This is a genomic window from Streptomyces sp. NPDC047869 (genome assembly GCF_040704065.1).
GTDB lineage: Bacteria > Actinomycetota > Actinomycetes > Streptomycetales > Streptomycetaceae > Streptomyces.
In genome coordinates this window covers 1-168,419 of the sequence record NZ_JBEYRK010000018.1, presented here as the reverse complement: position 1 = coordinate 168,419, position 168,419 = coordinate 1, and the positions used below count along the sequence as shown (strand labels likewise).

Here is a 168,419-nt window from a genome sequence, read left to right as displayed (position 1 = left end):
TCAACGTCCTCTACGCCATGCTCCGTGACCGCCAGCCCTTCCAGGCCCAGCCACCCCTGCGTCTCGTTGCTTGACAACAGCATTAGGCAGCCTCCCGTGCGTCCATCCGGGCCCGCAGCCGGCGCAGACAGCGCTGGCGCAGCGGGCCGATGCTGCCGACCGCGATGCCGAGCGCGGCCGAGACCTCCAGATAACTCGGCGGTGGCGAGGCCATCAGCACCCGCAGCAACTGCCGGCACCGCTCGCCGAGCGCCTCGAACTCCTGCCAGAGCCGGCGGATCCGCTCGGCCTGCGCGGCCTCCTCCTCGGAGTCGATCAGCGACTGCTCCGGGGTCCGTTCCTCGCTGGCCCGGTCCAGCACCTGCGGATCGTCCGTCAGCGTCAGCCGGGTCAGCCCCTTGAGCACCTTCAGGCACTCGTTCCGGGCCGTACTGGCCAGCCAGGAGCCCGCCTTGTCGGGTTCCCGGAGGCGGTGGAGGTGCTGGGCGAAGCGGAACCACACGGTCTGGTAGACCTCGTGCGCGTCGGCGTCGGAGAGCCGGTGTGCGCGCACCACCGACCACACCAGCGGACTCAGTCCCTCCACCAGCGCCTTCCAGGCCGCCGCGTCGCCGTCGACCGCGGACCGGACCAGCGCGCCGACCTCTGTTCGGTCCACGGCTCCACCCCTCGTGTACGGCACGTCATCGTACGCCGTGGAAGGGAGCGTTCCGGACCTCATACCGGCCGGACCGGGATCGCGACGGGGGTCGGGCGCCAGGTGGACGGCCGGAGCACCGGCACGTGCGCCCCGCGCACCTCGGCGGACTCGGTGACCGAGCCGAGCAGTTGGGCCCGGGCCGCGCGCGGGTCGCGCTCCTTGTGCGCCGTCATGTGGGCGGCGACGAGCCCGGCGACGACCGGGGTGGCGAAGGACGTGCCGCTCCACTGCGCGAGGCCGTCGAACATCACCTGGTCGGGTTTGCCGGCCGTGCTCTCCCGCGCCTCGCTCAGCACGCCCGTGTGCCGCGGGTACTGGCAGGTGCAGACGTACCCGGAGCCGTACCGGCAGGCGTCGTAGGTGGAGTGCTGGTAGACGTACGGCACGGGCGTGCGGAATCCGGTGAGGGCGCTGGTGAGGCGCTCGCCGGGGGCGTAGACCCGCACCCAGGGGCCGTGGTTGCTGAAGCAGGCGCCGGACTCGCCGTCCCCGCGCAGCGCGCCGACCGACAGCACGCAGTCCTCGTACCCGGGCAGGGTGGCGTAGGCGGCCGGCCAGAACGGGTTGTCGCCGGCGTTGTTGCCGGCGGCGGCGACCAGCAGGGTTCCCTGCTCGCGCAGTTCCCGCATGAAAGCGTCGAGGCCGAGCAGGCCGTCGGTGCGGCCGTTGGACGTGCCGGCCGAGAGGCTGATGATGTCGGGCCAGCCGCCCTGGTCGACGGCGTCGAAGAGTCTGGCGCCGAACTCCGACTCCAGGACGGCGCCAGCGTCGGCGAGCGTGCCGCGCACGGTGACGTCGGTGTTGGGGGCGACGGCGGCGACGATCCCGGCGATGAACGTGCCGTGCCCGACGTACTGCCGCAGCACACCGTCGGGGCCGGTCTCGCCGGTCTGCGGATCGCCGGTGGTGTGCGCGAGCAGCGGGTAGGAGCCGTGGTCGTGCACCAGCCCGGTGTCGACGACGAGGACGCCGACGGCGGTGTCCGGGTCGTAGGGGGCGTCCACCGGGGCCGGGTTGGGCGGCTCGCTGCGCGGCGCGGGGACCGGCTCGTCACCGGGGCAGGCGTTGACCGCGATGTGCACGACGTGGTTGCGGCTGACCAGACGGCGGCCCTGGCGGCCCTCGGCCGCGCGCAGCGCGCCCAGGGCGTGCGGGACGACGTCCTCGCCGAGGGTGGGGTCGCCGACCCGGATCCGGGTGATCCCGGTGCGGTTGGTCTCCGGGCCGGCCCGGCGCACGTGGTCCGGAACCAGCCCCCGGGTGGCGGTGAAGTGGCCGCGCACGGTGTCCTCGACCAGCCGGGCCTCCTCCCCGTCGCGGGCGAGGACGACGCCCTTCTCGTAGAGGAACTCCGCGGCGTCGTCCGGCCCCATGGCCAGCGCGGTGCCGGGCATCGCGCGCTGGATGTGGTCGAACTGCTCGTGGAAGCGCTGAGGTGCCATGGTGTGTCCTCCCCCTGAGGCGGTCTCCGACAGTCAGAGTCGCCCGACCGACGATTGATACAGCTTGGTACGGCCTACGGGTGCGGCGGGTACGGCGGCAAGTGACCACGGCGAACCCGTGGGGCGGGTTTGCGCAGGCCACTACCATGCGAGGCGTGACAGCGGGAACGGAGTCGGTCCTCGAACTGCTGCCCCTGGTGTTCGCCGACCCGGGCGAGGCCCGGGCGCGCGCCGAACACGTGCTGCACACCGGCCCGCCGCCGCTGCACGCCAGTGTCGCGCACCAGGTGCTCGGCATCTGGCAGCGGGACTTCGGCGATCTCAGGATCGCCCTCAGGCATCTGCGCCGGGCCCGTGATCTCGCCGCGCGCGCCGAGTCGGCGGAGCGGGAGGCGGACGTGCTCGCCACCCTGGGGGTCGCACTGGTGCACGCGGGGCGCACCCGGCAGGGGCTTGCGTCGTTCGAGCAGGGGGTCGCGCGGGGCAGCGGACACACCAGGGCACGGGTGCGGTACCGGCGGGCCTATGTGTGGTGGGTGCTGGGGCATCACCGGGAGGCGCTGGAGGACGTGCGGAGGGCGCTTCCGGCCCTGCGGCAGGCCGGTGACGGGATCTGGACCGCGCGGGCGCTGACCCTGCGGGCCACGGTGCATCTGGCGCTGGGCGCGGTGGACCGGGCGGTCGCGGACTTCACGGCGGCGGAGCGGCTGTGGGACACCACCGGCCAGGAGCACGACAAGGCGGACGCGGTGGAGAGCCGGGGCCTCGCCGCGTTCCGCTCCGGGGACATCCCGGCCGCGCTGCGGCTGCTGGACGAGGCGGAGGAGCGGTACGCCAAACTCGGCACGCCCACCTTCATGCTGTCCGTGCGGCGCTGCGAGGTGCTGATGGCCGCCGGGCTCGCCCCCGAGGCGCTCGCCGAGGCGGACACCGCGATCGCCCTGCTGGACCGGATCGGCGGGCAGTCCACCCGTAAGGCGGAGCTGCTGCTGGCCGCCGCGCGCGCCGCCCGCTCGGCCGGGAAGGCGGACATCGCGACCGACCGTGCCGCCCACGCCGTACGGCTGTTCGCCAGGCAGCGGCGGACCTGGTGGGAGACGCACGCCCGGCTGGTACTGACCGAGGCGCGGGCGGCCGCGGGGCCCGGGTCGGGCCGGCTGGTCGCGGACGCGGCGCGGGTCGCCGGGCGGCTGGCCTCCTTCGGCTCGCCGGCCGCGCCGGAGGCCTCCCTGCTCGCCGGACGGATCGCGCTGGCGCTGGGCCGGACGGCGGACGCGGAGCGGCATCTGGCGGCCGCCGCGCGCAGCCGGTACTCCGGTCCGCCGCCGGCCAGGGTGACGGGCTGGGTGGCGCAGGCGCTGCGCGCCCGGGCGGCCGGTTCCGGACGCGGTGTGCTGCGGGCCTGCCGGCGGGGTCTGGCCGTGCTCGACGACCACCGGATGACGCTCGGCGCCTCCGAGCTGCGGGCCCGCGCCACCGCGCAGGGGGCGGAACTGGCCGCGCTGGCCCAGGAGGTGAGTCTGGCGCACGGCGGCCCGCGGCGGCTGCTGGAGTGGAGCGAGCGCTGGCGGGCGACCGTGCTGGCCGCGCCGCCCGCCCGGCCGCCCGCCGACACGGCGCTGCTCGGCAGCATCACCGCCTACCGGGAGATAGCGGCCCGCGCGGAGGAGGCACGGATGGAGGGCCGCCCGGTACCCGCTCTGGAGCGCGAACAGCGGCGGCTGGAACGGGAGATCCGCTCCCGTACCCACCACACGCACGGCGACTCGCCCGGCGACGGCGACCGCTTCGACGCCGCCCGGCTGCTGGACCGTCTCGGGGACGCGCGCCTGGTCGAACTCGCCGTGGTGGACGGCCGGGTGCACATCCTGCTCTGCGGTCAGGGCCGGGTCCGGCGATACACGGGCGGGGTGCTGGCGGAGGCGGTGGCCGAAGCGGAGCATGTGCAGGCCGGACTGCGCCGGCTCGCGCATCCGGGTGGCGAGGCGCGGCTGCCGCTGGTGGAGGCGGCGGGCCGGCGCATGGAGGAGCTGCTGCTCGGCGGTGCCGCGGCGCGTCTCGGATCCGGTCCGGTGGTGATCGTGCCGCCGGGCGCGCTGCACCGGGTGCCGTGGGCGCTGCTGCCCGCGCTGCGGGAGCGGGTGCTCAGTGTGTCGCCGTCGGCGGGCAGTTGGCTGCGGGCCCGGGAGACCGCGCCGCCGCGCGGCGGCCGGCATGTGCTGGTCCGCGGCCCGGGCCTGGCCACGGGCGGCGCGGAGGTGCCCGAGCTGGCCGGCCGGTACGGCGCGGCGACGGTGCTGGAGGGGCCGGCGGCGCAGGTGCCCCGGGTGCTGGAGCACCTGGACGGCGCGGCCCTCGCGCATCTCGCCTCCCACGGCACGTTCCGCGCGGACAGCCCGCTGTTCTCCGCGCTGCGGATGGCCGACGGCCCGCTGATCGTGCACGACTTCGAGCGGCTGGCCCGCAGCCCCTACCGGATCATCCTCTCCAGCTGCGACACCGCCCGGCTCGCCTCGGTCGGCGCGGACGAACTGCTCGGTCTGGTCACCGCCTTGCTGCCGCTGGGCACGGCCGGGGTGGTGGCGAGCAGCGCGCCGGTCAACGACGCGGCCGTGGTGCCGCTGATGCTCGCCCTGCACAAGGGCCTGGACGCGGGCCTCTCCCTGGCCGAGGCCCTCCGCGACGCCCGCGCCGCCCAGCCGGGCGACGCGGTCCACCAGTCGACGGGGTGGGCGTTCGCGGCGTTCGGGGCGGCGTGAGGCGGATCGTCACGCCGGCTTGGCTACGTCCGCGATGACGTGAGGCGGGGCCCGCATGCCGCGCGGGCCCCCGGTCACGCGGGTTCCGCCGTCGGCAGGTCCGTGAACCACGGCAGTGCGCCCCGGTCGCTCGCGCCGAGGCGGGCGTAGGCGCCGTACAGGTGGTTGCCGACGGTCCGGACGGAGAGCGTCAGCCGTTCGGCGATCTGCCGGTTGCTGAGGCCGGACGCGGCGAGGGAGACGATCTGCCGTTGCCGCGAGGTGAGTTCGCCGAGGACGAGTCCGGAGAGCGCCGGGGTGCGGGCACCCTGGCAGCGGCGGGCCAGCGTGAGCGCCCTGGTGCGGGAGAGGCGGGCGGCGCGGGGGTCGCGGTGGGCCGGTACGGCCTGCGCGTGCGCCTCGGCCGCGAACAGCAGGAAACCGCGCTCCGCCAGTGCCTCGGCGGCCCGGTCCAGGGCGGGGCCGTCGCCGCGGGCGAGCGCGTCGGCGTGCCGGGCGAACACACCGTCGCCCGGCAGCCGCCCCGCGACCCGCTCCGGCGCCCCCAGCCGCACGGCGTCGTAGAGCGCCGGCACCTGGTCCCCGGCGATCCGGTCCAGGGCGCCCCCGAGGTCACCCCGTGCCGCCGCGGCCCACACCCCCGCTCCCGTGATGTCGCCGAACTGACATGCCGCCAGATCGAGTTCGGAACGGCAGCCGGTGTCCTCCGGGGCCGCGCGCAGGCCCTCACGCGCCCAGGCGGCCGCCTCGCGCAGCTCTCCGCGCAGCCGGGCGTACCGGGCTCGCACTGCGGCGTAGCCGCCCGGGACCGGCAGCCCCTCGGACAGCAGCCAGTCGCCGACCGGTGTCGGTACGGCCCGTACGTCGTGTCGTTCCAACCGGCCTTCCAGCGTGGCCCGTTCGGCTGAGAGGGCAGGCCCGCACCGGTCCGGGGTGCGGGCCAGCCGGCGGGCCCGCAGGGGGCCCGCGGTGGCGCGCAGGGCCGGGCCGTGCAGGGGGTGGGTGAGGGTGACCGAGCCGTGGTCGTCGACGTCGAGCAGCCCTTCCTGTTCCAGGCGTTCCAGGACGTCCGGGTCGAGGCTCTCCAGGGCGAGCGGCAAGGGCTCGGCGAAGGCGAGCCGGTGCAGCGTCTCGCGCTCGTCGGCGTCGGTCCGGCCGAGGACGTCGGCCAGGCGCTCACGGACGGTCGCGGTGACCGGGACCGGTCCGCGCCACGCCCATCCGTCGCCGCCCGGGCCCGCGCGCAGGGCGCCGGAGCGGTGCAGCGCGCCCAGCAGGTCGCGCAGCAGCCGCAGATCGCCCTGGCACAGCCGGTGCAGCCGGCCCGTGGTGAGCGGTTCGAGTCCGGCCGTGGCGAGGAGCCGGTCGGTGTCCTCGCGGGGCAGCGGCGGCAGCGGCAGGCGCGGCAGCAGCTCCCCCGTCCACAGTCTGGAGACGGCGGCGGGCGCGGGCACGCCGTCGGTTGCGGTCACCGCCAGCCGGGTGCCTCCGTGCGCGGCGAGCTGGTGGACGAGCGCGGCGGAGGCCTCGTCGAGCAGATGGGCGTCGTCGACGACGAGGAGGCGCACTCCGGACAGGAGCCGCACCGCGCGGTGCAGCGAGACGGTGTCGGGCAGCAGGTGCGCGAAGGCCGCGAAGCGCAGGCCCCGGGTCTCGGGGGTTCCGGTCACCCGGGCGTGGTCCAGGCCCCGGACCGCCTCCGTGACCAGCCGGGTCTTGCCCCGGCCGGCCGGGCCGGTCACCACGATGCCGGGCCGTCCGGCGGCCGGCGCCCGGCGGACCAGGTCCAGTTCGTCCTCCCGGCCGGTGAACGGCCAGGGCGGCGCCAGGGTCTTCGCGTCCTGTTCGTGAGTCGTCACTTGAACAGGAGCGCGCCTGCTCAGTTCTGATACAGGGCGACTTGAGTACCCCCCGACTCAGGCGCCCGGCCGGCCGGGTACGGCACTCTGGCGGTCCAGGCCACAGTCGGGCACAGGGGGAGCGGTCGGGGGACGTCACCTTCGGGGGAGGGAGACGTCCTCCGGCCTCGCCGTCGTGTCACCGGCGAGGGGCCTCGTGCCCGCTTCCAGCCCGGAAGTCCCGCTGTCGAAACAGCGGTACGGCCCGGTCCGCGAAGAAAACGATGTCGTCGAGGTGCGCGGCGAAGGCCGGGTGGGCGGCCAGCCGCCGGACGTGACCCCACAGCGCCGGGTGGCCGGCGACGCGGTGCACGGCCGAGGCGCCCAGGCGGCGGCTGTGCACGGTGCCCAACTGGACCATTGCCACGCACAGTTCGAGATCAGCGGCGGTCAGCCGGCCGGCGACGAGGAACTCCTCCCCCGCCAGGTACCGCTCCAGCCGGCCCAGTGTGTCCAGCAGGTGTTCCAGCGCGGCGGCCCGGTCGGCCGGATCGGCGTCGGCCCGCCCGGCGCGCCGCGCCGTCCGCTGGATGCCCTCGGCGCAGAGCCGCTCCACGGCCTCGATCTCGCTCTCGGCGCCGCTCGGATACAGCGAGGCACGGCCGTTCGGGCGGAAGCGGTCCAGGTCACGGAGGATTTCCGGGGCGTGCGTGCTGACGATGCGTCCGGACCAGTCGTCGCTGAGCACCGGTGCGAGGGCGGGCCCGGTGTAGTGGTGCGCGCTCGCCTCGTACAGCGGACGCAACGCCGAGTGGCCGCCGTCGGGCTGGTCCGGTACGGCGGGCAGGAAGTCCACCGGACAACTGCCGTCGAGCCCGAGCAGGCGGTGGCCGACGGCGAGCCGCAGTCCCTCGGGAGACGCGGTCGACAGATGGAGCCGGTAGCGGTGCGGCACGGCGTAGTGGCCGCTGCGCGCGTCCCGGCCGATCCGGCCACGGAAGACGGGTGCGGGGCGGCGGAACGACGGAGCGGCGGCGAACGGAGCGATGGACATGCGTCTCCCCTGATGCGGGCGCGCCGAGGCGGGCGCGGCGAATGCGGCGTGGTGCGACGAGGACACGGGCGGAGCGGCCCGGCGTGAAGCGGGGAGGCGGGTCGTCGGCCGAGCCGTCGGCCGTTTCGGCTCTCAGCCGTCCGCTGTCAGTTGCGCGGACCGATCGCGCTGCAGACACGCAGCAGGTCGATGTGCAGGCGGGAGGTGAGCAGGGGTGCGCGGGGCGGCGTACGGCCCGCTCGGCCGGCCACCGTCTCGAGGCGCGCCATGATTCCCTACCCGTTCGCTGGGATTCCCTTTCCCTGGAGTGTCGATCGGGCGTGGCACGACGTCAAGGGGACGTCCACACGGCGGACCGGTGCGTGGGGTCACTCGAACGCCGCACTACGCTCGTCGCCCGGCCGGGACGGTGCTGATGTGGAGGGACGTACCGCGCTCTGAGGAGGCCGCCGCGATGCACCGTCCGTCCCGCCCCGCACGTGTTCTCGCCTCGGCGCTGGCGACGGGGACCTTGCTGGTGACCGCCGCCTGCGCGGGCGGCACCGGACCCCCGCAGGCCGCGCCCGCCTCCCCGGCGGCCAAGCAGTCCCCGTCCTCCCCGTCACTGTCCTCCCTGTCCCCGTCCTCCCCCTCGCCGTCCTCCCCGTCCGCGTCGGCCTCACGGGCGCTGACCACGAACGGGGCGAAGGCCGCCCTGATCACCGAGGCCGACATCGAGGACGCCTGGACGCAGGTGAACAACGCGTCGAGCTGGCGTGACAAGCTCCTGGCCGGCAAGGTCGACGTCGCCTCGTTCCTGAACGGCAAGACCGGCTCCCAGGACTGCCAGAAGCTGCTCGACAGCCTGTACTCGGACACCCTGCTGGGCCGGCCGGTGGGAGCGTCGGCGCTCACCGGCTTCACCCAGGGCGACGCCCGGCTGCTGTACCAGGTGGGCGACTACGGCAAGGGATCGCTGGAGAAGTCCCTGGACTGGATGAAGAGCCTCGCGGACACCTGCGACCAGTTCACCGTGACCGGCTCGGACGGCGGCAAGCGGACGGTGCAGGTCGTGAGCAGTTCGCTGCCCGCCGTGGGGGACGGCAGGCAGGGCCTCACCCTGACGGTGCAGGGCACCTCGAACGGAGAACCCGTCACCCTCAAGCTGGACGTGGCCGCCGTCCGGGTCGGCTCCTCGGGGATCCTGGTCACCAACGGCGGCCCGTCCGGCGTCGATCACGACAGCACGGAGACGGCGGTCCAGCAGGGCACCCAGCGGTTGCAGCAGGTGCTCGCCGGCAAGACCCCTTCCCCGACCCCGACCACGCTGGACTGACGTCCCGCGACCGGTGCGCGTCCGCGCCGGGGCCTGTCCCGACGGTGCGTCATGTGACATATTACTGGCGTGGCGATGCGACTGACCTGTGATGTCGTGGTCGTCGGGGCCGGTGCGGTGGGTGCGGCCTGCGCGTTGTACGCCGCGCGGGCGGGTCTCGACGTGAGCGTGGTGGACCGTGGCCCGGTCGCCGGCGGCACCACCGGCGCCGGCGAGGGCAACCTGCTGGTCTCCGACAAGGACCCCGGTCCCGAACTCGAACTGGCCCTCTACTCCGCCGGATTGTGGGCGCGGCTCGCGGACGAGTTCGGTCCGGCGATCGAGTACGAGCCCAAGGGCGGCCTCGTCGTCGCCAAGACGCCCGGTGAACTCGCCGCACTGCACGGCCTCGCCGAACGTCAACGGGCCGCCGGAGTCGACGCCGATCGGGTCGACGCCCGGGAACTGGGCGAACTGGAACCCCACTTGGCTCCCGGCCTCGCGGGCGGGGTGCTCTGTCCCCAGGACGCCCAGGTCATGCCCGCCCTCGCCGCCGCCCACCTGATCCGCGCCTCGGGAGCACGGCTGCACGCGGGCCGGACCGTGACCGGCGTGCTGCGCGGACGGGACGGCGCGGTACGCGGGGTCCGTACCACCCAGGGCGACATCCACGCCCCCGCCGTGGTGAACGCGGCCGGCACCTGGGGCGGCGAACTCGCCGCCCTGGCGGGCGTTCACCTCCCGGTACTCCCCCGGCGCGGCTTCGTACTGGTCACCGAGCCGCTTCCGCGGATGGTCCGGCACAAGGTGTACGCCGCCGACTACGTGGCCGACGTGGCGAGCGATTCGGCCGCGCTCCGGGCCTCGCCCGTCGTCGAGGGCACCGCCGCGGGGCCGGTCCTGATCGGGGCGACCCGTGAACGGGTGGGCTTCGACCGCACGTTGTCCCTGCCGGCCGTGCGTGCGCTCGCGGCCGGCGCGATCGGCCTGTTCCCCTTCCTGGAACGGGTGCGCGCGCTGCGGACGTACGCGGGCTTCCGGCCCTACCTGCCCGACCACCTGCCGGCGATCGGCCCCGACCCGCGCGTGCCCGGTCTGCTGCACGCCTGCGGACACGAGGGCGCGGGCATCGGACTCGCCACCGGGACCGGGCAGCTGATCGCGCAGTCACTGGCCGGGAAGGCGACGGAGCTGGATCTCGGCCCGTTCCGCCCGGACCGGTTCGGGACACCCGGGACTCCCCCGACGACGAGTGGAGGCGAGACGCCGTGACCGCTTCGCAGCCGGCGGGGGCGCGCCCGGCCGCCGCGTTCACCGTCACCTTCGACGGCCGGCCCGTGGAGGCCCTGCCGGGACAGACGGTCGCGGCCGTGCTGTGGGCGGCGGGCGTGACCTCCTGGCGCGGCACGCGTGTCGGGGGCCGGCCGCGCGGGGTCTTCTGCGGGATCGGGGTGTGCTTCGACTGCCTGGTGACCGTCAACGGGCGTCCCAATGAACGGGCTTGCCTGGTCCGGGTGGAGCCGGGCGATGTGATCCGCACACAGGAGGGGACGGGACACGAGGATGGCTGAGCGAGCGCATCTCGTCGTCGTCGGGGCGGGTCCGGCGGGACTGGCCGGTGCTCTGGCCGCCGCCGCGCGCGGGGTACGCGTGACCCTGATCGACGCGGCCGAGCAGGCGGGCGGCCAGATCCACCGGCGCCCCGCCGCCGACCTGGCCGCGGGCCGCCCGCCCGCACCGCGCTCCCGGGCACGCACCTGGGAGCGGCTGCTGGACGCGCTGGACCGGCAGCGCGCCACGGGCAACATCACTCACCTGACCGATCATCACGTCTGGTGCGTGGAGCGGCTTCCCGGCTCCGGAGGGTTCGCGGTGCACGCCCTGCGCGGCGTGGCGCGGGAGGAGGGGGTCACCGTACGTGCCGACGCGGTGCTGCTCGCCACCGGCGGTTACGAGCGGGTGCTGCCCTTCCCCGGCTGGACGCTCCCCGGAGTCGTCACCGCGGGCGGCGCGCAGGCCATGCTCAAGGGCCAACTGGTGCTGCCCGGCCGCATGGTCGTCGTCGCCGGCACCGGCCCGTTGCTGCTCCCCGTGGCCGCGGGGCTCGCGGAGGCGGGCGCCCGGGTGGCCGCGCTGGTGGAGTCCGCCGGTCCGAGGGCACTGCTGCGGAAGGCTCCGGTGCTGGCCGGGCACCCCGGGAAGCTCGCCGAAGGCGCCCGGTACGCGGCCCGGTTGCTGCGGCACGGGGTGCGGCCCCTGGCCCGGCACAGCGTGGTCGAGGCGCACGGCGCGGACCGGCTCGAGGCGGTCACCGTCGCCGCGCTGGACGAGGACGGGCGGCTCGCGCCAGGCACCGCCCGCCGTGTTCCGTGCGACGCCCTCGCGGTGGGACACGGGATGCTGCCCCACACCGACCTCGCCGAGGCGCTCGGCTGCACCCTGTCGGGGACCGACGTCCGCGTCGACACCGAGCAGCGGACCGACGTGCCCGGCGTCTGGGCGGCCGGGGAGGCCACCGGCATCGGTGGCGCGGACCTGGCGCTCGCCGAGGGGCACATCGCCGGCCGTTCGATCGCCGCCCGCCTGCACGACGCCGCCCCGGACCCGCGCGCATGGGCCGCGGCCGCCCGGGCCCGTACCCGGCTGCGGGCGTTCTCCGCCGCGCTGGACGCGGTGTACACGCCGCCCGTGGACTGGGCCGGGCGGATGCGGGACGACACGACGGTGTGCCGCTGCGAGGAGGTCACCGCCGGGCAGGTCCGCGAGGCGGCCGGCACCCTCGGAGCCGGGGACGCGCGCACCGTGAAGCTGCTCACCCGTGCCGGAATGGGCTGGTGCCAGGGCCGGATATGCGGCCCCGCGGTGGCCGGACTGACCGGGTGCCCGTTCACCCCGGGACGCCGGCCGTTCGCCCGGCCGGTGCCGCTCGGCGTGCTGGCCGAACCCCTGGAGCCACCACCGGACTGACCGGCCGCCACCCGCCACCACTCCCACCACCCCTTCGGCGACCGGCACCCGCACCCGGTATGTGGCACAGACCAAGAACCCGCCCCACCCCCGCAAGCCTCAGTAAAATGTCACACCCTATTGGATTGGGGACCACTCATGACCCTCCAGCAGAGCCGCCCCTGGCGCGGCATCCTCGTGGCCACCGCGCTCCCGCTCCGCGCGGACCTCTCGGTGGATTACGACCGGTACGCCCAACACTGCGCCTGGCTGGTGGAGAACGGCTGCGACGGCGTCGTGCCGAACGGCTCCCTCGGCGAGTACCAGGTGCTCACCCCCGAGGAGCGGGCCGAGGTCGTCAAGACGGCCGTCGCCGCGATCGGCGGCGCGCGGGTCATGCCGGGCGTCGCGGCGTACGGCTCGGGCGAGGCCCGGCGGTGGGCGGAGCAGGCGGCCGAGGCCGGCTGTGCGGCCGTGATGCTGCTGCCGCCCAACGCCTACCGCGCCGACGAGCGGTCCGTGCTGGCGCACTACGCCGAGGTCGCACGGGCGGGCCTGCCCGTGGTGGCGTACAACAACCCGGTCGACACCATGGTCGACCTCGTGCCCGAACTCCTCGCCCGGCTGCACGGCGAGGGCCACATCCACGGCGTCAAGGAGTTCTCCGGTGACGTCCGCCGCGCCTACCGGATCGCCGAACTCGCGCCGGATCTCGATCTGCTGATCGGCGCCGACGACGTCCTGCTGGAGCTCGCCGTGGCCGGCGCCAAGGGCTGGGTGGCCGGCTATCCCAACGCGCTCCCCCGGGCGTCGGCCGAGCTGTACCGTGCCGCGACGGCCGGCGACCTCGCCACCGCGCTCCCCCTGTACCGGCAGTTGCACCCGCTGCTGCGCTGGGACTCACGGGTCGAGTTCGTGCAGGCGATCAAACTCTCCATGGACGTGGTCGGCCGGTACGGCGGACCGGTGCGCCCGCCGCGCGCCGCGCTGCCGCCCGAGCAGGAGGCGGCCGTCCGCGCCGCCACCGAGAAGGCCGTGGCCACCGGCCTCGCCTGACGCACGCGCCGCGGCGCGAAGCCCGTTCAGACCGACGTCACGACAGAGAGGCCGGAGCATGCGCAGCAAGCTCGTCCTGCACGCCGTCGACTCGCACACCGAGGGCATGCCGACCCGCGTGATCACCGGCGGGATCGGCGCCGTGCCCGGTGCGACGATGAACGAGCGGCGGCTGTACTTCCGGGAACACCGCGATCACATCAAGCGGCTGCTGATGAACGAGCCGCGCGGCCACTCCGCGATGAGCGGCGCGATCCTGCAGCCGCCGACCCGGCCCGACTGCGACTGGGGCGTCATCTACATCGAGGTCTCCGGCTATCTGCCGATGTGCGGGCACGGCACGATCGGGGTGGCGACCGTGCTGGTCGAGACCGGCATGGTGGAGGTGGTGGAGCCGGTGACCACCATCCGCCTCGACACCCCGGCGGGGGTCGTGGTCGCCGAGGTGGCGGTGGAGGACGGAGCCGCGCGCGACGTGACCCTCCGGAACGTGCCCTCCTTCGCGGCGGCCCTGGACCGCGAGGCCACGCTCCCCGACGGCCGCACCGTCACCTACGACCTCGCCTACGGCGGCAACTTCTACGCCATCCTCCCGCTCGACGCCTTCGGCCTGCCCTTCGACCGCGCCCGCAAGGACGACATCCTGGCGGCCGGCCTCGCGCTGATGCGGGCGATCAACGCGGAGTCCGAGCCGGTGCACCCCGAGGACCCGTCGATCCGCGGCTGCCACCACGTCCATCTGCACGCGCCGGACGCCACCGCCCGCCGCTCGCGGCACGCGATGGTCATCAACCCGGGCTGGTTCGACCGCTCCCCCTGCGGGACGGGGACGAGCGCGCGCATGGCGCAGCTGCACGCTCGGGGCGAACTGCCGTTGCACACCGAGTTCGTGAACGAGTCCTTCATCGGCACCCGTTTCACGGGCCGGCTGCTCGGGACCACCCGGGTCGGTCAACTCCCCGCCGTGCTGCCGAGCTTCACCGGCCGGGCCTGGATCACCGGCACCGCCCAGTACCTGCTCGATCCTTCCGATCCCTTCCCGGAGGGGTTCGTCCTCTAGACTTCGATGATGCGTGACATGGCACCGGGACCGCAGGACGCGGACGCACCCGCGCTCCCCCGCCTGGGCGGCCGGCGGAGCAGCTACCGCGAGCGGGTCGCCGACGCGCTGCGGGCCGCGCTGATCGCGGGCGAACTGCGGCCGGGGCAGGTCTACTCGGCACCTTCACTGGCGGCCCGCTTCGGGGTGTCGGCGACGCCGGTGCGCGAGGCCATGCTGGACCTGGCCAAGGAGGGCCTGGTCGACACGGTGCCGAACAAGGGCTTCCGGGTCACCGCGGTCTCCGAGCGGCAGCTCGACGAGTACACGCACGTCCGCGCCCTGATCGAGACGCCCACCGTGGTGGACCTGGCCCGTACGGCCGACCGGGTCTCCCTGGAGGCGCTGCGACCGGCGGCCCGGGAGATCGTCGCCGCGGCCGCGGCCGGGGATCTGATCGCCTACGTGGAGGCGGACAACCGTTTCCACCTCGGCCTGCTCGCTCTGGCGGGCAACGCCCACCTGGTGGAGGTGGTCGCCGGCCTGCGCGGCCGCTCCCGGCTCTACGGTCTGACGTCCCTGGTCGAGGCGGGCCGGCTGCTCGCCTCCGCCGAGGAACACCTCGAACTCCTGGACGCGCTGCTGGAGCGGGACGAGCAGGCCGTGCGCGAGGTCATGACCCGGCACCTCAGCCATGTCCGCGGCCTGTGGGCGGCGGCCGGGGACTGAACCCGGCGGGCCTCGGAACGGGCCCTGCCGTACGGGCGTCCGGCGATCACCGGCGGCCTCCGCCACCGGTGGGTGGCCCGGCCGCCTTCCACGACGTGGACGGCGCGAAGCTGTCCACGGGCCGCTACGAACTGCGCTTCGAAACACGCGCGGAAGTCCGGCGTTCGGGTCATCCAGGGCCGGGAGCTCCTGGAAATGACCAAGGGGCCGTATCGGATCCCTCCGACACGGCCCCTGGCCTGCGTGCTCACAAGTCGGGACGACAGGATTTGAACCTGCGACCCCTTGACCCCCAGTCAAGTGCGCTACCAAGCTGCGCCACGTCCCGTTGCCTCCCACGCGGCCCTGCCGCGTGATCACGCAGGTCAACCCTACCGCACCCGGGCGGGCGCCCTCACCGCCGTCAGCGCTCACGGGGCGGTGGCGGCCGCGGACGGCGCGACGAAGTGTCCGTCCGCCGGGCCCAATGCCGCACACACTGTCGACGGTCGCGCGGTGGCCCCGCTGGTTAGGGTCGCCGCATGACGCACAGCTTCGCTCTCCACATCCCCGACGCCGAACTCGAACCCGAGCCGCTCGACCCGGAGCAGATCGTCTCCGGGAACCCGGAGGTGACGGGCAAGGTGGTGTGGGAGTCGGCGGACGGCCGACAGATCCGCGGGGTCTGGCAGATCACGCCGGGCGTGGTCACCGACACCGAGGCGGACGAGTTGTTCGTGGTGATCAGCGGGTCCGCGACGATCGAGGTCGAGGGCGGCGCCACGCTGCGGGTGGGACCCGGCGACCTGGCCGTGCTGCGCACGGGCGACCGTACGACGTGGACGGTGCATGAGACGCTGCGCAAGGCCTACGCGATCAATCTGTGAGGGACGCCGTGCCGGGGGGCCGGCCGGCCGCGTCCGGATTGACACGCTCGCCATGTCCGCACAAAGGTGACCTGGACAGGGGTTGAACCGGTCCGGGCATGAGCAGAGGTGCTGTCATGGTGGATGCGCTCGGTGTCGCCGTCGTCGGTTTCGGCTGGATGGGCCGGGTGCACGCCCGGGCGTACGCACGTGTCGGGCACCACTATCCGCAACTGCCGCTGCGCCCCGAGCTGTCGACGGTCGCCGAGGAGGTGCCGGGCCGGGCCGAGGAGGCCGCCGAGCGGTTCGGGTTCGCCCGCGCCACCCGCGACTGGCGCGAGGTGGCCGCCGACCCGCGGGTGCGGGCCGTGAGCGTCACCGTGCCGAACTTCCTGCACCGGGAGATCGGGGTGGCGATGGCCAAGGCCGGCAAGCATCTGTGGATCGAGAAACCGGTGGGGCTGACCGGTGCGGACGCCCGTGCCGTCGCCGACGCGGTCGCGGAGGCCGGCGTCCAGGGAACGGTCGGCTTCAACTACCGCAACGCGCCCGCCGTGGAGGCGGCCCGCGACCTGATCGCCGGCGGGGAGATCGGCACGGTCACCCATGCCCGCATCCGACTGTTCAGTGACTACGCGGCCCATCCCGACGGGGCCCTGACCTGGCGCTACGAACGTGCCCGCGGCGGCAGCGGGGTGCTCGGCGACCTGGCCTCGCACGGCGCGGACCTGGCCCGCTTCCTGCTCGGCGACATCACCTCCCTCATCGCCGACACGGCCGTGTTCGTGCCCAAGCGGGCGCGTCCGGCGGGCGCCACCGCCGGACACGCGCGGGCCCTCGGCGGTGAGCACGGGCCGGTCGAGAACGAGGACTACGTCGGCTGTCTGCTGCGGTTCACCTCCGGCGCCCGCGGGGTGCTGGAGGCCTGCCGGGTCTCGGTCGGCGAGCAGAACAACTACGGCTTCGAGGTGCACGGCACGCGGGGCGCGGTCCTCTGGGACTTCCGCAGGATGAACGAGTTGGCGGTGAGCCGCGGCACGACGTACCAGGACCAGCCGGTGAGCACGGTGTACGTCGGCCCGGACGCGGGCGAGTTCGCCGCGTTCCAGCCGGGGGCCGCCAACGCGATGGGCTACGACGACCTGAAGGTCATCGAGGCGTACCGCTTCCTGCGCTCCATCGCCGAGGGCCGGCCGTACGGCACCACGCTGACGGACGCGGCGCGCGCTGCCGCGGTGCTGGACGCCATGGTGCGGTCCGCGGTGAGCCGGACGTGGGTGGACCTGCCACCCGGGCCGGTGATCGGCTGAGACAGGACCCGGAACGCACCGGGGCGGCCCCGACCGGCACGTCCCCCTCGCACCACCGCACCCAAGGAGCTGCCCCCTCATGCGCATCGGAATCCTCGGCCTCGGCCGCATCGGCGCCTTCCACGCCGAGACCCTCGCGGGGCTGGACGCCGTCGAATCGCTCGTCGTCGCCGACCCGTTCGCCGACGCGGCGAAGGCCGCCGCCGAGCGGTTCGGCGCCCGGATCGCGGACTCGCCGCAGGCGCTGCTCGCGGCCGGGGTGGACGGTCTGGTCGTCGCGGCGGCGACGGACGCCCATCCGGCGCTGATCCGGGCCGGGGTGGAGGCCGGCGTCCCGGTCTTCTGCGAGAAGCCGGTCGCCCGCACCATGGCGGAGGGCCTGGAGGTGCTCAAGGCCGTCCGGGGTGGCCAGGTGCCGGTGCAGATCGGCTTCAACCGCCGGTTCGACGCGGGTTTCACGGCCGCACGGGCCGCGGTGCGCGGCGGTGAGCTGGGCAAGCTGCACTCGGTCCGCTGCACGACCCTGGACCCCGCGCCGCCGCCCGCCGCGTACATCGCCGCCTCCGGTGGCATCTTCCGGGACTGCTCCGTCCACGACTTCGACGTCATCCGCTGGGTCACCGGCCGCGAGGTCACCGAGGTGTACGCGGCCGGCGGCAACCGGGGTGCCGGTCACATCAGGGAGGCGGGCGACGCGGACACCGCCGCCGCCATCCTCACCCTGGACGACGGCACGCTGGCGGTGATCTCCAACTCCCGTCACAACGCTCGGGGTTACGACGTCCGTATGGAGCTGCTCGGCTTCGAGGACTCCCTCGCCGTCGGCCTGGAGGACAAGCTGCCGCTGCGCTCGGCCGAGCCCGGAGCGACCTTCCCGTCCGGCGTCCCGCACGACTTCTTCATGGACCGCTTCGCCGCCGCCTACCGCGCCGAACTCGCCGCGTTCACCGAGGTGGTGGCCGGGGCCCGCCCCTCCCCCTGCACGGTCGAGGACGCCCTGGAGGCGGGCTGGATCGCCGAGGCGTGCACCCTGTCCCTGCGCGAGCATCGCCCGGTGACGGTCGCGGAGGTGCGGGCCGGCTGACGACGCCGTGCCCGCTAGCGCTCGCCGGCGATCCGCCCGCGGCTCAGAGGCAGTAGCGGACCAGCCATTCGTCGGGGTCGTAGGCGTCGCGAGCCGGGTCCCTCGGCAGGGCGGGCCGTGTCTCCACCGTGTCCTCGGGCCGGACCCGCTCCGGGAGCGTGCCGAACCGGGCGCGGCGCGCGGTCAAGCCCGTGTCGGGCGCCGGCTCCCGTTCGACCGTCCGCCGCTCGTCGCCCTCGTTCACTTCATACGCCTCGATCGACGTGTTCGTTTCGTGCGCGTCGTTCGTCAACTCGGTCTCCCCCTGCGCTCGTACGGACCCGTACACCCGTGGGAACGTACGGGACCGTCCTCCGGTTCCGTGTGCCGGTGCCGTCAGCCGGTCTCCTCCGGGGAGCCGGCCGTCGGAGCGGTGAGGTCCTCCGCCTCCGGCAGCCCGTCGACGTCCACGCCGCGCACCTGGGCCAGTTCGTGCTTGAGCGCGGCGAGTTCGGCACCGCCCGCCATGTGGTCGGTCAGCTCTTCGAGGGTGATCCCGGCGCGTCCGGCGCTGAGTTCGAGGGTGCCGAGGCGCAGCACGCTGAAGTGGTCGCCGACCATGTAGGCGTGGTGCGGGTTGTGCGTGATGAAGATGACGCCGAGGCCTCGGTCGCGGGCGGCGGCGATGTACTTCAGGACCACACCCGACTGTTTGACGCCGAGGGCCGCCGTGGGCTCGTCCAGGATCAGCACGCGGGCGCCGAAGTGGACGGCCCGGGCGATGGCCACGCACTGGCGCTGGCCGCCGGACAGGGTGCCGATGGGCTGCTCCAGGTCGTCCAGGACGATGCCCATGTTGCGCAGTTCCCGGTCGCAGGTCGCCTTCATGCGGGCGATGTCCAGACGCCGGACCGGCCAGGGCCCCCGGGTCAGCTCGGAGCCGAGGAAGAAGTTCCGCCACACCGGCATGAGGGGGACGGTGGCGAGGTCCTGGTAGACGGCGGCGATGCCGAGGTGGAGGGCTTCGCGCGGGGTGCCGAAGCGCACCGGCCGGCCGTCCACCAGGAACTCGCCCTCGGTGTGCCGGTGCAACCCGGAGATGATCTTGATGAGGGTGGACTTTCCGGCACCGTTGTCACCGAGGACGCAGGTCACCCGGCCCGCGCGCACCTCGAGGTCGACGCCGTGCAGGGCGCGGACGTTGCCGTAGGACTTTCCCGCGCCGCGCAGTTCGACGACCGGGCCGTCCGCGGCGGTCGCGGTGCCCTTCCGGGCCGTGCCGTGGGTTCCGGTTCCGTTCGTGGTCATCGAGGGTCACCTCCGGGTTGCCGTGCGCCGGACCCACAGATTGATCAGCACGGCGCCGAGCAGCATCGCGCCGAGGAAGGCCTTGAACCAGTCGGGGTTCCAGCCGGCGAAGACGATGCCCTGGTTCACCATGCCGAACATGAAGGCGCCGAAGACGGGGCCGATCGCCGAACCGTGGCCGCCGGTGAGCAGACAGCCGCCGATGACCGCGGCGGAGATGTAGATCAGCTCCTGGCCGACGCCCTCGCCGGACTGCACGGTGTTGAAGGAGAACAGGTTGTGCATGCCGGTGAACCAGGCGCCGAGGCCGACCAGCATGAACAGGGTGATCTTGGTGAAGGTGACCGGGACGCCGACGGCGCGGGCGCTCTCCTGGCTGCCGCCGACGGCGAAGACCCAGTTGCCGTACTTGGTGCGCAGCAGCATCCAGGTGGCGAGGGCGGCGAAGGCGAGCCAGTAGAAGACCGTGATCTTCACCTGGACGCCGCCGACGCCGACGGAGGAGGCGAAGATCCGCTTGGCCTGGCCGAAGCCGTCCATGTCGCTGATGTCGTCGGTGGCGACGTTGTCGGTGACCAGTTTGGTGACGGCGAGGTTGACGCCCTGGAGGATCAGGAAGGTGCCGAGGGTGACCAGGAAGCTCGGCAGCCCCGTTCTGATCACCATCCAGCCGTTGAAGGCCCCGATGCCCAGGGACAGCGCGAGGGCGACGACGATTCCGGTCCACACGTTCATCGTGAGCTGGTAGCTGAGCATGCTCGCGGTGAGCGCGGAGGTGATCACGGCGACGCCCGAGGACAGGTCGAACTCGCCGCCGATCATCAGCAGGGCCACCGGGAGCGCCATCATGCCGATCGTCGAGGACTGGTAGAGGACCGTGGCCATCGAGCTGCCCTGGCGGACCGAGGGCGCCGCGATCAGGAAGAAGACCAGTACGGCCAGGGCGCCGAGGAAGACGCCCACCTCCGGGCGGGCCAGCAGCCGCAGCGGTAGCGGACGCCGTGCGGTGCGGCCGTCGGCGGTCCCGGGGCCGGGTGCCGGCGGTGTGCCCGCCGCCGGCCCGGCGGGCCGGGTCACGCTCATCAGCGGGTGCCCTTGGCGGCGAACTCGGCGACCTTGTCGACGTTGGACCTGTCGACGAAGGCGGGTCCGGTCAGCACCGGCTGCTCGCCACCGCCGCTGTAGTTGCCGTTGTTCTTGTACAGCCACAGGGAGTCGATCGCCAAGTAGCCCTGGAGATAGGGCTGCTGGTCCACGGCGAACTGGATGGTGCCCTTCTTGACGGCGCCGGTCAGGGCCTTGTTCAGGTCGAAGGTGGCGATCCGGGCCTTGCTGCCCGCGTCGTCCACCGACTGCACGGCGGTCAGCGCGAAGGGGGCGCCCAGCGTGACCACGTAGTCGATCGCCTTGTCCTGCTTCAGCTTGGCCGTGATCGTCGACTTCACGGACGGCATGTCGGCGCCGTTCACGTACAGCGTCTGGGTCGTGCCGGTGAAGGTCTTCTTGACGCCGTCGCAGCGCTGGGTGAGGCCGATGTTGCCCTGCTCCTGGATCACGCACACGGCCTTCTTGGCCCCGACCTCGTTCAGCTTCTTGCCGAACGCCTCGCCGGCGACCGTCTCGTCCTGTCCGAAGAACTGCAGCAGGCCGAGCCTCTTCCAGTCGCTGAGGCCCGAGTTCAGGCCCACGACGGGTATGCCGGCCGCCTTGGCCTTGCCGACGACGTCCTTCATCGCGTCCGGCTTCGCCAGGGTGACGGCGATGCCGTCGACCTTCTGGTCGACGGCGTTCTGGACGAGCCCGGCCTGCTGCCCGGCGTTGGGGTCGTTGGAGTAGACCAGCTTGATGTTGTCCTTGGCGGCGGCCGCCTCGGCGCCCTTGCGGACGATGTCCCAGAAGGTGTCGCCCGCCGACTGGTGGGTGACCAGGGCGACGGTCATACGGGGGGTGTTCGCCTTGCCCGCGGAGGCGTTCGAATCGCCCTCCTCGGCCTTCTTCCCGCCGGACCCGCTGGAACAGCCGGCGAGGGTGAGGGCTGTCGCGGCGGCCACGGCCGCGACGAGGGCCGGCCGGCGGGAGCGGAAGTGAGCAGAGCGGTCCATTGTTCGTGCACCTCACTGTGCTACGGGGTAAGGACGCTGTTGCGTTGGCACGCGATCCAACCCGCCGCCGAGCCCGCTGTCAATCCTTTGTCAAGACATCATTTCAAAAAGCCGTGCCACGGCGATTACGTTTCGGGCAAGAGACCGGCCGACGTGAGCGGGACCTATTGACGCTCGGCGCACGTGGGGCTGTTATTACGCCCACGCTGTTCGGTCGAGTTGGTTTCTGATCGGTTTCGAGGACCTTTCGGTGATCGGCTCATCCCCTTGGCCGGACCCCGCAATCCTCAGGAGCCGCCATGCGCCTCTCCCCCTCCGGTCTTTCCCTCCCCGGGCCCAGCCGTCGGTCGCTGCTCCGCGGAGCGGGCGGTGCCGCGCTCCTCGCCGGTGCGGGCATACCCCTGCTGTCCGCGTGCGGCGGCAGCGGTTCCGCCGCCGACCCGAAGACCGTCACCCTCGGCTCCAACGCCTCCGACGCCGTGCCGAAGAAGGCGTTCGCGGAGATCTATGCGACGTTCAAGAAGCGGTCGGGCATCACGGTCGACGTGAACACCAAGGACCACAACACCTTCCAGGAGCAGATCAACTCCTACCTCCAGGGCACCCCGGACGACGTGTTCAACTGGTTCGCCGGCTACCGCATGCAGTTCTTCGCGGCGAAGAAGCTGGCGACGCCGATCGACGACGTGTGGGCGAAGATCGAGGGCAACTTCCCCGAGGCCATGAAGAAGCTCAGCAAGGGCGAGGACGGGAAGTACTACTTCGTGCCGCTGTACACGTACCCGTGGGCGCTCTTCTACCGCAGAAGCGTCTTCCAGCAGCACGGCTACGAAGTCCCCACCACCTGGGACCAGTTGATCGCCCTGTGCAAGCGGATGAAGAAGGACGGCCTGGTCCCGATCGCCTTCGGCGACAAGGACGCCTGGCCGGCGATGGGCACCTTCGACCAGATCAACTTCCGGCTCAACGGCTACGACTTCCATGTCGAGCTGATGGCCGGCAAGGCCTCCTGGACCGACGCGAAGGTGAAGTCGGTCTTCGACCACTGGAGCGAGCTGCTCCCCTACCACCAGGACGGCGCCATGGGCCGCACCTGGCAGGACGCCGCGCAGACCCTGGTGGCCAAGAAGGCGGGCATGTACCTCCTCGGCTCCTTCGTGGGGCAGCAGTTCACGGACCAGGCCGACCTCGACGACCTCGACTTCTTCGCCTTCCCGGAGATGAACCCCGCCTACGGCCAGGACACCGTCGAGGCGCCCACCGACGGCTTCATGGTCAGCAAGGCCCCCAAGAACCACGCGGGCGTGGTGAAGCTGCTGGAGTATCTCGGCACCCCGGAGGCCGAGGCGGTCTACCTCAAGGCCGACTCCAGCGTGGTGGCCGCCTCCAGCAAGGCGGACACCTCCTCGTACACCGCGCTGCAGAAGAAGGCGTACACGATGATCAGCGGCGCCAAGAGTCTCACCCAGTTCATGGACCGCGACAGCCGGCCGGACTTCACCTCCACGGTGATGCAGCCCGCGCTGCAGAAGTTCATCCAGAACCCCAAGGGCGTGGACGGACTGCTGTCGTCGATCGAGCGCCAGAAGAAGACCATCTTCGCGTCCTCGTGAGCGCCCCGATGACGACCGACACGACGACGAAGACGCCGGAGGCGGCCGCCGTGCCGCCTCCGGGCGCCGCGCCCGGTACGACGCGGGCCGCACGGGGTCACCGGCGCCTGCTGACCCGCCGCGACCGGATCACGCTCGCCCTCATGGCGGGCGTCCCCACGGTCCTGCACGTGGCCCTGGTCTGGGTCACCGCCCTCGCCTCGATCCTCCTCGCCTTCACCACCTGGGACGGCATCGGGTTCGACTCCATCCAGTGGGTGGGGCTGGAGAACTTCAAGCAACTCTTCAACGACAACCCGCAGTTCTGGCCCGCCCTCCAGCACAACGTCATCTGGTTCGCGGCCCTGATCCTCGTCCCGACGCCGTTCGGGCTGTTCCTCGCCGTGCAGCTGGACAAGCGGATCCGGTTCAGCCGGGTCTACCAGACCGCGTTCTTCCTGCCGGTCGTCATCTCGATGGCCTGCATCGGGTTCGTCTGGCAGCTCGTCTACAACCCGGACACCGGCCTGATCAACAGCATCGTCGGGGCCAACGAGCCCGGCCACTACATCGACTGGATCGGGGACCCCGATCTCAACCTGTGGGCGGTGCTCGTCGCCGCGTCCTGGCGGCACGCCGGCTACATGATGATCCTTTACCTGGCCGGCCTGAAGAGCGTCGACCCGTCCCTGCGGGAGGCGTCCGCGCTGGACGGGGCCAATGAGTGGCATTCGTTCCGGCACGTGGTCTTCCCGACCCTGCGCCCGACCAACACGGTCGTCCTCGTCGTCACCATCATCGAGGCACTGCGCGCCTTCGACCTGGTCTTCGTCTTCAACAAGGGCGCGCAGGGCACCGAGCTGCTGTCCATCCTGGTGACCAACAACATCATCGGCGAGTCCAGCCGCATCGGTTACGGCTCCGCCATCGCGGTGGTCCTCCTGGTGATCTCCCTCGCGGTGATCGTCCCGTATCTGGTGGCCACCTTCCGGAAGGAGCGGCGATCGTGAGCGCCCCCACCGCCGCACTCAGGCGGCGCGCCCCCGTGCGCCCGGCCCGGGTCCTGCTGCACGTCTTCCTCGCGGTCACGGCCCTGGCGTGGCTCGCGCCCCTGCTGTGGGCGGTCTTCTCGGCCCTGCGCCCCTACAGCGAGACCAGCGCCAAGGGGTACGTGTCCTGGCCGGACAAGCTCGGCCTGGACAACTTCACCCACGCGTACCAGCAGTCGGACATGACGCACTACTTCGTCAACACGCTGGTCATCGCCGTGCCGGCCGTGCTGCTGACGCTGTTCCTGTCCTCGTGCGTCGCCTTCTACGTCAGCCGGTTCGACTTCCGGGTCAACCTGGCGCTGCTGCTGGTCTTCACGGCGGGCAACCTGCTCCCGCAGCAGGTCGTCATCACGCCGCTGTACCGGATGTACCTGCTGACGGATCTGCCCGGCATCACCGCGAGCGGCAAGCTGTACGACTCCGCGCTCGGCCTCGTCCTCATCCACGTGGCGTTCCAGTCCGGCTTCTGCGCGTTCGTGCTGAGCAACTACATGCGCTCGCTGCCGCACGAGCTGACCGAGGCCGCGCTGGTCGACGGCGCCTCGGTGTGGCGGCTGTACTGGCAGATCACGCTGCCGCTGTGCAAGCCGGCGATGGCGGCCCTGGCGACCCTGCTGTCAATCTGGATCTACAACGACTTCTTCTGGGCCCTGGTACTGATCTCCACCGGTGAGAACATGCCGATCACCTCGGCCCTGAACAACCTGTCCGGCCAGTACTTCACCGACCCCAACCTGGTCGCCGCCGGCGCCCTGCTCACCGCGATCCCCACCCTGATCGTCTACTTCGCGCTGCAGCGCCAGTTCGTCAGCGGCCTGACCCTGGGCTCCAACAAGGGCTGACGGACGTCTCGCGGTACGAAGGCCTCAGACGAGCAGTTTTTTCGTCATCGAACGGGTCCAACGGGACAATAAGCGGCGATTTTGCGCCAGGTCGGGGCATCCCCGACCATGGGCTGGTCCCGGCGATCCCGGGAACACCCGTTCGATGAGAGGCACACCCACCCATGCACGTCACCGGGACCGCCGAGCAGCCGGCTCCGGCGCCCTCGGGAACCCACCCCGTTCCCGCCGAGGACCCGAACGGCGACACCGGACGGCACGCCCGCCGCTTCGGGCTGCCCGTAGCCACCGCCCTGGTCATGGGCAACATCATCGGCGGGGGCATCTTCCTGCTCCCCGCCTCCGTCGCCCCCTACGGCACCGTCAGCCTGGTCGCCTTCGCCGTCCTGACGGTGGGCGCCATCGCGCTCGCCCTGGTCTTCGGCCGGCTCGCCCGGCGCGACCCGCGCACCGGCGGCCCCTACGTCTACGCCCGCGAGGCCTTCGGCGACTTCGCCGGCTTCCTCGCCGCCTGGGCGTACTGGATCACCACCTGGGTATCGAACGCGGCCCTCGCCGTGGCCGCCGTCGGCTACCTCGACGTGCTGGTCCCGGTGGCCGGCCACCGCTGGAGCGCGTGCCTGGCCGCCCTGGTGCTGCAGTGGCTGCCCGCGCTCGCCAACTTCGCCGGCACCCGCTACGTGGGCGCCGTACAGCTCGTCTCCACGGTGCTGAAGTTCGTCCCGCTGCTGCTCGTCGCGGTCGGCGGGCTGTTCTTCTTCGACCCGGCGAAGCTCGGGCCGTTCAACGCCACCGGCGGCGGTGCCATCGGCGCGGTGTCCGCGTGCGCCGCCCTGCTGCTCTTCTCCTACCTCGGGGTCGAGTCCGCCGCCGTCAGCGCGGGCGAGGTCAGGGACGCCCGCCGCAACGTGGGGCGCGCCACCGTCATCGGCACCGCCGGCGCCGCCCTGGTGTACCTGCTGGGCACCCTGTCGGTCTTCGGCACGGTCGGACACGGCCGTCTGGTGACGTCCACCGCGCCGTTCTCGGACGCCGTGAACGCCATGTTCGGCGGAAGCTGGGGCGGCTGGGCCGTGGCCCTCGCCGCCCTGGTCTCGATGACCGGCTGCCTCAACGGCTGGACACTGCTGAGCGCCCAGACCCCGTACGCCGCGGCCCGCGACGGCCTGTTCCCCGCCGCCTTCGCGCGCCGCCGCCGGGGCGTACCGACCGTCGGCGTCGGTGTCACCGTGGTCCTCGCCTCGCTGCTCACCGTGTACAACTACACGGCGGGCTCGGCGAAGGTCTTCGACATGCTGGTGCTCGTCACCACCTTCACCGCGACCGTGCCCTACTTGCTGGCCACCGCCGCCCAGGTGTTCCACCTGGTGTCCGGCCGGCGCGAGTCGGTCGACCGGGCGCGACTGGTCCGGGACGCCGTGGTCGCCGCGGTTGCGGCCGCCTTCTCGATCTGGCTCGTCGCGGGCGCCGGCTACGCGGCGGTGTACCAGGGCGTGCTGTTCCTGTTCGCGGGGATCATCGTGTACGCGGTGATGGCGGCCCGGCGGCAGCGGACCGCCTGACCGGGGCTTCGGCGTCCGCGGCCGTCCGGGGCGCCCCGCTGCCGCGCGCGGCCCGCTAACGAGGTTCGTGGGCCGCCGCCCGGCAGGCGCCGTTCGCGGCGCCGCCCGCCACTCCGGCCTCGGTCAGCCCGGCCACACAGCTCTGCAGGTCTCCGACCACGCCGCGGCTGCAGGCCGCTGTCACGGAGTCGGTGGCGGTGGCACCGGCCTGTGCGGCCATCTGCGCGCAGGCGGGGATGTCCGCCCGGGCCGCGGGTGCGGTGAAAACCGCACCGCCGAGGGTGAGGGCCAGTGCGGTGAGGACACCGGCCGCACGGGTCGGACTGCGCATGAAAACCACCTGCTCTCCGGGACGTTCACTCGGGACGGAGACAGAAATCGGCCCGACCGGCTGCCGGTCGGGGGCCGCCCGGCAGACTCGCGAGCCCCTCACTCCAGCGTCGCATCCCCGCCCCCGCCCGTCCTGGGCAGCCGGGGGGCCACCCGCCGGACGCACGGAAGGCCGCTCTCCCATCAGTGAGAGAACGGCCTCCGACCTGCGTAAAGCATGGTCGGGACGACAGGATTTGAACCTGCGACCCCTTGACCCCCAGTCAAGTGCGCTACCAAGCTGCGCCACGTCCCGATGCGTTCACTCGCGGTGACCCGCGTGATCGCGCGAACAGCACTTTACCCCACGTGCGGGGGTGCGCCGAAGACGCCCCGGAACGGGACCGGGACAATGGGCCGTATGACAGACGCGGACACGGCAGCGGGAGGTCCGGCGGGCGGCCGGGACCGGGACCCGGACGGGCGGGCGCGCAGCGCCCGGCCCCGGGACGGGCTGGGACGGCCGCTGCCGTACGGGGCCGACGGGGTCGAACGGCAGCCGGAGGGGGTCGTACGGACCGCCCGGGAGACGGTCGCCGAGGCGCAGGCGCTGCTGGACGCGGGCCGGCCCTTCCACGCCCACGAGGTGTTCGAGGACGCCTGGAAGTCGGGGCCCGAGGACGAGCGCACGCTGTGGCGCGGTCTCGCCCAGCTCGCGGTGGGGCTCACCCACGCGGCCCGGGGCAACGACACCGGCGGGGCGCGGCTGCTGCGGCGCGGTGCGGGCGCGGTCGAGGAGTGGGAGGTCGCGCGGGGCGAGGACCGGCCCTACGGGATCGACCTGGCCGGGCTCGCCGTGTGGGCACGGGAGCTGGCCGGGCGGGTGGAGCGGGGGCCGGGGTCCGTCGAGGCGGCGGCCGAGGCGCCGCGGCTGGTCTCCTGACCGGCTCCCCCAGGGCCGCCACGGAGGCGGTGGCATCACTGTCGGTGGCATACGGCAGACTCTGGGCGTGCGAACGATTCATGTCATCGGTATCGGTGCGGGCGACCCCGACCAGCTGACCCTTCAGGCGGTCAAGGCGCTGCGGGGCACGGACGTGTTCTTCCTGCTCGACAAGGGCGAGGTGAAGAGCGACCTCACCCGGCTCCGCCGGGACATGCTCGACGCGCATCTTCCCGAGGGCGGGTTCCGGGTGGTGACGGCACGTGACCCGGAGCGGGACCGTACGGCGGGCGGGACCGCGTACTCCCCGGCCGTGGAGGACTGGCGCGTCGCGCGCGCGGGCATCTACGAGCGGCTGATCACCGAGGAACTGGGCGAGGACGGCACCGGCGCGTTCCTGGTGTGGGGGGACCCGTCGCTGTACGACAGCACGCTCGGCATCCTCCAGGAGGTGCTGGAGCGGGGTGCGGTCGAGTTCGATTACGACGTGGTGCCCGGCATCAGCAGCGTCTCCTCCCTGGTGGCCCGGCACCGCACGGGGCTGAACCGGGTGGCCCGGCCGGTGCAGATCACGACCGGGCGGCGGCTGGCCGAAGGCTTCCCGGAAGGGGTGGACGACGTCGTGGTGATGCTGGACGCGCACCAGGCCTTCCGGCGGTACGCGGAACAGGACATCGACATCTACTGGGGCGCGTACCTAGGCACCCCGGACGAGATCCTCGTCTCCGGCCCGCTCGCCGAGGCAGGACCCCGCATCGAGCGGGTGCGTGCCGAGGCCCGGGAGCGCAAGGGCTGGATCATGGACACATATCTGCTGCGCCGGAATCCCGGGGAGAGCTGAGGCCCAGCCGCTCCAGTACTCCGGCCACGTCGGACACCACCGTGGCGCCGGCGGGGGGTTCGGGACGGCGTACGACGATCACGGGCAGTCCCAGGTCCCGTGCGGCCGTCAGTTTCGCGGCCGTGGCCTCGCCTCCGCTGTCCTTGGTGACCAGGACGTCGATCCGGTGGGTGCGCAGGAGGCGGGTCTCGTCGGTCACCGTGAACGGGCCGCGGGCGAGGACCACCCGGGTGTCCGGGGGCAGCGGCGGCTCGGGCGGATCCACCGACCGGACGACGAAGGTCAGGTCCGTCAGGTGCCGGAAGGCGGCGAGCCCCAGGCGGCCGGTGCTGAGGAACACCCGTCGGCCCAGACGGGGCAGCGCCTCGGCGGCCGCGTCCAGCGAGCGGACGAAGTGCCAGTCGTCACCGGGCCGCGACCGCCAGCCGGGGCGGCGCAGCACCAGGGCACGGACCCCGGTGGCCGCCGCCGCGCGGGCCGCGTTGGCCGTGATCGTCTCGGCGAAGGGGTGGGTGGCGTCGACCAGGACGTCCACCCGGTGCGCCCGCAGCCAGTCGGCGAGGCCCTCCGGCCCGCCGAAACCGCCGATCCGCACCTCGCCCGGCACCGGCGCCGGACGGGCGACCCGGCCGGCCAGCGAGGTGGTCACCCGGACACCGGGGCGTGCGGCGAGTTCCGCGGCGAGACGGCGGGCCTCGGTGGTGCCGCCGAGGATCAGGACGTGCGGGGACATGGGGGTGAGCGTACCGAGGCCGCTCGGACCGGGCCGCGGCGCGGACGGCCACGGGCCGCGCGGGCGGCTACCGTCGGGCCATGGAATCCGTGCGTGCCGTCCTGATCGACATCGACGGTGTCCTCACCGTCTCCTGGAAGCCGCTGCCGGGTGCGGTGGAGGCGCTGGCGCGGATCCGCGGGGCCGGTCTCGGTGTGGTCCTGGTGACCAACACGACGTCCCGTTCGCGGGCGTCGATCGTCCGGACGCTGTCGGGGGCCGGCTTCGAGGCGGATGTGGAGGAGGTGCTGACCGCGCCCGCCGCCACGGCCGTCCATCTCGCCGAGCACTACCCGGGCGCCCGCTGCACCCTCCTGAACAGCGGGGACGTGGGGGCGGACCTGGGGGACATCACCGTGGTGGACGACGGTGCGGACGTGGTCGTGGTGGGGGGTGCGGGGCCGGAGTTCGACTACGCGGCGCTGAACCGGGTCTTCGGGCAGTTGCAGCGCGGGGCGCGACTGGTCGCCATGCACCGCAATCTGTACTGGCGGACCGACTCCGGGCCGCAACTGGACTCCGGTGCCTTCCTGCTCGGTCTCGAGCGGGCGGCGCGGGTGGAGGCGGAGGTCACGGGCAAGCCGTCCCGGGCGTTCTTCGAGGCCGCGCTGTCCCGGCTCGGCGCGGGTGCGGACCAGGCGCTGATGGTGGGGGACGACATCGAGTCGGACGTCCTCGCGGCGCAGCGTGCCGGGCTCACCGGGGTCCTGGTGCGGACGGGGAAGTACCGGCCGGAGACGCACGAGAACGCGAGCGGCACTCCCGACCACGTCGTGGACTCCTTCGCGGACGTCCCGGCGCTGCTGGGCCTAGCGCAGCAGTAGCTGCACACCGCCGACGATCGTCGCGGCGATCACCAGTTGTTCGAAGAGCCGCTGGTTGATCCTGTTCACAGCCCATTTGCCGATCAACGCGCCGGGCACGACGAACACCACGAGCGCGGCGTCGAGGAGCAGGGAGCGGCCGTCGATCAGGCCGAGTCCGGCGCTGAAGGGCACCTTGGACACGTTCACGATGAGGAAGAAGAAGGCCGACGTCCCGAGGAAGCCGAGCTTGCGGAAGCCCGCGGAAAGGAGATACATCGACATCACCGGGCCGCCCGCGTTCGCGACCATCGTGGTGAATCCGCCGAGGACGCCGTACGAGCGCGCCTTGATCCGGCCGGCCCGGGTGGTGACCTCGTCCGGCTCGGCCTCCGTCCCGGCCCCGCGCCGCCGCCACAGCGTGACGCCGGCCATGAGCAGCAGGATCGCGCCGATCGAGGTCCGTACCACCGCGTCGTCGGCCCACAGCAGGAACAGGGTGCCGGCCACCACGCCGGCCGCGACGGCCGGGAACAGCCGCCACAGCGTGGGCCAGTGGGCGTGCCGCCGGTAGGTGAGCACGGCGAGCACATCACCGGCGATCAGGATGGGCAGCAGAACTCCGGTGGAGGCGCGGGCGGGCAGGACCGCGGCGAAGACCGCGAGGCTGACCGTGTTGGCCCCGCTGACGGCGGTCTTGGAGAAGCCCACCAGCAGGGCCGCGAGGGCGAGGGCGGCGAACCCCCAGCCGGATATGTGCCAGAGCGTCATCGTGTTCATACGGCGACCGATGCTATGTGCACGCGTCCGGCGCGTCGGACCGTTTTCCACGCGGCGCGGGTACGTGGACCGGCCGAGGTGCTCCCTGGACCGGGTCCCTCGGTCCGATCCCCTTGCCGGGGAGCGTCGTTTCCCCGCCGGAGCCCTGCTAGCCCCTCTCGACCAGCACGGCGCTGCCCTGTCCCACGCCCACGCACATGGTCGCGAGCCCGCGCCCGGCGCCCGTGCGCCGCATCCGGTGCAGCAGGGTGGTGAGGATGCGGGCGCCGGAGCAGCCGAGTGGGTGGCCGAGGGCGATCGCGCCGCCGGTGGGGTTCACCAGGTCGGGGTCGATGCCCAGTTCGTCGACGCAGGCGAGGGCCTGGGCGGCGAACGCCTCGTTGAACTCGGCCTCCCTCAGGTCGCCGATGGTCCAGCCGGCCCGGGCCAGCGCCTTGCGGGTGGCGGGGACCGGGCCGATGCCCATCACGTCGGGATGGACGCCCGCGGAGGCACCGGCGACGTACCGGCCGAGGGACTCCAGGCCCAGCTCGTTCAGTGCCTCCTCGCTGACCAGCAGCAGTCCGGCGGCGCCGTCGTTCATCGGGGACGCGTTGCCCGCCGTGACCGTGCCGCCCGCGCGGAACACCGGCTTCAGGCGGGACAGCTTCTCCAGCGAGGTGTCCTCGCGGACGCACTCGTCCTGGCCGACGGTGATGCCGTCGGGGCGGTCCACGGGCAGGAGTTCGTCGTCGAAGTGGCCGTTCTTGCGGGCGGCGGCGGCCAGTTGGTGGCTGCGCAGGGCGAACTCGTCCTGGCGGGCGCGGGAGACGCCGTACCGCTCGGCGACCTCCTCGGCCGTCTCGCCCATGGCCAGCAGGCCGTGCAGGTCCTTCATGGCGGGGTTGACCAGGCGCCAGCCCAGCCGGGTGTCGTGGGTCTCGATGCGGTGCGGCAGGGCCTCGTCCGGGCGGGGCAGCACGAAGGGGGCGCGGCTCATGGACTCGGAGCCGCCCGCGAGCACGATGTCGGCCTCGCCGGCGGCGATGGTGCGGGCGGCGGCGGTGACCGCCTCGAGGCCGGAGGCGCACAGCCGGTTGACGGTGGCGCCGGGCACCGACTCGGGCAGGCCCGCGAGCAGCGCGGCCATCCGGGCGACGTTGCGGTTGTCCTCGCCCGCCTGGTTGGCGGCGCCCCAGTAGACGTCGTCGATGCGGGCCGGGTCCAGGGCGGGCAGGTCGGCCACCAGACGGCGGATCACGGTCGCCGCGAGGTCGTCGGGCCGCACCGTGGAGAGGGCACCGCGCAGTTTGCCGATGGGGGTGCGGCGGGCGGCCGCGAAGTGGACGGGACGCACGGCTGGGACTCCTGACCGACGACGTTGTGGATCAGCACGGACCGGGGTCCGTTCGGCAGCACCCTTAATTAGCACTGCTAGTTTTGGACTATAGCCCGACCGCCCGCCCCCTGGGAAGATCCTCCCGTGACCCGCGCCGAACCGGCTGGAGGAGACATGACCGACGTCCGCGAGCACGACCTCGGCGGCATCACCTTGACCGAGTGGCCGCACCCGGAGCCGCGGTACCTGGCCGTCATGGTGCACGGGTACGGCGAGCACGTCCGCCGGTACGACGAACTGGCCGACGCGCTGACCGCGGACGGGGCGGCGGTGTACGGCCCCGATCACGTCGGGCACGGGCGGTCGGCGGGCGAGCGGGTGGTGATCGAGGACTTCGAGGACGTGGTCACGGACGTGCACCGGGTGGCCGGACTGGCCCGCGCCGCGCATTCCGGGCTGCCGCTGGTCATGCTCGGCCACTCCATGGGCGGCCTGATCGCCGCCCGGTACGCCCAGCGGTACGGGTCCGAGCTGAGCGCACTGGTGCTGTCCGGGCCGGTGATCGGCGCCTGGGAGCTGCCCGGCCGGCTGCTCGCCCTGGACGAGATCCCGGACACCCCGATCAGCCCCGCCGCGCTCTCCCGCGACCCCGCGGTGGGCGCCGCGTACGCCGCCGACCCGCTGGTCTGGCACGGCCCGATGAAGCGGCCGACGCTGGAGGCGTTCGTCCGCACCCTCGACGCCGTCGACGAGGGCGGGGACATCGGGGCGCTGCCGCTGCTGTGGCTGCACGGGGACGACGACCGGCTGGTGCCGCCGCCGGGCAGCCGGGTGGGCGTGGAGCGGCTCAGCGGCGGACGGCTGACCGAACGGATCTTCGCCGGGGCACGGCACGAGGTCTTCAACGAGACGAACCGGGCGGAGGTCCTCGCCGAGGTCATCCGCTTCCTGGACCGGGTACTCCCCCGCTGATCAGGCACGTTTGCCCCGGCACCCGCCGGGCACCCGCATCGTCGGACGTGACGCCACGAAGCCGGATGTCACGGCATCAAGCCGTACGGAACGCCATGAACCGGCACGTCACGAATGAATGACGACAGAAGGAGAGAACAGCGCCATGACCGTGGTGAAGAGCACGCTGTCCGACGAGGCGCTCAAGATCACCGGTAGCGCCTTGCAGGACACCCTCGTGGACCTGCTGGGTCTGTCGCTGATCGGCAAGCAGGCCCACTGGAACATCGTCGGGCCGCGGTTCCGCTCGATCCACCTCCAGCTCGACGAGGTGGTCGACACGGCCCGCGCCCACTCCGACACGGTCGCGGAGCGCGCCGCCGCCCTCGGCCTGCCGCCGGACGGGCGGCCCGAGACCGTCGCCGCGGCCCTCGCCCTGCCCCGGACCAAGGAGGGCTGGCTGCGTGACACCGAGGTGGTGGAGCTGATGGTGTCGGCCCTCGAGTCGGTGATCGGCCGGCTGCGGGAGCGCATCGCCGCCACCGACGAGCCGGACCCGGTCACCCAGGACCTGCTGATCGCCATCACGGCCGACCTGGAGAAGCAGCGCTGGATGTTCGAGGCCGAGAACTGGCCCCGCGACGAGAAGTGAGCCGGCACCGGCCCGACGCACGACGGCCGGCCCGCCGCGGGTGAGCCGGCCCCCGCAACGGAAGGGGAAATCCATGGCGGACGCACTCGAGATCGACGCGCTGTGGGAGGACTTCCACCGCGTGGTGAACATGACCTCGGCGGAACTCGCCGCCTGGCTCAGGGTCCGGGACGCCGACGAGGAGGTGGAGCCGCTGCCCGACCAGGCGGGCTCACCCACCGGGCAGCACGTCCTCGCCATCCTGCAGAAGCGGCGCACCGACCTGACCGACGACGACGTCCGGGTGATGCACCGGGTCGTCGACACCGTCGTGGACCTGGTGGACATGGAGAACGAGCCCGAGCCGGAGCGCACCCCGGAGGACACCCGCCGCCGGCACCGGCTGATGACGCTGGGGCACGACCCGCTCAAGCCGTAGGACGCGACGTGAACCGCGACGAACGGGTCGTGCGAGAGCTGGTGTCCGGGTACGGGCGGACGTACGCCGAAGAAGCGGGCATACGGCTGAAGGACACCCCGCAGCCGCTGTACCGGCTGCTCGTCCTCTCCCTCCTGCTGAGCGCGCGGATCAGGGCCTCGGTCGCGCTCGCCGCGGCCCGCGCGCTGCACGAGGACCGCCTCGACAGCCCCCGCCGCATGGCCGGGGCGGACTGGCAGCAGCGCGTGGACGCGCTGGGCCGCGGCGGCTACCGGCGCTACGACGAGCGCACGGCCACGCAACTCGGGGACGGCGCGAAGCTGCTGAACGACCGCTGGGGCGGGGATCTGCGCCGGCTCCACGAGAAGGCGGGCGACGACACCGGCGAACTCAGGCGGCTCCTTCAGGAGGAGCCGGGCATCGGGCCGGCCGGCGCCGACATCTTCCTGCGTGAGGCCCAGCGGGTGTGGCCGGATGTCGCGCCGTACTTCGACGCCAAGGCGCTGTCCGGCGCCGGCCGGCTGGGCCTGCCGGAGGACTCCGGCCGCCTGGCGCGGCTCGCCGGGGACACCGAACCGGCCGTACTGGCCGCGGCGTTGGTACGGGCGGCGCTGGACGGACAGGTGGCCGAAGACTGTCTGCGCCGCGCCTCATGATCGTGTCACACTGCTCCCGATCCCCCGGCTGACCACGGGGGTCCGGTCGAGCGGAGGAGCAGCACGTGACGGGGACCGAGCCGGCCGCCCAGGCGATCGACACCACCCGGCCGCATCCGGCCAGGGTCTACGACTGGTTCCTCGGCGGAAAGGACAACTACCCCGTCGACGAACAGCTCGGCCGGCAGATCGCGGCGATCGACGGCGGCGCCCCGCGCGCGGCACTCGCCAACCGGGCCTTCATGCGCCGCGCCACCCGAGCGCTGGCCGGGGACTTGGGTATCCGCCAGTTCCTGGACATCGGCACCGGCATACCCACCGAACCGAATCTGCACCAGATCGCCCAGTCCGTCACGCCTGACGCCCGCGTCGTCTACGTGGACAACGACCCCATCGTGCTGGCCCACGCGCACGCGCTGCTGCGCGGCACCCCGCAGGGCGTGACCGAGTACCTCCAGGCCGACGCCCGCGATCCGGGCGCCATTCTCGAACAGGCCTCCCGCGTACTGGACCTCGGCCGCCCCGTCGCCCTCTCCCTGATCGCGCTGCTGCACTTCGTCGCCGACGAGGACGGCGCCCACGAGCTGGTCCGCACGCTGGTCGACGCGCTGGCCCCGGGCAGTTGCCTGGTGCTGTCGATGTTGACGGCCGACTTCGAGCCGGAGAACGTCCGGCGGGGCATCGCCGCGTACGCGGCGGGCGGAGTCACCCTGGTGGCCCGCTCACGGGCCGAGGTCGGAGTGTTCCTCGAAGGACTCCAACTGCTGCCGCCCGGGATCGAGTCGGTCGCCCGGTGGCGCTCGGAGGACGGGCCCGACGGCGCCGCACCGGTCTCGCTGTACGGCGCGGTCGGGCTGAAGCGCTGACTCAGGCCCGCTGCAGCGGTATCCCGATCACCTCGGCGATCGTCCGCAGCACCCCGTTGTCGTTGTTGGCCGGGGCGAGCCGGCGTGCCCTGCGGACGACCTCCGGGTGGGCGTTGGCCATGGCGAAGGACCACTCGGCGGCGTCCAGCATCTCCAGGTCGTTGAGATAGTCGCCGAACACCATCGTCTGCGCCGGTGTGATGCCCAGTTCGCGCTGGAGGCCGCGCAGGGCGGCGCCCTTGTTGGCGGTGCGGTTCATGACGTCGACCCAGTGCTCCCCGGACACGACGACCTGGTGGGTGGCGGCGAACGCCTCGAGGGCCGGGGCGGTGCTGTGCTCGGCCGAGCCGAAGTCGAACAGCGCCACCTTGATCACCTCGTCCTCGACGGCGGTGACGTCCTCGACGACGCGGTGCTCGACGTAGTACTTGCGCACCTCCGCGAGGAACGCCTCGTCGGACCGCTCGACGTACGCCGACCGCTTGCCGCAGACGACGGCACCCACGTCGACGCCGTCCGCGGCGAGCCGCCGTACCGTACGGGCGACGTCCGCAGCGACGGCCGGCTCCAGCGGGTCGGAGCTGAGTTCCACGCCGTCGCGGACGACGTAGGTGCCGTTCTCCGCGATGAACACCATCCCCTCGGCGACGTCCGCGAACTCCCGGGCCAGCGTGGCGTACTGGCGGCCGCTGGCCGGGCTGAACAGCACGCCGCGGCGGCGCAGTTCGGCGAGCATCGGCCACAGGCCGTCGGGGACGCGCTTGGCGTCGTCCAGCAGTGTGCCGTCCATGTCGGTGACGACGAGCCGGATGCCGACGGAGCCGGTGACGGGTGCGGGGACGTCGGCGAGGGGCGCGGGCGTGGCGTGCATGTCCTGCTTCCGGATCGGGGATGGGTACTGATCCAGTGTTCCTCATGCGCCGCGGGGCACCGGAGGGTGCCCGGCCCCTCACGCTCCGGGTTTCCCGGGACAGCGCGATCAAGGAGCGGCACAATGACTGCGGGCAACCGCACGTGAGAGGGGCGGATACGTGAGCGAGGGGCATTCCCCTGCCGCCGGACCGGCGAGGCTGAACACCTCCGTGGCGCACAACGCGCGGGTCTGGAACTACTGGATCGGCGGCAAGGACAACTACGAGGTCGACCAGCGAGTCGGCGAGCACGTCGCCGGGATGTTCCCGGTGATCCGGGCGGTGGCCCGGGCGGACCGGGACTTCCTCGGCCGGGCGGTGCGCTACCTGGCCGCCGAGCGCGGGGTGCGCCAGTTCCTCGACGTGGGCACGGGCCTGCCGACGGTGGACAACACCCACGAGATCGCGCAGCGTGTCGCGCCCGACTCCCGGATCGTGTACGTCGACAACGACCCGATCGTCCTGGTGCACGCCCGCTCGCTGCTCACCAGCTCACCCGAGGGCGTCACCGACTACATCGACGCCGATGTGCACGACGCCGAGGCCATCGTGCGCGGCGCGGCCGGGACCCTGGACCTGGACCGGCCGGTCGCGGTGATGATGCTGGGCATCCTCAATTTCGTCCTGGACGTGGACGAGGCCCGGGACATCGTGCGGCGGATCATGGCGGCGGTGCCCTCCGGCAGCTTCCTGGTGCTCACCCACCCCACCTTCGACGCCGAGGTCGGCGGCGAGGGCAACATCGCCGCGATGGAGTTCTGGAACGCCAACGCCACCCCGCCGATCGTCGCCCGCGGCCGCGCGGACATCGCCGGGTTCCTCGACGGTCTGGAGCCGGTGGAGCCGGGCCTGGTGCCGTGTTCGCAGTGGCGCGCCGAACCCGACGGCGCCGCGGTACCGCAGTTCGGCGCGGTGGCCGTGAAACCCTGAGCGGACCCGCGGACCGGAGCCGAGCCCGGCCCCGCCGCCCCCGGCCGGGGCCGAGCCCGTCGAGGAGGACGTATGACCACCCTTGCCGACCCGGTGCCCGGCGGGCGGCCCGGCGACCCGGAGCGGGTCGCCGCGCTCACCGCCGAGCTGACCGCGCGGGGCGTGCACGGCATCGTCCTCGCGTACGTGGACACCGCGGGCGTCGGCCGGGTGAAGACCATCCCGACGGCCCGGCTGGGGGCGGCCGCGGCCTGGGGGGTCGGCATGTCGCCGGTCTTCGACACGTTCCTGGCCGACGACTCGATCGTCACCACCGACGTCCTCGGCTCCCCGGACGGCGACCTCAGGCTCTACCCCGATCTCGACCGGCTGGTGGTGCTGGCCGGGCAGCCCGGCTGGGCCTGGGCGCCCGTGGACCGGATCACGCAGGAGGGCGAGCCCCACCCCGGCTGCTCCCGCACCTTCCTGCGCCGGATCGTCGCACAGGCCGCCGAGGAGCACGGCCTCGCCTTCCGGGCGGCCATCGAGGTCGAGTGGGCCTTCGGACTCGACGGCACGCCCGACGGGGAGTTCGTCCCGGCGGTGACCGGTCCGGCGTACGGCGCCGCCCGGCAGGTCGGGCTGAGTGACTGCACGGCCGACCTGTACGCGGCGTTCGCGGCCCAGGGCGTGGACGTCGACCAGATCCACCCCGAGTACGCGGCCGGGCAGTTCGAGGTCTCGGTGGGCGCGCTGGACCCGGTGGCCGCCGCCGACCGCAGCGTCCTGGTGCGCCAGACGATCCGGGCGGTGGCGCGGCGGCACGGCCTGCGGGTGTCCTTCTCTCCCGCGGTCCTCGCCGAGGGCGTCGGCAACGGCGGGCATCTCCACCTGTCGTGCTGGCGCGAGGGGACGAACCTGCACGCCGGCGGCGACGGCCGGTACGGCATGACGGCCGAGGCGGAGTCGTTCGCGGCCGGGGTGCTCGCGCACCTGCCCGCGCTGACGGCGGTGACCGCGCCCAGCCCGGCCAGCTATCTGCGGCTCAGGCCCTCCCAGTGGGCGGGGGTGTTCGCCGCGTGGGGCCGGGAGACCCGCGAGGCCGCGCTGCGGATGGTCACCGGCACGACGGGCCGCCGGGCCCAGGAGGCGAACATGGAGGTCAAGCCGGTCGACCTGGCCGCCAACCCGTATCTCGCGTTCGGCTGCGTGATCGCCGCCGGTCTTGACGGCCTGGCGGCGTCCCGGACGCTGCCGGAGGAGATCACCGGGGACCCGGCCCGGTACGGCCCGGACGAGGCCGCGGCTCTCGGCGTACGCCGCCTGCCGGCGTCGCTGCTCGGGGCCGTCGGGGAGTTCCGCGCCGACGAGGTGCTGCGGGCCGCGCTGGGCCCGGTCCTGGCGGACGCGGTGACCGCCGTACGGCTCGGTGAGGCGACGGCGGTGGACGGCCTGGACGACGCCCGGGTCGCGGCGGCCTACCGCTGGACGTACTGACATGGCCGCCCCCGGGCCGGTCCACGATGCCCTGGCCGCGCTGCCGCTGGTGGACCACCACTGCCACGGCGCCGTCACGGCCGACCTCACGCCCGCCGGGTTCGAGTCGCTGATCACCGAGGGAGACGTCTGGCCCGGCGTGTCCGCCTTCGACAGCCCGGTCGGCGTGGCGGTGCGCCGCCACTGCGCGCCCCTGCTGGACCTGCCCCGGCACGCGCCCCCCGCCGAGTACCTGGCCCGGCGCCGCGAGCTGGGCTGGCGCGAGGTCAACCGGCGCTTCCTGACCGCCGCCGGAGCCGAGGCGTTCTGCGTCGACACCGGCTACGCCCCGCATCCCGTCACCTCCCCCGCCGAGCTGGCCGAGGCCTCGGGCGCCGCCGCCCACGAGGTGGTGCGGCTCGAACAGGTGGCCGAGGAGGTGGTGGCCCGGGGTGTCACGGCAGGTGGTTACGCCGGCGCGTTGAGGTCGGCCGCCGAGGAGGCCGTACGACGGCCCGGCGTCATCGCGGTGAAGTCGGTGGCCGCCTACCGCACCGGCTTCGCCCTCGCCCCGGAGCGGCCCTCGGACGGCGAGGTGACCCGGGCGGCCGGGCAGTGGCTCGCGCGCGGCGGGCGCCTCGACGACCCGGTCCTCGTACGGCATCTGATGTGGACCGCGGTCGGCCTGGGGCTGCCACTGCAACTGCACACCGGCTTCGGCGACGCCGATCTGCGGCTGCACCACGCCGACCCCGCGCTGCTCACCGACTGGCTGCGGCTGACCGCCGGGACGGTCCCGGTCCTGCTGCTGCACTGCTGGCCGTACCACCGCCAGGCCGCCTATCTGTCGGCGGTGTTCGAGCAGGTGTACCTGGACGTCGGCCTGGCCCTGCACTACACCGGCCCGGCCCGCTGCCGGGCGGTACTGGAGGAGGCCCTGGAGATCACCCCGTTCCGCAAACTGCTGTACAGCTCCGACGCCTACGGTGTGGCCGAGTTCCACCACCTCGGCGCGCTGTCCTTCCGGCGCGCCCTGGGCGCCCTGCTCCAGGACCGGGTGGACGCGGACGAGCTGAGCCTGCCCGACGCCCTGCGCATCGCGGCCTGGACGGGCCGCGACAACGCCCGCCGACTGTACGCACCGACCATGGACGAACCGGCCCGCGACCGCAGCGAGCGCCCCACCCGGAAAGTATGATCAAGCAATGTCTGACATCACCGAAACCACGCCCGGCTGGCTGACCTCGGACGAGCTGGAGATGGCCAGGGCCCGGATGCCGATCCTCTACGTCGAGGCCGTGCCCGTGCGCGTGGACGACAGCGGCGAAGTCACGAGCATCGGGCTGCTGCTGCGCATCGGCCCGGACGGAACGGTGAGCCGGACCCTGGTGTCCGGCCGGGTCCTGCACCACGAGCGGGTACGGGACGCCCTGCTGCGCCATCTGGAGAAGGACCTCGGCCCGGTCGCCCTGCCCCGGGTGCCGGCCTCCCTGCAGCCGTTCACGGTCGCGGAGTACTTCCCGACGGCCGGCATCACGCCGTACCACGACCCGCGTCAGCACGCCGTGTCGCTGGCGTACGTGGTGCCGGTGACCGGCGACTGCCGTCCCCGGCAGGACGCCCTCGACCTGGTCTGGTTCAGCCCCCAGGAGGCCGCCTCGGCGGCGTTGCAGGGTGAGATGCCGGGCGGGCACGGCGTGCTGTTGAAGCAGGCCCTCGCCCATGTGGGGCTGGTGTCCTGACACCGGTGGCGGGTGCCGCTTCCGGCCGCGGCACCCGGCCCGCTCCCGCTGAGGCCCGGGGCCGCCAATGCCACAATCGAAGGACGACACAGCCGCCACGGGGGATCGTGTCAGGAGGCCGGCATGCACCTCTCGATCCACGGGCTGTCCGCACCGGTCCGCCGTGACCGGCGGGCGGGCGCCGGGACCGGACCACGGGCCCCCGGGCGCGCGTGATGGCCGGGAACCGGGAGGGCCGGCACCCGCGCCACCCGACCCTGCCCGACCTGCACTCGCGCCTGCGTTGCGAGCTGGGCCGGATCGACGAGCAACTGCGCGGCCTGCTGTCCACCATGGACCGGCTGCAGGGCCTGCTGGACGCGGTGGTGGCCATCAGCCGCGAGGTGGAACTGCCCGCGGTGCTGCACCGCATCGTGACCACCGCCATGGAGCTGGTCGGCGCCCGCTACGGCGCCCTCGGCGTGCTGAACAGGCCCGGGCAGGGCCTGGAGCAGTTCATCGCCGAGGGCCTGTCCGAGCCGGAGCGCCGTGCTGTGGAGGCGTCCGGTCTGCCGCGTGGCCTGGGCGTCCTCGGCCACCTGATCCGCTACCCGGAGCCGTTGCGGGTCGACGAGATCACCGCCCACCCGTCCTCCGTCGGCTTTCCGGCCGGCCACCCGCCCATGCGCACGCTGCTGGGTGTCGCCATCAGCGTCCGCGGCGAGATCTACGGCGACCTCTACCTCTCCGAGCGGCTGGACGGACAGCCCTTCGACAAGCACGACGAGAACGTCGTCGTCGCCCTGGCCAGCGCCGCCGGTATCGCGATCGAGAACGTCCGGCTGTTCGAACGGATCCGGGTCAACGCCGAGCAGTTCCAGCGGCTGCTGCTGCCCACTCTGCCCGACCTGCGGCCCTTCACCGCCGCCGCCATCTACCGGCCCGCCGCGGAGCCCAGCCAGCTCGGCGGGGACTGGTACGACGCCATCCAGCTCCCCGACGACGTCGTGGCCGTCGTCATCGGTGACGTGGTGGGCCACGATCTGCAGGCGGCGGCGGCCATGGCCTCCACCCGCAACATGATGCGCGCCCTGCTGTTCGACCACCGCAATCCGCCCGGCGTGGTCCTCACCCAGCTCGACCGGACCCTGGAGGCGATCACCAACAACCCGGTCACGACGACCACCCTGGCCCGCATCGAACCGGAGGGGGCGGGCTGGCGGCTGCGCTGGAGCACCGCCGGTCACGTCCCGCCGCTGCTGATCGCCCCGGAGCACCGGGCGGAACTGTTGTTCTCCGAGCCCGGGCTGCCGCTCGGCGTGGACACCGGGCAGCCCCGCCCCGAGCACTCCCGGCTGCTGCCCCCGGCCGCCACGGTGGTCTTCTTCACGGACGGTCTCGTCGAGCATCCCGACCACGCGATCGACGAGAGTTTGCGCGAACTCGCCGAACTCGCCGCCGCGTACGCCGCCCTGCCGCTGCCGGAGTTCGTCCGGGCACTCGCGGACCACCACCCCAGCGACGGCCACGACGACATGGCCATCCTCGCCCTGCGCACCCCGCCCGCCTGACCAGCGGATCCACGGCTCACCACGCTGCCGGGCGGAACTCCCGGATCGGACGGATGATGGCTTCGAGGCGATGGTGAGCGGAGGTCGCCCGATGACTGTGGCGTGGCGGGAACGGCTCCGGCGCGGTGGCTTGGCCGCCTTGGAGATCTGTGTCCTCGCCGCGCTCTACTACGGCTCGGCCAGGCTCGGCCTGCTCCAGCAACTGGTGCGCGGCCAGGTCACCCCCGTGTGGCCGCCGAGCGGGATCGCGGTGGCGGCGCTGCTGATGCGCGGCCCGCGGCTCTGGCCCGGCATCACGCTCGGCGCGTTCCTCGTCAACATCACGCTGGGGCCGTCGGTCACGGCCGTGCTCGCCATCATGGCCGGGAACACCCTCGCGCCCCTGTGCTCCTACGCGCTGCTGCGCCGCACGGGCTTCCGCGAGGAGCTGGACCGGCTGCGGGACGCGCTGGCGCTGATCTTCCTGGGCGCGTTCACCGGGATGCTGATCAGCGCGACGACGGGCACCGCGGCCCTGGCGCTCTCCGGTGCGCTGAGCCCCGACCGGTTCTGGCCGACCTGGATGGTGTGGTGGACCGGTGACGCGATGGGCGTCCTGGTGGTCACTCCGGTCCTGCTGGTCCTGCGCAGGGCCCGCCGGCCGAGAGGTGTGCCGCCGGTCCGGTGGGTGGAGGGGCTGCTGCTCGCGGGGGTCGCGATCGGCGTCGGGTCTCTGGAGGCCAGTCCCACCCCGCTGCTGTTCCTCGCCTTCCCGCTGCTGTTCTGGGCGGCTTTCCGCTTCCAGCTCACCGGGGCCGCCCCCTGCGCGCTGGTCGTGTCGACCTTCGCGATCATCGCCGCGGCGCGGAGATCGGGTCCGTTCGCCGGTCACGACCTGCTCAGCAACATGATCACTCTGCAGGCCTTCAACGGTTCCGCCGCCCTGACCGCGCTGCTGCTCGCCGCGATCCTCGGCGAGCGTGCCCAGTCCCAGCGGGAGATCGAACTGGCCTGCCGGCAACTGGCCGACATGGTCTCCAAGATCACCGCCGACGACCACCATCCCCTGCTCGCCCGGGGGCCGACCTTGACCGGTGTGGACGCCGGGAGGGCCGACGGGAAGGCCGGGACGGGCGACGGAGAAGCCGCGACGGAGGACGGGGCGGCCGGCGAGGGGGCCGGGGCGGGCGGCGAGGGGGCCGGGGCGGGCGGGTCGCGGACGGAAGAGCACCGGACACGACAAAGGTCGTCTCCTCATCCCTGAGAAGACGACCTCCGACCATCGCAAGAAGCTGGTCGGGACGACAGGATTTGAACCTGCGACCCCTTGACCCCCAGTCAAGTGCGCTACCAAGCTGCGCCACGTCCCGGTGCCGTTTGACCTGGGGTTTCCCTGGTCGAAACGCGCAGGGAAACCATACCGCACTCAGGTCGGTGGTCGCGCATCCATTACCGGTGGCCGAGGGCCGCGCGCCTCGCGGAGCGGGTGCCCGGGCACAGGTGCGACCGCCGGGGCGGCTCAGTGCGCCGGGGTCCGGGCGTCGGCCCGGGTGAGGTCCCGTACCGCCGGGACCGAGAGCAGCGCCGTGGCCACCAGCAGGCTCACCCCGCCGGCGATCAGCAGGACGCGGCCGGCGCCCAGGGCGGCGGCCGCCGGCCCCGCGAGGGCCTGGCCGACGGGCATCATGGCGAGGGAGCCGGCCACGTCGTAGGCGTGGATGCGGTTGAGGACGTCGCCGGGCACCTGGGTCTGCACGGTGGTCGCCCACATCACGCCCCAGAAGGACAGTCCGGCCCCGGCCACCGCCGCGCCCGCCGCCATGGCCGGTACGCCGAGACCGGCGCCGACGGCGGCAGGGAAGCCGAAGAAGGCGAACAGCGCGAGCGCCCCGGCGCGCAGCATGCGCCGTGGCCGCAGCCGGAGGGCGAACAGGCCGCCGACGACCGTGCCCGCGCCGAGGGCCGAGTTGATCAGGCCGTAGGCGCGCGGGCCGTGGTGCTGGACGACCTCGGCGGCCACCAGCGGAACGGTCGGCCCCCAAGTGGCGATCATGTACACGCCCCAGACGACGATCACGCCCCACAGCCAGGTCCGGGACCGGAACTCCCGCCAGCCCTCGACCAGATCGGCCCGGAAGGAGCGCGGCCCGGGCCCGGTGGGGCGGGCTCCCGCGGGCAGCGGGGGCAGCCGCAGGAGCAGGAGGCACAGGGCGCTGATCGCGTAGGTGGCGGCATGCGCGACGAACACACCGCCGGGCGAGGCGAAACCGACCAGGAGGCCGGCGGCGGCCGGTCCCGCGAGCTGGGCCACCGACTCGGCGACGCGGATCGCGCCGTTCGCCCCCTGGACGTCGGGGGCGAGTCGGAGCACGGTGCTGGCCACGCCCGGCTGGAACACGGCCGCGGCCACCCCGCCCACGATCCCGATGGCGCAGATCTGCCACAAAACCACATGCCCCGAGAAGAACAGGACCGCGGCCAGGGACTGAGTGACGAGCCGGACCAGGTCGGCGCCGATCATCAGCCTGCGGGTGCTGAACCGGTCGGCGATCACTCCGCCGAAGACGACGAGACCCGCGAAGGCGGCGGACGCGGAGGCCATGGCGAGACCGACCGCACCGGCGCCGTACCCGTTCCGCAGCAGACCGGCGGCGAGCGCCACGGGCAGCATGGTGTCGCCGAGCCGGGCGACGGCCCGGGCCACGAAGAACAGCGCGAAGTCCCGCGACCAGACCGCGGGGCCCTCGGTACCGGCCCGGCGCCCCCGCCCCGTCCCCGCGACCTCGTCGCGCCGTGCCCGCGTACCGGTCATCCCGCGTACTCCCCTCCCGGCCCCCGCCCTCACCCCGTGCGCCGCGCCGGATCATGTCATGCCTCGCCGGTGCCCGCCGAGCCGTTTTCCGGTGCCGCTCTCAGCGGGCGCCCGGCGCACCCAACTCGGGGTGGGTCTCCAGGAGTCGCGGCGGGGCGGCCTGGCGCCAGGAGTCGGCGAGGATGTCGCACAGCTCCGCCTCGTCTTCCAGCGCCGCGAGTCTCGCTCTCACCCAGGCGAACTGGGCCTCGTGGCCGGCGATCCAGAACTTCTCCGGTTCGGCCAGCACCAGTTCGTCGCGCTCCTCCTTCGGGCAGCGCACGGCGATGGACGTCTCGTCCTCGGGGAGGGTCGCGAACATCTTCCCGGCCACCCGGAACGTGGGCATGTTCCAGGCGGTCTTCTCCGTGGTGTCCGGCAGGGACAGGGCGATACGGCGTACGTCTTCTGCGTCCGGCATGCCACGCACGCTAGCTCCCGCCACTGACAGTCACCCGGCGGGCGGGCCGACCCGCTTGTAGTAGAGCGTGGTCGGACGCAGTTCACCGGACGGGCTCGCCGCGTAGTCGGGGATGGTGCCGGCCGGGGTCCAGCCGGCCGAGCGGTACAGGTGCTCGGCGCGGCTGCCGGTCTCGGTGTCGAGGTGGAGCAGGGTGACGCCGGCGTGGACGGCCGCTTGCTCGGCGGCGGCGAGGAGGCTGCGGCCGAGGCCCTGTCCGCGCGCGGAGCGGTGCACCATCAGCTTGACGAGTTCGGCGCGGTGGCGGCTGTTGGGGTTGTCGGGCAGGGCCAGGCCGACGGTGCCCGCCACCCGGTCGGCGCCGTCCACGGCCACCCACACCGCCAGCCGTCCGGCGGCCACGGCGTCGGCCCGCTGCCGCCACCACCCGGCGGCCTCTTCCGGCCCGAGCGGCGCGAGGAATCCGACCGAGGCTCCCCCGGCCACGGTGTCGGCCAGCAGCGCGGCCAACTCCTGGCACCGCTCGCGCACTTGGGCGTCGTTCCAGCGCAGTACGGTCATGGCCGCACCACCGCGAGCGCGTAGCGCGCCTCGCCGGGTCCGGGGCAGCGGAACCGTGTCGGGCCGAAGACCCGCATCCGCAGGCAGTCCCCGGCGCCGAGGGTGTGGCTCGCCTCCTCGACGGTCACCTCCAGCGTGCCGTCGAGGACCCACAGGTGCTGTTCGAGGCCGGGCACGGGCGGGCGGTCGTACGCGATGTCGGCGCCCGGGGTGAGTCTGCCCTCGACCAGTTCGCCGCGCAGCCCGCCGTGCGGCGGGGAGACGGACCGCCGCACGAAGCCGGCCGCGGGGTCCCGCCAGACCTGCTGGTCGGCCGCCCGGACCAGTGGGGCCGGCGCCGCCTCGACCTCGCTGAGCAGCTGGGACATGGTGCGTCCGTAGACGTGGCAGAGGCGGTTCAGGAGGGAGGCGGTGGCGCTGATCTCGGCGCGTTCGGCCCGGGACAGGGTGGACCTGCTCACTCCGCTGCGGTCGGCCAGCTCGCCCAGGGACCAGCCGTGCCCGGCGCGGAGTTCGGCCAGCCGGGCGCCGATCCGGGCGTCCACGGGGTCAGGGGCTTCGGTTCTCATATCCGGGACGCTATCCCGGATATGAGACGGCCGTGTTACGGGAGGCTCACGCCCGCCGCCCGCCCCAGGGCCTGGAGCACCGGGCGGATCAGCGGATGTCCCTCGGCGCCCCGTCGGACCGCCGCGAAGACCCGGCGGGTGGGGGCCACCCCGTCCACCGGGCGCACGACGACGCCCGCGAGGTCCATGCCGCGCAGGGCGGAACGGGGTACGAGGGCCACGCCCGCGTCGGCCGAGGCAAGGGCGACCACGGCACGGAAGTCGTCGGAGGAGTGTTCCAGCCGGGGCTGGAACCCGGCACTCTCGCAGGCCAGGACGACCACGTCGTGGCAGGGGTTGCCGGGGTACGGCCCGATCCACGTGTCCTTGGCCAGTTCGGCGAGGGGGACCTCGTCGGCGTCGGCGAGGCGGTGGCCGACGGGGACGACGGCGTCGAAGGGCTCGGCGTACAGCGCCACATGGGTCAGCCGGGGGTCGTCGGCGGCCGGGGCGCCCCGGTACTCCACGGCGACGGCGACGTCCACCTGCCGGTCCAGCACCATCGGCAGACTGGCGTCGCCCTCGGCGTCCTGGACCCGGATCCGTATGCCGGGCGCCGATGAGGCCAGCCGGGCCACGGCGGGCGCCACCACCTCGGCGATGCCGGTGGCGAAGGCGGCCACGGTGACGGTGCCGGCCTCCCCCGAACCGTAGGCGGCCAGCTCGGCCTCGGCCCGCTCGAGCTGGGCGAGGACGGCGTTGGTGTGGCTGAGCAGGATCTCGCCGGCCGGGGTGAGCCGCACGCCCTTGGCGCCCCGCTCGACCAACCGGTGGCCGGTCTCCTGCTCCAGCGCGGTCAGCTGCTGGGAGACGGCAGAGGGGGTGAGGTACAGCGCGGCGGCCGCCGCCGTCACCGTGCGGTGGTCGGCCACCGCACGGAGGATGTGGAGCCGCCGCGCTTCGATCATGGGGTCAATTATCGCCCCATGTCCGCGCTGGTCAGACCGCCAACTCGGCGCGGGCCGCGACGAACGCGTCGACCGCCCGGTGCACGTCCTCGGTGGAGTGCCCGGCGGACAGCTGGACGCGGATACGGGCCTGGCCCTGCGGGACGACCGGGTAGGAGAAGCCGATCACGTACACGCCCCGCTCCAGCAGCAGTTCGGCCATCCGGGCCGCCTCGGCGGCGTCGCCGATCATGACGGGCGCGATGGCGTGGTCGCCGGGGAGGATGTCGAAGCCCTCCTCGGTCATCCGGCGGCGGAACAGGGCGGTGTTCTCGGCGAGCCGGACGCGCAGGTCGTCGGCGGACTCCAGCAGGTCGAGGACCTTCAGGGAGGCGGCGGCGATCACCGGGGCGAGGGTGTTGGAGAACAGGTACGGGCGCGAGCGCTGGCGCAGCAGGGCGACGATCTCGGCGCGGGCGGCGACGTAGCCGCCGGAAGCGCCGCCGAGCGCCTTGCCGAGGGTGCCGGTGATGATGTCCACGCGGTCCATCACGCCGTGCAGTTCGGGGGTGCCGCGGCCGGAGGGGCCGACGAAGCCGACGGCGTGCGAGTCGTCGACCATGACCATCGCGTCGTAGCGGTCGGCGAGGTCGCAGATCTCCGCGAGGGGCGCGAGGTAGCCGTCCATGGAGAAGACGCCGTCGGTGACGATCAGCTTGCGCCGGGCATCGCCGGCGGCCTTGAGCTGCGTCTCCAGATCGGCCAGGTCTCGGTTGGCGTAGCGGAACCGCTTGGCCTTGCTCAGCCGGATGCCGTCGATGATGGACGCGTGGTTGAGGGCGTCGGAGATCACCGCGTCCTGCTCGCCCAGCAGGGTCTCGAAGACACCGCCGTTGGCGTCGAAGCAGGAGGAGTACAGGATGGTGTCCTCCTGGCCGAGGAAGGCCGAGAGGCGGGCCTCCAGCTCCTTGTGCACCTCCTGGGTGCCGCAGATGAAGCGGACCGAGGCCATGCCGTAGCCCCAGCGGTCGAGCGCCTCGTGGGCGGCGGCGACCACCTCGGGGTGGTCGGCGAGGCCCAGGTAGTTGTTGGCGCAGAAGTTGAGGACCTCGCCGGGGCGGCCGCCGGCGCTGACGTTGACGGTCGCGGACTGCGGGGTGTCGATGACCCGCTCGGGCTTGTGCAGACCGGCGGCGCGGATCTCGTCGAGGGTGGCGCGCAGGTCGTCGCGCACGGAGTCGAACATGGGAAGGCTCCTGAAGGTGCTTGCGGGAGAAGGGTTCTACACGGTCCAGTCGAGGATGATCTTGCCGCCGGTGCCGCCGGCCGCGTCGGCGAAGGCGGCCTCGTAGTCGCGGTAGCCGTAGCGGCCGGTGATCACGGGGGCGAGGTCCAGGCCGCCCTCCAGCAGGACCGACATCGCGTACCAGGTCTCGAACATCTCGCGTCCGTAGATGCCCTTGATGGTGATCATCGAGGTGACGACGCGGGCCCAGTCGACGGGGAACTCCTCGGCGGGCAGGCCGAGCATGGCGATCCGGCCGCCGTGCGTCATGTTGGCGATCATGTCGCGCATGGCCTCGGGGCGGCCGGACATCTCCAGGCCGATGTCGAAGCCCTCCCGCAGACCGAGTTCCCGCTGCCCGTCCGCGATGGTGGTCCCGGCGACGTTCAGGGCGAGGCTCACGCCGATCTTGCGGGCCAGCTCCAGGCGCTCCTCGCTGACGTCGGTGATGACGACGTTGCGGGCGCCGGCGTGCCGGGCCACCGCGGCGGCCATCAGGCCGATCGGGCCGGCGCCGGTGATCAGGACGTCCTCGCCGACCAGCGGGAACGACAGCGCGGTGTGCACGGCGTTGCCGAACGGGTCGAAGATCGCGGCGACGTCGAGGTCGACGGGGACGCGGTGCACCCAGACGTTGGACGCCGGCAGCGCGACGTACTCCGCGAACGCGCCGTCCCGGCCGACACCGAGGCCGACGGTGGCCCGGCACAGATGGCGCCGCCCGGCGAGGCAGTTGCGGCACTTGCCGCACACCAGGTGGCCCTCCCCGCTGACCCGGTCACCGACCCGGATGTCGCTGACGTCGCGCCCGGTCTCCACGACCTGCCCGACGAACTCGTGCCCCAGCACGAGCGGCGTGCTGATCGCCTGCTGCGCCCAGCCGTCCCAGGCCCGGATGTGCAGGTCGGTGCCGCAGATACCGGTCCGCATGACCTTGATCAGCACATCACCGGGACCGATGGCGGGCTCCGGGACGTCCGTCAGCCAGAGCCCGGGCTCCGCCTTCTCCTTGACCAGCGCCTTCAACGCTACGGCTCCTGTGGGTGAGGTCCCGGCCCGCGGGCATGCCGAAGAAGCCCGCACCGGGTCAGAGGGGTGGAATCACCCTGCAATCTGCCGTACGCGCGCGCCGGGGTCCATCGAGCTTTTCTTAACCGCCGCCTCAGCTTTCCTTCACGCCCCTGGGCACGGCCCCGGCCGCGCGCCCGGGTCCGGCGCGAGCCCGTTCACAGCGGCAGCCCGTCCCGCGCCGATCCCTCCATGTGCGCGGCGAGTTCGGCGGCCAGCGACTTGATCGTCTCCAGTCCGGTCCTGCCCCAGGCCCGCGGGGCGAGGTCGGCGGCGCACACGGTGCCGAGCGCCATGCCGGAGCTGTCGATGAGCGGGGCGCCGAGGTAGGAGCGGATGCCGTACTCGTCGACCACGGGATTGCCCGCGAAGCGCGGGTAGTCGCGGACGTCCTCCAGGACCAGCGCCTTGCGCCGGACCACCACATGGGGGCAGAAGCCGTGGTCGCGCGGCAGTACGCGGCCGACCTCGGGCCTGCTGCCGTCCTCCCGGACCAGCGGCGCGGCCGCCGGGGCGCGCAGGCCCGCGAAGAACTGGCGGTCCTCGCCGACGAAGTTGACCATGGCGTACGGGGCGCCGGTGAGCCGGGCCAGATGGTCCGCGAAGGCGTCGAGAGCGGGTTCGGGCCGCTCCCCCAGACCGAGCCCGCGGAGTCTGGAGGTACGGGCGGGGGCCTCCTTGTCCTCGGGGGTGAGCAGCAGACCCCGGACCGGACGGGGCGGCTGGTAGCTCATGACCGGTCTCCGGCGCTGTGGACGTACCTCATGGGGCGGCTCCGTGGGCGGTGTGGCTGGATCACAGGTGGGCGCCGTGGCTCGGCGCGGGCGCCGGGGCGTGGGCGATGAGGTGGCGTACGAGGGTGAGCAGGGTCTGGACGCCGGAGCTGGAGATGCGGGCGTCGCAGGGGACGACGGGGATACCGGGATCGAGGTCGAGGGCGGCGCGCACCTCCGCCGGGTCGTAGCGGTAGCCGCCGTCGAACTCGTTGACGGCGACGACGAAGGCGAGGCCGCGCTCCTCGAAGAAGTCCACCGCCGCGAAGCACTCCTGCAGGCGGCGGGTGTCGGCGAGGATGACCGCGCCGAGCGCCCCTTCCGACAGCTCGTCCCACATGAACCAGAACCGCTCCTGTCCCGGCGTGCCGAACAGGTAGAGCACGTGCCGCGGATCGAGGGTGATCCGGCCGAAGTCCATGGCGACCGTCGTCTCGACCTTGTTCTCGATGCCGTCGAGGTTGTCGGTGGCGGCGCTGACGGTGGTGAGCAGCTCCTCGGTGCTGAGCGGGGCGATCTCGCTGACCGCTCCCACGAAGGTCGTCTTGCCGACCCCGAACCCGCCCGCCACCAGGATCTTGAGCGCGGTGGGGAACGGATCAGAGCTGTCGTCGTAGTCCATCGAGCACTGCCTCCAGCAGAGACCGGTCTGTGGGTGTGTGGTGGAAGACGGGGGGCTTGGTGGTCAGCGCCCCGCAGTCGACGAGGTCGGAGAGCAGCACCTTGGTGACCACCGCGGGCAGTCTCAGGTGCGCGGCGACCTCGGCCACCGGGACGGGCGCGCGGCACACCTCGAGCGCCTGGGCGTGCTCGGGGCCGAGGTAGCCGAGGGGGGTGACGCCGGTGGACATCACCTGCGACATGAGGTCGAGGGCGATGCTGGGTTCGGTGCGGCCGTTGCTGACCGTGAACGGGCGCACCAGCCGTCCGGCGGCGTCGTCGAGCCAGGGCCCGTCGCCGGCTGCGGCCACCCTCAAGGCCTCGTCCCCGTGGGTTCGGCGGCGTGCCGGCGGGGCGCGGTCACCAGGTAGGGACGCACGCTCTTGACCAGCATCGCCATCTCGTAGCCCAGCACGGCGGCGTCGGCCTCGCGGCCGGCGAGCACGGCGAGGCAGGTGCCGGAGCCTGCCGTGGTGACGAACAGCAGCGTCGAGTCGAGTTCGACGACGACCTGACGGACGTCGCCGCCGTCGCCGAACCGGATGCCCGCGCTGCGGCCGAGCGAGTACAGGCCGGAGGCCAGGGCCGCCATGTGGTCGGCGCTGTCGGGATCGAGGCCGTGCATGGACTTCACCAGTCCGTCGCAGGACAGGAGCACCGCGCTGGACGTGTGCGGTACGCGCTGCACGAGGCCGCTCAGCAGCCAGTCGAGGTCGGATGCCTGGGCGGTCGGCGCATCGCTCGCCATGGTGGATCGACTCCTTGGGGTACGAAGACCAGCGGGAGCGCTGGATGTGGGGGTGCTGGGGGTGGGGAGGGCGGGGTCCGTGCGGCCGGAGAGGGGGGTCATCCGGCCGGCGCGCTCGCTTCGGGGCTGCCGCCGCTGCCTTCGGCGGCGGGCGAGTACACGGGCTGCCGGGCCGCGGGCAGCGGATCCGGTTCCGTGGGCTCCTGTGCCTCGGCCAGTCCTATGCCGCGCTGGAAGGCGGCCATCAGCCCGGGATCGTGGCCCGCGACGACGTCGGCGTCCTGACGCGGGGCGGGGCCGCCGCGCAACTGCGGGACGATGTGCTCCTGGGCTCGGCGGCGCGGCAGCCGGGGCTTGCCCATGGTGCCGCGTACGGCCGTGCCGCCGCGCGGGACGGGCAGGACGCCCGCGTGGGCCTCCACCACCGGCCGGTCGGAGCCGATGCCGGGTACGGCCTCGGCGGGGTTGGCCCGCTTCTCGCGCGCGGCCCGCACGGGCAGCGGGGCAGGTGCTCCGCCGCCCGGCGCGGGTTCGCTCCGCGCGGTCGCGCCGCGCTCTCCCTCCTCGCGCGTACTGCCGTTGCGGGCGGCCGCGTTCGGCATGTCATCGCCGTGCCCGGACCCGCGCTGCGCGTGCCGGCGCCTGCCGTTGGCCGGGACCGGCGCGGAAGCGGACTCCCCGTGGCCCGGACCGGCCTCGTCGGCCCTTCCCGCGTGGGCCGTTCCCCAGCCGGTCCCCTGCGCCGTCACGGCGTACGGGACGTGGGCCGACGGCACCGCCGGCGAGCCGTGCGCCGCGGGGTTCTCCCGCTGGTGCGTCGCCGCCCCGGCCGCCCCTTGTACGCCCGGCGCCGTGCCCAGCAGCGCCTGGGGCACGACGAGTACGGCCTGCACACCGCCGTAGATGTTGCTCTGCAGGCGCACCGAGATGCCGTGCCGCCGGGCGAGCTGCGAGACGACGTAGAGGCCGATGCGGCCGTCGGCCAGCAGGCTGGCCACGTTGACCTGATCGGGGTCGGCGAGCAGGGCGTTCATCCTGTCCTGCTCGCCGACCGGCATGCCGAGCCCGCGGTCCTCGACCTCCACGGCGAGCCCGGAGGTGACGAGGTTGGCGCGCAGCAGCACCTGGGTGTGCGGGGCGGAGAACACCGTGGCGTTCTCCACGAGTTCGGCGAGCAGATGGATGACGTCGGCCACGGCGTGGCCGCGCAGCTCGCCGTCGATGGGCGGGACCAGCTTGACCCGGGAGTACTGCTCGACCTCGGCGATGGCCGAGCGCAGCACCTCGGTCATGTCCACCGGGTTGCTCCACTGCCGCCGGGACACGGCGCCGCCGAGCACGGCGAGGTTCTCGGCGTGCCGCCGGATGCGGGTGGCGAGGTGGTCGACGTGGAACAGGCCCTTGAGCAGATCGGGGTCCTCGATCTCGTTCTCGAGGTCGTCGAGGATCGAGATCTCCCGGTGCACCAGGGACTGAAGCCGGCGTGCCAGGTTGACGAAGACCTCGAGCTTCTGTTCGCTGCCCGCTTGGCTGGAGAGCTGGGCGGCCTGCACGACGGCGGTGACGGCGCCGTCGTGCGCCCGGGCCAGGTCGGCGGCGAGCAGGTCGAAGTCGTCGGCGTCCGCGGGCGGCCGGCGGCCCGGTCCGCGCCGGACCGGGGCCTCGCCCTGCCGCAACGCCTCTACGAGGGCGTGCAGTTCGGCCTCTCCGCGGGCGGCGCCGCAGCGCAGGGCGTCGACGCGGTCGGTGACCGAGCGAGCCGCTCGGTCGGCGGCCACGGCGGCGATCAGGACGCCCGCGACGGTAACCGCGAACGCTCCGGCGAGCACGGCCCACAGGGTGGGAGCGGGCCTCGTGCCGGTGGAGCGGATGCTGAACAGGACGGCCGCGGTGGCGCTGAGGGCGACGGCGACGGGCGGAAGCACGGCGAGCCGCATGAGTTGGGGCCGTATGTGTGTCTCGGGCAGTGCGGGAGCGGGTCGGGCGACCGGTCTCCCGTGGCGGCCGCCCTCACGGCGGTCGGCACGGGCGGCCGGTGCACGGAGATGAGACATCTGCGTCCTCGTACTGGTCCGTCGGCCTGGTTCGCGCCAGGCCCTGCGTCGTGCGACGGACACTCACAGTAGTCGCCTGCGCATCATGTGCGGCGGGCAGTTGCCAAACTCCCCCGGGCAGCATCCCGCTCTGGTATGAGGCGTCGTACGACAGACCGATAACCGCGCCGGACTGCGGCGTCAGTGTCGTAAGAACTCGATCCGACCTGTTCAGAAGTGGTCAGGAACAAGCAGCGAGGGCCGGTCCGCACTGGTGTGCGGACCGGCCCTCGGCGCGTCCGGGGTCCCGTTCCGGTGTCATGCCGCCCGGGTGTCGACAGCTCGGGGGTGCCGGCGTCGGGGCGGAGGATCCGTCACCTTCCGTCACCCGCGCCAGGCCCGGTCACTTCGGCGCGAGCCGCTTGACCAGGCGCCGCGCCTTGGTGGGCAGACGCTGCTTCGCCTGGGCCTCGAGCGCCCGCAGCCGCTTCTCGCTGGACTCCCGCTGCGCGGCGAGCGCCGCCTCGAGCTTCTTGATGTGGGAGGCCTGAGCGGAGGCCTTCTTCTCGGCCCTGGCGGCCTGGCGCGCGATCGCCTTGTTCTGCTCCCGGAGCATGGTGATGCGGAAGAGCAGGTCGTCCACGTTCTCGGCCTCGGAACGGCGGAACGGCCTGGGGAACCGAGCGGCCCGGACGGCGCGGTCGTACTCCTCGCCGCCGTCCCCGTGCTCGTAGGCGTTCCGCAGTCCGTTCCTCGTCATGAAGTCCAGCAGTCGCTGGAACCCCTCGGCGTAATGCGCGTCGAAAGCCGTGTAGTCGGTCTCGGCATAGAGGCCCGCGACGTCGGTGTCGGCCTCCAGGTCGGTGATGACCCGGTGCGGGATGTGGTGGTACCGGGACAGCTCGAGCGTTCGTGAGTCATGGGCGAACACGAACGCCGGGGTGCCGGCGACCAGAGCGGCGATGTTGCCGTGGATACGCGTTCCGACGGCGAAGTCGTACCGGGTGAGGGCGTCCATCCAGCTGTGCGGCTCCAGCGGGACGCACACGTCGGCCGCGCGTATCAGCGGGTGGGAGCTGAGGTCGGGCATCGGCGTGGACTGCCGGGCGGCGACGGAGGTGTCACCCCAGTAGAGCGTCTGGAGGTCGCGTCCCTCCTGCGCGAAATAGGTGAGGCCGGGGTGCTGCTTCAGGATGGATTCGTTGATGGCCGAGGCGAGTTCGGCGTTGGCGAGCCGCAGCGCGGTGGACAGCGCGATCCGGGCTCCCTCGGGCAGCGCCTGCCCGCCCGAGTGTGCCATCCGGAAGCCGGGGCCCCGGAAGTAGACCGAGGGGCATCCGATGACGTCGACGTCATGGAAACCGAGTTGGCCGAGGTAGCGCTGGGTGAACTCACCTCGCACCCCGATGGACGCCGAACGGTCCAGCACCGCCGCGACGAACCGCTTGACGGCCTCGTCGACGGGCTTCAGGAACGCGGTGTCGTAATCGAGTTTCGCCTGCGCGCCCACTCCGAACACGACCACCGGCACCTTCAGCCTGCCGATGAGGTCCGCGAGGATGTGCATGTGCGGAATGAACTTCGCTTTGAAGGCATTGGCCATCGGCAGCACGAAGACATCGCATTCGTCATTGATCCGGTCCGCGTCCGCGACCGTCAGTTCGGCGAAGTGCGTCGTGTCGACGCGAATCTCCGCGCCCGGCACGGACATGTGCCGGTAGGCGGAATTGGTGTACATGAGATTGCCGACGTTGCCCCGAATGCTGTTGCGCACCAGGGTGCTCTCGATCGTGGGCACGTTGAAAGGGTCGTTCCCCGCCTGCATGAGAATGCGCTTCACAGGCCGAGATCGTAACGGCGCACCACCTCTTTACGGAATCCTTGCGCATCCTTTTCTTCGTCGTGACAGGCGTTTCGGCGTCACCTCTCGCCGGCCAGGTCGACCTCGACGCGGCTGATCTCCGCGACGGTCGAGGGCTGCCGGGGCCGGCGCCGGAGGTGGGCGACGGGTGCCGAGGCGGATCGCCACCAGGCTTCGGCGGGGAGCTTCCCGGCGGGTTCGAAGGGCTCGCCCGGCCGGGGGAGGGCCACCGCCTGACCGGCCTCCCCGGCGGCCTCCTTGGTCCACTCGCCGGGCTCGGCCCAGGGGTGCGGGGCGAGGTTGAAGGTGCCCCAGTGGATCGGGAGCAGTACGCCGTGCGGGGTGCCGCCCTGCAGGTCGAGGTGGGCGCGCAGACCCTCCTCGGGCGTCATGTGGATGTCGGGCCAGAACTCGCTGTACGCGCCGATCTGGATCATCGTGGCGTCGAACGGGCCGTGGGCGGCGCCGATTTCGCGGAAGCCCTCGAAGTAGCCGGTGTCACCGCTGTGGTAGACCCGGTGCTCCTCGCCGGTGACGGACCAGGAGGCCCACAGGGTGTGCTGGGTGTTGCGCAGACCGCGGCCGCAGAAGTGGCGGGCCGGGGTGGCGGTCAGGGTGAGGCCGCCGACCTCGGTGGACTCGTGCCAGTCGAGTTCGCGCAGCCGGTCCGCCGAGACGCCCCAGTGCTCCAGGTGCGCGCCGACGCCCAGCGGCACGGCGAACACGGTGTCCGTACCGGCCAGCGCCTTGATCGTGGGCATGTCCAGGTGGTCGTAGTGGTCGTGCGAGATCACCACCACGTCGACCGGACCGAGCGCGGCCAGCGGCAGCGGCACCGGGTGCAGCCGCCTGGGCCCGACGAAGGGGAAGGGGGAGCAGCGCTCACCCCAGACGGGGTCGAACAGGACGCGGTGACCGTCGATCTCCACGAGCACGCTGGAGTGGCCCATCCAGGTCACCCGCAGCCCCGTCGTGGGCGGCTTGGCCAGGTCGGCGAGGGTGGTGGCGTGCACCGGGACGGTGCCGTCCGGGGAGCGCAGCGGCCGGGTGTCCTTGTCCAGGAACACCTTGGCGAGGTCGAGCGTGGAGCCGGAGGGCCGGGTACGGGCGGTGCCGCCCGGGTTCTGGAAGACGCCGTCCCTGAAGTGCGGGGAACGGCGGATCCGGGCGAGGCGCTCACCGCGCGGCTGCGCGCCGAAGGCCTCGGGCTGCAGCGCGCTGAGCCCGGAGCTCTTGGAACGCCATCCGGTCACGGTTACCTCCAGTGAAGTCGCTGAGGTCCTCCATTATGGTCGGCCCGTCCGACAGGGGTGCCGCCCGCCGAGCCGTCCCGCTCCCCCGGTCGGCCGAGACGTCCCGCACGGCGCTTTGACAGCGGCCCGACGGCTACGGATACTGACCCGTCGTTCAGTAACCGCCCTCCCGGGAGCCCCCATGGCCGCCGCCCCCCTCATGTCGCTCGTGTGGACCGACCACGTCACCGGGCGCCAGGGCTTCCTGGTCGTCGACCGGCTGGTGCGCGGCGTGGCCAGCGGCGGGCTGCGCATGCGCGCCGGCTGCACGCTGGAGGAGGTCACCGGGCTCGCGCGCGGCATGACGATGAAGGAGGCCCTGCACTACGACCCGGAGGCCCGGTACGTCCCCCTCGGCGGCGCCAAGGGCGGCATCGACTGCGATCCGCGGGACCCGGCGGCCTACGGGCTCCTCGTGCGCTATCTGCGCGCCATGCGGCCGTACATCGAGAGCTGCTGGACCACCGGCGAGGATCTGGGTCTCAGCCAGGACCTGGTGGACCGGGCCGCCGCCGAGGCGGGCCTGGTCTCCACCGTTCAGGCCGTGTTCCCGCTGCTGGACGACGAGCCGGCGGCCCGCGCGCGGCTCGCCGACGCCTTCGCGGTGCGGGTGGACGGCGTCGGCCTGGACGAGCTGGCGGGCGGCTGCGGGGTGGCCGAGTCGGTGCTGGCGGCCCTGGACCGGGCCTCGGTGCCGTACCGGGGCACCCGGGTGGCCGTGCAGGGGCTGGGCACGATGGGCGGGGCCACGGCGCGTTTCCTCGCGCGCGCGGGTCTGACGGTGGTGGCGGTGGCCGACGTCAAGGGGACCGTCGCCAACCCGGACGGCCTCGATGTGGAGGCGCTGCTGGCGGCGCGGGACGCCTACGGCACGCTCGACCGCTCCGCGCTGCGCCCGGCCGACCGTGAGCTGCCCGGCGACGCCTGGCTGTCGGCGGACGCGGAGGTGCTGGTTCCGGCGGCGGTCTCGTACGCGGTCGACACTGCCGGGCAGGAGCGGATCACCGCCCGCTGGATCGTCGAGGCCGCCAACATGCCCGTACTGCCGGAGGCGGAGCGGCTGCTGACCGCGCGCGGGGTGACGGTGCTGCCGGACGTGGTGGTCAACTCCGCCACCAACGCCTGGTGGTGGTGGACGCTGTTCGGCGACATCGGCCCGGACGCCGACGAGGCGTTCGCCCACATCCGCCGCTCGATGCGGGCCCTGACCGGGACGGTGCTGGACCGTGCGCGGGCCGACGGGACGACGCCGCGCGCCGCCGCCCACGCCCTGGTGTCGGACCGGCTGCCGGTGATCGCCGGGCGCTTCGGCTGGTACCGCTGACCCCGGCGGGCACGGCCGCCGTCGGTGCCCTGGGGGGCGGCGTCGGCGGACGGACTAGGGTGACCGCGTGGCGAGAGTGCGGTTGAGCGTGGCCGAGCGGCGGGAGGAGATGCTGCGGGCCGCCATCGGGCAGATCGAGGCGCGGGGCGTGGCGGCGGTCAGGATCGCCGACGTGGCCTCGGCGCTCGGGGTGAGCAACGCGCTGGTGCTGTACCACTTCTCGACGAAGGAGAAGCTGGTCGCCGCCGCCTTCGCCTACGCGGCCGAGGACGACCTCGCGCGGCTGCGCGCGCTGCTGGACCGGCGGACCTCCGCCCTGCGCCGGCTGCGCGCCGCCGTGCGCTGGTACGCGCCCACGGGCCAGGCCAAGGGCTGGCGGCTGTGGATCGAGGGCTGGGCGGTGTCGCTGCGAGAGCCGGCCCTGCGGGCGGTCACCCGGGACCTCGACCAGCGGTGGAAGGCGGCGATCGCCGAGGTCATCGCGGAGGGCGTGGCGGCGGGCGAGTTCACCTGCCCCGACCCCACGGGCACGGCCCTGCGGCTCACCGCCCTGCTCGACGGCCTGGCCGTGCAGCTCACGTCCTATCCGGGCGCGGTGCCACGCGCCCGCGCGCAGGAGTGGGTGAACGACGCCCTGGCCAGGGAACTGGGCCTGTAGCGCGCGGAGTCGACCGGCCGGAGCACCCCGGCCCGGAACACGGGCCGGGACTCCGGTGGGCGCGCGGGCGTGCCCCGCACCGCCGGGATCGCGGTACGGGGCACGGTCACGCCGCGCGCGGGGTCAGGCGACCGACGCGATGCGCATCTTGATGTCGTCCGGCGAGAGCGCGCCCTTCGCCGTGACGTGGTCCCCGGAGGACTCCCCGCGCAGTCGGCGGCCGATCCACGGGACGAGGTACTCGCGGGCCCAGTGGACGTCGTCCCGGCGGATCTCCAGGGTGCCCCGGGGCGGCAGCGGCGGCCAGGCCTGCTCCGGGTCGGCCGGGATCTCCAGGCCGAGGGCCTGACCGGCGCGCAGCGCCACGCGCGTGTGCCCCTCGGGCGAGAGGTGCAGCCGGTCGTTGTCCCAGGCCCTGCGGTCCTGGACGGACCTCAGGGACCACAGGTCGAGCACGGGGCAGCCGTACCGGTCGGCGATGGCGCGGACGTGCCCGTTGTAGGTGGCGATCTTGCCGCGCAGATGCTTGAGCACCGGCACGCCCCGGGTGTCGAAGCCGGTCGTCACCATCACCGTGCCCGCGGCCGCCGCGAGGGGGGCGAGGGCCCGCTCGAAGCGCTCGGCCACCTCGTCGGGGTCGGTGCCCGGCCGGATGATGTCGTTGCCGCCCGCACAGAAGGAGACGAGGTCCGGGGCCAGTTCGACGGCCCTCGGGAGCTGGTGCTCGACGATCTGGTCGAGCAGCTTCCCGCGGACCGCGAGGTTGGTGTACTTGAAGTCGCCCTCGGGCCGCCGGTCGGCGAGCAGGACCGCGAACCGGTCGGCCCAGCCGACGAACGCCCCGTCGGGCCCGGGGTCGCCGACGCCCTCGGTGAAGCTGTCCCCCACCGCCACGTACGACCCGATCACTGATGTGTTGTCACTCTTCGAATCGTCTGCCACGTCGGACCATGATTCACCTTCGGATGTGACTTACGCGACCGTAGGCAGGGGTTGACGAGCGGTGAGATGAGACACCCTTAAAGAAATTGCCAACCCAGGAATACGGCCGGTACGGGGACCGTCCGGACACACCGAAGGCCGGACCCGGGGATCGGGGGTCCGGCCTTCGGAGGCGTGTCAGGCAGGTGGGCGTGAGGAGCGTGTCCCTCGGCGCCGGTGGCTCAGAGGGCGACGCCGTGCGAGCGGAGGTAGGCGACCGGGTCCACGTCCGAGCCGTAGTTCGGCGTGGTGCGGATCTCGAAGTGCAGGTGCGGGCCGGTCACGTTGCCGGTGGCGCCGGAAAGGCCGACCTGCTGGCCCGGGGTCACCGTCTGACCGGCCGACACCGAGAGCTGCGAGAGGTGGGCGTACTGGGCGTAGTAGCCGTCGTTCAGCTTGATGACGACCTGGTTGCCGTACGCGCCGCCCCAGCCGGCGGAGACGACGGTGCCGGCGCCGACGGCCTTGAGGGAGGTGCCGGTGGGGACGACGAAGTCGACGCCCGTGTGGTAGCCGCTGGACCACATGCTGCCCGCCACGTGGTACGCGGTGCCGACGGTGGGCGCGGCGACCGGGAGGGTGTAGCCGGTGGCGGGGGCCGCCTCGGCGGCCTGGGTGGCCTGGGTGGCCTGGGTGGCCTGGGCCACCGGGGACGCCTGGGCCAACGGAGACGCCTGGGTGGCGGGGGTCGCCCGGGCGGTCTTCGCCGGCGCCTCCGCCCGGGCCTTCGAAGGCTGCGCGGGGGCGGGGGACTCGGCGCGGGTGGGGGCGGCGGCCTTCTTGCCGAGCGACAGCTTCAGACCCGGGTGGATCAGGGCCGGATTCTCGCCGACGGCCTGCCGGTTGTCCGCGTAGAGCCGGTGCCAGCCCCCGCTCACGTGCTGCTCGCCGGCGATCTTCGCGAGGCAGTCGCCGGACTTCACCGTGTAGGTGCGAACGCCAATGGCCTGCTGCGCGGCGGTCTTCCCGGCCGCCGTCTTCGCCACGGACTGCACGGTCTTTCCGGAGACGGGCTGCGCGGTGGCGGCGTGCGCTCCGGTGGCACCCAGCAGGGGCAGGGCCAGTGCGGCACCGCCGGTTCCGGCGACGGCGACGGAACGGGTGAAACGCTGGGTCTTGGGACGGCGGTGCTTACCCTTCGCGGGCATGACGCATTCCTCTCCGGCGCCTGCGAGGTGAGCTGTCGGGTTCGGGCTGGAGCTGCCCGGCCGCGCGGTGCGCGGCTGCACCCCGAGCCTGTCGCGGAGACCGGGACAGGCAGTCGTACCTGGCGGGTCCCCCGCTCCTGCCGCGCACGGGTCATGTGTGTGGGACTCCGGGCGGCGGCAGGATTCGGCGTTCCGTCCGGATTGATGGCGAACGTAAGCGAGCCCGACGCACGGAAACAAGCGACCGATTCCCGGCGTTCAGGTGCCAGAAGATCCAAATGGGAAATTCGTGGTCACGGTGCGTGAATTCGCACCCGCGCGGTCGAGTCAATTTCCCGTATTCGCTTGGGCATTAGGTGGACATGACGAACAGCGGACGGTCACGGTTATGACGCTCCTCACGCCCCGCTGCCCCAGGCGCCTTTATTCCACACCTAGTTGGAATGAACGGGCCACTCAGGACATAAGGGTCAGATGCGACACAGACGGAGAACTGCCGCATCCAGGTCGCCGCGCAGCCCGGTCGGCAGTCCGTGGTGCAGCAGAACGGCACCTCTGTGAACTTCGCCCGTTTCGCGGCATTCGTACGATGCCGTCGGGTCGAGTCCGCGCAGTCGTACGCGCGGTACCGGCTCTCCGTAGCTCTGCGTCTGGAGCCAGGCCAGGACCACCGCCTCGTCCCCGAGCACGTACTGGACGGCGCTCAGGCCGCCCGTCGGGGGCCGCAGCCGGTACAGGTCGCCGCGCTGGACGAGCGGCCGGATCTCCTTGTAGAGGGCCACCCACTCCCTGGCTTCGGCCAGTTCCTCGTCGGTCCACTCGGTGAGGTCGCCGCCGATACCGAGCACACCCGCCATGGAGCTGACGAACCGGAAGCGCAGGGCGCTGATCCTGCCGTTGAGCTGGGTGTTCGGGCTGTCGGTGACCCAGGCCGCCATCACGCGCGCGGGGTGGATCTGGCTGAAGCCGTGCTGGATGGCGAGCCGGTCCAGCGGGTCGGTGTTGTCGGAGGTCCACACCTGGTCGGTGCGGCTCAGCACACCGAGGTCGATCCGGCCGCCGCCCCCTGAGCAGGACTCGAAGGCGACCCGGGGGTGGGCGGCGCGCAGCCGGTCCAGCAGGGCGTACAGCGCGCGGACGTGGTCGACCCACAGGCGCTGCGGGTACGGCTCCCCCGGCCAGCCGGCGTCGGTGAAGCAGCGGTTGAAGTCCCACTTCACATAGTCGATCGGGGCGCCGGACAGCAGGGCGTCCAGCCGCTCCCACAGGTACTCCTGGACGTCCTCCCGGGCGAGGTTGAGGACGAGTTGGTTGCGCAGTTCCGTCCGCCTGCGGCCCGGCTGGTACTGCACCCAGTCGGGGTGGGCCCGGTACAGGTCGCTGTCCGGGTTGACCATCTCGGGCTCGACCCAGACACCGAACCGCATGCCGAGGCCGTGCACCTGGTCCGCCAGGGGCCCGAGGCCGTGCGGGAACCGGTCGGGGTTGGGGGTCCAGTCCCCGAGCCCGGCCCGGTCGCTGGTGCGGGCCCCGAACCAGCCGTCGTCGACGACGAACAGCTCGACGCCGATGCCGGCCGCGCGCCGGGCGAGCGCCGCCTGCCGCTCCTCGGAGATGTCGAAGAACGTCGCCTCCCAGGAGTTGAACAGCACCGGCCGGTCCCGCTCGGCGTCCGGGATCACATGCGCACGCTGGTAGGCGTGCCAGGTCCGGCTGGCCCCGCCGAAGCCACCGTCGCTCCACAGGCCCGCGAAGACGGGGGTGCTGTACGACTCCCCCGGCGCCAGGAGCAGCAGGCCCGAGTCGTCGTGGCCGGCCCCGCCGGTGATCTGCACGCGCGCGTCCGGGAGTTGGGCGACGGCGATCCGCCAGGAGCCGGACCAGCCGAGCGCGCAGCCGTAGACCTCGCCGCGTTCCTCGGTGGCGTCGGTGTCGAGGGCGACCCAGGGCAGGTGCTGGTGGCCGGTGTGGCCGCGGCGGCTGCCGATGACCTTCTCGCCGTGGGTGAGCGGCGCGCGGGTGAGCAGGGACTCGGCGGCCCAGCGGCCGTGCAGCTGGGACAGCCGCCAGCCGTCGCGTTCGGGCAGGGTCCAGGTGGCGGCGTCGGCGCGCAGCAGCTCCACGCGCGTGTGCCCGCCGTTCTCCAGGGTGACCCGGCGCTCCACGACGTCACCGCGCATCCGGTAGTGCAGGGTGATCGCCAGTCCGTCGTCGTCGAAGCGCAGCCGCAGCTCCGCGCCGTCGGTGCCGTCTCCCGTCCCGTCCCGGTCGCATTCGTACGACACGAAGCGCCATTCGGTGCCGCGCCGCTCGTCGGTGCGCACACAGAGGGCGGGACGGACGAAGCGGGGGCCGCCCTCGACGGGGTACTCCTCGCGGCCGTCGAGCGGGGACTCGAAGGGCCGGTAGACGGGCAGCGGGCTCAGGGCCAGGGCCTCGGCGTCGGCGAGCGCGATGCGGGGCCCCCAGTGGAGGTGGAGCAGTTCGTGCGCCTCGGTCAGGTGCAGGGCATAGCTGCTGGTGGGCCCCGACAGGAGCCAGGTGCGTCCGTTCTCGGCGATGTCCACCATCGAGACCTCACAGGTGTCAACAGATCCGCGCAGGTGCGCACATCATCGGGGCCGGTACGCTCCGGTGGCAACGCCTGTGGACAACTCGTTGCCCGAGATGATCGATGTCGTATCGTCGACGGAGCGCCCGCCGGCGAGCCGAGCCGACGGGGTCCGACCGGGAGGAGCCCCCGTGACGCAGCAGGTCCCGTCGACCGAGCCCGATCTGGCCGGAGTGCGCAACTTCCGTGACGTGGGCGGACTGCCGACCGAGGACGGCCGGCGGGTGCGCTCGGGGGTGCTTTTCCGCAGCGGCCACCTCGCGCACGCGACGGACGAGGACGCGGCCTTCCTCGGCTCCCTGGGCCTGCACACGGTGTTCGACTTCCGCAACGCGGCCGACCAGAAGCTGGAGGGCCCGGACGTCGCCCTGCCGGGCGTGCGGAACGTGAACCTGCCGCTGAGCGACCCGGCGGACGGTGCCGAGTTCTGGAAGATGGTCCGCGACGGCGACCTCGACCAGTTGCGCGGCATCCTCGCGGACGGCAAGGGCGCCGCCCGGATGGTCGCCTCCTACCGGAAGATCGTGACCGAACGCACCGCCGAGCACTCCCGTGTGCTGCACGCGCTGGCCGAGGACAGCGTCCCCGCGCTGATGCACTGCGCCGCGGGCAAGGACCGGGCGGGCATCTCCATAGCGGTGACCCTGCTCGCCGTGGGCGTGGAGCGCGACGCGATCGTCGCCGACTACCTGGAGTCCAACGCCAAGCACCGCCGCTACAAGGTGCGCCGCAACGGCAGCCCCGACTCCGCGTACACCCCCGAGGTGATGGACCTGCTCAGCCCGCTCTTCGACGCGCGCGCGGAGTATCTGCAGGCGGCGTTCGGGAGCATCGAGGCGACCTGGGGCGGGCTCGACGCCTACTTCGAGCAGGGCCTCGGACTGACCTCGCGGACCCGTGAGCGGCTGCGGGAGCGCCTGCTCGACTGACCTCCGTCAGCTCTTGGCGCCCACCGCGAACAGCAGGTAGAGGAACGCGGCGAACAGGTGGCCCACGGCGATGTAGATGATCAGCCGGATCCACAGGGAACGGGGGAACTTCTCCTCGAAGTCGCTCATGGCAGCTCTCCAGTCAGGGGGCCCAGGCACAGCGCGGCCGTGGGGCTCTGCAGCAGGGTGTGGACGAACAGAAGCTCCACGCCGTCCTGGTCCTCGGCGGCCAGGCGGTGCGGGGTGAGGGAGTCGAAGTGCGCGCTGTCGCCGGGGGCGAGCAGGTGCGCGGTGTCACCGAGGCGCAGCCGGAGACGCCCCTTCAGGACGTGCAGCCACTCCTCGCCGGGATGGACGCGCACGATGTCGCCCTGCGTGCCGTACGGCACCCGGACACGCAGCGCCTGCATGCCCCGTCCGGACGCGCCGGCCTGGAAGTAGGTCCAGCCGCCCGCGCGGGTGGGCTCCATGTCGGCGGCGCGGACGATGGCGTCCCGGTCGGCGACCCGCTCGCCCAGCAGTTCGGAGACGGTCGTACCGTAGATACGGGCGAGCGCGAGCAGCATCGGCAGCGAGGGCTGGCGCCCGCCGGTCTCCAGCCGGGAGAGGTGGGCGGGCGAGAGCCCGGCGGTGCGGGCCGCCGCCTCCAGGGTGAGGCCGGTGCGCCGGCGCAGGGCGCGGAGCTGCGGCGCCACGGCGGGCAGGTCGTCGCCCTCGCCCGCCGGTGGCGAGGCTTCTGAGGCGTTCATGCCTCCATTGAGCCGCAGGTTTGCCTCTGTGGCAAATTTCTTGCCTCAGAGGCAAACCCATCCGGCGGTCGCGCTCAGCGGTTGCCCACCGCCTGTTTGATCAGCGTCTTCCCGAAGTCCCACATCAGTCCGCCGCCGCTGTGCGCGTCGTCCATGACGGCGGTGAAGGCGGCGACGAACCGGTCCACATCGGCTTCGTCGATGATCAGCGGCGGGATGAGCTTGATCACCTCCAGATGGTCACCGGAGACCTGCGTGAGGATCTGGTGGCGCTGGAGCAGCGGGACGACGACCATCTGCGCGAACAGGCCCTTGCGGGCGGCCTGCAGCATGGTCCAGCGGCCGCGCAGCTTCAGCGAGGAGGGCCGCCCGAACTCGATGCCGATCATCAGGCCCCGGCCGCGCACGTCCGCCAGCAGCTCGTACCGGTCGATCAGCGCGGTGAGCCGCGACTTCAGCAGCTCGCCGGTGGCCCGCACCCCGGCGACGATCTGCTCGTTCTCCATGACCGACAGCACGGCGAGCCCGGCGGCCATGGCCTGGGCGTTGGCGCCGAAGCTGGCCGAGTGGACCAGGACGCGGTCCATGGACGAGTAGACCTTCTTGAAGATCCACTCCTTGCCCAGGGTGGCGCCGACCGGTACGTAGCCGCCGGACAGCGCCTTGGCCACGCACACCAGGTCCGGCTCCACGCCCTCCTCGTGCTGGTAGGCGTAGAAGTCGCCGGTGCGGCCGAGGCCGGTCTGCACCTCGTCGGCGATCAGCAGCGCCTTGTGGCGGTGCAGCAGCTCCTGGGCGGCGCGCAGATAGCCGGGCGGTGCCTCGTGCACCCCCTTGCCCTGGATGGGCTCGACGATCAGGGCGGCCACGTCGCCCTTCTTCAGCTCCCTGGCCAGCGCGCCGAGGTCGCCGAGGGGCACTGCGGTGTCGGGCAGCAGCGGGGCGAAGCCGTCACGGAAGCCGTCCTCGCCGTTGACCGACAGGGAGCCGGTGGTCAGGCCGTGGAACGCGTGGTCGCAGTACAGCACGCGGGGCCTGCCGGTGGCGTACCGGGCGAACTTCAGGGCGGTCTCCACCGCCTCGGTGCCGCTGTTGCCGAAGAACACCCGGTCCAGATGCGGGCTGTGGGCGAGCAGCCGCTCCGCGAGCAGGCCCGGCAGCGGCTGGCAGTCGAAGCGGGTGAGGTCGGCGAGGCCGAGGTCCAGGACCTCGTGCAGCGCCTTGCGGACGACCGGGTGATGGCGGCCGAGGCCCATCACACCGAACCCGGCGAGCATGTCCAGGTAGTCGGTGCCGTCCGCGTCGAAGAAGTGGGCGCCTTCGGCCCGTTCGTAGACCCGGTCGAAGCCGATGGTGTGCAGCATCCGCGGGAGCTGCGGGTTGAGGTGCTTGGCGTGCAGCTCGTAGCGTTCGGCTCCGCGCTCGGCGAGGAGGGCGCCGAGGTCGAACTCCGTGCTCATTCACTCTCCTTGGCTGTGCCATCGAGGGCCCTCACGGCCTTGACGGCCAGGCTCGCGCTGATGCGCCCGGCGATCTCCACGGGCGTGAGGCCGATGTCGGCCAGTACTTCGCCGCGCTTGGCGTGTGCGAGGAACTGGTCCGGGATGCCGAACCGGCGTACCGGCACGTCCACGTCCGCGTCGCCGAGGGCCAGTGCCACGGCCGAACCGACGCCTGCCGCACGGCTGTTGTCCTCCACCACGGCGACCAGGCGGTGCCCGGCGGCCAGGCCCGGCAGGGCGGGGTCGACGGGCTTGACCCAGCGGGGGTCCACCACCGTGCAGCCGACGCCCCGGGCCGCGAGCAGCTCGGCTGCCTGGAGGCACACCGGCGCCATCACGCCGACGGCCACCAGCAGCACGTCGGGGTGTTCGCCGCGGTGCAGGACGTCCATGCCGCCCACCTGGCCGACCGCCGGGATGTCCGGGCCGACCGATTCCTTGGGGAAGCGCACCAGAGTGGGCGCGTCGTCCACGGCGACCGCCTCGCGCAGTTGGGCGCGCAGTTGCCCGGCGTCGCGCGGGGCGGCGATCCGCAGGCCGGGTACGACCTGGAGGACGGACATGTCCCACATGCCGTTGTGGGACGCCCCGTCCACTCCGGTGACGCCGGCCCGGTCCAGCACGAAGGTGACCCCGCAGCGGTGCAGAGCCACGTCCATCAGCAACTGGTCGAAGGCGCGGTTGAGGAAGGTGGCGTAGACGGCGACGACGGGATGGAGTCCGCCGGTCGCGAGTCCGGCCGCCGAGACGGCCGCGTGCTGCTCGGCGATGCCCACGTCCCACACCCGGTCGGGGAACCGCTCGGCGAAGCGGCCGAGGCCCACCGGGTGCAGCATGGCCGCCGTGATCGCGACGACGTCCTCGCGCTCCTCGCCGATGCGGACGATCTCCTCGCCGAACACCGAGGTCCAGGAGGGACCGCCGGCCGGCGCGAGGGGCGCGCAGGTGAGCGGGTCCATCACGCCGACGGTGTGGAAGTGATCCTCCTCGTGGGCCAGGGCGGGTTCGTAGCCGCGGCCCTTCTCCGTGAGGCAGTGGACCAGGACGGGCCCGTGGAAGCGTTTCGCGCGGCGCAGCGCCGACTCGACGGCGCCGATGTCGTGCCCGTCGATGGGGCCGACGTACTTCAGCCCGAGGTCCTCGAACATGCCCTGCGGGGCGAAGGCGTCCTTGAAGCCCTTCTTCGCGCCGTGCAGGGACTCGTAGATCGTGCTGCCCACCACCGGGGTGCGCAGCAGCACCTCCTTGCCCCAGGCGAGGGCCTTCTCGTACCCGTCGGTGGTGCGCAGGGTGGCCAGATGGCTGGCGAGGCCGCCGATGGTCGGGGCGTAGGAGCGCTCGTTGTCGTTGACGACTATGATCAGCGGCCGGTCCCTGGCGGCCGCGATGTTGTTCAGTGCCTCCCAGGCCATGCCGCCGGTCAGCGCGCCGTCGCCGGTGACCGCGACCACATGCCCCTTCTCCCCCAGCACCTGGTTGGCCTTGGCGAGCCCGTCCGCCCAGCCCAGCGCGGTGGAGGCATGACTGTTCTCGATGACGTCGTGCTCGGACTCCTCGCGCGACGGGTAGCCCGACAGGCCGCCCTTGCCACGCAGCTTGGAGAAGTCCTGACGCCCCGTCAGCAGCTTGTGCACATAGCTCTGGTGGCCGGTGTCCCACAGGATGCGGTCGACCGGTGACTCGAAGACCCGGTGGAGTGCGATGGAGAGTTCCACCACCCCCAGGTTGGGCCCCAGGTGACCGCCGGTTCTCGACACCGCGTGCACCAGGAACTCACGTATCTCTTCGGCTAGTTCCCCGACTTCCGCCTCGGACAGCGCCTTCAGGTCGCGTGGTTGCCGGATGGTCTCCAGGATCGTCACGCTGGGCCCCCTCTCGGTCCGTGCCGTGCCTTGCCTCAACTCACTTCGTCCGCGGCGCCCGCCCCCTCGGCGAGCTTCATGGCCTCCTCGATGAGGGTCTCCACGATCTTGGACTCGGGGACGGTCTTGATGACCTCGCCCTTGACGAAGATCTGGCCCTTGCCGTTGCCCGAGGCAACTCCGAGGTCGGCTTCACGGGCCTCGCCCGGGCCGTTGACCACGCACCCCATCACCGCGACCCTGAGCGGCACTTCCATGCCGTCCAGGCCTGCCGTGACCTCCTCCGCCAGCTTGTAGACGTCGACCTGGGCGCGGCCGCAGGACGGGCAGGAGACGATCTCCAGGCCACGCTGCTTGAGGTTCAGGGACTCCAGGATCTGGTTGCCGACCTTGACCTCCTCCACGGGAGGCGCGGACAGCGACACCCGGATGGTGTCGCCGATGCCCTGGGAGAGCAGCGCGCCGAAGGCGACCGCCGACTTGATCGTGCCCTGGAAGGCGGGGCCAGCCTCCGTGACGCCGAGGTGCAGCGGGTAGTCGCACTGGGCGGCGAGCTGCTTGTAGGCCTCGATCATCACGACCGGGTCGTTGTGCTTGACCGAGATCTTGATGTCCCGGAAGTCGTGCTCCTCGAACAGGGACGCCTCCCACAGGGCCGACTCGACCAGCGCCTCCGGGGTGCCCTTGCCGTACTTCTGCAGCAGCCGCCGGTCCAGGGAACCCGCGTTGACGCCGATCCGGATCGGGGTGCCGTGGTCCCTGGCGGCCCGCGCGATCTCCTTGACCTTGTCGTCGAACTGCTTGATGTTGCCCGGGTTGACGCGGACGGCCGCGCAGCCCGCCTCGATGGCGGCGAAGACGTACTTCGGCTGGAAGTGGATGTCCGCGATCACCGGGATCCGAGACTTGCGGGCGATGGCCGGCAGCGCGTCCGCGTCGTCCTGCGTGGGGCAGGCGACCCGGACGATCTGGCAGCCGGACGCGGTCAGTTCCGCGATCTGCTGGAGGGTGGCACCGATGTCCGACGTGCGGGTGGTCGTCATCGACTGCACCGAGACCGGAGCTCCGCCCCCGACCGCCACCGGCCCGACGTCGATCCGCCGCGACACACGCCGCGGAGCGACCGGCCGGGCCGGCACCTCGGGGACACCCAGAGGGACGGCGGTCACGGCGTCACTCCCGGTTTCCGGAGACGGTCTCGCGCATGGCCCGCAGCGACTCCTTCAGGGAGCCCATGGTGGCGAGGACGGCGGTGGGCTCGTAGCCGCAGTGCGCCATGCAGTTGGCGCAGCGGGGGTCCTTGCCGCGGCCGTACTTGTCCCAGTCGGTCTCCTCGATGAGCTCGCGGTACGTCGGGACGTAGCCGTCGCTCATCAGGTAGCAGGGGCGCTGCCAGCCGAAGAGCGAGTAGTTCGGGATCGCCCAGGCGGTGCAGGGGAAGTCGACCTTTCCCTCCAGGAAGTCCAGGAAGAGCGGGGAGTGGTTGAGCCGCCACTTGCGGCGGTTGCCGCCCGCGAAGGCCTTCCGGAACAGCTCGCGGGTCTGCTCCACGCCCAGGAAGTGCTCCTGGTCGGGCGCCTTCTCGTAGGCGTAGGCGGGCGAGATCATCATCTCGTCCACCCGCAGGTCGTCATTGAGGAAGTTGAGCACCTCGATGACCGTCTGCGGGGTGTCGGTGTTGAAGAAGGTGGAGTTGGTGGTCACCCGGAAGCCGCGCCGCTTGGCCTCCTTGATGGCCTCCACCGCCTCGTCGAACACCCCCTCCTTCGCGACCGACTCGTCGTGCCGCGCCCGAAGCCCGTCGATGTGCACCGCGAAGGCGAAGTAGGGCGAGGGCGTGAACTTGTCCATCTTCTTGCGCATCAGCAGCGCGTTGGTGCAGAGAAAGACGTACTTCCGCTTGGCCACGAGCTGGCGCACGATCTCGTCGATCTGCGGGTGCATCAGCGGTTCCCCGCCGGCGATGGACACCATCGGCGCACCCGACTCCAGCACCGCGCCCACGGCCTGGGCGACCGGCATGCGCTGCTTGAGCACGCCGGCCGGGTGCTGGATCTTGCCGCAGCCCTCGCACTTGAGGTTGCACGCGAAGAGCGGTTCCAGTTCGACGATGAGCGGAAACTTGTCCCGCCTGCGGAGTTTCTGTTCGGCCAGGTATGTAGCGACCTTGATGGACTGACGCAACGGCATGGCCATCTGGCTCACCTCCGGGGGAGCGACAAAGAACGGTGCCATTCATGAAAGGCGGGAAGAACGGAACGAAGAACGCGGAAAGCTGATATTCCACCGCGCAGCGTGCCGATCCGGACGAGTTCATGTTCCGGAGCGTCCACGACCACCCGTACGGCCGCAACCGGACGCTCGCCGGCGCGCACGGCGCTCAGCAGCGTGGCCGCCGACTCCATGTCGACGGCGATCGCGCCGGTCGCGCGCAGCGCGGACCTCTCCGGGCCGCGGACGACGTGGTCGGAGCCGGTGAGCGGTCCGGTGTGGACGGTGCGCCCGGGCAGGACGCGCGCGAGCTCCTTGACGAGTGGTTCGGTGTCCACGCACGGGACGGTCCCGCACGGGTCCCGGGTCTCCTCGGCGACGACCAGGTCTCCGGGGTGCATACCGGGGGCGAGCCCGGCGCAGAAGCCGGTGGCCAGGACGGCCGCGGCGGTGAGCGCCGGCTCGGACAGGTACCGGGTGACGGACCGTTCCGCCGCCCGGGGGCCCATGCCGGTGCGGACGAAGGTGACCGGCCCTCCCGCCCCGCCCCGGTCGCCGGTGCGCAGGGCGAGGTGCTCGATGCCGAGCGCACAGGCGATCAGCAGCGGAGGCGGAGCGGGCCGGGTGCTCACCTCAGCTCACCGTGGCCTCGGGCAGCGGCTTCCTGCCGTCGGAGTGGGACCTCCTGGCCCGGGCGAGCGGCGGCCGCTCGAAGGGGTCGCCGTGCAGATAGCGGCCGAGCGCGGTGAGCGGGAACACCTGGCGGTACAGGTGGTAGTTGATGGAGAAGTCCCAGGGGAAGCCGGTGCCGGTGAAGTACGGCTCGTCCCAGGAGCCGTCCTCCCGCTGGGTCGCGGCCAGCCACTGGATGCCGCGTTCCACGGCCTCCGAGTCCCGCTCCCCCGCCGCGAGCAGCGCCATCAGCGCCCAGCCGGTCTGCGAGGCGGTGGAGGCGCCGCGGCCGCTCCACTCCTTGACGTGCTTGTAGGAGCGCAGGTCCTCGCCCCAGCCGCCGTCGTCGTTCTGCACCTTCTCCAGCCAGGCCACCGCCCGCCGGATCGCCGGGTGGGAGCCGGGCAGGCCGGCCGCGGTGAGGGCGGGCACCACGGAACCGGTGCCGTACAGGTAGTTGACGCCCCAGCGCCCGAACCACGAGCCGTCGGGCTCCTGTTCGGCGAGCAGCCAGTCGATGCCGCGCCGGGTGCGGGGATCGTGGGCCAGACCCTCGGCGGCGAGCATCTCGACGACGTGGGCGGTGACGTCGGCGGACGGCGGGTCGATGACCTCGCCGAAGTCGCAGAACGGCAGCCGGTTCGGGAACGGGCTGGTGTTGTCGACGTCGAAGGCGCCCCACGCGCCGTTCCTCGACTGCATCCCCAGGTTCCAGCGCACCGCGCGCCCGACGGCGTGGTCCACGCGCTCCGGGTCGTGGTGCCGGACCCGGCGCAGCGCGAGAGCCACCTCGGCGGTGTCGTCGATGTCCGGGTAGTTGTCGTTGTGGAACTCGAACGCCCACCCGCCGGGCGGAAGTTGGGGTCGCTTCACGGCCCAGTCACCGGGCCGGACGATCTCCTCGCCGAGCATCCAGTCGGCCGCCCTGACCAGTTGCGGATGGTCGACCGGCAGACCCGCGTCGACGAGCGCGATGGTGGCGAGGCAGGTGTCCCACACCGGGGACTGGCAGGCCTCGATCATCCGGGCGCCGTCCTCGCGCCACACGGCGAAGCGGTCCAGTGAGGCGAGACCCTCGCGCATCACCGGGTGCTGGAGGTCGTAGCCGAGCAGGCGCAGGGCGATGACCGAGTACACGGCCGGGGGCTGGATGCCGCCCCAGCAGCCGTCGTTCTCCTGCCGCTCGATGATCCAGCGGGCGGCGGAGTTCATCGCGGCCCTGCGCAGCCGGCGCGGGACGACCTTGCGCAGTTGGTGCAGCGCCTTGTCGAGGCGCTGAAAGGCGCCGTCCCAACTGGCCGCCGGTGCCAGCGGCTTGGCGGGATTGGGATCGGCCGGGTCGGTGTGCAGCTCGTCCAGCGGGAAGGGGGCCGGGCGGACGGGGCGCTTGGCCGAGACGATGGTCAGCGGCACGATGGTCTGCCGGGCCCAGCACCCGAAGTCGTAGATGTTGAGCGGCATCCAGCGGGGGAAGTAGATGAGCTCCGGCGGGAGTTCGGGCAGGTCATCCCACTTCCACCAGCCGAACAGGGCGAGCCAGATCCGGGTGAAGACACGGGAGGCGGCGATACCGCCGCGCTCGCGGACCCAGGCCGAGGCCTTCGCCATGTGCGGGGCGTCGGGCGCGTCGCCGGCCAGGCGCAGGGCGACGTACGCCTCGATGGTGGTGGAAAGTTCGCCGGGGCCGCCGTAGAAGGTGGCCCAGGTGCCGTCCGGGCGCTGCTCGCCGCGGATGAACAGGGCGGCGGCCCGCGTCGTCTCCTCGTCCAGGATGCCCAGGAACTGACGGAGCAGCAGGTCCTCGGCGTCCATGGTGACGTTCGTCTCCAGGTCGCCCTTCCACCAGCCCTGGGCGTCCTGCCGGGCGAGCAGGAAGTCGGTGGCGCGGCGCGCGGCGCGTTCGGCGGCTTCTGGTACCCCGGCAGCCTCGGGGATGGTGATGTCTGTTTCGCTGGCCGCGGCAGCGCGGGGCGGCATGGTCGCTCCGGTGCTTCCGTCGGTCGTCGCTGTCATGGCTTCCCCTTCGTGCAGTCGTGCGAGTCGTGCTGCTGTGGGTCCGCCGTCGGCCGGTGCCGTCATCCGCGGCACCGGCCGGCGACTACGCGAGGGTTATTCGGCCGATAGTGATCATCTCTTTCGTACGACGACGAAATCGGCGAGTGCCGTGAAGGCGGCCCTCACCCGGTCGGGCATGTGGACGGCGTCGAGTGCCTCGACGGCGATCGCGTGCTGCCGGCGTGCCTCCTCGGCCGTCCACTCTCGGCCGCCGGCCTCCTCGATGAGGGCGGCCCGGGCCGCGAACTCCTCCTCGGAGAAGTTCTCGAAGTCGCTGCTCTTGGCGTCGGCGGCGAGGATCTCGCCGAGCCGTTCGGAGGCGTCGCCGCCCGCCGCGAGCGCGGCCACCACCGGCAGGGACTTCTTGCGCTGGCGCAGGTCGCTCCAGGTCTGCTTGCCGGTGGCCTCCGGGTCGCCCCAGATGCCGAGGAGGTCGTCGACGGCTTGGAAGGCGAGGCCGAGGTGGTAGCCGTAGCGCTCCAGCGCGTCGGCGGTGGCGTCGTCCGCGCCGCCGAGGACCGCGCCGATCGAGGAGGCGCAGGCGAGCAGCGCGCCGGTCTTGTTGCCCTCCATCTCCAGGCACTCCTCGACGCTGACGCGGTCGCGGTGCTCGTAGGAGATGTCCTGCGCCTGACCATCGATCAGGGCGCGGGTGGCGGTGGTCAGCCGGCGGGTGGCGCGGCCGGCCTCGACGGTGCCGAGCTCCAGCAGGACCTCGTTGCCGAGGGCGAACAGGGCGTCACCGACCAGGATGGCCTGGGCGGGGCCGTGCACCTTCCAGACGGTGTCGCGGTGCCGGCGCTGCTCGTCGCCGTCCATCAGGTCGTCGTGCAGCAGCGAGAAGTTGTGGACGAGTTCGACGGCGACCGCGCCGGGGACGCCCACCTCGGGCGCGGCGCCGGTCACCTCGGCGGAGAGCACGGCGAGGGCGGGACGCACGGCCTTGCCGCCGTCCCCGTCGGCCGGGTTGCCCGCGGCGTCGATCCAGCCGAAGTGGTAGGCGGCGACGGTGTCCATGGGCGGCGCCAGGCGGTCGACGGCGGCGCGCAGGACCGGGGTGGCCAGGGTGCGGCCGCGCTCCAGCAGCGCGGTCACGTCCACCGCGGTCCTCGAGTCGGCCGTCGAGGCGGGGGGCACAGTGGGCACAGTCTCTCCTGTTGTTGCGGTACCGGGGGTGCGGGGGCCCGCCGCGTAGTGCTCGGTCATCAGGCCGCCTCCTCGAACGCGAAGAGGCGGGCGGGGCGGGGCCGGCCCAGGGCGCTCAGCGCGGCGTCGGCCGCGCTCACGCCGCTGCGGACCGCACTCTCCATGGTCGCGGGCCACCCGGTGGCGGTCCACGCTCCGGCCAGGTACAGGCCGGGAGCCTTGGTGCGGGCGCCGGGCCGCAGCCGGCCGACGCCGGGGGTGGGGGCGAACGTCGCCGTGCGCTCCCGGGTCACGAAGAAGTCCTTCACCACGGCACCGCGCGCACCGGGGATCAGCCGCTCCAGCTCGGGCAGGTAGCGCTCGCGGAGCACGGCGACCGGTTCGTCGATGTCGTCCCGCGCGGCCGACTGCGACACCGCGAGGTACTGGCCCTCGCGCAGCCCGGAGGCGTCGGTGCGGTCGAAGACCCACTGCACGCGGGTGCCGAGGGCGGCGAGGAAGGGCCGGGCCAGCACCGGGCGGTCGTAGACGACGTGCACGTTGAGGATGGGCGCGGTGCCGATCTCCAGCAGCCGCCCGGGGTCGTCGAGGGCGCCGGGCGGCAGCAGGCCGTGCGTCTCGCGCTGGGGTACGGCGAGGACGACCGCGTCGGCGCGGAGTGTTTCGCCGGGAACCTGAACGCTCCAGCCTCCGTTCCCGTTGAGGGAGACGGAGGTGACGCGTGTACGGACTTCGGTACGGACGCCCGCGGAGTCGAGCGCCTTGCGGGCCAGCCGGTCGTGCAGTTCGCCGAGCGGTACGGCGGCCCAGCCGATGTCGGCCGCGCCCGGGTCGGACAGCAGACCGGTCTTGAACACCATCGCGGCGAGCCCCAGTGAGGCGTCGCCCGCGACCGCGTTGAGGGTGGCGACCCCGACCAGGTCCCACAGGGCCTCGACGGCCCGCGCCGACTGGCCGTGCGCGGCCAGCCAGCTGCCGAAGTCCTGGGCGTCCAGTGCCGGATCGGCGAGGTCGAGCCCCTTCAGCGCGAGCGCGGCGCGCCCGACGGCGGCGCGCTCGGCGAGCGAGAGGTGCGGGTAGGTGGCCAGGCTGCGTCCCAGGTGGAGGGGGACGGGCAGCGGGTCGCGCCGCAGCCGCCCGAGCCGTCCGCCCTCGGGCTTGGCGACGTCGACGACGGGCACGTCCAGGCGGTCCTGCAGCGGTGCCAGCGCCGCGCCCTCGATCCGGTCGAGGAACCAGCGGTAGGCGGTGCAGCAGCGCAGGTACACGTGCTGGCCGTTGTCGACGGTCAACTCGCCGCGCTGGAAGGAGAAGGCGAGACCGCCCAGCCGGGGTCTGCCTTCGACGAGCGTGACGTCGACGCCCGCGTCGGCGAGCGCGAGCGCCGCGGTGACGCCGGCGAGACCCCCGCCGACGACTACGGCGGTACGCCGCGCCGGGGCCTCGGGTGCCCGGGCACCGGCGTGCGCCTGTTCGGCGCGGGAGCCCTCGCTCATCGTGCGTCCTTCCCTGCGTGCCGACCGTGCTGGATGAACGGTGCACGGTCGCCCGTCGCAGTCAGGGACGCCACGCCGCAGCGCGGGGTTGCCCGCCGCGCCGGATCGTCGGAACCGGACGGTTCCCGGGAACCCATCAGGCGCGCCTCCTGACGGTCCGCCGGGAGACGTTCCGGGTGTCGAGGCCGGACAGTCCGCGCACGGCGACGTACGCCTTCTCGCGTCCGGGCAGCGAGACCCGGCCGCGCAGCACGGCCCCGGGGTCGCGCTCGATGCGGTCCAGCAGCCGGCGGTAGATGCCGGCCATGGCGGCCACACAGGCGCCGCTGCGCCGGTCGAGCATGGGGAGCAGCCGGTAGCCCTCGGCGAACAGGGCGCGGGCCCGCCGCACTTCGAAGTGCACGAGGCCGGCGAAGTCGGAGCCCTGCGGTGGAGTGGGCCCGTCGAACCCGGCCGAGCAGCCGAACTTGGCCAGGTCGTCGGCGGGCAGGTAGGTGCGCCCGCCCTCGGCGTCCTCACGGACGTCCCGGAGGATGTTGGTGAGCTGGAGCGCGAGGCCGAGCGTGTCGGCGTACTCGGGGGCGCGCTCGGCGCCGCGCGCGCCCGGTTCCGTACCGAAGACGCCGAGCGAGAGACGGCCGATGGCGCCGGCCACGCAGCGGCAGTAGACCTTCAGGTCGTGCCAGGTCTCGTAGCTCTCGCCGCGCACGTCCATCTGGACGCCGTCGATCAGCTCGTCCAGACCGCCGAGCGGGATCGGGAAGGCGCGCGCGGCATAGGCGAGGGCCACTGCCACCGGGTCGGTGTGGTCCTCCTCGATCTCCCCGGCGCGGATCAGGGTGAGCAGTTCCCGGGTGTCCTCGAGCCGCGCGACCTTCACCTCGGCCGGCAGGCCGCCGTCGCCGATGTCGTCGACGCGCCGGGAGAACGCGTACAGCGCGGACATGGCGCGCCGCTTGGGCGTCGGCAGCAGCCGGATGCCGTAGGCGAAGTTGCGGGCCTGCTGCCCGGTGACGGCCTCGCAGTAGCCGTAGGCGGCGAGTACCGGTGCGGACACGTGCGGCACAGACTCCACGGTCCGGATCACCCCTCTCCTCGCAGAGTCGCGCCCGCCTCACGCAGCAACCGGACCTTGCCGGGCTTGAGCGGGCCGGGAAGTACGTCGTATTCGGCGGCGGCGATCGCCCGGACCGCCGCCCTTCCCCCCGCCACGAACCCCGCGAGCAGCAGCTTCAACCTGCCGTGGACGCTACCCACCAGGGGGGCGCCTTCATTCAGCAGATCGCGGGCGCGTTGTGCTTCGTATGCAACCAGGGCGCGCACCGAAGCGCTCGCGATTTTCGCGGCGAGGTCGGTTTCCTGGACGTGGAAACGTTTCATGTCCCGGGCCGGCAGATAGATCCGGTCACGGCCGAGGTCCTCCGCGACGTCCTGGAGGTGCTCGACGATCTGCAGCGCGGTGCAGATCGAGTCGGACAGCCGGATCCGCTCGGGGGTCGCGGTGCCGGTGACGGCGAGGACGAGGCGGCCGACGGGGTTCGCGGACAGTTCGCAGTAGGCGAGGAGGTCGTCGTAGGTCTCGTAGCGCCGCACCAGCTGGTCCTGGCGGTTGGCGGCGATCAGGCCGAGGAACGGCTCGGGGGTGAGGGAGCGGCGGCGGGCCGTGGGCTGCAGGCGGCGCAGCAGCGGGTGGCGCGGGGTGCCGTCGAAGACCCGGCGCAGATCCGCCTCGAAGGCGTCGAGGAGGACCAGCCGGTCCCCGGCATCGGCGGCCGGCACACCGAGGGCGCGGGCGTCGGCGCCGCCGGGGGCGAGGTCGCCGTCGCCGATGTCGTCCACCAGGCGGGCGAATCCGTACACGGCCATGAGGTCCTCACGCCAGGCGCGGGGCAGGAAGAAGGGGGCCACGGGGAAGTTCTCGCTCGCGGCCTTGTCGAGGGTGGCGCGCTCCAGGCCCGGCGCCGTGCGGGTTCCCGTCACCGCGGGCTGCCCGGGGCGTGGACGGCACATGCTGCGCTGAGCTGGGGAGTTTCCGTAGCCATTGCCGTCACATCTCCCGTTCTACACTGCCGATCCGATACACACTATTTCGGACACGCCGCCTGGCCCTCCGCGGGGCGGCCCGGCGGAGGGTGTCGCGCTTTGTCGCCCCATGTGCCGCTTTCGGGGACCGGTACAGCTTACGTTGTACAACGCAGCTTGGACCGGCAGGGTGTCCCGCGCATCACAACAACACACCAATTGCCGTCAAGATTCCTACGTCATGCGCGAGTTGACGTTTCCTTTGCAGACGCAGGGCCCCGCCGGAGAGGTTCCGCGGGGCCCTGGCCGAAACGGGTCACTTGCCCGTGAACTTCTCGTACTCCTTGAGGACCTCTTCGGTGGGTCCGTCCATGCGCAGTTCGCCGCGTTCCAGCCACAGGACGCGGTCGCAGGTGTCGCGGATGGACTTGTTGTTGTGGCTGACCAGGAAGACCGTGCCGGCCTCCTTGCGCAGTTCCCGGATCCGCGCCTCCGAGCGCTTCTGGAACTTGCGGTCACCGGTGGCCAGCGCCTCGTCGATCATGAGGACGTCGTGGTCCTTGGCGGCGGCGATGGAGAAGCGCAGCCGGGCCGCCATGCCGGAGGAGTACGTCCGCATCGGCAGGGTGATGAAGTCGCCCTTCTCGTTGATCCCCGAGAAGTCGACGATGTCCTGGTAGCGCTCCTTGACCTGCTCGCGGGACATGCCCATCGCGAGCCCGCCGAGGATGACGTTGCGCTCACCGGTGAGGTCGTTCATCAGGGCGGCGTTGACGCCGAGCAGGGAGGGCTGGCCGTCGGTGTAGACCTTGCCGCTCTCGGCGGGGAGCAGTCCGGCGATGGCGCGCAGCAGCGTGGACTTGCCGGAGCCGTTGGATCCGATCAGGCCGATCGCCTCTCCGCGGCGGGCGACGAAGGAGACTCCGCGCACCGCGTGCACCTTGCGCACGCCGCGCGCCCCGTCGTCGGAGCCGCGCTTGAGTATGCGGCTGAGGGCGGCGGTGGCGCTGCCCTTGCCGGTCCTGGCGCCGTTGACCCGGTAGACGATGTGCAGCTCGTCCGCGATGACGGTCGGGCGCGGGTCCGGGGTGTCCTGGGTGTCGGTCTCAGCCACGGCCGTACCTCTCCTCCGCCTTCCAGAAGTACACGAAGCCGCCGGCGAAGACGATCACGGCCCAGAACAGGGCGATGGCCCACACGTGCGGCGGCAGGTTCGAGGCGCCGTACCCGTCGATCAGCGCGAACCGCATCAGGTCCATGTAGACGGCGGCCGGGTTGACCTGCAGCAGCCGGACCACCCACTCGGGGCGGCCCTCCATCATCTTGCTGATGGAGAACATGACACCGGAGGCGTACATCCAGGTGCGCAGGACGAACGGCATCAGCTGGGCGAGGTCCGGGGTCTTGGCGCCCAGGCGGGCGACGATCAGCGCGAGACCGGTGTTGAACAGGAATTGCAGCATCAGCACCGGGATGATCAGCAGCCAGGACATCCCCGGGTAGCTGCCGAACCCGATGGCCACGATGAACATCACGATCATCGAGAACAGCAGCTGCTGGAGCTGCTGCAGCGAGAAGGAGACGGGCAGCGAGGCGCGCGGGAAGTGCAGGGCGCGCACCAGGCCCAGGTTGCCGGAGATCGCGCGGACGCCGGTCATGACCGAGCTCTGCGTGAAGGTGAACACGAACACGCCCGTGACCAGGAACGGGATGTACACGTCCTGGGACATGCCGCGGCTCGCGTGCAGGATGACGCCGAAGATGAAGTAGTAGACCGCCGCGTTCAGCAGCGGGGTCGCCACCTGCCAGAGCTGGCCCAGCTTGGCCTGGCTGTACTGCGCGGTCAGCTTCGCCTGGGAGAAGGCGAGGATGAAGTGGCGGCGCCCCCACAGTTGGCGCACGTACTCGGCGAGCGAGGGCCGGGCGCCGCTCACGGCGAGTCCGTACTTGGCGGCGAGCTGGGCGGCCGTCAGTCCCTCGTCGGGCGACGGGGCCGCGGTCACCGCGACTCCGGCGTCATGCGTTGTCTCACTCACGGGTGGAAGCTTTCGTCTTCGAGTACGTCTTGCACGGTTGCGTCTTCAAGGGCGGCGGACCCGCCCGCCGGGGCGGGTCCGTACGGTCGAGCTTGTCAGATCACCGGGGGCCGGCCCAGTCGGGTCAGCCGCCACACCGTACGCCAGCGCATCGGGCGCCGGGGTCCGCAGGGGCTGCTCCACCCCTCCTTGAAGCCGCCGAACCAGGCCTTCAGGGCCGGTCCAGAGGGCCGGCGCAGCAGCGTGAGCAGCAGCCAGACCCCGAGGTAGACCGGGACCAGGAGGGCGGGGAGGTTGCGGCGGGCCAGCCAGACCCGGTTGCGGGCGACCATGCGGTGGTACACCGCGTGCCGCGAGGGCGCGGTCGTCGGGTGGTAGAGCACCATGTCGGACCGGTAGTCGATCATCCAGCCGGCGTCGAGGGCCCGCCAGGCCAGGTCGGTCTCCTCGTGGGCGTAGAAGAACTCGTCCGGGAGGACGCCGGCGTCGGCGAAGACCCGGGTGCGGACGGCGTTGGCGCCGCCGAGGAAGGTGGTGACCCGGGAGGAGCGCATCGGGTCGGACGCGCGCAGCCGGGGCACGTGCCGGCGCTGGGTCTCGCCGGTCTCGGGGTCCGCGATGCGGAAGCTGATGATGCCGAGCTCCGGGTCGGCCGTGAAGGCCTCGCGGCACAGCTCGGCCGTGTCGTGGCGGGCCAGGAGCCCGTCGTCGTCCAGGAAAAGCAGTATGTCGACATCGCGGCCGGCCGGCCCGAAGGCCGCTATGCCGACGTTGCGGCCGCCGGGGATGCCCAGGTTCTCGGGCAGTTCCACGGTCCGGACGCCCTCGGGGACGTCCGGGACGGGCGAGCCGTTGCCGACGACGACCACCTCGACCCGGTCGCCGTCCTGCTTGGCGACGGAGTCGAGCAGTGCCCGCAGCTCCTCGGGCCGGTTGCCCATGGTGATGATGACCGCGCCGACCTTCATGGCACTCACCTCAGCCTGCTGGACGCCAGGATGGACACCAGGTGCAGCACGGTCTGCAGCAGGGCGATGCCCGCGAGGACGGCGGTGCCGAGCCGGGTGAAGAACAGGTCGCCGTGGATCTGGTCGGCGATCGCCAGGACCAGGATCAGCAGCGCGGCCTCGATGCCGAGGATCAGCCGGTGGAACTTCAGCGCCGCGGCGGCCCGGCGGGCCAGCGCCATGCCGGAGGAGCGCGGCTCGGCCGCCGCGTCCTGGACCGGCGGCTTCCCGGCCTGGTGCCGGGCGACGCCGACCAGGTCGGTCTCGGCCTTGATCAGGATGGCGCCCAGCGCGGCGAGCGTGCCGAGGAAGGCCCACAGCCAGTCGATCCGGCCGCCGCCCCACAGGTCGGCGGCGCGCAGCCCGAGGCCGACCAGGACGGCCGCGTCGGTGAGGTAGGCACCGACCCGGTCCAGGTAGACCCCGCTGAGCGAGTACTGCTGCTTCCAGCGGGCGATCTCGCCGTCGACGCAGTCCAGCAGCAGGTAGAGCTGGGTGGCGACCACGCCGAGCACGGCGCCCGGGATCCCCGGCACCAGCAGCGCCGGGGCCGCGAGCACCCCGCAGAGGGTCATCAGGTACGTGAGCTGGTTGGGCGTGACCCGGGTGTTCACCAGGTAGCGGTCGACGCGCAGGGACACCTCTCGCATGTAGAGGCGCCCTCCCCAGTGCTCACCGCTGCGCCGGTCCTTCACCCCGACGGGGTGGACGACCGGACGGAGTTCAGCTACCGATGGCCTTGACATAGTCGGCGTAGGTGTCCTTGATCTGGTTCGTCTTGAGGTCGAGGTGTTCGAGGATCGTGTAGCGGCCGGGCCTGGTCTCCGGAGCGAACTCCACGGCGCGGACGAACTCGTCCACCGAGAAGCCGATCTCCTCCGGCAGCACCGGAAGCCCGTGCCGGCGCAGTACGGCGGCCATGGACGCCGCCTCCTCGTGCGCTCCGCGCAGGTACATCGCGAAGGCCGCGCCGATGCCGCACTGCTCGCCGTGGGCGGCCGCCCGCTTCGGGTAGAGCAGGTCGAAGGCGTGGTTGATCTCGTGGCAGGCCCCTGAGGAGGGGCGGGAGTCGCCGGAGACGGACATGGCGATGCCGGTGAGGACGAGGGCTTCGGCCAGCACCTGCAGGAAGCCGTCGTCGCCGACGCCGCCGGGGTGCCTGAGCACCGACTCGCCGGCCTGCCGGGCCATGGCGGCGGCGAGACCGTCGATCTTCTCGCCGTTGACCCGGTTGGCCAGCTCCCAGTCCGCGACCGCGGAGATGTTGGAGATGGCATCGCCGATGCCGGAGCGCACGAAGCGGACCGGCGCCTCACGGATCACGTTGAGGTCGATGACGACCGCGATCGGGTTCGGCACACCGTAGGAGCCGCGGCCCGCGTCGTTGTCCAGGGTCGCGACCGGCGAGCACAGACCGTCGTGCGCGAGGTTGGTGGCGACGGCGACCAACGGCAGCCCGACGCGCGCGGCGGCGAACTTGGCGCAGTCGATGATCTTCCCGCCGCCGAGTCCGACGACGGCGTCGTAGCGGCCGGCCTTTATCTCGCTCGCCAGCCGGACCGCGTCGTCGATGGTGCCGCCGCCGACCTCGTACCAGGTGGCGCCGGGCAGCGACGGGGCGAGGCGTTCACGCAGCCGGGCGCCCGAGCCGTTGCTGACGGCGACGGCGAGCCGGCCGGACTGGGAGATGCGCTCGTCGGCGAGGACCCCGGCCAGGTCGTCGAGGGCACCCGGGCGGATGTCGACGACGAGCGGCGAGGGGATCAGCCGGGTCAGTACTGGCACGCGATCTCCCGTCCACGGGCGAGGTCGTCGTGGTTGTCGATCTCCACCCACTGCACGTCGCCGATCGGCGCGACGTCGATCCGGAAGCCGCGGTTCACCAGCTCCTGGTAACCGTGCTCGTAGAACTGCTGGGGGTCGGTCTCGAAGACCGTCTTCAGGGCGTCGGCCAGCTCGGGGGCCGCGTCGCCCTCGATGAGGGTGACGCCGATGTACTCACCGGTGGCCTCGGCGGGGTCCATCAGCTTGGTGATCTTCCGGACGCCCTCGGCGGGGTCCACGACGACCTTCATCTCCTCGTCCGCCAGGGACTTCACGGTGTCCAGCGCGAGAATGATCCGCCTGCCCTCGCCGCGGGCCGCGAGCAGCGTGCGCTCCACCGAGACCGGGTGCACGGTGTCGCCGTTGGCGAGGATCACACCGTCCTTGAGGGCGTCACGGCCGCACCACAGGGAGTAGGCGTTGTTCCACTCCTCGGCCTTGTCGTTGTCGATGAGGGTGAGCTTGAGGCCGTACTTCGCCTCGAGGGCCGCCTTGCGCTCGTACACGGCCTCCTTGCGGTAGCCGACGATGATCGCGACCTCGGTCAGGCCGATCTCGGCGAAGTTGCCGAGGGTGAGGTCCAGGACCGTCGGCTCGCCCTCTATGCCCGCGGGGCCCACCGGCACCAGAGCCTTGGGAAGGCTGTCGGTGTAGGGGCGCAGACGCCGTCCGGCGCCGGCCGCCAGCACGAGGCCGATCATGCGGGTTCTCCTTCGTCGTGTACGGCGGGCGCCCCTGCGGACACCCAGAAGCGGATGCTCTCGACGAGCACCAGCACGGCGACGGCCACGGCGAGGACCGTGAGCGCGGCCTTGAACTGCGAGGCGGTGAGCACCGCGGCCAGGACGGTGACGAGCAGCGTCCGCCCCTCCTGCCCCCCGATGGCGCGCACCAGCCAGGCCGGGGGCGCTCCGGCGTTGCCGCGGATGCGGTACACCGTGTCGTAGTGATGGTAGGCGACGGCCGCCACCAGGCCGAAAGCCGCGGGAAGGGCTCCGTTCACGTCCGCGTGGGCCGCCAGTACCAGCACGGTGCCGTACTCGGCGGCACGGAACAGCGGCGGGAGCAGCCAGTCGAGGGCGCCCTTGAGGGGGCGGTACAGGGCCTGGCCGGCGGTGACGGCGTAGACGGCCGCGCCGGCGACGGGCGCCCAGGCCGGGCCGGAGAAGAGGGAGACGGCGAGCACGGCGGTGCCGGCCAGGGCCACGAGCAGCGGGGCGCCGAGGCGGACCCGGGTGGCACGTGCCACGTACGAGGCGAGCGGGCCGTTGTCGGCCAGGTCGGCCAGCGCCTGGGCCGCCCGGTCAGTGCGCCGCGCCTTGCGGGTCACCGAGCGCAGCACACGGCCGGCCGTGGTGTACGTGGCGGCGAAGGCGCAGCCGGCGAGCAGCACGTAGAAGGTGATGCGCGGGGTGGTGACCGCGGTGAGGACGGCGATCATCGCCCAGCGCTCGCCGATCGGCAGGACGATCATCCGGCGTACCCAGACCGTCCAGCCGACGCTGTCCAGCTTGTCGGATAGGGCGGCGGTGGGGCTGGTGTTGGCGGTGGCGTCGTGGTTGGCCTCGTTGAAGGAGAAGTCCACGACGTGCCGGCAGGTCTGCAGGATCATGGCGCCCAGCGCCAGGGCCCAGACGTCGTCGCCGCCGCGGGCCGCGCCGAGGGCGAGGCCGGCGTAGTAGGCGTACTCCTTGGCCCGGTCGAAGGTGGCGTCGAGCCAGGCGCCGAGCGTGGAGTACTTCAGGGCGTAGCGGGCGAGCTGGCCGTCGGTGCAGTCGAGCACGAAGGAGGCGATCAGCAGGACGCCGGCCGCGACGAAGCCGGCCCGGGTGCCGGTCGCCGCGCAGCCCGCGGCTATCAGGGCGGTGAGCAGGGAGGCGGTGGTGACCTGGTTGGGCGTCAGGCCCCGGCGGGCGCACCAGCGGGCGATGTAGCGCGAGTACGGGCTGATGAAGAACGTGGTGAAGAAGCCGTCGCGGGACTTCACGGCCGACCTCAGGCGTACGGCCTCGTCGTCCACGGCGGCGACGGCCTGCCGTGCCTCGTTGCGGGCCTGCGGGTCGGCCGGGACGGCGGCGACCAGGCTGCCCAGCTCGGGGCGGTGCACACCGGCGTCGTCGGCGTCGAGCGTGGTGACGACGCGGTCGGCGAGGGAGTCGGCGTCCCCCGCGCTCGGCTTCGCCGGCGCGGCACCCCCGCCCGCGGTGGCGGTCTCGCGGTCCAGCGCCCGGGTCAGCGCCTGGCGGGCCTCCGGCTGGGCGGTGACGGCTCCGGGCACGGCCGCGAGCGGGAACCGCGGGTCGGTGAGGCCTAGGCGCAGGGCGTGCGGGTGGCCGACGAAGCGGGCGTCCACCAGGGCCACGCGCCTTCCGGCGGGTGCGGCGGCGAGCAGGGTCCGGGTCTCGGCGGCGTCAGCGGCCACGCGCACGTCGAAGCCGAGGGACCGCAGATCGTTCTCGAGCGACGATCCGGGGACCGGCTGACCGGTGACGATGGCGGTCGACAACCGAAACTCACTCCCTGGGTGCCGACGCGGGGGCGCCGGTCTTCTGCGTGGTGGGGCGCCCCTGCCTGCGGCACCCGGGCGGCATGTCGGCAGAGGCTATCGGATGGGCGGAAGCCCGTGTTCACCGGCCGTTCACGGCCCGGTCCACGGGGGCTGCCCGGTCCTTTGCCGCGATCATCATCGGGGATGCGGGGCCCGCCCCACAAACCGCGCGGCGCAGACCCGGGCATCCTCCGGCATCGCGGACACATGCCCGGTTCGGCATAGGGTGGGTGACCATGACCTGGCTGATCACCGGCGGAGCCGGATACATCGGGGCGCACGTGGTACGGGCCATGACCGGCGCCGGCGAGAGCGTCGTGGCGCTGGACGACCTGTCGGCCGCCGTGCCGGCGCGGCTCCCGGCGGGCGTCCCGCTCGTCGAGGGCTCGACGCTGGACGGGGATCTGCTCAAGCGGGTCTTCGCGGAGTACGGCGTGACGGGTGTGGTGCATCTCGCGGCGCGCAAGCAGGTCGCCGAGTCCGTGGCGCAGCCCACCCGCTACTACCGGGAGAACGTGGGCGGCCTGGCCACGCTGCTGGACGCGATCGCCGAGGCGGGGATCGACCGGCTGCTGTTCTCCTCGTCGGCGGCCGTGTACGGCAACCCGGACGTGGACCTGATCACCGAGGACACCCCCTGCGCCCCGGTGAACCCCTACGGCGAGACCAAGCTGGCCGGGGAGTGGCTGGTGCGGGCGGCCGGGCAGGCGCACGGGATCTCCACGGTGTGCCTGCGCTACTTCAACGTGGCGGGGGCGGCCGCGCCGGAACTGGCGGACACCGGGGTGTTCAACATCGTGCCGATGGTCTTCGACCGGCTCACCCGGGACGAGGCCCCGCGGATCTTCGGCGACGACTATCCGACGCCGGACGGCACCTGTGTACGTGACTACATTCACGTCGCCGACCTCGCCGAGGCCCATCTGTCGGCGGCCCGGCGGCTCGCCGGGGGTGGCCACGCGGGCGACCTGACGCTGAACATCGGCCGCGGCGAGGGCGTCTCCGTGCGGGAGATGGTCACGGTCATCGGGGAGGTCACCGGCGACCGGCGGCCCGCGCTGGTGGAGGGGCGCCGGCCCGGGGACGCGCCGCGCGCGGTCGCCTCGGCCGAGCGGGCCGCCGAGGCGCTGGGCTGGCGGGCCCGGCTCGGGGTGCGGGAAATGATCGAGTCGGCCTGGGCGGGCTGGCGGCTGCACCACGGCGCCTGAGCCGGAGCCGGTCGCCGAGCGGCCGTCCGCCGCCTGACCTGCCGCTTGTTTGCGCAGGTCAGGGCAGATGACAACGGTGTTCAGTGCCGCGTTGCCCGATACCCCCCGCCCGTAGTTGACTGTGGCCACGCGCGCAACACGGAAGGGTGGTCCTCTCATGGGGGCAGGGCACGACCACGGGCACGCGCACAGCCATGCGCCGCCCACGGGCACGGCCGCGGCCGCCTATTGCGGCCGGCTGCGGGTGGCACTGGGCATCACGCTCACGATCATGGTGGTGGAGATCGTCGGCGGTCTCCTCGCGGACTCGCTCGCCCTGATCGCGGACGCGGCCCACATGGCGACCGACGCGCTGGGCCTGGGCATGGCGCTGCTCGCCATCCACTTCGCCAACCGCCCGCCGAGCACCAACCGCACCTTCGGGCTCGCCCGCGCGGAGATCCTCGCCGCCCTGGCCAACTGCCTGCTGCTGCTGGGCGTCGGCGGCTATGTGCTCTTCGAGGCGGTCCAGCGCTTCCTCACACCCGCGGACACCGAGGGCGGTCTGATGATCGTGTTCGGTCTGTTCGGCCTGGTCGCGAACTCTGTCTCGCTCCTCCTGCTCATGCGCGGGCAGAAGGAGAGCCTGAACGTGCGCGGCGCCTTCCTGGAGGTGGCCGCGGACGCGCTGGGCTCGGTGGCGGTGCTGATCTCGGCGGCCGTGATCCTGACCACGGGCTGGCAGGCGGCCGACCCGATCGCGTCGCTGGTCATCGGGCTGATGATCGTCCCGCGGACGGTGAAGCTGCTGCGCGAGACGCTGGACGTCCTGCTGGAGGCCGCCCCGAAGGACGTCGACATGGCCGAGGTGCGCTCGCACATCCTGGCGCTGGACGGCGTGGAGGACGTGCACGACCTGCACGCCTGGACCATCACCTCTGGCATGCCGGTGCTGTCCGCGCACGTGGTGGTCAGCTCGGAGGTGCTGAACGCCATCGGCCACGAGAAGATGCTGCACGAGCTCCAGGGCTGCCTCGGCCACCACTTCGACGTGGAGCACTGCACCTTCCAGCTGGAGCCGGGCGGGCACGCGGAGCACGAGGCGCGGCTGTGCCTCTGACCCCGCGCTCCTCCACACCGTAGGTACGTCCGTTCGAGCCCGGCGGACGGTTCCCGACGGGAGGCGCCGGGCACGATGAATCACCGGGGCCCCACTCGACCACCGCCCCGCGTAGGACATGCGGACGTGCGGGGAAGTGCCGGGAGTGCCGGATTCGTACGGCAGACTTGGGGCGCAAGACCGAGGCGAAGGATGGGTATGCCGATCACACCTGCCACCGAGACGCACAGCTCGTCGAACGGCACCGCAGAGGCGATTTTGCTGGAACTGGTCGACGAGAAGGGCGTGACGATCGGCACGGCGGAGAAGCTCACCGCCCACCAGCCGCCGGGGCAGCTGCACCGCGCGTTCTCGGTGTTCCTCTTCGACGAGCAGGGCCGGCTGCTGCTCCAGCAGCGGGCGCTCGGCAAGTACCACTCCCCCGGTGTGTGGTCCAACACCTGCTGCGGCCACCCGTACCCCGGTGAGGCGCCGTTCGCCGCCGCGGCCCGGCGGACCCACGAGGAGCTGGGGGTCTCGCCGTCACTGCTGGCGGAGGCGGGCACGGTCCGCTACAACCACCCGGACCCGGCCTCGGGCCTGGTGGAGCAGGAGTTCAACCACTTGTTCGTGGGCATGGTGCAGGCACCGCTGGCGCCGGACCCCGAGGAGGTCGGCTCGACGGCCTTCGTGACGGCGTCCGAACTGGCCGAGCGGCACGCCCGGGACCCGTTCTCGGCGTGGTTCATGACCGTGCTGGACGCGGCCCGCCCGGCGATCCGGGAACTGACGGGGCAGTCCGCGGGCTGGTAGGCGCTACGCCGGCGCCGCCGGCTTGAGCGGCAGAGCGGCCCAGATCACCTTGCCGCCGCTCGCCGTGTGCTCCACGTCGACCGCCCCGCCCGCCTCCCGGGCCACCTCCCGCACCAGGAGCAGCCCCCGGCCGCCGGTCTGGCCGTGGTCGGCCTCCAGGGCGGTGGGCCGGTAGGGGTGGTTGTCCTCCACCGACACCCGCACCCACTCGGCGCCGACGGCCACCTCCACGGCGAGCATCGGCGACAGCAGCGCCGCGTGCCGGACCGCGTTCGTGACCAGCTCGGAGACGATCAGCAGCAGGCCGTGCACCGTGTCGTCGCCGACCGGTACGCCCTGCCGCAGCAGCAGGTCCCGAACGGCGTGCCGGGCCTGCGGGACCGAGGCGTCCACGGCGGCCGCGGTGAACCGCCAGACCCCCTCGTACGGCAGTGGATCGGGCGGCCGCTCGGCGCCTCCCGCCGGGCGCGGGCCGCCGTCCCCACGCCCGTGGTCGTCCATCGTCCGGTCGCCACCCTCGCGCTCGATTGTCACCACACGTCGAGTGTTGGTAACGACGCGCTCCTGTCCTGCGGACTGAACAGAAGTCAGCTGCTTTCGAGCGGTTCTGACCGCCTGCGTATGACACCGGCAGGCGCGGGACTGTTCCTGTTCCTCCTGTGCAAGGTTCACGAACTATTCGGCTTGTACGGGTTTGGCGCGCGCCACCCGCCCGGGCGCGCGGGACGCCCGCCCTTCCAGGTGCCCACCCGGCCGGCCGTCATGGCGGGGCGGATAGCATCCGGCCTCATGGAGCCCCAGCTGTCGCACGAAGTCACCGACTCCGTCGCCACCGTCGTGATCCGTCACCCGGCCAAGCGCAACGCCATGACGGCGGGCATGTGGCAGGCCCTGCCACCGCTGCTGGAGGAGCTGGCGGGCGATCCCGGCGTGCGGGCCCTGGTGCTGACCGGTGAGGGCGGGACCTTCTGCGCGGGCGCCGACATCTCCACGCTCCAGGGAGCGCGGCTGGAGGCGCAGGGGCTGGCCGTGGCGGCCGAGGAGGCCCTCGCCGCGTTCCCGGGGCCGACCCTCGCCGCGATCCGCGGCCACTGCGTGGGCGGCGGGGCCCAGCTGGCGGCCGCCTGCGATCTGCGGCTGGCGGAGGAGGGCGCCCTGTTCGGGGTGACCCCGGCCCGGCTCGGGATCGTCTATCCGTCGTCGTCCACCCGGCGGCTGGTGTCGCTGGTGGGACCGGCGACCGCCAAGTACCTGCTTTTCACCGCCGAGTTGATGGACGCCGGGCGGGCGCTGCGCACCGGGTTCGTGGACGAGGTGCTGCCCGAGGGCGAACTGGACAAGCGGGTCGCCGAGCTGACGCGCGTCCTGGCGTCGCGTTCCCGGCTCACCCAGGCCGCCGCCAAGGAGTTCGCGGACGGCCGCACCGACCGGGACGCCCACTGGGCGGAGCAGGCGCGGGGCAGCGGCGACACCGCCGAGGGGGTCGCCGCGTTCCTGGAGCGCAGGCAGCCGCGCTTCACCTGGACTACCGCAGGATGAACCGGCTCCCGGCGCGCAGTCTCTCCACCAGGTGCGCGGGGGCCTTGTGCGGGGACCCGGCCTCGTAGGGCGGCCGCGGGTCGTACTCGGTGGCCAGCTGCACCGCCCGGGCGTGCTCGTCGCCCGCGATCCGGCCGAGCAGGGCGAGCCCCATGTCGATGCCGGCGGAGACCCCCGCCGCGGTGACGTACTTGCCGTCGGACACCACCCGTTCCTCCGCCGGCGCGGCGCCGTACCGCTCGAGCTGGTCCAGGGCCAGCCAGTGCGAGGTGGCGCGGCGGCCGTCAAGGAGTCCGGCGGCGGCCAGCAGCAGGGAGCCGGTGCACACCGACGTGGTCCAGGTGCTGGTGGCGTCGGCGGCGCGCAGCCAGTCCAGCAGCGGCCCGTGCTCCATCAGCGCGCTCTGGCCGGGCCCGCCGGGCACGAGCACGACATCGGGGGCGGGCACTTCGTCCAGGGACCGGTCGGCGACGACCGCGAGCGCTCCGGTGTCGGTGCGGACGGGTCCGGGGCGCTCGGCCACGAACACCGTCTCGGCGCCGGGGGCGCGGGAGAGCATCTCGTACGGCCCCACGGCGTCGAGGGCGGTGAACCGGTCGTAGACGACGACGGCGATCTGCATGAGAAGTCCTTTCATTCGGCGGTGACGGGGCGGAAACGGCGCCGGTACTCGGCCGGGGCCGTGCCGAGCGCCCTGACGAACGCGCGCCGCATGGCCTCGGGGGTGCCGTAGCCGCTGGCCCGGGAGATCTCCTCGACGCCGTCGCCGGTGTCCTCCAGGAGCCGGCGGGCGTGTTCGAGCCGGACGCGGTCGACGTAGCGGCCGGGAGTCGTGCCGGCCTCCTCCCGGAAGGCGCGCGCGAAGTGGCGCGGCGAGAGCCGGGCGCGGGCGGCGAGTGACTCCACGGTCAGGTCGCCCGCGGGGTGCTCGGTGATCCACCGCTGCACCTCCCGCAGCGGGTCGCGACGAGCGGTCTGGGCGGCGAGCTGTGCGCTGAACTGCGCCTGGTTGCCGGGCCGGCGCAGGAAGACCACCAGATGCCGGGCGACGCTCAGCGCGACCTCCCGGTCGAGGTCCTCCTCCACCAGGGCGAGGGCCAGGTCGATGCCCGAGGTCACGCCCGCGGAGGTGGCGACGTGCCCGTCCCGTACGTAGATCGGCTCGGGGTCCACCGTCACGGCCGGATGGTCGCGGGCGAGCTTGTCGCAGTAGGCCCAGTGGGTGGTGGCCCGGCGGCCGTCGAGCAGGCCGGCGGCGGCGAGCAGGATCGCGCCGGTGCAGACGGAGACCAGGCGACGTGCGCGCGGGCCGTGCGCGCGCAGCCAGTCGGTCAGCCGCGGATCGGGGCCGCGGGTGCCCTGCCCGCCCGGGACCAGCAGGGTGTCCGGGTCCGGCATCGCGGTGAGCGCCCCGTCGGGTACGAGGGCCAGCCCGCTGGAGGTGCGCACGGGGCCGCCGTCCAGCGAGGCGGTACGGACGCGGTACGTCCCCGGAGTGTGCAGCTCGGCCCCGGTGAACACCTCCAGGGGGCCGGTGACGTCGAGGCTCTGCACGCCGTCGAACAGGACGAGGAGAACGGTGCGCTGCGGCATGCCCCGATTCTTCGCCGGTGCCCGCATGGCCGCAATGACCAGTTCCCCACCTTTTCTGCCATCCGGTGCGGCCTGCCGGGCATGACCGACGGCGGCGGAGGTACCCGGGCCGCTCCCGGGCAGGGCGTCCGGGAGGAAGGAGAAGTTCTCGTGTTCCGTGCCATCGCAGACGTGTTGCGGCAGATCGGCGGAGCCATCGCGACGGTGGTCACGCTGCCGTTCCGGGCCCTGGCCCGCCTGTTCGGCGGTGCCTCCTCGTCCGCTCGGGGCAGCGGGGCCTGACTTCCCCGGCCGGCGGCCCGCCGCGTGTCGCCCTGATCCCCGGTTGTCGGCGTCACCTGCCACAATTGCCGCGCAACCTCAGTGGAGAAGGCGGTACGGGATCGTGACGACACCCCTCGTAGGGTCCATCGAAAGCAGGATCGCCGGGGAACTCGGCGTACGGGAGCGGCAGGTGAAGGCCGCGGTCGAACTGCTCGACGGCGGTTCGACGGTGCCCTTCATCGCCCGCTACCGCAAGGAAGCGACCGAGATGCTCGACGACGCGCAGCTGCGCACGCTCGAGGAGCGGCTGCGCTACCTGCGGGAGCTGGAGGAGCGTCGGACGGCGATCCTGGAGTCGGTGCGCGAGCAGGGCAAGCTCACCGAGGAGCTCGAGGAGCGGATCCGCGGCGCCGAGACCAAGGCGCGGCTGGAGGACATCTACCTCCCCTACAAGCCCAAGCGGCGCACCAAGGCGCAGATCGCGCGCGAGGCGGGCCTGGAGCCGCTCGCCGAGGGGCTGCTGGGTGACCCGACGGTCGACCCGCAGGCGGCCGCCGCCGCGTTCGTCGACGCGGACAAGGGCGTCGCCGACGCGCAGGCCGCGCTGGAGGGCGCGCGGGCCATCCTGACCGAGCGGTTCTCGGAGGACGCCGACCTGATCGGCGAGCTGCGCGAGCGCATGTGGGTGCGCGGGCGGCTGGCCGCCAAGGTGCGCGAGGGCAAGGAGGAGGCGGGCGCCAAGTTCGCCGACTACTTCGACTTCGCCGAGCCGTTCACCGAGCTGCCCTCGCACCGTGTTCTCGCGATGCTGCGCGGCGAGAAGGAGGAGGTCCTGGATCTCGTCCTGGAACCCGAGGAGGCCACCGAGGGGCCGTCCTCGTACGAGGGCGTCATCGCGCACCGCTTCGGCATCGCCGACCACGGCCGCCCCGCCGACAAGTGGCTGAAGGACACGGTCCGCTGGGCCTGGCGCACCCGCGTCCTGGTCCACCTGGGCATCGACCTGCGGCTGCGGCTGCGGACGGCCGCCGAGGACGAGGCGGTGAACGTCTTCGCCGCGAACCTGCGCGATCTGCTGCTGGCCGCGCCGGCCGGCACGCGCGCGACGCTGGGCCTGGACCCCGGCTTCCGTACGGGCGTGAAGGTCGCCGTGGTGGACGCGACCGGCAAGGTCGTCGCCACGGACGTGATCCACCCGCACGTCCCGGCCAACAGGTGGGACGAGGCGATCGCCAAGCTGGCGCGGCTCAGCAAGGAGCACGCGGTCGACCTGGTCGCCATCGGCAACGGCACCGCGTCCCGGGAGACCGACAAGCTCGCCGCCGAACTGATCGCGAAGCACCCGGAGCTGAAGCTCACCAAGGTGATGGTGTCCGAGGCGGGCGCGTCCGTGTACTCGGCCTCGAGTTACGCCTCGCAGGAGCTGCCCGACATGGACGTGTCGCTGCGCGGCGCGGTGTCCATCGCGCGCCGGCTGCAGGACCCGCTGGCGGAGCTGGTGAAGATCGACCCGAAGTCGATCGGGGTCGGCCAGTACCAGCACGACCTGTCCGAGGTGAAGCTGTCCCGTTCGCTGGACGCGGTGGTCGAGGACTGTGTGAACGGCGTCGGCGTGGACGTCAACACGGCGTCCGTACCGCTCCTCGCCCGGGTGTCGGGCGTCTCCGCCGGACTGGCCGAGAACATCGTCGCGCACCGCGACCAGAACGGCCCGTTCCGGTCCCGTGCGGAGCTGAAGAAGGTGCCGCGGCTCGGCCCCAAGGCGTACGAGCAGTGCGCGGGCTTCCTGCGCATCCGCGGCGGCGACGACCCGCTGGACTTCTCCAGCGTGCACCCGGAGTCGTACCCGGTGGTGCGGCGCATGGTGAAGACCTCCGGGCAGGACGTCGCGTCCCTCATCGGCAACACGGGTGCGCTGCGCTCGCTGCGGCCCGCCGACTTCGTGGACGACACCTTCGGCCTGCCGACCGTCACGGACATCCTGAAGGAGCTGGAGAAGCCCGGCCGCGACCCGCGTCCGGCGTTCAAGACGGCCACCTTCAAGGAAGGCGTGGAGAAGATCTCGGACCTGTCCTCGGGGATGGTCCTGGAGGGTGTGGTGACGAACGTGGCCGCCTTCGGCGCGTTCGTGGACGTCGGCGTCCACCAGGACGGTCTCGTGCATGTCTCGGCGATGTCGAAGACGTTCGTCAAGGACCCGCGGGACGTGGTGAAGCCCGGCGACATCGTCAAGGTGAAGGTCCTGGACGTGGACATCCCGCGCAAGCGGATCGCGCTGACCCTGCGGCTGGACGACGAGGCCGCACCCCAGGGCGAGGGCGGCGGCCGGCAGCAGCGCGGCGGCGGCGCCCGCCCGCCTCAGCAGCGGCAGGGCGGCCAAGGGCAGCGCCAGGGCGGCCAGGGGCAGCGGCAGGGCCGCGGTGGCGGTGACCGGGGCGGCCGTCAGGCCCCGGCGCCGGCCAACAGCGCGATGGCCGACGCGCTGCGCCGCGCGGGCCTGGTCGACCCGAAGAACGGCCGCCGCTGACGGTCCCGGGGCCGGGGTGCTCGACCCCGGCCCCGGCCCGGCCGGCCGCCGAGGGCGGTCAGGGCTGCTCGGTCACCTTGCCCGCCGCGACCTCCAGGCGGCGGGTGACGCGGATCGCGTCCAGCATGCGGCGGTCGTGGGTGACCAGCAGGAGCGTGCCCTCGTAGGCGTCGAGGGCCGACTCGAGCTGTTCGATGGCGGGCAGGTCGAGGTGGTTCGTCGGCTCGTCGAGGACGAGGAGGTTGACACCGCGGCCCTGGAGCAGCGCCAGGGAGGCGCGGGTGCGTTCGCCCGGGGACAGACTCGCCGCCGGGCGCAGCACATGGTCGGACCTCAGGCCGAACTTGGCGAGCAGGGTGCGGACCTCGACCGGCTCGGTGTCGGGCACGGCCGCGCAGAAGGCGTCGAGCAGCGACTCGGAGCCGTGGAACAGCCGGCGGGCCTGGTCCACCTCGCCCACCAGGACGCCCGAGCCCAGGGCGGCGTGCCCGCGGTCCAGCGGGATCCGGCCCAGCAGCGCGCCGAGCAGGGTGGACTTGCCGGCGCCGTTGGCCCCGGTGACCGCCACCCGGTCCGCCCAGTCGATCTGGAGCGACACGGGGCCGAAGGTGAAGCCGCCGCGCCGGACCTCGGCGTCGCGCAGGGTCGCCACGACCGCTCCGGACCGCGGGGCGGCCGCGATCTCCATCCGCAACTCCCACTCCTTGCGCGGCTCCTCGACGGCCTCCAGGCGCTCGATCATGCGCTGGGTCTGCCGGGCCTTGGCGGCCTGCTTCTCGCTGGCCTCGCTGCGGAACTTGCGCCCGATCTTGTCGTTGTCGTTGCCGGCCTTTCGCCGGGCGTTCTTCACGCCCTTGTCCATCCACGAACGCTGCATCTGCGCGCGGTCCTGGAGCGCGCCCCGCTTGTCGGCGTACTCCTCGTACTCCTCGCGGGCGTGCCGGCGGGCGACGTCCCGCTCCTCCAGGTAGGCCTCGTAGCCGCCGCCGTAGAGGTTGATGCGCCCCTGGGCCAGGTCCAGTTCGAGGACCTTGGTGACCGTGCGGGTGAGGAACTCGCGGTCGTGGCTGACGACCACCGTGCCCGCGCGCAGGCCGGTGACGAAGCGTTCCAGACGTTCCAGGCCGTCGAGGTCCAGGTCGTTGGTGGGCTCGTCCAGGAGGAAGACGTCGTAGCGGGAGAGGAGGAGGGAGGCGAGACCGGCGCGGGCCGCCTGGCCGCCGGACAGGGAGGTCATCGGCTGGTCCAGGTCGACGGCGAGGCCCAGCGAGTCGGCCACCTCCTCCGCCCGTTCCTCCAGGTCGGCGCCGCCGAGGCCGAGCCAGCGCTCCAGGCTCGCCGCGTAGGCGTCGTCGGCGCCGGGTGCACCGTCGACCAGTGCCTGGGTGGCCTCGTCCATCACCCGCTGCGCCTCGGCCACTCCGGTGCGGCGGGCCAGGAACTCACCGACGGTCTCCCCCGGCCTGCGCTCCGGCTCCTGCGGCAGATGGCCGACGGTCGCGGTCGGCGGGGAGAGCCGCAGTTCGCCCTGCTCGGGCGCGGTCAGCCCGGCGAGCAGGCGCAGCAGCGTGGACTTGCCTGCGCCGTTGGCACCGACGAGACCGATCACGTCGCCCGGCGCGACGACGAGGTCGAGCCCGGCGAACAGGGAGCGGTCGCCGTGCCCGGCGGCGAGGTTCTTGGCGACGAGGGTGGCAGTCATCAGAGCGCCGATCCTAATCTCCCGGGCACCCGGCCTTCGGCCTGGTTCCCCGCCGTGCGGGGAGTGGCCCGCCGCTCACCCGTCCACCGGCCGCACCAGTACGCTCCCCGTGGTCCGGGCCACCACGAAGGACTCCCCCCTGACCGCCTCCGGGTCCAGCGGGACGCGGTGCCGGCCGGGCTCCAGGACACCGTCGAAGACGTCCCGGGCGTGGGTGCGGCGCAGCCGGTCGAGGCGGTACGCGGTCACCCGGACCCGGCAGGCGGAGGTCACCTCGACGTCCGCCGACCCGCCGGCGGCGGCCAGGGAGGTGAGCCGGCGCGGCAGCGGGCCGCGGTGCAGGGCCTGCTCGATCTGCGCGACGAGCAGCGGGACGATCGGAGCCAGGCCGTCCACCCGGGCGACCGCCACCCCGGCACGCTCGAACGCGTCCATCACGCATGCTCGTTGCGCCTCGCTCACGGCACGGCCGAAGGCGACCGCGCCGTAGCCGCGCAGTTCCTCGGCGGGAACGCCGGTGGCGTCCTGGGTGATGTCGGCGCCGATGCCGATGGTGCGCAGCGCGGCGGCCAGCCGGGCGAGCACGGCGACGCGCGCGCCGATCAGCAGCACCCGGCGGCGGGCCGCGGACGGGCCCCCGGGGTGCGCCACGAGGGCGGCGAGCGCCGCCCGGTACTCGGCGCCGTGGAAGCGGAACGGCCCTATCCCCTGGTACCCGTTGAGTTGCAGATCGGCGTGTTCACCGGTCTGCCAGGCGAAGTCCCGCCAGACGTAGTCCTCGCCGTCCCGCTCGATGACCGCGGTCACCGCGCCACAGGCCAGGTCCGCGCACTCGGGGCAGCCGTAGATCACGAACCGGCCGTCGGGGAGCGGGGGTTCGGTCTCCCGGAGCAGGCCGCGCACCTGCTCGGTGAAGATGGCCGGGGGGACGTCGGAGGCGAGCGGGGAGACGGCGTCCAGGTCGGAGAGCCGGAACAGCAGGGGACGGCCGTCGACGACGAAGTCCACGAAATCGCGGTGGACCTCGTAGCCGCCGTCGGCGAGGACACCGCCGGCGCGTGTCGCCGGTGCCAGGCCGAAGGTCGCGTATGCGGCAGACATGCTGTGAGTATTCCCACACGGGGACGGGTGTGAGCGCTGCGTGGCACATTCGCTTAGCGTCTGGGTGTGAAACGCGAGTCGAGTGACGAAGTGATCGTGGTCGGCGGCGGGATCGCCGGGCTGACGACCGCCGTGGTGCTGGCCGAGTCCGGGCGGCGGGTGCGGGTGTGGGCGCGCGAGCCCGCGGAACGTACGACCTCGGCGGTGGCCGGCGGGCTGTGGTGGCCGTACCGGATCGAACCCGAACCGCTGGTCGGTGCCTGGGCGCTGGAATCCCTCGCCGTGTACGAGGAACAGGCGGCCCGCCCCGGGGAGACGGGCGTACGCCTGGTCGAGGGCGTACACGCGGGGACGCGGCTGGACGAGCTGGGCGCGTGGGCCGGCCGGGTGCCGGGGCTGCGGGCGGTGCCCGAGGGACTGGCGGCACGGCTGCCGGTGATCGACATGCCGGTCCATCTGGCCTGGCTGCGGGATCGGTTGGCGAAGGCGGGCGGCACGGTCGAGGAGCGGGAGGTGACCGACCTCGCGGCCGTGCCCGCCGCTGCAGTGGTCAACTGCACGGGCCTGGGCTCCCGTTCACTGGTGCCGGACCCGGCGGTGCGCCCGGTGCGCGGGCAGCTCGTGGTGGTGGAGAACCCGGGGATCACCACCTGGTACACCTCCGTCGACCACTCCTCCGCCGCCTCGGCCTACTTCATCCCGCAGCCCGGTGTGCTGCTCCTCGGCGGTACGGCGGAGGACGGCGACTGGTCGCTGGAACCGGATCCCGCGACCGCCGGGGCGATCGTCGCGCGGTGCGCGGAGATCCGGCCGGAGATCGCCGGGGCGCGGGTCCTGGCGCACCGGGTGGGTCTGCGGCCCGCCCGGGACGCGGTACGCCTGGAACGGCGGTCGCTGCCGGACGGACGGCCGCTGGTGCACAACTACGGCCACGGCGGGGCCGGGATCACGGTGGCCTGGGGGTGCGCCCGCGAGGCGGCCGGGCTGGTGACGGGCCCGGCCGCCTGACGGGTCAGGGCGCGGGGATGTGCCCGGTCAGGTCCGGTGTGCCGACGCCGGTCAGCCGCCGGGGCGCCGGAGCGGCGGCCGTGCTGCCGGCGGTGGCCCCGGCGAACGCCGCCGTGCCTCCGGTCAAGGGGAGCCGGGCCGATGTGCGGGACAGGTCGAGGGTGAGGGCCGGCCGGGTGGACGGCGGGTCGATGAGGTCCTTGTCCGTGCCGGCGATGATCAGTGCCAGCCGGTGGCCCCGGGGGACGACGTGGTCGGTGGCGGCCAGGTCGAGGGTCATGGTGACGGCCTTGCCCGGGGTGAGCGGGACGCCCTTGCCGAGCGAGGCGTGGTGGCCGAGGTCGGCCCAGCCCCGGCTGAACACCGTGTAGTCGGTCTCCGCGGTTCTGGCCGCGGTCTTCTTGAAGCAGGCGCTGTCCCCGGGTGTGCTCTCGCCCCAGCAGGTGCGGTCGGCGAGCGTGGTGATGCCCTCGGCCGCGTCGGCGTAGTCGCGGACGGTGTCCGGGCCGAGGTCCACCAGGACGGCGGACAGGTGGGCCGAGGTGGTGGTCGGGGTGACGGTGACGGTCACCCGGGAGGAGCCGGACAGGCGCAGGTCGCGGGTGAGCGGTGCGGTGAGGAAGCCGGCCTTCTCGGGGGTGGGGGTGGTCAGCCGGGCGGCCCAGTCGGTCTCGCCGAGCGCCGGGTCGTCGGTGAAGGTCTCGGTGCCGGTGGCCGGGCGCAGGCCGAGGGTGCCGACGCCCGCCCGCGCGCCGGGGGCCGGGCGCAGGGTGGTGGTCCGGGTGCCGTGCGGCGGCCAGGCCTTCGAGGTCACCCACTGGTCGGGGTGGCGTTCGATGTCGGCCATCGGCTCGCGGTCGATGCCGTTGTCGTAGCCGAGGAGTTCGTGGTCGAACCAGCGGTGCAGGGTGTCGACCCAGGCGCCGCGCCGGTAGTCGAAGGGGTCGACATGCCCGGTCTGGGAGAGCCAGATCTTGCGTTCGACACCGTGCTTCGCCAGCGCGTCCCACCACTGGCCGAAGTGCTTGGTGCGCACGTTGAGGTCCTGCATGCCGTGGGCGAGGAACACGCTCGCGCGTACCCTGGCCGCGTCCTTCACGTAGTCGCGCTCGGTCCACAGCGGGGTCCAGTCGCCGCTCGGCGGGCTGCCGTCGGCGAGCTTCTTCCGGACGGCCGCGCAGCGGGCGTGCGCGGCGTCGCTCTCGACGTAGCCGGCCAGTTCGTCGGGGCCGCCGTCGTAGAGCGGGGCGCCCTGGGCGAAGTAGTAGTCGTACCAGGAGGAGATGGCGCTGATCGGGACGATCGTCCTCAGGCCCCGTACGCCGGTGGCGGCGACGCCGTTGGCGATGGTGCCGTCCCAGCTCTTGCCGATCATGCCGGTTCTGCCGTTGGTCCAGCCGGCCCTGACGGTCGTGGAGCCGGTGCGGGTCGTGTAGGCCCTGGCGCGGCCGTTCAGCCAGTCGATCACGGCCTTGGCGGACTGGATCTCGGAGCGGCCGCCGACGTCGACGCAGCCGTCCGAGCGGTTGGTGCCGGTCAGGTCGACGCCGACGAAGGCGTAGCCCCTGGGCACGAAGTAGTTGTCGTAGAACAGCGGCATCTGGACGACGCGGCCCTGGGCGTCGTACGTCTTGAGCTGGCTCTCGTTGCCGCGTCCGCAGCAGGAGTAGTACGGGCTGGCGTCCATGACGACCGGCACCTTGCGGCCCTGGCGGGCCGGTTCGGAGGGCCGGACGATGTCGGCGGCCACCCGGTCGGTCCGTCCGTCGCCGTCCGCGTCGAGACCGGTGTCCACCCAGACGGCCTCGCGGACGGCGTGTGCGTAGGAGTAGACGGGCCGGCTCTCGCGTGGCGCGGCGTGGGCGCCGGACGGGGTGAGGAGGGCGGCCGTCAGGGCTGCGACGGCCACGGTCGCGAGCGTTCTCCAGGTCGTGAAGCGCGTGCGTGTCGGCATGCGCGGACGGTACCCCCGTCAACTCCCGCGCAGAAGAGGGCTTTACGGCAGCCGGGTGGCGTATTGCGGCCGAATGGCGATCGTGTGACGGCAGGGGCCATGGACAGGCCGGGGGCCACAGCGACTGAATAGGCTCCGAACAGACTTCCTGTCCCGAAGACTTGGAGCTGACGTGCACCGCAGAATCATCGCGCCGGGCGCACTGGCGGCGGCCTCCCTCCTGCTGGCGATCCCGGCATCGGCCGCGAACCACACCCCGGGCGCGCCGGGCATCGGCGACCCCTACTACCCGAACTACGGCAACGGCGGCTACGACGTCTCGCACTACGACCTGCGGCTGCGGTACCAGCCGGGGACGGACGAGTTGCGGGGCACCGCGACCGTCCTGGCGCGGACCACGCAGGACCTGTCCAGTTTCGACCTGGACTTCCTGCTGGACGTGAGCGAGGTGCGGGTCAACGGCAGCAGGGCGGCCTTCGCGAGGTCGGGCGAGCACGAACTCGTCGTCACGCCCGACAAGCCGCTGGCGAAGGGCACACCGGTCACCGTCGTGGTCCGCTACAGCGGGGTGCCGTCGGCGAAGAGCGCCTACGGGTTCACCACCTGGCACCGCACCCCGGACGGCGCGGTGGCCGCCGACGAGCCCGAGGCCGCCTGGTGGTGGTTCCCGAGCAACGACCACCCCAGCGACAAGGCCACCTACGACGTGTCGGTGGCCGTGCCCGACGGCACGCAGGCCATCTCCAACGGCACGCTGCAGTCGACGGTCTCGAAGCTCGGCTGGACCACCTACAACTGGCGGCAGAACAAACCGCAGGCGACCTATCTGGCCACACTCGCCCTCGGGAGGTTCGACATCACCACCGGCACCTCCGACGGCGGGGTGCCGGTCCTCAACGCCTACAGCAAGGACCTGGGCGACAACGACGGGGCGGCGCGGGCGAGTGTGGAGCGCACCGGGGAGCTCGTGGACTGGCTGAGCGGCTACTTCGGGCCGTACCCGTTCGCCTCGGCCGGCGGATACGTGCCCAACACCACCACCGGGTACGCGCTGGAGACGCAGACCCGGGTCTACTACAGCCCGAAGCAGTTCGCGTCCGGCTCCAACACCTCGGTGGTCGTGCACGAGCTGGCCCACCAGTGGTACGGCGACGACGTGTCGCTGAAGGGCTGGAAGGACATCTGGATCAACGAGGGCTTCGCGCGCTACGCCCAGTGGCTGTGGTCCGAGCACGAGGGCGAGGGCACCACGCGGGAACTCGCCGACTACGTCTACGCCTCCCACCCCGCCGACGACGCGTTCTGGACGGTCGCGCCCGGTGACCCGGGCCCGGACCACCAGTTCGACGCCGCCGTCTACGACCGGGGCGCGCTCGCCATCCAGGCGCTGCGCGAGGATATCGGCGACGACGCCTTCTTCGCCGTGCTGAAGGGCTGGCCGAAGGAGCACGCGTACGGCAACGCGTCGGTGGCGGACTTCCGGAAGTACGCCGAGCGGGTGTCGGGCAGGCCGCTGGCCGCGCTGTTCGACACCTGGCTGTTCCAGCCGTCGAAGCCGGCCGCGCCCGCGGCCCGCGCGGCGTCGCTCGCGGGGGCGGGCACGGACGTGGCGCGGCCCCGGTCGTGGAAGCGGATCGCGGCGACGAACGACGTGCACGGGCACTGACGCCCGCACGGCTCAGGCCGTGACGGCGGCCATCCGCCCGACGAGGGCGTCGCGACCCATCGGCTCGGCGCGGGTGGCCGGGACCGTGCAGGCGTGGGCGCCGGCGACCGCCCCGTACCGCGCGCAGCGCAGGGGAGGCTCGCCGGTGAGCCGGCCGTAGAGGAACGCGGCGGCGAAGGCGTCGCCCGCGCCGTTGGAGTCGACCACCGGCGCGGGCGGGGCCACCGCCGGTATCCGGGTCAGCTCGCCGTCGGCCAGCAGATACGCGCCCTCGGCCCCGGCGGTGGCGACGACGACCTCGGCCCGGCCGCGCTCGGCGATGCGCCGTACGGTGCGCTCGGGGTCGGACAGCGCCGCAGCGGAGAGGAAGACGACGTCCGCCGCGAGCGCGAACGGCTCGTGGTAGGGGTTCTCGCCGTCCCAGTCGTGCAGGTCGGTGGAGAGGGGCACGCCCGTCCCGGCCAGCACGGGCAGGGCCTGGGCGCAGGGCTGGGTGATGGTCACGTGGACGTGCCGGCTCGCCGTGGCGAGCGCGCGCAGGGTGTCCTCCGGGAAGCGGTCGCCGGGGTGGGCGCGGCTCGTGTCGTACAGGGACAGCCGCCGGCCGTCCGGGCCGACGAGGTTGACCGCGCGCTTGGTCCCGGCGGGGCCGGGAAGCGCGGTGAGCCCGATGCCCCGGTCCCGGTGCAGGGCGCGCACGAGGTCGCCCTCCGGATCGTCGCCGATCAGGTCCAGGTGGTGGGTGCGCAGGCCCAGCGCGTCCAGCCCCAGGGCGACGAAGTCGCCGGTCTGCCCGGCACGGGTACGGATCCCGGAGTCGATCCCGTAACTGTCGGCGTACGGCAGCGGAAGTTCCGGGACGTAGACGATCGTGTCCACCCCGGCTCCGCCCAGCACGAGCACGTCGATCGCTTCGCTCTGCGAGGTCATCCCCCACCCTCCCCGTGGCCGTACACCGTCGGACCGCAGCTTATGCGGGGCACGCGGGCGGACACACCGGGTTCGATCACTTCCCCGGCGAGACCACTCAGGGCGGTCCGGTCGTCTCGCCGGGGGTCTCGCCGCTACTTCGTCAGCCGGGACAGTTCCTGGTCCGTGTTCTGGGACACGCGGCGGCGGACGCCGAACCAGCCGGCGACCAGGAGGACGGCGATCAGGGGGATGAGCAGGAGAGTCTTGCGGCCGACCTCGGGGTCGTTCCACATCATGCCCAGGCAGGCCAGCAGGAAGACGATCGTGGCGATCTCGGCGACCGGGCTGAACTTGAGCTGGAAGTGCGGCCGGGTCACCAGGCCCGCGCGGGCGCGGCGGACGAAGATCAGGTGGCAGACCATGATGATCACCCAGGTGCTGATGATGCCGAGGGAGGCGACGTTCAGCACGATCTCGAAGGCCTGGCTGGGCACCAGGTAGTTCAGGCCGACGCCGAGCACGCAGACCGCGCAGGTCAGCAGGATGCCGCCGTAGGGCACCTGGCTGCGGTTCATGCGGGCGGTGAACTTCGGCGCCGAGCCGGCCGTGGCCATCGAGCGCAGGATGCGGCCGGTGGAGTAGAGGCCGGAGTTGAGCGAGGACATGGCGGCGGTCAGCACGACCAGGTTCATCACGTCGCCGGCCGCCGGGACGCCGATCTTGGACAGCACCGTGACGAAGGGGCTCTGGTCGGCGGAGTACACCGAGCCGGGCAGCAGCAGGGCGAGCAGCACGACCGAGCCGACGTAGAACAGGCCCACGCGCCACATGATCGAGTTCACCGCGCGCGGGACGACCTTCTCCGGCTCGGCGGTCTCGCCGGCGGCGACGCCGACCAGTTCGAGGGCCGCGTACGCGAAGATCACGCCCTGCATGACCAGGACGACCGGCATCATGCCCTGCGGCATGATGCCGCCGTGGTCGGTGATGACGCTCAGGCCGGGCTTCTCGCCGCCGACCTCGTGCTGGGTGGCGAGCAGGAAGATGCCGACGAACATGAAGCCGACCAGCGTCGCGACCTTGATGATCGCGAACCAGAACTCCATCTCGCCGAAGATCTTCACGGAGATCAGGTTCACCGCCAGCACCACCGCGAGGGCGATCAGCGCCAGCACCCACTGCGGGATGGCCGTGAACAGGCTCCAGTAGTGCGTGTACAGCGCGATCGCGGTGATGTCGGCGATGCCGGTGGTCGACCAGTTCAGGAAGTACATCCAGCCGGCGACGTAGGCGCCCTTCTCGCCGAGGAACTCGCGCGCGTAGCTCACGAAGGACCCGGAGGACGGGCGGTAGAGGACCAGCTCGCCGAGGGCCCGTACGACGAAGAAGGCGAAGACGCCGCAGACCAGGTAGGCCAGGGCGAGTGCCGGGCCCGCGGTGTGCAGGCGGCCACCGGCGCCCAGGAAGAGGCCGGTGCCGATGGCACCGCCGATGGCGATCATGTTGACGTGGCGGGCCTTGAGGTCCTTGCTGTAGCCGGCGTCGCCCGCGTCAGCGGGGGTCCGGTCCACCTGGGGGCGGGCGGTGGCCTGTGCCGATTCCACGGCGTCCTTGCTCACGGGTGGTTCCACTTCCTGGTGCGCCCGGGCCTCGTGGGTCCGGGGTTCGTGCAGGTCCTGGCCCGCACCACCCTTGTGTGTCGCGGTACAGACCAAGGCAGCAGCTTCCCAGGGAGATCAGCATCTATGCGATGATCCATGTCACATCGGGGCACTTCTCACATGGTCGACACATGTTTCACACCATTGGTGAGACAGCGATACTGCTGCACATGACGACGGACGCCACGACCGGGGGCGGGGAGCCCGCCCTCACCATCGACGAGCTGGCCGCCCGGGCGGGCGTCACGGTCCGCACCGTCCGCTTCTACGGCAGCAGGGGCCTGCTCCCGCCGCCGGAGATCGGCCCGCGGCGGGTGGGGCACTACGGCGCCGGGCACGTGGCGCGGCTGGCCCTGATCGAGGAGCTCCAACAGCAGGGCATGACCCTGGCGGCGATCGAGCGGTATCTGCGGCAGCTCCCGCCGGACCTCAGCCCGCACGACCTGGCCATCCACCGCGCGGTGGTCGCGTCCTGGGCACCGGACGCGCCGGAGGAGGTGTCGCGGCGGGAACTGGAGCGGCGGGCGGGGCGGCCGCTCACGTCCGGGGACATGGAGCGGCTGGCCGCGATGAACGTCGTCCGTCAGGAGGACGAGGACACCTTCCGCCTCGATGCCGGGCTGTTCCGGCTCGGCCTGCGGCTGCTGGACGTACCGCTGTCGCAGGAGGCGATACTCGCGGCGCGCGAGGTGCTCGTCGAGCACTCGCGCGCCGCGGCCCACGAGCTGGCCCGGCTCTTCCGCGGCGAGGTGGCGGAGCGTGACGCCCGGGACGTGCAGTCCCTGTCGGCACACATGCACCCGCTGGTGGTGCAGGCGCTGCTGTCCACGTTCCAGCGCTCGCTGCGGGAAGAGCTGAGCGAGTGGCTCACCGGGTCATGAGCGGGAGTCGCCGAACCGCTCCCCCTTCTCGGCCTTGGCCACCAGCAGCGCGGGCGGGGTGAACCGCTCGCCGTAGCGCTCGGCGAGCTCACGCGCGCGTGCGACGAATCCGGGCAGGCCGCCCTCGTAGCCGTTGATGTACTGGAGCACGCCACCGGTCCAGCCCGGGAAGCCGATGCCGAGGATCGAGCCGATGTTGGCGTCGGCGACCGACGTCAGCACGCCCTCCTCCAGGAGCCGTACGGTGTCGAGCGCCTCGGCGAAGAGCATCCGCTCCTGCATGTCCCGGAACGGGATCTCGTGTCCGGGCCGCGTGAAGTGCTCGCGCAGGCCTGGCCAGAGCCCGGCCCGCTTGCCGTCCTCCGCGTAGTCGTAGAAGCCGGCGCCGCCGCTGCGGCCGGTGCGGCCGAACTCGTCGACCAGGCGGTCGATGACGGCGTCCGCGGGGTGCGCGGTCCAGGTGCCGCCCGCCTCCTCCACGGCCCGCCTGGTCTCGCCCCGGATCTTGCGTGGGAGGGTGAGGGTCAGCTCGTCCATGAGGGACAGCACCTTGGCGGGGTAGCCGGCCTGGGCGGCGGCCTGCTCAACGGAGGCGGGCTCGACGCCCTCGCCGACCATGGCGACGCCCTCGTTGATGAAGTGGCCGATCACCCGCGAGGTGAAGAAGCCGCGCGAGTCGTTGACGACGATCGGCGTCTTGTTGATCTGCCGGACCAGGTCGAAGGCCCGGGCGAGGGCCTCGTCGCCGGTGCGCTCGCCCTTGATGATCTCGACCAGCGGCATCTTGTCGACGGGCGAGAAGAAGTGCAGCCCGATGAAGTCGCCCTGGCGCTCCACGCCCTCGGCCAGCGCGGTGATGGGCAGGGTGGAGGTGTTGGAGCACAGCAGCGCGTCGGGCGCGACGACGGACTCGATCTCCTGGAAGACCTTGTGCTTGAGCGAGGTGTCCTCGAAGACGGCCTCGATGACCGCGTCGCAGCCCGCGAGGTCGGCCGCCTCGGCGGTGGGCGTGATCCGGGCGAGCAGCGCGTCGGCCTTCTCCTGGCTGGTACGGCCCCTGGCGACGGCCTTGGCGCACAGCTTCTCGGAGTAGCCCTTGCCCTTGACGGCCGCCTCCAGGGAGACGTCCTTCAGGACGACCTCGATGCCCGCGCGGGCACAGGAGTAGGCGATCCCGGCGCCCATCATCCCGGCGCCGAGGACGGCGACCCTGCGGACCGTGCGGGGCTCGACGCCCTTCGGGCGGTTGGCGCCGGAGTTGACGGCCTGGAGGTCGAAGAAGAACGCCTGGATCATGTTCTTCGAGGTCTGCCCGGCGGCCAGCTCCACGAAGTAGCGGGCCTCGATGACCTGGGCGGTCTCGAAGTCGACCTGCGAACCCTCGACGGCCGCGGCCAGGATGTTGCGCGGGGCCGGGTAGGGGGCGCCGTTCGTCTGCTTGCGCAGGGTGGCCGGGAAGGCGGGCAGGTTGGCGGCGAACTTCGGGTTGGCGGGCGTACCGCCGGGGATCCGGTAGCCGGGCCGGTCCCAGGGCTGCTGCGACTCGGGGTTGGCGTCGATGAAGGCGCGGGCCTTGGCGAGCAGTTCCTCGGGCGTGGCGGCGACCTCGTGCACCAGGCCGTTCTCCTGGGCGCGGCGCGCGTTGTACTGCTGCCCCTGGAGGAGCACCTTCAGCAGCGCGTCGGCGATGCCGAGCAGCCGTACGGTGCGTACGACGCCGCCTCCGCCGGGGAGCAGGCCGAGGGTGACCTCGGGGCAGCCGATCCTGGTGCCGGAGGTGTCGAGGGCGACGCGGTGGTGGCAGGCGAGGGCGAGTTCGAAGCCGCCGCCGAGGGCCGCGCCGTTGATGGCGGCGACCACCGGCTTGCCGAGGGTCTCGATGCGGCGCAGGTTCCGCTTGATGGCGAGGCCGCCGTCGAACAGGTCCTGGGCGGTCTCCGGGGTGACCCGGACCAGGTCGCGCAGGTCGCCGCCGGCGAAGAAGGTCTTCTTGGCCGAGGTGAGGATGACGCCGCGGATGGAGTCCTTCTCGGCCTCCAGCCGGTCGGTGATCGCTGCGAAGGAGTCGCGGAACGCCTGGTTCATGGTGTTCGCGGACTGGTTCGGGTCGTCCAGGACGAGGGTGACGACCCCGGTGTCGTCCTGCTCCCAGCGGATGGTGGTGCTCTCGGTCATGACAGTCGTCTCCGTTGAAGTCTCTTGGTTCCGCAGGGAGGTCAGACGCGCTCGACGATGGTGGCGATGCCCATGCCGCCGCCCACGCACAGGGTGGCCAGGCCGTAGCGCTTGTCCTGGCGCTCCAGCTCGTCGATGAGCGAGCCGAGGATCATCGCGCCGGTCGCGCCCAGCGGGTGGCCGAGGGCGATGGCGCCGCCGTTGACGTTGACCTTGTCCAGGGACAGGCCCATGTCCTTCACGAAGCGCAGCACGACCGCCGCGAACGCCTCGTTGATCTCGACCAGGTCGATGTCGTCGATGGTGAGCCCGGCCCTGGCGAGCGCCTTGCGGGCGGCCGGGGCGGGGCCGGTGAGCATGATGGTGGGCTCGGAACCGGAGACGGCGGCGGAGACGATCCGCGCGCGCGGGGCGAGGCCGTGCCGCTCGCCGACCTCCTTGGAGCCGATCGCGACCAGCGAGGCTCCGTCCACGATGCCGGAGGAGTTGCCCGCGTGGTGGACGTGGTCGATCTTCTCCACCCAGTGGTACTTCTGCAGGGCGACCGCGTCGAAGCCGCCCAGTTCGCCGATGTCCGCGAACGAGGGCTTGAGCCCGGCGAGCGAGTCGGCGGTGGTGCCGGGGCGCATGTGCTCGTCGTGGTCGAGGACGACCAGGCCGCTGCGGTCCTTGACGGGGACGACGGAGCGGTCGAAGCGGCCCTCCTTCCAGGCGGTGGCGGCGCGCTCCTGGGACAGGGCGGCGTACTCGTCGACGTCCCGGCGGGAGAAGCCCTCGACGGTGGCGATGAGGTCGGCGCCGATGCCCTGCGGTACGAAGTTGACGGACAGGTTGGTCATCGGGTCGTTGAACCAGGCGCCGCCGTCCGAGGCCATCGGCACGCGGGACATGGACTCCACGCCGCCGGCGAGGACCATGTCCTCCCAGCCCGAGCGGATCTTGGCCGCGGCCAGGTTGACGGCTTCGAGGCCGGAGGCACAGAAGCGGTTCTCCTGGAGGCCGGCGACGGTGTCCGGCAGCCCGGCGGCGATCGCGGCGATGCGGGCGATGTCCGACCCCTGGTCGCCGACGGGGCCGACCACGCCGAGCACGATGTCGTCGATGGCGGCCGGGTCGAGGCCGGGGAAGCGGTCGCGGATCTCGTGGATGAGGCCGACGACCAGGTCGATGGGCTTCGTGCCGTGCAGGGCGCCGTTCGCCTTGCCGCGGCCGCGCGGGGTGCGGATCGCGTCGTACACGTACGCTTCGGTGCTCACTGATGTGCCTTTCGGGAGGGTGGGCCGAGCGGGGCTCGGTCGCCGAGGGCGGGGTGGGTCGTCGGGTGGCCCGGTGGCCGGGGTCAGTCGGCGTCCGGGGCGAGGTCGTCGTCCACGAGGTCAGGTATGCCCCAGTCCCGCGCCACCGTCCCGGTGTCGGCGCCCGGCTGGGCGGGGCCGGTGCGGACGGTGGTGGGGGTCGCGGAGAAACGGGGGGCGGGGGCCGGCTGGGTGATGCCGCCGTGGTCGGTGAAGGTGCCGCGGGCGGCCAGGTGCGGGTGGTGCGGGGCCTCGCGCAGCGACAGCACCGGGGCCACGCAGGCGTCCGAGCCCTCGAAGAGGGCCGTCCACTGGTCCCGGGTGCGGGACTTGAAGCGAGCGGCGACCTGTTCGCGCAGCTCGCCCCAGCGGCTCCAGTCGTCGTGGGCCGGGGCCAGGTGGTCCAGGCCGAGCAGGTGCAGGAACTCCGCGTAGAACCGTCTCTCCAGGGCGCCGACCGCCATGTGCCCGCCGTCGGCGGTCTCGTAGGTGCCGTAGTACGGGCAGCCGCCGTCCAGGAGGTTGACGCCGCGCCGGTCCTGCCAGCCGCCGGCGGACAGCATGCCGTGGATCATCGCCGACAGGTGCGCGGTGCCGTCCACGATGGCCGCGTCCACCACCTGACCGGTGCCGGTGGCGCGCGCGTGGTGCAGGGCGGCCAGGACGCCGACGACCAGGTAGAGGGAACCGCCCGCGTAGTCGCCGAGCAGGTTGGCGGGGACCGCGGGAGGCTCGCCGGGGCGGCCGATCATGCCGAGGGTGCCGGTGAGGGCGATGTACGTCACGTCGTGGCCGGCGCGGTCGGCGAGGGGGCCGTCCTGGCCCCAGCCGGTCATGCGGCCGTAGACCAGCCGGGGGTTGCGGGCGTGGCAGGCGGCGGGGCCGACGCCGAGCCGTTCGGCGACGCCGGGGCGGTAGCCCTCGATGAGGATGTCGGCGCGGTCGGCGAGGTCGAGCACGCGCGCGGTGCCGTCCGGTGTCTTGAGGTCGACGACGACCGAGCGCTTGTTGCGGTTGGTCACGTCGTGCGCCGGGTCGATCCCGAGGCCGGGGCCGCCCGGGCGGTCCACCCGGACCACGTCGGCGCCCAGGTCGGCGAGGAGCATGGCGGCGAACGGGCCCGGCCCGATGCCGGCCAGTTCGACCACGCGCACACCCGAGAGCGGACCGTGGCCCGGCGTCCCTGCCGTCGTCATGCCGTCCTGCCCCCAAGTCCATGTGACACAACTGATGTAACACCGAGGATGCTAAGAACACGTTCCACTCGACACAAGACCTGAACGAGCAAGCGCTTAGCCAAGTGCCCGCCGGCGTCATTCCCGGCCTGGTCGTCCGGCTCCGCACCCCTCACGCTAGCCTCAGCCACCGACGGCGGCGCGGGCTGCGTAGGCAAGGGGTGACATGAGCAGGCTAAACAGGACGGATCGTCCCTACGACCTCGTGCTTTTCGGGGCCACCGGCTTCGTCGGCACGCTCACGGCGGAGTACCTGGCGGCCCATGCCCCCGAGAATCTGCGTTGGGCGGTCGCGGGCCGCGACGAACTCGCGCTGGAGCGGCTGCGGGCGCGACTGCCCGGCGGTTCCGGCATCGGGACGCTCCGCGCGGACGTACGGGATCCGGCCACCCTGCGTGCCCTCGCCGAGCACGCGCGCGTGGTGGCCACGACCGTGGGCCCGTACCTGGAGTACGGCGAGGAGCTGGTCGCCGCCTGCGCGGACACCGGGACCGACTACCTCGACCTCACCGGCGAGCCCGAGTTCGTCGATCTGATGTACGTCCGGCACGACGCACGCGCGCGGGAGACCGGCGCCCGCCTGGTGCACGCCTGCGGTTTCGACTCCGTACCGCACGACCTGGGCGTGCACTTCACGGTCCGGCACCTGCCGGAGGGCGTGCCGCTGACCGTCGACGGTTTCGTGACGGCCGACGCCACCTTCTCCGGCGGCACCCTGGCCTCCGCGCTGAACCAGTTCGCGCGCGGCGGGCAGATGGCGGCCGCGGCCCGGGAACGCCGGCGGCACGAGCCGCGGCTGCTGGGGCGCCGGGTGTCGGCACCGGCGGGCGCGCCGCGGTTCGCCCGGGAGGTGGGCGCCTGGGCGCTGCCGCTGCCGACCATCGACCCGCAGATCGTGCGCCGCTCGGCGAAGGCGCTGGAGCGGTACGGCCCCGACTTCCGTTACCGGCACTACGCGGCGGTCCGGCACCTGCCGGTGGCCGCGGGCGGGGCCGCCGCCGTCGGCGCGGTCGCGGCGGCCGCCCAGTTGCCGCCCGCCCGGCGCTGGCTCTCAAACCGGCTCAGGCCCGGGGACGGACCGAGCGCCGAGAAGCGCGCGCGGAGCTGGTTCCGGGTCCGCTTCGTCGGCGAGGGCGGCGGACGGCGTGTGTACACCGAGGTCTCGGGCGGCGACCCGGGCTACGACGAGACGGCGAAGATGTTCGCCGAGTCGGCGCTCTGCCTGGCCTTCGACGACCTCCCGCCGACGGCCGGACAGGTCACCACCGCGGTGGCGATGGGCGACGCGCTCACCCGGCGGCTGCGCGGGGCGGGCATCCGCTTCCGCGTCGCGGCGACCCGCTGACCCGTCAGAGGGGCCACTGCAGCAAGGTGTAGATCATCCCGCAGATCCAGCCGAGCCCGGCGAGCACCGCGAGCACGAGAGCGGCGTTCACGACCCGCTCGACGGGCCGGTTCGGATCGGCGAGGGGCTTGTGCGCACGGTGCGTCGTCATGCGCCCACCCTGCCGACCGCCCTGGACCCCGCACATCCGTACGGCTACTCAGTCCCGGTACTCAGTCACCGGGCACGGCTGCCGGGGCCGTCGGAGTCCTGTGCCGCGGTGTCCGGTCCGGCCCCTCCCGCTCCCCCCGCGACCGCCCGCTTCAGCGCCTGCCCGCACAGCGAGTCCGCGCGGCGGGTCGACTCCGGCAACCGGTACCGGGGAGTCAGCGCCAGGGTGTGGGCCAGGGCGTCGTCCAGGGTCGTGCGGTGGCCGACGGAGACGAAGACCGGTTTGACGTGGTCCCGGGTGCGCAGGGCGCGGCCCACCTCCTCGGGGCCCGCGAGGAGCGGGGCGGAGCTGCCGCGGAGGGGGGCGGGGTCGTCGTAGGTGAAGGTGAAGGGGTTCTTGGCGACGCCGATCGTCGGCAGGCCGGTGAGGACGCCGAGATGGCTCGCGAGCCCGAAGCGGCGCGGGTGGGCGAGGCCGTAGCCGTCGCACACCACCAGGCCGGGCGGGCAGGGCAGGGCGTCCAGGGCGGCCCGTACGGTCGGGATCTCGCGGAAGGCCAGCAGCCCGGGTACGTACGGGAAGGAGATCCGGCCGACCGCCGTGGCCTCGGCGACGACCTCCAGGGTGGCCGCGTCCAGGACGACGGCCGCCGCGGCGACGAGGTCGCGCTCGTCGTCGTAGGCGACGTCCACACCCGTCACCCGCCCCGATCCGGGCGGCGGACCCGGCTCGTCGAGCACCACCCGCCCGCGCAGTTCGTCCTGTACGGCGCGGGCCTCTTCCTCGGTCGCCGGCCAGTTCGCGGGCACGCCTACGGTCCTCATGGTGGACAGGACTGTACGACCCGGGGACGGCCCGGCGGGCGCCGGGGGTAGCCTCGTGATCATGTTCGTACTGGAGCTGACGTACACCGCCCCGCTGGAGGACGTCGACGCCGTGCTGCCGGCGCACCGGGTCTGGCTCGAGGAGCACTACGGCAAGGGCCACTTCCTGGCGTCCGGGCGCAAGGAGCCCCGCGACGGCGGAGTGATCCTCGCCGTCGCGGGGGACCGCGCCCACGTCGAGGAGATCGCCGCGGGCGACCCGTTCGTCGCGGCCGGGGTGTGCGAGTACCGCGTCACGGAGTTCCGCGCCACGAAGACGGCCCCGGAGCTGGACCGCCACCGGCAGCCGGCGGACTGACCGGAGCCGGTCAGCCCTTCTTGTCGTCCAGCGCGCGCTGCAACTGGTCCTTGTTCATGTTCGAGCGGCCCTCGATGCCGCGCTGCCTGGCCTCGTTGTAGAGCTGGTCGCGGGTCGGACCGTGGGAGCCGACCCGGTTGCCCGACCGCTGGCCGCCGCGCTCGCTGGACGACTTCTTGTCCTGCGTCGAACTGCGGCTGGCGGTCCTGGACTCGCCGGAGCGGGCGCGTTCCTTGTTCACGGTCCGCGCGGCGATCTCCTTCGCGCGCCCGGCGCTTTCACCCCGGTCCTGCGCGCTCTCCTTGATGTGCTCGTACTGGCGTTCGCGCTTGGGGCTGGAACCGGCTGGCATGATCGCTCCCTTCCTGTCCTCAACTGTCCTCGGCGATGGGAGACGAGTACCCGGGTTCCGGACGCCTACGTCAGCGTTCCAGCCGGGCCACCCGCCCCTTCTCACCGGCTGCCCAGCAGCTCAGGTCCGGGGCACAGGCCACGGTGTCGTACGAACCGGTGTCGACGGTGCGCCAGGTGCGGCCCCCGTCGGTGGTCAGGTCGGTGCCGGTCGGGCCGACGGCCAGCGCGGCGGTACGGCTGTGCGGGAGCCAGGCGGCGCCCGAGCGGTACGCGGGCGGCGGGGTCGTGACGGGGCGCCAGGTGCGGCCGCCGTCGGCGGTCACCGAGGCGGCCCGCGGCGAGGACTGGTCGGGGCGGTAGTCGCCGCCGACGGCGAGACCGTGGAGGCGGTCCCGGAAGGCGAGCGCGAAGACGCCCTTGGCGGGATCGCCCGCCGGCACCGGCGTGTCGGCGGCCGTCCAGATCAGCCCGCGGTCGGCGGAGTGCAGCACGCGCCCGCGGGCGGCGCCGCCGGTGGCCAGCCAGACATCCTTCGGGCCCGCGGTGACCAGGCACTGGCCGCTCGCGGCGAAGCCGGCCTCGCCGTCCAGGGCCGCCGGCATGCCGGCGGAGGGCAGAACGCGCCAGGAACGGCCGCCGTCGCCGGTGGACAGGATGCGGAACCGGCCGTCCACCGGGTCGCTCATGGCGAGGCCGTGACGGTGGTCGAAGAAGGTGAGGCAGTCGTAGAAGGCCTTCGGATCGGTGTTGCGGAACGACTCCGTCCACGTCGTGCCGCCGTCATCGGTGCGGTAGACGCGGGAGGCCTCGCCCTCGCCGATGGCCAGCACCACCGCGCGCCGCCCGTCGAACGCCTCGACGTCCCGGAACTGCAGGTCGGCGGCGCCCGGCGGGGAGACGTTCCGCCAGCTCGCCCCGCCGTCGGTGGTGCGCAGTACGGTGCCGCCGGTACCGGCCAGCCAGGCGGTCCCGCGGTCGACGGCGGCCAGGCCGCGGAAGCGGACCTGCGGGGTGCCGCTGTCCTTCTCCGCCCAGTGCACACCGCCCCGGGCCGGCGCGGCCGCCCCGGCGGCGGCCGGTACCGTCGCCGCGGCCAGTGCCGCCACGCACGCCACCCCCGCCGCCAGCAGCCGATGCGTTCGTCCCCTGCGTCGCGTGCTCCCCAAGCGCCTCATGGCGGGCGAAGCTAGCGGACCGCCCCGGCACCGTCCAGAGGGCCGCCTCGCCCGCGAAGCATGAAGGCGGTGACCGAGGTCACTCGTGTCTCGTGTGCACGGACTGGCCGAATCCGTCGTCTCCTCCAGTACCAGGTGTCACACCGGAAGTACGTCCAGCCGTCACAAGGGAGCAAGGCGTTGTCCACCATGATCGAGCAGCCCGTCGAGGCCCGCCTCGTCGCCGCCGCACCACGCATGCCGAACATCCCCGCCACGCTTCACTACGACCGGTGCGATCCGTTCGCCGTCCGGATGTCCTTCCCCGCGCAGGCCACCCTGGAGGGTGTCGACGTCTGCTGGACCTTCTCCCGTGAACTCCTCGCGGCCGGACTCGAGGGCCCGGACGGTCACGGGGACGTCCGCGTCCGGCCGTACGGCTACGACCGCACGGTGCTGGAGTTCCACGCGCCCGAGGGCACGGCGGTCGTGCATGTGCGCTCGGGCGAGATACGGCGGTTCCTGGAGGCGACCGCGGACCTGGTGCCGGTCGGCCTCGAACACCTTCAGCTCGACCTCGACCACGACCTGGCCGTCCTGATGCGGGACGCCTGCTGACGTCCGACGCGCGGCCACGCCCGCCTGCGCGCGTGAGCAGCGTGCGCGCTACGCGCGCGTGATCACCGCGTTCGGCTACGCGCGCGTGACGAGCGTGTTCAGCTCCGCGTAGTCGAACCCGCCGGCCAGCGACCCGTAGGTCCCCTCCCGCAGCAGCTCCCGCGCGGCGCGGTGGACCAGGGCGTGGGCGGCCTGGGCGAGGCCCGCGCCGGCGCTGATCCGGGCGACGCCGAGTGCGGCCAGTTCCGCCACCGGGGGTGCCCCGGGCCCCACCATCACGTTGAGCGGTCCGTCGGTGCCCGCCACGAGCGCCTTGACCGTCCCCGGTTCGACGGCTCCGGGGACGAAGATCCCGTCGGCGCCCGCGGCGAGGAAGGCGGCGGCCCGTCCCAGGGTGAGGTCCACTCCCCCGGCGCCGCGCAGGAAGGTGTCGATCCGCGCGTTGACGAACAGGGGCACCCCGGCCCGGTCGGCGGCCGCCCGGGCCGCCGCGATCCTCTCCACCTGCTCGGCCACCGTGCGCAGGGGTGCGCCGCCCGGCTCGTACCGGGCGTCCTCGATGTTGACGCCGACCGCGCCCGCGTCGATGACCGCCGCGACGGTGTCACCGACGCCGGCGGCGTCCCCGGCGTAGCCGCCCTCGATGTCGGCGCTGACCGGGACCCGCACCGCGGCGGCGACGCGGGCGACGGCCGCGAGCGCCTGGTCGCGGCGGAGCCGGTCGCCGTCGGCGGCGCCGAGCGCCCAGGCCAGCCCGGCGCTGGTGGTGGCGATCGCGGCGGCGCCCGCGTCCTGCACGACGGCGGCGCTGACGGCGTCCCAGGCGTTCGGCAGGACCAGCGGCCGGCCGGGCTCGTGGAGGGCGCGGAAGGCCTGGGCGGCCCTCAGAAGCGGGTGCTGATGCGTCATGACGGCAGTCGAACAGACCGGGCGGGACGGGTGCCGGCAGGAATCCGCCGTGGACGTCGGTTCCCCGAGCCGGGTGACCGCGGGACACCTGGGAGACCCCGTGATGAATCGCGTTGACAGCTTCCAAGCCCCCCTCGTACTTTGTATGAGGTCCTGTTGCCGTCGATTGGAGAAGGACGTTGCTCGTCTGAGGTCCTGAGACACCGCGCTCACACCGGTGAGGTGTGCGTGGTTGTACGACCTCGGCGTCCGACACGTCCTCCGGCACAGGCCCTTTTCCATGGGCCCCCTGCTGCCCAGGCCTTCGGTTTCCGCCTCGCGGTGTCTCGACACGCGTTCGCCCAGACCGCATCCAGCAACCGCGAGGCCTTCATGTCCATGTCCCTCACCTGCACGTCCCTGTCCTTCGCCTGGCCCGACGGCACCTCCGTCTTCGACGGCCTCGACGTCTCCTTCGGACCCGGCAGGACGGGACTCGTCGGCGTCAACGGGTCAGGGAAGTCCACCCTGTTGAAACTGCTGGCCGGCGAACTGACCCCGGCCGACGGCACCGTCAAGGTGACCGGTGAGATCGGTCATCTGCCGCAGAACGTCACGCTCGACACCACGCTCCGCGTCGACGAGGTCCTGGGCATCGCCGCCCGGCGGGCCGCCCTGCACGCCATCGAGGCGGGCGATGTCGCCGAGGAGCACTTCGAGGCGGTCGGCGACGACTGGGACGTCGAGGAGCGCGCCCTGGTCACCCTCGGCGAGCTGGGCCTCGATGACATCGGCCTGGACCGCACCGTCGGCGAGGTGTCCGGCGGCGAGTCGGTGCTGCTGCGGCTGGCCGCGCTGCTGCTGCGCCGCCCGGACGTCCTGCTGCTCGACGAGCCCACCAACAACCTGGACCTGTACGCGCGCCGCCGGCTGTACGCGGCCGTCGCCGCCTGGCCGGGTGTGCTGGTGGTCGTCAGCCACGACCGCGAACTGCTCGACCTGGTCGACCAGATCGCCGATCTGCGCTCCGGTGAGATCGTCCGGTACGGCGGCAACTTCTCGGCCTACGAGGAGGCCCTGGCCGTCGAACAGGAGGCGGCCGAGCGGATGGTGCGGGTCGCCGAGTCGGACGTGCGCAGGCAGAAGCGCGAACTGGCCGACGCCCAGGTCAAGCTGGCCCGGCGCAAGCGGTACGGGCAGAAGCTCGGCGAATCCGGGAGCCTGCCCAGGATCCTCGTGGGCGCGCGCAAACGCGCCGCGCAGGAGTCCGCCGGCAAGCACCGCATCATGCACGAGGAACGGCTCGCCGACGCCAAGGACCGGCTGGACGAGGCGGTCGAGGCGGTGCGGGACGACGACGAGATCCGCGTCGAACTGCCGTACACGGCCGTGCCGCCCGGCCGCCAGGTACTCACCCTGGAGAACCTGGAAACGGCGTACGGGTCGCGTGTCGAGGGCATCCTCGATCTGCGCGGGCCGGAGCGGATCGCGCTCGTCGGGCGCAACGGCGCCGGCAAGACGACGCTGCTGCGGACCATCACCGGGGAGCTGCCGGCGGTGGCCGGCGAGGCGCTGACGCACGTTCCGCTGCGGTTCCTGCCGCAGCGCCTGGACGTGCTCGACGACGAGGCGACCGTCGCCGAGAACGTGGCCCGGTTCGCACCGGGCGCCACCAACAACCGGATCCGGGCGCGCCTCGCCCGCTTCCTGTTCCGTGGCGCGCGGGCCGACCAGAAGGCGGGGACGCTCTCCGGCGGCGAGCGCTTCCGGGCCGCCCTGGCCGCGCTGATGCTCGCCGAACCGGCGCCCCAGCTCCTCCTGCTGGACGAGCCGACCAACAACCTCGACATGGCCAGCGTCCGGCAGCTGACCTCGGCCCTGGAGTCGTACCAGGGCGCGCTGCTCGTCGCCAGCCACGACCTGCCGTTCCTGGAGTCGATCGGCATCACCCGCTGGCTGCTGATGGAGGGAGGGAAGCTGAGGGAGACCACGCCGGAGGAGCTCGCGAACCCGGGCCGGCCGGTACCGCCAGGGGTCTCAGGAGGGGAACAGCCTGCTAACGAGGCAGAGTGAGGGTTTTGTCCTGGCCATGGCGCGCTGCATGATGGCGGTCCGGCTCCCGTGTCCCGGGCGCCGGACCGCGCCACCGATCAGGAAAGGCCCCTCGTGCCCAGCAAGAAGGCCCTCGTCCGCCGCCCCGGCCCGCTGCTCGCCGAGGGGCTGGTCACGCACATCGAGCGGGAGAAGGCCGACGTGGACCTCGCCGTCGAGCAGTGGGAGGCCTACGTCGAGGCGCTCGACTCACATGGCTGGGAGACGATCGAGGTCGATCCGGCCGACGACTGCCCCGACTCGGTGTTCGTCGAGGACACCGTGGTCATGTACCGGAACGTGGCGCTGATCACCCGGCCCGGCGCGGAGTCCCGGCGCGCGGAGACCGCGGGCGTCGAGGAGGCGGTGGCCCGGCTCGGCTGCTCGGTGAACTGGATCTGGGAGCCGGGCACGCTGGACGGCGGTGACGTCCTCAAGGTCGGCGACACCGTCTACGTCGGCCGGGGAGGGCGCACCAACGCGGCCGGGGTGCAGCAGCTTCGGGCCGCGTTCGAACCGCTGGGCGCGCGCGTGGTGGCCGTGCCGGTGAGCAAGGTGCTGCATCTGAAGTCGGCGGTCACCGCGCTGCCGGACGGCACGGTCATCGGGCACATCCCGATGGTGGACCGGCCGTCGCTGTTCCCGGGCTTCCTCTCGGTACCGGAGGAGTCCGGTGCGCACGTGGTGCTGCTCGGCGGCCACAAGCTGCTCATGGCGGCGAGCGCCCCGAAGACGGCGGAACTGCTGACCGATCTCGGCCACGAGGTGGTCACCGTGGACATTTCCGAGTTCGAGAAGCTCGAGGGGTGTGTGACGTGTCTCTCGGTACGACTCCGGGAGCTGTACGTCTGACGGAGTGGCGGCTTACCTCGGACAGCCCCGGGACCTGCGGGTCCCGGGGCTGTCCGGCACACCCGTGAACCGGCCGCGCCAGGGCACCTGATCAGCGATCTTTACGGTGGCCTTAACCTACGGCTTCGTAACCTACGGGTTCGTAGCCTACGATCACGTAGGTTTCCCGGCACCGCTCGCCGGACCGTCCCCTTCACTCCCCCTTCTGCCCGGCGTCCCCCTGGAGTTACCGTGACGATCACCTCCCCTCACCTCGGCAGCCCGTCCGCATGGACCGACGCGCGGCTGCTGTACGCGCTGGAGGAAGTGGTCGAGAAGGAGCTGAACCGGCATCTGCAGGTCGCCAAGGACTGGATGCCGCACGAGTACGTGCCCTGGAGCGACGGCCGCAACTTCCCCGGCCTGTTCGAGGACGGCGAGGCCTGGGGCAAGGAGCAGTCCGGGGTCACGGAGATCGGCCGTATCGCGCTCGTCGTGAATCTGCTGACCGAGGACAACCTCCCGAGCTACCACCACGAGATCGCCTCGCTGTTCGGCCGCGACGGCGCGTGGGGTACGTGGGTGCACCGCTGGACGGCCGAGGAGGGCCGGCACGGCATCGTGATGCGCGACTATCTGCTCACCTCGCGTGCGGTGGACCCGGACAAGCTGGAGCAGTTCCGCATGTCCCACATGAGCGAGGGCTTCGAGTCCGACAACCGGCACTCGATGCTGCACTCGATCGCGTACGTCGCCTTCCAGGAGCTGGCCACCCGCATCTCGCACCGCAACACCGGCCACCAGTCCGGCGACCCGGTCTGCGACCGCATGCTGGCCCGCATCGCGACCGACGAGAACCTGCACATGGTCTTCTACCGCAACCTGCTGAAGTCCGCCTTCGAACTCGCCCCCGACCTCACCATGCAGGCGGTCCGGGACGTCGTCGTCAACTTCCGCATGCCCGGGCACGGCATCCCCGGCTTCGAGCGGGCCGCGGCGCAGATGGCGATCGGCGAGGTCTACAACCTGCGCATCCACCACGACGACGTGCTCCAGCCCGTGCTGCGCTTCCTGAAGATCATGGAGATCGACGGGCTCGGCCCGGAGGGTCTGCGGGCCCAGGAGGAGCTGGGTCTGTTCATGGACGGCCTGGACACGGAGGCCGCCCGGTTCGACGAGCGGCTGGCGGCGCGCAAGGCCCGCATGGCGGCGCGGGCGGCCGGCTGAGCAGGCCGTCCGCGGTGTGTCAGCCGGAGGTGCGCCTCAGTGCGAGGCGCTCCTTCTCGGACAGGCCGCCCCAGACGCCGAAGCGTTCGTCGTTGCTCAGGGCGTAGTCGAGGCAGGCGGGGCGCATCTCGCACATACCGCAGATGCGCTTCGCCTCGCGGACCGAGCTGCCGGGCTCGGGGAAGAAGAAGTCGGCCCCGGTCTGCGCGCACAGGGCCTGGGCCTGCCAGGTGGTGTCGGCCGGGGTGATCGTGTCGATGTGCATGGCCAGGATCGTGCCGTGCGGCGAAAAACGTTCGATCAACGCCGCATCAACGCCGCGTCGACGGCGTGTCCGGCACCCTGCCGGGAGGCGTTCACCGTCCCGATGATGCGCCGCGCGACACGCCCGTGCACGGCGGCGCGCGGTGTCGGCGCCGAATCCCGCGGAACCCTCGGGCCCGGCGGGGCCGGCCGCCCGCGTGGGCCCGGCGCGCCGCGGCGCCTCGGCGGCGGTTGTCAGTGGACGATGCCACACTCGGCAGTGCAGAGGACGGGACCCGGCTCACGGTCCCCCTGTCGAGGAGGGCGAAGATGCTCACCACCCGTTTCGTCAACGGCGCTCCCAACTGGGTCGATCTCGGCACCCCGGACCTGGACGGCGCCCTCTCCTTCTACGGCGGTCTCCTCGGCTGGGAGTTCCGGTCGGCGGGGCCGGACGCCGGCGGCTACGGCTTCTTCCAGCTCGACGGCAGGACCGTGGCCGGCGGCATGCGGACCGGACCTGAGCAGGGTCCGCCGGCCTGGACGGTGTACTTCCAGAGCGACGACGCGCAGGCAACCGCCAGAACGGCCGAACAGGCGCACGGGGGTGTGCTGTTCCAGCCCGTCGACGTGATGGGACAGGGGCACATGGCGGTCCTCTTCGACCAGGCTCGGGTGCCGTTCGGCATCTGGCAGCCCGGGCGGACCAGGGGCGTCGACGTGGCGAACGAGCCGGGCGCGCTGTGCTGGGTCGAGCTGTACACGGCGGACATCGCGGCCGCCGCCGCGTTCTACCACAAGGTCCTCGGCCTGGAGACCTCCGGCGTGCCCTTCCCCGGCGGCACGTACACCTGTGTCAACCCCGGCGGGGCCGGGGAGGAGGCGATGTTCGGCGGGATGGTGCCGCTGGCCGACGACCCGGTCGAGGCGGAGGCCGGCCCGTACTGGCTGCCGTACTTCGAGGTCGAGGACACCGACGCCGTGGTCGAGAAGGCGCGGCAACTCGGTGGCACGGTGCGCGTGCCGGCGACCACCGTGGAGGGCGTCGGCCGTATGGCCAGACTCGCCGACCCGTACGGTGCCCGTTTCGCGGTGATCAGAAGCGCGGCGCCGCAGAACTGAACGCGGAACGGGGGCCGCCGGCGCCGTCCTAGGCGGAAGCGCGGCGTATCAGCGTGGTCGGCAGGACCACGCCGGCCGCCGGTGGATCCGTCGGCTCCAGCCCGTCGCCCTGTCCGGCCGGACCGGCGAGCAGCAGGCGGGCCATCAGCCTGCCCATCTCCTCGATGTCCTGACGGACCGTGGTCAGCGGCGGGTCGCACTCCTCGGCGACGGGCAGCACGTCGTCGAAGCCGATCACGGCCACGTCCTCGGGCACGCGCAGCCCCCGCTCGCGCAGCACGCGCAGGGCGCCGAGCGCGGTGAGGTCGTTGGCGGCGAACACGGCGTCCACGTCCGGGCAGCGGTCGAGCAGTTCCCGCATGGCCTGCTCGCCACCTGCCGGGGTGAAGTCGCTCTCCACCACGAGCCGGGGGTCGGCGTCGCCCATGACGTCCCGGTAGCCGTCGAGCCGGTCCACGGCCGAGGTCTGGTCCAGCGCGCCGGTGATGTGGGCGATCCGGGTCCGGCCGAGGCCCGCGAGATGGCGCACGGCCGCGCGGGCACCGCCCCGGTTGTCGCTGTCGACGTACACCGGTCCGGGGGCGCCGTCGCCGTCGCTCCAGTCGGGCCGGCCGCCGAACACGGTGGGCACGCCCGCGTTGCGGATCAGGCCGGGCAGCGGGTCGTCGAGGTGCAGGGAGAAGACGAGCGCGCCGTCGACGTGACCGCCGGCCAGATAGCGGGCCACGCGCGCGTGGTCGGCGCGGCCCTCGGTCAGCAGCAGTACGAGCTGGTTGTCGTGGGCCGTCAGTTCCTTGCTGATGCCGCGCAGTTGCAGGGCGAAGAAGGGGTCGGCGAACACCCGGGCCTCGGGCTCGGCGATGACGACGGCGATGGCGTCGTGCCTCTTGGTGACCAGGCTCCGCGCGGCCTGGTTGGGCACGTACCCGAGTTCCTCGACCGCCCGCCGGACCCGCTCGGCCAGCGGCTCCCGGACTCCGTCCCCGCCGTTGACCACCCGTGACACGGTGGCCCGGGACACCCCGGCCCGCGCGGCCACGGCCTCCAGCGTGGGACGCGACACTGCCTCGGTCACTTCGGGCTCCTCATCGGCGGCTGACGATCAGGATAGCCGCGGTACGGCGGGCCGGACGGGCCGGAGCGGGTGCCGGCCGGCGCCGGGCCAGGGCCTTCTCGCCAGGCCGGGGTTCCGGTCGTTCAGGAGGCCTGCTCCCGGCGGGCCCGGCTCGGCTGGACCCGCTTGGGCTCGCCCGGCATCTTCGGGTACTCCGGCGGGTACGGCAGGTCGCCCAGGCCGTGGTCGTGCTCGTCACGGCGGGCCAGCTCCAGCAGGGCTTCCAGGGAGTAGGCGTGGTCGTCCATGCCGGCGTGCACGTCGCCGAGTTCGGCGAAGCGGGCCGGCATGGTGGCGAGGTCGAAGTCGCGGGGCTGGGCCACGCCGACCTCCTCCCAGCGCAGCGGCGCGGAGACGGGGGCGTGCGGGCGGGGACGTACGGAGTAGGCGGAGGCGATGGTGCGGTCGCGGGCGGTCTGGTTGTAGTCGACGAAGATGCGCTCGCCGCGTTCCTCCTTCCACCACTTGATGGTCACCTGGTCCGGCATCCGGCGTTCCATCTCCCGGCCCACCGCGATCGCGGCGCGGCGGACCTGGGTGAAGGTCCAGCGGGGTTCGATGGGGACGAAGACGTGCAGCCCGCGGCCGCCGGAGGTCTTGGGCCAGCCGCGCAGGCCGCCGTACTCGTCTAGGACGGCGCGCAGTTCGTGGGCGGCGCGGACGGCGTCGGCGTAGTCGGTGCCGGGCTGCGGGTCGAGGTCGATGCGCAGTTCGTCGGGGTGGTCGACGTCGCCGCGGCGCACCGGCCAGGGGTGGAAGGTGAGCGTGCCGTACTGGGCGGCCCACACCACGGCGGCCTCCTCGGTGGGGCACATCTCGTCGGCGCTGCGGCCGCTGGGGAAGGTGATGTGGGCGGTCGGGATCCAGTCGGGCATGCCCTTGGGGGCCCGTTTCTGGTAGAACCACTCGCCGCCGACGCCGTCCGGGTAGCGCTCCAGGGTGGTGGGGCGTTCGCGCAGGGCGCGCAGGATGCCGGGGCCGACGGCGGCGTAGTACCGGGCGAGGTCCAGCTTGGTGAAACCGCGCTCGGGGAAGAACACCTTGTCCGGGCTGGACAGCCGTACGGTCCGGCCGCCCACCTCCAGTTGCACCGCATCACCCATGCGGCCACCGTAGGCGCACCCCGCACAGCGCGCATACCGGGCGGCGCCGTACGTATGCGAGCAGAATCGGACGCATGGATCTTCCGGTGATGCCACCCGTGAAGCCGATGCTCGCCAAGTCGGTGGCGAGGATCCCGCCGGGCATGCACTACGAGGCCAAGTGGGACGGGTTCCGGGCGATCGTGTTCCGCGACGGCGACGAGGTCGAGCTGGGCAGCCGTACCGGCAAGCCGCTGACTCGGTACTTCCCGGAGCTGGTGGCGGCGCTGAAGGAGCGGGTGCCCGAGCGGTGTGTGCTGGACGGGGAGATCGTGATCGTGCGGGAGGGCCGGCTGGACTTCGACGCGCTGACCGAGCGGATCCATCCGGCGGACTCGCGGGTGCGGACGCTGGCAGAGCGGACGCCGGCCTCGTTCGTGGCGTTCGATCTGCTGGCCCTGGACGACCGGTCCCTGGTGGACGCGCCGCTGACCGACCGGCGGGCCCTGCTGGACCGGGCGCTGGCCGGGGTGGACGCACCGGTCCATCTGGCGCCCGCGACGACCGACGCCGAGGTGGCCGGGCGGTGGTTCGAGCAGTACGAGGGGGCGGGCCTCGACGGGATCGTGGCAAAGCCGCTGACCTTGCGCTACCGGCAGGACGAGCGGGCCATGTTCAAGGTCAAGCACGAGCGGACGGCGGACGTGGTGGTGGCGGGCTACCGGTTCCACAAGAGCGGGCCGGTGGTGGGCTCGCTGCTGCTCGGTCTGTACGACGACCGGGGCGCGCTGCAGCACGTGGGCGTGTCGGCCGCTTTCCCGATGAAGCGGCGCGCCGAGCTGATCGAGGAGCTGGAGCCGCTGCGGATGGACGACGTGCGCGGGCATCCGTGGGCGGCCTGGGGGGAGGAGGCCGCGCATGAGACGGCCCGGCTGCCGGGGGCGCCGAGCCGCTGGTCGGGCAAGAAGGACCTGTCCTGGGTGCCGCTGCGGCCGGAGCGGGTCGCCGAGGTGGCCTACGACCACATGGAGAACGGCGCCCGCTTCCGGCACACGGCGCGCTTCCGCCGCTGGCGCCCGGACCGCACGCCGGAGAGCTGCACCTACGCCCAGTTGGAGGAGCCGGTGCGCTACGACCTGGCGGAAATCCTGGGCACCCCGGGCGGCAGCCCCTAGGACCCTGCCGCAGTCCTCGGGGCCCCGCCGGGCCCTACGGCTGCATCAGGATCTTGATGGCGCCGTCCTGCTTGCGCTGGAACATCTCGTAGGCGTGCGGGGCCTCGGACAGCGGCACCCGGTGGGTGGCGAAGTCGTCGACGCCGAGCGGGTCCTCGTCCGTCAGGTAGGGCATGATCTGGTCGCTCCACCGGCGCACGTTGGCCTGGCCCATCCGCATCTGGATCTGCTTGTCGAACATGGTGAGCATCGGCAGCGGGTCGGCCATGCCGCCGTACACGCCGCTGAGCGAGATGGTGCCGCCGCGCCGGACCAGTTCGATGGCCATGTACAGGGCGGAGAGCCGGTCGACGCTGAAACGTTCGGCGATGGGGGCGCTGATCTTGCGCGGCATCACAGCGGCGGCCGTCTGGACGAGCTTCGCGGTCGCGCCGCCGTGGGCCTCGGTGCCGACGGCGTCGATCACGGCGTCCGGGCCCCGGCCGCCGGTCTCGTCGCGGATCGCCTCGATCAGCTCCTTCTCGTCGTCGAAGGCCCTGATGTCGTACGTACGGGTGCCGCGCCGCTTGGCGCGGGCCAGCCGCTCCGGCACCAGGTCGATGCCGAAGACCTGCTCGGCGCCCCGGGCCATCGCGATGCGGCAGGCCATGTCGCCGATGGGGCCGAGCCCGAGCACGGCGAGGGAGCCGCCCGGCGGGACGGAGGCGTACTCGACCGCCTGCCAGGCGGTGGGCAGCACGTCGGAGAGGTAGACGAACCGGTCGTCCGGCGGGCCCTCGGGCACCTTCATCGGCCCGAACTGGGCCTGTGGCACCCGCAGGTACTCGGCCTGCGCGCCGGGCACCGCGCCGTACAGCCGGGTGTAGCCGAACAGGGGGGCACCCATGTGCTCGCCGGTGACCTGGGTGGTCTCGCACTGGGTCGGCAGCCCGGTGAGACACATCCAGCAGTTGCCGCAGGCGATCTGGAAGGGCACCACGACCCGGTCGCCCACCGAGAGGTCGGGCACGGCCGCCCCGACCTCCTCGACGATGCCCATCGGTTCGTGTCCGAGGATGTCACCCGGGGTCATGAACGGGGTGAGCACCTCGTACAGATGCAGGTCCGAGCCGCACAGGCCGCTGGACGTGATGCGGATGACCGCGTCGGTGGGCTCCTCGATCCGCGGGTCGGGCACATCCTCCACCCGCACGTCCCGCCTGCCCTGCCAGGTCACTGCCTTCATGGGGTCGCGCTCCCTTGCTCGCGTGCGCGCCGGTTCGCCCTGGCGCGTCCGGTTCGGGGTGGAGCCCGGGTACCCGCGCGAGCCCGCCGGAACCACTCGCTCCGCCCCGCCCGTGACACCCCGGCCGCTCCCCCGCCGCTCTCCGGGGTCACGCCGGGGGCCCGATCGGCCCAGTGCACGCGCGCGGAACCGGCCGAACGGGTATGGCCCGCACTGTGCCGGCGAGCACACAATCGACACATACGAACGGGGAGACGACGGTGGGCATGCGACAGGGGGCGCGCACGCGCCGCGCCGTGCTGACGGCGGCACTGGTCGCCGTGACGGCGGCGGCCTCACTCACGGCGGGCTGCACCCGGCACCGGCCCGCGGACGACTCCCGCGCCCCGGCGCGGACCCCTACGCCGAGCACCTCCGCCACACCCACTCCCACGCCCGCGGCCGGGTCACTGCTCGCGGTGAAGATCGACAACGTGTCCGCGGCGCGACCGCAGACCGGGCTCGGCGCGGCCGACGTGGTCTACACGGAGCAGGTCGAGGGCGGCCTGAGCCGGCTGATGGCGTTGTACGCGACCCGGCTGCCGAAGTCGGTCGGGCCGGTGCGCAGCGCCCGCGAGTCGGATCTGGAGTTGCTGCGCCAGTTCCGCGAACCGACGCTGGCCTACTCGGGCGCCCAGCGCAAACTGCTGCCGCTGATCGGCCGGGCGCCGCTGCGGGCCGAGTCGCCGGACGACGCCGAGAGCGCGTACTACCGGGGGACCGGGCGGGCCGCGCCGCACAACCTCTATCTGCGCCCGGCCCGGCTGCTGCCCTCCGCCCCGGGCCGCGCCGCGCTGACCACCGGGTTCCGGTACGGTCCGGCACCTTCCGGCGGCTCCCCCGCCGCCACGCGCACCGTGCGCTACCCGGCGGCGCGCTTCGCCTTCACCTGGTCCGGGCAGCGGGGCGGCTGGCTGGTCGCGATGGGCGGCACACCCGCGGCGACGACGGACGGCGGGCGCCTGGCACCGCCGACCGTGGTCGTCCAGTACGTACGGGTCCACTCCTCGAAGTACCACGACGTGCTCGGCAACCGCACGCCGTACACCGAGACGGTCGGCTCCGGCAGGGCCGAGGTGCTGCGGGACGGGCGGTCCTTCGAAGCGCGCTGGTCACGGCCGGCCGCGACGGACGGTACCGAGTTCACGACGGCGGACGGCGGCCCATGAACTTCGCCGACGGGCAGGTGTGGGTGGTGTTCGCCGCCTCCTCCGGCTGACCGGCCGGTCAGCCCTGCTCGAGGGCCGGCGGCTCCGCCGGGTTGCGCAGTTCCTCGGCGGCGTCGGCGACCCGGCGGATCAGGTCGAAGAACACGGTCCGCTCCTCCGCGGTCAGCGGGGCGAGGAAGACCTGGTTCATCCGGGCGGTGCGCACGGTCAGCCTGCGGTGGGTGCGCAGCCCGTCGTCGGTGAGGCGGAGCAGGAAGCGGCGGCCGTCCTGCGGATCGCGCACCTTGTCCAGCAGGCCGCGGCGGCCGAGCCGGCTGATGACCTCGGCGATGGTCGACCGGTCCAGGCCCACCCGCTCCCCCACGGTCCGCTGGTCGAGGCCCGGCTCGGCGACGAGCGCGTTCAGGACCGCGAACTGGGGGGAGGTGATCTCCTCCGAGACCATCGTGTTCCACAGCAGGTAGTGCGCCTGCTGGAGCCGCCGGGCCAGGTGCCCGGGATGGGTGGTGAGATCCACCGCGGCCATGTGCGCTCCCTGATTCAAATCGTTGGTGCACTGAACAATACCCATCGAGGGTCTTGCTGTCTGTGGGCTAGTGCGGCGGTTCTACGACGGTTCTACGAGGTCTTGACGGCTCACTCATCCGATGGCAGCGTGAGCGTCACCTCGCTGAAATACTCAGTGCCCTGATTAATTTTGCAGAGATGGGGCTTCACGGATGGACAAGGTGGTCGCCACGGCCGCCGAGGCGGTGGCCGATGTGCCGGACGGCGCGTCCCTCGCGGTCGGCGGTTTCGGGCTGAGCGGTGTGCCGAACGTACTGATCCAGGCGCTGTACGAGCGCGGCACGGCCGGGCTGGGCGTCGTCTCGAACAACTGCGGGGCGATGGAGTCCGGCCTCGCGGTGCTGCTGGCCGCCGGCCGGATCGCCCGGGTGACCGGCTCCTACATCGGCGCCAACAAGGAGTTCGCCCGCCAGTACCTGGCCGGTGAGCTGGAGGTCGAGCTGATCCCGCAGGGCACCCTCGCCGAGCGGCTGCGCGCGGGCGGCGCCGGCATCCCCGCCTTCTACACCCCGGCCGGCGTGGGCACACAGGTCGCCGACGGCGGCCTGCCCTGGCGGTACGACGGCACGGGCGGGGTCGCGCTGGCCTCGCCGCCCAAGGAGGTGCGCGAGTTCGACGGCGTGGAGTACGTGCTGGAGCGCGGCATCCGCACCGACTTCGCGCTGGTGCGCGCCGCCCGGGGCGACCGGCACGGCAACCTCGTCTTCAACAGGTCCGCCCGGAACTTCAACCCGCTGGCCGCGATGGCCGGCCGGGTGACCGTCGCCGAGGTGGAGGAACTGGTGGAGCCCGGGGAGATCGACCCGGACGCGGTGCACGTGCCCGGTGTCTTCGTGCAGCGCGTGCTGGCGCTGACTCCGGAGCAGGCGGCGGACAAGAAGATCGAGCGGCGGACGGTGAGGTCCTGATGGCCTGGACACGCGAGGAGATGGCCGCCCGCGCGGCCCGCGAGCTGGAGGACGGCCAGTACGTCAACCTCGGCATCGGCCTGCCGACGCTGATCCCCAACCATCTGCCGCCGGGCGTCGAGGTGGTGCTGGAGTCGGAGAACGGCATCCTCGGCACGGGCCCGTACCCCGCCGACGACGAGGTCGACCCGGATCTGATCAACGCCGGCAAGGAGACCGTGACGGTTCTGCCGGGTGCCTCCTTCTTCGACTCGGCGCTGTCGTTCGCGATGATCCGCGGCGGGCACATCGACGTGGCCGTGCTGGGCGCGATGCAGGTGTCCGCGGGCGGCGACCTGGCCAACTGGGCGGTCCCGGGCAAGCTGGTCACCGGCATCGGCGGCGCGATGGACCTGGTGCACGGCGCCCGGACGGTCGTCGTCGTCATGACGCACACGGCCAAGGACGGCTCCCCGAAGATCCTCCAGCAGTGCACGCTGCCGCTCACGGGCAAGGCGTGTGTGAACCGGATCATCACCGACCTGGGCGTCCTGGACGTCACCGAGGAGGGGCTGACCCTCGTGGAGACCGCGCCGGGCGTGAGCGTCGACGACGTGGTCGCCCGCACCGACGCCAAGCTGACCATCGCGGAGAACCTGCTGTGAAGTCCGTCTACATCGTCGACGCCGTCCGCACCCCGATCGGCCGCTACAACGGCGGACTGTCCTCGGTACGCCCGGACGACCTCGCCGCCCACGCCCTGCGTGAACTGCTCGCCCGCACCCCGGACCTGGACCCGGCGCGCGTCGAGGACGTCTACTTCGGCAACGCCAACGGCGCCGGCGAGGAGAACCGCAACGTCGCCCGCATGGCCGCCCTGCTCGCCGGTCTGCCGGTCTCGGTGCCGGGCGTCACGGTCAACCGGCTGTGCGCCTCGGGCCTGGAGGCGGTGATCCAGGCCGCCCGCGCCATCGCGGTGGGCGACGCGTCCATCGCCGTCGCGGGCGGCGTGGAGTCCATGACCCGGGCGCCGTACGTGCTGCCCAAGAACGACCGGGCCTTCCCGGCCGCGCACACCGAGCTGTACTCGACCACGCTCGGCTGGCGCATGGTCAACCCGGCCATGGACCCGCAGTGGACCATCCCGCTCGGCGAGAGCGCCGAGCTGATCGCCGACAAGCACGGGATCGGCCGGGAGCAGCAGGACGAGTTCGCCCTCGCCTCCCACCGCAAGGCCGCCGCCGCCCAGGAGAAGGGCCTGTTCGACGCCGAGCTGACGCCCGTGCCGGTGCCGCGCCGCAAGGGCGACCCGGTCCTCTTCGCCGCCGACGAGAGCGTACGGCCGGACGCCTCCCTCGCCGCGATGGCGAAGCTCAGGCCGTCGTTCCGCACCGAGGCCGGCACGGTGACCGCGGGCAACGCCTCCCCGCTGAACGACGGCGCCGCCGCGCTGCTCCTCGCCGACGAGGAGGGGCTTCGGTCCCTCGGCCGGGAACCCCTCGCGCGGGTGTCGGCGACCGGAGTGTCCGCGACCGACCCGCGGTACTTCGGACTCGCCCCCGTCGAGGCCGTCCGGCGCGCCCTCGCCAAGGCGGGCAGGGACTTCGGCGACCTCTCCGTGCTCGAACTGAACGAGGCGTTCGCCGCCCAGGTGCTCGGCTGCCTCGCCGAGTGGCCCGAGTTCGATCCGGCGGTCCTCAACCCCCAGGGCGGGGCGATCGCGCTCGGCCATCCGCTCGGCGCCTCCGGTGCCCGGCTCGCCGGCACTGTCGCCCACCAGCTCGCCCGCCGCGGCTCCGGCACCGGCGTGGCCACCCTCTGCATCGGCGTGGGCCAGGGCCTCGCCCTCGTCCTCGATCGCTAAGGAAACGTCAGGTATCGCGATGACTCTCACCCAGCAGGACATCGACCAGGAGATCGCGGCCGAGCACGCCGCGTACCAGAAGCGGGTCGCCGACGGCGCCCCCGTCGAGCACCACCCGCGCCGGGACTACGCGCCCTACCGCTCGTCGGTGCTGCGCCACCCCCGGCAGCCGCTGGTCGCCATCGACACCGCCCAGGACCCGGAGCTGGTGGAACTGCACTCCCCCGCCTTCGGGGAGCGCGACATCACCGGGATCGACAACGACCTCACCCGGCACCACCGGGGCGAGCCGGTCGGCGAGCGCATCACCGTCTCGGGCCGGCTGCTGGACCGGGCCGGCCGGCCGGTGCGCGGCCAGCTCGTGGAGATCTGGCAGGCCAACTCGGCCGGCCGGTACGCCCATCAGCGTGAGCAGCACGACGCCCCGCTCGACCCCAACTTCACCGGCTTCGGCCGTACCCTCACCGACGCCGAGGGCCGGTACCACTTCACCACCATCCAGCCCGGCCCGTACCCCTGGCGCAACCACGTCAACGCCTGGCGTCCGGCGCACATCCACTTCTCGGTGTTCGGCGCGGCGTTCACCCAGCGGCTGGTGACGCAGATGTACTTCCCGAACGACCCGCTCTTCCCGTACGACCCGATCCTGCAGTCCGTGACGGACGACGCGGCGCGGCAGCGGCTGGTCGCCACCTACGACCACGGCCTGTCGGTGCCCGAGTTCTCGCTCGGCTACCACTGGGACATCGTGCTGGACGGCCCCGCCGCCACCTGGATCGAGGAAGGACGCTGACCGCAGCGATGACGAAGACCGACACCGGCAGCCCGGAGAACGTGCTGCCCACCCCGTCCCACACGGTCGGCCCCTTCTACGGGTACGCGTTGCCCTTCCGCGGCGGCGAGGACATCGCCCCGCTCGGGCACCCCGACACGGTCACCGTCCACGGCTACGTCCTCGACGGCGAGGGCAGGCCGCTGCCCGACGCCCTCGTCGAGCTGTGGGGGCCGCGCCCCGACGGCACCGTCCCCCAGGTGGACGGCGCCATCCGGCGGGACCCGGCGACCGGCGGCTATCTGGGCCGCAACGGCGTGGAGTTCACCGGCTGGGGGCGCATCCAGACCGACGCGGACGGCCACTGGTACGCGCGGACGCTGCGGCCCGGCGCGCGCGGGGACAGCGCGCCGTACCTGAGCGTGTGCGTCTTCGCGCGCGGCCTGCTCGTCCACCTGTTCACCCGGATCTACCTGCCGGGCGACGAGGCGGCGCTGGCCGCCGACCCGCTGCTCGCCCGGGTGGGCGACCGGCGCGACACGCTGATCGCCGGGGACGAGGGCGGCGGAACCTACCGTTTCGACATCCGCCTCCAGGGCGAGGGCGAGACGGTCTTCCTGGAGTTCCGGTGACGCCCGGGGACAGCGACACCGGCCTGCTCGCCCCCGGGTGGGCCGGTACCCCCGCCGCCGGCGCGACGAGTGACACGGCCTACCTGCGCGCCCTGCTGGACGCCGAGGCCGCGCTGACCCGTGCCCAGGCCGCGCTCGGTCTGGCGCCGCCGGCGGCGGCCGCCGCGGTGTCGGAGGCGGCCGGCTCCGGCCGCTTCGACGTCCGTTCGCTCGCCGAGCGGGCCCGCGGCGGCGGCAACCCGGTCATCCCGCTGGTCGCCGACCTGACGAAGGCGGTGGGCGAGGAACACGGCCCGTATGTGCACCGGGGCGCCACGAGCCAGGACATCATGGACACGGCGACGATGCTGGTCGCCGTACGCACCCTGGACCCGGTCCTGGACGATCTCGGCCGGACCGAGCGGGCGCTCGCCCGCCTCGCCGCCGACCACCGGGACACGCCGATGCCCGGACGCACCCTCACCCAGCACGCGGTGCCCACGACGTTCGGGCTGAAGGCGGCCGGCTGGCGCTCGCTGGTCCTCGACGCCCGCGACCGCGTGCGCCGGGTACGGGATTCGCTCCCCGTCCAGCTCGGGGGCGCCGCCGGAACCCTGGCGGCCCTCCGCGTGTACGGCGCCGGGGACGCGGACGCCCTCACCCGGGCCTACGCCCGCGAACTCGGCCTCGCCGCACCGGTGCTGCCCTGGCACACGCTGCGCACCCCGGTCGCCGACCTGGCCGGCTGCCTGGCCTTCACGGCGGGGGCGCTCGGCAAGCTCGCGGTGGACGTGCTGACGTTGTCGCGCACGGAGACCGGCGAGGTGGCCGAGGGCAGCGGTGGCGGCTCGTCGGCCATGCCGCACAAGGCGAACCCGGTGCGCTCGACGCTCGTCGCGGCCGCCGCGCGGCGCGCCCCGCAGCTCGCGGCCACCCTGTACAGCTCGCTCGCCGCCGAGGACGAACGGCCCGCCGGTGCCTGGCACGCCGAGTGGGAGCCGCTGCGCGACCTGCTCCGGCTGGTGGGCGGAGCCGCCGCGCACGCGGCCGGGCTGGCCGAGGAGTTGCGGGTGCACCCCGCCGCTATGCGCCGGAACCTCGGCATCACCCGGGGGCTGATCGTCTCCGAACGGCTCTCCGCCGCCCTGGCCCCCGTCCTGGGCCGGGCCCGGGCGAAGGAACTGCTCACCCAACTGGCGCGCCGCGCGCACGACGAGGACCGTCCGCTGCGGGAACTTCTCTCGGAACAAGCCGAGTTGAAGGACATCGAGCTGGACGACCTCACCGACCCCGCCCGCTACACCGGCTTCGCCGGTGTCCTCACCGATCAGGCCCTGGAGCGTCGTTGACCGTGCAACTCCTCAATCACCTGGACGAAGGACCGGCGTCCGCTCCCCCGTTGCTGCTCGGGCCGTCGCTGGGCACCTCGTACGCCCTGTGGGACGCGGTCGCGCCCGAGCTGGCCGCCCGCCACCGTGTGGTCCGCTGGGACCTGCCGGGCCACGGCGGTTCGGCGGCGGACCTGATCGGACCGGGTGCCACCGTCGGTGACCTCGCCGCCCTGGTGCTGGCGCTCGCCGACGCGCTCGGCATCGAACGGTTCGCGTACGCGGGAGTGTCGCTCGGCGGAGCGGTCGGCCTGCATCTGGCCGTGCACCACCCCGAACGGCTCTCCTCGCTCGCGGTCATCTGCTCGTCCGCCCACTTCGGCGGCGCGACCCCGTGGCGGGAGCGGGCCGAGCGGGTGCGCCGGGAGGGCCTCGAGTGGCTGGTGGAGAGCGCCGACGCACGCTGGTTCACGCCCGGCTTCACCGTGCCCCGGCTGGTGCGGGACCACCGGGATGCCGATCCCGCGGGGTACGCCGCCTGCTGCGACGCGCTGGCCGCCTTCGACCTGCGCGAGCGGCTCGCCGGGATCACCGTGCCGACGCTGCTCGTCGCGGGCCGGGAGGACCCCGCGACGCCTCCGGCGCATCTGCGGGAGATCTCGGACGCGGTGCCCGGCGCCACGCTTCTGGAGCTGCCGGGCGCCTCCCATCTGGCGCCCGCACAGGTGCCGAAGGCCGTCGTGGCCGCCCTGCGCACCCAGCTCGGCGGGGCTCCGGCGAGCGGGATGGCGGTGCGCCGGGAGGTGCTGGGCGATGCGCACGTGGACCGGGCGCAGGCCCGGCAGACCCCGTTCACCGCGCGGTTCCAGGACTTCATCTCCCGCTACGCCTGGGGGGAGATCTGGACCGATCCGACGCTGTCCCGGCGCGAACGCAGCATGATCACCCTGACCGCGCTGGTCGCCCACGGCCACTACGACGAGCTGGCCATGCACGTCCGGGCGGCGCGGCGCAACGGGCTGACGCCCGAGGAGATCGGCGCGGTGCTGCTGCAGACCGCCGTGTACTGCGGGGTGCCGGCGGCCAACTCGGCGTTCGCCACGGCCCAGCGGGTGCTGGCCGATGAGGAGACCCCCTGACGCTCGCGGGCCGGTGGCGGCGCGGGGGAACTCCCGGCATCCCCGGGCCTCAGCGCAGTCCGCGCCCCGTCTCCAGCACCTCCCGTGCCTGCGCCGCCAGACCGTCCGCCCCGCAGGAACGCGCCAGGGTCAGGCCCCGGTCGAGCTCCGCGACGGAGCGGGTCGCGATGCCGTACTCGACCCGGGCCGCCGCGTGCTCGTACTGGCAGGGCGAGGCCTCCAGATAGGCGACGGCCTGGGCGGCGAGGCGCACCGCGCGCTGGCCGGTCTCCAGAGAGGCGGCCAGACGCAGGGCCTCGCCGATGGCGGTGTCGGTGCCGAACCGCTCGGCCTGCCGGCGGGCGTCCGCGGCGAGCCGGGCGGCGCGCGCCGGGTCCTGCACGGCCAGTGCCCTGGCGAGGTCGAGGGACCAGGGGGCGAGGACCGGGTTGTGGCCGCCACGGGAGGCGGCGGTCTTCTCGGCGGCCTCCAGTTCGTTGACGCCCTCCTCGGTGCGGCCGACGGCGAGCAGCAGCCGGCCGCGCACGGAGCGGATGTCGGGCAGCACGATGGTGGACGGATAGGGCGGGGCGAAAGCGTACCGCCCGGCGATCGACCAGGCCTCCTCGACATCGCCGCGGGCCAGCAGGGTGTCGACCAGTCCGCAGGTCGCGGACCAGTACAGCGGCAGGCCGCGGCCGACGCGCTCGGCGAGCGCCAGCGCCTCGCGCAGGGCCGTCTCCGCGTCGCGCAGCCGGCCCTGCCGGCGGTAGGCGAGGCCGAGGAAGGCGTTGGCCAGGGAGAGATGGCCGCCGCGCCAGCCGGCGCCGGTGTAGGCGCGCAGGGCCTCGGAGAAGAGGCTCTCGGCGCGGTCGAGCCGGTCGGCGTAGGCGTACGCGCTGCCGAGCATCATCAGCAGTTCGATGCCCCACTCGCCGTCGGTCCAGCCGAGCCCGGGTGCCAGGCGGCCGTTGACCAGGGCGCGGTCGCAGGACTGCACGACGTCCTCGGCGCTCTCGCCGTGGGTCATCGCGTCGAAGCCGCGCAGGATCAGCAGGGCCCGCTCGGAGTTGTCCCGGCCGGTGCAGGTGGCGGCCAGTTCGGCCAGGCGCCGGGAGCGTTCCTGGGAGACGGTCTCGCCGTGGATGCCCTCCCACATGAACTGCACGGCCTGGAGCCGCATCCGGACCGGGGACGCCGGGTGTCGGGCGGCCTCGGCCTCCACCGTACGGACGGCCTCCTCCAGCTCGTTGTTGTGCAGCAGCGCCTGCGAGAGCCGGACGACGGCGTCGACCCGCTGCGTGTCGTCGAGACCGGGCATGGCGAGGGCGCTGCGCAGGTGCTCGACGGTGACGGCGGGCGCGCTCAGCAGGGTGGCCCGGCCCAGTTCGTAGAGCACGTGGGCGTGGACCTCGGGGCGCGGCGGCTCCCGCAGGGCGCGTTCCAGACAGCGGCGGGCCGCGTCCGGCGCGCCGACGGCCAGGTGCTCGCGGGCCGCCTCGCGGAGCTGCTCGACGAGTTCCTCGTCGTCGTCCGGGTGCACCTTCAGCAGGTGCCGGGAGGCCTCCGCGGCGCTGTGTCCGGTCTCGGTGAGGATCTGCGCGGCGACTCCGTGCATCGCGGTGCAGACACCGGCCGGGATGGAGTCGTAGACGGCGGAGGCGATCAGCGGGTGGACGAACTCCAGCTCGCCGTCCCCGGACTCGGTGCCGGTCACGGGGTCGGGCTCGGTGAGGAAGCGGGCGTTGCGCAGCGGTTCGGCGCAGCTCCGGGCGTCCTCGGTGCTCATGCCGGCGAGCCGGGCGACGAGGTCGACGGAGATGCCGGTACCGAGGATGGCCGCCGCCCAGGCGAACCGGGTGGCCTCGATGCCGAGCCCCTTGAGCCGGTCGACGAGGCCGCCGCCGCGGGCGGAGCGGTTCAGGGCGCGCAGTTCGCCGGCCCGGGCCTCGACCGGCTGGACCTCGCTGTCCCGCACCTTGGCGAGGAGTTCGACGGTGTCGTAGGGGTTGCCGCCGGTGACGGCCCAGACCTCGCGGCAGAACGGGTCGTCGGCGTGCCGGCCGACGGTGGCCCGGGTGAGGCCGGCGGTGGCGTCCGGGGTGAGGACGCTGAGGTTGACGGGGCGGGCCGCGGCGGCGGCCACCGCGTCGAGGTGGCGGGCGCTGTCGCCGTTCACCTCGCCCGGGCGGCGGGCGACCACGACCAGCACGGACAGGTCGTCCAGGCGTTCGGCGAACGCGGAGAGCCAGCGCAGGGTCTCCTGGTCGGCCCAGTGCGCGTCGTCGACGAGCAGGACCAGCGGCCACTCGCGGCGGGCGAGCCGGCGCACGGCGGCGACGAGTCCGTCGCACACGTACTGCGGGTCGGCGGTGCCCTCCTGGGGGTCCACTATGCCGAGGGCCGGCCCCGCTATGTCGTACCAGTCGCCGAGATACTCCCGGGCCTCCCCCGGCAGCAGGGAGACCAGCGCGGGCTGCAGCAGTTGCCGGACCACGTTGAACGGGACCGACCTCAGGGTCTCGCCGCCCCGCGCGGACCACACGGTACAGCCGCGGCGTTCGGCCATCCGGCGGGTCTCGTTCAGCAGCGCGGTCTTGCCGAGGCCGGCCTCGCCCCGGAAGACGAGCAGGCTGCCCGCGGACGACCGGTCGGCGCACAGGGCGTCGAGCGCCCGTGTGACCGTGGCGATCTCCGTGTCCCGCTCCCACAGGGGCGCCGAGCCGGTCGCCGACGGCCGTCCCTCCGTCATCCCGTTACCTCCCCGGGTCGCCCGAATGACGTACAGACCCCGAGCGTAGCCGTCCGGTGGGATGTGTGGTGACCGGTCGGGACACGTGTTGCCCCGCCGGGTGAGGAAAGTCGCGGCCGTGCGACGCGCACCCCGCCCGACCAGCCGGTGTTCAGCGGACGGACCGTCAACAGGACTGGCGATGAAGCAGCTTTCCGAAGTACCGGGTGATCACGGGGGTACCGGGTCGCGCTACGGCGCGGCGCCCCGGGTGCCGATGGTGCGGGCGGTGGCGGCGGGGTCGGTGGGCAACCTCGTCGAGTGGTACGAGTTCGGTGTCTACGGCTCCCTGGCCACCGTGCTCGCCGAGCGGTTCTTCACCCCGTCGGGCGGCAGCGCGACCGAGGGGCTGGTGCGGACGTACGCCTCCTTCGCGCTGGCGTTCTTCTTCCGGCCGCTCGGCGCCGCCCTGTTCGGCCGGCTGGGCGACCGGCTGGGGCGGCGGCCGGTGCTGATCGGGGTGATCGCACTGATGACGGCCGCCACGACCCTGATCGGTGTGCTTCCGACGTACGCCACGGCAGGCGCCCTGGCACCCTGGCTGCTGACCTTCCTGAGGGTTGTTCAGGGCCTGTCGGCGGGCGGTGAGTTCGGTGGCGCCGTGGCCGTGCTGACGGAGCACGCCCCGCCGGGGCGGCGTGGACTGTACGGCGCGTGGCAGTCGTTCACCGTGGCGCTGGGTCTGCTGGCCGGCACGTCGGTCGCGGCGGCCACGGCCTCGCTGCTCACCGGGGCCCAGCTCGCCGGCTGGGGCTGGCGGTTGCCGTTCCTGCTGTCCCTGCCGCTGGGGCTGCTGGCGCTGTGGCTGCGGACCGGTCTCGAGGAGACGCCGGAGTTCCGGAGGCGGGGTGGCGCGCCCGCCGGGGCCGGCGGCGGCGCCGGGGCGGTGCTGCGGACGGTGCTGCTGGGCGCCGGGCAGATCATGGGCTGGGCGGCGGCCGGATACACGTTCCTCGTCGTCCTGCCGTCGTATCTCCAGTCCGCGCTGCACACGGACGTCCGGCAGGCGCTGGTGGCCACCGTGCCGGCGGGCGCCGGGTTCTCCGCCGCGATCCTCCCGGCGGGACTGCTCAGCGACCGGATCGGGCGCCGGCCGGTGATGCTGACCGGGGCGGTGCTGGTCGTCGTCATGGCGGTGCCCCTGTTCGATCTGCTTCAGGATCCCGGCACCTCCGCCGTGGTCCGGGGCGCGGCCGTCGGCGCCGCGGGCGCGGTGGTGGGCCTGATGGCCGGGCCGGGGCCCGCCCTGCTGGCCGAGCTGTTCCCGGCCCGGGTGCGCTGGACCGGTATGGGGCTCGCCCACTCCCTGTCCAACGCGGTGTTCGCCGGGTGCGCGGGGCTGATCATCACGGAGGCGGTGCGGCGTACCGGGAATCCGGACGTGCCCGCCTACTACGCGGCGGCGGCCTGCGCGCTCAGCGTGCCGGCGCTGCTCAGGCGGCCCTCGGGAAAGGCGGGTTGAACGGTGCGGGTGATCGGGCTGATGTCGGGGACGTCGTACGACGCCGTGGACGCGGCGGCGGCGGATCTGCGCCTGGACGGCGACACGCTGGTGCTGGAGCCGCTGGGGATGGTGAGCGCGCCGTACGACGGGGAACTGCGTGCCGCGCTCGCCGCGGCGCTGCCGCCGTCCGCCGTCCCGCTCGCCGAGGTGTGCCGGCTCGACACCCGGATCGGGCAGGCGTTCGCCGCCGCGGCCGTCCGCGCCGACCGTGAGCTCTGCGCGGGCCGCGGCGAGCTGGTGGCCTCGCACGGGCAGACCGTCCACCACTGGGTGGACGGGGGCCGGGTGCACGGCACGCTCCAGCTGGGGCAGCCCGCGTGGATCGCGGAGGCGACCGGGCTGCCGGTGGTCGCCGACTTCCGCGCCCGGGACGTGGCCGCCGGGGGGCAGGGCGCGCCCCTGGTGAGCCTGGTCGACCTGCTGTGGCTGCGGGGCAGGCCGGGCAGGCCCGTGGCGCTGAACATCGGCGGCATCGCCAATCTGACCGCGCCCGACGGCACGGCGTTCGACACCGGGCCGGGCTGCGCGCTGCTCGACGCGGCGGCCCGGCACTTCAGCGGCGGGCGGCTGGCCTGCGACACCGACGGCGCGTTGGCCGCGCGGGGCCGGCCGGACGGGGCGTTGCTGGACCGGCTGCTGGCCGAGCCGTACTACGCGCTCGAACCGCCCAAGACGACCGGCAAGGAGCTGTTCCACGCCGGGTATCTGCGGTCGGCCGGGGTGGACGCGCTGGCCGCCGAGGACGCGCTGGCCACGCTCACCTGGCTGACGGCCCGGACGGTCGCGGACGCGGTGCGCCGCGTCGGGGCCGGTGAGGTGGTGGCCTCGGGCGGGGGCACCCGCAACCCGGTGCTCATGTCCGCGCTGCGGGACCGGCTCCCCGGCGTCGCGGTGCGCGGCTCCGACGAGCTGGGCCTGCCCGCTCCCGCGAAGGAGGCGTACGCCTTCGCCGTGCTCGGTTTCCTCACCGCGCACGGCCTGGCCGGCACCGATCCGCGCAGCACCGGCGCCCACCACTCGAGCGTGCTGGGCTCGGTGACACCGGGTCGGGACGGCCTGCGACTGCCGCCGGCGGCGGGACGCGGGCCGGTGCGGCTGGTGGTGGCCCGGTGACGGTGGCCGGGCCGCCGCCGGGGTCGAGGCCGAGGTCGGGGCCGGACGAGGAAATCTCCGGAGAAATGTCCTGGTGCGCGAAGTTGGCGGCGGATCCTCTCATCCGGCTTTCACCGATGCCTCATACGGTGGGGGCATGACGCAGGTGACTCCTCCCGGGTGGTACCCCGACCCCGGGCAGACGAATGACGGTCCGCCCACCGAACGCTGGTGGGACGGCAAGGCCTGGACGGACCAGACGCGCCCCGCCGGGACGGCCGCCGTTTGGGGTCCGCCGGCGCAGCAGCCGGCCGGCGGCGCGCAGCCGGTTCCCCCGGCGTACCAGCCGTACGGGGCGCAGCCGGGGTATCCGGCGTACTCGGCGTATCCGGCCCAGCCCCCGGCCGCGCCCCGGCGCGGGCTGCGCACGGGCATAGCCGTGGGGGCCGCGGCAGCGGTCCTGGTGTGCATCGGGGTCGGGGTGTACGCCCTCGCCAAGGACGGCGGTGGCGGCGGCTCCGAGCGCGCCGGTTCGCAGCAGGGGCAGGACGGCCGCACCGGCGGCCAGGGCGGGCCCGGCGGCGGCCCGGGCGGTTTCGGCGGCGACGGCGGGCCGGGGGGCTCCGGCGGTGACGGCGGGTCGGGCGAGTCGCCCGCGCCCCGGGGCTCCGAGGCGCCCAAGGTCCAGGGCGGCGGCAGCGTGCCGGATCCGATGAACGGCATCAGCCTGCCGGTACCGAAGGGCTGGACCGGGGAGTCGATCGGCGTCGGCGCCCAGGTGACCTCCGGCGACTCCTACAAGTGCCCCGGCGACAGCGCGAAGAGCTGCACCGCGGGCGGCGCCTACACCGCGCCCGCCTCCGCCCTGAAGACGAAGGGCGACACCGCCGAGGAGGTCGCCAGGGCGGACGTCGCGGCCAACGCCAAGCAGTCCTACGGCGGCACCACCTACGGCAGCATCACCTCGCACGAGGTGCTGTCGGCCAAGGCGGTGACGGTGGCCGGGCAGAAGGGCTACGCGGTGCGCTGGAAGGCGGTCACCAGCAAGGGCGCCGACGGCTACGTCGAGTCGGTGGCCTTCCCCTCGCCCAACGCCGCCAAGCAGATGGTCGTGGTGCGCTTCGGCGTGGACGTCGGGCAGGACGTTTCGGTCATCGACGAGATCCTCAAGGGCATCAAGGTCTCGTCGGGCGGCGGGAGCGGCCAGGACGTCTGAGGACGTCCAGGGAAAGAAGTCGGCCGGGTGAGGCGCCCCTCCGCTCAAGGGGAACCCCACCCGGCCGGGGGGTGCGCGCCGCCCCCGTCCCCACGGTGCGGCGCGGTCAGGTCACCGTTCAGTCATCCCGTGAACGGCGGCCTGGGTCTGGTGTCAGTCCGAGCGCGGGCAGCACGGTGGCCTCCACGAAGCGGACGAGGTAGTCGGCGTCGGCGTACTGGCCGCTCAGCACCGGCCGGACGCGCAGGACGCCGAACATCATGGCCGGGACGTACTCCAGTGCCGGATGGTCGGCGGGCACCTCGCCGCGTGCCACGCCCCGTGCCAGCATCTCCTGCAGCTCGGCGATCTCGGGCAGCACCAGGGCCTCGCGCAGCGCCTGCGCCAGTTCGTGGTCGCCCGTGACCGCGTGGCCCAGCGCCTGCATCAGCCGGGTGTCCTTGTTGGACCAGTCACCCGCGGCCCGCGCGGCCAGGCGCAGGTCCTCGGCGAGCGAACCGGTGTCGATGCCGGCGAAGCGCACCTTGCGGTTGGCCCGCAGCGCGGCCGCGACGAACTGGGGTTTGGTCTTCCACTGCCGGTAGAGCGTGGACTTGCTGCACCGGGTGCTGTGGGCGACACCCTCCATGGTCACGGAGTCGTAGCCGCACTCGCGGATCTGCTCCAGCACGGCGTCGAAGAACTCCCGCTCACGCTCGGGCGTGAGCTTGGAGCGGCGCGAGGCGGCGACCGTGTCCGGTCCGTCTTCGGCCTGCGACGTCATGCGTTGCCTCTCCTCACTCTGTTCGGGGACGCGCCCGGGTTCCGGGACGTGTCCGGGTCTCCAGTGTGTCGCACCTCAATCGATACGCCAGTGTACCGGTACTCGAGCGTATCGGTACACTGTCGTATCGGTACGGAGACGTATCGATGAGATCCGGGCCCGGAACACGGGGCCCGGCCCGCACCACCACCCGCACGACCGTCAGCGAAGGGGCCGGGGGATGAACGCCCGAACCGAGCCTGCAGCAGCGGAGCCGGACGCGACAGCGACCGCGCGACCGCCGCTCGCGCGCGAGCTCCTGCTCGTCGCGGGACTCTTCCTCGTCTACAAGCTCGGGCGGCGGCTGGCCGTCGGCCACACCGCGGACGCCTTCCACAACGCGCATCGCGTCTGGGACCTCGAACGGGCCGTGCACCTGCCCGACGAGACCTCCGTGCAGTCCGCACTGCTGCACGGCGACCTCCTCGTCCACCTGGCGAACACCTACTACGCGACCGTCCACTTCCCGGCCACGCTGGCGTTCCTGGTCTGGCTGTACGTCAGGCGCCCGGCCCACTACGTCTGGGCGCGTCGGGTGCTGGCGGCGGTGACCGCGGCCGCCCTGGTGCTGCCGTTCACGTTCCCGCTGGCTCCGCCGCGGATGCTGGCCGGCACCGGCCTGCTGGACACCGCCCGGATATACGGACCCTCGGTCTACGGACCGCCGGCCGGCGACCACCTGTCCAACCAGTTCGCGGCGATGCCCTCACTGCACTTCGGCTGGGCGCTGATGGTGGCGGTGGGCCTGATGGCGGCCACCCGCTCGCCCCTGCGCCCGCTGTGGCTGCTGCATCCGCTGGTCACCCTGCTGGTGATCGTGGGCACGGCCAACCACTACTGGGTCGACGCGCTGGCGGCGGCCGTCATGCTCGGCGCCGCGCTGGCGGTCGTCCGCGCGCCTCGGCACCCGTCCGGTACGGCCGGGGGCGCCCCGCGGCTGCCCGCCCAGCGCGGGCCGGTCCTGGCGGGAGCCGGCCGATGAGCGCCGCCACCCTGCTCGCCCTCGGCCTGTCGCTGATCTCCGCCGTCGCCTACGCGGCCGCCGCCGTGGCCCAGGAACGCCTCGCCTCCCGCGGCCCCGGCACGAGCCTGGTGCGGCTGCTCGGCACCGGCGCGTGGTGGTCGGCGGTCGGCCTGAACGCGGGCGCCGCGCTGCTGCACGTGGTCGCCCTCAAGTACGGGCCGCTGACGGTCGTCCAGCCGCTCGGGGCGCTCACCCTGGTCGCGGCCGTGCCGCTCGGGGCGCGGGCCGCCGGGCGGGGAGTGAGCGCGGTGGAGTGGCGCGGCACCGCGCTCACGCTGCTGGGGCTCGCCGCGGTGCTGGTCAGCGCCTCGGGACCGGCGCCCGAACGGATACTGAGCCTGCCGGAGGCGCTGGCGGTCGCCGGTACCACCGCCACGCTGATCGGTCTGCTCTCCCGGCCCGGTACCCGGCCGGGCCTGCGGCACGCCACCGCCTCGGGCTTCGCCTCGGGGGTCGCCTCAGCCCTCACCCAGACGGTGACGGTGGCGGCCACGGACCACTCCGGGTCCGGCCCGGGGCTCGAGGTGGTCGTGGTCGCCGTCCTCGTGGCCGCGTTCTCCACCGGCGGCCTGCTGCTGTCCCAGACGGCCTACCGCGGTGGTCTCGGCGCCCCGCTGGCCATGGTCACCCTGGCCAATCCGGTGGCCGCCGCGGTCATCGGACTGACCCTGCTCGGGCAGGGCCTGCGGGGCGGAACCGGCGGGGTGCTGCTGGCGGTGGCCGGGGCCGGGCTCGCCGCCCAGGGCGTGCTCCTGCTGACCCGGGCGACGCCGGCACCCGGCGGATCCGGCGGATCCGACGGGTCCGACGGGCACGACGGGCACGACGGGCACGACGACGAGCACCCGGTCGCGGCGGTCCTGGCCCTGGAGCCGGGCACGGCGGCGGCGGAACCGGCGCTGGTCCCCCGGCAGCCGGAGCAGCCGGGACATCTCACCGCGCTCTGAACGGCGAACGGCGGTGGCCGGTGCCCGCGGGTCCTCCGCGCGCACCGGCCACCGCCGTTCGCTCCCTCGGGCCGCGGCCCGGCGAGGCCCGTCAGCCCCAGCCGCGCGAGTCCTGCTTGAGGGCGGTGTCGACGGTCAGGGCCGTCGCCACGACGAGGCTCAGCAGCGGTTCGGGCAGCTGGTAGTGGATCTGCAGGACGTAGTTGTCCGCGGTCGTGAACAGCGTCTTGGCGAGGCCTTCCCAGGTCTTGGTGATCCGGGCGACCTCGTTGTCCGCGTGGTCGACGATGGCGAAGTTCCAGGCCCGCCAGTTCTCCGCCTTGATCGCGCCGACCTGCTGGCCGTTCGCGTTCATCGCGAAGTTGATCTTGCCGATCATGTTCTTCTGGACGATCTCGCCGACCGGCGAGCCGTCCGGGCGCGTCACGATGACCCGGGACTTGAAGAACTTCGCGGGCCGGGTGAGCACGAGCTGCGGCTGGCCGTAGGCGTCGCGGATCTCCAGCTTGTGCGTCATGAACTGGTCGAGGCTGGACACGAAGCGCAGGATCTTCTTCAGCGCGCTCTGGCCGACCTCGGTGACCGCGCCGATCTCACGGCCGCTCTGGTCCATGACCTTGTACTCGTTGGTCAGCTCGATCAGCTTGGCCTTCTGGTTCACCACCAGGACCGGCTCGGTGAAGAGAGTGCCGCCGCCGGGACCGCCGGCCGTGACGCCCGCCTGCTTCTGCACCTGGCGCTGCACCTTGGCGTCGCCGGCCTGCTGCTGCGGGATGTGGGCCGCCGGCTGCTGCGGAGCGGCCGGCGGAGCCTGGCCTGCGCCCTGCTGCGCCGGATTGGTGTGCTCGGTCCACTGGGTGCCGTCCCAGTAGCGGAGCGTCTGGGCCGCCCCGTGCGGATCGGGGTACCAGCCTGCAGGCGTGTTCGATTGCGTGGTCACCGGGGCACACTACCCTGATGTGACCGGTACCTGACCAGTCCGCCCGGAGCGGTGTTCATCGCCCGCTCACTCCGTGATGATGGCCGGGTCGCTGACGCCGGGTCGCCCGTTCTCGACATGACCGGCGAAGCCGCGCAGGAACGCCGGGTCGGCGTCCGTGGTGACCGTGAGGTCGTACCAGCGCCGGCTGGACGCGAGCCGGACGGTCCGCCGTACGGTGGCTCCGGCCCGCACGGTCACCGTCTCCGGGTCGCCGCCGTAGCCGTTGACGAGCTTCAGCCGTGCCGTGCCGGAGCCCCGGTTGGTGAAGGTGAGCTCCACGTCGTCGCCGGTGTGCCGGGCCGTGACCTCCGGCCCGGCCGTGCCGTTGCGGCCCCTGAACAGGCGCAGGAAGCCGTTCGGGCCGTGCACGGCGAGGTCGTAGGAGCCGCCCGAGTACGCCGAGTTCCAGGTGTCGGAGAGCGTCTTGCCGGCCTCGGTGGTGTACGTCCAGGGGCCGTCGCCGCGGTTGCCCGAGGTGACGAGGAACGCGGCTCCCGCGTGCGCGCCGGAGGCGAAGGCGAGGGTGAACTTGCCGGCCGCCGTGTCCGCCGAACCGTCGACCACCGGGGCGTACTTGAGCGGACGGGTGGGGCGGCTGCCGCGCTCCTGCCTGGGCAGCGCGGGTGTGGCGGGCGGGCTGGGCACGTAGTCGGGGTGGCGGTCGTGGTCCGGCGGCCGGTAGCCGGCCGTGGACGGCAGCGCCACCGGCGCGGTGTCCTGGCGGGAGAAGTCGAAGGCGGAGGTCAGGTCGCCGCATATGGCCCGGCGCCAGGGCGAGATGTTCGGCTCCTGGACGCCGAAGCGGTTCTCGATGAACCGGATGATCGAGGTGTGGTCGAGGGTCTCGGAGCAGACGTAACCGCCCTTGCTCCAGGGGGAGACGACCAGCATCGGCACGCGCTGGCCCAGTCCGTAGGGGCCCGCGGCGTGGCCGGCGTCGCCCTTGAACAGGTCGGGTGCGGGGTCCACGGTCGACCGGCCCCGGTCGGCGGAGGCCGGCGGGAAGGGCGGGATCACATGGTCGAAGAAGCCGTCGTTCTCGTCGTAGGTGATGAACAGCGCCGTCTTCGCCCATACGTCCGGGTCGGCGGTCAGCGTGTCCAGCACCTGTGAGACGTACCAGGCGCCGTAGTTGGCGGGCCAGTTGGGGTGCTCGGTGAAGGCCTCGGGGGCGACGATCCAGGAGACCTGCGGCAGCTTCCCGGTGGTGACGTCGGCACGGAGCCGGTCGAAGAAGCCCTCGCCCTTGCGCGCGTCGGTGCCGGTGCGCGCCTTGTCGTAGAGCGGACTGCCGGGTTCGGCGCTCCGGTACTGGTTGAAGTAGAGCAGGGAGTTGTCGCCGTAGTTGCCGCGGTAGGCGTCTTCGATCCAGCCCCAGCCGCCGTGCGCGTCCAGTCCGTCGCCGACGTCCTGGTAGATCCGCCAGGAGACCCCGGCCCGCTCCAGGCGCTCGGGGTACGTCGTCCAGCCGTAGCCCGCCTCGTCGTTGCCGAGGACCGGGCCGCCGCCCTTGCCGTCGTTGCCGGTGTACCCCGTCCACATGTAGTAGCGGTTGGGGTCGGTGGAGCCGATGAACGAGCAGTGGTAGGCGTCGCAGACGGTGAAGGCGTCGGCGAGCGCGTAGTGGAACGGGATGTCGTCGCGCGTCAGGTACGCCATCGTCGTCGGGGACTTGGCGGGCACCCACATGTCGTACTTGCCGCCGGCGAACGCGGTGTGGCCGTCGTTCCAGCCGTGCGGGAGGTCCTGGATGAACGCGAGGCCCAGGTCGTCGGCGTCCGGGTGGAAGGGGAGGATGTCCTTGGTGCCGTCGGACTGCTTCCAGACGGACCTGCCGTTCTGGGTGACCGGGCGGGGGTCGCCGAAGCCCCGGACACCTCTGAGCTTGCCGAAGTAGTGGTCGAACGAGCGGTTCTCCTGCATCAGGACGACGATGTGCTCGACGTCCCGGACCGAACCCGTGCGGTGGTGGGCGGGCAGTGCGGCCGCCCGCTGGATGCTGCCGGACAGCGCGGTGAACGCCGTCGTGGCGCCCGCGAGTTGCAGGAAGCGGCGCCGGTTGACTTCGGACATGGGTGAACGTCCTCTCATCCTGACGTAGAAGCTGCCGTCACATGACGGAATCTGCGCGAAGCGAGTGTTCCAAGAGCAGCAAACGTCAGGGAAGTATCTGATGGCACCCATGTGAAACCCGGCGGTCCGCCGGGTGCCGCCGGCCGCTGCGGGCGGCCGGCGGCACCCGGAAGCGCCTCAAGGGCGTCTCCGCGCACGGGGATCAGTTCGCCAGGTACGCCTCCACCTCGCTGAACTGCCCGGCCGGCCGGCCGGTGTTGGCGCTGACGGAGAGCCGGAGGTAGCGCAGGTCCGTACCGCTCGGCAGCGAGACGGTGGCCGTGTTGCCGGTGGCCGGGTCGAAGCGGTAGCCCTGCGCGCCGACGACCGTGGAGTAGGCCGAGCCGTCGGTGCTGCCGAGCACCGTGACGGTCTGGGTGCGGGCGCCCCAGGCGGCGGACGGGGGCAGCTTCAGCACGACGCGGCGCACCGCGCTGGAGGAGCCGAGGTCGACCGTCAGGGCCTGCGGGAAGGCGTTGTCGGCCGACTCCCAGTAGGTGCCCGCGTCGCCGTCGACCGCCTTGCCGGGCGTGTAGACGTCCTGCGAACCCGTCGCGGTCGCCGGTCGGACCTTGGCGAGGTTGCTGTTCGGGTCGGGGGCGGGGTTGCCCTGGCCGGGCTGGGGCCAGGTGGAGCAGTCCGGCCAGGTGCCGGCCCAGCCGGAGTTGCCGCCGCCGTCGGTGAGTGTGAAGGCACCGGAGCTCGCCGGGTACGGGCAGTTGTAGACGCCGGCGGAACCGACCTGGGTGGCGGTGACGTCGCGGAAGGATGCCGCGCCCGGCGTCTCGGCCTGGACCACGACCGTGCCGGTGTTGCGCACGGTCGCACCGGTCACGTTGACGTTGCGCACCTGCCGGCCCTGTCCGCCGCCGGAGACGAACTCGAAGGCGCTGTACGGGCTGTCGGTGATCGTGGTGTTGGTGATGTTCACCGTCGCGTCGATCGCGCTGTCGTAGGAGTCGACCCGCAGCGCGCCCATCGGGTGGTTCCAGTTCGGGTTCAGCGCGCCGGTGCGCACCAGGGTGTTGCCGTCGACCGTGATGGTGCCGGCCAGCGGGGAGAAGGGGTCGAGGAACTTCTGGTTGGAGATCGCGATGCCGCTGCCCAGGGCGTTGGTGTCGGAGATCAGGTTGCCGCGCACCGTCAGGTCGGTGCCGCCGTAGATGGCGATGCCGTTGGCGAGGTTGGGCTGCGAGATGGTGTTGTTCTCGAAGCTGGAGCCGGTGTCCGGGGAGTACAGCGACCACATGGCGAGCGCGTCGTCGCCCTGGTTGCGCAGGAAGTTGTTGCGGACCCGGACACCCTTGGCGCTGCCGTTGAGGTTGAGGCCGTCGGCGGTGGTGTCGAGGACGCGGTTGTCCTCCACCACCAGGTTGTCGTTGTTGCCGGTCAGCCACAGCCCGACCTTGAGGTGCTGGAGCCACATGCCGGATACGGACGAGTCCGGGCCGAGGGAGCCGTTGACGAAGTTGTCCGGGTTGGAGTCGACGCGCTCGGTGACCTCGCCGACGACCGCGAAGTCCTTGATGTGGACACCGCCCGAGGAGCCGGTCTGGTCGATGAAGCGGGAGGTGTGCACGACCGAGTGCCAACTGCCCGCGCCACGCAGGGTGACGTTCTGCACGCCGTTGAGGGAGGAGGTGAGCCGGTAGTCGCCCGGCGGGATCCACACCACCCCGCCCCGGGCCGCGGCGATGGCGTCGCGGAAGGCCTGGGTGGAGTCGCCGCTCCCACTGGGGTCGGCACCCTTGGAGACGACGGACACCGAGCCGGCGGGCTGGGCGGCGGCCGCCGCGACCTGCTCGAAGTCGGCGACGTCCACGGTGACCTGGGTGCCGGCCGCCTCGAAGGCGATCCTGTCGTCGGCCTGGACGTCCCGGCCCAGCAGCGTCCGGGCGTTGTCGTAGAAGTGGTGGGTCCTGGAACCCGTGATCCAGCCGGTGTCGACGTAGGAGTACTTGGCGGTGACCGGGAGCGTCCGGGCGAGCCTGGTGCCGTTGACGTAGACGTTCAGCGAACCGGACTGACCGTCCGGGACGCTGTAGGCGACGTTCACCGCGTTGGCGGCGCGCGGCACGGTGAACTCCACGCGCTGTCCCGCGGCGAGCCGTACGGCCTGCCGGCCGGAGGCCTCCGAGGCGAGGCTGCCCTGGGTGTGATCGGGGCCGATTTTCGTGCCGGTGGTGCTCGCCGACTCCGCCTCGACGGAGGTGAAGGGGAGGGTGGCGCCGGAGGCGGCGTGCGCGGCGGGCGCCAGGGTGACGAGCATGCCGGCGGTGAGGGCGACGACCGCCCCGATCTTTGGCATGCGCCTGACATGTGCGGTGGTGCGGTGCATGTGCCGGTCCCTTCGTGGTGGGGGTCGGGGGACAGCAGGAGAGTGCGCCTGCGGGGCGCCGCACACTCAAGCACCGACGACATTCGTTCACAAGATGTCGCGCAGAATATGTAATTCTTTGACAGCAGCATGGATAGCCGAAACGACAGGAGGGGTTGGGCGCGAGAAAGGTGACTTCGCATGCATGTTGCCGCAAGAACAGCGCAAGCCACGCAAACGGATTGCGTGGCTTGCGTACGGAGCGCCTCGGGCGCGTCGGCGTGAGGGGGACCGCGGAGCTTCCCGGCCCGGTCCCGTCGGCGACCTGAACGCCGACGGAACCGGGTCAGTCCATGGGGGCCGGAACGACCGTCAGATGCGTTCCGACGCCGCGTGTCCGGCGCTGACGGCGCGCGGCGCCGGCCGGGCGGCGGGTGTCGCGCAGCACCATCGTCAGACGGGTGCAGCCGATCTCCTCCAGCGTGCGGGGCGTCTCGTCGACGATCCGGCACTCGGTGGGGCCCCGGCGCGGGTCGGGGTGGTGCAGCAGGCGTACGGCGCCGTCGATCCGGGTCGCGGCCTCGCCGACGGCGCGGATCCAGTGCGGCAGGCCCTGCCGGTAGGCGGCCTCCATGATCGGGTCCTGACCGATGTCCCTGCGGATGGCCTGGAGTTCGTGGTCGTGGCCCGAGCGGTCCATCGCGGCCTTCAGATGGGCGAGCATCGGCAGGCACCAGCCCTGCTCGTGCTCACCGAGGATGCCGCCGGCATCGGGGTGGAACAGCACGAAGCGCAGGAAGTTGTCCCCGGGCATGGCGGTCGGGTGCGGACGCACACCGCCGAACAGGTTCCCGTAGGCGCCGTTGGCCAGCATGACGTTCCAGCGGTGGTCGACGACCAGGGACGGGAAGGGGACGGCCTCCACCAGCGCGGCGTAGTCCTGGAGGTACGCCTGGACCTCGCAGCCCTCGGGGACGGGTCGCGGCGCCGGCCACTGTCCTCCTGCCTGATGTGCCATCGGGAGGTCACCCCTCTTGCCTCTGCCGGCCTTCGCGCGGCGATGCGATCCTGCTGCCCGGACAAGAGCCGTGTCAACTATCGTGGCATTTCATGCCGGTTGACGGCTGAAATTCGCCACAGTTGTGGCGAGACCTGGATGCGGGTTCAAAGCACCCGCTACTCTCCGGGAAGTTCACAACACCCGCTCGCGACATGCGCGGAACGCACCTGAGGCCTTCGAGAGACGTAGGAGTTCTGTCGGTGACGGATGGCTACGAGGATCCGGGCGCCACCGAGACCGCACAGCTGTCGGCCGTCGCCGCCCGCGTCACCGCGCTCGCCGACCGGCTCGGCGTGCCGCACACCGAGGTCTTCGACGTGGGGCGGCTCTCCGTCGCCTGCGGTGTTCCGGAGCCGGTGGTCAAGGCCCTGCTCAGCGGCCGCCCTGCGGGCGAACCGGATGTCCAGGCACGTTTCCTGCAGCGCCTGGACCTGCTGCGCCGCACCCGGCTGAAGCCGAACGGCCGCAAGTACACCCAGCAGGAGATCGCGGACGGCGCGGGCATGTCCCGGCAGCAGGCGGGCGCGCTGATCAACGGCGACCGGCGGCCGACCATGGAGCACTGCGACGCGCTCCAGCGGTTCTTCCGGGTGCACGCCGGCTTCCTCACAGCGGAGGACGCCGAGGCGCTGGCGGGTGCCCTGCAGCGCACCGAGCAGGAGCTGCTGCAGAAGCTCGCCGACCGGGAGCGGGCCGCCGCCGAACTCGCGGAGGACCCGCTGGAGCGGCTGCTGCAGGACCACGGGGTCCGCGGGATCGCCTGGCGCGCCGCGCAACTGCCCACCGACCAGCACCGGGACAAGGTCGCCGAGTGGCTCGACATGCTCCTGGAGAACGTCCAGCGGCCCGAGGCGTAGACCGTCCCCCGGATCGCGCGGACGGGGCCGGCCCACCGGGCCCGCGCGCGTCCGCCGGGACCTCCGCGACCGCCAAGTGCCATGTCCGCGGGGGGTATCGCGTCCGCTGAGCGGGCGAACCCGGGCCCGCCCGCGCCGCGTTGTCAGTGGCGGGCGGCAAGCTGGAGTCGTGCGCCGTACGACGCGGCGCACGGCGCCGCAGCGCGCGTGATCCGTGACGCCGAACCGGGGAGAGCCGACCGATGACCACCGCCGTACTGACCGACCGTGAGCGCACCGCCGTCCAGGCCTATCTGCGGCTGCTGCACACCGTGCGCGCGGCCTTCGACGGGCCGCCGGACGGCCCCCGGCCCGTCCTGGTGCCCCCCGCCGTGCTCGCCGAGGCGGACGGGGCGCTGGCGCGGGCCGGGCTCGCGGGCAACGAGGAGGAGTTCTTCGGGCTGCTGTCCCACTGGTGCCCGCAGGAGTGAGATCCGGTCCCGGGTGACCGTTCCGCTCAGTGGTGCGGGACGGTCACCGCCGACAGCACGAGTCCGTCCCGGACGAGCCAGCTCCCCTCGAACGCGCCCACACGGACGCCGCCGACCAGCGGGCCGGGGACGAGCAGCCGGGCGTGGAAGCCGCCACGCGTGTCCTGGCCGGGGGCGGCGGTGAGTTCGATGTCGGCCTCGGAGAAGTCGAGCCAGGCGCGAGTGAGGGGGAACCACGCCTTGTAAACGGACTCCTTGGCGCTGAACAGCAGCCGGTCCCAGTGCACGGCGGGCCGGGCGGCGGACAGCGCGCGGTGCCGGTCCTGCTCGGCGGGGAGCGCGATGGTACCGAAGACGCCGTCCGGCAGCGGTGCGTGCGGTTCGGCGTCGATGCCGAGGGAGGCCAGGTCGGCGGCGCGCACGAGCGCGGCGGCGCGGTAGCCGTCGCAGTGGGTCATGCTGCCGGCCAGCCCGTCCGGCCACACGGGGGCGCCGCGCTCACCGGTCAGCACGGGCTGCGGCGGTACGCCGAGCTTCTCCATGGCCCGCCGGGCGCAGACCCGCGCCGCCGTGAACTCCCGGCGGCGCTTGCTCACCGCCCGCGCGACGAGCGGGCGCTCCTGCGGGTACAGCAGGGCCTCATCGGTGTCCTGGTCACCGTGCGACTCCACGGCCACCACCGACTCCGGGAGCAGCTCCTCGATCACCGGGTCCGACCTCCATCGGCAGTACGGGGCGCGGCTGCCCCGGGGGCACCGGGCGCTTGCGCCATTCGCGCGGGTATCCCACGGACACCTCTTCGAAGCGGACTCCCTCGTGCCAGGTGGTCCGCGGGATGTGCAGATGGCCGTAGACCATCGTCTCGACCCGGAACCGGTGGTGCCAGTCGGCGGTGAGGGTGGTGCCGCACCACATGGCGAACTCGGGGTACCACAGCACGTCCGTCGGGTGCCGGTCGAGCGGGTAGTGCGCGGCCAGGACGGTCGGCAGGTCCGCGGGCAGCTCGGCGAGCCTGCGCTCGGTCTCGGCGACGCGGGCGCGGCACCAGTCCTCGCGGGTCGGGTAGGGGTCGGGGTGCAGCAGGTACTCGTCGTTGCAGACGATGCCGGTGCTGTGCGCGTAGGCCAGGCCGTCGGTCTTGGTGGCGCAGCCGTCCGGCAGGAAGGAGTAGTCGTACAGCAGGAACAGCGGGGCGACGGCGACCGGGCCGCCGGGGCCGCGCCACACCGGGTACGGATCCTCGGGTGTGAGCACGCCCAGTTCCCGGCACACGGCGACGAGGTGCTCGTAGCGGGCGACACCGCGCAGGGTGACGGTGTCCTTCGGGTGGGTCCACAGCTCGTGGTTGCCGGGTGCCCACAGGACCTTGGCGAAGCGGTCCGCGAGGGTGCCGAGCGCCCAGCGGATGTCCTCGACGGTCTCGGCGACGTCCCCGGCCACGATCAGCCAGTCGTCGTCCGTCGTGGGGCGCATCCGCTCCACGAGCGCGCGGTTCTCCGGATACGAGATGTGCAGGTCGCTGATGGCCAGCAGCTGTCCGGCCCCGGCCGTCGACTCCACCCCGTGCCCCTTCCGATCATGCCAAGGGCACCACCAGAACACATCCACGAGGCCGGGGCAAGGGGATCTTCGGCCAGTGCCCGCCCGACCGGACCGGGGGGAATCCGTAACCTGCGCGTTGCACGCGCGGGCGTTTGAAAGCCGTATGATCGCCCCGACACCGGCGCCCCTAACTCCCCCTTCCACAGGGCCGTTTGGTGTCCCTTCCTCCCTCCTGCCCGGGCACGGGCCGCTGCGCCCTGCCCGAAAACCCCGAAAGGCGGCCTGCATGGCCTCTCGCGTACGCGTCTGGCTCAACCGCACGTACGCGGAGAACGTCTTCTTCATGGATCAGCTGCGGAGGAATCCCAGCGACCGGGCGGTCGAGATCCACGCCACGCACGGCGACGCCGACTCCCCCGTGCTGGCCGCCGCCGACACCGCCGAGCTGGAGCCGGAGGGCCTGTCGCCGGCCGCGTACGTGGAGTACGCCCTCGCCCAGTGCGCCCGGCGCGGGATCGACGTGTTCGTGCCCCGGCTGCACCAGGCGGAGATCGTGGCGCACCGCGCGGAGTTCCGGGCGGCCGGGACCGCGCTACTGGCACCGACGCCCGAGGCCGTGGCCGTGTTCGAGGACAAGGCGACCGCGTACGAGGCGGCGAGCGCGGTCGGCGTGCCGGTGCCGCCCTGGTGGCGGGTGCGCACGGCGGACGAACTCGTCGCCGCGGTGGAGGAGCTGGAGGCGGCCGGGGAGCGGGCGTGCTTCAAACCGGCGTCCGGGGCGGGCGGGGTCGGCTTCCGGATGATCACCCGTGCGCCCTTCTCGCTCACGCATCTGAGCGGGTTCCCCGGGCCGTACGTCCAGCTCGACCTGGTGGTCGAGGTGCTGCGGCGGGCCGAGGAGCCGGTGGACTGGCTGGTGATGCCGCGGCTGGAGCAGCCGGAGGTGTCGGTCGACTGCCTGACCGGGCCGGACAACCGGGTCCGGCTGGCGGTGGGCCGGACCAAGAACGGCCGCCGCCGGGGCTTCACGCTGCGCGAGCGGTGGCTGGCGCCGGCCCGGCTGCTCGCGGAGGGCTTCGGGCTGCACTACCTGTCCAACATCCAGTTCCGGATGCACGGCGACCGCCCGGTGCTGCTGGACGTCAACACCAGGCCGGCCGGAGGGCTGCACCAGCTCTCGCTCTGCGGGGTCAACGCCCCCTGGGCGGCTGTGCGGTTGGCGCTGGGCGAGGACCCGGGTGTGATCGAGCCCCCGTTCCTGGGCCAGGACTACACGGTGGTGTCGGCGCCGCGCACGCTGCGGCCGGTGTCCGTGCCACAGCAGCGGACCGCGCAGACTCCGCTCCCCGCGGTCCCCGCGCCCGCCGACGGAGCCGCCAGGCAGGCCGGTTCTCCCGCCACCGCCCCGGCGTGACGCCCTCACCCCCCACACGGGCCCGGACCAATCCGAACTCGCCCTATTGACACTCCGATTGGTCCATACCAACTTGGTGGGCGCACCTTCCGCATTCCCCTTGCACTCCCGGACACCCCCATCCCCACAGGGAGATCGCGTGCGCCACATACTCGGGCGTCCCAGACGCCGGCTCCTCGCCCTGCTCGGCTCCGCCGCCCTGGCCCTCGGCGGGGCCGTCGCCCTTCCGGGCACCGCACAGGCGGCCAACGTCCTCACCAACCCCGGCTTCGAATCGGGCGGCCTCTCCCCCTGGACCTGCACCGGCAACCTCGGCTCGGTCGTCTCCTCCCCTGTGCACGGCGGCTCCAAGGCCCTGCAGGGGGCGGTGAGTTCGAGCGACAACGCACAGTGCAGCCAGACGGTCGCGGTCAAGCCGAACACCGCGTACACCCTCAGCGGCTGGGTCCGCGGTTCGTACGTGTACCTCGGCGTCAACGGCGGCGCCTCCACCTGGACCACGTCCCCGTCGGCGTACAGCCAGCTCAGCGTCTCCTTCACCACCGGCGCCTCGCAGACCAGCGCCACCATCTATGTGCACGGCTGGTACGCGCAGGGCTCGTACTACGCCGACGACATCCAGCTCGACGGCCCGGGCGGCGGAGGCGGCGGGGACACCCAGGCTCCGACCGCGCCCGGCGGGCTCGCCTCGACCGGCAAGTCCTCCTCCAGCGTGTCACTGAAGTGGAACGCCGCCTCGGACAACGTGGGCGTGACGGCGTACGACATCTACGCCGGAGCGAGCCAGGTGCTCAGCGTCTCCGGGACCTCCGCCACGGTCAGTGGACTGTCGCCGAGCACGTCGTACACCTTCACCGTGAAGGCGCGGGACGCCGCCGGGAACGTGTCGCCGGCCTCCAGCCCGGTGTCCGTCACGACGGACACCGGGAGCGGCGGCGGCACCGGGTTCAAGCAGGCGGCCCCCTATCTGTACGAGGGCTGGGGCGATCCGCCGAACCCGGCCACGGTGATGAGCGCGACCGGCGTCAAGTGGTTCACCATGGCGTTCGTGCTGGACTCGGGCGGCTGCAACCCGGCCTGGGACGGCAGCCGGGCGCTGACCGGCGGCGCCGACCAGACCGCCGTCAACCAGATCCGTTCGGCGGGCGGTGACGTCGTCCCGTCGTTCGGCGGCTGGCAGGGCAGCAAGCTCGGCGCCAACTGCTCCTCGGCGAGCGCGCTCGCGGGGGCGCTGCAGAAGGTGATCGACGCCTACTCGCTGAAGGCGATCGACATGGACATCGAGAACACCGACGAGTTCGAGAACGAGGCCGTGCAGGCGCGGATCCTCACCGCGCTGAAGACGGTCAAGGCCAACAACCCCGGCCTGAAGACCATCGTGACCTTCGGCACCTCGACCACCGGCCCGACCTACTACGGCAACCGGCTCATCGAGCAGGCGCAGTCGCTGGGCGCCGACATCGACGTCTTCACGATCATGCCGTTCGACTTCGGCGGCGGCTCCGGCATGTACGGCAACACCGTGAACGCGGCCGACGGACTGAAGAACAAGCTGAAGTCGACGTTCGGCTGGGACGACGCGACCGCCTACTCGCACATCGGCATCTCCGGCATGAACGGCCTGTCCGACCAGCAGGAGAACACCACCCCGGCGATCTGGACCCAGATCCGTGACTGGGCCAACTCCCACCACATCGCGCGGCTCGCCTACTGGGCGGTCAACCGCGACCGGCCCTGCCCGGGCGGCGGCGTGGTGAGCAACTGCTCCGGCATCAGCCAGAGCACCTGGCAGTTCACCTCCATCACGGCCGGCTTCACCGGCTGAGCACGGCGGCACACGGCCACGTCCCCCCGGCTCCTGGGCCGGGGGGATTCTTTTTTTCCGCCCGGGGTGTATCAGGGGGCGGTCCCGCGACTCCCAATAGCAGGAACAGGGGGACACGGGGGAAGCACGGGGGAAGCACCGACGGGGGGAACGGGGGATCGGACCGGCCGGCCGCGGTCACGGGGAGCGGCCGGCCGGCCCGACGGACGAACCCCGGCCGCGTAGAGGGGGAGCGGGTCCGGTGCCGGGGTTACGTCAGGTACCCGAGCCCGGGATGGACGGCCGTGTACCCCTCCACCAGGCGCCGGGCCACGTGGACCGAGTCGACCAGCGGATGCAGCGCGAACGCCTTCACGGCCGTGGCGCGCGACCCCGACCCGGCGGCGGCCAGCACCTCGCGCTCGACGGCCTTGACCGCGCACACCAGCCCGGTGGCATGGCCGGGCAGCGGGGCGGCCGCGACCGGGTGGGCACCGTTGGCGTCGACCAGGCAGGGCACCTCGACCACGGCGTCGTCGTCCAGGACGGACAGGGTGCCCCGGTTGCGGACGTTGAGGATCAGCGTGGTCCGCTCGTCCCGGGCGATGGCCCGCATCAGGGCGAGGGCCACCTTCTCGTAGCCGCCCGAGAGGTCCTCGGCCTCGCGCTCGCCGGCGCCCGCCGTCTCGCGGTTCTCCGCCATGTAGGTCGCCTCGCGCTCGGCGCGGGTCCGCTCCCAGGCACCGAGGGCGGAGACATCCGTACGGCGGGCCTCGTCGTAGAAGCGCGCCTGCTGCTCGCGCAGGAAGGCGCCGCGGGTCTTCTCCGCCTCCTGGTAGGCGCGCACCGTCTCGCGGTTGAAGTAGTAGTAGTGCAGGTACTCGTTGGGGATCGCGCCCAGCGACTGCAGCCAGTCGGCGCCGAAGAGCCTGCCCTCCTCGAAGGAGCCGAGCAGTCCCGGGTCGGCGAGCAGGCGCGGCAGTTCGTCGCGGCCGTCGACGCGCAGACCGCGTAGCCAGCCGAGGTGGTTGAGTCCGACGTAGTCGATCCAGGCGTCCTCGGGCCGCACCCCGAGCACCCGGGCCACCCGGCGGCCGAGGCCGACCGGCGAGTCGCAGATGCCGATCACGCGGTCGCCGAGGTGGCGGGACATGGCCTCGGTGACCAGCCCCGCCGGGTTGGTGAAGTTGATGACCCAGGCCTCCGGGGCCAGACGGGCCACCCGCCGCGCGATGTCGACGGCGACCGGGACCGTCCGCAGGCCGTAGGCGATGCCGCCGGCACCGACCGTCTCCTGGCCGAGGACCCCCTCGGCCAGGGCCACCCGCTCGTCGTCCGCCCGGCCCTGGAGGCCGCCCACGCGGATCGCGGAGAAGACGAAGTCGGCGCCGCGCAGGGCCTCGTCGAGGTCGGTGGTGGTGGTCACGCGAGGGGCGTCGGCGGCGGCCGACGCCTGCTCGGCCAGCACCCGGGCGACCGCGTGCAGCCGGCCGGCGTCCGGATCGTGCAGCACCACCTCCGTGACCCGGCCCGCACCGCGGTCGGTCAGCAGCGCCCCGTACACGAGCGGAACCCGGAAGCCGCCGCCGCCCAGAATCGTCAGTCTCACGCCTGCACCCTCGCACATCGAGGCGCGCCACGGGGAAGTCCCCGCGCCGTGGACCGGGGCCGGCGAACCGGCGGGGCCGGTGCTGCCGCACCCTCGAACGGGGCCCGCCGCGGCGGCACGGTCTGCTCCGGTACGGGCGGCTTCATGGGGTGAACTCCCCCGCGTTGAAAGGAGTTTCTCTGCTTCAACTCTTGACGACCGGGGAACCGGGGAGCACATTGGCGACACTCTGAGAGCGCTCTCAATACACCATGGGAGCGCCTCCAAGGTTCTCCCCGCACACCACTTCCGTACCCGAGAGGCTCTCCCCCATGAGCGATTCCTCCGGCAGGTCCAGACCCCGGCTGTTCCGCCGCACGCTGGTCGCGGTCGCCGCGACCGTCGGTCTGGCCACGGCGGTCGCGACGGCCGCCACCGCCCCGGCGAGCGCGTCCGCCCCCACCCCGCCGTCCGGCTGGACCCAGGTCTTCCTCGACGACTTCAACGGCTCGGCCGGTTCCGGCGTCAACACCTCCAACTGGCAGTACGACACCGGCACTTCGTATCCGGGCGGCGCGGCCAACTGGGGTACGGGCGAGGTCGAGACGATGACCTCCAGCACCAGCAACGTCGCGCTGGACGGCAACGGCAACCTGCTCATCACCCCGCGCCGCGACGCCTCCGGCCGCTGGACCTCGGGCCGCATCGAGACGACGCGGACCGACTTCCAGCCCCCGTCGGGCGGCAAGCTGCGGGTGCAGGCCCGCATCCAGATGCCCAACGTCACCGGCGCCGCCGCCAAGGGCTACTGGCCGGCGTTCTGGATGCTCGGCTCACCGTTCCGCGGCAACTACCAGAACTGGCCGGGCGTCGGCGAGCTGGACATCATGGAGAACGTCCAGGGCCTCAACACCGACTGGTCGACCGTGCACTGCGGGACCAACCCCGGCGGCCCCTGCAACGAGACCTCCGGCATCGGCAACTCCACGTCCTGCACCGGCAGCACCTGTCAGGCCGGCTTCCACACCTACTCGATGGAGTGGGACCGCTCGACCAGCCCCGAGGAGATCCGCTTCTACCTCGACGGCGTCAACTTCCACACCGTGAAGGCCAACCAGGTCGACGCGGCCACCTGGGCCAACGCCACCAACCACGGCTACTTCGTCATCCTCAACGTGGCGATGGGCGGCGGCTTCCCGGGGGCCTTCGGCGGCGGACCCGACGGCGGCACCGAGCCCAACCACCCGATGACCGTGGACTACGTGCAGGTCCTGCAGTCCTCCGGCGGCGGTGGCGGCGGCACCACTCCCCCGCCCTCCGGCAACCGGGACGCCTACAGCGCCATCCAGGCCGAGTCCTACGACAGCCAGTCCGGCGTGGTCCCCGAGTCCACCACCGACTCCGGCGGCGGGCAGAACCTCGGTTCCCTCGCGAACGGCGACTGGGCGCTGTACAAGGGCGTCGACTTCGGCTCCACCGCGGCCAAGCAGTTCTACGCCCGGGTGGCGAGCGGGGCCGCGTCCGGCGTCAGCGGACTGGTGGAGGTACGGCTGGACAGCCGGAGCAACGCCCCGGTCGGCAGCTTCGCGCTGGCCGGCACCGGAGGCTGGCAGTCGTGGCGCACCGTCCCGGCGAACATCACCGGGGTGACCGGCACGCACGACGTCTATCTGACCTTCACCAGCGGCCAGCCGGCCGACTTCGTGAACGTCAACTGGTTCGACTTCGGTCACTGACGAGGTGATCGCGCGCCCGGGCCCGTGACCGCTCGCCGGTGACGGGGCCGGGCACCGTCATCCGACCGCGGGGGCGGGGCGCTCACGCACCAGCCGCGCGAAGCGCAGCGCCACCTCGCGCCACACCGGGGCCGCGGCGGGATCGGCCCGCCGGGCCGCGTGGAGCAGTTCGTCCCGGTCGACGCCGTGCCGAGACAGGCGCTCCGCCGGCCAGTGCGCGATCTGCTCGGGGTCGGCCTCGGGGTGGAACTGCACGCCCCACGCCCACCGGCCGAGCCGGAAGGCCTGGTGGGGACAGCGCTCGCTGCGCGCCAGCGGGCGCGCCCCGGCCGGCAGCCGCACGATCGCGTCCACGTGGTTCTCGACCGCAGTCGGACGCTCGGGCAGCCCGCCGAACAGCGGGTCCTCGGCCGCCGGCGCGAGCAGGGTCAGCACCGTGCTGCCGAACTCGGGTTCGCCGTGCTCCCCCTTCACCTCACCGCCCGCCACCTGCGCCAGCATCTGTCCGCCGAGGCAGATCCCGAAGACCGGCACGTCGCGTTCCAGCGCCTGGCCCATCAGGGTCCGGGTACGCGGCAGCCAGGGCGCCCGGGTGTCGTCGTCGGGCAGGTAGCCGCCGCCGAGCACGATCAGTGCCTGGTGCTCCAGCCGGTCCGGTAGCTCCTGCCCGGTGTCCGCGCGGACCACGTCCAGGTCCACGCCGCCCTCGGCCAGCCAGCCGGCCCACCGGCCGGGCCCGCCGTTCGGACCGTTCTGCACCACCAGTGCCGTGGCCCGGCTCCTCATGCCCTCACCCTGCCCTTCCGCGAGACTCCCGCGCATCCTAGGCAGGCGCACCGCCGCACGGTGGCGGTGCGCCCGGGGCGAGCGGGGTCCGGGGGTCAGTGCAGTTCGGCCCGGAACGCCACCGGTGTGACGCCGGTGTGGAGCTGGAAGAACTTGGAGAAGTTGGCCGCGTCGGGGAAGCCCACGGCCGCCCCGACGCGGCCGATCGGCATGTCGGTGTGGGCGAGCAGGCGCTTGGCCTCCAGCACCACCCGCTTGTCGATGAATCCCTTCGGCGTCTCGCCGGTGGCCGCGCGGACCGCGCGGACGAGCGTGCGGCGGGAGTAACCGAGCGCGTCCGCGTAGGCGCTGACGCTGTGCTGGGTGGCGAAGCCCTTCTCGACCGCGTCGCGGAAGAGCGTGAAGGTGCTGTCCGCCGGCCGCCGGGCGGCCTCGGCCGAGCTGGCCGCGAGGTGGGCGAGGCGCAGCAGGAACGCCGTCAGGGTGTGCCGCAGGACGGCCGTGTGCAGGCTGAGCGGCAGCGTCACGGTGTCCTCGTACTCGCGGCGCAGCTGCTCGAGCGCCCCCTCGAGCGCGGAGAGCTGTCGCGGTCCGGGGCGCAGCAGCGGCGGCAGGTCGTAGCGGTACAGGCCGGTGGCCTCGACGGTGGCGCGGGGCAGGAAGCCGGGCTGCATGGTCAGGACGGTTCCGCGGTACTCGCTGCTCCGGGCGAAGCGGTGGACCTGCCCGGGGCGGATCCACAGCAGATCCCCGGCGCCGGCCTCGTACTCGGCGAAGTCGGCCATGTGCCGTACGGGGCCGGCGGAGAACAGCATGACCACGTGGAAGTCGATGCGGTGGACGCGGTGCAGCGGGGCGTCGGCGTGCCAGGTGCGGTCGCCTTCCATGGGGCCGATCCGCATGCCGACGCCCCCGACGGCCGGGTCGGCCGGGAAGGGGAAGGTTCTGATCGCGTCGCCGTCCATGCCCTCGTCGCCCTCGCCATCGGCTCGGGGTGATTCGTCCGCCATGTGCTCCGTGTGCCGTTCCGCTCGCGCGATCACTGTCCCAGATTCACCACAGGCTGACACACCGCGACCTTTCCTCGAAAAAGTCAGACTTTTAGATTTGAACGCGCCCGGCCAGCCATCCCGCACTCAACGAGGACTTCCTGAAGATGAGCACGCAGACACCCGAAGGCTTCGAGTGGACCGACCTCGACCGGCGCGCCGTGGACACTGCCCGGCTTCTCGCCGCGGACGCGGTCCAGAAGGTCGGCAACGGTCACCCCGGCACCGCGATGAGCCTGGCGCCTGTCGCATACACGATCTTTCAAAAGGTGATGCGTCATGACCCGGCCGACCCCGAGTGGACCGGCCGTGACCGCTTCGTGCTCTCCCCCGGCCACACCTCGCTGACCCTCTACACCCAGCTCTTCCTCGCCGGGTACGAGTTGGAGCTGGACGATCTCAAGGCGTTCCGCACGCACGGCTCGAAGACGCCCGGCCACCCGGAGTACGGCCACACCGCCGGTGTCGAGACCACGACCGGCCCGCTCGGCCAGGGTGTCGCCAACGCCGTCGGCATGGCGATGGCCGCCCGCTACGAGCGCGGCCTGTTCGACCCGGACGCCCCCGAGGGCGAGTCCCCCTTCGACCACACCGTCTGGGCGATCGTCTCCGACGGCGACCTGCAGGAGGGCGTCTCCGCCGAGGCCTCCTCGCTCGCGGGCCACCAGAGGCTCGGCAACCTGGTCTTCGTCTACGACGACAACCACATCTCCATCGAGGGCGACACCGCCACCGCCTTCTCCGAGGACGTGCTGAAGCGGTACGAGGCCTACGGCTGGCACACCCAGCGCGTCACGCCCACCACCGACGGCGACGTCGACGCCCCCGCGCTGCACGCGGCGCTGGAGGCCGCGCGGGCCGAGACCGGGCGGCCCTCCATCATCGCCCTCCGTACGGTCATCGCGTGGCCGGCCCCGAACGCGAGGAACACCGAGGCCGCCCACGGATCGGCGCTCGGCGAGGACGAGATCGCCGCAACCAAGCGCCTTCTCGGCTTCGACCCGGAGCGCGCCTTCGAGGTCGCGGACGAGGTCCTGGACCATTCCCGGCGGGCCCTGGACCGGGGCGCCGAGGCGCACGCGGCCTGGGACAAGCGGATCGCCGAGTGGCGGGCCGCGCACCCCGAGCGGGCACGGCTGTTCGACCGGATCAGCAAGGGCGAGCTGCCCGAGGGCTGGCAGGACGCGCTGCCCGTGTTCGAGGAGGGCAAGTCCGTCGCCACCCGCGCCGCCTCCGGCAACGTGCTGCAGGCCCTCGGCCCGGTGCTCCCCGAGCTGTGGGGCGGCTCCGCCGACCTCGCCGGTTCGAACAACACCACCATCGACAAGAGCAGCTCCTTCCTGCCGGCCGGCAACCCGCTGCCCGAGGCCGACCCGTACGGCCGTACGGTCCACTTCGGCATCCGCGAGTTCTCGATGGCCGCGGAGATGAACGGCATCGCCCTGCACGGCAACACCCGCGTCTACGGCGGCACCTTCCTGGTGTTCTCCGACTACATGCGCAACGCCGTGCGGATGTCGGCCCTGATGCAGCTCCCGGTGACGTACATCTGGACGCACGACTCCATCGGCCTCGGCGAGGACGGCCCGACCCACCAGCCGGTCGAGCACCTGGCCTCGCTGCGCGCGATCCCGGGCCTGAACGTCGTCCGCCCGGCGGACGCCAACGAGACCGCGATCGCCTGGGCCGAGATCCTGAAGAGGCACGCCACCGCCCCTGCCCCGCACGGACTCGCGCTCACCCGCCAGGGCGTGCCCGTCTACGCGCCGAACGAGGACGCGGCCAAGGGCGGCTATGTGCTGCGCGAGTCGTCGACCGAGACCCCGGAGGTGATCATCATCGCGACCGGTTCCGAGGTGCAGCTCGCCGTCGCCGCGCGGGAGCGGCTGGAGGCCGAGGGGATCGGCACCCGGGTGGTGTCCATGCCGTCCGTGGAGTGGTTCGAGGAGCAGCCGCGCTCCTACCGGGAGCGGGTGCTGCCGCCGGCCGTGAAGGCCCGGGTCGCCGTGGAGGCCGGCATCGGCCTGACCTGGCACCGCTTCGTGGGCGACGCGGGCCGGATCGTCTCCCTCGAGCACTTCGGTGCCTCCGCTGACGCGGCCACGCTGTTCGCCGAGTTCGGCTTCACCCCCGAGAACGTCGCCGCCGCTGCCCGCGAGTCGCTGGCCGCCATCCACGCCTGATACCGACGCGATAGGAAAGAAGATCACTGTGACCGAAGCAATCGCCACCCCGGGAGCCCTCAAGCGCCTCGCCGACGAGGGGGTGTCGGTCTGGCTGGACGACCTGTCGCGCAGCCGTATCACCTCGGGCGGTCTGGCCTCTCTCGTGGACGGCGGCGGTGTCGTCGGCGTCACCACCAACCCCTCGATCTTCCAGGCGGCCATAGGCTCCGGCGAGGGCTACGAGGAGCAGCTCACCGAGCTCGCGGTCCGCGGTGTGACGGTCGACGAGGCCGTGCGCATGATGACGACCGCCGACGTGCGGGCGGCCGCGGACGTCCTGCGGGACGTTTACACCGTCTCGGACGGCCGCGACGGCCGGGTCTCCATCGAGGTCGACCCGCGGCTCGCCCACCGCACCGAGGCCACGGTCGCCGAGGCCAAGCAGCTCGCCTGGCTGGTCGACCGCCCCAACGTGATGATCAAGATCCCGGCGACCCGGGCGGGCCTGCCGGGCCTGGACCTGTCGGAGATCCACTCGGTGGCGTCCTTCTTCGTCTCCCGCGTGGACAGCGAGATCGACAAGCGGCTGACCGCGCTGGGCACCGACGAGGCCCTCGCGCTCAAGGGCCGCGCGGCCCTCGCCAACGCACGGCTCGCCTACGAGGCGTACGAGGAGGTGTTCGGCTCCGGGCGCTGGCAGGCGCTCGCCGGTGACCGGGCCAACAAGCAGCGTCCGCTGTGGGCCTCCACCGGTGTGAAGGACCCCGCCTACAAGGACACGCTGTACGTCGACGAGCTGGTCGCCCCCGGCACCGTCAACACCATGCCGGAGGCCACCCTGAGGGCCACCGCCGACCACGGCGAGATCACCGGCGACACGGTGACCGGCGGCTACGACCGGGCCCGTGCGGACCTCGCGGCCGTCGAGCGGCTCGGCGTCTCCTACGACGAGGTCGTCCAGCAGCTCGAGGACGAGGGCGTCGCCAAGTTCGAGACGGCCTGGCAGGAGCTGCTGGACGCCGTCACCGAGTCGCTGAAGAGCAAGGGAGTTGAGGCGTGATGACGACCGACGCCCAGCAGCCGGAGAAGCCGGCCGCGACCGAGGACGTTCGTGTCCCGGTCGGCCCGGCCGCCGACTGGGTGAACCCGCTGCGGGACCCCAGCGACCGCCGGCTGCCCCGCATCGCGGGCCCCTCCGGTCTGGTCATCTTCGGCGTGACCGGTGACCTGTCCCGCAAGAAGCTGATGCCGGCCGTCTACGACCTGGCCAACCGCGGTCTGCTGCCGCCCGGCTTCTCCCTCGTCGGCTTCGCCCGCCGGGACTGGGAGGACCAGGACTTCGCGCAGGTCGTGCACGACGCGGTGCGCGAGCACTCGCGCACCCCGTTCCGGGAGGAGGTCTGGCAGCAGCTCGCCGAGGGCATGCGGTTCATCCCCGGTGACTTCGACGACGACACCGCGTTCAAGCAGCTCAAGGACGCCGTCGAGGAGCTGGACGCCTCCCGGGGCACCGGCGGCAACTTCGCGTTCTACCTCTCGGTGCCGCCGAAGTTCTTCCCCAAGGTCGTGCAGCAGCTCAAGAAGCACGGCCTGGCCTCCCCGCCGCAGGGCGCCTGGCGGCGCGCGGTCATCGAGAAGCCGTTCGGCCACGACCTGGCCAGCGCCCGCAACCTGAACGCCATCCTGCACGACGTGTTCGACCCCGACCAGGTGTTCCGGATCGACCACTACCTCGGCAAGGAGACGGTCCAGAACATCCTGGCGCTGCGCTTCGCCAACCAGATGTACGAGCCGATCTGGAACCGCAGTTACGTCGACCACGTGCAGATCACGATGGCCGAGGACATCGGCATCGGCGGCCGCGCCGGCTACTACGACGGCATCGGCGCCGCCCGTGACGTCATCCAGAACCACCTGCTGCAGCTCATGGCCCTCACGGCCATGGAGGAGCCCATCGCGTTCGACGCGGAGGCGCTGCTCACCGAGAAGCTGAAGGTGCTGAAGTCGGTGCGGCTGCCGGAGGACCTCGGCCGGCACACGGTGCGCGGCCAGTACACGGCCGGCTGGCAGGGCGGCGAGAAGGTCGTCGGCTACCTCCAGGAGGAGGGCATCGACCCCAAGTCGAAGACCGACACCTACGCCGCGATCAAGCTCGGCATCGACAACCGCCGCTGGGCGGGTGTCCCCTTCTACCTGCGCGCCGGCAAGCGCCTCGGCCGCCGGGTCACCGAGATCGCGGTGGTCTTCCAGCGGGCCCCGCACTCCCCATTCGACTCCACCGCCACCGAGGAGCTGGGCCAGAACGCCATCGTGATCCGCGTCCAGCCGGACGAGGGCATGACCGTGCGGTTCGGATCCAAGGTCCCGGGCACCTCGATGGAGATCCGGGACGTGTCCATGGACTTCGCCTACGGCGAGTCGTTCACGGAGTCCAGCCCGGAGGCGTACGAGCGGCTCATCCTGGACGTGCTGCTCGGCGACGCCAACCTGTTCCCCCGTCACCAGGAAGTGGAAGAGTCCTGGAAGATCCTCGACCCGATCGAGGAGTACTGGTCCCGGCACGGCAGGCCGGCCCAGTACCCGGCGGGTACCTGGGGGCCGGAAGAGGCAAACGAGATGCTCGCACGAGACGGACGGAGCTGGCGCAGGCCATGAAGATCGACCTGACCGACACCACGGCAAGCAAGATCAACAAGGCGCTGGTACGGGGCCGCCGGGCCATCGGCACCCCGGCCGTGGGCATGGTCCTGACGATGGTCATCGTCACGGACGAGGAGAACGCCTACGACTCGCTCCGGGCCGCCGAGGAGGCCTCGCACGAGCATCCCTCGCGGACCCTCGTCGTCATCAAGCGACACGCCCGCACCCTGCGCGACCGCACCACCTCCCGGCTGGACGCCGAGGTCCGGGTGGGCTCCGAGGCAGGCACCGGCGAGACAGTGGTGCTGCGCACCTACGGCGAGGTGTCCGACCACGCCGACTCGGTGGTCCTGCCGCTGCTGCTGCCCGACGCCCCGGTCGTCGTGTGGTGGCCGGTGGACGCGCCCGAGACTCCCTCCAAGGACCCGCTCGGCGCGCTGGCCCAGCGCCGGATCACCGACCTGTACGCCGTCGAGCGCCCGCTGGAGGTCCTGGAGACCAGGGTCCGCCACTACGCGCCCGGCGACACCGACCTCGCCTGGACCCGGCTCACGCCGTGGCGGTCCATGCTGGCGGCCGCGCTCGACCAAGCCCGGGAGAAGGTGACCTCGGCGGCCGTCGAGGCCGAGCGGGAGAACCCGAGCGCCGAACTCCTCTCGCGCTGGCTTGAGGCCCGGCTGAACGTGCCGGTGGACCGCGTGGTCACGGCGGGGCCGGTGGTCACCGCCGTCCGGCTCGGCACCGAGAACGGCGAGATCGTCATCGACCGCCCCGAGGGGCCCCTGGCGACGCTGACCCTGCCGGGGCAGCCGCCACGCACCCTCGCCCTGAAGGTCCGCCCCACCTCCGAACTCATCGCCGAGGAGCTGCGCCGCCTCGACGCCGACGAGATGTACGCCGTCGCCCTCAGCGGCGGGGTCACCAAGGAGCACGCCTGACATGTCCGACGCACCGTCAGACCTCCCCGAGCTCGACCGCCGCCCCGAGTGGACGGCCCTCGAGGACCACCGGGCCGCGGGTCGGCCCTCCCTGCGCGAGCTGTTCGCGACGGACCCCGGCCGCGCCGAGCGCTACGTCGTCCGGGTCGGCGACCTGCACATCGACTACAGCAAGCACCTGGTCACCGACGAGACCCTGGCCCTGCTGCGGGAACTCGCCGCCGCGACGGACGTCTTCGGCCTGCGGGACGCCATGTTCCGCGGCGAGAAGATCAACATCACCGAGGACCGGGCGGTGCTGCACACCGCGCTGCGAGCCCCCCGGGACGCGGTGATCGAGGTCGACGGCGAGAACGTCGTACTCCGGGTGCACGCGGTGCTGGACAAGATGGCCGGTTTCGCGGAGCGGGTCCGCTCCGGCGAGTGGACCGGCCACACCGGCAGGCGGATCCGCAACGTCGTCAACATCGGCATCGGCGGATCCGACCTCGGGCCCGCCATGGCCTACGAGGCGCTGCGCGCCTACACCGCACGCGAGTTGACCTTCCGGTTCGTGTCGAACGTGGACGGCGCCGA

Annotated in this window: 153 protein-coding genes, 3 tRNA genes, 2 pseudogenes and 1 riboswitch; of the genes and pseudogenes, 72 read left to right on the top strand and 86 right to left on the bottom strand. The window is 72.8% G+C overall.

Going from position 1 to position 168,419, the window contains the following annotated elements; translation table 11 throughout:
* Positions 1 to 82 precede the first annotated feature (82 nt).
* Complete coding sequence (locus AB0924_RS23635; RefSeq protein ID WP_358932572.1) at positions 83 to 721, bottom strand: sigma-70 family RNA polymerase sigma factor; 639 nt, start codon at positions 719 to 721, stop codon at positions 83 to 85.
* Positions 718 to 2,142 carry a S8/S53 family peptidase gene (locus AB0924_RS23630; protein ID WP_358932570.1) on the bottom strand — a complete coding sequence of 475 codons (1,425 nt, stop codon included), beginning with the start codon at positions 2,140 to 2,142 and terminating at the stop codon, positions 718 to 720. The genes AB0924_RS23635 and AB0924_RS23630 overlap by 4 nt, the downstream gene beginning before the upstream one ends.
* A gap of 146 nt (positions 2,143 to 2,288) precedes the next feature.
* Here AB0924_RS23630 and AB0924_RS23625 point away from each other — a divergent pair, with 146 nt between their 5' ends.
* A complete protein-coding gene (locus AB0924_RS23625) occupies positions 2,289 to 4,901 on the top strand; it encodes a CHAT domain-containing protein (RefSeq protein WP_366912435.1) in 2,613 nt (870 codons plus the stop codon).
* 74 nt (positions 4,902 to 4,975) lie between these two features.
* On the opposite strand, the gene AB0924_RS23620 is transcribed toward AB0924_RS23625, so the two are convergent.
* The 3 genes from AB0924_RS23620 to AB0924_RS23610 form a co-directional block, all read right to left on the bottom strand.
* Entirely contained in the window at positions 4,976 to 6,760 is a 1,785-nt protein-coding gene (locus tag AB0924_RS23620) for a LuxR C-terminal-related transcriptional regulator (protein WP_358932566.1), read from the bottom strand.
* 178 nt (positions 6,761 to 6,938) lie between these two features.
* Positions 6,939 to 7,793 carry a glutathione S-transferase family protein gene (locus tag AB0924_RS23615; protein WP_366912434.1) on the bottom strand — a complete coding sequence of 285 codons (855 nt, stop codon included), beginning with the start codon at positions 7,791 to 7,793 and terminating at the stop codon, positions 6,939 to 6,941.
* A 146-nt stretch (positions 7,794 to 7,939) separates the two neighbouring features.
* Positions 7,940 to 8,062 carry a putative leader peptide gene (locus AB0924_RS23610; protein ID WP_358932562.1) on the bottom strand — a complete coding sequence of 41 codons (123 nt, stop codon included), beginning with the start codon at positions 8,060 to 8,062 and terminating at the stop codon, positions 7,940 to 7,942.
* 185 nt (positions 8,063 to 8,247) lie between these two features.
* Here AB0924_RS23610 and AB0924_RS23605 point away from each other — a divergent pair, with 185 nt between their 5' ends.
* The 7 genes from AB0924_RS23605 (at position 8,248) to AB0924_RS23575 (ending at position 14,857) form a co-directional block, all read left to right on the top strand.
* The gene (locus tag AB0924_RS23605) at positions 8,248 to 9,108 is read left to right on the top strand and encodes a hypothetical protein (protein WP_366912433.1); all 861 of its coding nucleotides are present in this window, start codon (positions 8,248 to 8,250) and stop codon (positions 9,106 to 9,108) included.
* 69 nt (positions 9,109 to 9,177) lie between these two features.
* A complete protein-coding gene (locus AB0924_RS23600; protein WP_366912432.1) occupies positions 9,178 to 10,359 on the top strand; it encodes an FAD-binding oxidoreductase in 1,182 nt (393 codons plus the stop codon).
* Positions 10,356 to 10,658: a (2Fe-2S)-binding protein gene (locus AB0924_RS23595; protein WP_358932556.1), complete on the top strand. Its 303-nt coding sequence runs from the start codon at positions 10,356 to 10,358 to the stop codon at positions 10,656 to 10,658. The genes AB0924_RS23600 and AB0924_RS23595 overlap by 4 nt, the downstream gene beginning before the upstream one ends.
* Entirely contained in the window at positions 10,651 to 12,054 is a 1,404-nt protein-coding gene (locus AB0924_RS23590; RefSeq protein WP_366912431.1) for an NAD(P)/FAD-dependent oxidoreductase, read from the top strand. The genes AB0924_RS23595 and AB0924_RS23590 overlap by 8 nt, the downstream gene beginning before the upstream one ends.
* A gap of 138 nt (positions 12,055 to 12,192) precedes the next feature.
* The gene (locus AB0924_RS23585; RefSeq protein ID WP_366912430.1) at positions 12,193 to 13,089 is read left to right on the top strand and encodes a dihydrodipicolinate synthase family protein; all 897 of its coding nucleotides are present in this window, start codon (positions 12,193 to 12,195) and stop codon (positions 13,087 to 13,089) included.
* Positions 13,090 to 13,147: 58 nt separating this feature from the next.
* Positions 13,148 to 14,149, top strand: a complete 1,002-nt coding sequence (locus tag AB0924_RS23580) for a proline racemase family protein (protein WP_358932550.1) — start codon at positions 13,148 to 13,150, stop codon at positions 14,147 to 14,149.
* An 18-nt stretch (positions 14,150 to 14,167) separates the two neighbouring features.
* Positions 14,168 to 14,857 (top strand): GntR family transcriptional regulator, encoded by a 690-nt coding sequence (locus AB0924_RS23575; protein ID WP_366912429.1) that lies wholly within the window; start codon positions 14,168 to 14,170, stop codon positions 14,855 to 14,857.
* 254 nt (positions 14,858 to 15,111) lie between these two features.
* Here the strand turns inward: AB0924_RS23575 and AB0924_RS23570 are convergent.
* Positions 15,112 to 15,185 (bottom strand) — tRNA-Pro (locus AB0924_RS23570).
* 193 nt (positions 15,186 to 15,378) lie between these two features.
* Between AB0924_RS23570 and AB0924_RS23565 the strand changes: the two genes are divergently transcribed.
* The 3 genes from AB0924_RS23565 (at position 15,379) to AB0924_RS23555 (ending at position 18,096) form a co-directional block, all read left to right on the top strand.
* Positions 15,379 to 15,723, top strand: coding sequence for a cupin domain-containing protein (locus AB0924_RS23565; protein WP_366912428.1), 345 nt, complete (start codon positions 15,379 to 15,381; stop codon positions 15,721 to 15,723).
* 116 nt (positions 15,724 to 15,839) lie between these two features.
* Positions 15,840 to 17,012 (top strand): Gfo/Idh/MocA family oxidoreductase, encoded by a 1,173-nt coding sequence (locus tag AB0924_RS23560; RefSeq protein ID WP_366912427.1) that lies wholly within the window; start codon positions 15,840 to 15,842, stop codon positions 17,010 to 17,012.
* Positions 17,013 to 17,091: 79 nt separating this feature from the next.
* Positions 17,092 to 18,096 carry a Gfo/Idh/MocA family oxidoreductase gene (locus AB0924_RS23555; RefSeq protein WP_358932542.1) on the top strand — a complete coding sequence of 335 codons (1,005 nt, stop codon included), beginning with the start codon at positions 17,092 to 17,094 and terminating at the stop codon, positions 18,094 to 18,096.
* 43 nt (positions 18,097 to 18,139) lie between these two features.
* On the opposite strand, the gene AB0924_RS23550 is transcribed toward AB0924_RS23555, so the two are convergent.
* From AB0924_RS23550 to AB0924_RS23535, 4 genes are all read right to left on the bottom strand, one after another.
* Positions 18,140 to 18,388, bottom strand: a complete 249-nt coding sequence (locus AB0924_RS23550) for a hypothetical protein (protein WP_358932588.1) — start codon at positions 18,386 to 18,388, stop codon at positions 18,140 to 18,142.
* An 83-nt stretch (positions 18,389 to 18,471) separates the two neighbouring features.
* Positions 18,472 to 19,383, bottom strand: coding sequence for an ATP-binding cassette domain-containing protein (locus AB0924_RS23545; RefSeq protein ID WP_366912426.1), 912 nt, complete (start codon positions 19,381 to 19,383; stop codon positions 18,472 to 18,474).
* A 6-nt stretch (positions 19,384 to 19,389) separates the two neighbouring features.
* The gene (locus tag AB0924_RS23540) at positions 19,390 to 20,466 is read right to left on the bottom strand and encodes an ABC transporter permease (RefSeq protein ID WP_366912425.1); all 1,077 of its coding nucleotides are present in this window, start codon (positions 20,464 to 20,466) and stop codon (positions 19,390 to 19,392) included.
* Positions 20,466 to 21,485, bottom strand: coding sequence for a sugar ABC transporter substrate-binding protein (locus AB0924_RS23535; RefSeq protein WP_366912424.1), 1,020 nt, complete (start codon positions 21,483 to 21,485; stop codon positions 20,466 to 20,468). The genes AB0924_RS23540 and AB0924_RS23535 overlap by 1 nt, the downstream gene beginning before the upstream one ends.
* Positions 21,486 to 21,784: 299 nt before the next feature.
* On the opposite strand from AB0924_RS23535, the gene AB0924_RS23530 reads away from it, so the two are divergent.
* The 4 genes from AB0924_RS23530 to AB0924_RS23515 all read left to right on the top strand — a co-directional run bounded on the left by AB0924_RS23530 (position 21,785) and on the right by AB0924_RS23515 (position 26,533).
* Positions 21,785 to 23,098, top strand: a complete 1,314-nt coding sequence (locus tag AB0924_RS23530) for an ABC transporter substrate-binding protein (protein WP_366912423.1) — start codon at positions 21,785 to 21,787, stop codon at positions 23,096 to 23,098.
* Positions 23,099 to 23,106: 8 nt separating this feature from the next.
* Positions 23,107 to 24,087, top strand: coding sequence for a sugar ABC transporter permease (locus AB0924_RS23525; RefSeq protein ID WP_366912422.1), 981 nt, complete (start codon positions 23,107 to 23,109; stop codon positions 24,085 to 24,087).
* Complete coding sequence (locus AB0924_RS23520; RefSeq protein ID WP_366912421.1) at positions 24,084 to 24,971, top strand: carbohydrate ABC transporter permease; 888 nt, start codon at positions 24,084 to 24,086, stop codon at positions 24,969 to 24,971. The genes AB0924_RS23525 and AB0924_RS23520 overlap by 4 nt, the downstream gene beginning before the upstream one ends.
* Before the next feature lie 164 nt (positions 24,972 to 25,135).
* Positions 25,136 to 26,533: an amino acid permease gene (locus AB0924_RS23515; RefSeq protein ID WP_366912420.1), complete on the top strand. Its 1,398-nt coding sequence runs from the start codon at positions 25,136 to 25,138 to the stop codon at positions 26,531 to 26,533.
* Positions 26,534 to 26,588: 55 nt separating this feature from the next.
* On the opposite strand, the gene AB0924_RS23510 is transcribed toward AB0924_RS23515, so the two are convergent.
* Both AB0924_RS23510 and AB0924_RS23505 read right to left on the bottom strand, forming a co-directional pair.
* A complete protein-coding gene (locus AB0924_RS23510; protein ID WP_366912419.1) occupies positions 26,589 to 26,864 on the bottom strand; it encodes a hypothetical protein in 276 nt (91 codons plus the stop codon).
* A gap of 217 nt (positions 26,865 to 27,081) precedes the next feature.
* Positions 27,082 to 27,158 (bottom strand) — tRNA-Pro (locus tag AB0924_RS23505).
* A 105-nt stretch (positions 27,159 to 27,263) separates the two neighbouring features.
* On the opposite strand from AB0924_RS23505, the gene AB0924_RS23500 reads away from it, so the two are divergent.
* Together AB0924_RS23500 and cobF are read left to right on the top strand one after the other, a co-directional pair.
* Positions 27,264 to 27,785: a DUF309 domain-containing protein gene (locus AB0924_RS23500; protein ID WP_366912418.1), complete on the top strand. Its 522-nt coding sequence runs from the start codon at positions 27,264 to 27,266 to the stop codon at positions 27,783 to 27,785.
* A 67-nt stretch (positions 27,786 to 27,852) separates the two neighbouring features.
* On the top strand, positions 27,853 to 28,626 hold the full coding sequence (gene cobF, locus AB0924_RS23495; RefSeq protein WP_366912417.1) for a precorrin-6A synthase (deacetylating): 774 nt from the start codon (positions 27,853 to 27,855) through the stop codon (positions 28,624 to 28,626).
* Here cobF and AB0924_RS23490 read toward each other — a convergent pair.
* Complete coding sequence (locus AB0924_RS23490) at positions 28,583 to 29,359, bottom strand: cobalt-precorrin-6A reductase (RefSeq protein ID WP_366912416.1); 777 nt, start codon at positions 29,357 to 29,359, stop codon at positions 28,583 to 28,585. The two genes, cobF and AB0924_RS23490, sit on opposite strands and share 44 nt — an antisense overlap.
* An 80-nt stretch (positions 29,360 to 29,439) precedes the next feature.
* On the opposite strand from AB0924_RS23490, the gene AB0924_RS23485 reads away from it, so the two are divergent.
* Positions 29,440 to 30,222 carry a TIGR01458 family HAD-type hydrolase gene (locus AB0924_RS23485; RefSeq protein ID WP_366912415.1) on the top strand — a complete coding sequence of 261 codons (783 nt, stop codon included), beginning with the start codon at positions 29,440 to 29,442 and terminating at the stop codon, positions 30,220 to 30,222.
* On the opposite strand, the gene AB0924_RS23480 is transcribed toward AB0924_RS23485, so the two are convergent.
* Positions 30,208 to 30,981, bottom strand: coding sequence for a sulfite exporter TauE/SafE family protein (locus tag AB0924_RS23480; RefSeq protein ID WP_366912414.1), 774 nt, complete (start codon positions 30,979 to 30,981; stop codon positions 30,208 to 30,210). The genes AB0924_RS23485 and AB0924_RS23480 overlap by 15 nt on opposite strands.
* A gap of 148 nt (positions 30,982 to 31,129) precedes the next feature.
* A complete protein-coding gene (locus AB0924_RS23475; protein ID WP_366912413.1) occupies positions 31,130 to 32,317 on the bottom strand; it encodes a thiolase family protein in 1,188 nt (395 codons plus the stop codon).
* 156 nt (positions 32,318 to 32,473) lie between these two features.
* On the opposite strand from AB0924_RS23475, the gene AB0924_RS23470 reads away from it, so the two are divergent.
* The 5 genes from AB0924_RS23470 (at position 32,474) to AB0924_RS23450 (ending at position 35,842) form a co-directional block, all read left to right on the top strand.
* A complete protein-coding gene (locus AB0924_RS23470; RefSeq protein WP_358932512.1) occupies positions 32,474 to 33,271 on the top strand; it encodes a lysophospholipase in 798 nt (265 codons plus the stop codon).
* 145 nt (positions 33,272 to 33,416) lie between these two features.
* Positions 33,417 to 33,902, top strand: coding sequence for a DNA starvation/stationary phase protection protein (locus AB0924_RS23465; RefSeq protein WP_366912412.1), 486 nt, complete (start codon positions 33,417 to 33,419; stop codon positions 33,900 to 33,902).
* A 73-nt stretch (positions 33,903 to 33,975) separates the two neighbouring features.
* Positions 33,976 to 34,320 carry a DUF3140 domain-containing protein gene (locus AB0924_RS23460; RefSeq protein ID WP_358932508.1) on the top strand — a complete coding sequence of 115 codons (345 nt, stop codon included), beginning with the start codon at positions 33,976 to 33,978 and terminating at the stop codon, positions 34,318 to 34,320.
* A gap of 8 nt (positions 34,321 to 34,328) precedes the next feature.
* On the top strand, positions 34,329 to 34,976 hold the full coding sequence (locus AB0924_RS23455) for an endonuclease (protein WP_358932506.1): 648 nt from the start codon (positions 34,329 to 34,331) through the stop codon (positions 34,974 to 34,976).
* A gap of 65 nt (positions 34,977 to 35,041) precedes the next feature.
* Positions 35,042 to 35,842, top strand: a complete 801-nt coding sequence (locus tag AB0924_RS23450; RefSeq protein WP_366912411.1) for an SAM-dependent methyltransferase — start codon at positions 35,042 to 35,044, stop codon at positions 35,840 to 35,842.
* A gap of 1 nt (position 35,843) precedes the next feature.
* On the opposite strand, the gene AB0924_RS23445 is transcribed toward AB0924_RS23450, so the two are convergent.
* Positions 35,844 to 36,713 (bottom strand): Cof-type HAD-IIB family hydrolase, encoded by an 870-nt coding sequence (locus AB0924_RS23445; protein ID WP_358932502.1) that lies wholly within the window; start codon positions 36,711 to 36,713, stop codon positions 35,844 to 35,846.
* Between the two features lie 160 nt (positions 36,714 to 36,873).
* Here AB0924_RS23445 and AB0924_RS23440 point away from each other — a divergent pair, with 160 nt between their 5' ends.
* The 6 genes from AB0924_RS23440 to AB0924_RS23415 all read left to right on the top strand — a co-directional run bounded on the left by AB0924_RS23440 (position 36,874) and on the right by AB0924_RS23415 (position 43,673).
* The gene (locus AB0924_RS23440; protein WP_366912410.1) at positions 36,874 to 37,683 is read left to right on the top strand and encodes an SAM-dependent methyltransferase; all 810 of its coding nucleotides are present in this window, start codon (positions 36,874 to 36,876) and stop codon (positions 37,681 to 37,683) included.
* Between the two features lie 72 nt (positions 37,684 to 37,755).
* The gene (locus AB0924_RS23435) at positions 37,756 to 39,159 is read left to right on the top strand and encodes a glutamine synthetase family protein (RefSeq protein WP_366912409.1); all 1,404 of its coding nucleotides are present in this window, start codon (positions 37,756 to 37,758) and stop codon (positions 39,157 to 39,159) included.
* Between the two features lies 1 nt (position 39,160).
* Positions 39,161 to 40,336, top strand: coding sequence for an amidohydrolase family protein (locus AB0924_RS23430; protein ID WP_358932586.1), 1,176 nt, complete (start codon positions 39,161 to 39,163; stop codon positions 40,334 to 40,336).
* A gap of 7 nt (positions 40,337 to 40,343) precedes the next feature.
* Entirely contained in the window at positions 40,344 to 40,880 is a 537-nt protein-coding gene (locus tag AB0924_RS23425) for an NUDIX hydrolase family protein (RefSeq protein WP_250405467.1), read from the top strand.
* A gap of 215 nt (positions 40,881 to 41,095) precedes the next feature.
* Positions 41,096 to 42,430, top strand: coding sequence for a GAF domain-containing SpoIIE family protein phosphatase (locus tag AB0924_RS23420; protein WP_366912408.1), 1,335 nt, complete (start codon positions 41,096 to 41,098; stop codon positions 42,428 to 42,430).
* 91 nt (positions 42,431 to 42,521) lie between these two features.
* Positions 42,522 to 43,673: an MASE1 domain-containing protein gene (locus AB0924_RS23415; protein WP_358932493.1), complete on the top strand. Its 1,152-nt coding sequence runs from the start codon at positions 42,522 to 42,524 to the stop codon at positions 43,671 to 43,673.
* 29 nt (positions 43,674 to 43,702) lie between these two features.
* Here the strand turns inward: AB0924_RS23415 and AB0924_RS23410 are convergent.
* The 15 genes from AB0924_RS23410 to AB0924_RS23340 all read right to left on the bottom strand — a co-directional run bounded on the left by AB0924_RS23410 (position 43,703) and on the right by AB0924_RS23340 (position 57,418).
* Positions 43,703 to 43,779: transfer RNA gene (locus AB0924_RS23410), tRNA-Pro, on the bottom strand.
* A 149-nt stretch (positions 43,780 to 43,928) separates the two neighbouring features.
* Positions 43,929 to 45,221, bottom strand: coding sequence for an MFS transporter (locus AB0924_RS23405; protein ID WP_366912407.1), 1,293 nt, complete (start codon positions 45,219 to 45,221; stop codon positions 43,929 to 43,931).
* Positions 45,222 to 45,321: 100 nt separating this feature from the next.
* Positions 45,322 to 45,681, bottom strand: coding sequence for an MmcQ/YjbR family DNA-binding protein (locus AB0924_RS23400; RefSeq protein WP_358932489.1), 360 nt, complete (start codon positions 45,679 to 45,681; stop codon positions 45,322 to 45,324).
* A 30-nt stretch (positions 45,682 to 45,711) separates the two neighbouring features.
* Positions 45,712 to 46,242 carry a GNAT family N-acetyltransferase gene (locus AB0924_RS23395; protein WP_366912406.1) on the bottom strand — a complete coding sequence of 177 codons (531 nt, stop codon included), beginning with the start codon at positions 46,240 to 46,242 and terminating at the stop codon, positions 45,712 to 45,714.
* Positions 46,239 to 46,811, bottom strand: coding sequence for a helix-turn-helix domain-containing protein (locus AB0924_RS23390; RefSeq protein WP_358932485.1), 573 nt, complete (start codon positions 46,809 to 46,811; stop codon positions 46,239 to 46,241). Before AB0924_RS23390 ends, AB0924_RS23395 begins: the two co-directional genes overlap by 4 nt.
* Before the next feature lie 35 nt (positions 46,812 to 46,846).
* On the bottom strand, positions 46,847 to 47,758 hold the full coding sequence (locus AB0924_RS23385) for a LysR family transcriptional regulator (protein WP_366912405.1): 912 nt from the start codon (positions 47,756 to 47,758) through the stop codon (positions 46,847 to 46,849).
* A 31-nt stretch (positions 47,759 to 47,789) separates the two neighbouring features.
* Complete coding sequence (locus AB0924_RS23380) at positions 47,790 to 48,983, bottom strand: glycine C-acetyltransferase (protein ID WP_358932481.1); 1,194 nt, start codon at positions 48,981 to 48,983, stop codon at positions 47,790 to 47,792.
* Positions 48,984 to 49,019: 36 nt separating this feature from the next.
* Positions 49,020 to 50,048: an L-threonine 3-dehydrogenase gene (gene tdh, locus AB0924_RS23375; RefSeq protein WP_358932479.1), complete on the bottom strand. Its 1,029-nt coding sequence runs from the start codon at positions 50,046 to 50,048 to the stop codon at positions 49,020 to 49,022.
* Between the two features lie 200 nt (positions 50,049 to 50,248).
* Positions 50,249 to 50,824, bottom strand: a complete 576-nt coding sequence (locus AB0924_RS23370; protein ID WP_358932477.1) for a GAF domain-containing protein — start codon at positions 50,822 to 50,824, stop codon at positions 50,249 to 50,251.
* Between the two features lie 61 nt (positions 50,825 to 50,885).
* Entirely contained in the window at positions 50,886 to 51,485 is a 600-nt protein-coding gene (locus AB0924_RS23365) for an ATP/GTP-binding protein (RefSeq protein WP_358932475.1), read from the bottom strand.
* A complete protein-coding gene (locus tag AB0924_RS23360) occupies positions 51,463 to 51,834 on the bottom strand; it encodes a DUF742 domain-containing protein (protein WP_358932584.1) in 372 nt (123 codons plus the stop codon). The genes AB0924_RS23365 and AB0924_RS23360 overlap by 23 nt, the downstream gene beginning before the upstream one ends.
* Before the next feature lie 2 nt (positions 51,835 to 51,836).
* Entirely contained in the window at positions 51,837 to 52,271 is a 435-nt protein-coding gene (locus AB0924_RS23355) for a roadblock/LC7 domain-containing protein (protein ID WP_358932473.1), read from the bottom strand.
* Between the two features lie 98 nt (positions 52,272 to 52,369).
* The gene (locus AB0924_RS23350; protein ID WP_358932471.1) at positions 52,370 to 54,325 is read right to left on the bottom strand and encodes an ATP-binding protein; all 1,956 of its coding nucleotides are present in this window, start codon (positions 54,323 to 54,325) and stop codon (positions 52,370 to 52,372) included.
* Between the two features lie 382 nt (positions 54,326 to 54,707).
* A complete protein-coding gene (locus tag AB0924_RS23345; RefSeq protein ID WP_358932469.1) occupies positions 54,708 to 56,102 on the bottom strand; it encodes a polysaccharide pyruvyl transferase family protein in 1,395 nt (464 codons plus the stop codon).
* A gap of 122 nt (positions 56,103 to 56,224) precedes the next feature.
* Positions 56,225 to 57,418, bottom strand: coding sequence for an MBL fold metallo-hydrolase (locus AB0924_RS23340; protein WP_358932467.1), 1,194 nt, complete (start codon positions 57,416 to 57,418; stop codon positions 56,225 to 56,227).
* A 181-nt stretch (positions 57,419 to 57,599) separates the two neighbouring features.
* On the opposite strand from AB0924_RS23340, the gene AB0924_RS23335 reads away from it, so the two are divergent.
* Together AB0924_RS23335 and AB0924_RS23330 are read left to right on the top strand one after the other, a co-directional pair.
* The gene (locus tag AB0924_RS23335) at positions 57,600 to 58,781 is read left to right on the top strand and encodes a Glu/Leu/Phe/Val dehydrogenase dimerization domain-containing protein (RefSeq protein ID WP_358932465.1); all 1,182 of its coding nucleotides are present in this window, start codon (positions 57,600 to 57,602) and stop codon (positions 58,779 to 58,781) included.
* A 67-nt stretch (positions 58,782 to 58,848) separates the two neighbouring features.
* Positions 58,849 to 59,439, top strand: coding sequence for a TetR/AcrR family transcriptional regulator (locus tag AB0924_RS23330; RefSeq protein ID WP_366912404.1), 591 nt, complete (start codon positions 58,849 to 58,851; stop codon positions 59,437 to 59,439).
* A gap of 123 nt (positions 59,440 to 59,562) precedes the next feature.
* On the opposite strand, the gene AB0924_RS23325 is transcribed toward AB0924_RS23330, so the two are convergent.
* The 3 genes from AB0924_RS23325 to AB0924_RS23315 form a co-directional block, all read right to left on the bottom strand.
* Positions 59,563 to 60,348: an SGNH/GDSL hydrolase family protein gene (locus AB0924_RS23325; RefSeq protein WP_358932582.1), complete on the bottom strand. Its 786-nt coding sequence runs from the start codon at positions 60,346 to 60,348 to the stop codon at positions 59,563 to 59,565.
* A gap of 254 nt (positions 60,349 to 60,602) precedes the next feature.
* Positions 60,603 to 61,568 carry a peptidoglycan DD-metalloendopeptidase family protein gene (locus AB0924_RS23320; RefSeq protein WP_366912403.1) on the bottom strand — a complete coding sequence of 322 codons (966 nt, stop codon included), beginning with the start codon at positions 61,566 to 61,568 and terminating at the stop codon, positions 60,603 to 60,605.
* Between the two features lie 4 nt (positions 61,569 to 61,572).
* Positions 61,573 to 61,768, bottom strand: a riboswitch (cyclic di-AMP (ydaO/yuaA leader).
* Positions 61,769 to 62,038: 270 nt separating this feature from the next.
* Positions 62,039 to 64,138 (bottom strand): alpha-galactosidase, encoded by a 2,100-nt coding sequence (locus tag AB0924_RS23315; RefSeq protein ID WP_366912402.1) that lies wholly within the window; start codon positions 64,136 to 64,138, stop codon positions 62,039 to 62,041.
* A 172-nt stretch (positions 64,139 to 64,310) separates the two neighbouring features.
* On the opposite strand from AB0924_RS23315, the gene AB0924_RS23310 reads away from it, so the two are divergent.
* Positions 64,311 to 65,108 carry a tyrosine-protein phosphatase gene (locus AB0924_RS23310; protein WP_358932456.1) on the top strand — a complete coding sequence of 266 codons (798 nt, stop codon included), beginning with the start codon at positions 64,311 to 64,313 and terminating at the stop codon, positions 65,106 to 65,108.
* 6 nt (positions 65,109 to 65,114) lie between these two features.
* On the opposite strand, the gene AB0924_RS23305 is transcribed toward AB0924_RS23310, so the two are convergent.
* The 20 genes from AB0924_RS23305 to AB0924_RS23210 form a co-directional block, all read right to left on the bottom strand.
* Entirely contained in the window at positions 65,115 to 65,237 is a 123-nt protein-coding gene (locus tag AB0924_RS23305; protein ID WP_190019420.1) for a DUF6126 family protein, read from the bottom strand.
* A complete protein-coding gene (locus AB0924_RS23300; protein ID WP_358932453.1) occupies positions 65,234 to 65,857 on the bottom strand; it encodes an XRE family transcriptional regulator in 624 nt (207 codons plus the stop codon). Before AB0924_RS23300 ends, AB0924_RS23305 begins: the two co-directional genes overlap by 4 nt.
* Positions 65,858 to 65,931: 74 nt before the next feature.
* Positions 65,932 to 67,317: an aspartate aminotransferase family protein gene (locus AB0924_RS23295; protein ID WP_358932451.1), complete on the bottom strand. Its 1,386-nt coding sequence runs from the start codon at positions 67,315 to 67,317 to the stop codon at positions 65,932 to 65,934.
* A complete protein-coding gene (gene dxs, locus AB0924_RS23290; protein WP_366912401.1) occupies positions 67,314 to 69,221 on the bottom strand; it encodes a 1-deoxy-D-xylulose-5-phosphate synthase in 1,908 nt (635 codons plus the stop codon). Before dxs ends, AB0924_RS23295 begins: the two co-directional genes overlap by 4 nt.
* A gap of 35 nt (positions 69,222 to 69,256) precedes the next feature.
* The gene (ispG, locus tag AB0924_RS23285) at positions 69,257 to 70,390 is read right to left on the bottom strand and encodes a flavodoxin-dependent (E)-4-hydroxy-3-methylbut-2-enyl-diphosphate synthase (protein ID WP_366912400.1); all 1,134 of its coding nucleotides are present in this window, start codon (positions 70,388 to 70,390) and stop codon (positions 69,257 to 69,259) included.
* A gap of 4 nt (positions 70,391 to 70,394) precedes the next feature.
* Positions 70,395 to 71,417: an adenosyl-hopene transferase HpnH gene (hpnH, locus tag AB0924_RS23280; protein WP_366912399.1), complete on the bottom strand. Its 1,023-nt coding sequence runs from the start codon at positions 71,415 to 71,417 to the stop codon at positions 70,395 to 70,397.
* Between the two features lie 5 nt (positions 71,418 to 71,422).
* On the bottom strand, positions 71,423 to 72,064 hold the full coding sequence (locus AB0924_RS23275; RefSeq protein WP_358932443.1) for a 1-hydroxy-2-methyl-2-butenyl 4-diphosphate reductase: 642 nt from the start codon (positions 72,062 to 72,064) through the stop codon (positions 71,423 to 71,425).
* A 1-nt stretch (position 72,065) separates the two neighbouring features.
* Positions 72,066 to 74,117: a squalene--hopene cyclase gene (shc, locus tag AB0924_RS23270; RefSeq protein WP_358932441.1), complete on the bottom strand. Its 2,052-nt coding sequence runs from the start codon at positions 74,115 to 74,117 to the stop codon at positions 72,066 to 72,068.
* 114 nt (positions 74,118 to 74,231) lie between these two features.
* Positions 74,232 to 75,365 carry a polyprenyl synthetase family protein gene (locus tag AB0924_RS23265; RefSeq protein ID WP_358932439.1) on the bottom strand — a complete coding sequence of 378 codons (1,134 nt, stop codon included), beginning with the start codon at positions 75,363 to 75,365 and terminating at the stop codon, positions 74,232 to 74,234.
* On the bottom strand, positions 75,365 to 76,801 hold the full coding sequence (gene hpnE, locus AB0924_RS23260; protein WP_358932437.1) for a hydroxysqualene dehydroxylase HpnE: 1,437 nt from the start codon (positions 76,799 to 76,801) through the stop codon (positions 75,365 to 75,367). The genes AB0924_RS23265 and hpnE overlap by 1 nt, the downstream gene beginning before the upstream one ends.
* Complete coding sequence (locus tag AB0924_RS23255) at positions 76,798 to 76,938, bottom strand: DUF6380 family protein (protein WP_358932435.1); 141 nt, start codon at positions 76,936 to 76,938, stop codon at positions 76,798 to 76,800. Before AB0924_RS23255 ends, hpnE begins: the two co-directional genes overlap by 4 nt.
* Entirely contained in the window at positions 76,938 to 77,888 is a 951-nt protein-coding gene (hpnD, locus tag AB0924_RS23250) for a presqualene diphosphate synthase HpnD (RefSeq protein WP_358932433.1), read from the bottom strand. Before hpnD ends, AB0924_RS23255 begins: the two co-directional genes overlap by 1 nt.
* Positions 77,885 to 78,811, bottom strand: coding sequence for a squalene synthase HpnC (gene hpnC / locus AB0924_RS23245; protein WP_366912398.1), 927 nt, complete (start codon positions 78,809 to 78,811; stop codon positions 77,885 to 77,887). The genes hpnD and hpnC overlap by 4 nt, the downstream gene beginning before the upstream one ends.
* Before the next feature lie 328 nt (positions 78,812 to 79,139).
* Entirely contained in the window at positions 79,140 to 79,937 is a 798-nt protein-coding gene (locus AB0924_RS23240) for an ABC transporter ATP-binding protein (protein ID WP_366912397.1), read from the bottom strand.
* Positions 79,930 to 80,859, bottom strand: a complete 930-nt coding sequence (locus AB0924_RS23235) for an ABC transporter permease (protein WP_358932427.1) — start codon at positions 80,857 to 80,859, stop codon at positions 79,930 to 79,932. Before AB0924_RS23235 ends, AB0924_RS23240 begins: the two co-directional genes overlap by 8 nt.
* Positions 80,860 to 80,954: 95 nt before the next feature.
* The gene (locus AB0924_RS23230) at positions 80,955 to 81,827 is read right to left on the bottom strand and encodes a glycosyltransferase (RefSeq protein WP_358932424.1); all 873 of its coding nucleotides are present in this window, start codon (positions 81,825 to 81,827) and stop codon (positions 80,955 to 80,957) included.
* A gap of 5 nt (positions 81,828 to 81,832) precedes the next feature.
* Positions 81,833 to 82,612 carry a CDP-alcohol phosphatidyltransferase family protein gene (locus tag AB0924_RS23225; RefSeq protein WP_366912396.1) on the bottom strand — a complete coding sequence of 260 codons (780 nt, stop codon included), beginning with the start codon at positions 82,610 to 82,612 and terminating at the stop codon, positions 81,833 to 81,835.
* Positions 82,590 to 83,651: an iron-containing alcohol dehydrogenase family protein gene (locus AB0924_RS23220; protein ID WP_358932420.1), complete on the bottom strand. Its 1,062-nt coding sequence runs from the start codon at positions 83,649 to 83,651 to the stop codon at positions 82,590 to 82,592. Before AB0924_RS23220 ends, AB0924_RS23225 begins: the two co-directional genes overlap by 23 nt.
* The gene (locus AB0924_RS23215; RefSeq protein ID WP_358932418.1) at positions 83,639 to 84,391 is read right to left on the bottom strand and encodes a phosphocholine cytidylyltransferase family protein; all 753 of its coding nucleotides are present in this window, start codon (positions 84,389 to 84,391) and stop codon (positions 83,639 to 83,641) included. Before AB0924_RS23215 ends, AB0924_RS23220 begins: the two co-directional genes overlap by 13 nt.
* The gene (locus tag AB0924_RS23210; RefSeq protein WP_366912395.1) at positions 84,388 to 86,196 is read right to left on the bottom strand and encodes a DUF5941 domain-containing protein; all 1,809 of its coding nucleotides are present in this window, start codon (positions 86,194 to 86,196) and stop codon (positions 84,388 to 84,390) included. The genes AB0924_RS23215 and AB0924_RS23210 overlap by 4 nt, the downstream gene beginning before the upstream one ends.
* Before the next feature lie 278 nt (positions 86,197 to 86,474).
* On the opposite strand from AB0924_RS23210, the gene galE reads away from it, so the two are divergent.
* From galE to idi, 3 genes are all read left to right on the top strand, one after another.
* Positions 86,475 to 87,446, top strand: coding sequence for a UDP-glucose 4-epimerase GalE (gene galE / locus AB0924_RS23205; RefSeq protein ID WP_358932414.1), 972 nt, complete (start codon positions 86,475 to 86,477; stop codon positions 87,444 to 87,446).
* Between the two features lie 157 nt (positions 87,447 to 87,603).
* The gene (locus AB0924_RS23200; RefSeq protein ID WP_358932411.1) at positions 87,604 to 88,545 is read left to right on the top strand and encodes a cation diffusion facilitator family transporter; all 942 of its coding nucleotides are present in this window, start codon (positions 87,604 to 87,606) and stop codon (positions 88,543 to 88,545) included.
* Positions 88,546 to 88,743: 198 nt separating this feature from the next.
* Complete coding sequence (idi, locus tag AB0924_RS23195) at positions 88,744 to 89,337, top strand: isopentenyl-diphosphate Delta-isomerase (protein ID WP_358932409.1); 594 nt, start codon at positions 88,744 to 88,746, stop codon at positions 89,335 to 89,337.
* Positions 89,338 to 89,340: 3 nt separating this feature from the next.
* Here idi and AB0924_RS23190 read toward each other — a convergent pair whose 3' ends face one another.
* Positions 89,341 to 89,838: an ATP-binding protein gene (locus AB0924_RS23190; RefSeq protein WP_358932580.1), complete on the bottom strand. Its 498-nt coding sequence runs from the start codon at positions 89,836 to 89,838 to the stop codon at positions 89,341 to 89,343.
* A gap of 288 nt (positions 89,839 to 90,126) precedes the next feature.
* Between AB0924_RS23190 and AB0924_RS23185 the strand changes: the two genes are divergently transcribed.
* Complete coding sequence (locus tag AB0924_RS23185; protein ID WP_358932407.1) at positions 90,127 to 90,876, top strand: enoyl-CoA hydratase-related protein; 750 nt, start codon at positions 90,127 to 90,129, stop codon at positions 90,874 to 90,876.
* Here the strand turns inward: AB0924_RS23185 and AB0924_RS23180 are convergent.
* Together AB0924_RS23180 and AB0924_RS23175 are read right to left on the bottom strand one after the other, a co-directional pair.
* The gene (locus AB0924_RS23180) at positions 90,863 to 91,498 is read right to left on the bottom strand and encodes a DJ-1/PfpI family protein (protein WP_358932405.1); all 636 of its coding nucleotides are present in this window, start codon (positions 91,496 to 91,498) and stop codon (positions 90,863 to 90,865) included. The genes AB0924_RS23185 and AB0924_RS23180 overlap by 14 nt on opposite strands.
* A gap of 11 nt (positions 91,499 to 91,509) precedes the next feature.
* Positions 91,510 to 92,469 (bottom strand): GlxA family transcriptional regulator, encoded by a 960-nt coding sequence (locus AB0924_RS23175; RefSeq protein ID WP_366912394.1) that lies wholly within the window; start codon positions 92,467 to 92,469, stop codon positions 91,510 to 91,512.
* A gap of 150 nt (positions 92,470 to 92,619) precedes the next feature.
* Between AB0924_RS23175 and AB0924_RS23170 the strand changes: the two genes are divergently transcribed.
* Both AB0924_RS23170 and AB0924_RS23165 read left to right on the top strand, forming a co-directional pair.
* Positions 92,620 to 92,751, top strand: a complete 132-nt coding sequence (locus AB0924_RS23170) for an LPFR motif small protein (protein WP_351668260.1) — start codon at positions 92,620 to 92,622, stop codon at positions 92,749 to 92,751.
* 103 nt (positions 92,752 to 92,854) lie between these two features.
* Positions 92,855 to 95,260 carry a Tex family protein gene (locus AB0924_RS23165; RefSeq protein WP_358932400.1) on the top strand — a complete coding sequence of 802 codons (2,406 nt, stop codon included), beginning with the start codon at positions 92,855 to 92,857 and terminating at the stop codon, positions 95,258 to 95,260.
* 58 nt (positions 95,261 to 95,318) lie between these two features.
* On the opposite strand, the gene AB0924_RS23160 is transcribed toward AB0924_RS23165, so the two are convergent.
* Entirely contained in the window at positions 95,319 to 96,962 is a 1,644-nt protein-coding gene (locus tag AB0924_RS23160; protein WP_366912393.1) for an ABC-F family ATP-binding cassette domain-containing protein, read from the bottom strand.
* Between the two features lie 75 nt (positions 96,963 to 97,037).
* Complete coding sequence (locus AB0924_RS23155; protein ID WP_366912392.1) at positions 97,038 to 98,063, bottom strand: oxidoreductase; 1,026 nt, start codon at positions 98,061 to 98,063, stop codon at positions 97,038 to 97,040.
* Between the two features lie 66 nt (positions 98,064 to 98,129).
* On the opposite strand from AB0924_RS23155, the gene AB0924_RS23150 reads away from it, so the two are divergent.
* Positions 98,130 to 99,071 (top strand): FAD-dependent oxidoreductase, encoded by a 942-nt coding sequence (locus AB0924_RS23150; protein WP_358932394.1) that lies wholly within the window; start codon positions 98,130 to 98,132, stop codon positions 99,069 to 99,071.
* A 4-nt stretch (positions 99,072 to 99,075) separates the two neighbouring features.
* Here AB0924_RS23150 and AB0924_RS23145 read toward each other — a convergent pair whose 3' ends face one another.
* Entirely contained in the window at positions 99,076 to 101,025 is a 1,950-nt protein-coding gene (locus AB0924_RS23145; protein WP_366912391.1) for a Xaa-Pro dipeptidyl-peptidase, read from the bottom strand.
* 172 nt (positions 101,026 to 101,197) lie between these two features.
* On the opposite strand from AB0924_RS23145, the gene AB0924_RS23140 reads away from it, so the two are divergent.
* Positions 101,198 to 102,691 (top strand): M1 family metallopeptidase, encoded by a 1,494-nt coding sequence (locus AB0924_RS23140; RefSeq protein WP_366912390.1) that lies wholly within the window; start codon positions 101,198 to 101,200, stop codon positions 102,689 to 102,691.
* A gap of 12 nt (positions 102,692 to 102,703) precedes the next feature.
* On the opposite strand, the gene AB0924_RS23135 is transcribed toward AB0924_RS23140, so the two are convergent.
* Positions 102,704 to 103,621, bottom strand: coding sequence for a PfkB family carbohydrate kinase (locus AB0924_RS23135; RefSeq protein ID WP_358932388.1), 918 nt, complete (start codon positions 103,619 to 103,621; stop codon positions 102,704 to 102,706).
* Positions 103,622 to 103,755: 134 nt separating this feature from the next.
* Complete coding sequence (locus tag AB0924_RS23130) at positions 103,756 to 105,222, bottom strand: amino acid permease (protein ID WP_358932386.1); 1,467 nt, start codon at positions 105,220 to 105,222, stop codon at positions 103,756 to 103,758.
* 212 nt (positions 105,223 to 105,434) lie between these two features.
* On the opposite strand from AB0924_RS23130, the gene AB0924_RS23125 reads away from it, so the two are divergent.
* Positions 105,435 to 106,145: a MerR family transcriptional regulator gene (locus AB0924_RS23125; protein ID WP_358932384.1), complete on the top strand. Its 711-nt coding sequence runs from the start codon at positions 105,435 to 105,437 to the stop codon at positions 106,143 to 106,145.
* On the opposite strand, the gene AB0924_RS23120 is transcribed toward AB0924_RS23125, so the two are convergent.
* The 3 genes from AB0924_RS23120 to AB0924_RS23110 all read right to left on the bottom strand — a co-directional run bounded on the left by AB0924_RS23120 (position 106,140) and on the right by AB0924_RS23110 (position 110,811).
* A complete protein-coding gene (locus AB0924_RS23120) occupies positions 106,140 to 108,320 on the bottom strand; it encodes a 3-hydroxyacyl-CoA dehydrogenase NAD-binding domain-containing protein (protein WP_366912389.1) in 2,181 nt (726 codons plus the stop codon). The two genes, AB0924_RS23125 and AB0924_RS23120, sit on opposite strands and share 6 nt — an antisense overlap.
* Positions 108,321 to 108,361: 41 nt before the next feature.
* Positions 108,362 to 109,576 (bottom strand): acetyl-CoA C-acetyltransferase, encoded by a 1,215-nt coding sequence (locus AB0924_RS23115; RefSeq protein WP_358932380.1) that lies wholly within the window; start codon positions 109,574 to 109,576, stop codon positions 108,362 to 108,364.
* A gap of 83 nt (positions 109,577 to 109,659) precedes the next feature.
* Entirely contained in the window at positions 109,660 to 110,811 is a 1,152-nt protein-coding gene (locus AB0924_RS23110) for a CaiB/BaiF CoA-transferase family protein (protein ID WP_366912388.1), read from the bottom strand.
* 205 nt (positions 110,812 to 111,016) lie between these two features.
* Here AB0924_RS23110 and AB0924_RS23105 point away from each other — a divergent pair, with 205 nt between their 5' ends.
* A complete protein-coding gene (locus tag AB0924_RS23105) occupies positions 111,017 to 112,195 on the top strand; it encodes a saccharopine dehydrogenase NADP-binding domain-containing protein (protein ID WP_358932376.1) in 1,179 nt (392 codons plus the stop codon).
* Between the two features lie 4 nt (positions 112,196 to 112,199).
* On the opposite strand, the gene AB0924_RS23100 is transcribed toward AB0924_RS23105, so the two are convergent.
* Both AB0924_RS23100 and AB0924_RS23095 read right to left on the bottom strand, forming a co-directional pair.
* Positions 112,200 to 112,346: a hypothetical protein gene (locus tag AB0924_RS23100; protein ID WP_358932374.1), complete on the bottom strand. Its 147-nt coding sequence runs from the start codon at positions 112,344 to 112,346 to the stop codon at positions 112,200 to 112,202.
* A gap of 65 nt (positions 112,347 to 112,411) precedes the next feature.
* Positions 112,412 to 113,170 carry an endonuclease V gene (locus AB0924_RS23095; RefSeq protein WP_366912387.1) on the bottom strand — a complete coding sequence of 253 codons (759 nt, stop codon included), beginning with the start codon at positions 113,168 to 113,170 and terminating at the stop codon, positions 112,412 to 112,414.
* Positions 113,171 to 113,231: 61 nt separating this feature from the next.
* Between AB0924_RS23095 and AB0924_RS23090 the strand changes: the two genes are divergently transcribed.
* Positions 113,232 to 113,528 (top strand): YciI family protein, encoded by a 297-nt coding sequence (locus tag AB0924_RS23090; RefSeq protein WP_366912386.1) that lies wholly within the window; start codon positions 113,232 to 113,234, stop codon positions 113,526 to 113,528.
* A gap of 10 nt (positions 113,529 to 113,538) precedes the next feature.
* Here the strand turns inward: AB0924_RS23090 and AB0924_RS23085 are convergent, their stop codons facing one another.
* Positions 113,539 to 113,880 (bottom strand): plasmid stabilization protein, encoded by a 342-nt coding sequence (locus tag AB0924_RS23085; protein WP_358932368.1) that lies wholly within the window; start codon positions 113,878 to 113,880, stop codon positions 113,539 to 113,541.
* Positions 113,881 to 113,950: 70 nt separating this feature from the next.
* Complete coding sequence (locus AB0924_RS23080) at positions 113,951 to 115,057, bottom strand: oxidoreductase (RefSeq protein ID WP_366912385.1); 1,107 nt, start codon at positions 115,055 to 115,057, stop codon at positions 113,951 to 113,953.
* A 180-nt stretch (positions 115,058 to 115,237) separates the two neighbouring features.
* On the opposite strand from AB0924_RS23080, the gene AB0924_RS23075 reads away from it, so the two are divergent.
* The gene (locus AB0924_RS23075) at positions 115,238 to 115,654 is read left to right on the top strand and encodes an SsgA family sporulation/cell division regulator (protein WP_358932364.1); all 417 of its coding nucleotides are present in this window, start codon (positions 115,238 to 115,240) and stop codon (positions 115,652 to 115,654) included.
* A gap of 75 nt (positions 115,655 to 115,729) precedes the next feature.
* Here AB0924_RS23075 and AB0924_RS23070 read toward each other — a convergent pair whose 3' ends face one another.
* Positions 115,730 to 116,563 carry an isocitrate lyase/phosphoenolpyruvate mutase family protein gene (locus tag AB0924_RS23070; RefSeq protein ID WP_366912384.1) on the bottom strand — a complete coding sequence of 278 codons (834 nt, stop codon included), beginning with the start codon at positions 116,561 to 116,563 and terminating at the stop codon, positions 115,730 to 115,732.
* Positions 116,564 to 116,935: 372 nt separating this feature from the next.
* On the opposite strand from AB0924_RS23070, the gene AB0924_RS23065 reads away from it, so the two are divergent.
* The 3 genes from AB0924_RS23065 (at position 116,936) to AB0924_RS23055 (ending at position 120,691) form a co-directional block, all read left to right on the top strand.
* Positions 116,936 to 118,615: an ABC-F family ATP-binding cassette domain-containing protein gene (locus tag AB0924_RS23065; protein WP_358932578.1), complete on the top strand. Its 1,680-nt coding sequence runs from the start codon at positions 116,936 to 116,938 to the stop codon at positions 118,613 to 118,615.
* A gap of 93 nt (positions 118,616 to 118,708) precedes the next feature.
* Positions 118,709 to 119,485 carry a dimethylargininase gene (gene ddaH, locus AB0924_RS23060; RefSeq protein ID WP_358932360.1) on the top strand — a complete coding sequence of 259 codons (777 nt, stop codon included), beginning with the start codon at positions 118,709 to 118,711 and terminating at the stop codon, positions 119,483 to 119,485.
* 231 nt (positions 119,486 to 119,716) lie between these two features.
* Positions 119,717 to 120,691 carry an acyl-ACP desaturase gene (locus AB0924_RS23055; RefSeq protein ID WP_358932358.1) on the top strand — a complete coding sequence of 325 codons (975 nt, stop codon included), beginning with the start codon at positions 119,717 to 119,719 and terminating at the stop codon, positions 120,689 to 120,691.
* 19 nt (positions 120,692 to 120,710) lie between these two features.
* Here AB0924_RS23055 and AB0924_RS23050 read toward each other — a convergent pair whose 3' ends face one another.
* Positions 120,711 to 120,956 carry a WhiB family transcriptional regulator gene (locus AB0924_RS23050; RefSeq protein ID WP_358932356.1) on the bottom strand — a complete coding sequence of 82 codons (246 nt, stop codon included), beginning with the start codon at positions 120,954 to 120,956 and terminating at the stop codon, positions 120,711 to 120,713.
* A 308-nt stretch (positions 120,957 to 121,264) separates the two neighbouring features.
* Here AB0924_RS23050 and AB0924_RS23045 point away from each other — a divergent pair, with 308 nt between their 5' ends.
* Positions 121,265 to 122,056 carry a VOC family protein gene (locus tag AB0924_RS23045; RefSeq protein ID WP_358932354.1) on the top strand — a complete coding sequence of 264 codons (792 nt, stop codon included), beginning with the start codon at positions 121,265 to 121,267 and terminating at the stop codon, positions 122,054 to 122,056.
* 28 nt (positions 122,057 to 122,084) lie between these two features.
* Here the strand turns inward: AB0924_RS23045 and AB0924_RS23040 are convergent, their stop codons facing one another.
* On the bottom strand, positions 122,085 to 123,131 hold the full coding sequence (locus AB0924_RS23040; RefSeq protein ID WP_358932352.1) for a LacI family DNA-binding transcriptional regulator: 1,047 nt from the start codon (positions 123,129 to 123,131) through the stop codon (positions 122,085 to 122,087).
* Positions 123,132 to 123,253: 122 nt separating this feature from the next.
* Positions 123,254 to 124,273, bottom strand: a complete 1,020-nt coding sequence (ligD, locus tag AB0924_RS23035) for a non-homologous end-joining DNA ligase (RefSeq protein ID WP_358932350.1) — start codon at positions 124,271 to 124,273, stop codon at positions 123,254 to 123,256.
* 74 nt (positions 124,274 to 124,347) lie between these two features.
* Between ligD and AB0924_RS23030 the strand changes: the two genes are divergently transcribed.
* Complete coding sequence (locus tag AB0924_RS23030) at positions 124,348 to 125,427, top strand: ATP-dependent DNA ligase (protein WP_358932348.1); 1,080 nt, start codon at positions 124,348 to 124,350, stop codon at positions 125,425 to 125,427.
* A gap of 34 nt (positions 125,428 to 125,461) precedes the next feature.
* Here AB0924_RS23030 and AB0924_RS23025 read toward each other — a convergent pair whose 3' ends face one another.
* On the bottom strand, positions 125,462 to 126,652 hold the full coding sequence (locus AB0924_RS23025) for a zinc-dependent alcohol dehydrogenase (protein WP_358932346.1): 1,191 nt from the start codon (positions 126,650 to 126,652) through the stop codon (positions 125,462 to 125,464).
* 266 nt (positions 126,653 to 126,918) lie between these two features.
* On the opposite strand from AB0924_RS23025, the pseudogene AB0924_RS23020 reads away from it, so the two are divergent.
* A pseudogene (locus AB0924_RS23020) lies at positions 126,919 to 127,910 on the top strand (DUF3048 domain-containing protein).
* A gap of 8 nt (positions 127,911 to 127,918) precedes the next feature.
* Here AB0924_RS23020 and AB0924_RS23015 read toward each other — a convergent pair.
* Positions 127,919 to 128,386 carry a MarR family transcriptional regulator gene (locus AB0924_RS23015; RefSeq protein ID WP_358932344.1) on the bottom strand — a complete coding sequence of 156 codons (468 nt, stop codon included), beginning with the start codon at positions 128,384 to 128,386 and terminating at the stop codon, positions 127,919 to 127,921.
* A gap of 193 nt (positions 128,387 to 128,579) precedes the next feature.
* Here AB0924_RS23015 and AB0924_RS23010 point away from each other — a divergent pair, with 193 nt between their 5' ends.
* Genes AB0924_RS23010 through pcaD form a run of 7 tightly spaced genes read left to right on the top strand, consistent with a single transcriptional unit; the run spans position 128,580 to position 135,028 of the window.
* Positions 128,580 to 129,335: a CoA transferase subunit A gene (locus tag AB0924_RS23010; protein ID WP_366912383.1), complete on the top strand. Its 756-nt coding sequence runs from the start codon at positions 128,580 to 128,582 to the stop codon at positions 129,333 to 129,335.
* A complete protein-coding gene (locus tag AB0924_RS23005) occupies positions 129,335 to 129,979 on the top strand; it encodes a CoA transferase subunit B (RefSeq protein WP_358932340.1) in 645 nt (214 codons plus the stop codon). Before AB0924_RS23010 ends, AB0924_RS23005 begins: the two co-directional genes overlap by 1 nt.
* A complete protein-coding gene (locus tag AB0924_RS23000; RefSeq protein WP_358932338.1) occupies positions 129,976 to 131,178 on the top strand; it encodes a thiolase family protein in 1,203 nt (400 codons plus the stop codon). Before AB0924_RS23005 ends, AB0924_RS23000 begins: the two co-directional genes overlap by 4 nt.
* A gap of 19 nt (positions 131,179 to 131,197) precedes the next feature.
* Entirely contained in the window at positions 131,198 to 131,971 is a 774-nt protein-coding gene (gene pcaH, locus AB0924_RS22995) for a protocatechuate 3,4-dioxygenase subunit beta (protein WP_366912382.1), read from the top strand.
* A gap of 8 nt (positions 131,972 to 131,979) precedes the next feature.
* The gene (gene pcaG, locus AB0924_RS22990) at positions 131,980 to 132,582 is read left to right on the top strand and encodes a protocatechuate 3,4-dioxygenase subunit alpha (RefSeq protein WP_358932334.1); all 603 of its coding nucleotides are present in this window, start codon (positions 131,980 to 131,982) and stop codon (positions 132,580 to 132,582) included.
* On the top strand, positions 132,579 to 133,910 hold the full coding sequence (pcaB, locus tag AB0924_RS22985) for a 3-carboxy-cis,cis-muconate cycloisomerase (protein WP_366912381.1): 1,332 nt from the start codon (positions 132,579 to 132,581) through the stop codon (positions 133,908 to 133,910). Before pcaG ends, pcaB begins: the two co-directional genes overlap by 4 nt.
* Positions 133,907 to 135,028: a 3-oxoadipate enol-lactonase gene (gene pcaD, locus AB0924_RS22980; protein ID WP_366912380.1), complete on the top strand. Its 1,122-nt coding sequence runs from the start codon at positions 133,907 to 133,909 to the stop codon at positions 135,026 to 135,028. The genes pcaB and pcaD overlap by 4 nt, the downstream gene beginning before the upstream one ends.
* A gap of 49 nt (positions 135,029 to 135,077) precedes the next feature.
* On the opposite strand, the gene AB0924_RS22975 is transcribed toward pcaD, so the two are convergent.
* Positions 135,078 to 137,759 (bottom strand): AAA family ATPase, encoded by a 2,682-nt coding sequence (locus AB0924_RS22975; protein WP_366912379.1) that lies wholly within the window; start codon positions 137,757 to 137,759, stop codon positions 135,078 to 135,080.
* Positions 137,760 to 138,015: 256 nt separating this feature from the next.
* On the opposite strand from AB0924_RS22975, the gene AB0924_RS22970 reads away from it, so the two are divergent.
* From AB0924_RS22970 to AB0924_RS22960, 3 genes are all read left to right on the top strand, one after another.
* Positions 138,016 to 139,260, top strand: coding sequence for an MFS transporter (locus AB0924_RS22970; RefSeq protein WP_358932574.1), 1,245 nt, complete (start codon positions 138,016 to 138,018; stop codon positions 139,258 to 139,260).
* 3 nt (positions 139,261 to 139,263) lie between these two features.
* Complete coding sequence (locus AB0924_RS22965; RefSeq protein WP_366912378.1) at positions 139,264 to 140,415, top strand: anhydro-N-acetylmuramic acid kinase; 1,152 nt, start codon at positions 139,264 to 139,266, stop codon at positions 140,413 to 140,415.
* Positions 140,416 to 140,551: 136 nt separating this feature from the next.
* The gene (locus AB0924_RS22960) at positions 140,552 to 141,610 is read left to right on the top strand and encodes a DUF2510 domain-containing protein (protein WP_358932324.1); all 1,059 of its coding nucleotides are present in this window, start codon (positions 140,552 to 140,554) and stop codon (positions 141,608 to 141,610) included.
* A gap of 118 nt (positions 141,611 to 141,728) precedes the next feature.
* Here the strand turns inward: AB0924_RS22960 and AB0924_RS22955 are convergent, their stop codons facing one another.
* Positions 141,729 to 142,373 carry a TetR/AcrR family transcriptional regulator C-terminal ligand-binding domain-containing protein gene (locus AB0924_RS22955; RefSeq protein ID WP_199212771.1) on the bottom strand — a complete coding sequence of 215 codons (645 nt, stop codon included), beginning with the start codon at positions 142,371 to 142,373 and terminating at the stop codon, positions 141,729 to 141,731.
* 220 nt (positions 142,374 to 142,593) lie between these two features.
* Here AB0924_RS22955 and AB0924_RS22950 point away from each other — a divergent pair, with 220 nt between their 5' ends.
* Positions 142,594 to 143,394, top strand: a complete 801-nt coding sequence (locus tag AB0924_RS22950) for a phosphatase PAP2 family protein (protein ID WP_366912377.1) — start codon at positions 142,594 to 142,596, stop codon at positions 143,392 to 143,394.
* Positions 143,391 to 144,383: a hypothetical protein gene (locus tag AB0924_RS22945; RefSeq protein ID WP_366912376.1), complete on the top strand. Its 993-nt coding sequence runs from the start codon at positions 143,391 to 143,393 to the stop codon at positions 144,381 to 144,383. Before AB0924_RS22950 ends, AB0924_RS22945 begins: the two co-directional genes overlap by 4 nt.
* A 91-nt stretch (positions 144,384 to 144,474) precedes the next feature.
* On the opposite strand, the gene AB0924_RS22940 is transcribed toward AB0924_RS22945, so the two are convergent.
* The 4 genes from AB0924_RS22940 to AB0924_RS22925 all read right to left on the bottom strand — a co-directional run bounded on the left by AB0924_RS22940 (position 144,475) and on the right by AB0924_RS22925 (position 150,812).
* Entirely contained in the window at positions 144,475 to 145,323 is an 849-nt protein-coding gene (locus AB0924_RS22940) for a phospholipid scramblase-related protein (protein WP_358932317.1), read from the bottom strand.
* Between the two features lie 66 nt (positions 145,324 to 145,389).
* Entirely contained in the window at positions 145,390 to 147,438 is a 2,049-nt protein-coding gene (locus tag AB0924_RS22935) for a phosphocholine-specific phospholipase C (RefSeq protein ID WP_366912375.1), read from the bottom strand.
* 202 nt (positions 147,439 to 147,640) lie between these two features.
* Positions 147,641 to 149,815, bottom strand: coding sequence for a discoidin domain-containing protein (locus AB0924_RS22930; protein ID WP_366912374.1), 2,175 nt, complete (start codon positions 149,813 to 149,815; stop codon positions 147,641 to 147,643).
* Between the two features lie 325 nt (positions 149,816 to 150,140).
* Positions 150,141 to 150,812: a hypothetical protein gene (locus AB0924_RS22925; protein WP_358932311.1), complete on the bottom strand. Its 672-nt coding sequence runs from the start codon at positions 150,810 to 150,812 to the stop codon at positions 150,141 to 150,143.
* A gap of 242 nt (positions 150,813 to 151,054) precedes the next feature.
* Between AB0924_RS22925 and AB0924_RS22920 the strand changes: the two genes are divergently transcribed.
* Positions 151,055 to 151,711, top strand: coding sequence for a helix-turn-helix transcriptional regulator (locus AB0924_RS22920; RefSeq protein ID WP_366912373.1), 657 nt, complete (start codon positions 151,055 to 151,057; stop codon positions 151,709 to 151,711).
* Positions 151,712 to 151,953: 242 nt separating this feature from the next.
* Complete coding sequence (locus AB0924_RS22915) at positions 151,954 to 152,181, top strand: hypothetical protein (protein WP_351668166.1); 228 nt, start codon at positions 151,954 to 151,956, stop codon at positions 152,179 to 152,181.
* 26 nt (positions 152,182 to 152,207) lie between these two features.
* Here AB0924_RS22915 and AB0924_RS22910 read toward each other — a convergent pair whose 3' ends face one another.
* Complete coding sequence (locus AB0924_RS22910) at positions 152,208 to 152,888, bottom strand: 4'-phosphopantetheinyl transferase superfamily protein (RefSeq protein WP_358932306.1); 681 nt, start codon at positions 152,886 to 152,888, stop codon at positions 152,208 to 152,210.
* Entirely contained in the window at positions 152,836 to 153,741 is a 906-nt protein-coding gene (locus AB0924_RS22905; protein ID WP_366912372.1) for a metallophosphoesterase, read from the bottom strand. Before AB0924_RS22905 ends, AB0924_RS22910 begins: the two co-directional genes overlap by 53 nt.
* Before the next feature lie 268 nt (positions 153,742 to 154,009).
* Here AB0924_RS22905 and AB0924_RS22900 point away from each other — a divergent pair, with 268 nt between their 5' ends.
* Together AB0924_RS22900 and AB0924_RS22895 are read left to right on the top strand one after the other, a co-directional pair.
* Positions 154,010 to 155,137 (top strand): ATP-grasp domain-containing protein, encoded by a 1,128-nt coding sequence (locus AB0924_RS22900; RefSeq protein WP_358932302.1) that lies wholly within the window; start codon positions 154,010 to 154,012, stop codon positions 155,135 to 155,137.
* A gap of 139 nt (positions 155,138 to 155,276) precedes the next feature.
* On the top strand, positions 155,277 to 156,962 hold the full coding sequence (locus AB0924_RS22895) for a carbohydrate binding domain-containing protein (RefSeq protein ID WP_366912371.1): 1,686 nt from the start codon (positions 155,277 to 155,279) through the stop codon (positions 156,960 to 156,962).
* Between the two features lie 250 nt (positions 156,963 to 157,212).
* On the opposite strand, the gene AB0924_RS22890 is transcribed toward AB0924_RS22895, so the two are convergent.
* Positions 157,213 to 158,550 (bottom strand): 6-phospho-beta-glucosidase, encoded by a 1,338-nt coding sequence (locus tag AB0924_RS22890; protein WP_366912370.1) that lies wholly within the window; start codon positions 158,548 to 158,550, stop codon positions 157,213 to 157,215.
* 311 nt (positions 158,551 to 158,861) lie between these two features.
* Here AB0924_RS22890 and AB0924_RS22885 point away from each other — a divergent pair, with 311 nt between their 5' ends.
* Positions 158,862 to 160,265: a glycoside hydrolase family 16 protein gene (locus tag AB0924_RS22885; RefSeq protein WP_366912369.1), complete on the top strand. Its 1,404-nt coding sequence runs from the start codon at positions 158,862 to 158,864 to the stop codon at positions 160,263 to 160,265.
* 57 nt (positions 160,266 to 160,322) lie between these two features.
* On the opposite strand, the gene AB0924_RS22880 is transcribed toward AB0924_RS22885, so the two are convergent.
* Positions 160,323 to 161,051 carry a type 1 glutamine amidotransferase gene (locus tag AB0924_RS22880; RefSeq protein ID WP_366912368.1) on the bottom strand — a complete coding sequence of 243 codons (729 nt, stop codon included), beginning with the start codon at positions 161,049 to 161,051 and terminating at the stop codon, positions 160,323 to 160,325.
* Positions 161,052 to 161,146: 95 nt separating this feature from the next.
* The gene (locus AB0924_RS22875; RefSeq protein WP_366912367.1) at positions 161,147 to 162,061 is read right to left on the bottom strand and encodes an AraC family transcriptional regulator; all 915 of its coding nucleotides are present in this window, start codon (positions 162,059 to 162,061) and stop codon (positions 161,147 to 161,149) included.
* A 146-nt stretch (positions 162,062 to 162,207) separates the two neighbouring features.
* Between AB0924_RS22875 and tkt the strand changes: the two genes are divergently transcribed.
* From tkt to AB0924_RS22850, 5 genes and pseudogenes are all read left to right on the top strand, one after another.
* On the top strand, positions 162,208 to 164,283 hold the full coding sequence (gene tkt, locus AB0924_RS22870) for a transketolase (protein WP_366912366.1): 2,076 nt from the start codon (positions 162,208 to 162,210) through the stop codon (positions 164,281 to 164,283).
* A 28-nt stretch (positions 164,284 to 164,311) separates the two neighbouring features.
* Entirely contained in the window at positions 164,312 to 165,325 is a 1,014-nt protein-coding gene (locus AB0924_RS22865; protein ID WP_366912365.1) for a transaldolase, read from the top strand.
* The gene (zwf, locus tag AB0924_RS22860; RefSeq protein ID WP_366912364.1) at positions 165,325 to 166,920 is read left to right on the top strand and encodes a glucose-6-phosphate dehydrogenase; all 1,596 of its coding nucleotides are present in this window, start codon (positions 165,325 to 165,327) and stop codon (positions 166,918 to 166,920) included. Before AB0924_RS22865 ends, zwf begins: the two co-directional genes overlap by 1 nt.
* Entirely contained in the window at positions 166,917 to 167,843 is a 927-nt protein-coding gene (opcA, locus tag AB0924_RS22855; RefSeq protein ID WP_358932283.1) for a glucose-6-phosphate dehydrogenase assembly protein OpcA, read from the top strand. The genes zwf and opcA overlap by 4 nt, the downstream gene beginning before the upstream one ends.
* A 1-nt stretch (position 167,844) precedes the next feature.
* Positions 167,845 to 168,419: pseudogene (locus tag AB0924_RS22850) on the top strand (glucose-6-phosphate isomerase); the annotation flags it as partial.

Excerpts from the sequence above, each read along its gene's own strand:
- AB0924_RS22930 (WP_366912374.1), bottom strand. The coding sequence starts at position 149,815 with ATGCACCGCACCACCGCACATGTCAGGCGCATGCCAAAGATCGGGGCG.
- AB0924_RS22950 (WP_366912377.1), top strand. The coding sequence starts at position 142,594 with ATGAACGCCCGAACCGAGCCTGCAGCAGCGGAGCCGGACGCGACAGCG.
- AB0924_RS23105 (WP_358932376.1), top strand. The coding sequence starts at position 111,017 with ATGAGCAGGCTAAACAGGACGGATCGTCCCTACGACCTCGTGCTTTTC.
- AB0924_RS22880 (WP_366912368.1), bottom strand. The coding sequence starts at position 161,051 with ATGAGGAGCCGGGCCACGGCACTGGTGGTGCAGAACGGTCCGAACGGC.
- idi (WP_358932409.1), top strand. The coding sequence starts at position 88,744 with ATGCCGATCACACCTGCCACCGAGACGCACAGCTCGTCGAACGGCACC.
- ligD (WP_358932350.1), bottom strand. The coding sequence starts at position 124,273 with ATGGGTGATGCGGTGCAACTGGAGGTGGGCGGCCGGACCGTACGGCTG.
- AB0924_RS23500 (WP_366912418.1), top strand. The coding sequence starts at position 27,264 with ATGACAGACGCGGACACGGCAGCGGGAGGTCCGGCGGGCGGCCGGGAC.
- opcA (WP_358932283.1), top strand. The coding sequence starts at position 166,917 with ATGAAGATCGACCTGACCGACACCACGGCAAGCAAGATCAACAAGGCG.
- AB0924_RS23120 (WP_366912389.1), bottom strand. The coding sequence starts at position 108,320 with ATGACCGAGAGCACCACCATCCGCTGGGAGCAGGACGACACCGGGGTC.
- AB0924_RS23200 (WP_358932411.1), top strand. The coding sequence starts at position 87,604 with ATGGGGGCAGGGCACGACCACGGGCACGCGCACAGCCATGCGCCGCCC.
- AB0924_RS23480 (WP_366912414.1), bottom strand. The coding sequence starts at position 30,981 with ATGAACACGATGACGCTCTGGCACATATCCGGCTGGGGGTTCGCCGCC.
- AB0924_RS23145 (WP_366912391.1), bottom strand. The coding sequence starts at position 101,025 with ATGCCGACACGCACGCGCTTCACGACCTGGAGAACGCTCGCGACCGTG.
- AB0924_RS23530 (WP_366912423.1), top strand. The coding sequence starts at position 21,785 with ATGCGCCTCTCCCCCTCCGGTCTTTCCCTCCCCGGGCCCAGCCGTCGG.
- AB0924_RS22960 (WP_358932324.1), top strand. The coding sequence starts at position 140,552 with ATGACGCAGGTGACTCCTCCCGGGTGGTACCCCGACCCCGGGCAGACG.
- AB0924_RS23125 (WP_358932384.1), top strand. The coding sequence starts at position 105,435 with ATGACGACGGACGCCACGACCGGGGGCGGGGAGCCCGCCCTCACCATC.
- AB0924_RS23385 (WP_366912405.1), bottom strand. The coding sequence starts at position 47,758 with ATGATCGAAGCGCGGCGGCTCCACATCCTCCGTGCGGTGGCCGACCAC.
- AB0924_RS23225 (WP_366912396.1), bottom strand. The coding sequence starts at position 82,612 with ATGTCAAGGCCATCGGTAGCTGAACTCCGTCCGGTCGTCCACCCCGTC.
- AB0924_RS23335 (WP_358932465.1), top strand. The coding sequence starts at position 57,600 with ATGGCCGCCGCCCCCCTCATGTCGCTCGTGTGGACCGACCACGTCACC.
- AB0924_RS22955 (WP_199212771.1), bottom strand. The coding sequence starts at position 142,373 with ATGACGTCGCAGGCCGAAGACGGACCGGACACGGTCGCCGCCTCGCGC.
- AB0924_RS23485 (WP_366912415.1), top strand. The coding sequence starts at position 29,440 with ATGGAATCCGTGCGTGCCGTCCTGATCGACATCGACGGTGTCCTCACC.
- hpnE (WP_358932437.1), bottom strand. The coding sequence starts at position 76,801 with ATGAGCGAGGGCTCCCGCGCCGAACAGGCGCACGCCGGTGCCCGGGCA.
- AB0924_RS23625 (WP_366912435.1), top strand. The coding sequence starts at position 2,289 with ATGCGAGGCGTGACAGCGGGAACGGAGTCGGTCCTCGAACTGCTGCCC.
- AB0924_RS23400 (WP_358932489.1), bottom strand. The coding sequence starts at position 45,681 with ATGCCGGACGCAGAAGACGTACGCCGTATCGCCCTGTCCCTGCCGGAC.
- AB0924_RS22945 (WP_366912376.1), top strand. The coding sequence starts at position 143,391 with ATGAGCGCCGCCACCCTGCTCGCCCTCGGCCTGTCGCTGATCTCCGCC.
- AB0924_RS22925 (WP_358932311.1), bottom strand. The coding sequence starts at position 150,812 with ATGGCACATCAGGCAGGAGGACAGTGGCCGGCGCCGCGACCCGTCCCC.
- AB0924_RS22935 (WP_366912375.1), bottom strand. The coding sequence starts at position 147,438 with ATGTCCGAAGTCAACCGGCGCCGCTTCCTGCAACTCGCGGGCGCCACG.
- AB0924_RS23265 (WP_358932439.1), bottom strand. The coding sequence starts at position 75,365 with ATGACCGAGCACTACGCGGCGGGCCCCCGCACCCCCGGTACCGCAACA.
- AB0924_RS23160 (WP_366912393.1), bottom strand. The coding sequence starts at position 96,962 with ATGACTGCCACCCTCGTCGCCAAGAACCTCGCCGCCGGGCACGGCGAC.
- AB0924_RS23525 (WP_366912422.1), top strand. The coding sequence starts at position 23,107 with ATGACGACCGACACGACGACGAAGACGCCGGAGGCGGCCGCCGTGCCG.
- AB0924_RS23350 (WP_358932471.1), bottom strand. The coding sequence starts at position 54,325 with ATGTCTCATCTCCGTGCACCGGCCGCCCGTGCCGACCGCCGTGAGGGC.
- AB0924_RS23185 (WP_358932407.1), top strand. The coding sequence starts at position 90,127 with ATGGAGCCCCAGCTGTCGCACGAAGTCACCGACTCCGTCGCCACCGTC.
- AB0924_RS23535 (WP_366912424.1), bottom strand. The coding sequence starts at position 21,485 with ATGGACCGCTCTGCTCACTTCCGCTCCCGCCGGCCGGCCCTCGTCGCG.
- AB0924_RS23005 (WP_358932340.1), top strand. The coding sequence starts at position 129,335 with ATGGCCTGGACACGCGAGGAGATGGCCGCCCGCGCGGCCCGCGAGCTG.
- AB0924_RS23085 (WP_358932368.1), bottom strand. The coding sequence starts at position 113,880 with ATGCCAGCCGGTTCCAGCCCCAAGCGCGAACGCCAGTACGAGCACATC.
- AB0924_RS23540 (WP_366912425.1), bottom strand. The coding sequence starts at position 20,466 with ATGAGCGTGACCCGGCCCGCCGGGCCGGCGGCGGGCACACCGCCGGCA.
- AB0924_RS23030 (WP_358932348.1), top strand. The coding sequence starts at position 124,348 with ATGGATCTTCCGGTGATGCCACCCGTGAAGCCGATGCTCGCCAAGTCG.
- AB0924_RS23215 (WP_358932418.1), bottom strand. The coding sequence starts at position 84,391 with ATGATCGGCCTCGTGCTGGCGGCCGGCGCCGGACGGCGTCTGCGCCCC.
- AB0924_RS23380 (WP_358932481.1), bottom strand. The coding sequence starts at position 48,983 with ATGTTCGACTCCGTGCGCGACGACCTGCGCGCCACCCTCGACGAGATC.
- AB0924_RS23155 (WP_366912392.1), bottom strand. The coding sequence starts at position 98,063 with ATGTCTGCCGCATACGCGACCTTCGGCCTGGCACCGGCGACACGCGCC.
- AB0924_RS23090 (WP_366912386.1), top strand. The coding sequence starts at position 113,232 with ATGTTCGTACTGGAGCTGACGTACACCGCCCCGCTGGAGGACGTCGAC.
- AB0924_RS23295 (WP_358932451.1), bottom strand. The coding sequence starts at position 67,317 with ATGAGCACGGAGTTCGACCTCGGCGCCCTCCTCGCCGAGCGCGGAGCC.
- AB0924_RS23135 (WP_358932388.1), bottom strand. The coding sequence starts at position 103,621 with ATGACCTCGCAGAGCGAAGCGATCGACGTGCTCGTGCTGGGCGGAGCC.
- AB0924_RS23320 (WP_366912403.1), bottom strand. The coding sequence starts at position 61,568 with ATGCCCGCGAAGGGTAAGCACCGCCGTCCCAAGACCCAGCGTTTCACC.
- AB0924_RS23180 (WP_358932405.1), bottom strand. The coding sequence starts at position 91,498 with ATGCAGATCGCCGTCGTCGTCTACGACCGGTTCACCGCCCTCGACGCC.
- AB0924_RS23470 (WP_358932512.1), top strand. The coding sequence starts at position 32,474 with ATGACCGACGTCCGCGAGCACGACCTCGGCGGCATCACCTTGACCGAG.
- hpnC (WP_366912398.1), bottom strand. The coding sequence starts at position 78,811 with ATGTGCCGTCCACGCCCCGGGCAGCCCGCGGTGACGGGAACCCGCACG.
- tkt (WP_366912366.1), top strand. The coding sequence starts at position 162,208 with ATGAGCACGCAGACACCCGAAGGCTTCGAGTGGACCGACCTCGACCGG.
- AB0924_RS23070 (WP_366912384.1), bottom strand. The coding sequence starts at position 116,563 with ATGACGCATCAGCACCCGCTTCTGAGGGCCGCCCAGGCCTTCCGCGCC.
- AB0924_RS22875 (WP_366912367.1), bottom strand. The coding sequence starts at position 162,061 with ATGGCGGACGAATCACCCCGAGCCGATGGCGAGGGCGACGAGGGCATG.
- AB0924_RS23545 (WP_366912426.1), bottom strand. The coding sequence starts at position 19,383 with ATGACCACGAACGGAACCGGAACCCACGGCACGGCCCGGAAGGGCACC.
- AB0924_RS23355 (WP_358932473.1), bottom strand. The coding sequence starts at position 52,271 with ATGGCGAGCGATGCGCCGACCGCCCAGGCATCCGACCTCGACTGGCTG.
- AB0924_RS23110 (WP_366912388.1), bottom strand. The coding sequence starts at position 110,811 with ATGACGACGGCAGGGACGCCGGGCCACGGTCCGCTCTCGGGTGTGCGC.
- AB0924_RS23490 (WP_366912416.1), bottom strand. The coding sequence starts at position 29,359 with ATGTCCCCGCACGTCCTGATCCTCGGCGGCACCACCGAGGCCCGCCGT.
- AB0924_RS23010 (WP_366912383.1), top strand. The coding sequence starts at position 128,580 with ATGGACAAGGTGGTCGCCACGGCCGCCGAGGCGGTGGCCGATGTGCCG.
- AB0924_RS22975 (WP_366912379.1), bottom strand. The coding sequence starts at position 137,759 with ATGACGGAGGGACGGCCGTCGGCGACCGGCTCGGCGCCCCTGTGGGAG.
- AB0924_RS23015 (WP_358932344.1), bottom strand. The coding sequence starts at position 128,386 with ATGGCCGCGGTGGATCTCACCACCCATCCCGGGCACCTGGCCCGGCGG.
- shc (WP_358932441.1), bottom strand. The coding sequence starts at position 74,117 with ATGACAGCGACGACCGACGGAAGCACCGGAGCGACCATGCCGCCCCGC.
- AB0924_RS23415 (WP_358932493.1), top strand. The coding sequence starts at position 42,522 with ATGACTGTGGCGTGGCGGGAACGGCTCCGGCGCGGTGGCTTGGCCGCC.
- AB0924_RS23065 (WP_358932578.1), top strand. The coding sequence starts at position 116,936 with ATGTCCATGTCCCTCACCTGCACGTCCCTGTCCTTCGCCTGGCCCGAC.
- AB0924_RS23630 (WP_358932570.1), bottom strand. The coding sequence starts at position 2,142 with ATGGCACCTCAGCGCTTCCACGAGCAGTTCGACCACATCCAGCGCGCG.
- AB0924_RS23095 (WP_366912387.1), bottom strand. The coding sequence starts at position 113,170 with ATGAGGACCGTAGGCGTGCCCGCGAACTGGCCGGCGACCGAGGAAGAG.
- AB0924_RS23560 (WP_366912427.1), top strand. The coding sequence starts at position 15,840 with ATGGTGGATGCGCTCGGTGTCGCCGTCGTCGGTTTCGGCTGGATGGGC.
- AB0924_RS22915 (WP_351668166.1), top strand. The coding sequence starts at position 151,954 with ATGACCACCGCCGTACTGACCGACCGTGAGCGCACCGCCGTCCAGGCC.
- hpnH (WP_366912399.1), bottom strand. The coding sequence starts at position 71,417 with ATGGCCATGCCGTTGCGTCAGTCCATCAAGGTCGCTACATACCTGGCC.
- AB0924_RS23050 (WP_358932356.1), bottom strand. The coding sequence starts at position 120,956 with ATGCACATCGACACGATCACCCCGGCCGACACCACCTGGCAGGCCCAG.
- AB0924_RS23255 (WP_358932435.1), bottom strand. The coding sequence starts at position 76,938 with ATGGGTTCCCGGGAACCGTCCGGTTCCGACGATCCGGCGCGGCGGGCA.
- AB0924_RS23420 (WP_366912408.1), top strand. The coding sequence starts at position 41,096 with ATGGCCGGGAACCGGGAGGGCCGGCACCCGCGCCACCCGACCCTGCCC.
- AB0924_RS23580 (WP_358932550.1), top strand. The coding sequence starts at position 13,148 with ATGCGCAGCAAGCTCGTCCTGCACGCCGTCGACTCGCACACCGAGGGC.
- AB0924_RS23025 (WP_358932346.1), bottom strand. The coding sequence starts at position 126,652 with ATGAAGGCAGTGACCTGGCAGGGCAGGCGGGACGTGCGGGTGGAGGAT.
- AB0924_RS23190 (WP_358932580.1), bottom strand. The coding sequence starts at position 89,838 with ATGGACGACCACGGGCGTGGGGACGGCGGCCCGCGCCCGGCGGGAGGC.
- AB0924_RS23230 (WP_358932424.1), bottom strand. The coding sequence starts at position 81,827 with ATGAAGGTCGGCGCGGTCATCATCACCATGGGCAACCGGCCCGAGGAG.
- AB0924_RS23425 (WP_250405467.1), top strand. The coding sequence starts at position 40,344 with ATGTCTGACATCACCGAAACCACGCCCGGCTGGCTGACCTCGGACGAG.
- AB0924_RS23565 (WP_366912428.1), top strand. The coding sequence starts at position 15,379 with ATGACGCACAGCTTCGCTCTCCACATCCCCGACGCCGAACTCGAACCC.
- AB0924_RS23175 (WP_366912394.1), bottom strand. The coding sequence starts at position 92,469 with ATGCCGCAGCGCACCGTTCTCCTCGTCCTGTTCGACGGCGTGCAGAGC.
- AB0924_RS23080 (WP_366912385.1), bottom strand. The coding sequence starts at position 115,057 with ATGAGGCGCTTGGGGAGCACGCGACGCAGGGGACGAACGCATCGGCTG.
- AB0924_RS23370 (WP_358932477.1), bottom strand. The coding sequence starts at position 50,824 with ATGAGCTACCAGCCGCCCCGTCCGGTCCGGGGTCTGCTGCTCACCCCC.
- AB0924_RS23465 (WP_366912412.1), top strand. The coding sequence starts at position 33,417 with ATGACCGTGGTGAAGAGCACGCTGTCCGACGAGGCGCTCAAGATCACC.
- AB0924_RS23100 (WP_358932374.1), bottom strand. The coding sequence starts at position 112,346 with ATGACGACGCACCGTGCGCACAAGCCCCTCGCCGATCCGAACCGGCCC.
- pcaG (WP_358932334.1), top strand. The coding sequence starts at position 131,980 with ATGACGAAGACCGACACCGGCAGCCCGGAGAACGTGCTGCCCACCCCG.
- AB0924_RS23510 (WP_366912419.1), bottom strand. The coding sequence starts at position 26,864 with ATGCGCAGTCCGACCCGTGCGGCCGGTGTCCTCACCGCACTGGCCCTC.
- pcaH (WP_366912382.1), top strand. The coding sequence starts at position 131,198 with ATGACTCTCACCCAGCAGGACATCGACCAGGAGATCGCGGCCGAGCAC.
- AB0924_RS23045 (WP_358932354.1), top strand. The coding sequence starts at position 121,265 with ATGCTCACCACCCGTTTCGTCAACGGCGCTCCCAACTGGGTCGATCTC.
- AB0924_RS23315 (WP_366912402.1), bottom strand. The coding sequence starts at position 64,138 with ATGGTGGACATCGCCGAGAACGGACGCACCTGGCTCCTGTCGGGGCCC.
- AB0924_RS23405 (WP_366912407.1), bottom strand. The coding sequence starts at position 45,221 with ATGACCGGTACGCGGGCACGGCGCGACGAGGTCGCGGGGACGGGGCGG.
- AB0924_RS23615 (WP_366912434.1), bottom strand. The coding sequence starts at position 7,793 with ATGTCCATCGCTCCGTTCGCCGCCGCTCCGTCGTTCCGCCGCCCCGCA.
- AB0924_RS23635 (WP_358932572.1), bottom strand. The coding sequence starts at position 721 with ATGAGGTCCGGAACGCTCCCTTCCACGGCGTACGATGACGTGCCGTAC.
- AB0924_RS23460 (WP_358932508.1), top strand. The coding sequence starts at position 33,976 with ATGGCGGACGCACTCGAGATCGACGCGCTGTGGGAGGACTTCCACCGC.
- AB0924_RS23575 (WP_366912429.1), top strand. The coding sequence starts at position 14,168 with ATGGCACCGGGACCGCAGGACGCGGACGCACCCGCGCTCCCCCGCCTG.
- AB0924_RS23390 (WP_358932485.1), bottom strand. The coding sequence starts at position 46,811 with ATGAGAACCGAAGCCCCTGACCCCGTGGACGCCCGGATCGGCGCCCGG.
- AB0924_RS23395 (WP_366912406.1), bottom strand. The coding sequence starts at position 46,242 with ATGACCGTACTGCGCTGGAACGACGCCCAAGTGCGCGAGCGGTGCCAG.
- AB0924_RS22900 (WP_358932302.1), top strand. The coding sequence starts at position 154,010 with ATGGCCTCTCGCGTACGCGTCTGGCTCAACCGCACGTACGCGGAGAAC.
- AB0924_RS23305 (WP_190019420.1), bottom strand. The coding sequence starts at position 65,237 with ATGAGCGACTTCGAGGAGAAGTTCCCCCGTTCCCTGTGGATCCGGCTG.
- AB0924_RS23300 (WP_358932453.1), bottom strand. The coding sequence starts at position 65,857 with ATGAACGCCTCAGAAGCCTCGCCACCGGCGGGCGAGGGCGACGACCTG.
- AB0924_RS22970 (WP_358932574.1), top strand. The coding sequence starts at position 138,016 with ATGGTGCGGGCGGTGGCGGCGGGGTCGGTGGGCAACCTCGTCGAGTGG.
- AB0924_RS23445 (WP_358932502.1), bottom strand. The coding sequence starts at position 36,713 with ATGCACGCCACGCCCGCGCCCCTCGCCGACGTCCCCGCACCCGTCACC.
- AB0924_RS23555 (WP_358932542.1), top strand. The coding sequence starts at position 17,092 with ATGCGCATCGGAATCCTCGGCCTCGGCCGCATCGGCGCCTTCCACGCC.
- galE (WP_358932414.1), top strand. The coding sequence starts at position 86,475 with ATGACCTGGCTGATCACCGGCGGAGCCGGATACATCGGGGCGCACGTG.
- AB0924_RS22885 (WP_366912369.1), top strand. The coding sequence starts at position 158,862 with ATGAGCGATTCCTCCGGCAGGTCCAGACCCCGGCTGTTCCGCCGCACG.
- AB0924_RS23365 (WP_358932475.1), bottom strand. The coding sequence starts at position 51,485 with ATGGACTACGACGACAGCTCTGATCCGTTCCCCACCGCGCTCAAGATC.
- AB0924_RS23610 (WP_358932562.1), bottom strand. The coding sequence starts at position 8,062 with ATGGCGCGCCTCGAGACGGTGGCCGGCCGAGCGGGCCGTACGCCGCCC.
- AB0924_RS23435 (WP_366912409.1), top strand. The coding sequence starts at position 37,756 with ATGACCACCCTTGCCGACCCGGTGCCCGGCGGGCGGCCCGGCGACCCG.
- AB0924_RS23605 (WP_366912433.1), top strand. The coding sequence starts at position 8,248 with ATGCACCGTCCGTCCCGCCCCGCACGTGTTCTCGCCTCGGCGCTGGCG.
- AB0924_RS23430 (WP_358932586.1), top strand. The coding sequence starts at position 39,161 with ATGGCCGCCCCCGGGCCGGTCCACGATGCCCTGGCCGCGCTGCCGCTG.
- zwf (WP_366912364.1), top strand. The coding sequence starts at position 165,325 with ATGACGACCGACGCCCAGCAGCCGGAGAAGCCGGCCGCGACCGAGGAC.
- AB0924_RS23590 (WP_366912431.1), top strand. The coding sequence starts at position 10,651 with ATGGCTGAGCGAGCGCATCTCGTCGTCGTCGGGGCGGGTCCGGCGGGA.
- AB0924_RS23585 (WP_366912430.1), top strand. The coding sequence starts at position 12,193 with ATGACCCTCCAGCAGAGCCGCCCCTGGCGCGGCATCCTCGTGGCCACC.
- AB0924_RS23515 (WP_366912420.1), top strand. The coding sequence starts at position 25,136 with ATGCACGTCACCGGGACCGCCGAGCAGCCGGCTCCGGCGCCCTCGGGA.